Origin of the sequence: Ramlibacter montanisoli, from assembly GCF_013087525.1 — a bacterium.
GTDB lineage: Bacteria > Pseudomonadota > Gammaproteobacteria > Burkholderiales > Burkholderiaceae_C > Ramlibacter > Ramlibacter montanisoli.
Window position 1 is genome coordinate 3778535 of record NZ_JABFCS010000001.1, and the last position, 230686, is coordinate 4009220.

At 68.6% G+C, this 230686-nt stretch carries 168 protein-coding genes and 48 pseudogenes (2 of these 216 cut by a window edge); 122 read left to right on the plus strand and 94 right to left on the minus strand.

The window, feature by feature from the left end:
• From dbpB (HK415_RS18780) to HK415_RS18815, 8 genes and pseudogenes are all read left to right on the plus strand, one after another.
• Positions 1 to 531, plus strand: partial view of a DGQHR domain-containing protein DpdB gene (dbpB, locus tag HK415_RS18780; protein ID WP_309246860.1) — the final stretch only. The gene continues 567 nt to the left of window position 1, outside the view; 531 of the gene's 1098 nt are visible here — the last part of the coding sequence; its start codon lies off the left edge, out of view; its stop codon occupies positions 529 to 531.
• Positions 528 to 1820, plus strand: coding sequence for a tRNA-guanine transglycosylase DpdA (gene dpdA / locus HK415_RS18785; protein WP_171561925.1), 1293 nt, complete (start codon positions 528 to 530; stop codon positions 1818 to 1820). Before dbpB (HK415_RS18780) ends, dpdA begins: the two co-directional genes overlap by 4 nt.
• Positions 1821 to 2888 (plus strand): DGQHR domain-containing protein DpdB, encoded by a 1068-nt coding sequence (gene dbpB / locus HK415_RS18790; protein ID WP_171561927.1) that lies wholly within the window; start codon positions 1821 to 1823, stop codon positions 2886 to 2888.
• Positions 2885 to 3597, plus strand: a pseudogene (gene queC, locus HK415_RS18795) (7-cyano-7-deazaguanine synthase QueC). The gene dbpB (HK415_RS18790) and the pseudogene queC overlap by 4 nt, the downstream one beginning before the upstream one ends.
• Entirely contained in the window at positions 3597 to 4691 is a 1095-nt protein-coding gene (locus tag HK415_RS18800; protein WP_171561929.1) for a 6-pyruvoyl trahydropterin synthase family protein, read from the plus strand. Before queC ends, HK415_RS18800 begins: the two are co-directional and overlap by 1 nt.
• Positions 4692 to 4695: 4 nt before the next feature.
• On the plus strand, positions 4696 to 5325 hold the full coding sequence (queE, locus tag HK415_RS18805) for a 7-carboxy-7-deazaguanine synthase (RefSeq protein WP_171561931.1): 630 nt from the start codon (positions 4696 to 4698) through the stop codon (positions 5323 to 5325).
• Entirely contained in the window at positions 5325 to 5774 is a 450-nt protein-coding gene (locus HK415_RS18810) for a 6-carboxytetrahydropterin synthase (RefSeq protein WP_171561934.1), read from the plus strand. The genes queE and HK415_RS18810 overlap by 1 nt, the downstream gene beginning before the upstream one ends.
• A 211-nt stretch (positions 5775 to 5985) precedes the next feature.
• Positions 5986 to 6198, plus strand: coding sequence for a hypothetical protein (locus HK415_RS18815; RefSeq protein ID WP_171561936.1), 213 nt, complete (start codon positions 5986 to 5988; stop codon positions 6196 to 6198).
• A gap of 60 nt (positions 6199 to 6258) precedes the next feature.
• Here the strand turns inward: HK415_RS18815 and dpdD are convergent, their stop codons facing one another.
• From dpdD to HK415_RS25500, 13 genes and pseudogenes are all read right to left on the minus strand, one after another.
• Positions 6259 to 8520: a protein DpdD gene (gene dpdD, locus HK415_RS18820; protein ID WP_171561939.1), complete on the minus strand. Its 2262-nt coding sequence runs from the start codon at positions 8518 to 8520 to the stop codon at positions 6259 to 6261.
• Entirely contained in the window at positions 8507 to 8863 is a 357-nt protein-coding gene (gene dpdK / locus HK415_RS18825; protein WP_171561941.1) for a phospholipase D-like domain-containing protein DpdK, read from the minus strand. Before dpdK ends, dpdD begins: the two co-directional genes overlap by 14 nt.
• On the minus strand, positions 8854 to 9033 hold the full coding sequence (locus tag HK415_RS18830; RefSeq protein ID WP_171561943.1) for a hypothetical protein: 180 nt from the start codon (positions 9031 to 9033) through the stop codon (positions 8854 to 8856). Before HK415_RS18830 ends, dpdK begins: the two co-directional genes overlap by 10 nt.
• Positions 9030 to 13847: a protein DpdJ gene (gene dpdJ, locus HK415_RS18835; RefSeq protein WP_171561944.1), complete on the minus strand. Its 4818-nt coding sequence runs from the start codon at positions 13845 to 13847 to the stop codon at positions 9030 to 9032. The genes HK415_RS18830 and dpdJ overlap by 4 nt, the downstream gene beginning before the upstream one ends.
• Complete coding sequence (locus tag HK415_RS18840; protein WP_171561946.1) at positions 13844 to 14200, minus strand: hypothetical protein; 357 nt, start codon at positions 14198 to 14200, stop codon at positions 13844 to 13846. The genes dpdJ and HK415_RS18840 overlap by 4 nt, the downstream gene beginning before the upstream one ends.
• 203 nt (positions 14201 to 14403) lie before the next feature.
• Positions 14404 to 14565, minus strand: a complete 162-nt coding sequence (locus HK415_RS18845; RefSeq protein WP_171561948.1) for a hypothetical protein — start codon at positions 14563 to 14565, stop codon at positions 14404 to 14406.
• A complete protein-coding gene (gene dpdH, locus HK415_RS18850; protein WP_309246753.1) occupies positions 14562 to 17102 on the minus strand; it encodes a protein DpdH in 2541 nt (846 codons plus the stop codon). The genes HK415_RS18845 and dpdH overlap by 4 nt, the downstream gene beginning before the upstream one ends.
• A 74-nt stretch (positions 17103 to 17176) precedes the next feature.
• Positions 17177 to 17602: pseudogene (locus HK415_RS27265) on the minus strand (AAA family ATPase); the annotation flags it as partial.
• Positions 17599 to 18507 carry a protein DpdG gene (gene dpdG / locus HK415_RS18860; protein ID WP_171561955.1) on the minus strand — a complete coding sequence of 303 codons (909 nt, stop codon included), beginning with the start codon at positions 18505 to 18507 and terminating at the stop codon, positions 17599 to 17601. The pseudogene HK415_RS27265 and the gene dpdG, both read right to left, overlap by 4 nt.
• The gene (locus tag HK415_RS18865) at positions 18504 to 19922 is read right to left on the minus strand and encodes a helicase-related protein (RefSeq protein WP_171561957.1); all 1419 of its coding nucleotides are present in this window, start codon (positions 19920 to 19922) and stop codon (positions 18504 to 18506) included. The genes dpdG and HK415_RS18865 overlap by 4 nt, the downstream gene beginning before the upstream one ends.
• On the minus strand, positions 19877 to 21061 hold the full coding sequence (locus HK415_RS18870) for a DEAD/DEAH box helicase (RefSeq protein ID WP_171561959.1): 1185 nt from the start codon (positions 21059 to 21061) through the stop codon (positions 19877 to 19879). The genes HK415_RS18865 and HK415_RS18870 overlap by 46 nt, the downstream gene beginning before the upstream one ends.
• Entirely contained in the window at positions 21058 to 23679 is a 2622-nt protein-coding gene (gene dpdE / locus HK415_RS18875) for a protein DpdE (RefSeq protein ID WP_309246861.1), read from the minus strand. Before dpdE ends, HK415_RS18870 begins: the two co-directional genes overlap by 4 nt.
• On the minus strand, positions 23580 to 24329 hold the full coding sequence (locus HK415_RS25500) for a hypothetical protein (RefSeq protein WP_253261950.1): 750 nt from the start codon (positions 24327 to 24329) through the stop codon (positions 23580 to 23582). The genes dpdE and HK415_RS25500 overlap by 100 nt, the downstream gene beginning before the upstream one ends.
• Positions 24330 to 24981: 652 nt before the next feature.
• Here HK415_RS25500 and HK415_RS18880 point away from each other — a divergent pair.
• Both HK415_RS18880 and HK415_RS18885 read left to right on the plus strand, forming a co-directional pair.
• Entirely contained in the window at positions 24982 to 25761 is a 780-nt protein-coding gene (locus tag HK415_RS18880) for an HNH endonuclease (RefSeq protein ID WP_171561968.1), read from the plus strand.
• 564 nt (positions 25762 to 26325) lie between these two features.
• The gene (locus tag HK415_RS18885) at positions 26326 to 27018 is read left to right on the plus strand and encodes a hypothetical protein (RefSeq protein WP_171561971.1); all 693 of its coding nucleotides are present in this window, start codon (positions 26326 to 26328) and stop codon (positions 27016 to 27018) included.
• Between the two features lie 269 nt (positions 27019 to 27287).
• Here the strand turns inward: HK415_RS18885 and gyrB are convergent.
• The 3 genes and pseudogenes from gyrB to dnaA all read right to left on the minus strand — a co-directional run bounded on the left by gyrB (position 27288) and on the right by dnaA (position 32678).
• Positions 27288 to 29830: pseudogene (gene gyrB, locus HK415_RS18890) on the minus strand (DNA topoisomerase (ATP-hydrolyzing) subunit B).
• A gap of 225 nt (positions 29831 to 30055) precedes the next feature.
• The gene (dnaN, locus tag HK415_RS18895; RefSeq protein ID WP_171561973.1) at positions 30056 to 31162 is read right to left on the minus strand and encodes a DNA polymerase III subunit beta; all 1107 of its coding nucleotides are present in this window, start codon (positions 31160 to 31162) and stop codon (positions 30056 to 30058) included.
• Between the two features lie 103 nt (positions 31163 to 31265).
• Complete coding sequence (gene dnaA, locus HK415_RS18900) at positions 31266 to 32678, minus strand: chromosomal replication initiator protein DnaA (protein ID WP_171561974.1); 1413 nt, start codon at positions 32676 to 32678, stop codon at positions 31266 to 31268.
• A 182-nt stretch (positions 32679 to 32860) separates the two neighbouring features.
• Here dnaA and rpmH point away from each other — a divergent pair, with 182 nt between their 5' ends.
• The 8 genes and pseudogenes from rpmH (at position 32861) to HK415_RS18935 (ending at position 38510) form a co-directional block, all read left to right on the plus strand.
• A complete protein-coding gene (gene rpmH, locus HK415_RS18905; RefSeq protein WP_171561975.1) occupies positions 32861 to 32995 on the plus strand; it encodes a 50S ribosomal protein L34 in 135 nt (44 codons plus the stop codon).
• A gap of 39 nt (positions 32996 to 33034) precedes the next feature.
• A pseudogene (locus HK415_RS18910) lies at positions 33035 to 33376 on the plus strand (ribonuclease P protein component); the annotation flags it as partial.
• 112 nt (positions 33377 to 33488) lie between these two features.
• Entirely contained in the window at positions 33489 to 33761 is a 273-nt protein-coding gene (gene yidD, locus HK415_RS18915; RefSeq protein ID WP_171561976.1) for a membrane protein insertion efficiency factor YidD, read from the plus strand.
• Positions 33758 to 35467, plus strand: a complete 1710-nt coding sequence (gene yidC / locus HK415_RS18920; RefSeq protein WP_171561977.1) for a membrane protein insertase YidC — start codon at positions 33758 to 33760, stop codon at positions 35465 to 35467. The genes yidD and yidC overlap by 4 nt, the downstream gene beginning before the upstream one ends.
• Positions 35468 to 35541: 74 nt before the next feature.
• On the plus strand, positions 35542 to 36981 hold the full coding sequence (gene mnmE / locus HK415_RS18925) for a tRNA uridine-5-carboxymethylaminomethyl(34) synthesis GTPase MnmE (RefSeq protein WP_171561978.1): 1440 nt from the start codon (positions 35542 to 35544) through the stop codon (positions 36979 to 36981).
• Between the two features lie 173 nt (positions 36982 to 37154).
• The gene (locus HK415_RS18930) at positions 37155 to 37646 is read left to right on the plus strand and encodes a Crp/Fnr family transcriptional regulator (protein ID WP_171561979.1); all 492 of its coding nucleotides are present in this window, start codon (positions 37155 to 37157) and stop codon (positions 37644 to 37646) included.
• A 112-nt stretch (positions 37647 to 37758) separates the two neighbouring features.
• Positions 37759 to 38046: a hypothetical protein gene (locus HK415_RS25505; protein WP_253261951.1), complete on the plus strand. Its 288-nt coding sequence runs from the start codon at positions 37759 to 37761 to the stop codon at positions 38044 to 38046.
• On the plus strand, positions 37953 to 38510 hold the full coding sequence (locus HK415_RS18935; protein WP_253261952.1) for a hypothetical protein: 558 nt from the start codon (positions 37953 to 37955) through the stop codon (positions 38508 to 38510). Before HK415_RS25505 ends, HK415_RS18935 begins: the two co-directional genes overlap by 94 nt.
• Before the next feature lie 82 nt (positions 38511 to 38592).
• On the opposite strand, the pseudogene HK415_RS18940 reads toward HK415_RS18935, so the two are convergent.
• Both HK415_RS18940 and HK415_RS18945 read right to left on the minus strand, forming a co-directional pair.
• Positions 38593 to 39145, minus strand: a pseudogene (locus tag HK415_RS18940) (adenine phosphoribosyltransferase).
• A 2-nt stretch (positions 39146 to 39147) separates the two neighbouring features.
• A pseudogene (locus HK415_RS18945) lies at positions 39148 to 41131 on the minus strand (monovalent cation:proton antiporter family protein).
• A 47-nt stretch (positions 41132 to 41178) separates the two neighbouring features.
• Here HK415_RS18945 and HK415_RS18950 point away from each other — a divergent pair.
• The 4 genes and pseudogenes from HK415_RS18950 to HK415_RS25515 all read left to right on the plus strand — a co-directional run bounded on the left by HK415_RS18950 (position 41179) and on the right by HK415_RS25515 (position 44185).
• Positions 41179 to 42155 (plus strand): annotated as a pseudogene (locus tag HK415_RS18950) (KpsF/GutQ family sugar-phosphate isomerase).
• Positions 42155 to 42696, plus strand: a pseudogene (locus HK415_RS18955) (KdsC family phosphatase). The pseudogenes HK415_RS18950 and HK415_RS18955 overlap by 1 nt, the downstream one beginning before the upstream one ends.
• Before the next feature lie 91 nt (positions 42697 to 42787).
• Positions 42788 to 43345: pseudogene (lptC, locus tag HK415_RS25510) on the plus strand (LPS export ABC transporter periplasmic protein LptC); the annotation flags it as partial.
• Positions 43346 to 43408: 63 nt separating this feature from the next.
• Complete coding sequence (locus tag HK415_RS25515; RefSeq protein WP_171563554.1) at positions 43409 to 44185, plus strand: SDR family oxidoreductase; 777 nt, start codon at positions 43409 to 43411, stop codon at positions 44183 to 44185.
• A 134-nt stretch (positions 44186 to 44319) separates the two neighbouring features.
• On the opposite strand, the gene rbp (HK415_RS18970) is transcribed toward HK415_RS25515, so the two are convergent.
• From rbp (HK415_RS18970) to HK415_RS18980, 3 genes and pseudogenes are all read right to left on the minus strand, one after another.
• Positions 44320 to 44817, minus strand: a complete 498-nt coding sequence (rbp, locus tag HK415_RS18970; RefSeq protein ID WP_171561980.1) for an RNA-binding regulator — start codon at positions 44815 to 44817, stop codon at positions 44320 to 44322.
• Positions 44818 to 45088: 271 nt separating this feature from the next.
• Positions 45089 to 45502: an RNA-binding regulator gene (gene rbp / locus HK415_RS18975; RefSeq protein ID WP_171561982.1), complete on the minus strand. Its 414-nt coding sequence runs from the start codon at positions 45500 to 45502 to the stop codon at positions 45089 to 45091.
• A gap of 219 nt (positions 45503 to 45721) precedes the next feature.
• Positions 45722 to 46923: pseudogene (locus HK415_RS18980) on the minus strand (ammonium transporter).
• 127 nt (positions 46924 to 47050) lie between these two features.
• On the opposite strand from HK415_RS18980, the gene HK415_RS18985 reads away from it, so the two are divergent.
• From HK415_RS18985 to HK415_RS19015, 7 genes and pseudogenes are all read left to right on the plus strand, one after another.
• On the plus strand, positions 47051 to 47608 hold the full coding sequence (locus HK415_RS18985) for a TMEM165/GDT1 family protein (protein WP_171561984.1): 558 nt from the start codon (positions 47051 to 47053) through the stop codon (positions 47606 to 47608).
• A gap of 118 nt (positions 47609 to 47726) precedes the next feature.
• Positions 47727 to 48914 (plus strand): homoserine O-succinyltransferase MetX, encoded by a 1188-nt coding sequence (gene metX, locus HK415_RS18990; RefSeq protein ID WP_171561987.1) that lies wholly within the window; start codon positions 47727 to 47729, stop codon positions 48912 to 48914.
• Positions 48911 to 49495 (plus strand): methionine biosynthesis protein MetW, encoded by a 585-nt coding sequence (gene metW, locus HK415_RS18995; protein WP_171561989.1) that lies wholly within the window; start codon positions 48911 to 48913, stop codon positions 49493 to 49495. Before metX ends, metW begins: the two co-directional genes overlap by 4 nt.
• Before the next feature lie 95 nt (positions 49496 to 49590).
• Positions 49591 to 50466, plus strand: a complete 876-nt coding sequence (locus tag HK415_RS19000; RefSeq protein WP_309246754.1) for a chromate resistance protein ChrB domain-containing protein — start codon at positions 49591 to 49593, stop codon at positions 50464 to 50466.
• Entirely contained in the window at positions 50463 to 51839 is a 1377-nt protein-coding gene (gene chrA, locus HK415_RS19005; protein WP_171561994.1) for a chromate efflux transporter, read from the plus strand. The genes HK415_RS19000 and chrA overlap by 4 nt, the downstream gene beginning before the upstream one ends.
• Before the next feature lie 44 nt (positions 51840 to 51883).
• On the plus strand, positions 51884 to 52894 hold the full coding sequence (denD, locus tag HK415_RS19010) for a D-erythronate dehydrogenase (RefSeq protein WP_171561996.1): 1011 nt from the start codon (positions 51884 to 51886) through the stop codon (positions 52892 to 52894).
• Between the two features lie 37 nt (positions 52895 to 52931).
• A pseudogene (locus HK415_RS19015) lies at positions 52932 to 53722 on the plus strand (hydroxypyruvate isomerase family protein).
• On the opposite strand, the gene HK415_RS19020 reads toward HK415_RS19015, so the two are convergent.
• A complete protein-coding gene (locus tag HK415_RS19020; RefSeq protein WP_171561997.1) occupies positions 53706 to 54167 on the minus strand; it encodes a DUF421 domain-containing protein in 462 nt (153 codons plus the stop codon). The pseudogene HK415_RS19015 and the gene HK415_RS19020 sit on opposite strands and share 17 nt — an antisense overlap.
• Positions 54168 to 54281: 114 nt before the next feature.
• On the opposite strand from HK415_RS19020, the gene HK415_RS19025 reads away from it, so the two are divergent.
• A complete protein-coding gene (locus HK415_RS19025; protein WP_171561998.1) occupies positions 54282 to 54866 on the plus strand; it encodes an IMPACT family protein in 585 nt (194 codons plus the stop codon).
• A gap of 115 nt (positions 54867 to 54981) precedes the next feature.
• Here the strand turns inward: HK415_RS19025 and HK415_RS19030 are convergent, their stop codons facing one another.
• Complete coding sequence (locus HK415_RS19030; RefSeq protein ID WP_253261953.1) at positions 54982 to 55734, minus strand: DUF72 domain-containing protein; 753 nt, start codon at positions 55732 to 55734, stop codon at positions 54982 to 54984.
• A gap of 69 nt (positions 55735 to 55803) precedes the next feature.
• Here HK415_RS19030 and HK415_RS19035 point away from each other — a divergent pair, with 69 nt between their 5' ends.
• Both HK415_RS19035 and HK415_RS19040 read left to right on the plus strand, forming a co-directional pair.
• The gene (locus tag HK415_RS19035) at positions 55804 to 57276 is read left to right on the plus strand and encodes a M20 family metallopeptidase (protein ID WP_171562000.1); all 1473 of its coding nucleotides are present in this window, start codon (positions 55804 to 55806) and stop codon (positions 57274 to 57276) included.
• Between the two features lie 220 nt (positions 57277 to 57496).
• The gene (locus HK415_RS19040; protein WP_309246862.1) at positions 57497 to 58216 is read left to right on the plus strand and encodes an alpha/beta hydrolase; all 720 of its coding nucleotides are present in this window, start codon (positions 57497 to 57499) and stop codon (positions 58214 to 58216) included.
• On the opposite strand, the pseudogene HK415_RS19045 reads toward HK415_RS19040, so the two are convergent.
• The 3 genes and pseudogenes from HK415_RS19045 to HK415_RS19055 all read right to left on the minus strand — a co-directional run bounded on the left by HK415_RS19045 (position 58188) and on the right by HK415_RS19055 (position 61166).
• A pseudogene (locus HK415_RS19045) lies at positions 58188 to 59356 on the minus strand (MFS transporter). The gene HK415_RS19040 and the pseudogene HK415_RS19045 overlap by 29 nt on opposite strands.
• Positions 59353 to 60069: a 16S rRNA (uracil(1498)-N(3))-methyltransferase gene (locus tag HK415_RS19050; RefSeq protein WP_171562002.1), complete on the minus strand. Its 717-nt coding sequence runs from the start codon at positions 60067 to 60069 to the stop codon at positions 59353 to 59355. Before HK415_RS19050 ends, HK415_RS19045 begins: the two are co-directional and overlap by 4 nt.
• A complete protein-coding gene (locus HK415_RS19055) occupies positions 60069 to 61166 on the minus strand; it encodes an aminoglycoside phosphotransferase family protein (protein ID WP_171562004.1) in 1098 nt (365 codons plus the stop codon). The genes HK415_RS19050 and HK415_RS19055 overlap by 1 nt, the downstream gene beginning before the upstream one ends.
• A gap of 63 nt (positions 61167 to 61229) precedes the next feature.
• On the opposite strand from HK415_RS19055, the gene HK415_RS19060 reads away from it, so the two are divergent.
• The 3 genes from HK415_RS19060 to rsmA all read left to right on the plus strand — a co-directional run bounded on the left by HK415_RS19060 (position 61230) and on the right by rsmA (position 65805).
• Positions 61230 to 63635, plus strand: coding sequence for an LPS-assembly protein LptD (locus HK415_RS19060; protein ID WP_171562006.1), 2406 nt, complete (start codon positions 61230 to 61232; stop codon positions 63633 to 63635).
• 179 nt (positions 63636 to 63814) lie between these two features.
• Positions 63815 to 65029 (plus strand): peptidylprolyl isomerase, encoded by a 1215-nt coding sequence (locus HK415_RS26580; protein WP_309246755.1) that lies wholly within the window; start codon positions 63815 to 63817, stop codon positions 65027 to 65029.
• Positions 65026 to 65805, plus strand: coding sequence for a 16S rRNA (adenine(1518)-N(6)/adenine(1519)-N(6))-dimethyltransferase RsmA (rsmA, locus tag HK415_RS19070; protein ID WP_171562008.1), 780 nt, complete (start codon positions 65026 to 65028; stop codon positions 65803 to 65805). Before HK415_RS26580 ends, rsmA begins: the two co-directional genes overlap by 4 nt.
• Positions 65806 to 66051: 246 nt before the next feature.
• Here rsmA and HK415_RS19075 read toward each other — a convergent pair whose 3' ends face one another.
• The 4 genes and pseudogenes from HK415_RS19075 to HK415_RS26585 all read right to left on the minus strand — a co-directional run bounded on the left by HK415_RS19075 (position 66052) and on the right by HK415_RS26585 (position 69816).
• Positions 66052 to 66480 carry a barstar family protein gene (locus HK415_RS19075; protein WP_171562010.1) on the minus strand — a complete coding sequence of 143 codons (429 nt, stop codon included), beginning with the start codon at positions 66478 to 66480 and terminating at the stop codon, positions 66052 to 66054.
• 49 nt (positions 66481 to 66529) lie between these two features.
• Positions 66530 to 66934, minus strand: coding sequence for a guanyl-specific ribonuclease (locus HK415_RS19080; protein WP_171562012.1), 405 nt, complete (start codon positions 66932 to 66934; stop codon positions 66530 to 66532).
• A 208-nt stretch (positions 66935 to 67142) separates the two neighbouring features.
• Positions 67143 to 69453, minus strand: a pseudogene (locus HK415_RS19085) (NADP-dependent malic enzyme).
• A 147-nt stretch (positions 69454 to 69600) separates the two neighbouring features.
• A complete protein-coding gene (locus tag HK415_RS26585; RefSeq protein WP_171562015.1) occupies positions 69601 to 69816 on the minus strand; it encodes a hypothetical protein in 216 nt (71 codons plus the stop codon).
• On the opposite strand from HK415_RS26585, the pseudogene HK415_RS19095 reads away from it, so the two are divergent.
• The 3 genes and pseudogenes from HK415_RS19095 to HK415_RS19105 all read left to right on the plus strand — a co-directional run.
• Positions 69808 to 73893 (plus strand): annotated as a pseudogene (locus tag HK415_RS19095) (NAD-glutamate dehydrogenase); the annotation flags it as partial. The gene HK415_RS26585 and the pseudogene HK415_RS19095 sit on opposite strands and share 9 nt — an antisense overlap.
• A 58-nt stretch (positions 73894 to 73951) precedes the next feature.
• The gene (locus tag HK415_RS25530; protein ID WP_253261954.1) at positions 73952 to 74524 is read left to right on the plus strand and encodes an NAD-glutamate dehydrogenase domain-containing protein; all 573 of its coding nucleotides are present in this window, start codon (positions 73952 to 73954) and stop codon (positions 74522 to 74524) included.
• Entirely contained in the window at positions 74452 to 75732 is a 1281-nt protein-coding gene (locus tag HK415_RS19105) for a DUF445 domain-containing protein (protein ID WP_171562019.1), read from the plus strand. The genes HK415_RS25530 and HK415_RS19105 overlap by 73 nt, the downstream gene beginning before the upstream one ends.
• A gap of 16 nt (positions 75733 to 75748) precedes the next feature.
• Here the strand turns inward: HK415_RS19105 and HK415_RS19110 are convergent, their stop codons facing one another.
• The 3 genes and pseudogenes from HK415_RS19110 to HK415_RS19120 form a co-directional block, all read right to left on the minus strand.
• Positions 75749 to 77146 (minus strand): aminopeptidase P N-terminal domain-containing protein, encoded by a 1398-nt coding sequence (locus HK415_RS19110; protein ID WP_171562021.1) that lies wholly within the window; start codon positions 77144 to 77146, stop codon positions 75749 to 75751.
• 54 nt (positions 77147 to 77200) lie between these two features.
• Positions 77201 to 77883, minus strand: a pseudogene (murU, locus tag HK415_RS19115) (N-acetylmuramate alpha-1-phosphate uridylyltransferase MurU).
• Positions 77884 to 77897: 14 nt separating this feature from the next.
• Positions 77898 to 78260: an S-adenosylmethionine decarboxylase family protein gene (locus HK415_RS19120; RefSeq protein ID WP_171562023.1), complete on the minus strand. Its 363-nt coding sequence runs from the start codon at positions 78258 to 78260 to the stop codon at positions 77898 to 77900.
• A gap of 118 nt (positions 78261 to 78378) precedes the next feature.
• On the opposite strand from HK415_RS19120, the gene tkt reads away from it, so the two are divergent.
• Entirely contained in the window at positions 78379 to 80391 is a 2013-nt protein-coding gene (tkt, locus tag HK415_RS19125; protein WP_171562025.1) for a transketolase, read from the plus strand.
• A 23-nt stretch (positions 80392 to 80414) separates the two neighbouring features.
• The gene (gene gap / locus HK415_RS19130) at positions 80415 to 81416 is read left to right on the plus strand and encodes a type I glyceraldehyde-3-phosphate dehydrogenase (protein ID WP_171562034.1); all 1002 of its coding nucleotides are present in this window, start codon (positions 80415 to 80417) and stop codon (positions 81414 to 81416) included.
• Between the two features lie 4 nt (positions 81417 to 81420).
• Here the strand turns inward: gap and HK415_RS19135 are convergent, their stop codons facing one another.
• The 8 genes from HK415_RS19135 to HK415_RS19165 all read right to left on the minus strand — a co-directional run bounded on the left by HK415_RS19135 (position 81421) and on the right by HK415_RS19165 (position 87811).
• Positions 81421 to 82167, minus strand: coding sequence for a glycosyltransferase (locus tag HK415_RS19135; protein WP_171562036.1), 747 nt, complete (start codon positions 82165 to 82167; stop codon positions 81421 to 81423).
• Positions 82168 to 82243: 76 nt separating this feature from the next.
• Complete coding sequence (locus HK415_RS19140) at positions 82244 to 82657, minus strand: EF-hand domain-containing protein (RefSeq protein WP_171562038.1); 414 nt, start codon at positions 82655 to 82657, stop codon at positions 82244 to 82246.
• A 134-nt stretch (positions 82658 to 82791) separates the two neighbouring features.
• Entirely contained in the window at positions 82792 to 83346 is a 555-nt protein-coding gene (locus HK415_RS19145) for a GAF domain-containing protein (RefSeq protein ID WP_171562040.1), read from the minus strand.
• A gap of 52 nt (positions 83347 to 83398) precedes the next feature.
• Positions 83399 to 83746, minus strand: coding sequence for a multicopper oxidase domain-containing protein (locus HK415_RS24065; protein ID WP_216369826.1), 348 nt, complete (start codon positions 83744 to 83746; stop codon positions 83399 to 83401).
• Complete coding sequence (locus tag HK415_RS19150) at positions 83716 to 84810, minus strand: multicopper oxidase family protein (protein WP_216369827.1); 1095 nt, start codon at positions 84808 to 84810, stop codon at positions 83716 to 83718. The genes HK415_RS24065 and HK415_RS19150 overlap by 31 nt, the downstream gene beginning before the upstream one ends.
• A gap of 139 nt (positions 84811 to 84949) precedes the next feature.
• Positions 84950 to 85870: a pirin family protein gene (locus tag HK415_RS19155; protein ID WP_171562042.1), complete on the minus strand. Its 921-nt coding sequence runs from the start codon at positions 85868 to 85870 to the stop codon at positions 84950 to 84952.
• A gap of 220 nt (positions 85871 to 86090) precedes the next feature.
• Positions 86091 to 86567, minus strand: coding sequence for an FKBP-type peptidyl-prolyl cis-trans isomerase (locus HK415_RS19160; protein ID WP_171562044.1), 477 nt, complete (start codon positions 86565 to 86567; stop codon positions 86091 to 86093).
• A complete protein-coding gene (locus HK415_RS19165; RefSeq protein WP_309246756.1) occupies positions 86564 to 87811 on the minus strand; it encodes an MFS transporter in 1248 nt (415 codons plus the stop codon). The genes HK415_RS19160 and HK415_RS19165 overlap by 4 nt, the downstream gene beginning before the upstream one ends.
• A 71-nt stretch (positions 87812 to 87882) precedes the next feature.
• Here HK415_RS19165 and HK415_RS19170 point away from each other — a divergent pair, with 71 nt between their 5' ends.
• On the plus strand, positions 87883 to 88635 hold the full coding sequence (locus tag HK415_RS19170; RefSeq protein WP_171556306.1) for a hypothetical protein: 753 nt from the start codon (positions 87883 to 87885) through the stop codon (positions 88633 to 88635).
• Positions 88636 to 88662: 27 nt separating this feature from the next.
• Here HK415_RS19170 and HK415_RS19175 read toward each other — a convergent pair whose 3' ends face one another.
• The 9 genes and pseudogenes from HK415_RS19175 to hydA all read right to left on the minus strand — a co-directional run bounded on the left by HK415_RS19175 (position 88663) and on the right by hydA (position 98306).
• Positions 88663 to 89430 (minus strand): fumarylacetoacetate hydrolase family protein, encoded by a 768-nt coding sequence (locus HK415_RS19175; protein ID WP_171562053.1) that lies wholly within the window; start codon positions 89428 to 89430, stop codon positions 88663 to 88665.
• A 31-nt stretch (positions 89431 to 89461) separates the two neighbouring features.
• Complete coding sequence (locus HK415_RS19180; RefSeq protein ID WP_216369828.1) at positions 89462 to 90454, minus strand: hypothetical protein; 993 nt, start codon at positions 90452 to 90454, stop codon at positions 89462 to 89464.
• 223 nt (positions 90455 to 90677) lie between these two features.
• A complete protein-coding gene (locus HK415_RS19185) occupies positions 90678 to 91655 on the minus strand; it encodes a Bug family tripartite tricarboxylate transporter substrate binding protein (RefSeq protein WP_171562055.1) in 978 nt (325 codons plus the stop codon).
• Positions 91656 to 91688: 33 nt separating this feature from the next.
• The gene (locus HK415_RS19190) at positions 91689 to 93104 is read right to left on the minus strand and encodes an amidase (RefSeq protein ID WP_171562057.1); all 1416 of its coding nucleotides are present in this window, start codon (positions 93102 to 93104) and stop codon (positions 91689 to 91691) included.
• A gap of 4 nt (positions 93105 to 93108) precedes the next feature.
• Positions 93109 to 94401: a TRAP transporter large permease gene (locus HK415_RS19195; RefSeq protein ID WP_171562059.1), complete on the minus strand. Its 1293-nt coding sequence runs from the start codon at positions 94399 to 94401 to the stop codon at positions 93109 to 93111.
• Entirely contained in the window at positions 94398 to 95048 is a 651-nt protein-coding gene (locus tag HK415_RS19200; protein WP_309246757.1) for a TRAP transporter small permease subunit, read from the minus strand. The genes HK415_RS19195 and HK415_RS19200 overlap by 4 nt, the downstream gene beginning before the upstream one ends.
• Positions 95045 to 96097: a TRAP transporter substrate-binding protein gene (locus HK415_RS19205; RefSeq protein WP_216369829.1), complete on the minus strand. Its 1053-nt coding sequence runs from the start codon at positions 96095 to 96097 to the stop codon at positions 95045 to 95047. Before HK415_RS19205 ends, HK415_RS19200 begins: the two co-directional genes overlap by 4 nt.
• 34 nt (positions 96098 to 96131) lie before the next feature.
• Entirely contained in the window at positions 96132 to 96878 is a 747-nt protein-coding gene (locus HK415_RS19210; RefSeq protein ID WP_171562061.1) for an aspartate/glutamate racemase family protein, read from the minus strand.
• Between the two features lie 10 nt (positions 96879 to 96888).
• Positions 96889 to 98306: pseudogene (gene hydA / locus HK415_RS19215) on the minus strand (dihydropyrimidinase).
• Between the two features lie 321 nt (positions 98307 to 98627).
• Here hydA and HK415_RS19220 point away from each other — a divergent pair.
• The 3 genes from HK415_RS19220 to HK415_RS19230 all read left to right on the plus strand — a co-directional run bounded on the left by HK415_RS19220 (position 98628) and on the right by HK415_RS19230 (position 102275).
• Positions 98628 to 99380, plus strand: coding sequence for a maleate cis-trans isomerase family protein (locus HK415_RS19220; protein ID WP_171562063.1), 753 nt, complete (start codon positions 98628 to 98630; stop codon positions 99378 to 99380).
• A 49-nt stretch (positions 99381 to 99429) separates the two neighbouring features.
• Positions 99430 to 100137, plus strand: a complete 708-nt coding sequence (locus HK415_RS19225; protein WP_171563561.1) for a GntR family transcriptional regulator — start codon at positions 99430 to 99432, stop codon at positions 100135 to 100137.
• A gap of 140 nt (positions 100138 to 100277) precedes the next feature.
• Complete coding sequence (locus tag HK415_RS19230; protein WP_171562065.1) at positions 100278 to 102275, plus strand: DUF6600 domain-containing protein; 1998 nt, start codon at positions 100278 to 100280, stop codon at positions 102273 to 102275.
• Between the two features lie 59 nt (positions 102276 to 102334).
• Here the strand turns inward: HK415_RS19230 and fusA are convergent, their stop codons facing one another.
• Positions 102335 to 104404, minus strand: a complete 2070-nt coding sequence (fusA, locus tag HK415_RS19235; RefSeq protein WP_171562067.1) for an elongation factor G — start codon at positions 104402 to 104404, stop codon at positions 102335 to 102337.
• 159 nt (positions 104405 to 104563) lie between these two features.
• Here fusA and HK415_RS19240 point away from each other — a divergent pair, with 159 nt between their 5' ends.
• Entirely contained in the window at positions 104564 to 104770 is a 207-nt protein-coding gene (locus HK415_RS19240; protein ID WP_171562069.1) for a hypothetical protein, read from the plus strand.
• 4 nt (positions 104771 to 104774) lie between these two features.
• Here the strand turns inward: HK415_RS19240 and HK415_RS19245 are convergent, their stop codons facing one another.
• From HK415_RS19245 to HK415_RS19260, 4 genes are read right to left on the minus strand one after another with little or no spacing between them, the layout of a single operon-like run.
• On the minus strand, positions 104775 to 105620 hold the full coding sequence (locus HK415_RS19245) for an EamA family transporter (protein WP_309246759.1): 846 nt from the start codon (positions 105618 to 105620) through the stop codon (positions 104775 to 104777).
• Positions 105611 to 107029, minus strand: a complete 1419-nt coding sequence (gene phnY, locus HK415_RS19250; RefSeq protein ID WP_171563563.1) for a phosphonoacetaldehyde dehydrogenase — start codon at positions 107027 to 107029, stop codon at positions 105611 to 105613. Before phnY ends, HK415_RS19245 begins: the two co-directional genes overlap by 10 nt.
• Before the next feature lie 52 nt (positions 107030 to 107081).
• Positions 107082 to 108296: a phosphonoacetate hydrolase gene (phnA, locus tag HK415_RS19255; protein WP_171562071.1), complete on the minus strand. Its 1215-nt coding sequence runs from the start codon at positions 108294 to 108296 to the stop codon at positions 107082 to 107084.
• 21 nt (positions 108297 to 108317) lie between these two features.
• Complete coding sequence (locus HK415_RS19260; RefSeq protein WP_253261956.1) at positions 108318 to 109007, minus strand: phosphonate utilization associated transcriptional regulator; 690 nt, start codon at positions 109005 to 109007, stop codon at positions 108318 to 108320.
• A gap of 177 nt (positions 109008 to 109184) precedes the next feature.
• Between HK415_RS19260 and HK415_RS19265 the strand changes: the two are divergent.
• From HK415_RS19265 to HK415_RS19305, 10 genes and pseudogenes are all read left to right on the plus strand, one after another.
• Positions 109185 to 110230, plus strand: a pseudogene (locus tag HK415_RS19265) (putative 2-aminoethylphosphonate ABC transporter substrate-binding protein).
• A gap of 19 nt (positions 110231 to 110249) precedes the next feature.
• Positions 110250 to 111300: pseudogene (locus HK415_RS19270) on the plus strand (putative 2-aminoethylphosphonate ABC transporter ATP-binding protein).
• A 6-nt stretch (positions 111301 to 111306) separates the two neighbouring features.
• Positions 111307 to 113048: pseudogene (locus HK415_RS19275) on the plus strand (putative 2-aminoethylphosphonate ABC transporter permease subunit).
• A gap of 10 nt (positions 113049 to 113058) precedes the next feature.
• Complete coding sequence (locus tag HK415_RS19280; RefSeq protein ID WP_171562075.1) at positions 113059 to 114177, plus strand: 2-aminoethylphosphonate--pyruvate transaminase; 1119 nt, start codon at positions 113059 to 113061, stop codon at positions 114175 to 114177.
• Positions 114178 to 114197: 20 nt separating this feature from the next.
• Positions 114198 to 115559 (plus strand): glutamine synthetase family protein, encoded by a 1362-nt coding sequence (locus HK415_RS19285; protein ID WP_171562077.1) that lies wholly within the window; start codon positions 114198 to 114200, stop codon positions 115557 to 115559.
• Positions 115559 to 116059, plus strand: a complete 501-nt coding sequence (locus tag HK415_RS19290; RefSeq protein ID WP_171562079.1) for a GNAT family N-acetyltransferase — start codon at positions 115559 to 115561, stop codon at positions 116057 to 116059. The genes HK415_RS19285 and HK415_RS19290 overlap by 1 nt, the downstream gene beginning before the upstream one ends.
• A complete protein-coding gene (locus tag HK415_RS19295) occupies positions 116056 to 117189 on the plus strand; it encodes an iron-containing alcohol dehydrogenase (protein WP_171562081.1) in 1134 nt (377 codons plus the stop codon). Before HK415_RS19290 ends, HK415_RS19295 begins: the two co-directional genes overlap by 4 nt.
• Before the next feature lie 7 nt (positions 117190 to 117196).
• Positions 117197 to 117826: pseudogene (locus HK415_RS25535) on the plus strand (gamma-glutamyl-gamma-aminobutyrate hydrolase family protein); the annotation flags it as partial.
• Between the two features lie 139 nt (positions 117827 to 117965).
• Positions 117966 to 119341: pseudogene (locus HK415_RS25540) on the plus strand (aldehyde dehydrogenase family protein).
• Positions 119338 to 120003, plus strand: coding sequence for an HAD family hydrolase (locus tag HK415_RS19305; protein WP_171562085.1), 666 nt, complete (start codon positions 119338 to 119340; stop codon positions 120001 to 120003). Before HK415_RS25540 ends, HK415_RS19305 begins: the two are co-directional and overlap by 4 nt.
• 36 nt (positions 120004 to 120039) lie before the next feature.
• On the opposite strand, the gene HK415_RS19310 is transcribed toward HK415_RS19305, so the two are convergent.
• From HK415_RS19310 to HK415_RS19320, 3 genes are all read right to left on the minus strand, one after another.
• Positions 120040 to 121068, minus strand: a complete 1029-nt coding sequence (locus HK415_RS19310) for an AI-2E family transporter (protein WP_171562086.1) — start codon at positions 121066 to 121068, stop codon at positions 120040 to 120042.
• A 201-nt stretch (positions 121069 to 121269) separates the two neighbouring features.
• A complete protein-coding gene (locus HK415_RS19315) occupies positions 121270 to 123534 on the minus strand; it encodes an NACHT domain-containing protein (protein ID WP_171562087.1) in 2265 nt (754 codons plus the stop codon).
• 808 nt (positions 123535 to 124342) lie between these two features.
• Positions 124343 to 124909 carry a YbhB/YbcL family Raf kinase inhibitor-like protein gene (locus tag HK415_RS19320; protein WP_171562090.1) on the minus strand — a complete coding sequence of 189 codons (567 nt, stop codon included), beginning with the start codon at positions 124907 to 124909 and terminating at the stop codon, positions 124343 to 124345.
• A 257-nt stretch (positions 124910 to 125166) separates the two neighbouring features.
• On the opposite strand from HK415_RS19320, the pseudogene HK415_RS19325 reads away from it, so the two are divergent.
• Positions 125167 to 125456, plus strand: a pseudogene (locus tag HK415_RS19325) (DUF3703 domain-containing protein).
• 50 nt (positions 125457 to 125506) lie between these two features.
• Here HK415_RS19325 and HK415_RS19330 read toward each other — a convergent pair.
• Positions 125507 to 128506 (minus strand): annotated as a pseudogene (locus HK415_RS19330) (DNA topoisomerase III).
• A 120-nt stretch (positions 128507 to 128626) separates the two neighbouring features.
• On the opposite strand from HK415_RS19330, the pseudogene HK415_RS19335 reads away from it, so the two are divergent.
• The 4 genes and pseudogenes from HK415_RS19335 (at position 128627) to HK415_RS19350 (ending at position 131268) form a co-directional block, all read left to right on the plus strand.
• Positions 128627 to 129156, plus strand: a pseudogene (locus tag HK415_RS19335) (SET domain-containing protein).
• Between the two features lie 7 nt (positions 129157 to 129163).
• Positions 129164 to 129925 carry a biotin--[acetyl-CoA-carboxylase] ligase gene (locus HK415_RS19340; RefSeq protein WP_171562092.1) on the plus strand — a complete coding sequence of 254 codons (762 nt, stop codon included), beginning with the start codon at positions 129164 to 129166 and terminating at the stop codon, positions 129923 to 129925.
• Between the two features lie 9 nt (positions 129926 to 129934).
• A complete protein-coding gene (locus HK415_RS19345; protein ID WP_171562094.1) occupies positions 129935 to 130591 on the plus strand; it encodes an SPOR domain-containing protein in 657 nt (218 codons plus the stop codon).
• Positions 130592 to 130608: 17 nt separating this feature from the next.
• Complete coding sequence (locus tag HK415_RS19350) at positions 130609 to 131268, plus strand: glutathione S-transferase family protein (protein WP_171562096.1); 660 nt, start codon at positions 130609 to 130611, stop codon at positions 131266 to 131268.
• Positions 131269 to 131313: 45 nt separating this feature from the next.
• On the opposite strand, the gene HK415_RS19355 is transcribed toward HK415_RS19350, so the two are convergent.
• The 4 genes and pseudogenes from HK415_RS19355 to HK415_RS19370 all read right to left on the minus strand — a co-directional run bounded on the left by HK415_RS19355 (position 131314) and on the right by HK415_RS19370 (position 135512).
• The gene (locus tag HK415_RS19355; RefSeq protein ID WP_171562098.1) at positions 131314 to 132630 is read right to left on the minus strand and encodes an ethylbenzene dehydrogenase-related protein; all 1317 of its coding nucleotides are present in this window, start codon (positions 132628 to 132630) and stop codon (positions 131314 to 131316) included.
• A gap of 124 nt (positions 132631 to 132754) precedes the next feature.
• On the minus strand, positions 132755 to 134221 hold the full coding sequence (locus tag HK415_RS19360) for a sensor histidine kinase (protein WP_171562100.1): 1467 nt from the start codon (positions 134219 to 134221) through the stop codon (positions 132755 to 132757).
• A 45-nt stretch (positions 134222 to 134266) separates the two neighbouring features.
• Positions 134267 to 134942: pseudogene (locus HK415_RS19365) on the minus strand (response regulator).
• Positions 134943 to 135032: 90 nt separating this feature from the next.
• Positions 135033 to 135512 (minus strand): MarR family winged helix-turn-helix transcriptional regulator, encoded by a 480-nt coding sequence (locus tag HK415_RS19370; RefSeq protein ID WP_171562103.1) that lies wholly within the window; start codon positions 135510 to 135512, stop codon positions 135033 to 135035.
• 150 nt (positions 135513 to 135662) lie between these two features.
• On the opposite strand from HK415_RS19370, the gene recA reads away from it, so the two are divergent.
• Positions 135663 to 136721, plus strand: a complete 1059-nt coding sequence (recA, locus tag HK415_RS19375; protein WP_171562105.1) for a recombinase RecA — start codon at positions 135663 to 135665, stop codon at positions 136719 to 136721.
• Positions 136722 to 136727: 6 nt separating this feature from the next.
• Positions 136728 to 137186 (plus strand): recombination regulator RecX, encoded by a 459-nt coding sequence (gene recX / locus HK415_RS19380; protein WP_171562107.1) that lies wholly within the window; start codon positions 136728 to 136730, stop codon positions 137184 to 137186.
• Between the two features lie 14 nt (positions 137187 to 137200).
• On the opposite strand, the gene HK415_RS19385 is transcribed toward recX, so the two are convergent.
• Entirely contained in the window at positions 137201 to 138085 is an 885-nt protein-coding gene (locus HK415_RS19385) for a glycosyltransferase family 2 protein (RefSeq protein ID WP_171562109.1), read from the minus strand.
• A gap of 100 nt (positions 138086 to 138185) precedes the next feature.
• Between HK415_RS19385 and HK415_RS19390 the strand changes: the two genes are divergently transcribed.
• From HK415_RS19390 to HK415_RS19415, 6 genes are all read left to right on the plus strand, one after another.
• Positions 138186 to 139550 (plus strand): O-linked N-acetylglucosamine transferase, SPINDLY family protein, encoded by a 1365-nt coding sequence (locus HK415_RS19390; protein WP_171562111.1) that lies wholly within the window; start codon positions 138186 to 138188, stop codon positions 139548 to 139550.
• Positions 139551 to 139555: 5 nt separating this feature from the next.
• Positions 139556 to 140110 (plus strand): O-linked N-acetylglucosamine transferase family protein, encoded by a 555-nt coding sequence (locus HK415_RS19395; protein WP_171562113.1) that lies wholly within the window; start codon positions 139556 to 139558, stop codon positions 140108 to 140110.
• Between the two features lie 7 nt (positions 140111 to 140117).
• Complete coding sequence (locus HK415_RS19400; RefSeq protein ID WP_171562115.1) at positions 140118 to 140411, plus strand: hypothetical protein; 294 nt, start codon at positions 140118 to 140120, stop codon at positions 140409 to 140411.
• 94 nt (positions 140412 to 140505) lie between these two features.
• The gene (locus tag HK415_RS19405; protein ID WP_256373117.1) at positions 140506 to 141336 is read left to right on the plus strand and encodes a tetratricopeptide repeat protein; all 831 of its coding nucleotides are present in this window, start codon (positions 140506 to 140508) and stop codon (positions 141334 to 141336) included.
• A 648-nt stretch (positions 141337 to 141984) separates the two neighbouring features.
• Complete coding sequence (locus HK415_RS19410; protein ID WP_256373118.1) at positions 141985 to 142254, plus strand: glycosyltransferase family 9 protein; 270 nt, start codon at positions 141985 to 141987, stop codon at positions 142252 to 142254.
• Positions 142255 to 142267: 13 nt separating this feature from the next.
• Entirely contained in the window at positions 142268 to 144082 is a 1815-nt protein-coding gene (locus HK415_RS19415) for a tetratricopeptide repeat protein (RefSeq protein ID WP_171562120.1), read from the plus strand.
• Here HK415_RS19415 and argC read toward each other — a convergent pair.
• Positions 144079 to 145003: pseudogene (argC, locus tag HK415_RS19420) on the minus strand (N-acetyl-gamma-glutamyl-phosphate reductase). The gene HK415_RS19415 and the pseudogene argC sit on opposite strands and share 4 nt — an antisense overlap.
• Before the next feature lie 165 nt (positions 145004 to 145168).
• Between argC and sucC the strand changes: the two are divergent.
• The 15 genes and pseudogenes from sucC to HK415_RS19490 all read left to right on the plus strand — a co-directional run bounded on the left by sucC (position 145169) and on the right by HK415_RS19490 (position 162152).
• Positions 145169 to 146332 carry an ADP-forming succinate--CoA ligase subunit beta gene (gene sucC, locus HK415_RS19425; protein ID WP_171562123.1) on the plus strand — a complete coding sequence of 388 codons (1164 nt, stop codon included), beginning with the start codon at positions 145169 to 145171 and terminating at the stop codon, positions 146330 to 146332.
• 13 nt (positions 146333 to 146345) lie between these two features.
• Complete coding sequence (sucD, locus tag HK415_RS19430) at positions 146346 to 147239, plus strand: succinate--CoA ligase subunit alpha (protein ID WP_171562125.1); 894 nt, start codon at positions 146346 to 146348, stop codon at positions 147237 to 147239.
• A gap of 253 nt (positions 147240 to 147492) precedes the next feature.
• On the plus strand, positions 147493 to 150129 hold the full coding sequence (locus tag HK415_RS19435; RefSeq protein ID WP_171562127.1) for a CHASE2 domain-containing serine/threonine-protein kinase: 2637 nt from the start codon (positions 147493 to 147495) through the stop codon (positions 150127 to 150129).
• Positions 150129 to 150308: a hypothetical protein gene (locus tag HK415_RS19440; protein ID WP_171562129.1), complete on the plus strand. Its 180-nt coding sequence runs from the start codon at positions 150129 to 150131 to the stop codon at positions 150306 to 150308. Before HK415_RS19435 ends, HK415_RS19440 begins: the two co-directional genes overlap by 1 nt.
• 10 nt (positions 150309 to 150318) lie before the next feature.
• Entirely contained in the window at positions 150319 to 151104 is a 786-nt protein-coding gene (locus HK415_RS19445) for a Stp1/IreP family PP2C-type Ser/Thr phosphatase (RefSeq protein ID WP_171562131.1), read from the plus strand.
• Positions 151105 to 151152: 48 nt separating this feature from the next.
• Positions 151153 to 151873, plus strand: a pseudogene (locus tag HK415_RS19450) (FHA domain-containing protein).
• 28 nt (positions 151874 to 151901) lie between these two features.
• Positions 151902 to 154151, plus strand: coding sequence for a CHASE2 domain-containing protein (locus tag HK415_RS19455; protein WP_171562133.1), 2250 nt, complete (start codon positions 151902 to 151904; stop codon positions 154149 to 154151).
• 14 nt (positions 154152 to 154165) lie between these two features.
• A pseudogene (locus HK415_RS19460) lies at positions 154166 to 154959 on the plus strand (3',5'-cyclic-nucleotide phosphodiesterase).
• Positions 154956 to 156053 carry a GAF domain-containing protein gene (locus HK415_RS25545; protein ID WP_309246760.1) on the plus strand — a complete coding sequence of 366 codons (1098 nt, stop codon included), beginning with the start codon at positions 154956 to 154958 and terminating at the stop codon, positions 156051 to 156053. Before HK415_RS19460 ends, HK415_RS25545 begins: the two are co-directional and overlap by 4 nt.
• A complete protein-coding gene (locus HK415_RS25550; RefSeq protein ID WP_309246761.1) occupies positions 156002 to 157366 on the plus strand; it encodes a GspE/PulE family protein in 1365 nt (454 codons plus the stop codon). The genes HK415_RS25545 and HK415_RS25550 overlap by 52 nt, the downstream gene beginning before the upstream one ends.
• A gap of 144 nt (positions 157367 to 157510) precedes the next feature.
• Complete coding sequence (locus tag HK415_RS19470; RefSeq protein WP_171562135.1) at positions 157511 to 157990, plus strand: pilin; 480 nt, start codon at positions 157511 to 157513, stop codon at positions 157988 to 157990.
• Between the two features lie 124 nt (positions 157991 to 158114).
• A pseudogene (locus tag HK415_RS19475) lies at positions 158115 to 159160 on the plus strand (glycosyltransferase family 2 protein); the annotation flags it as partial.
• Positions 159161 to 159254: 94 nt separating this feature from the next.
• Positions 159255 to 161228: a hypothetical protein gene (locus HK415_RS19480; RefSeq protein ID WP_171562137.1), complete on the plus strand. Its 1974-nt coding sequence runs from the start codon at positions 159255 to 159257 to the stop codon at positions 161226 to 161228.
• A 28-nt stretch (positions 161229 to 161256) separates the two neighbouring features.
• A complete protein-coding gene (locus HK415_RS19485; protein ID WP_171562139.1) occupies positions 161257 to 161994 on the plus strand; it encodes a glycosyltransferase in 738 nt (245 codons plus the stop codon).
• A complete protein-coding gene (locus HK415_RS19490; protein WP_171562141.1) occupies positions 161952 to 162152 on the plus strand; it encodes a hypothetical protein in 201 nt (66 codons plus the stop codon). The genes HK415_RS19485 and HK415_RS19490 overlap by 43 nt, the downstream gene beginning before the upstream one ends.
• A 15-nt stretch (positions 162153 to 162167) precedes the next feature.
• On the opposite strand, the gene HK415_RS19495 is transcribed toward HK415_RS19490, so the two are convergent.
• Together HK415_RS19495 and HK415_RS19500 are read right to left on the minus strand one after the other, a co-directional pair.
• Positions 162168 to 162869 (minus strand): class I SAM-dependent methyltransferase, encoded by a 702-nt coding sequence (locus tag HK415_RS19495; protein WP_171562143.1) that lies wholly within the window; start codon positions 162867 to 162869, stop codon positions 162168 to 162170.
• Between the two features lie 63 nt (positions 162870 to 162932).
• The gene (locus HK415_RS19500) at positions 162933 to 163895 is read right to left on the minus strand and encodes a glycosyltransferase family 9 protein (RefSeq protein ID WP_171562144.1); all 963 of its coding nucleotides are present in this window, start codon (positions 163893 to 163895) and stop codon (positions 162933 to 162935) included.
• A gap of 57 nt (positions 163896 to 163952) precedes the next feature.
• On the opposite strand from HK415_RS19500, the gene HK415_RS19505 reads away from it, so the two are divergent.
• From HK415_RS19505 to HK415_RS19515, 3 genes are read left to right on the plus strand one after another with little or no spacing between them, the layout of a single operon-like run.
• On the plus strand, positions 163953 to 165176 hold the full coding sequence (locus HK415_RS19505) for a glycosyltransferase (protein WP_171562146.1): 1224 nt from the start codon (positions 163953 to 163955) through the stop codon (positions 165174 to 165176).
• 49 nt (positions 165177 to 165225) lie between these two features.
• Entirely contained in the window at positions 165226 to 166041 is an 816-nt protein-coding gene (locus tag HK415_RS26590; RefSeq protein ID WP_171562148.1) for a pilin glycosylation ligase domain-containing protein, read from the plus strand.
• Positions 165996 to 166820, plus strand: coding sequence for a PglL family O-oligosaccharyltransferase (locus HK415_RS19515; RefSeq protein WP_171562150.1), 825 nt, complete (start codon positions 165996 to 165998; stop codon positions 166818 to 166820). Before HK415_RS26590 ends, HK415_RS19515 begins: the two co-directional genes overlap by 46 nt.
• Here the strand turns inward: HK415_RS19515 and moaC are convergent.
• Positions 166817 to 167305: a cyclic pyranopterin monophosphate synthase MoaC gene (gene moaC / locus HK415_RS19520; RefSeq protein WP_171562152.1), complete on the minus strand. Its 489-nt coding sequence runs from the start codon at positions 167303 to 167305 to the stop codon at positions 166817 to 166819. The two genes, HK415_RS19515 and moaC, sit on opposite strands and share 4 nt — an antisense overlap.
• On the opposite strand from moaC, the gene HK415_RS26595 reads away from it, so the two are divergent.
• From HK415_RS26595 to HK415_RS26610, 4 genes and pseudogenes are all read left to right on the plus strand, one after another.
• Complete coding sequence (locus HK415_RS26595; RefSeq protein ID WP_309246762.1) at positions 167304 to 167810, plus strand: hypothetical protein; 507 nt, start codon at positions 167304 to 167306, stop codon at positions 167808 to 167810. The genes moaC and HK415_RS26595 overlap by 2 nt on opposite strands.
• Positions 167807 to 168097: a hypothetical protein gene (locus HK415_RS26600; protein WP_309246763.1), complete on the plus strand. Its 291-nt coding sequence runs from the start codon at positions 167807 to 167809 to the stop codon at positions 168095 to 168097. Before HK415_RS26595 ends, HK415_RS26600 begins: the two co-directional genes overlap by 4 nt.
• Positions 168094 to 168468, plus strand: coding sequence for a hypothetical protein (locus tag HK415_RS26605; RefSeq protein ID WP_309246764.1), 375 nt, complete (start codon positions 168094 to 168096; stop codon positions 168466 to 168468). The genes HK415_RS26600 and HK415_RS26605 overlap by 4 nt, the downstream gene beginning before the upstream one ends.
• Positions 168390 to 168824: pseudogene (locus tag HK415_RS26610) on the plus strand (M48 family metalloprotease); the annotation flags it as partial. The gene HK415_RS26605 and the pseudogene HK415_RS26610, both read left to right, overlap by 79 nt.
• A 733-nt stretch (positions 168825 to 169557) precedes the next feature.
• Here the strand turns inward: HK415_RS26610 and HK415_RS19535 are convergent.
• Genes HK415_RS19535 through HK415_RS19545 form a run of 3 tightly spaced genes read right to left on the minus strand, consistent with a single transcriptional unit; the run spans position 169558 to position 171069 of the window.
• Complete coding sequence (locus tag HK415_RS19535; protein WP_171562154.1) at positions 169558 to 169914, minus strand: phage holin family protein; 357 nt, start codon at positions 169912 to 169914, stop codon at positions 169558 to 169560.
• 33 nt (positions 169915 to 169947) lie between these two features.
• Complete coding sequence (locus HK415_RS19540; RefSeq protein ID WP_171562156.1) at positions 169948 to 170358, minus strand: hypothetical protein; 411 nt, start codon at positions 170356 to 170358, stop codon at positions 169948 to 169950.
• Between the two features lie 27 nt (positions 170359 to 170385).
• Positions 170386 to 171069: a TerC family protein gene (locus tag HK415_RS19545; protein WP_171562158.1), complete on the minus strand. Its 684-nt coding sequence runs from the start codon at positions 171067 to 171069 to the stop codon at positions 170386 to 170388.
• A 298-nt stretch (positions 171070 to 171367) separates the two neighbouring features.
• Here HK415_RS19545 and HK415_RS19550 point away from each other — a divergent pair.
• Positions 171368 to 171789: pseudogene (locus HK415_RS19550) on the plus strand (DUF3717 domain-containing protein).
• Positions 171789 to 172088, plus strand: a complete 300-nt coding sequence (locus tag HK415_RS19555) for a putative signal transducing protein (protein ID WP_171562160.1) — start codon at positions 171789 to 171791, stop codon at positions 172086 to 172088. Before HK415_RS19550 ends, HK415_RS19555 begins: the two are co-directional and overlap by 1 nt.
• An 80-nt stretch (positions 172089 to 172168) precedes the next feature.
• On the opposite strand, the gene HK415_RS19560 is transcribed toward HK415_RS19555, so the two are convergent.
• Positions 172169 to 172729 carry a YaeQ family protein gene (locus tag HK415_RS19560; RefSeq protein WP_171562162.1) on the minus strand — a complete coding sequence of 187 codons (561 nt, stop codon included), beginning with the start codon at positions 172727 to 172729 and terminating at the stop codon, positions 172169 to 172171.
• Between the two features lie 8 nt (positions 172730 to 172737).
• Positions 172738 to 174117: an adenylosuccinate lyase gene (gene purB / locus HK415_RS19565; protein WP_171562164.1), complete on the minus strand. Its 1380-nt coding sequence runs from the start codon at positions 174115 to 174117 to the stop codon at positions 172738 to 172740.
• A 132-nt stretch (positions 174118 to 174249) separates the two neighbouring features.
• Here purB and HK415_RS19570 point away from each other — a divergent pair, with 132 nt between their 5' ends.
• Complete coding sequence (locus HK415_RS19570) at positions 174250 to 174864, plus strand: glutathione S-transferase N-terminal domain-containing protein (protein WP_171562166.1); 615 nt, start codon at positions 174250 to 174252, stop codon at positions 174862 to 174864.
• Here the strand turns inward: HK415_RS19570 and HK415_RS19575 are convergent.
• From HK415_RS19575 to HK415_RS19615, 9 genes and pseudogenes are all read right to left on the minus strand, one after another.
• Positions 174861 to 175307: a nuclear transport factor 2 family protein gene (locus HK415_RS19575; protein ID WP_171562168.1), complete on the minus strand. Its 447-nt coding sequence runs from the start codon at positions 175305 to 175307 to the stop codon at positions 174861 to 174863. The two genes, HK415_RS19570 and HK415_RS19575, sit on opposite strands and share 4 nt — an antisense overlap.
• Positions 175292 to 176053 (minus strand): SDR family NAD(P)-dependent oxidoreductase, encoded by a 762-nt coding sequence (locus HK415_RS19580; protein ID WP_171562170.1) that lies wholly within the window; start codon positions 176051 to 176053, stop codon positions 175292 to 175294. The genes HK415_RS19575 and HK415_RS19580 overlap by 16 nt, the downstream gene beginning before the upstream one ends.
• A complete protein-coding gene (locus HK415_RS19585) occupies positions 176050 to 176577 on the minus strand; it encodes a DUF3833 domain-containing protein (protein ID WP_171562172.1) in 528 nt (175 codons plus the stop codon). The genes HK415_RS19580 and HK415_RS19585 overlap by 4 nt, the downstream gene beginning before the upstream one ends.
• A gap of 112 nt (positions 176578 to 176689) precedes the next feature.
• Positions 176690 to 177831: pseudogene (locus HK415_RS19590) on the minus strand (MFS transporter); the annotation flags it as partial.
• Positions 177828 to 178337 (minus strand): chalcone isomerase family protein, encoded by a 510-nt coding sequence (locus tag HK415_RS19595; protein WP_309246765.1) that lies wholly within the window; start codon positions 178335 to 178337, stop codon positions 177828 to 177830. The gene HK415_RS19595 and the pseudogene HK415_RS19590, both read right to left, overlap by 4 nt.
• A gap of 8 nt (positions 178338 to 178345) precedes the next feature.
• Positions 178346 to 179562, minus strand: a pseudogene (locus tag HK415_RS19600) (class I SAM-dependent methyltransferase).
• Positions 179563 to 179570: 8 nt separating this feature from the next.
• Complete coding sequence (locus HK415_RS19605) at positions 179571 to 180320, minus strand: DUF1365 domain-containing protein (RefSeq protein WP_171562176.1); 750 nt, start codon at positions 180318 to 180320, stop codon at positions 179571 to 179573.
• Positions 180317 to 181634, minus strand: a pseudogene (locus HK415_RS19610) (NAD(P)/FAD-dependent oxidoreductase). Before HK415_RS19610 ends, HK415_RS19605 begins: the two are co-directional and overlap by 4 nt.
• A 278-nt stretch (positions 181635 to 181912) precedes the next feature.
• A complete protein-coding gene (locus HK415_RS19615; RefSeq protein ID WP_171562178.1) occupies positions 181913 to 182476 on the minus strand; it encodes a glutathione peroxidase in 564 nt (187 codons plus the stop codon).
• A 114-nt stretch (positions 182477 to 182590) separates the two neighbouring features.
• Here HK415_RS19615 and HK415_RS25560 point away from each other — a divergent pair, with 114 nt between their 5' ends.
• The 4 genes and pseudogenes from HK415_RS25560 to rfaE2 all read left to right on the plus strand — a co-directional run bounded on the left by HK415_RS25560 (position 182591) and on the right by rfaE2 (position 184882).
• Positions 182591 to 182782 (plus strand): MerR family transcriptional regulator, encoded by a 192-nt coding sequence (locus HK415_RS25560; protein ID WP_309246766.1) that lies wholly within the window; start codon positions 182591 to 182593, stop codon positions 182780 to 182782.
• Positions 182761 to 183513: a cobalamin B12-binding domain-containing protein gene (locus HK415_RS19620; protein ID WP_253261960.1), complete on the plus strand. Its 753-nt coding sequence runs from the start codon at positions 182761 to 182763 to the stop codon at positions 183511 to 183513. The genes HK415_RS25560 and HK415_RS19620 overlap by 22 nt, the downstream gene beginning before the upstream one ends.
• A gap of 27 nt (positions 183514 to 183540) precedes the next feature.
• Positions 183541 to 184401 carry a ferritin family protein gene (locus HK415_RS19625; RefSeq protein WP_171562179.1) on the plus strand — a complete coding sequence of 287 codons (861 nt, stop codon included), beginning with the start codon at positions 183541 to 183543 and terminating at the stop codon, positions 184399 to 184401.
• Positions 184398 to 184882, plus strand: a pseudogene (rfaE2, locus tag HK415_RS19630) (D-glycero-beta-D-manno-heptose 1-phosphate adenylyltransferase). Before HK415_RS19625 ends, rfaE2 begins: the two are co-directional and overlap by 4 nt.
• On the opposite strand, the gene HK415_RS19635 reads toward rfaE2, so the two are convergent.
• The 6 genes and pseudogenes from HK415_RS19635 to glnE form a co-directional block, all read right to left on the minus strand.
• The gene (locus HK415_RS19635) at positions 184879 to 186324 is read right to left on the minus strand and encodes a sulfatase-like hydrolase/transferase (protein WP_171562183.1); all 1446 of its coding nucleotides are present in this window, start codon (positions 186322 to 186324) and stop codon (positions 184879 to 184881) included. The pseudogene rfaE2 and the gene HK415_RS19635 sit on opposite strands and share 4 nt — an antisense overlap.
• Positions 186325 to 186372: 48 nt before the next feature.
• A pseudogene (locus HK415_RS19640) lies at positions 186373 to 189464 on the minus strand (efflux RND transporter permease subunit).
• Between the two features lie 13 nt (positions 189465 to 189477).
• Positions 189478 to 189825: a permuted SH3 domain-containing protein gene (locus HK415_RS27275; RefSeq protein ID WP_373684621.1), complete on the minus strand. Its 348-nt coding sequence runs from the start codon at positions 189823 to 189825 to the stop codon at positions 189478 to 189480.
• Positions 189780 to 190661 (minus strand): efflux RND transporter periplasmic adaptor subunit, encoded by an 882-nt coding sequence (locus tag HK415_RS19645; protein WP_373684622.1) that lies wholly within the window; start codon positions 190659 to 190661, stop codon positions 189780 to 189782. The genes HK415_RS27275 and HK415_RS19645 overlap by 46 nt, the downstream gene beginning before the upstream one ends.
• 28 nt (positions 190662 to 190689) lie before the next feature.
• Complete coding sequence (locus tag HK415_RS19650; RefSeq protein WP_171562185.1) at positions 190690 to 192102, minus strand: efflux transporter outer membrane subunit; 1413 nt, start codon at positions 192100 to 192102, stop codon at positions 190690 to 190692.
• 139 nt (positions 192103 to 192241) lie between these two features.
• Positions 192242 to 195044: pseudogene (gene glnE, locus HK415_RS19655) on the minus strand (bifunctional [glutamate--ammonia ligase]-adenylyl-L-tyrosine phosphorylase/[glutamate--ammonia-ligase] adenylyltransferase).
• A gap of 155 nt (positions 195045 to 195199) precedes the next feature.
• On the opposite strand from glnE, the gene HK415_RS19660 reads away from it, so the two are divergent.
• The 5 genes and pseudogenes from HK415_RS19660 (at position 195200) to mltA (ending at position 204015) form a co-directional block, all read left to right on the plus strand.
• Complete coding sequence (locus HK415_RS19660; protein ID WP_309246767.1) at positions 195200 to 199207, plus strand: YhdP family protein; 4008 nt, start codon at positions 195200 to 195202, stop codon at positions 199205 to 199207.
• 13 nt (positions 199208 to 199220) lie between these two features.
• A complete protein-coding gene (locus tag HK415_RS19665; RefSeq protein ID WP_171562187.1) occupies positions 199221 to 200030 on the plus strand; it encodes a carbon-nitrogen hydrolase family protein in 810 nt (269 codons plus the stop codon).
• 31 nt (positions 200031 to 200061) lie between these two features.
• Positions 200062 to 202050 (plus strand): annotated as a pseudogene (locus HK415_RS19670) (ATP-binding protein); the annotation flags it as partial.
• Between the two features lie 41 nt (positions 202051 to 202091).
• Positions 202092 to 202682: pseudogene (locus HK415_RS19675) on the plus strand (response regulator transcription factor); the annotation flags it as partial.
• A 133-nt stretch (positions 202683 to 202815) separates the two neighbouring features.
• A complete protein-coding gene (mltA, locus tag HK415_RS19680) occupies positions 202816 to 204015 on the plus strand; it encodes a murein transglycosylase A (RefSeq protein WP_216369833.1) in 1200 nt (399 codons plus the stop codon).
• An 82-nt stretch (positions 204016 to 204097) separates the two neighbouring features.
• On the opposite strand, the pseudogene HK415_RS19685 reads toward mltA, so the two are convergent.
• Positions 204098 to 204573, minus strand: a pseudogene (locus tag HK415_RS19685) (Lrp/AsnC family transcriptional regulator).
• Positions 204574 to 204701: 128 nt separating this feature from the next.
• Between HK415_RS19685 and HK415_RS19690 the strand changes: the two are divergent.
• The 5 genes and pseudogenes from HK415_RS19690 to HK415_RS27470 all read left to right on the plus strand — a co-directional run bounded on the left by HK415_RS19690 (position 204702) and on the right by HK415_RS27470 (position 214146).
• Positions 204702 to 208264: pseudogene (locus HK415_RS19690) on the plus strand (indolepyruvate ferredoxin oxidoreductase family protein).
• Between the two features lie 116 nt (positions 208265 to 208380).
• Positions 208381 to 208713 carry a preprotein translocase subunit YajC gene (yajC, locus tag HK415_RS19695; protein ID WP_171562193.1) on the plus strand — a complete coding sequence of 111 codons (333 nt, stop codon included), beginning with the start codon at positions 208381 to 208383 and terminating at the stop codon, positions 208711 to 208713.
• Between the two features lie 3 nt (positions 208714 to 208716).
• A pseudogene (gene secD, locus HK415_RS19700) lies at positions 208717 to 210596 on the plus strand (protein translocase subunit SecD).
• 43 nt (positions 210597 to 210639) lie between these two features.
• The gene (gene secF / locus HK415_RS19705; protein ID WP_171562195.1) at positions 210640 to 211593 is read left to right on the plus strand and encodes a protein translocase subunit SecF; all 954 of its coding nucleotides are present in this window, start codon (positions 210640 to 210642) and stop codon (positions 211591 to 211593) included.
• A pseudogene (locus HK415_RS27470) lies at positions 211568 to 214146 on the plus strand (DUF1631 family protein). Before secF ends, HK415_RS27470 begins: the two are co-directional and overlap by 26 nt.
• 9 nt (positions 214147 to 214155) lie before the next feature.
• Here the strand turns inward: HK415_RS27470 and HK415_RS19720 are convergent.
• The 3 genes from HK415_RS19720 to HK415_RS26620 form a co-directional block, all read right to left on the minus strand.
• Positions 214156 to 214638, minus strand: coding sequence for a Smg family protein (locus HK415_RS19720; RefSeq protein ID WP_171562199.1), 483 nt, complete (start codon positions 214636 to 214638; stop codon positions 214156 to 214158).
• Between the two features lie 85 nt (positions 214639 to 214723).
• Positions 214724 to 215830 (minus strand): DNA-processing protein DprA, encoded by a 1107-nt coding sequence (gene dprA, locus HK415_RS19725; protein WP_171562207.1) that lies wholly within the window; start codon positions 215828 to 215830, stop codon positions 214724 to 214726.
• Positions 215788 to 216444 carry a hypothetical protein gene (locus HK415_RS26620; RefSeq protein ID WP_309246870.1) on the minus strand — a complete coding sequence of 219 codons (657 nt, stop codon included), beginning with the start codon at positions 216442 to 216444 and terminating at the stop codon, positions 215788 to 215790. The genes dprA and HK415_RS26620 overlap by 43 nt, the downstream gene beginning before the upstream one ends.
• Positions 216445 to 217205: 761 nt before the next feature.
• Here HK415_RS26620 and def point away from each other — a divergent pair.
• From def to HK415_RS19765, 7 genes and pseudogenes are all read left to right on the plus strand, one after another.
• Positions 217206 to 217718: a peptide deformylase gene (gene def, locus HK415_RS19735; protein WP_171562209.1), complete on the plus strand. Its 513-nt coding sequence runs from the start codon at positions 217206 to 217208 to the stop codon at positions 217716 to 217718.
• Between the two features lie 11 nt (positions 217719 to 217729).
• Positions 217730 to 218224, plus strand: coding sequence for a hypothetical protein (locus tag HK415_RS19740; protein ID WP_171562211.1), 495 nt, complete (start codon positions 217730 to 217732; stop codon positions 218222 to 218224).
• Positions 218224 to 219183, plus strand: coding sequence for a methionyl-tRNA formyltransferase (fmt, locus tag HK415_RS19745; RefSeq protein ID WP_171562213.1), 960 nt, complete (start codon positions 218224 to 218226; stop codon positions 219181 to 219183). Before HK415_RS19740 ends, fmt begins: the two co-directional genes overlap by 1 nt.
• Positions 219183 to 219920 carry an AzlC family ABC transporter permease gene (locus tag HK415_RS19750; protein ID WP_171562215.1) on the plus strand — a complete coding sequence of 246 codons (738 nt, stop codon included), beginning with the start codon at positions 219183 to 219185 and terminating at the stop codon, positions 219918 to 219920. The genes fmt and HK415_RS19750 overlap by 1 nt, the downstream gene beginning before the upstream one ends.
• Positions 219917 to 220255 carry an AzlD domain-containing protein gene (locus tag HK415_RS19755; protein ID WP_171562217.1) on the plus strand — a complete coding sequence of 113 codons (339 nt, stop codon included), beginning with the start codon at positions 219917 to 219919 and terminating at the stop codon, positions 220253 to 220255. The genes HK415_RS19750 and HK415_RS19755 overlap by 4 nt, the downstream gene beginning before the upstream one ends.
• Positions 220256 to 220317: 62 nt before the next feature.
• Positions 220318 to 221516: pseudogene (locus HK415_RS19760) on the plus strand (phosphoglycerate kinase).
• A gap of 124 nt (positions 221517 to 221640) precedes the next feature.
• Positions 221641 to 222279: a hypothetical protein gene (locus HK415_RS19765; protein ID WP_171562219.1), complete on the plus strand. Its 639-nt coding sequence runs from the start codon at positions 221641 to 221643 to the stop codon at positions 222277 to 222279.
• Position 222280: 1 nt separating this feature from the next.
• Here the strand turns inward: HK415_RS19765 and HK415_RS19770 are convergent, their stop codons facing one another.
• Positions 222281 to 223318 carry a fatty acid desaturase gene (locus tag HK415_RS19770; protein WP_171562221.1) on the minus strand — a complete coding sequence of 346 codons (1038 nt, stop codon included), beginning with the start codon at positions 223316 to 223318 and terminating at the stop codon, positions 222281 to 222283.
• A 176-nt stretch (positions 223319 to 223494) separates the two neighbouring features.
• Here HK415_RS19770 and pyk point away from each other — a divergent pair.
• From pyk to HK415_RS25970, 5 genes and pseudogenes are all read left to right on the plus strand, one after another.
• A pseudogene (pyk, locus tag HK415_RS19775) lies at positions 223495 to 224929 on the plus strand (pyruvate kinase).
• A gap of 161 nt (positions 224930 to 225090) precedes the next feature.
• Positions 225091 to 226155: a class II fructose-bisphosphate aldolase gene (gene fba, locus HK415_RS19780; protein WP_171562223.1), complete on the plus strand. Its 1065-nt coding sequence runs from the start codon at positions 225091 to 225093 to the stop codon at positions 226153 to 226155.
• A gap of 66 nt (positions 226156 to 226221) precedes the next feature.
• Positions 226222 to 227126, plus strand: a pseudogene (locus HK415_RS19785) (phosphoribosylaminoimidazolesuccinocarboxamide synthase).
• Positions 227127 to 227177: 51 nt separating this feature from the next.
• Positions 227178 to 227519, plus strand: a complete 342-nt coding sequence (locus HK415_RS19790) for a hypothetical protein (RefSeq protein ID WP_171562225.1) — start codon at positions 227178 to 227180, stop codon at positions 227517 to 227519.
• Positions 227477 to 227605, plus strand: a complete 129-nt coding sequence (locus tag HK415_RS25970) for a hypothetical protein (protein WP_256373068.1) — start codon at positions 227477 to 227479, stop codon at positions 227603 to 227605. Before HK415_RS19790 ends, HK415_RS25970 begins: the two co-directional genes overlap by 43 nt.
• A gap of 96 nt (positions 227606 to 227701) precedes the next feature.
• Here the strand turns inward: HK415_RS25970 and trxA are convergent.
• Positions 227702 to 228582, minus strand: a pseudogene (gene trxA, locus HK415_RS19795) (thioredoxin).
• A 57-nt stretch (positions 228583 to 228639) separates the two neighbouring features.
• Between trxA and purE the strand changes: the two are divergent.
• From purE to HK415_RS19810, 3 genes and pseudogenes are all read left to right on the plus strand, one after another.
• Positions 228640 to 229140 carry a 5-(carboxyamino)imidazole ribonucleotide mutase gene (gene purE / locus HK415_RS19800; RefSeq protein ID WP_171562227.1) on the plus strand — a complete coding sequence of 167 codons (501 nt, stop codon included), beginning with the start codon at positions 228640 to 228642 and terminating at the stop codon, positions 229138 to 229140.
• Positions 229137 to 230294: a 5-(carboxyamino)imidazole ribonucleotide synthase gene (locus HK415_RS19805; protein ID WP_171562229.1), complete on the plus strand. Its 1158-nt coding sequence runs from the start codon at positions 229137 to 229139 to the stop codon at positions 230292 to 230294. The genes purE and HK415_RS19805 overlap by 4 nt, the downstream gene beginning before the upstream one ends.
• A 2-nt stretch (positions 230295 to 230296) precedes the next feature.
• Positions 230297 to 230686, plus strand: a pseudogene (locus HK415_RS19810) (L-threonylcarbamoyladenylate synthase); it runs 599 nt beyond the window's last position.

The window sequence follows — 230686 nt, forward strand, 5'->3', positions numbered from 1 at the left end:
TGCGATCAGCTGAATCGCGATCCTGGATCACCCTTCTACCAGCTCATTAAGAGACCGTCGGACGGGTCGGCCGGCAAAGCTGTTGTCACTGACACGGCTGTGGTCACGATGATTCGGAACAGCATCAACAACCCGCTGGGTGCGCTCGCCACATATCGCATCACCAGCAACGGCCGTGACACGGCCGACCTCGAGAGGATGTACAAGCTGCTTGTCAATTTTTGGGCGGCGGTGAAATCGACCTTCCCTGACGCGTGGGGCCTCGACCCACGCCAGAGCCGGTTGATGCACTCCGCCGGCGTCATGGCCATGGGCGTGTTGATGGACCGAATCTACGCGCGCACCTCGCCACACGAAGACATGCGTTCAGTGCAGCGTGAACTGCAGAAGGTGGCGTCGGTCTGTCGTTGGACATCCGGGAGTTGGGACAGCCTTGGCATTGCATGGAACGAAATCGAAAACACAACGCGAGACATTCGTCGCCTCCAAACCGCCTTAGTCCAGGCTTACGTGGGTGGAGGTGAGCGATGAAGTTCCTGTACTCGGACACCCAGGACTACGTTGACCCCCAGTACGACTTCTTGACGGACTCGTCCCCGGCAAATCGGGAGCGGTATTGGCATGACCAGTACGCTCACGAAATCATGGACCAAGCACCGTACGACGGATTGCTCATTTCCATGAGTGCAATTCGCAAAGCAGACGGCGTCGCTGCTTCAAAGGTGAGGTATTCGACAGCGGAAGAGCAGCGACTGCTGCGTGAAGGCGCGCGACGATTTCTGCGCTTTGGCGGACCAAAGTATCGCGATCTGATGCTCATGGGCGATTGCGGAGCATTCGCCTATGTCGAGCACCCCGAACCCGCATACAAACCGGACGACGTGGTGGAGTTCTATTTAGATGCAGAGGTCACCCACGGAGTCTCACCCGATCACATCATCTTCGCCTGCGACGCAGCCAATCCGCCGGTATCGGACGTACCAGAGGACATCCGTCGCCGATACGAGATTACCTTGGAGAATGCTCGCGTATTTCGGAAGCTTGTTCGCAAAGAGGGAGACGACTTCGAACCTATAGGGCCGGTTCAAGGCTGGTCGCCAAAGAGCATGGCGGAAGCCGCTGCGGCCTTGGTGAAGATGGGGTACGACTACCTTGCCATCGGAGGCCTGGTTCCGCTTAAGGTCCCCGCGATCAAGGAGGTTCTGCAGGCGATTCGCGCCAAGGTTGGAATGCGGCCCAAACTGCATCTTCTGGGGTTCGCAAAGGCGGATCACATCGGTGAATTCACTGGGTATGGGATCACCAGCTTCGACTCTACATCTCCTTTGATACGCGCATTCAAGGACAAGGAGTCCAACTATTATCTGGACAACGGCCGAGGCGGGCTCGACTACTACACGGCGATCCGAGTGCCACAGGCCTGGGAAAACGCACGACTAATGCGAGGCGTAAAGCGTGGGCTGTTCGACGCAGAAGATTTGAAGATGCGAGAGGAGCGCACCTTGCGTACGCTGCGAGAGTATGACCAGAAGAAGCGGTCAGCGGAGGAGACTCTGGATGCCGTCATGGACTACTCGCAGTTCCTTGTCCGCGGAGATGGGAGCGGCGCAACTGCACAGGACAAGGCTCTCGCCAGCATGCGAGAGCGCGTTCAGCGCACCCTTGAAGACCGACCGTGGAAGTCCTGCAGTTGTGCGATCTGCCGAACTGCGGGGGTGGAAGTGATCATTTTCAGAGGCAGCAACCGGAACAAGCGGCGCGGCTTTCATAACCTCGGCGTTTACCACCGCCACGTCCAGAAAACGCTGGAGAAAAAATAGATGGCCACCTTTCGATTCCCCGCGTTACGCGCTCAGCAAGCGCCTGAGCACGACGTCTTTGTTTTCGCTGCGGAGCCGAAGCAGGTCCTTCAGTTCGCGCAGATTGAGCGCGTCGGCAGAACGGACGCCGGTGAACTGAAAGGCTTCCAGCGTCATCAGATCTCCTCGCATATTAAAGACATCCGAACCTACATGGCTCGGGAAGACGCACTGCTGCCTAACGCAGTTATCGTTGCGTTTCTTGAGGGAGTGACGATTCACCGGAACAAAGACGGGCGTGTCGATGTTTCGATAGACGCACATAAAGGACCGCCAGGCTTTGTTGTAGATGGTCAGCAGCGGCTTACCGCCTTATCAGGATTAGACAAACCTGGGTTTCAGGTGTTTGTCTCGGCTCTCGTGTGCAAGAACTACGACGAACTGCGCCAGCAGTTCGTTCTGATTAATAGCACCCGGCCTTTGCCGAAGACGTTGATCTACGAACTGCTTCCCACCGTGGAGGGCCTGCCTGAACGCTATACGGCGCGCCGCTTCGCGGCCCGAGTGGTTGAGCGGCTTAACTTCTTCGGCAGTCCGGCACTACGTGGGGAGATTCGTCAGCACACGAACCCAGCGGGAGTTATCAGCGACACGGCGATGCAGAAGTTGGTCATCAATTCCGCGGCCCATGGAGCCGTGCGCGATCTGGTTACTTACGAAGACCGTGAGGATCGTGCCGTGGCGCTGATCGATGAGTACTTCACGGCGGTGGCGCGCGTGTTTGGAGGCGAGTGGACTGGCATGTCTCCGCGTCACTCACGCTTACGACATGGAGCAGGGATTGTGGCGATGGGCTTTGTCATGGACCTGCTCTACGCAAATCAAGGAGCAACCTCGGCTGACGATTTTGCCGCCGGTCTTCAATTGCTGAAGCCCCACACGGCTTGGACGTCCGGCGTATGGAAAACGGCCGACTACAACATTCCCTGGAACGACATCCAGAACACGCCCAATGATATTGATCTCCTCACGCATCACTTAGTGTCCACAACGAAACGGCAACTGCGGAAGCTGCGGAGGGTTGCATAGTGGCCAAGCACACGTCTGCTCTGGTTCTTTTCTCCGGAGGTCAGGATTCGGCGACCTGCCTCGTTTGGGCGCTTCGCCGGTATCAGCGGGTAGAGACCATCGGCTTTGACTACGGTCAGCGCCATGCAGTCGAACTGGCCTGCCGGCAGTCGTTCCTAACTGCGCTGAAATCGAAGTACCCAGAGTCAGCGACTAAGCTGGGTGAGGACCACTTGATCGACCTCACCGTGCTAGGTCAGATAAGCGATACGGCACTGACGCAGCAGAAGGCGATCCATTTCGAGAGAGCTCCGGTCTGCCGAGCACCTTTGTACCCGGCCGCAATCTGCTGTTTCTTACCTTGGCCGCGGCCGTTGCGTACCGACGCGGTCTGAGCGTACTGGTGGGCGGCATGTGCGAAACCGATTACTCCGGATATCCGGACTGCCGCGATGACACCATCAAGGCAATGCAGGTCGCACTGAGCCTCGGACTCGACTCGCGCTTTGTGCTCGAGACGCCGCTGATGTGGATTGACAAGGCGCAGACATGGTCACTCGCGGAGCAACTTGGCGGTAAGGATCTTGTAGATTTGATCCGAACTGAAACTCACACATGCTATCTCGGCAACCGGACGACATTTCACGAATGGGGCTACGGTTGTGGCGAGTGCCCGGCGTGTGATCTGCGACGCAAGGGCTACGAGGAATACGTCCGAGGTCCTAAGTAATGTGCGCCGCACAGCTTTCAGTTGCCACGTCTGGATTCGAGGCCGCCAGGCAGGTGGCGATCCTGCCGGAACGGCACCGCAGCCGTCGACTTCACGGGCACAGCTTCGCCGCCACGGTATTCGCCGAGATGGCAAACGGAGCAGTGAGTTTTCCCGGTGCTGAAGTGGGTACTCTCTCGGAGCGACTCGAGGCGTGCATCGCGCCACTGAATTACGCATTCCTCAACGACCACCTAGAGATGCCCACGGACGAAAACCTGGCCCGGTGGATCTGGCAGCGTCTCGGTGTTCGTGGCATTGCGCGGGTTGCTCTCCAGAGCACGTCCGGCAGTGGCGTGGACCTCGACCGCGGCCGTGCGGCGCACGTGTGGCGGCGGTACCGGTTTCAGGCGGCCCATCGCCTTCCCAACGTTGCGGCAGATCATAAATGTGGGCGGATGCACGGGCACGGATTCGAAGTGGTCATCCACGCCAATCAGGATCTCGGCGCCCGCCACATGAGCATCGACTACGACCACCTCGACGAATTATGGGCGCCGCTGCACTTTGAACTTAACTACCACTCCCTCAATGAAATCGAGGGGCTGCAAAATCCCACCAGCGAGGTGATTGCCGCGTGGATCTGGCGGAAGTTGAAGGTGGGCTTGCCCGAGCTCTCCTGGGTAACCGTGTACGAGACCGCGTCTTGTGGTGCGAACTTCGATGGCCGGGAATACCGGATCTGGAAGGAGTTCAGCTTCGACAGTGCGACCGCGCTGCGGCACGCGCCCCAGGGGAACGCGAGGGGCGGGCTTCATGGTCACACATATCAATTGCGACTGCACATGAAGGCGCCACTTGATGAAGCCATGGGCTGGACGATTGACTTCGGTGACGTCAAGAAGAACTTCGATCCGATCTTTAAGGCGCTAGACCACCAGCCATTAACCGAAATGGACGGCTTGCGCGACGGCGATACCGGCAGTCTCGCAGCGTGGATCTTCGCGCAGGCGCGTCCCAAGATTCCCGAGCTCTCCCGCGTCGATCTGTACGAAACTCCGGGCTGTGGGACTCTACTTGCGGAGAGTCTCGCCGGCCCCTGCATGCCCGTCTGACACTATGTACTCGGTCAAGGAAATCTTCTACACGCTGCAGGGCGAGGGCTTGCGTGCAGGGCGGCCCGCGGTGTTCTGCAGGTTTGCCGGATGCAATCTGTGGACTGGGCGCGAGGAGGACCGGCAACGGGCGATTTGCCAGTTCTGCGACACCGACTTCGTCGGCACAGACGGCAGCGGGGGCGGCAAGTTCCGAACGGCCCTCGAGTTGGCTCGCGCCATAGCCGCCTTCTGGCCAGCCGGAGAGGGCCACCGCTACGTGGTGCTCACTGGCGGCGAGCCACTGCTGCAAGTTGACACGGCACTTGTAAACGCGCTTCACGCTGAAGCTTTCGAAATCGCCGTCGAAACGAATGGAACCTTGCCGGCTCCTGCCGGCATCGATTGGATTTGCGTCAGCCCGAAGGCGGGCGCCGCATGGGTGCAGCGAACCGGAGCAGAGTTGAAGTTGGTGTACCCCCAGCGGGGCCTAATGCCGAACGAGGTCGAGTTAGCAGGATTCGATCACTACTTGTTGCAGCCAATGGATGGACCGGCCGCCGCCGATAACACCCGCCGGGCCATAGAGCACTGTCAGGCGCATCCGGGCTGGCGGCTTTCAGTCCAAACACACAAGATATTGGAGATTCGCTGATGGACGCATCGTCTCCTGTGGTGAGCACGCTTTCCACGGCCCGGGTAGATTCGCGAACAGAGGTTTGCGAACTGTCTCAGCGCTTCTTCTTCGAGGCCGCCCACACGCTGCACCGCTCCATCGAAACCGAAGGAAGTTTGCGTATCCATGGCCATACCTACGAGGCCGAAGTGACGCTGTGCGGCCGACCGGACCCCCAAACGGGCATGCTGATAGATCTGGGCTACCTGCGCTCCGAGATTGCTCGGGTACGGGAGTTGCTGGACCACCGCTTCTTGGACGAGGTGGCCGACTTGGGTCCAGCGACGCTGGAGAATCTGTGCGCCTTCCTTCGCAGACAGTTGCAGGCCAACCTGCCCTTGCTGTGTTCCGTGATGATTGAGCGTCGCGCCAGCGGCGACAAGTGCGTCCTGCGCTGGCCCGTAGCCTCCAACATCTCAATGCAATGACGTCCTCTCTTGCGCTCTCGTCAATCGGCGATGTGCTCGTGGTGGCCGACCAGTTCTTCGGGATTGCCGACATACTGCATCGGCGACTCAATAGCGGCCTGAACGGGGTTGGGCAGATCCAGCCGGCAGCGGACTTGTACGGACTTCTGGTGGAGGAGTACGGGTTGCGGGCACGCGCGCCATTCTGCGCAACGACGCCGCGGCGCATGTCGTGGACAACACTACGATAGAGCAGACCAACTTGGTAAATGTGCTGACTCAGGCGGGCGAGGCAATCGCGCGGGCAGACGAGTTGGCGCAGTTGCGCTGGGTGATTGCCGGCGTGAGCACTTTGTGTGTGGGGATCAGTCCGGGCAAGGGGCGGGTGGTGGATTTTCTAGTGAAGAATATGGCTGCGGACCTGCAGGGTTTCCGCACGGCCTGATTGCTGGCTGAATCGGGCGAGGCCGGCATCGACTAGCAACTACCTGGGCACTGATAATCGTCATGAGGCCTGGGAAGCTCGCTTCGCCATGAACTGAGCGACCGCGTCCACCATACTGCTCGTACCCGCGCCTTGCGCCATCTCCAGTGGTTGGTCGGGCCGGCTTGCAGCCTTGATGCAGTAGTAGGCTGCGTGCTTGCTGGTCTTCCAAGCGAAGACGAAGATCGCAGACCGTTGCACCAAGGCCTTCAGTTGCGGAGTGCAGACGGAGTCCGAATTCAAGCGCACGTCAATGGGCCCGTACGTCGACTGGAGGATTTGCACCGCCCGGCGACCTGCAGCCTCGTCGAGGGTATAGATGCCAATGGTTCCCACCTCTGCACTCTGGCGGCCTGCGGAGGAGCCGGGTGCCGTGACACGCTGCGGAAGAGCCAGGTCGATCCCGGCCTCTTGTGCCAGCATGAGCAGCATCGCAATTTCAAGCTCGCCTATCCTGCTGGCAAATTCCTGACCGGCGACCGTCGTGGCGGTTAGCAGGCGCAGTCGGGCCGCTGGTTCGGGACAGGCCTCCATCGCCAGCACGTCGCAGACGTCCAGCGCCCATCGCATGTGATGTGGGGAGCGCACCTGCTCGAAGACGAGGCCGATGTCCTCAAGGGTTTTTGCATACTCAGGTGCGGTCAGGCCCGCCTGCACCAGATGCTTGAGCACATCACGCACCAGCCTCAAGTCCACATCACTGAACGTGCCTGGCAGCCGCAAGGTCTCCAACAGCGCGGCATACACAGGCTTGCACTGGGGGCGGGGCTCTGCCCTCGCCACAAACACCTCGTGCCAGAGCGGTGCGATGCGACCGAAGACAGCGGGGTACTCCAGGGCCAGTTGCTCCAGAAGGTTGGCTGCTTCGGTGCCGAAGTCTTGCTCGCGCAACAGTTCATCGACCTCAGCCACCCGCGCCCATTCCTTCCAGCGGTCGACATAGGCATCGATGCTCTCGCCGAGGTTAGGATGCCAAGCCATGCGCTGCGCCCAAGTCATCTGGTCGGCAGGGGCGAGTCGGGCGAGTTCCCGAACGCGCGGCCAGGTTTTCGGACAGCGTGCCTCCACATCGGCCTGAACAGGAGGAGGCGCCGCCTCGATGCGCTCCTTGAGCGCCTGAGCCCGCTGCAAGTTCCTGGATTCGTCGACGCACCGGATCAGCGCGCGCAGGACGTCGACGCTGTCCGGCAGCGGCCACAGCAGGTCTGTGGCCCGGTCGAACTGCTCGTGCTCGTAGGCCTGCCAAGCGTCACTGGCAGGGTCCACGGGGGTCTGCAGGTGGGTCACTGCCTGTCGCACTTGCGCCTCCAGCGCACCCCAGGCGCCGCCTGGCAGTTGCTGCAGGAGTAGATTGACGACTTCCGCCTGGGGCGACGGCTGCAGTAGTTCGAAGAGCACGAACGCCTTGAGGACCGCCGGGCGCTGCGACTGCCGACGCGTGCGGAACAGGGGGTAGGCCCGTTCAAGGAGGTTGCCCTTGAACTCCTCCAAGACCCTGTCCAGCGGTGCACCCTGCTCGAACGGGAAGACATCCGCCATGTACAGGCCCTCGAGGACGTCCCCGTAAGTTTCCTGCGGCAGATTTAGCTTGGTTAGGGTGCTCAGCAGGCGATGGCCGGCGATACGGTCCCAGTGCTCGAGTCCTGCAAACAACCGGATTTCGAGGTAGAGGCGGTTTTCCGCGGAGATCCCGAACCGGTCCCTCATTGCGGACAGGGCCAAGTGGGCGGCCCGCTCGTCGCGCGCCAGCAGCGCGCGGTCGAAGTCGGCACGCAGCGCGTCAAAACTCTTTGGAATGCGCGCCACTATGGCGGGCCGCCGCTCCAGTAGGTCGCGGTACATGCGCCACTTGTGCAGCAGACGGCCGTCCTGTTCCGGGCCCTGTGTCCACATGACGAAGTGACGCAACCCGCCGCGCCTGAGCAGGGGCTGTGCATGGCGGTCGGCATCAAACCGGCCGTCCTCGGGCAGGCGGAACCAGGCATAGGTGGGACCGATGAAGGCCTTCAGTTCGGCCTCTAAGGCCCGCAATTGGCACTCGCTGGCCGCGCAGGCATACCAGACGGTGAAGACGTCGCCCTCAAGCCGTACCGGTAGCAGTAGCGGCCTGTCCACCTGACCCTTAGCGTGGTGCCACAGCTCGCCTTGCAGTGCCGCCATGGTGGGAGCCAATTCCTCGGGGCAGTCCTGCGGCAAGAGCCGGAACAAGTTGGGCGGCCTGAAGAAGCCGGCTTGCAGTTCCAGTGCCTGAGTGGCTGCCGCGTCTGTTTCAGGGGTGCTCATACGAATCGAAGTGGGCCCGGGCCTCGCCCACGCTCTCCGGCGCGAAGCTGATGTCAACGGATTCGTCCAGCAGGCGGATGCCGTTGCGGGTGAAGTTCATGGAGCCACTGACCAGGATCTGGTCTGTCAGGATGCCCTTGGTATGAAGGTGGCGATGCACCTTCCACAGGCATTGTCCCGAGACACCGGCGTCGGCCAAGGCCTCTTTGAGGCTGGACTCGAAATACCGGTTGTGGTCGTCGGTCCCAACGTGCAGGTGCAACCGTGCGCCGCGGGTGGCGAGCGAGGCCAGAACCTCCACCAAGTGGATGTCGGTTCTGGGCCATTCCGGGTTCAAGGCCATGAAACCCCTTGGCGGTTGTCCAGGATGGGTATGTTGCTAATCCACGGGGCGACGATGAACACGTGCTCGCTGGGCAGTAGCAACTCCTGGGTGAAAACGAAGGCCAGCGCTTCGTGGACCGCGGACTGCGAGGTGGTGGCGTTCTTGAAGATCTTGCGCACGGGCATCACAGCGTCTCCACCAGTTCCAGCCGCAGCACGATGGATCCGACCGTCCGAGCCACCGACAGCAGGCGCGGGTAGACATTGAGGTATTCCATCTGCACCGGCTGGGTAGTCAGGGCCTGCATCACCTGGGACAGCACCTCCCGATCATGGGGCAGCGCCACGCTGGCGCGGCCGCGTTCCCTCAAGCGTGCGTGGACTTGGCCGAGCCAGTTATCCTCGGCCGCGGGCACGGGTTCGTCCGGCGGAGTCAACCATCGGCTCAACACCAGACGCTCCGTGACTGCCGGCACCAAGTCGTATCGCTGCTGCAGAGGCAGCGCATTGGCACGCAATGCATGGCCGCGGGCCCAGATGACCCCCATGAGCATGCTGAACCGCCAAACCTGCCGCTGCGAAGTCGGCGGCGGTTCCAGCCCCGCACCGGCGAACACCGCGTCGATTCGCTGGTCTTGGCTAAAGATGGCGCAGATCACGCGGGCGTCGACCTCTACCTCCAGCCGCTCCTCCAGTTGCGTCCAGGTCTCCAAGAGTTGCGCAAGGATGCGGTCCAGTCCGTCCGGTGTGCCGGGCCGCAGGACCCTGTTGGCGATCGCCGCCACGTACCCGTGGAAGACGCTGTGCCCAGTCTGGACCAGCTGGAACCGTAGTGCCGCGATTGCCTCCTGCGCCTGCTGCGTGTTCTGGCTGTGACGCACGGCCTGCACCCGTCCCAGGAGATCATGGTCCGGCGTTTCTCCACCGATGCGCCCGATAAAGTTGCGCAATTGCTGGTCGATCACCTCGAACTCCGACATGCCCAAGGCAGCTTCAACCTGCTGGTAGAAGCCGACCGGGTCGGTCGCAAGCGTCTCGATGACCTGTTCGATCAGGCCGTTGCCACCCGGATTGATTTCGGTGATCCAGATGCGATGGCCCGGTTCAATCTCGCCACTCTCATTGGGGCCGGCGTCCACGTCGACCGCCAGGTCGTCGCCGTCCACCTGGGGACAACTGGTCTGGATCGCCTCTACCAACGCGGCCGCCAAGGTGTGCTTCATGACCCGGGTCAGCCAGGCGTCCCATGACGCGTCCACCGGTTCCAACAGGTGCTCGCCGATCGCGCGCAAGCTGGCGATGACATCGGTGCGTGCCAGACCTCTGCGCAGCTTGTCGCGTAGGCGATCGGGATCCTTGGCCTGGCCGTTTGCCCCGCGGCCTTCGTCGTCATCGTCGCCGCCTTCGTCGTCGGATGGTGCCGGGGCCTGGAACAGGGTCTCCAAGATGGGCTCCAGCGCCAAGTTTTGGGGGCTCGCGGCGACCCAGTCAAGGGCGGTGCGCAGGTCGTCGCCGTCCTGGGTGCAACGCTGCATGATGGCCGTGAGGAAGATCTCGGCCATCCAGTGGCGAAGGAAGACGTTTGGCTCCAGAGCCTCGAGGCCTTGGCCGTCTCGCGCCTCGCAGAAATATCGGGCGGTTCGCAAGCCCCTAAGAGTGGGTGCATGGTCGAGGTCTACCGCCAAGTGCGGACTCAACGGCAGGTCCAGTTCGAACCTGAGTGCATCGACGTCAATCTCAAAGCCAACGCCACAGGGCCGCCCGCGGTAAGTGAACCGGAAATCGATGCGCTGGTCGACGGTGGACTCCCCGTGCCCGCCGCGGCCGCAAGAGAGCCCCCAAGCGCAGGCTGGCGATAGACCCCACTGCATAACGTCGCACGCAGGTCGGCGACTGGGCGGCATGGGTATGAGCACGCACCCCGGAAACGAGGGCGGCGATCCCCACCCTACCGTGCGGCGGGGGAAGGGGTGGCCCTCGCGACGGGCAAAAACCTGAGAACTCCACACGAGACGCGCATTAGAAGTCGCCTTCACCAGCGGGAAGTTAGGATTGCCGTCGTCGGGCGTCGGCTGGAGTTTGAGAACGCGCGGACGGAAGGCGGGAAGTTGCTCGACCTGCCGGCCATGCTCGACGTGGAAACCTTGGTGGGGCTCCAGGTCGTACCAATCGCTCACTTCGACATCGAGTGTGGGTTCGAGGTCGCTGTCCTGCACTGCCTGGAGCAACCTGGCCTCATCCACTCCCAACCACAGCGCATGGTCATAGCGCTTGGAGACCTTGCCCGGCGCCATCTCGCCCAAGGCCTGCTGCACTGGCAGGTAGGACTCCCGTTCGGCCTGCGGCCGGTCGATGCGGACCTCGGGAAGGCTCAGGTCGCTGAACAGGGTGCCCGGCACGAATTCGGGCAGGGGATGGTTCGTACGGTAGTCCGTTTGGGGCTGGCCGTTGGCCTCCCAATTGCGTTCGAGGCGCCGTAGCGCGGTGGGCGCGGCCTCCAGCAGCAGCGGGCGAGGATGCTCCCAGAGCAGGGCATCCACGCTCTGTCGCGGGAGGTCCAGAGCGGCCATCAAGTGCTGGGCCAGGCTTTCGGCATCGTCGGGTCGGGTCAGCAAGGAATGGAGAAGCCGCTCCATGCGCTTGCGGCGCACGTGGAAGGCAACGCCGCGACGCGCGGCGTGTACGGCCAAGCCGTCTTGCAAGGAACTGACGATCCTCCAGGCATCGGACTCCAGTTTCCCGAATCGCTCTGGGGTGAGCGGAAAGTCGTTAGTGCGGACCAACCCCATCAACGCCTGTTTCATCGCGGGCGTTAACCGGCGATGCGTCTCCGGCGGTCCGGACAGGTCCTGCCAGACCGAGCCCCTTGGCAGACCAGCCTGCATCTGCACGCCCAGGTAGTCCAGCAAGGCGTAGACCGCCTGCATGCGCTGCACGTAGCGATTACCCATGGGCAGGTCACGCGGGGGCAATTCCGGGTCGAAGAACTGCTCGTAGGCTTGGTAGGCTTGGCGGTCGCGGCCATAGTCGGATAGGACCATGATGGTCCAGGGACGCATGTGACGCGTACGTCCTGCGCGCCCTTTGCGCTGCAGGAACTGCGCCATGTCCCGCGGGGCCTTGTGCTGCAGGACCATCCCCACGGCCTCGTCGTCGTACCCCACCTCGAGTGCGGCAGTAGCGACAACGATCTCGGTGTGGTCCGCGACGCCGGAGTCGTAGGCGGTCGTGCGCCCGACCTGGTGGCGCTTGCGCAGGTCGTGCCCAATCTGCACCGGCAGACGCCAGTCCTGGCCGGCTTCATAGCGGCCGCTGTTGACCAGGTCCGGTTGGCGCAGGTGTGCCAAGCCACCATCTGGATGGCGCCGCGTGGCTTCCCGGCCTTGGGCGGTCCGGCCCTCGGCATCCAGCAGGTCCGCGTACAGGCGGTTCGTGGCGTCCATCTGGTCGGTGAACGCGAAGGCACGCCAACCGGCGAACGGCCGGGAGGCCCGGTCGAACTGGCCACGGGTGTCCAGAAGACGGCTGCCGAGCATCAGCGTCTGAATAGACGTTGACAGCAACGCAGCCTGGGACACCGGATCTCCGCGCAGGGCGACCATGTACTCGGCACCTTCGCTGTCCATGTCATCCGGACTGGGCGTGATCTCGCTCACGGCGGTTTCATTAAGCCCGACGAGCGAAGCGAAGAAGCGCTCTCCTTCAGAGATCGTGGCGGACAGTCCCACGAAACTGGCCCGTCTCCCACTCAGCCGAGACCAGCGCCGCAGTAGGTGGGCCACCTGGGCGCCGTAGGTGCCCGAGTAGACGTGCACCTCGTCGAGCAGAACCAGGGAGGGCGTGCGCTCGGCATCCGGTCCCAGCCCGAACAGGTGGCGCATGTCGGAGTCCGCCATCCGCTGGTTCAGCATCTCGACGGAGGTGAACAGGATGTCGGGTGGCTGCTCCTGCATGGATTGGCGCGTCAGGTGCAGGGTAGTGCGGTCGACTTGGTGGCCGCACTTCACGCAGGTCAGGCGCTGCAGTTTCCCCTCAAGGTCCTGCGGCACCACCCCCATCGAGGAATTGCAGCCCGGTGCTGGGCACTTGAAAAACGGGCAGGCACCTTGGTGGTCGTTCCAGGCGTACTTGATGGAAGCGAGCGTGTTCGGCGTATCGCCGTACAGCACGCCCACGCTGATCGGCCGTCCACCGCGGTTGCCCAGCAGGTCGTCGAATTTGCGCGCTTGGCTGTAGACCTCAGACAACTGATCCTTGAGAAGCTCGTTGCGCGGGTAGATTGCCAGGATCCGCACCCCACCCGAGCGCGGGTGGGTCAGTTTCTGGGCGGCGAGCCAGCTTAGCGCGGGCAGGTAGAAGGCCAGGGTCTTGCCGCTGCCGGTGCCGGCGGACACCAGGGTGGCGCTGACGTACTGCTGGTCCAGGGCCCCGAGGATGCGCGAGGCCGCATCCAGTTGAAAGCGGCTGAGTTGCCATCCGGGACTGGCCTTTCCCAGCCAGTGGCGCACGGCGTGAAGGGTCTCCTCGGACTGCACGCTGGATGCCAGGGACTGCTCTGCGTCCTGTATCCCCAGGTTGCGTTTCGGGTAGCGGCGTGGCCGCCATAGCAGGCGGTAGTCGGCCACCAAGGTCGGGGCGGCGGCCCAGCCGGTCGGCCCTTTGTGGCGGGGCATCAACTGGCGCAATCGGGCGAGCAGGCGCAAGCCTTCCGCCATGCGGGTGCGCCAGCGCTGGGGCGCCTCCAGCCCGCGAGCAGGTACCTCGAAGATCAGTCCAAGCAACTTCAGGCGCTCGAGCAGGTCCTCGGCCGTATGCACGGTGCAATCAGCCCGCCCGCGGACCTCCACGTACTTGTCACCCAGGAAGACGCCGTTGAGAACATCATGGACCTCCTGGTCGCCAAGGGCCGAATCTACCAAGCCCCAGACCAGGACCCGCACCTCGCGCTGCTCCAGCGCGTTCAGGGCCGCTTCCACCAGGGCTAGGTCAGCACTGAGCGTCATCGGACGCAGCTCCTCACGATGTACCTTCCCAACTGGTCATTTTTCGACAGCCACGCCAACACGGTGGGCGTGACTAGGGCAAGGGAGGCCCCGCCTGCGTTGAGGGCGCGGAAGAACTCCTCGACGTCGGTCGGAGCGTCAAACCGCAGCCGACCGGCAATCTCCTTGCAACTGTCGATGGCCTGAGCGAAGGCCTCCGGGTCGCTTGCGGATCTCGGATTTTCCATGCTGGCCAGCCGCGAGGCGGCGCGGTACTGCGCCTCGTAATCGGCTAGTAGTGCGTCATTCTGGGGCAGCGGCGAGGCGGTGGCCCGCAGTTGGTGGGAGGGCGTCAGCTGGCGGAATTCCTCCACCTTGAGCGCCCAGGCGCGCTTGACTTGATCCCACGCGGCGCCGGCAGTCTTCTGCGCCGTCTGCAGCAGTCGGACCCAGAGATCCCCTTCCGTCAGGGACTCGATGTCCGCGCGCTGCTCGAGACGCTGAGCCGCTTCATGCGCAAGTTGCCGCGTATGAGTGAACTGCTCCGGGTAGGACGCCAGCTGTGATAAATCGACATTCAGCCAGTCGGCCCGCTGGCGTGCCGCATTGAGGACGCCCAGTTTTCATTCCATTGCTGCATGCGATGTTCGATGGCCTCGCCGTCCTGGGCGCCCCGACGAGCCGTTTCCAACTGCGCGAGCGTCGACTCCAGGCTGCTGCACAATTCCATCAACTTCATGGCGCTTCTCCCAGGGAACGCAAGTTCTTGATCAACTGGCCCATCTTCTCGGCGACATCCGCGCCGCCCTCGGCACGCAACTGCGCCGTTGCGTTCCTCTGCGTGGCCTTGACCAAAGCGGCGACGCTATTGAGCGCATGGTTTGCCGTACCGAGCAGGACCACGTCCACCTTGGCCCATGTGGTCAACTGCGCCTGTAGAGTGTCGTCAGCGCCCGGCTCGCTGAAGTCACTAAGGGCTCGGAGAAACTCTCTCGCATCGGGCGTTTCCATCCACGCGATTGACCGCTCGATCTCCGCCATGTTGGTGCATTGGCTGGCAAGGACGCCGGCCTTCCGCGCGCTAGAAACCACGGCGTTTAGCGCGGCCGGGACGCCGGCATCAAAGGTGGGCCCTGCCAACTCGAGCACGCCGGGCCTGAGCGACCTGACGGCGTTGCCAAGGCGCGTTACCACCGACTGCAGGCGCGTCGCCGACAACTCGCCGATCGCGGTGCCCAGGGACACGTCGTCGAACCGAAGCTGACCCGTCTCCGCTCCTTCCTCCGTGGCCTTCCATGCCTTCGCTGCCCGCACGCTGTCGATGGCATGCGGCGTTGCCCCGTCGCCCTGGAAGCAACAGACCTTCTCCAAATAGAGCTTGCGCAGCGCCTCGCGCGATTGGATGGCCCTTTCCTGGAGAGCGATGACCTGCCCGACGTGGGGCACTTCGCGTAGCGCTTCGCTCGCCTGCATCGGCACCGCAACAGCGAGCATCTCGGCAAACCGGGGTTTGGCCGGATCCCCGCGCTTCGCCAGACGCAACAGGAGTGCCTGCCGATGCAGGATGCGCCCCAGCACGGCCGCCTCCCGCTCGGCCTTTTGCACGAAGTAGGCACGGGCTTGCTGCTCCAGTTGGTCCAGGAGCGCCTGGGCATAGGCATAGTCGTCCTCGGCAACGGGGTAGTCCCAGTTGCTGCCGTTGACGTCCCACCGGTCCAGTGCAGCCAGCGCGCGCCGAACGGTGGCCGGGATGGGCCGTACTTCAGGCGCTACCACGAACTTGGGAGTGGAGGTCGGGTTGCCAACCTGCGCAAACGGCAGCCAGAAGAACTCCTTCCTGATCTGACCGTAGGCCATACGCAGCGAGTTCCAGTCCATGCGCTGGCCCAGAGCCGTCGCTAGCACGGTGCGAAGCCGGTTGGCCCGGGTCTGCGTCAAAGGGCCGGTCGCCCACGCTTCCAGGTCCTGCTCCATGCCTGAGGTGCCCAGTTGCTGTACTGGCGGCGGTGAGGCAGGCGGGGAATGAGTGCCCCCTGCGGTTGGAGGAGGTGGTGGTGGCAGCGGCGCGGATGCGACGCCGAACGGCCAAGGCAGGCCAAAGGCCTCAAACACGCCCCGTGCCACTGCCGGCGGGTCGCTGAGGTTGCGCGGATCGCCGGCCCAGAAGGCCAGTAATGGCACCAATCGATCGTGGACGCCCGCATCGCGGCCCTGCGAGCGCAACTCCAGATCCGCGTTGGTCTTGAGCGTGGCGGCCTTGAAGTTGGGCGGCGGGAATTGGCCGTTTAGCTGCGCGTCCCGCTTGAGCAACACGTCGCGCAGCACCGCGTTTATGAACTTGCGCGGGTTGAACAGCAATTTCCCGTCGACGGTCATCTCGCGCCGCGCGAGCACACTAACGGCCAGTGGCGACAGGGGAAAAAGAGGATGCCCGCTCTCGGTGCCGAAGGCCTCCAGTTGCTCCTGCTCCTGGTCCTCCAGTTCCAGCCTGAAGGGTCTGACCCAGGCGTTGAGATCCTGTTCCTGGCTGTCCCGGAACTGCTCGCGCAAAGCCTCAACGCCCCACCTCGCCGCGTTGAGGTAGCGGCCGGCCATACGGGTGAGGCGCTGGATTACCTCCTCTTCGGAGGCACCCATGTTCGGGATCACCCATTCGCGCTTGGCCCGTGTCAGGATGGTCTGCCGACTGGGCAGGAAGCCGTCGGTGACGGCGAGCGCGGTGCGCAGCGGCGCTCGTACACGATGGCCCCCGTGGTCGCTCTCGGAGATCATGAGGCTCAGGAGAGTTTCCTGGATGCCTGCGAGCGCCGCGAAATCCTCAATCAGCAGAATCAGTTCCTTCCCGTCCTGCAGGAGGCGGGCGCGGATGTCGTTCACGATCTCCTCGAGCGTGCGCTGGCCCAGTGCCTCCGAGAAGCGGAAGACGCTCCTGAGCGCAGCATCCAGTTCGTCTTGCAGCACCCGTGCCGCCACCGACGCGCCGGCGCCGTCGTTACCCTGCAAATGCTGGATGTAGACTTGGGCCTCGCGGGAGACTGTGGTGACGTCGAAATCCGCGGGCACTGCGAGATCCCCGGGCACGAAGCGCCGCGGATCGCCCGAAGATGATTCGCTGCCTCCATTGAGTGCCTGGCCAACGATCCGCAGCAGCACCGGTTGGAGCCAATGATCGAAGGTCTCCCCTGAAACAGGACAGTCTGTAGTCCGCGCGCATGGAGCGCGCGCTCGCGTAGGGACCGATCGTTGGCGTTGCCGGCCTTCAACTCGGCGATCCACTGTTTCTCACGTGCCTTCAGTTCTATGGTCAGCGCAGTGGCCAGCATTCGGCTGGCAGTCTCGGGGTTGAGCGTGTCAGTGGCCCGCCCAAGTTCTTGGCGCAACCGCCCGAACTCCTTTCCTTCCAAGGGAGCCAGCATGAGCTCGACGACCTGGCGCAGACTGGCTGTCTTGGGCACCAATACGATCACGAGCCGGTCGCGCTGTAGGTGCCGCTGCAGCTGGGCATGGAGCCACCGGATCATGTGGGACTTGCCCACGCCGGAGTCACCGGTGATCGCGACGACAACCGCGCTGCCGTCATCCGCCGGCGCAAGGAAGGCGTCCAACAACTCGCCCTCAGTCCTTGCCTGCTCCGCGCCGGTGCCGACCTCGCGCACCTTCAGCGGCATAGGTTCGTGGACAGCCAGCAGGACGGCATCGTCCGCCGTTTCAGCCTCCGTGCGGATACAGTCATTGATCGCCTTGAGCGATGGCCAGAAGTCGATCAAGTGGTTCATGCCGCGGCCCTCCGGGCGTCCGCGCGACGGATCCAGGTGAATCGCAGGTCGGTGCGAACACCAGCTTGCCCAGTGAACACAACGCCGGAGCGGGTGTCCGCGCGGTTCTCCAGAAAGATCTCCTCGTTGCGCATCAGGTTCAGCAATGCACGCGACAGTGAGGTCGACAGTTGCCCCTCGGCAAGTGACGGCAAGGCTTCCTGCCGCAGGTGGGACTGCACCTCGCGCCGCCAGACACCGCCGTCCAGAACTGGTAGCTTCATCGCAAGCTCATCGATGAAGCTCGCCACGGGCGAGCTCTGCTCCGGTTGGAGGAGGTCTGGCAGCACGTCCCGGATCGCGACCGTCGGATCTACTTCGATCTCCGGCTTGAGAACGGGCCTAAGGAAGCCGAGGAACTGCCCCCAAACCTTTAACCCGGAACGGCGAGTGTTGTTCTGCATGAGTGGCGGCGTTCCGTCCACCAATTGGCTGCGTTCAAGCACTTCCAAGTTTGCATACAGGGGACGGTAGACGTCTTGGGCCAGGACCCACGCAATCGACTTTGTGAAGTCGGCTGCGCGGGAACTCTCGGTGGCCCAAAGGTCCCCATTGTTGTCCGGGTGCAGGGCGCGGGCGCGGGCGGCGGTCCTGACCTGGGCAACGAGGTCGATGTCCTTGTCCAGTCGTTGTTGCGGACGCTGCGCCAGTTCGATGCCTTCGCTGCCCTCGATGAAAAGCCCCAGCTCGATCCAGCGCCCTAGCGTCTGACGAGCCTGCTTGCCGTCCTCATTGGCCACACCCTTAGGGGCAACGGTCTCGACGAGCTCGTCGCGGGCAACCGGTCGCGTGCTACGCGCCAGCGCGTCATACAGAACAACCAGGACATTAGGTAATCCGTCTGAGGCGAGGTTGAGTATGCTCATCTGGAAAGATCGTTCACGACTTCTTCGGCATGGATGTGAGGGGTGGTGTCGATCAAGCGACGGCCTGGATGGACGGGGTGCACCAAGTTGTCGGGGATGACCAGTATCTCTAGGGCGGCACGGGACGTCCACAGAGCATCAGGGATCGGCACAGCCGTTCCAAGTCCCCAGACAGTGAGCCGCACCTCGTTCTCTCCGGTCGCCTGGCCCGTCATGCCGCCAGCGCGGAGGTCCTCGACAAATGGCCAGGTGGCCGGCGGTTGGCCTGATCCCTTCAGTACAGACTCCTCTAGGCCGGCGGCTACTCCTGGCCCCAAGACCAGGGTGTGGGGATGAAGCACGTGGATCAGCACGCGCAGGACCGCATGGCATCGGCCCGCATAGTGCGCATTCGAAGGCACCGAGATAAAGAGCAGGTTGTCGGTGGCCAGCGGCCATCGAGAGGTCCAGGGCTTGTGGCGCTCTCGCAAGCTGAAGTGGTTCAGGCGCGGAACCACGGGCGCGACTGGCCTGCTCTGCCAGCGGGTAGCGCCCCAGTGCGCGGGGCAGCCGCCGCAATACTGCGCCACGGGTGACCAAATGCCGTCGCGCATGATTGAATAGGTCTGCCGGAGGGCTTGGGAGATCTCCATGCGGCCGGTGACCACCGAGAGCAGGGCCCGAAAACCCGCTTGGCCCGCTTCTCGTATCCGTGTGCGGCCTTCGGCCAGCGCTGCGTGGAAGGCCTCTTCTTGGCGGAGGTTGTCCTGCAGCAGTCGTACCGCTGCGAACCGCGCGTCCTCCTCCGAAACTACTTCCTGAGGGCTCTCATCCCCGCGGGCTTTGGTAAGGGCCACCAACTCCAGCATTTCCGCCCGGGCCATCAGGATCAGCGTCTTGATGTTCCATTCGGCACTTGCATCGGAGTTCTGCACCAAGCGAGCGGGCAGGCGTTCAAGGTTGAGCCAGTACACATCAGTTTGATGCGGATCGTGCTGCGCCTGCTGGATCATGAGGCGCCATCGTTCGAAGGCGGTTCTTTCGCGGGCCACCTTGCTGATGGCCATGCGCCGGGCCTGCCCCATGTCCTCGTCTGTGTAGACGAGGATGCTGGCGCTCGCCAAGCCGTCCCGGCCTGAGCGCCCCACCTCTTGGTAGTAGCGGTCCAGCGATTCCGGCAGGGTGGAATGGATGATGGTGCGCACGTCACCCTTGTCGACGCCCAGCCCGAAGGCGGAGGTCGCCACCATTGCGTCGAGTTCGTTTCCCTTCCACTGGTTGAGCAATTTCTCGCGTTCCAGCGCACTCGTCTTTCCAGTGAAGGTGGCCAGTCGGGAATAGCCCGCGTTGCGCAACAGGCCTGCCCAGCGTTCGGCCTCGTCAGGGCGCGTCACATACAGGATGAACGGGCGCGGAGCAAAGCGTACGGTTTCCATGACCTGCTGCTGCCTCGCCGCCTCGGTATCTGCACGAGAAAACGCGTAGCGCGGCTCGGGCCGCAGGTAGACCCCTGCCACCAAATGGACGCGCTGGCCTGCGGAAAAAGGTGTTTGAGTGCGTCGATGGTCGCCGCAGTCAGGGTTGCCGAGGCCAGCACAAGACGCAGAGTCGACCCGGGGGCCAGTCGCTGAAGGCTGCGGATCAATGCCGGCAGCAACTGAAAGGCAGGCCGGAAACCGTTGCCCCAGCCAATCACCAAGTGCGCCTCGTCAACCACCACGTGGGAGACCCGGCCTGCCCGGGCGGCGTCCTCCAGAGGCGCTCGCAGCGTCGAGGTGGCATGCTCGGGCGACAGGAACAGGACTCGCTGCCGGCCATCGCGGATGGCTTGCCACACTTCCCGCCGCTGGTCTTCCTTCAGACCGGCGTGGTAGGCCAGAGGCGGCAGGGAGGCATGCGGGTCGTGGGCCAGCAGAATGGACCGCATACGCTCGGCCTGGTCGATTGCCAGAGCCACGGTCGGAACGATCGCGACGGTGATGCAACCGGGGTCGGCGAGCAGGGGCGGCAGTTGCGCCAGGACGCTCTTGCCGCTGCCTGTAGGCAGGTTGGCGATCAGGATTTCGCCCAATGGCAGTTGGACCAGAGCCCGCACAGCCTCGCGCTGCCCGTGGCCGGTGTAGGTGGGCAGCCCCAGCAACCGCTCGAAGACTGGATCGGCATTGATGCGCGTGTCGCTGCGGGCATGCACCTGGCCGAAGACTTCGTCCAAGAGGTCGGCCTGCGATCCGAGGAATGTCAGTCGCGGCGGTATGGCCCGGATGACGAGCCAGTCGCCGTTGTCCTGGGCCTCGAATCCCTCAGCGCGCCACTGGGTGGCGGTTGGCCAACCTCGGGCAGCAGGCACGCGCATGCGTGTACCTGCTTCCCGCGAGGCCGCATGACCGAGCGATGCCTGCCGCAATAGGGGCATGAGATCCGACATGCAGGTTGCGTCCGGCCCAGCCCGTAGGCGAGTCAGGACTTGGCGGATGCGATCCAAGATTGGGTCCACCGCTTTTCGATCAGGAATCGGGACCGCGGGCCAATCGGCCATAGCCTCGAGCAGACTCGCGAGGTCGAAGTCCTGCGTCATTCAGTTTCGAAGGAATGAGGGGACACGAACACTGCACCTACGACGTCTAGGTGGAACCGGGGGCGTGTGACGGCGATCATCAGGCGCTCGTGTCGATCCAGTTCCGCTATCAGTTCCGCCTCCTCTGCCTGTCGGGCAAAACTGGAAAGGCGTGCGATTCGGTTCTGCAGATAGGCCACCCGCGTCTGCAGTTGCTCGTTGAGCAGGCGCGTGGCCCTCGCAATCTGGTCCTGTACGGTGCCGAGATCGCGAACATGGGCCAGCGCGTCCTCACTAGCCTGCTGGCACACCCGCTCCCAGTCCTGCAGCCACGGCACGTCCTCGCGCGTCGACAATTGTTGCCATCGTCCTGAGTTAAGGTTGAAGTCCTGCCCGGTCTCGGTAAACGCCGGTTTGGGCCGGTAGGCCGTGGTGAGATGGTCGGGCGGTTGCGCTACGGCCCTGCGGTCCACCCCGATCCAGGCGGTGACGAACTGCGGCGCGAAGCACCCATCAACGCGGCGGCGTAGAGCCCGATCGGATGTGATGCCAGCGGCGCCGCGGGTGGGATCTCCCTCTCCGAGGTCGGCCTCCACGAGGAAGTCAAAGCGGAAGAACAGGTCATTGCCGCAAGCGTCGACGGCGCAATAATCTGGCCAGTGCCGCCATACGGCGAAAACTCGCCCGCGATCGTCGGTTTGGCAGAACGAAAGCAGCGCCTCCACCAACGGGTCTCCGAAGCGCAGGGGACGCACGCGTTTGGCTTGACCGTCCTTGGAGAGGGCCGTATTGCGGCGAAGCGAATAGGGGTAGGACAGTAGGTTGCGGGAACTGGCCCCTGGGGCTTCGGTGTCCAGGGTTCCAACAAAGTCCGTCACGAAAACGGACAAAGGGAACAGCGTGGGTGCGGCGCCACCGTTCGAATACCGGGTGCGGAAGACCTCCTCACCCGACGGCAGGGTGCCCTTCCATGGCAGGGTTACCCGCCCGAGCAGCAGCGTCTTCTCGGCCAATTCACGGAAGGCCCTGCCCCAAGGCCCCCAGTCATGATCCACGGCCTCCAATTCCTCGTAGCTGTCGTCGGACTTGGCACCAAGTGAGTCTAGGGTGTCCTGCTGGTCGATGCGGCGTCGCTCTCGAGACATCCGCCCGTCCGGACCCGCCAGCGCGTCCTCGAGTTCGACGAACGCCGTGGTGCCAAGTCCCATCCACTGCTGCGGAAGCGACTGCATGACCTCGTCCACAAGGTACTGCAAGCTGGCGACTGACTGCGCGAACACCTCGAACCCGCGCTCCAGGCAGTCCACCCAAGCCATCTCGTCCGGGTCGTCCGAGCAGACGATGGCTACCGATTCGATAGCGTTGCCGCTGCCGAAGCGGTCGAAGCGGCCCATGCGCTGCTCGACTCGATTGGGGGACGCCGGGAAGTCGAAGTGGATGACGACCTTGCGTCCGCCATGCAGGTTCAGGCCTTCCTCCGCCGTCTGATCGCACACGAGTACGCGGCAGCCTTCGGGTTCGCGCATGAAGCGGCGCCAATCGTCCGACTCCAGCCTGCCGCGATCGGGATCGAGGTCGTCGAACTCGTCTCGGTGGCGCACGCGGTGCCGAACCACTTGGTTCCTCAGGAGAGCCTGAAGGGATTCAAACACCTCGTCCGCGATCTGGGGTCTGTCGCAGAACACGGTCACCTGGACTTGAACTGCCTGCAACTGCGACAGGATCTCGTTGCTCAGGGCCTTGAGTCGCGTTTCCCGCTCTCGCGATTGCTTCGACAGTGCATCGACGCGTGATGCCTGGACCAAGTGCTCCAGCATGGCGCCAGGTTGGGACCGCAAGACCTGCTCGAGCGAGTCCTCTCGGGTTGGCTGGATGGCGTGTTGCAGTACGAACCGATCCAGGGAGTCGTTCACTGCCTCGTTGACCAGCATCAGGCGTAATTCCTCAATGGCCACATGGCGTTGCCTCTGGAGGTCGCAGGCGTACGCGACACGCCGCAACCCTGACCTCTTTGGGGTTGCCCACGGAAAGGACCGGCGGCGGTTCCGCAGAATGCGGCGGTGCAGCTTGTAGGTTTCTGCAATATGCAGTCGCACTGCCTCGAGTGCGTCAACGAATTCCTCGTCGTCCTCCTCGGGCAGTTGCTGGACGATCGGCCTCAGGCGTTCCACCCGGGACTGGAGAAGTGCGTCATCCTTGAAAGCGACCACCAATCGGTCCAGGTCATCTTCCATCACCAGCGCGTTCTCCGGAATTAGGCGCGCGACCAACTCCGCGATGAGTTGGCGGGACTCGATCCGTCGCCTGAACCCATCGAGATCGTCCAGGGGAAATGCCACAGGGTCCAATAAATGAAGCATCTTCAGGAAACCCTGGGTATCCGTGAGGGCCGGGGTGGCGGATAACAGAAGCATGGCGGCCACGGAAGGCGCGTATTGGCTGACTAGGCCGAACAGTGAGACCCCGTTCTCGTCCTTGTCGGTAGACAGGTGGTGGGCCTCATCGATCACAAGCATCCCCGCCTCTGCGATGCTCTTCTTCAGTTCGCGAAGGTCGTCGGAGGCAAGGACGCGCACTGACTCGTCCATCCATGCGTCCAGATTGAACTTCCGAATAAGCTCGGCACGCCACTGGTCCACCAGCGAGGCCGGGGCGACCACCAGCACGCTGGCCGTCCGGGGTTGTCCAAGACGAACTGCCGGATCAGGACGCCAGCCTCAATGGTTTTCCCAAGTCCGACTTCGTCAGCGAGCAGGTACCGCTGGACGGGGTCCTGCAGGACGCGCTTAATGACCTTGTACTGGTAGTCGGTGAGTTGGATGCTGGAGGACAGGAGTGCGCTCATGCCCAAGCTGGCTGCCCGCTGGCGCGTGACCTCCTTCATGAATAGGCTGCGCGCATCCGAAAAACGCGGCGTTTCGGTCACCTGCCGCACCAGGAAACTCACCAGATTGCTGATCGGCCGACGCCAACGGATCTCCAGTTCGGAAGCAGGTACGTTCGCAATCTTCTTGTTGGGAAACTGAACGAGCAGGTTGCTGCCCTCGCCGTCCAGAACCCGGCCGACCTGCCATCTCGAGGTCGCTTCGTCTAGCCTGTAAATCCGGGCCTGTGGAGGTAAATGAACCGATTCAATCTGCGGGAGGGGGATCCGCAGCTGCGTAGGTTCAGCGTCGTACGGGTGGTCAAAGAAGCGGACCACTCCGGTGTCTGCTTCGGTGCTGACGAGTTTGCCGATACCAAAGTGAACCCAAGGTGCCTGGCGGACGCGTACGAACTCGCCGACCATTGTCTGCCCCGCCTTTGCCATTAATACAGCCCCTCTGGCTTGCAGCCTGCCAAGAAGCAGGTTGTCGGGCTATCTTATAGCGGCTCAGGAAAGCTCTTGCTAGGGTGAATGGCAGGTCCAGGCACAGACGCGGGCGTACACACGGCTGAATGTGCTCACTGCTTTGTGGAGTCTAGACGTGGAGGAAGCGCGGCGAATCCCTCGCGGGCCCATGCCCGTCGTAACGATGAACTTCCGTCGTCCAGATCGGCGGTACCTAACGACCTCCGACTATCGGCGGGATGCGATGCGACTCGCCAAGAGCCGCGACTGCGGGCAGAGTGACGGTCTTCGCCTACTTTGGCGCGCACGCCTGGCCCAGAACGCTCGAGTGCGACGACTTCTCCGAGTACGATGCCCTGCTTGCCCAAAGTATTACCCGGGCCCGGGCGCCTGATCCACGCCCGCGAGAGTTGCATGAGCAGTGGATCAATCCTGACCGCGCGCCGGGGTCGTCCGAAAAGCCTATAGGGCCGCTGGGTGCTGACTCTCCATTGGCGGAACGCGTGCTCGTTATCTCGGCAACCAACTGGAGTACTGCAGGCGGAGATAAGATAGCTCGCGGCTGGGTAGGCGCGGCCAACAAGAACAATGCTCGCAAGGAGAACCCAAGATGCTGTGGAAGCCGGCAACGTACGGTGAGCATGCCTTCCTGCGGATGTACACGGTCGTAGCAGAGGACATCGAGGTAGGGCGGCGAGGCGGACTGGATTACCTTGTGTCCGAAGAGCGGTTTAGAGTGTTCACCAAACTCGCCGCAACTCTGGAAGTGTTCTACCGATCCATGCGAGTCGCTAAACAACTCGCCCAGGACGCCCGCCACCTGGAATCTGCAGCACTGGGCAAGCGCTTGAGGTCGGAAGTGGACCTTCCTGCTGAGCTCTGCCAAGACCGGGCTTTCCTTGAGTCGGCTCTACTTGCAGGAAGGATCATTGAAGACGCGAAGGGAATCCCAGTGGGTTTGGCCAACGGGATATATTCCGAGGAAGCGTCCCGCTGCTACATTTGCGCAATTCCGCTGCAGAAACTGCATCCTAATCAACGCGACCACCGTTCGCTCGACCATCTCTGGCCACTGTCACTTGGCGGTGAAAGCGCTGAGGGTAATCTGATGCCAGCGTGCAAAGATTGCAATGAGAAGAAGAGGCACATGGCAACTTGGGCGCTCGCGCCCATTGCAGCGTATCACGTGGCCGACAAGGGAGTGACGTTACCGGAGACTTGGCGTATCCCCTTGGCATGGGCTACGCTGATGAAGGCCGCGATGAACGATGGAAGACTGCGTACCCTGAAGAGCGCCGCAAAAACCGCGCAACCGGTTGCGCCAAACGTGCCTTTAGAGCATCGGCGTGGCTATGTCTTCATGGAGACGATGCAAATGGCGGGCGCATGATGAGTACAGCAAAGCGAGCAAAAATCACCTTCAGCTATCCAGCCCTCCTGCATCGACAGCGTGGGAAGAATTCCAATCCCTTCGTGCTCTTCCATGCGCCGGCGCGCGATGTGCTCAGGTGGGCAGAAGTTGATCGACTTTCAGATACGAACACAACTGGAGCACAACGACCCCTACGTGAATTGAAGGTGCGCAAAGTTGATAGGTTTTTGGGCGCCGATCCGCACAATAGCATTCCAACCTCAGTCATTGTCGCACTCGACGAGGACGCAATAACGTTCCGGGGTAAGGAAGATCCGGAAGGTGGGGGGAGCACGGCAGTCTTACCATCACGGTCAGGCCGACAGCCGCTAAACCGGGTCTAATAATCGATGGTCAGCACCGTGTGTACGGCGTCGAAGAGTTCAACCCTCAGTTGCACATCAACATAGTGGGGATCATAGGGGGGATGATCTGGAGCGCGCGTTTCAGTTCGTCGTCATCAATAACAGTGCCACGAAAGTTCCAAGGGATCATATTCAGGCCCTCAATCTTCATTTCGACAAGGACAAACTCAATGCGCGATTGCTGGAAAGCGCTGGAGTCACTCTCGGTATGAAAGAGGGTAAATACGACGACCTACTTACGGTCAATAGCACTGCGCCGTTTGAGCGTCTCCTTGTTCTTCCAACGAACCCGCACGGAATTGTGCAGACAAGGGCGATAGAGGGTGCTGTGGCCGAAGTACGGGATCGTGGTGCGTTGCTAGGTATAGAGGATCTAGAGCGCGACGTCTTCCTGGCCATCTGGCAGAAGATCAAGGAGGTGTACCCCGCGAAGGTGTGGAGCAAATATCCAGATAGCCGTTTGCTCATGAACGTTTCAATCGTATCCCTCACCGCGTTCATCCTCGAGACAATGGTCGCCAAGCAACGCATGGAGGACGAGCCCGTTGATTACAGCTCCATCGCTGTGCTCGGAAAGGTGGTGGAACGAGTTGTCTCGCGCATTCCATCAGAATTCTGGCAAACAGAGTGGAAGCTAAAGGAGCTTGACACGTCCTCCGGCAGACAAAGCGTGCAAGAAGCCCTGGGGGTAATTGACTCTAATGTGCGCTACGGCCGCCCCTGGTACGAGCGGGTCTCACTCGTCGACCCGGCGGCCGTGGAAGAGAGTGCCCCGGAGGCCAAGCGTTTGCATAGGACTTCAGCAAAGAAATCCGCTGCGAAGAAGGTTGCTGCGGCCAAGAAGATCGTCCGCCGTTCGACGAACTCCTGACCGGTATTCGAACCGATGATTTTTGAACAGCAGATTCGCCCCTCAGTCGACGTTCCGAGAAGCTCGTGATGAACAGGTTCATCCGCCATCCTCGGCCGGAGAAGCGCCGGCCGCAACTGTCCCCGCATCTACTAGGTCGACGGCACGTTGCTTCGCGACAGCTCTACGTCGCCGGGAACCTTGAGGATGATGAGTAGCTCCTAACGGCAGATGCGCAATGAAGAAGGGCGCCTTCGGCGCCCTTCTTCCTGCCCGCGAGAACGAGAAGGTCAGACGTCAATATTCGCCGCTCTCAACGCATTCGACTCAATGAAATCCCTTCGCGGCTCCACCTCATCCCCCATCAGCATCGTGAACACCCGATCCGCCTCGATCGCATCATCGATCTGCACCCTTAGCAGGCGCCGCACCGCGGGATCCATCGTCGTCTCCCACAGCTGCTCGGGATTCATCTCCCCAGCCCCTTGTAGCGCTGGCGGGCCGTGGACCGCTCGGCCTCGGAGATCAGCCACTTCATCGCTTGGCGGAAGTCGTTCACGCGCTCCTCGCGCGCCTTCTCGCCTTCGCCGCGAATCACGCGCGCGCCTTCATTCAGCAGCCCGCGGAAGGTATCCGCCGCCTCGGCCAGCGCCTTGTAGTCGGCGCCATGCACGAAGTCCTGCGTGATCACGCTCGACTTGATGTTCCCGTGATGCCGCCGCGAAATCCGCAGGATCGGCTTGTCGGTGCGCGCATCGAACTCGCCCGCCACTTCCGCCGGCGCGGCATTCGTCAGCCGGTCGATCTCCTGCAGCTTGGCCTGCAGCGCGATCGCGCTCTTCTCGGCGTCGGCCACGGTGTCCAGGTTCAGCTGCACGCCGTCGGCGATGGCGCGCAGGGCCTCGGCGTCCATGAAGCCGGAGAGGCGGTTGATCACGCTTTCGGCCACCTGGTGCTTGCGCGCCAGTTCCGCCAGCGTGTCGCCGTCCAGCACGCGGTTGTCCGGGCCGCCGGTTTCCACCTTGGCGTGGTTCAGGGCGATGCGCAGCAGGAAGATGTCGAGCTCGCTGCCGTCCTTCAGGTACAGCTCCTCCTTGCCCGCCTTCACCTTGTACAGTGGCGGCTGCGCGATGTAGATGTGGCCGCGCTCGACCAGCTCGGGCATCTGTCGGTAGAAGAAGGTGAGCAGCAGCGTGCGGATGTGCGCGCCGTCCACGTCGGCGTCGGTCATGATGATGATGCGGTGGTAGCGCAGCTTGGCGACGTCGAAGTCGTCCACGCCGCTCTTGCCGCTTTCCACCGCCGCCTTGCCGATGCCGGTACCGAGCGCGGTGATCAGCGTGACGATCTCATTGGACGTCAGCAGCTTCTCGTAGCGCGCCTTCTCCACGTTCAGGATCTTGCCGCGCAGCGGCAGGATGGCCTGGAACTTCCGGTCGCGGCCCTGCTTGGCGGAGCCGCCGGCGGAGTCGCCCTCGACGATGTAGATCTCGCACAGCGCCGGGTCCTTCTCCTGGCAGTCCGCCAGCTTGCCCGGCAGCCCCATGCCGTCCAGCACGCCCTTGCGGCGCGTCATCTCGCGCGCCTTGCGCGCTGCTTCGCGGGCGCGCGCGGCCTCAACGATCTTGCCGACGATGATCTTGGCGTCGTTGGGGCGTTCCTGCAGGAAGTCGTTGAGCTTGTTGGCCACCACGTCTTCCACCGGGCCGCGCACTTCGCTGGACACCAGCTTGTCCTTGGTCTGGCTGGAGAACTTGGGCTCGGGCACCTTCACCGACAGCACGCAGGTCAGGCCTTCGCGCATGTCCTCGCCCGAGATCTCCACCTTGGCCTTCTTGGCCAGCTCGTTGTCCTCGATGTACTTGTTGATGACGCGCGTCATCGCCGCGCGCAGGCCCGTCAGGTGGGTGCCGCCGTCGCGCTGCGGGATGTTGTTGGTGAAGCAGAGGACCTGCTCGTTGTAGCCGCTGTTCCACTGCATCGCGACCTCGACGCCGATCATGGTGCCCTGGTCGCTCTTGCTTTCGCCCATGGCCGTGAAGGCGTTGGGGTGGAGCACCTGCTTGCCCTTGTTGACGTATTCGACGAAGCCCTTGACGCCGCCGGCGCCGGCGAAGTCGTCTTCCTTGCCGGTGCGCTCGTCCAGCAGGCGGATGCGCACGCCGTTGTTCAGGAAGGAGAGTTCACGCAGGCGCTTGGCCAGGATCTCGTAGTGGAAATCGTTGTTTTCCTTGAAGATCTCGGTGTCCGGCAGGAAGTGCACTTCGGTGCCGCGCTTGTCGGTGTCGCCCAGGATGCTCATGGGGCGGATCAGCGTCTTCTCGCCGTTGGGGCCGGCTTCCTCATGCACCTCGCCGCTCTTGACCACGAAGCCCTTGCTGAACTCCAGCTCGTGCACCTTGCCTTCGCGCCGCACCACCACGCGCAGCATGGAGGACAGGGCGTTCACGCAGCTCACGCCCACGCCGTGCAGGCCGCCGGAGACCTTGTAGCTGTTCTGGTTGAACTTGCCGCCGGCGTGCAGCTCGGTCAGCGCGATCTCGGTGGCGCTGCGCTTGGGCTCGTGCTTGTCGTCCCACTTGATGCCGGTGGGGATGCCGCGGCCGTTGTCGGTGACCGAGATCGAGTTGTCGGTGTGGATGGTGACGACGATGTCGTCGCAGTGCCCGGCCAGCGCCTCGTCGATGGAGTTGTCGACCACCTCGAACACCAGGTGGTGCAGGCCGGTGCCGTCGGACGTGTCGCCGATGTACATGCCCGGGCGCTTGCGCACCGCCTCCAGGCCTTCCAGGATCTGGATGGAGCTGGCGCCATAGGCATCCCCGCTGGGCACGGGCGCGCCGGTCGCGGTGAACTTCGGGGCTTCGCCATCGGGCTGGGGTGCCGGGGGTGTGATCTTGGGCCATAACCTGCTTTGTGAAACTCTCTAAACACGGAACCCGCCGTCGGCGGCGGGCTCCTGGTCTTCGTAGGCTGGCGGTGAGCTTCGCGAACCCCAGCGCTTTCGCGCATCGCTGGGGTTCCTGCGTCACCCCAGCCTACGAGCGGCGGCGCGCCGCTAGATGCGCATCGGCATCACCACGTACTTGAAGCTCGCGTTCTCCGGGATCGTCAGCAGCGCGGAGCTGTTGGCGTCCGCCAGTTCGATCTTCACCATGTCCTGGTCCATGTTGGCCAGGGCGTCGATCAGGTAGGTGACGTTGAAGCCGATCTCGATGGCGTCGCCGCCGTAGTCGATGTCGAGTTCGTCCACGGCCTCTTCCTGCTCGGCGTTGTTGCTCGCCACGCGCAGCGTGCCGGGCTCCAGGTTCAGGCGCACGCCCTTGAACTTCTCGCTGGTCAGGATGGCGGTGCGCTGCAGGCTGGCCAGCAGCGGCGCGCGGCCCAGGGTCACCGAGTTCTTGTGGTTCTTGGGGATGACGCGGTTGTAGTCGGGGAACTTGCCCTCGACCAGCTTGGTCACGAACTCCATGCCGCCGAAGGCGAACTTGGCCTGGTTGTTGGCGAACTGCATCTCGATCGCGCCTTCGGCGTCGGACAGCAGGCGCTGCAGCTCCAGCACCGTCTTGCGCGGCAGGATCACTTCCTGGCGCGGCACTTCGACGTCGAGCATCGCGCTGGCGAAGGCCAGGCGGTGGCCGTCGGTGGCCACCAGCGACAGCTGCTTGCCCTCGGCCACGAACAGGATGCCATTGAGGTAGTAGCGGATGTCGTGCACCGCCATCGCGAAGGAGACCTGGTTCAGCAGGTCCTTGAGCGCTTTCTGCGGCACGTTGAACTTGGGGCCGAAGCTGGGGGCTTCCTGCACCAGCGGGAAGTCCTCGGCCGGCAGCGTCTGCAGCGTGAAGCGCGACTTGCCGCCCTTCATGATCAGCTTGTTCTGGCTGGACTCCAGGCTCACCGTCTGGTCGCCCGGCATGGTGCGCAGGATGTCGATCAGCTTGCGCGCGCCCACCGTGGTGGTGAAGTTGCCGGTGTCGCCGTCCATGTCGGCCGTGGTGCGGATCTGGATTTCCAGGTCGCTGGTGGTGAACTGCACGTTGTTGCCGGTCTTGCGCACCAGCACATTCGCCAGGATCGGCAACGTATGACGCTTCTCCACGATGCCTGCCACCGACTGCAGGACCGAAAGCAGTTTTTCTTGCGTTGCCTTCAGGACAATCATGTCTTCCTCTTTGTGATTTCCGGTTCGTTATGAGCGGTTGCGCCCCACCCGCCATTTTCGCTTATTTCACAAGCACTTACCCCGTGTAGACGGGGCGGGTCCCTCAACCCTTCAGCGTCTGTTCCAGCACGTGCAGCTGCTGGTTCAACTCCGTCAGCTGCTGCCTCTCGGCGCCGATCTTTCGGACCGCGTGCAGCACCGTGGTGTGGTCGCGGCCGCCGAACAGCTCGCCGATCTCGGGCAGGCTTTTCTGGGTCAGTTCCTTGGCCAGGTACATGGCGATCTGGCGCGGGCGGGCGATCGAGGCCGGGCGCTTCTTGCTGTACATGTCGGCGACCTTGATCTTGTAGTAGTCGGCCACCGTCTTCTGGATGTTCTCCACCGAGATCTGCCGGTTCTGGATCGACAGCAGGTCGCGCAGGGCCTCCCGGGCCAGCTGGATGGAGATTTCCTTCTGGTTGAAGCGGGAGTACGCCAGGATCTTGCGCAGCGCCCCTTCCAGCTCGCGCACGTTGGAGCGCACGTTCTTGGCCACGAAGAAGGCCACTTCCTCGGGCATCTCGGTGCCTTCGGCCCGCGCCTTGTTGATCAGGATGGCGACCCGCATCTCCAGCTCGGGCGGCTCGATGGCCACGGTCAGGCCGGAATCGAAGCGCGAAACCAGGCGTTCGTGGATGTCCGCCAGGCCCTTCGGATAGGTGTCCGAGGTCATCACGATGTGGCTCTTCTTGGCCAGCAGGGCCTCGAAGGCATTGAAGAATTCCTCCTGGGTGCGGTCCTTGTTCGCGAAGAACTGCACGTCATCTATCAACAGGAGGTCCAGGGAATGATATTTGTCCTTGAATTCGTCAAAAGTCTTGCGTTGGTAGGCCTTGACGACATCGCTGACGAACTGTTCCGCATGGATGTAAAGCACCTTGGAATGGGGCTTGTCGGCCAGCAGCCGGTTGCCCACGGCGTGCACCAGGTGGGTCTTGCCCAGTCCCACGCCGCCGTAGATGAACAGCGGGTTGTAGAGCTGGCCGGGCGTCCCGGCCACGTGCATGGCGGCCGCGCGGGCCATGCGGTTGGCCGTTCCCTCGACCAAAGTGTCGAAGGTCAGGGCCGTGTTCAGGCGGGTCTTGAAGCCGCCGGCGGCCGCTTCTTCCTGGATCTCGACCGGCTCGGCGGTCGGAGCATTGGCCGCCATCGAGGGCGCCGGATAGGTCTTGACGCTGTTTTCCCGGGGAGTGATCGCTAACTCAAGCTGGACCGGCTGGCCGTACAGCTTTTCCAGCACCGCGGAGATGCGGCCGGCGTACTGGGCCCGCACCCAGTCGAGCTTGAAGCGGTTCGCCACGAACAGCGTGACGCGTGAAAGGTCTTCGGAGACCTGGGCCAGCAGGGGCTTGATCCAGGTGTTGAACTGCTGCTCCGGCAGGTCCTGGGCCAGCTGGTCCACGCAAGCCTGCCACAGGCTGTCGCCCGCTTCCAGGCTCGGTGCGGCCGCCAGCCTCCCATGGTTCCCCTCGCTCATGTGCCCCGTCGCTCCTGTGGATTAGTTTTGTCGCGCGAAACGGCGCATTCTAGGTGCTAAACACCTTATCCACACAAGCGGCCGAGCCGGGCAGCATGGTTATCGCACTGTCCCTTGACAAGCCCCGTGATTGCCGGGGCCCGCCTTTTTGGGGATAATGCCGGGTTTTCCCGAGAAGCAACATGAAACGCACCTACCAACCCTCCAAAGTGCGCCGCGCGCGTACCCACGGCTTCCTGGTCCGCATGAAGACCCGTGGCGGCCGTGCCGTGATCAACGCCCGCCGCGCCAAGGGCCGCAAGCGCCTCGGCGTCTAAGCGCGCGTTGACGCAAGCGCCACCTCGCGCCTGCCGACCGTGCAGCGGCTGAAGAACCGGGCACAGTACGAGGCAGCGATGGCAGGCGGCACTGTCTCCCGGACGCCGCATTTCGTGCTGCATCGCGCAGCCCTGGATGCGACTTCCAAACCCGCAGGGCCTGGGTCCGATGGACCGCAGGCCCTGTTTGCTGTCCAGGATGAACCGTGGATGGGGGCGGTGGTGCCCAAGCGCTGGGCGAAACGGGCGGTCACCCGCAACGGGATCAAGCGCCAGATCTACAACGTGAGCGCCTCCTTCGAGTCGCGCCTGCCGGCGGCCGCCCACGTGGTGCGGCTGCGGATGGACTTCGCGCGCGCCCAGTTCACCAGCGCCTGGTCCGAGACGCTGAAGGCCAGCGTGCGCGGCGAGCTGCTGCAGCTGTTCGAGAAGGCTTGCCTCGTCGTCCCCGCTGGCCCGTCATCCCCGCGCAGGCGGGGACCCAAGGCGTCCAATGATCCGCGCCCTGCTCGTCGGCCTGATCAAGGGCTACCGCCTGTTCCTGTCCCCCTGGCTGGGATCCTCCTGCCGCTTCACGCCCACCTGTTCCGCCTACGGCCTGCAAGCCCTGGAACGGCACGGCGCGGCGGCCGGCGCCTATCTCGCGGCCGTACGTATTGCCCGCTGCCATCCCTGGTGCGATGGCGGCCATGATCCGGTGCCCGACACCCCGCCCCGCCTGTTCACGCGCCGGGGCGTGCTCCAACAACAGAAGAAACTTCCATGACCGACATCCGCCGCACCATCCTCTGGGTGATCTTCGGCTTTTCACTGGTGATGCTGTGGGACCAATGGCAGGTCTACAACGGCAGGCAGGCGACCTTCTTCCCCTCCGGCAAGCCGGCGGCCACCGCCGTCGCGCCGGGCACCCCGGCCAGCGCCCCGGTGGGCGTGCCGGGCGCGGCCAGCGTGCCGACCACCAGCACCATCGCCGCGGCCACCCCGCCCGGCGGCGCGCCGGCGGCCACGCCCGGCACGCAGGCGATCGCGCGGGAACGCACCACCGTCAGCACCGACGTGCTGCGCGTGACCTTCGACAGCGAAGGCGCGTCCATCGTGCACACCGAGTTCCCCAAGCTGGCCGGCGAGAAGCCGGGCGTGCCCTACGTGCTGCTGGACCTGAGTGCCAACCGCGTGTACGTCGCGCAGTCGGGCCTGATCGGCGGCGACTTCCCCACCCACAAGACGCCGATGGCGGCGGTGCCCGGCGAGCGCACGCTCAAGGACGGCGCCAACGAGCTGTCCGTGCGCTTCGAGTCCGCGGTGCAGGGCGGCGTGAAGCTGGTGAAGACCTACACCTTCCGGCGCGGCGCCTACGACGTGGCCGTGAAGCACGAGGTGGTGAACGCCGGCGGCGCGCCGGTGTCGCCGCAGCTTTACCTGCAGCTGGTGCGCGACGGCAACCCGCTGCCGGGCGAGTCCTCCTTCTATTCCACCTTCACCGGTCCCGCGGTCTTCACCACCGAGCAGAAGTTCCAGAAGGTCGAATTCAGCGACATCGAAAAGAACAAGGCCACCTTCGAGAAGGCCTCCAGCAGTGGCTACGTGGCGATGGTGCAGCACTACTTCGCCAGCGCCTGGCTGCTGGCCGACGGCGTCAAGCGCGAGCTGTTCATGCGCAAGGTGGACAACAACCTGTACGCCGCCGGCCTGATCACGGGGCTGCCGGCGATCCCGCCCGGCATGTCGCAGACGGTGGAGTCGCGCTTCTTCGCCGGCCCGCAGGAAGAAAAGACGCTGGAGCAGATCTACCCGGGCCTGGACCTGGTGAAGGACTACGGCTGGCTCACCATCCTGGCCAAGCCGCTGTACTGGCTGCTGGACAAGCTGCACGGCTTCATCGGCAACTGGGGCTGGTCGATCATGGCGCTGGTGCTGATCATCAAGATCGCCTTCTACTGGCTGCAGGCCAAGGGCTACGAGAGCATGGCCAAGATGAAGGCCATCAACCCCAAGGTGATGCAGCTGCGCGAGCGCTTCAAGGACAACCCGCAGCAGATGCAGCAGGAGATGATGCGCATCTACCGCGAGGAGAAGGTCAACCCGCTGGGCGGCTGCCTGCCGATCCTGGTGCAGATCCCGGTGTTCATCGCGCTGTACTGGGTGCTGCTGTCCTCGGTGGAGATGCGCAACGCGCCCTGGATCGGCTGGATCCGCGACCTGTCCACGCCCGACCCCTACTTCATCCTGCCGGTGGTGATGACGCTGACCACGATGCTGCAGACGGCGCTGAACCCGGTGCCGCCGGACCCGATGCAGGCCAAGATGATGTGGTTCATGCCGCTGATCTTCTCGGTGATGTTCTTCTTCTTCCCGGCCGGCCTGGTGCTGTACTGGATCACGAACAACATCCTGTCGATCGCGCAGCAATGGCTGATCAACGTGCGCATGGGCGTGCCGCCGGAGTTCAACCTGCCGAAGTTCAAGACCTGAACGCGCGGGTGTGAGGGCAAAGGGCCGCTCGCGCGGCCCTTTTTCGTTGGCAGCCACCCCCGGCACAATCCCCCATGCTCGCCCGCCTCGACCAGCCCATCGCCGCCATCGCCACCGCCCCCGGGCGCGGCGCGGTGGGGATCGTGCGCGTGTCGGCGAAGGACGCGCGTGCCCTCATCGCCGCGGTCTGCGGCCGCGAATTGAAGCCGCGCGAAGCCACCTACCTGCCCTTCCGCGCGGCCGACGGCAGCGCGATCGACCAGGGCCTGGCGATCCACTTCCCGGCGCCGCATTCCTACACCGGCGAGGACGTGCTGGAACTGCAGGCGCACGGCGGCCCGGTCGTGCTGCAGCTTCTGCTGGCGCGCTGCCTCGAGGCCGGCGCGTCCATCCACCTGCGCGTCGCCGAGCCCGGCGAGTTCACGCAGCGCGCCTTCCTCAATGGCAAGCTCGACCTCGCGCAGGCCGAGGCGATCGCCGACCTGATCGACGCCAGCACCGAGGCGGCGGCGCGCAGCGCCACCCGCTCGCTGGCCGGCGAGTTCTCGCGCGAGATCCACGCGCTGCGCGACGCGCTGATCCACCTGCGCATGCTGGTGGAGGCGACGCTGGACTTCCCCGAGGAAGAAATCGACTTCCTGCAGAAGGCGGACGCGCAGGGCCAGCTGGATCGCCTGCAGCAGAACCTCGCGCGCGTGATGCAGCGCGCGCACCAGGGCGCGCTGCTGCGCGAAGGCCTGCACGTGGTGATCGCGGGCCAGCCCAACGCGGGCAAGAGTTCGCTGCTCAATGCACTGGCCGGCGCCGAACTCGCCATCGTCACGCCGATCGCCGGCACCACGCGCGACATCGTGCGCCAGACCATCCAGATCGAAGGCGTGCCGCTGCACGTGGTGGACACCGCGGGCCTGCGCGAAGGCGCGGAGGAAGTGGAGCAGATCGGCATCGAGCGCGCTTGGGGGCAGATCGAAAAGGCGGACGCGGTGCTGTTCCTGCACGACCTGACGCGCTCGGATGCAGCGGAGTACCGCGCGGCCGATGCAGCGATCGCGGCACGCTTGCCGCAGGACGTGCCGGTGGTGGATGTTTGGAACAAGGCGGATGCAGTGGATGCCGGGGTTCGCGCTGCTCACCGCCAGCCTACGAACGGCGACGCGACGCCTGTAGGCTGGGGTGACGCCAGGAACCCCAGCGCTGCGCGCAGCGCCCTCACCCTCTCCGCCAAGACCGGCGCCGGCCTCGAAGCCCTGCGCCGCACGCTCCTCGACATCGCCGGCTGGCAGGCTGCGCCCGAAGGGGTGTTCATCGCCCGCGAGCGCCACCTGCAGGCGCTCAAGCGCGTCGACGCGCACCTGATGGAAGCGGCTGCGCTGCTCGTTCGCCAGGCGCAGGCACTCGACCTGCTCGCCGAGGAATTGCGACTGGCGCAGAACGGCCTGTCGGAAATCACCGGCGAGTTCAGCGCCGACGACCTGCTCGGCGTGATCTTCAGCCGCTTCTGCATCGGAAAATAGGACGCGGCTGCGGCGTCGAGGAAGTCACGACCCGCGCCGTTCGGCCGCAGCATCGCGCCGCCCGTCCGTGCCGGGGAAGAAACGCGCGTAACACGCAAGGAGCCCTTCGTATCTCGTGTAATCGAACGCTAGATCGCTTGTAAAGACGGTGGGGCGGCACGTACTGTTGAGCCATGAACGCCCCGCTGCCCACCCCGCTCCACTTCGACGTGCAAGGCTTGGTCCATGCCGTCGCCCACAACCAGTCGCTGGACGCGTTCCACCCCAACCTCACGACCAAGCAGTGGGAATTGTTCGGCACCTACCTGCAGCCCTTCGCGGTGCGGCAGGGCCAGGTGGTGATCGAGCAGAACGCGAGCGATCGCACCGTTTACTTCGTGGAGAGCGGCACGCTCACCGTGCACTACGAGGACGACAAGAAGCGGCTGCGCCTGGCGTCGGTGGACTCGGGCTCGGCGGTGGGCGAAGGGGCCTTCTTCACGCGCCTGCCGCGCAATGCCACCGTGCAGGCCGCGAGCGCGTGCAAGCTGTGGTCGCTCAGCCCGATCCGCTTCACCGAGCTCACCAACCGGCAGCCGGCGCTGGCGGTCGAGGTGGCGATGGCGCTGGGCTCGCTGGTCTCGCGCCGCCTAGGCAATCGTCCTAAGCGCGTTGCGGTCACCTGATACGCGCCGAGCCGCTCGTCACGCGCCTCGTGACGCCTGTCCGTCGGCAAGGGGGCTTACAGCGTGGTAACAAATGCGGTCCACACTGGCAGGACCGAAGTGAAAGAACACCATGTCCCTGCTTAGCTGGTTCTCCTCCAAGAAGAGCGGCGACGCGCCGTTGAGCGCGCTGCCCAGCTCCGGCATGTCGCGCATGGAGTCCACCAAGCCGCACCACCAGGCCAGGCACGGCCTGGGCGGCAACGCGCAGCCGGGCAACCGCAAGCAGGAACGCATGGAGCGGCGCGAGCTGCTCTACGCGCGGTGGTGCGCGAGGCGATGGTGCGCGCCGGCGTGCTGTCCTCCAGCTACAAGTTCAAGGTGCTGTCGCTCGACCCGCGCGGCGGCCAGTTCATGGTGATGGTGGACCTGGCGCAGGGCGCCGCCAGCGACACCACGCGCCTGGCCGAGATCGAGGCGATGGTCGCGCAGTCGGCCAAGGCCCGCTACGACATCGTGGTGAGCGCCGTGTACTGGCGCGCCAACGAACACGTCGCGATCGGCGACCCCACGCACTTCAGCTCGCAGAAGCCGCTGATCTCGCAGCCGGCGCCGCTGCTGCCCGAACACATCTCGCGCCCGGCGGAACTGCGCGAGGCACCGCCGCTGCCGGGCCGCCGGTTCGAGCCGCTGCAGGACGACGAAGTGGCGGCCTTCCGCAAGGCACTCGACGCCGGCGTGCGCGGCGAACAGGCGCTCGCGTCGGCCAACCACGGCAAGGCGGCGCAGAGCTACACGCTGCTGACCGGCTTCGAGGACACCGAGATGATGGCGGAGGGGGAAGAGGGGCAGTTGAGCAAGACGCAGTACGGGGCCTTGCGTTGAACGCTGGGGTTCCTTCGTCACCCCAGCCTACGAGCGAGCAGGCCCCGTAGCCTGGTGGTGAGGCGCAGCCGAACCCCAGCGGCTAGTGCCCCTCGAAATGCACGAAGGTGAACACCTCCAGCCCACCTTCCCGCAACTTCACCGCCCCCGAGCTCCGGCAGGTCGACGATCGCGCAGCCCTCGATCACCTTCGCCCCCAGCTTCTCCAGCAGCTTCTTGCCCGCCATCATGGTCCCGCCGGTGGCGATCAGGTCGTCGACCAGCAGCACGCGCTGGCCCGGCTTCACGGCGTCGGTGTGCAGTTCCACCGTCGCACTGCCGTACTCCAGCTCGTAGGTTTCCTCCACGGTGGTGAAGGGCAGCTTGCCCTTCTTGCGGATCGGCACGAAGCCCACGCCCAGCTCGTAGGCCACCACGGCACCGAGGATGAAGCCGCGCGCGTCCAGCCCCGCCACCACGTCGGGCCGGCGGTCCATGTAGCGGTGCACGAAGGCGTCGATCAGCACGCGGAAGGTCTTGGGGTCCTGCAGCAGAGGGGTGATGTCGCGGAACTGCACGCCCGGCGCCGGCCAGTCGGGCACGGTGCGGATGTGGCGTTTCAGGTAGTCGCTGACGTCCAGCGCGTCGTCTTGCATGTTCATCCTTTGAGCAGGATCTCTTCGGCATTGGCCAGGGTCTCGGGCCGGCCCAGGAGTACCAGGGTGTCGCCGTCCTCCAGCGCGGGATCGGTCGCGGGGTCGATGGTGCGGCCGTTGCTGCGACGCAGGCTGACCACGCGCACGCCCTGCAGCCCCAGGCGCAGCTGGCTGAGCACGCGGCCCAGGGCGCTCGCGCCCAGCGGCAGCGTGACCGTGGCCAGGCGCTCCTGGTCCAGGTCCAGGCCGCTCGGGTCGTCGGCGCCGTGGAAGTAGCCGCGCAGCATCTTGTAGCGCGCCTCGCGCTGCTCCTGCACGATGCGGATCACGCGCCGCATGGGCACGCCCACCAGCGCCAGCGCGTGGCCGGCCAGCATCAGCGAGCCTTCCAGCGTTTCGGGCACGACTTCGGTGGCGCCGGCGTCGCGCAGCTTGTCCAGGTCCAGGTCGTCCTGCGTGCGCACGATCACGGGCACGGCGGGGAGTGCGCGCGGGCGGTGGCCAGCACCTTCACCGCGCCCGGCACGTCCAGGTAGGTGATGACCACCGCGCTGGCGCGGCCCAGGCCGGCGGCCACCAGCGCCTGCAGCCGCGAGGCGTCGCCGAACACCACCGAGTCGCCCGCCGCGGCGGCCTGGCGCACGCGGTCCGGGTCGAGGTCGAGCGCGATGTACTGGATGGACTCCTGCTCCAGCATGCGCGCCAGGTTCTGGCCGCAGCGGCCGTAGCCGCAGATGATCACGTGCTTGCTGGTGTTGATGGACTTGCGCGCGATGTTGGTCATCTGCAGCGACTGCACCATCCACTCGCTGGCCACCAGCTTCATCACGATGCGGTTGCTCCACTGGATGATGAAGGGCGTGGCCAGCATGGAGATCACCATGCTGGCGAGGATCGCGTTGAGCAGCAGCGAGGGCACCAGCTGGTGCTCGCGCGCCAGCGACAGCAGCACGAAGCCGAACTCGCCGGCCTGCGCCAGGTACAGGCCGGTGCGCAGCGCCACGCCCATGGTGGCGCCGTACAGCTTGGCCAGCACCGTCACCAGCAGCAGCTTGAACAGCACCGGCAGGGTCACCAGCACCAGCACCAGCCCCCAGTGCTCCAAGATCGGCCGCCAGTCCAGCATCATTCCGACGGTGATGAAGAACAGGCCCAGCAGCACGTCGTGGAAAGGCCGGATGTCCGCCTCCACCTGGTGCTTGTATTCGGTCTCGGAGATCAGGATGCCGGCGATGAAGGCGCCCAGCGCCAGCGACAGGCCGGCCAGCTCGGTCAGCCAGGCCAGGCCCAGCGTCACCAGCAGCAGGTTCAGCACGAACAGCTCGTCGCTCTTGCGGCGCGCCACCAGGGTCAGCCACCAGCGCATCAGGCGCTGGCCGCCGGCCAGCAGCAGCACGATCAGGCCGGCGGCCTTCACGGCGGCGAGGCCGAGTTCGCGCAGCAGCACCTCCGGCGGGCTGCCCAGCGCGGGGATCATCACCAGCAGCGGCACCACGGCCAGGTCCTGGAACAGCAGCACGCCCATCACCCGCTTGCCATGCTCGCTCTCCAGCTCCAGCCGGTCCGACATCAGCTTGACCACGATGGCGGTGGAGCTCATGGCCAGCGCGCCCGACAGCGCCAGCCCGGTCTGCCAGCTCATGGGCCAGACCTGCGGCAGCAGCCAGGACAGCGCCAGCGAGCCCATGGTCGCCGGCACGATGGTGAACATCACCTGCGACATGCCCAGACCGAACACGTGGCCGCGCATGGCGCGCAGCTTGGACAGGTTGAACTCCAGGCCGATCACGAACATCAGGAACACCACGCCGAACTCGGCCAGGTGGCGCACCGTGTCCGAGTCCTCCGCCATGCCCAGCGCATTGGGGCCGATCACCACGCCCACCGCCAGGTACCCCAGCATGGGGGCAGCTTCAGGAAGCGGCACGCGACCACTCCCAGCACGGCGGCCAGGAGGTAGAGAACGGTCAGCGCCAGCGAGGTCATCCCCGATGCTATCGTCACCGAAACTGACGCCCCGATAAAATCCCGAAATGAGCTTCGACCGTACGCGCGCCCTGCGCCTGGCCCAGGAAACCTTCGACATCGAGGCCGCGGCGGTGCAGGGGCTCAAGGCGCGCACCGGCGCCGCCTTCGCCGAGGCCGTGGCGGCCATGCTGGACCTGCGCGGCCGGGTGGTCGTGATGGGCATGGGCAAGAGCGGCCACGTGGGCCGCAAGATCGCCGCCACCCTCGCCTCCACCGGCACGCCCGCCCTGTTCGTGCACCCGGCCGAGGCCAGCCACGGCGACCTGGGCATGATCAAGTCCGTGGACCTCGTGCTGGCCATCTCCAACGGCGGCGAAAGCGACGAGATCACCGTGATCCTGCCGGTCCTCAAACGCCTGGGCGTGCCCATGGTCGCCATGACCGGCAACCTCGATTCCACCCTGGGCCGCCATGCCGACATCGTGCTGGACAGCGGCGTGGAGAAGGAAGCCTGCCCGCTGAACCTGGCGCCCACCGCCAGCACGACGGCGCAGCTCGCGCTGGGCGACGCGCTGGCCGTGGCGCTGCTCGATGCGCGCGGCTTCAAGTCCGAGGACTTCGCCCGCTCGCACCCCGGCGGCGCGCTGGGGCGCAAGCTGCTGACGCACCTGAGCGACGTGATGCGCAAGGGCGACGCGGTGCCGAAGGTCGGTCCCGACACCCTGTTCGCCGACCTGATGCGCGAGATGAGCGCCAAGGGCCTGGGCGCCTCCGCGGTGGTGGACGCTGGCGGCGGCGTGCTGGGCATCTTCACCGACGGCGACCTGCGCCGGCTGATCGAAAGGGCGTGGACCTGCGGTCCATGCGCGCGCGCGAGGTCATGCACCCCGGCCCGCGCACCATCCGCGACGACGCGCTGGCCGCCGAGGCCGCGCAGCTGATGGAGCAGTACCGCATCACCAGCGTCCTGGTGGTCGACACCGAGGGCAAGCTGGTGGGCGCCGTCAACAGCAACGACCTGATGCGCGCGAAGGTCATCTGATGAACCCCGCACTGAGCTTCCCTCCCGAGCTGCTGCTCGCGGCGCAGGGCATCCGCGTCGCCTTCTTCGACGTCGACGGCGTGATGACCGACGGCGGCGTGCTGTTCTCCGACGAGGGCGAGACGCTCAAGCGCTTCCACATCCTGGACGGCCTGGGCCTGAAGCTGCTGCAGCGCGGCGGCATCACGCCGGTGGTGATCACCGGGCGCGACTCAAGCCGCTGCGCAAGCGCCTGGATGCGCTGGGCCTCACGCACGTGCACTACGGCACCGAGGACAAGCGGCCGGCCGCGGAGAAGACGCTGGCGGCGCTCGGCTTCGACTGGTCGCAGGCCGCGGCCATGGGCGACGACTGGCCCGACCTGCCGGTGCTGCGCCGGGTCGCCTTCGCCGCCGCGCCACCGCACGCGCACATCGAGGTGCGCGCCTGCGCCCGCTACGTCACGCAGGCGGCCGCCGGCCAGGGCGCGGCGCGCGAGTTCTGCGACTTCCTGCTGGTCGCTTCCGGGCAGTACGCGAAGCTGCTGGAGGCGTACCAGTGAGCGCCGCACGGCCGCCCGAAGGCGCTCAGCCCCCTCCGCTTGCGGAGGGGAGGAGCAGCCCGCGCAGCGGGCAATCCTGGGGAGGTTTGCCTTGACCGCAGCGCGCGGCTTCGGCCGTGCCTGGGACCGGATCAGCATCTACCTGCCCATCATCCTGATGGGGCTGCTGGCGCTGGGCACCTACTGGCTGGCGCGCAACACGCCGGGGCTGGCGCAGACCTTCGGCGTGCGGCCGCCGGTCCACGAGCCGGACTACTTCCTGCGCGGCTTCTCGGTGAAGTCCTTCGATCCCACGGGCCGCCTGAAGAACGAGATCCACGGCACCGAGGCGCGCCACTACCCCGACACCGACACCATGGAGATCGACCAGCCGCGCATCCGCTCCTACGACGAGAAGGGCGCGCTCACCATCGCGACGGCCAGGCGCGCCATCAGCAATGCCGACGCCTCGCAGGTGCAGCTGATCGGCGACGCGGTGGTCACGCGCGAGGCGCCCAAGGTCAACGGCGTCGCACCGCCGCGGCTGGAGATCCGCGGCGAGTTCCTGCATGCCTTCATGGACCAGGAGCGGGTGAAGTCGGACAAGCCGGTGGTCCTCAAGCGCGGCGACGACGTGTTCCACGCGGACAGCATGGAGTACGACAACCTCGAGCGCGTGCTGAGCTGCGCGGGCGCGTGCAGGGCGTGCTGCAACCGCGCGTGCGCTGAACACATGGCACCGCTGGCCTTCATCACCGGCGCATCGAGCGGCATCGGCCAGGCGCTGGCCGCGCGCTACGCGCAGGCCGGCTGGCGGCTCGCGCTGGTGGCGCGCCGCACCGGCGAGATCCAGCAATGGGCGCGGGCGCAGGGCCTGGCCGAAGACCGCTGGCGCGTGTACGGCGCCGACGTGTCGCAGGTCGAGAGCATCGTCGCCGCAGCCCAGGCCTGCATCGCGCAGCAGGGACTGCCCGAGGTGGTGATCGCCAATGCCGGCATCAGCATCGGCATGGACACGGAGATCCGCGCGGACCTCGAAGTCATGGCGCGCACCTTCGCCACCAACAACATCGGCCTGGCCGCGACCTTCCATCCCTTCATCGCCCCCATGCGCGCGCGCGGCGGCGGCGCGCTGGTGGGCATCGCCAGCGTCGCCGGCATCCGCGGCCTGCCCGGGCACGGCGCCTACTGTTCCAGCAAGGCGGCGGTGATCAGCTACTGCGAGACGCTGCGCGGCGAGCTGCGCACCAGCGGCGTGAAGGTGGTGACCATCGTCCCGGGCTACGTGGACACGCCGCTGACCCGCCAGAACCGCTACGGCATGCCCTTCCTGATGAAGGCGGAGGATTTCGCCGATGCGGCCTTCCGCGCGATCGGTGCCGGGCGCAGCTACCGGGTGATCCCGTGGCAGATGGGCGTGGTGGCGAAGCTGCTGCGGCTGCTGCCGGATGCGGTGTTCGACCGGGCGCTGGCGGGGCGGCCGCGCAAGCACCGGCAGGGCGAGGGTTAGCTGGGGTTCGCTGCGCTCACCACCAGCCTACCGACTGTCATGGCGGATTCGACCGTCTTCGTAGGCTGGCGGTGAGCGCAGCGAACCCCAGCAAAAAGGCTCCCGAAGGAGCCTTTGTTCACGGGCGCGAACGCTCAGTAGTTCCCACCACCGCCGCCGCCATACCCGCCGCCACCGCCGCCGGAGCGGCCGCCGCCCCGGGGGCCTGCGCCGTACGGGCTGCGGAAGCCGCCGTCCTGGCCGCCACCACCGCCGCCGCTGCGGCCACCACCACCGCCGCCGCCGTAGCCGCCGCCACCGCCGCCTTCACGACGGCCACCGCCGCCGCCACCGCCATAGCCGCCGCCACCACCGCCGCCGAAGCCGCCGGTGCGCGGACGGTTTTCCATCGGCCGGGCCTCGTTGACGACCACGCTGCGGCCGCCCATGGACTGGCCGTTCATGCCGCTGATGGCTGCCTGCGCTTCGGCGTCACTGCCCATTTCGACGAAACCGAAGCCCTTGGACCGGCCGGTCTCGCGTTCCATCATCACCTTGGCGCTCGTGACCTGCCCGAACTGGCCGAAAGCCTCCTCGAGATCGCTGTCGCGCACTTGGTAGGGCAGATTGCCTACGTACAGTTTGTTGCCCATCTACAGGGACTCCTGACAAGAACAAATGAAATACGGAGAGATGGAGTCCCAGAAACGCATTCAACGAAAGCGACGCGAAAGGCACCCGTTCACCCGCAACCTGCGTGTCGGGACTGACCACGCAAAGTCATTATGGAGCAGATCATTCCCGGGGTGGCAAGGGGTCCGCACCCCATGGAAAGTGAAAAAGTGAACGTCGGCGCGGCTTTGCGGACGCCATGCAAAAAGGGCCCGTAGGCCCTTTGGAGTAGTCCGCGCGAGGCGAAGCTGCTTAGTAACGGTCGCGGCCACCGCCGCCGCCGCCGTAGCCGCCACCACCACCGCCGCCTTCGCGACGGCCGCCGCCGAAGCCGCCACCACCGCCGCCGCCGCCGAAGCCGCGGCCACCACCGCCGCCGCCGCCACCAAAGCCGCCGCCGCCGCCACCGGAACGGGGCTCCATCGGACGGGCTTCATTGACCACCAGGGCACGGCCGCCGTGCTGCTGGCCGTTCATGCCGGCGATCGCGGCTTGCGCTTCGGCCGGGCTGCCCATTTCGACGAAACCGAAGCCCTTGGAGCGGCCGGTGTCGCGCTCCATCATGACCTTGGCGGAGGTGACAGTGCCGAACTGGCTGAAGGCCTGTTCCATGTCGCTGTCGCGGAAAGAGTAGGGAAGGTTCCCCACGTAGAGTTTGTTGCCCATTGAATGGACTCCTGGAAAAAAGCGCTAAACAAAGCGATGGAGTCCGCAAGACGCAATCAAAAACCGCGAGACCGACTAAACACCGCAAACCTGCGGCTCCTCATGGAACCACGGGACGCATTATGCGCGCGGTTTGGATTCGTGGCGCATCCGGGTGTCCCCCAAGGGCCACGGCCGCGCCAGATGGTGGCTCGGCGCCACACATCCGGCGCACATCGGCTACCAGTTGGGTTCCCGTTCCGGGGTCGAGCCGATCCGGTGGATGGCCAGGTCGGCCCCCTCGAATTCCTGTTCGGCCGACAGCCGCAGGCCCATCACCACCCGCAGCAGCCCGTAGACGGCGAAGCCCGCCACCAGTGCCCAGGCCACGCCGATCAGGCTGCCGATCAACTGCGCGCCCAGGCTCACTCCGCCCAGCCCGCCGAAGGTCTTGCTGCCGAAGATGCCGGCGGCGATGCCGCCCCACAGGCCGCACAGGCCGTGCAGCGGCCACACGCCCAGCACGTCGTCGATCTTCCAGCGGTTCTGGGTGAGCGTGAACATGATGACGAAGATGGCGCCGGCGCCGCCGCCCACGGCCAGCGCGCCCAGCGGGTGCATCAGGTCGCTGCCGGCGCACACGGCCACCAGCCCGGCCAGCGGCCCGTTGTGCACGAAGCCGGGGTCGTTCCGCCCGAGGAGCGTCGCGGCCAGCGTTCCGCCCACCATGGCCAGCAGCGAGTTGACCGCCACCAGGCCGGACACCTTGTCGATGGTCTGGGCGCTCATCACGTTGAAGCCGAACCAGCCGACGGTGAGCACCCACGCACCCAGCGCGAGGAAGGGGATGTTGGACGGCGGGTGGGCCGAGATCGCCCCGTCCTTGCGGTAGCGGTTGCTGCGCGCGCCCAGCAGCAGGACGGCCGGCAGCGCCAGCCAGCCGCCGACCGCGTGCACGACGATGGAGCCGGCGAAGTCATGGAACTCCTCGCCGGTCAGCCCCTTGATCCAGGCCTGGACGCCGAAGCGCTGGTTCCAGGCGATGCCCTCGAACAGCGGATAGACCAGGCCGACGATGACGGCCGTCGCCACCAGTTGCGGGCCGAAGCGCGCGCGTTCGGCGATGCCGCCCGAAATGATGGCCGGAATGGCCGCGGCGAAGGTGAGGAGGAAGAAGAACTTCACCAGCTCGTAGCCGTTGCGGGTCACCGCTGGTCGGCGCTGACCAGGAAGCCGGTGCCGTAGGCCACGGCGAAGCCGACCAGGAAGTAGGCGACCGTGGAGACGGCGAAGTCCACCATGATCTTGACCAGCGCATTGACCTGGTTCTTCTTGCGCACGGTACCGAGCTCCAGGAAGGCGAAACCGGCGTGCATCGCCAGGACCATGATGGCGCCCAGCAGGATGAACAGGACGTCCGAGCCCTGTTTTAGTGCTTCCATTGCTACCCCTTGGGATGAAATGCGTTGTTGTGGTGCGTTCCGGCCGCTTTCACGGCCTTCGCACCAAGATCAAGCAAAAAGTGCGCCGTCAGGGTGCGTCAGGGGCGACGTCTACAATCGCGCCCCCTTGGAAGCCTTTCTCGTCTCCACCGGCCTCGTCGCGCTCGCCGAAATGGGCGACAAGACGCAGCTCCTCTCCCTGGTCCTCGCCGCCCGCTTCCGCAAGCCCTGGCCGATCGCCTGGGGCATCCTGGTCGCGACCCTGTTCAACCATGCGCTGGCCGGCGCGCTCGGCAGCTGGGTGACCACCGCGCTCGGCCCGGACGTGCTGCGCTGGGTGCTGGGCGCGTCCTTCATCGCCATGGCGATCTGGATGCTCATCCCCGACAAGCTCGACGAAGGCGACGGCGACGCCGCGCCGCGGGCCGGCGTGTTCATCACCACGCTGGTCGCCTTCTTCCTGGCGGAGATGGGCGACAAGACCCAGGTCGCCACCGTGATGCTGGCCGCGCAGTTCAACGCCTGGGCCGCGGTGGTGGCCGGCACCACGCTCGGGATGATGCTCGCCAACGTGCCGGTGGTCTGGTTCGGCGACCGGATCACGCGCAAGGTGCCGATCCGGGCGGTGCACGTGGTGGGGGCGCTGATCTTCCTGGTGTTGGGGCTGGTCGCGATCCTCGCGTGACGGCGCTTGGCTATACTTGCCGCCAGCGCCGATTTGCCTTCGCTTGCGGGCGCTCAATAAATGCCGCTAAAGACCGAGCCGACCCGGCCCGCTCCAGCGGTGCCGGGTTTTTCGCTTCATGACGACGTCCTTCATCGCCACGCCCCGTTCGATGCAGTTCGATGCGCCGCTTGCGCTGCAAAGCGGCGCCTCCATCCGCGGCTATTCGCTGGCCTACGAGACCTACGGCACGCTCAACGCCGACCGCAGCAACGCGGTGCTGATCTGCCATGCGCTGAACGCCTCGCACCACGTCGCCGGCGTGTACCCGGGCCAGGAGAAATCCGAGGGCTGGTGGGACACCATGATCGGTCCCGGCAAGCCGGTGGACACCGACCGCTTCTTCGTCATCGGCGTCAACAACCTCGGCTCCTGCTTCGGCTCCACCGGCCCGATGCACGAGAACCCCGACACCGGCCGCGTCTACGGCGCCGACTTCCCGGTGGTGACGGTGGAGGACTGGGTGGACGCGCAGGCGCGCCTGCTCGACGGCCTGGGCATCGCGCAGCTGGCGGCCGTCATGGGCGGCAGCCTGGGCGGCATGCAGGCGCTGTCGTGGACCTTGCAGTACCCGCAGCGCGTGCGGCACGCGGTGGTGGTGGCCAGCGCGCCCAACCTGAACGCCGAGAACATCGCCTTCAACGAAGTGGCGCGGCGCGCGATCGTCACCGACCCCGACTTCCACGGCGGCCATTTCTACCAGCACGGCGTGGTGCCCAAGCGCGGGCTGCGCATCGCCCGCATGATCGGCCACATCACGTACCTCTCCGACGACGTGATGAACGAGAAGTTCGGGCGGCAGCTGCGCAATGGCCTGGACCTGCAGTACACCACGCAGGACATCGAGTTCCAGATCGAGAGCTACCTGCGCTACCAGGGCGACAAGTTCAGCGAGTACTTCGACGCCAACACCTACCTGCTGATCACCCGCGCGCTCGACTACTTCGATCCCGCGCGCCGGCACAACGGCAACCTGGCCAAGGCGCTGGCGGTGGCCACGGCGAAGTTCCTGCTGGTGAGCTTCAGCACCGACTGGCGCTTCTCGCCGGCGCGCAGCCGCGAGATCGTCAAGGCGCTGCTGGACAACCGGCGCGACGTCAGCTACGCCGAGATCGACGCGCCGCACGGCCACGACGCCTTCCTGCTGGAGGATCCGCGCTACATGGCGGTCGTGCGTTCCTACTTCGACCGCATCGCCGCCGAGAGCGTCGCCGCCGTGCCGGTGCGCGAGACCGTGCGCGAACTGACCGCGGGAGCCGTGCTGTGACCGATCGCGCCACCATGAAGAGCATTGCGCGGCTGGTGCCGCAGGGCGCGCGGGTGCTGGACCTCGGCTGCGGCGACGGCGCGCTGCTGGACCTGCTGCAGCGCGAGCGCGGCTGCAGCGGCTACGGCATCGAGCTGGCCGACGAGAACGTACTGGCCTGCGTCAAGCGCGGGGTCAACGTGATCCAGCTGAACCTGGACCAGGGCCTGACCATCTTCGACGATGACAGCTTCGACGTGGTGCTGCAGATCGACACGCTGCAGCACCTGCGCAATGCCGAAGTGATGCTGCGCGAGACGGCGCGCGTGGGCAAGCTGGGCATCGTCGCCTTCCCCAACTTCGCGCACTGGCCCAACCGGCTGTCGATCGCGCGCGGCCGCATGCCGGTGACCAAGCGCCTGCCCTACCAGTGGTACGACACGCCCAACATTCGCGTCGGCACCTTCAAGGACTTCGAGGTGCTGGCCACCAAGAACAACCTGGCGATCCTGGATGCCTTCGGCCTGCAGGACGGGGAGGAGCGGCGCGTGCTGCCCAATCTCACCGCCGGCACCGCGGTCTTCAAGTTCCAGCGCGGATAGGTTAGGATTTGCCGCATCGGGATCGACAGCCTCCCGGTCCATCTGGATAGACGGTGTCCCGTCCAAGCGCTGGCAACTCTGTCATGGAGACGACCGTGGACACCGCCCTGCCTTCCCTTTCTCCTTCCGATTTCCGCACCCTCATCGGCCGCGCCGACGCGCCGCTGCTGCTCGACGTGCGCCGCCGCGAGAAGTTCGCCGCCAGCGATCGCCTGCTGCCCGGCGCGCTGTACTGCGCGCCCGAGGAGGTCGCGGACTTCGCGCGCAGCGAAGCGCCCCGCGACGCGATCGTCTATTGCGCCTACGGCCACCACCTCAGCCAGGACGCCGTGCGCACGCTGCGCGCGGCCGGCTGGGACGCGCGCTTCCTCGAAGGCGGCATCGCCGGCGGCGAGGACGGTGTCGACCGGCTGCAGGACATCGCCCGCTGGCGCGAGGTCGCGTTGCCCACCCTCCGCAAGCGGCCCGACTTCGGCGTGACCGGCGAGCGGCCCTCGCGCTGGATCACGCGCGCGCGGCCCAAGATCGACCGCATCGCCTGCCCCTGGCTGATCCGCCGCTTCATCGACCCGCGGGCGCAGTTCTTCTACGTGCCGGAGGCGGAAGTGTTCGCGCAGGCGCGCCGGCTCGAGGCCGTGCCCTACGACCTGCCGGACGCACCCATCACCCACGTGTGGGAGCGCTGCAGCTTCGATGCCCTGCTGGAAGCCTTCGATCTGCGCGAGCCCGCGCTGGACACGCTGGCCACCATCGTGCGCGGCGCCGACACCTCGCGGCTGAACCTGGCGCCGCAAAGCGCGGGGCTGCTGGCGCTGTCGCTCGGCCTGTCGCGCCTGCACGCCGACGACCACGCGATGCTGCAGCAGGCGCTGCCGCTGTACGACGCCTTGCATGCGTGGTGCCGCGACGCGCAGGGCGACACCCACAGCTGGCGGGCGCACGATGCGGCCGCGGCCCAGGCGGTGGCATGAGCGTGGTGCCCGCGCAGGTCGAGGCCGTGGCGCCGCCGCAGGGCGTGTCCTTCGGCGAGGCGCTGAAGTTCTGGCTGAAGCTGGGCTTCATCAGCTTCGGCGGGCCGGCCGGGCAGATCGCGATCATGCACAGGGAGCTGGTGGAGCAGAAGCGCTGGATCTCGGAGCGCCGCTTCCTGCACGCGCTGAACTACTGCATGGTTCTGCCCGGGCCCGAGGCGCAGCAGCTGGCCACCTACATCGGCTGGCTGATGCACCGCACCTGGGGCGGCATCGCCGCCGGCGCGCTGTTCGTGCTGCCTTCGCTGGCGATCCTGATCGCCCTGAGCTGGGTCTACCTCGCCTTCGGCAACGTGGAGTGGGTGGCGGGCCTGTTCTATGGCATCAAGCCGGCCGTGGCGGCGATCGTGCTGCACGCGGTCTGGCGCATCGGCAGCCGCACGCTGCGCCATCCGGCCAAGGTGCCGCTGCTCTGGCTGATCGCCATCGCCAGCTTCGTGGCGATCGCGATCCTGAAGATTCCCTTCCCCTGGGTCGTGGCAGCGGCGGCACTGGCCGGCGTGATCGGCGGGCGCTACGTCCCCGAACAGTTCGCCGTCGGCGGCGGCCACGGCGCGGCCGGCAAGTCCTATGGCGCCGCGCTGCTGGACGACCACACGCCGACACCCGCGCACGCGCAGTTCCGCCAGTCGCGGCTGGCGATGGTGGTGGCGGTGGGCGCCCTGCTGTGGCTGGCGCCCATGGCGCTGCTGGTGGCCGCGCAGGGCTGGGACGGCACGCTGGCGCAGATGGGGTGGTTCTTCACCAAGGCGGCGCTGCTCACCTTCGGCGGCGCCTATGCCGTGCTGCCCTACGTGTACCAGGGTGCGGTGGAGAACCACCAGTGGCTCACCGGCGCGCAGATGATCGACGGGCTGGCGCTGGGCGAGACCACGCCCGGCCCGCTGATCATGGTGGTGGCCTTCGTCGGCTTCGTCGGCGGCTGGGCACGCCAGGTGCTGGGGCCCGACGCGCTGTTCCTCGGCGGCGCGCTGGCCGCGACGGTGGTGACCTGGTTCACCTTCCTGCCCTCCTTCCTGTTCATCCTGGCCGGCGGGCCGCTGGTGGAATCCACCCACGGCAAGCTGGGCTTCACCGCTCCGCTGACCGCCATCACGGCCGCCGTGGTCGGCGTGATCGCCAGCCTGGCGCTGTTCTTCCTGGCGCACATCGCGCGCGACCGTCCCACGCTCGGCCTGCCCTTCGATGCGGTGGCGCTGCTGATCGCGGCAGCGGCCGCGGTGGCGCTGTTCCGCTTCAAGGCCGGCGTGATCCCGGTGATCGCCGGCTGCGCGCTGGCAGGCATGGTGCTGCGGCTGGCGGGCGTGGCCTGAAACGCGGAAAGCGCGATACTCCGGGCGACCTGTAGGACCTTGCCATGAACATCCTGATCACCGGCGGCGCCGGATTCCTCGGTGCCCGCCTTGCCCGTGCCTTGCTGAAGGCCGGCTCGTTTCCCCTGCGCGGCGCGCCCGCGCGCCCCATCCGCCAGATCGTGCTGGCCGACCGCGGCGCCCCGCCGCCGGACCTGCTGGCCGACGCCCGCGTGCGCTCGGTGCAGGGCGACCTGCTGGAGCTGCTGCAGCGGCGCGAGCTTCCGGCCACCGGCACCGACGCCGTGTTCCACCTGGCCGCCGCCGTCAGCGCGGAATGCGAGGCCGACTTCGACCTGGGCATGCGCAGCAACCTGGACACCACGCGGGCGCTGCTCGATGGCTGCCGGGCGCTGGGCACCTGCCCGGTGTTCGTGTTCGCCAGTTCGCTGGCCGTGTTCGGCCAGCAGCCCGGCCAGCCGCCGCTGGGCCTGATGCAGGACGACACGCTGCCCACGCCGCAGGGCAGCTACGGCATCCAGAAGTACATCGGCGAGCAGCTGGTGGCCGACTACACCCGCAAGGGCTTCATCGCCGGGCGCAGCGTGCGGCCGGTGACGGTGAGCGTGCGGCCCGGCCGCCCGAACGGCGCGGCCTCCGGATTCCTCAGCGGCATGATCCGCGAGCCGCTGGCCGGCGTGCGCGCGCAAGTGCCGGTGGGCCCGGACGTGCCGGTGGCGCTGGCCTCGCCCACCCGCACCATCGAAGGCATCGTCCGCGCCGCCGAGGTGAGCGACGCGCAATGGGGCCAGCGCACCGCGATCAACCTGCCTTCGCTGCGCACCACGGTCGGCGAGATGGCGGCGGCCCTGGAGAAGGTGGCCGGCCGGGAGGCCAGCGCGCTGCTGGTCTGGCAGCCGGATCCCGCCATCGAGAAGCTGGTGCGCAGCTGGCCGGGCGAGGTCGGCTGGGAGCGCGCGCGCGGCCTGGGACTGCGCAACGACGAGGGCTTCGAGGCGATCGTGCGCGAGTACATCGCCGAGAACGCGCAGGCCGTGCACGTCGCCGTGCGCTGAGGAGGAAGGGATGCCGCGCTTTGCCGCCAACCTGTCGATGCTCTATCCGGAGCACGCCTTCCTGGACCGCTTCGCCGCCGCCGCGCGCGACGGCTTCCAGGGCGTCGAATACCTGTTCCCCTACGAGCACGAGGCCAGGGAACTGGCCGCGCGCCTGCGCGAGCACGGCCTGCAGCAGGTGCTGTTCAACGCGCCGCCCGGCAACTGGGACGCGGGCGAGCGGGGCACGGCCTGCCTGCCCGGGCGCGAGCAGGAGTTCCGCGAGGGCATCCAGCGCGCGCTGCAGTACGCCGAGGTGCTGGCCTGCCCGCGCATCCACGTCATGGCGGGCCTGGTGCCCAGGAGCAGGAGCGCGAGGCGCTGCGTCCCACCTACGTCAACAACCTGCGCTGGGCGGCCCGCGAAGCCGCGAAGCAGGGCGTCGAGCTGCTGCTGGAGCCGATCAACACGCGCGACATCCCCAGCTTCTTCCTGAACCGGCAGGACGACGCGCACGCACTGGTGGGCGAGATCGGCGGCGTCAACGTCAAGGTGCAGATGGACCTGTACCACTGCCAGGTGGTGGAGGGCGACGTGGCCATGAAGATCCGCCAGTACCTGCCCACCGGCCGCGTCGGCCATTTCCAGATCGCGGGCGTGCCGCAGCGGCACGAGCCCGATGTCGGCGAGCTGAACTACCCCTACCTGTTCTCGGTGATCGACGAGGTCTCGGCCGCTTGCGGCTGGACCGGCTGGGTCGGCTGCGAGTACCGGCCGGCGCGCGGCGCGCAGGCGGGCGGCACCTCGCAGGGCCTGGGCTGGCTGCGGGCGCTCAGCCCTTCTTCATGACGTTGATGTTGCCGTCGGCCTCGAGGATGGCCATGCGCATGTCCTCGAGCGCGCAGTCGGCGCCGCGCAGCGCCTTCTCGACGTCGGAGCGCGGCACCCGCTGGCGCTTGAGCACGTCGTCGTAGATCACGCCGTCGCGCCCGATCAGCACCGGGTTGCCCTGCAGCACCGCGTCCATCTTCTTGCTGCGCGAAGTGAGCAGCGCGATCACCACGTCGAGCACGACCAGCGTGGCGGCGACGATCAGGCCCCCTTGCAGCGATTCGTCCTGGCCGCTGAGCGAGCCGCTGACCGCCTCGGACAGCAGCATGACCACGATCAGGTCGAAGGGCGTGAACTGTCCCACCGTGCGCTTGCCCGACAGCCGCACCATGCCGAGCAGCACCAGGTAGACCACGGTGGCGCGGACCACGAACTCCCACCACGGGGCCTGCAGGTCGAACATGTCGTTCTCCGGTCGTTGTGGGCGCAGTGGAGCGCAGCCGCTGCCTCAGCCGTGTCGGACGCAGGCGGAAACGCATGTCGGTGGGCCTGCGGGGCGGTGCGCTAGGCTCCTGCCATGGCGTTGACCCTGGCCCGACCCGTCCACAGCGAACTGCTGATCAAGAAGAGCCGCTTCCTCGGCTGCGTGCAGCCGGTGGCCGGGCGCGCGGAAGCGCTGGCGGTGGTCGATGGCCTGCGGGCCGAACACCCGGGCGCCGCGCACGTCTGCTGGGCCCTGCTGGCCGGCGGCCAGTCGGCGGCCAACGACGACGGCGAACCCGGTGGCACCGCCGGCCGGCCGATGCTGGAAGTGCTGCGCCACCAGCAGCTCGAAGGCGTGCTGGCGACGGTCGTGCGCTATTTCGGCGGCGTGAAGCTGGGGGCCGGCGGCCTGGTGCGCGCGTACACCGACGCCGTGGCGCAGGCGCTGCTGCAGGCGCAGAAGCTGCCGCTGCAGCGCACCCTGCAGTTCGCCTGCCGCGTGCCGTATGCGCTGGAGGGCATGGTGCGGCGGGAGTTGCAGGAAGCCGGCGCGGTCCTGGGCGAGGTGACGCACGGCGAGGCGGTGGAGATCGCGTTCGGGGTGGGGGAGGATGTCGCGCCGGCCTTGCGGGCGCGCTTGAACGAGGCGGGGCAGGGTCAGCTGCACTGGATTTCGTAGGCTGGTGGTGAGCGCAGCGAACCCCAGCGCTGGGGTGCCGCTCCGCTCGCACCGCCAGCCTACGAAGACCGCAGCCCGTAGGTCGTGGTGAGCCCGCAGGCGAACCGCGACACCCTCAAGCCCGCAGCTGCTTCAGATACTCCATCGCCGCCGCCGGCGCCCGCTCCTTCGCCCCATTGATGAAGAACACGAAGGCCTCCCTGCCTTCGCCCATGCCCACCCATTCCTTCGCCCCCTGCACCCACGGCGCCAGCGCCTGCGGCCGGTACCCCGTCGGCACCTCCGCCTCGCTGCGCATCAGCCGCAGGTACGCGAGCTCGCTGCGCGCATGCGGGATCGAGGGAAACTTCTCCGAGTCCGTGTACACCGTGGTGCAGCCGTGGCGCGCCAGCAGTTCCAGGTATGCCTCGGTGGCGAAGCTCGGATGCCGCACGTCCAGCACGTGCCGCAGCGGCCGGCCCTGCACCTCGCGCGGCAGCAGGCGCAGGAAGGCGTCCAGGTCTTCGGCGTGGAAGGCCGTGGTCGGCATCAGCTGCCACAGCAGCGGCCCGAGCTTGTCGCCCAGTTCGGCGAGGCCGCTGCCGACGAAGCGTTGCACGCCTTCCGCCGCGCTTGCCAGCACGCGCCGGTGCGTGGTGAAGCGGTGCGCCTTGAGCGAGAACACGAAGCCCTCGGGCGTCTCGTCGCGCCACCTGGCGAAGGTGGCCGGCTTGAAGGTGCTGTAGAAGGTGCCGTTGACCTCGATGGCGGTGAGCTGCCGGCTCGCGTACTGCAGCTCCTTCGCGTGCGCCAGGCCCTGGGGATAGAAGTTGTCGCGCCAGGGCTCGAAGGTCCAGCCACCGACGCCCACATGGATGCGCGGGGTCATGCGGCGCATCCTAGCCCAGCGTCGCGGCTGCTTGTACAGTGGCGGGAACAGCCATTTCCCCAAGCCGCCATGAACGCACCCCTGCACCGCGAACTGCCCGCCACCCTGCTCGACAGCGCCCGCGCGCTCGACCAGGTCACGCGCCAGTGGGACGGCGACATCGTCCGCCAGCTCACCGACTACATCGCCATTCCCGCCAAGTCGCCGGGCTTCGATCCGCAGTGGCAGCAGCACGGCCACATCGAGACCGTGCTGCGCAACGCCGCGCAATGGGTCGAGGCGCAGAAGGTCCCGGGCCTCAAGCTCGAGATCGTGCGCCTGGAAGGCCGCACGCCCGTGCTGTTCTTCGAGGTGGACTCCACCAAGGCCGGAAGCACGCAGACCATCCTGATGTACGGCCACCTGGACAAGCAGCCGGAATTCACCGGCTGGCGCAGCGACCTGGGGCCCTGGACGCCCAAGTACGAGGACGGCAAGCTCTATGGCCGCGGCGGCGCCGACGACGGCTACGCGGTGTACGCCAGCATCGCGGCCCTGCAGGCGCTCAAGGCGCAGGGCAAGCCGCATCCGCGCATCGTCGGCCTGATCGAGACCTGCGAGGAGTCGGGCTCCTACGACCTGCTGCCCTACGTCGATGCCCTGCGCACCCGCCTGGGCGACGTCGGCCTGGTGATCTGCCTGGACTCCGGCGCCGGCAACTACGACCAGCTGTGGCTCACCACCTCGCTGCGCGGGCTGGCGGGCGGCACGCTCAAGGTGCAGGTGCTGACCGAGGGCATCCACTCCGGCGATGCTTCCGGCCTGGTGCCTTCGAGCTTCCGCATCATGCGGCAGGTGCTGGACCGGCTGGAAGACAGCAGGAGCGGCCGCCTGCTGCCGCAAAGCTTCCACTGCGAGATCCCGGCGGACCGCGTCGAGCAGGTCAAGGCCACCGCCGCCATCCTGGGCGAGGAGGTCTACAAGCGCTTCCCCTGGGCGCACGCCGATTGCGGCGGCTCCACGTCATTCGCGCTGCCCACCACCACCGACCCGGTGCAGGCGCTGATCAACCGCACCTGGCTGCCGACGCTGTCGGTGACCGGTGCCGAAGGCTTCCCGGCGCTGCAGGACGCCGGCAACGTGCTGCGGCCCTACACCGCGTTCAAGCTCTCGCTGCGCCTGCCGCCGCTGGTGGATGCCGGCCAGGCGGTGCAGGAGCTCAAGACGCTGCTGGAGGACAACGCGCCCTACCAGGCGGTGGTGACCTTCGAGTCCAGCGGCGCCGCCTCCGGCTGGAACGCGCCGCCCACCACGCCCTGGTTCGAGCGGGCCCTCGATGCCGCCTCGCTGGCGCACTTCGGCGCGCCGGTCGGCTACATCGGCCAGGGCGGCACCATCCCGCTGATGAACATGCTGAGTGAGGGCTTCCCCCGCGCGCAGATGATGGTCTGCGGGGTGCTCGGGCCGCGCAGCAACGCGCACGGGCCGAACGAATTCCTGCACGTGCCCTACGCCAAAAGATTGACTGCCGCCGTGGCGGAAGTCATGGCGCAGATGCCTTGACGCCCGACGGCGTCGCATAAACGTCGCCAGCGGGCATTTTCCCCCGCTTGGGGCATTGACACCGGCGCCCGCTGGTCGATCATTGCTCACCGATGAGCCATGCCGGCACCGAGTCCACGCTTTCCACCTTTACTGCCAGCGATGGTGAAAACCTCGCGGTGCAGGACTGGTATTTCCCGAGGGCCTCAGCCCGCGCGGCACGGTCCTGATCGTCCACGGCCTGGGCGAGCACGCCGGCCGCTACGACGCGCTGGCGCGGGTGCTCAATGGCTGGGGCTTCGGCGTGCGCAGCTACGACCAGTACGGCCACGGCGAATCCGACGGCCAGCGCGGCGCCCTGCCGCATCCCAACCGCCTGCTCGACGACCTGGCCGACCTGGTGGAAAGCGCGCGCGTGCGCAACCCCGGCCTGCCGCTGGTGCTGCTCGGGCACAGCCTGGGCGGCCTGGTGGCCGCCAGCTTCGTCGCCCGCACGATGATGGCCGTCGATGCCCTGGTGCTGTCCTCGCCCGCCCTGGCCACGCGCCTGTCGCCGCTGCAGAAGGCGATGATGGCGGTGGTGCCGCGGATCGCGCCCAACCTCACCGTGGGCAACGGCCTGGATCCGCAGTACCTCTCGCACGACCCGCGGGTCGTGCAGGCCTACATGAACGACCCACGCGTGCACGACCGCATCTCCGGCCGGCTGGCACGCTTCATCGCCGAGGAAGGCGAACTGGTGCGCTCGCGCGCCCGGTCCTGGCGGGTGCCGACGCTGCTGATGTACGCGGGGGACGACCGGCTGGTCGATCCCGTGGGCAGCCAGCTGTTCGCGGCGGCGGCGCCGCGGCAGCACGTCAGCACGCGCTGCTTCGACGGCCTGTACCACGAGATCTTCAACGAGCGCGAGTCGCAGCCCGTCTACGACTGCCTCAGGCAGTGGCTGGACGCGCGCTTGTGAGCGCCAGCCACAGCAGGCCCCCGCGACCAGCGCCACCGGCAGCAGCGAACCGAGGTTCAGCCAGGTCCAGCCCTGCGTGGTCACCAGCACGCCGGAGGCGAACGAGGTGATAGCCAGCGTGAAGAAGATGAAGAAGTTCAGCGCCGCCTGCGCGCGGTCCTTCTCCTCGGGCGCATAGGTGGTGAGCGACAGCGTGGTGGCGCCGGTGAACAGGAAGTTCCAGCCCCACCCCAGCAGGAACAGCGCGATCCCGAACTGGTGCAGCGCCACGCCCGACAGCGCCACCGCGATGCACGCCAGGTTCAGCGCGACTCCCACGCCCATCACCGGCAGCGCGCCGAAGCGCTTGATCAGGTGGCCGGTGAAGAAGCCGGGCGCGAACATGCCGATCACGTGCCACTGCAGCACGAAGGCGGCGTCCGCGAAAGGCAGGCCGCACTGCTGCATCGCCAGCGGCGTGGCCGCCATCAGCAGGTTCATCACGCCGTAGCCCAGCGCCCCCGCCATGGCGGCCACCAGGAAGGCGGGTTGCCGCAGCAGCTGCGCGACCGAGCGGCCGCTGCGGTGCTTGGGCGGCGGCGGCGCGACGGGAAACCGCATGAAGGCCAGCAGCAGCATCGCGAGCAGCGCCACGCCCGCCAGCGCCACGTAGGCGCCGGCGAAGGGAGCAGCCATCCAGTTGCGCGTGCCGGCCGCGAGATTGGGGCCGACCACGGCGCCGATCAGGCCGCCGGCCATCACCAGCGACACCGCCTTCTCGCGCATCGCCGGCTGCGCCAGTTCGGCGGAGGCGAAGCGGTAGAGCGCGCCGTTGGCGCTGTAGTAGCCGGCCAGCACCGTGCCCGCGCACAGCAGCCAGAACTGGCGGGTGCTGGCCGCGTAGGCGCACAGCAGCGCGGAACCGAGCGCCACGGCCAGCCCGAGCTGGAAGGCGCGCTGGCGCCCGAAGCGTGCCTGCGAGCGGGCGACCACCCCGGTGAACAGCGCGCTGCCCACCACGTAGCCCATGACGGGCAGGGTGGCCATCCAGCCGTAGGGCGCGAGCGCCAGGCCCACCAGGCCGTTGATGGCGATGAAGGTGACGTTGTTGGTGAGGAACAGGCCTTGCAGGGCCGCCAGCAGCCAGAGGTTGCGGTTCAAGCCATGGCTCCGGCGAGGGTGAGGATGGCCAGTGCCGCCAGCGGCGCGGTCTCGGCGCGCAGCACGCGCGGGCCGAGGTTCACCGGCTGCCAGCCGCGCGCGAAGGCGGCGTCTTCCTCCGCCGGGGAGAGCCCGCCTTCGGGGCCGCTGAGCAAGGTCACTTCGGCCGTGCGCGGCACGGCCGCGAGCGCGCGACTGCCTTCGCGCAGCGACAGCACCAGCCCGGCCTGCTGCTGCGAAGCGAGCCAGCCCGCGAGCGGCTGCACCGCATGCACCACCGGCACGCGGTTGCGGCCGCACTGCTCGCAGGCGGCGATGGCCACCGCCTGCCAGTGCGCCTGCTTCTTCTGGGCGCGCTCGCCGGCCAGGCGCAGCACGCTGCGCTCGGCCACCAGCGGCTGGATGGAGGCGGCGCCGAGCTCGGTGGCCTTCTCCACCAGCCAGTCCATGCGTTCGTTGGCGGGCATGGCCAGCGCGAGGTGCACCGCCACCGGAGCCTCGCATTCGACGGCGTGGTGCGCGCCGACCGCCACCCGCACCTCGCTGCGGCCCATGTGCTCGATCACCGCGTCGTACGCGCCGCCGCGGCCGTCGAACAGGGTGAGCGCCTCGCCCGGCTGCATGCGCAGCACCTGCACGTGGCGCGCCGTGCCGGCCGGCAGCGCGAGGCGCGCGCCGCTCGCGAGGGGCTCCGCGCAGTGCAGGCGGGGCACTAGAGGCGCCCGAAGGCGAAGCCGCTGACCGCGTCGCTGCCCTCGACCTCGTCCACCAGGCGCGCCAGCGGCGCCAGTTCGCGGTAGCGGCCGGCGGTGGCGCGGATGTAGCCGATGAAGCGGGGCGCGTCGGCCAGGTACTTGGGCTTGCCGTCGCGCAGCGTGAGGCGCGCGAAGATGCCGGCCACCTTCAGGTGCCGCTGCAATCCCATCCACTCGACGCCGCGGTAGAACTCGCCGAAGTCCGCGTCCACGGGCAGGCCGGCCTTGCGCGCCTTTTCCCAGTAGCGCACGGTGATGTCGATGACGAAATCCTCGTCCCAGCTGAGGAAGGCGTCGCGCATCAGGCAGGCGATGTCGTAGGTGGTGGGGCCGTACACAGCGTCCTGGAAATCGAGCACGCCCAGGCGTGCTTCGGCCGGGTCGCGCGGCATCATCAGGTTGCGCGGCATGAAGTCGCGGTGCACGTACACGCTGGCGGCCGCCAGGTTGCGCTGCATGATCAGGCGGAACTGGCTGTCCAGCGTCTCGCGCATTTTGGGCGCGATCTCCAGGCCGCGGTGCTTGTGCAGGTACCAGTCGGGAAACAGCGCCAGCTCGCGCGCCAGCAGCGCCTCGTCGTAGGGCGGCAGCACGCCGGGCCGCGAAGCCAGCTGCCAGGCGATCAAGGCGTCGACCGCGCGCAGGTAAAGCTGCTGGGTCGCGCGCATCTGTTGCGCGTCGACCACTTCGATCATGGTCTGCGTCCCCAGGTCGTCCAGCAGCATGAAGCCCTGCGGCTGGTCCCAGGCCAGCACGCGCGGCACCAGCAGGCCGGCGTCGGCCATCAGGCCCGCGACCTTCACGAAGGGGGCGCAGTCCTCCTTCTCGGGCGGCGCGTCCATGACGATGAAGCTGCCCTGGCCGCCATCGACCCGCAGGTAGCGGCGGAAGCTCGCGTCGGCCGATGCCGGCCGCACCGTTTCCGGGCGCAGCTCATGCGCGGGAGAGACCTGGCCCAGCCAGTCGTGGAAGGCGGCTTCGCGCCGCGGGTCGCTCCAGGCGACCCCCGGGTGCGCAGGGGCCGTGGGATTCAGGGGTTGCGGGGAATCGCTCATGGATAATCGATTCTACAAATCCAACGTGGCGCGCCCGCCGGCGGCCCGGGTTCCCCAACCCCGATGCATCACCCAAGAAACAAGGCGTCCATCGCCCGCTTTGCCCTGAGTCCGGTGGCGATGGTCGCGGCGGCCCTGCTGCAGCCCCTGGCCGCGCAGGGCCAGGACGCCGCCGAACCCTCGCCCCGCCTGCGGGGCAGCCCGGTGCTGCGGGAGGACGTCGCGCCCGACGCGCGCTCGCAGCTGCCCACCTTCGTGGAGGGCGACCGCATCCAGGGCCGCACCGACATCGAGACCTCGATCGAGGGCAACGCGATGCTGCGCCGGGGCGACACCGTGATCCGCGCGCGCCGGCTGGAATACAACCAGCCCAAGGACCTGGCGCGCGCGATCGGCGACGTGCGCATCAACAAGGCCGGCAACGTGTTCGAGGGGCCGCTGCTGGAACTGGAAGTCGATGCCTTCCAGGGCTTCTTCAACGAGCCGCGCTACCGCTTCCTGCGCAACGACGCCTACGGCCAGGCCGACCGCATCGACTTCATCGACGACCAGCGCGCGGTCATCCGCAACGCGACCTACACCACCTGCCAGCGGCGGCCTGGCCCCAGCTGGATGCCGGACTGGATCCTGCGCGCCGCCTCGATCTCGCTCGACCAGGAAGAGGAAACGGGCAGCGCCGAGGGCGCCGTCCTCAGCTTCATGGGCGTGCCCATCCTGCCGGTGCCGGCCCTGAGCTTCCCGCTGGGGGACAAGCGCAAGTCGGGCCTGCTGCCGCCCACCATCGGCCTGGACAGCAAGAGCGGGCTGGAACTGACGCTGCCCTATTACTGGAACATCGCGCCCAACCGGGACGCGACCCTCTATCCCACGCTGATGACGCGCCGCGGCGTCGACCTGGGTGCGGAGTTCCGCTACCTGGAGCGCAACTACGACGGCGTGCTGCGCGGCAACTACCTGCCGGGCGACCGGCTGCGCAACGGCCAGGACCGCTGGGGCTTCTCCGCCAACCATGCGCAGCCGCTGCTGCAGCTGCCGGCATTCGGGGCCTCCAGCCTGTTCCTGAACCTGAACCGCGTCAGCGACGACAACTACTGGCGCGACTTCTCGCGCAGCTCCAGCTCGCTCACCCAGCGCCTGCTGGCGAACGACGCTTCGCTGAACTGGAGCTGGTTCGGCGTCAGCCTGTCCGGCCGCATCCAGCGCTGGCAGACGCTGCAGGACGTGGACAGCCCGATCGTGCCGCCCTACGACCGGGCCCCGCAGCTGACCGCCCGCCACGCGCGCAACAACCTCTGGCGCGGCTTCGACACCCTGGTGGAGGCCGACTACACGCACTTCACGCACTCGGTGCCCCAGGTGGCCGCCGACCGCTTCCCGACCGCGCCCGAGGTCACGCAGCCCAACGCCCATCGCACCTACACGCTGGCGCAGGTGAGCCGGCCCTTCCAGTCCCCCGGCTGGTTCGTGGTGCCCAAGGCGCAGCTGCACACGCGCCACTACGAGTTCGAGTCGGCGCTGGCCACCGGCGAGAAGACCGCCGACGTGACGGTGCCCACCTTCAGCCTGGACAGCGGGCTGGTGTTCGAGCGCCCGGCCCGCTTCTTCGGCCGTGCCTTCCAGCAGACGCTGGAGCCGCGCGCCTTCTACGTGTACACGCCGTTCCGCGACCAGAACCGCCTGCCCAACTACGACTCGGGCCTGAACGACTTCAACTTCGCGACCATCTACACCGAGAACGCCTACGGCGGCCACGACCGCATCGCCGACAACAACCTGCTGACGCTGGGCGCCACCTCGCGCCTGCTCGATCCCGACACCGGCGCCGAGGCGGCCAAGATCGCGATCGCCCAGCGCGTGCGCTTCAAGGACCAGCGCGTGACGCTGCCCGGCCAGGAGACGGTGAGCGAGCGCCTGTCGGACCTGCTGTTCGGCGCCTCGGTGAGCTTCTTCCCGCAATGGAGCGCCGAGGGCACGGTGCAGTACAACCCGAAGACGCAGCAGTCGATCCGCTCGACCGTCGGCGTGCGCTACAACCCGGGCAACTACCGCGTGATCTCGGCGGCCTACCGGCGCCAGCAGGGCTTCAGCGAGCAGCTGGACATCGGCTGGCAGTGGCCGCTCAACGACCTGTGGGGCGACAAGGGGCAGGACCTCGGCCCCGGCATGGGCGAGGGCGAAGGCCGCTGGTACAGCGTGGGCCGACTGAACTACAGCCTGCGCGACCGCCAGCTGGTCGACGGCATCCTCGGCCTGGAATACGACGCCGGCTGCTGGCTCGGCCGCATCGTGGTCGAACGGCTGCAGGCGGGCACCAACACTTCCAACAAGCGGATATTGTTCCAGCTCGAGTTCGTCGGCTTCAGCCGGCTGGGGTCCGGCGCTTTACAGACGCTCAAGCAGAATATCCCCCGCTACCAGTACCTGCGCGAGCGCACCACCACGCCCAGCCGGTTCAGCAATTACGACTAGAGTGCAGACACGATGAATCCTCGTTCCCTGGCCATGCGGCTGTCCCTGGCCGGCCTGCTCGCCGCCTCCGTGCTTCCGGCGGCGGGGCAAGGCCTGCGCGTGGCGCCCCAGCTCGGCGTGCGGCCTGCCGCGCCCGCGGCCCCGGCGGCGGCCCGCGCGCGGCCGACTTCATCGTCGCGGTGGTCAACTCCGAGCCGATCACCAATACCGAGGTGCGCGCGCGCATGCTGCGCTTCGAACAGCAGCTGGTGCAGCAGGGCGCGGCCCTGCCGCCGCGCCAGCAGCTGGCGCGCGAGGTGGTGGAGCGGCTGATCACCGAGAAGGCGCAGCTGCAGCTGGCGCGCGACAGCGGCATCCGCGTGGACGACGCGGTGGTGGACCAGGCCGAGCGCGGCATCGCCCGCCAGAACGGCGTGGAGATCGCCGAGCTGCGCCGGCGCATGACGGCCGACGGCATCAACGTCACCCAGTTCCGCGAGGACCTGCGCAACCAGATCCTGCTGCAGCGCCTGCGCGACCGCGAGCTCGAATCGCGCGTGCGCGTGAGCGAGCTGGACATCGACCAGTACCTGCGCGAACAGCAGCAGGGCGGCGGCGACCCGGCGCTCACCGAACTCAACCTCGCCCACATCCTGGTGGCGGTTCCCGAAACCGCCACCGAGGCGCAGCTGGCGCAGGCGCGGGCGAAGGCCGAACAGCTGGTGCGCCGCATCCGCGCCGGCGAGGACTTCGGCAAGCTGGCGCGCGAGAACTCCGACGCCACCGGTGCCGCGCAGAACAGCGGCGCGGTGGGCGTGCGCACGGCCGACCGACTGCCGCCGCTGTTCCTGGAGGCGATCCGCGAGGTGAAGGACGGCGGCGTGTCGGAGCCGGTGCGCTCCGAGGCGGGCTTCCACATCGTCAAGGTGATCGAGAAGCGGCAGGTGGGCGCCGCCGGCATGGCGGTCACGCAAAGCCATGCCCGCCACATCCTGCTGCGCCCCGCCGGCAACCTCACCGAGGCCCAGGCACGCCAGCGCCTGGCCGACATGAAGCGCCGCGTGCAGGCCGGGCAGGCCGACTTCGCGCAGCTCGCGCGCGAGAACTCGCAGGATGCCAGCGCCCGCAACGGCGGCGACCTGGGCTGGGCCAGCCCGGGCATGTTCGTGCCCGAGTTCGAGGAAGTGCTGGCCAGCCTGCAGCCCGGCCAGATCGCCGACCCGCTGGTCAGCCGCTTCGGCGTGCACCTGATCCAGCTGCTGGAGCGCCGCCAGGCCACCATGAGCGACCGCGAGCAGCGCGAGGTGGTGCGCAACCTGGTGCGCGAGAAGAAGCTGGACGAGGCCTACGTGCAGTGGTCGCGCGAAGTCCGCGGCCGCGCCTACGTGGAACTGCGCGAACCGCCGCAGTTGTGAAGCATGTCGCGCGCAAGCGCTTCGGCCAGCACTTCCTGGCCGACGTGGCCATCATCGATGCGATCGTGCGCGAGATCGCGCCCCGGCCCGGCCAGGCCATGGTGGAGATCGGCCCCGGCCTGGCGGCCCTGACGCAGCCCCTGGTGGAGCGGGTCGGCCAGCTCACGGTGGTGGAACTCGATCGCGACCTCGCCGTGCGCCTGCGCCAGCACGCGCAGCTGAAGGTGGTCGAGTCCGACGTGCTCAAGGTGGACTTTGCCGCGCTGGCCGACGAACTCGGTGCCCCGAAGCTGCGCGTGGTGGGCAACCTGCCCTACAACATCTCCAGCCCCATCCTGTTCCACCTGCTGCAGTACGTGCACCGGGTGGAGGACCAGCACTTCATGCTGCAGAAGGAAGTGGTGGACCGGATGGTGGCCTCGCCCTCGACCGCCGACTACGGGCGCCTGTCGGTGATGCTGCAGTGGCGCTATGCGATGGAAAGCGTGCTGTTCGTGCCGCCGGAGTCCTTCGACCCGCCGCCCCGGGTGGACAGCGCCGTGGTGCGCATGGTGCCGCTGGCGCAGCACGCCGCGGTGGACGAGGGGCTGCTGTCGGAGATGGTGCAGGTGGCTTTCTCGCAGCGGCGCAAGCTGCTGCGCCACAGCCTGGGCCGGTGGCTGGAGCAGAAAGGCTTCGGCGGCACCTTCGACCTGCAGCGCCGGGCCGAGGAGGTGCCGGTGGCGGAGTACCTGTGGCTGTGCGAGGCGCTGACGCAGGACACCGCCGGCTATTGAAGAAGCGAAGAAGCCGCCATGAAAAAAGCCGGGCAGTGCCCGGCTTTCTTGTCCTTCAGGACGGGTCTCAGGCTGCTGCCAGCCAGTAACCCGCGTTGAAGGGGCTGCTCATGCGCAGCGCGAGAGGGGAAACGTCCAGGATCTTGTCCGTGGGCATCTTCTCTCCGTCCGTGGCGACCGGCTGTTGCACGGTTTCGCCCTGGGCCTCGTTCGCCCGTTCCGCTTGGCCTTGTTGCGCGGAACGGGCTACCGAAAAGAATAGAAACAGCGGAATGGTACTTTCCGGTCTGCCCAGTAGTCCGCCGTGTCGCGGAAGATGTCCAGCAGCTGCTCGCGCGCTTCCTTGTCGAACTTGCCGTTGGCCGGGATGTGCTCCAGCACCACGATGAAGCCCGGCTGCGGGCCCGACTTGTGCAGCGGGTCGGTCATGCAGTCGTACAGCGCGTCGAAGTTCTTGCCGAAGTGCTGCGGGAAGGTGAACTGCTGGGCGATCATGTCCAGCACGTCCTGCTTGCTCTGGGCCGTGGCCAGGTTGGCGTACAGGAAATGCTGGCCCATCGCGGTGGCAGTCTCCTGCAGGTCCTGCACGCGGTAGGCGCGGATGGACTGCACGATGTTGCTGCGCACCCCTTTCAAGGGCGTCTCGGAAATATCAGGACGAAGTGGCTTGTCCATCTCCGTTGCTTTCTCGTTGGTCAAAAACAGGTCCCGCTTCATTTCGGGGTCACTCCACAATCTTGAGGAAACTGGCGTAGTGGTCAGCGGTGTAATAACAGGCATGCGGTGTCTTCTGCGGTCCCCCGCATACGATGCGCCGGGCTCCCCGGTCGCGTGATCCTGGCGTCTTCACGGTGTACTCGCGGTAGTAGCCGCGCGTCTTGATCGGGAGCAAGCGTTCCCGGTTGCCAAACACCGCTCCGTCCTTTTCATACGGGAAAGGTCCGCCCCGGCGGATCAGTTCGTAGGTCTCCTGGCCCTGGCGGGGCAGCTGGGTGACGAGCACCGTGGCCGCTCCGCCCACAGCGGGTCCGTCCTGGAAGCCCCGTGCCTGGGCAAGGGGAACACCGGCAACTGCGACGGCAAGGAGGGCGCTGGTGAGCGCTGACTTGATTGCCGCGAACCGGGCCATGAACGGACCTTCTAGGGAGATCTTCAAGGGACGCCTGCCGGCACCTGCCGGCATTTCTTTACCCGGGTAAACCCGGAAAACTCAAGCGCGGTAGTGTGACGCATGTCTTCCCGAAAGGCAAGCCGATGCCCAAAATTTGGGCACGGGGCAAGGCCTTTCGGGACCCGGACCGCTGTCGCTAAGTTAGCGCCAGCTGTCGAGAAGGGGCTTATCGAGCCGCGTTGGCGTCGGCCACGGTCAGCGCGGCCATGTTGACGATGCGGCGCACCGTGGTGCTCGCCGTCAGGATGTGCACCGGCTTGGCCGCCCCCAGCAGGACCGGGCCGATGGCGATGTTGCCGCCCGCCGCCGTCTTGAGCAGGTTGTAAGAAATATTGGCTGCATCGATGTTCGGCAGCACCAGCAGGTTGGCGTCGCCGGCCAGGGTGCTGTGCGGCATCAGCTGCAGCCGCGCCGGCGCGTCGAGCGCGATGTCGCCGTGCATCTCGCCATCGACTTCCAGCCAGGGCGCCTGTTCGTGCAGCATTTCCAGGGTCTGGCGCATCTTCAGCGCGCTCGGGTGGTTGCTGCTGCCGAAGTTGGAGTGGCTCAGCAGGGCGACCTTGGGCTTGAGGCCGAAGCGCAGCATTTCCTCCGCCGCCAGCAGCGTGATCTCGGTGAGCTGCTCCGCGCTCGGGTCGTAGTTGACGTGCGTGTCCACCAGGAACAGCTGGCGGCCCGGAAGCATCAGCCCGTTCATGCAGGCATAGGTGTTGACGCCGGCGCGCTTGCCGATCACCTGGTCCAGGTAGCGCAGGTGGATGTCGGTGGTGCCCCAGGTGCCGCAGATCATGCCGTCCACCTGGTCCTTGTGCAGCAGCATGGCGCCGATCAGCGTCAGGCGGCGGCGCATCTCGATCTTGGCCATCTGCACCGTCACGCCCTTGCGGTCGGTCATGCGGTGGTAGGTCTGCCAGAAGTCGCGGTAGCGGTCGTCCTGTTCGACGTTGACGACGTCGTAGTCGCGGCCTTCCTGCAGGCGCAGGCCGAACTTCTCGACGCGCTCGGCGATGATCTTCGGCCGGCCGATCAGCGTCGGGCGGGCCACCGATTCGTCGGCCACGATCTGGGCGGCGCGCAGCACGCGCTCTTCCTCGCCCTCGCAGAAGGCCACCCTCTTCTTGGCCGCGTTCCTGGCCATGGTGAAGATCGGCTTCATGGTCGTGCCGGAGGCGTAGACGAAGCTTTGCAGCTGCTCGCGGTAGGCGTCCATGTCCTTGACCGGGCGCGCCGCCACGCCGCTGTCGGCCGCCGCCTTGGCGACCGCGGGCGCGATCTTGATCATCAGGCGCGGGTCGAAGGGCTTCGGGATCAGGTACTCGGGGCCGAAGGACAGCTTCTCGCCGGCGTAGGCCGCGGCCACCACCTCGCTCTGCTCCGCCTGCGCCAGTTCGGCCAGCGCGTAGACCGCGGCGATCTCCATTTCCACCGTGATGGTGGTGGCGCCGGAGTCCAGCGCGCCGCGGAAGATGTAGGGGAACACCAGGACGTTGTTGACCTGGTTCGGGTAGTCGGTGCGGCCGGTGGCGATGATGCAGTCGGGACGCGCCGCCTTGGCGTCTTCCGGCGAGATCTCCGGGTTGGGGTTGGCCAGCGCCAGGATCAGCGGGTGGGCCGCCATCTTCTTGACCATGTCCGCCTTGAGCACGCCGCCGGCGGACAGGCCGAGGAACACGTCGGCATCGGCGATGACCTCGGTCAGCGTGCGCGCGGAGGTCTCCTGCGCGAACTGCACCTTGTCCTCGTCCATCAGTTCCTTGCGGGCCCGTGTAGACCACGCCGGCCAGGTCGGTCACGAAGATGTTCTTCTTCGGCACGCCCAGCTTCACCAGCAGGCCCAGGCAGGCCAGCGCCGCGGCGCCGGCGCCGGAGGTCACCAGCTTGACGTTCTTGATGTCCTTGCCCACGACCTTCAGGCCGTTGAGGATGGCCGCAGCGACGGTGATGGCCGTGCCGTGCTGGTCATCGTGGAAGACCGGGATCTTCATGCGCTCGCGCAGCTTGCGCTCCACGTAGAAGCAGTCCGGCGCCTTGATGTCCTCGAGGTTGATGCCGCCGAAGGTGGGTTCCAGCGCGGCGATGATGTCGACCAGCTTGTCCAGGTCGTTCTTCTCGGCCACTTCGATGTCGAACACATCGATGCCGGCGAACTTCTTGAACAGGACGCCCTTGCCCTCCATCACCGGCTTGGCCGCCAGCGGGCCGATGTCGCCCAGGCCCAGCACTGCCGTGCCGTTGGTGATGACCGCCACCAGGTTGCCGCGCGCCGTGTAGCGGAATGCGTTGGCCGGGTCCTTGACGATCTCCTCGCAGGGCGAGGCCACGCCGGGCGAATACGCGAGCGACAGGTCGTGCTGGTTGACCAGCTGCTTGGTCGGCGCGATGGCGATCTTGCCGGGCGTCGGGTGCTCGTGGTACTCGAGGGCAGCCAGGCGCAGCTCGGCGCGCTTGTCGGACTTCGCCGGAGGGACGGTGGACATGGAATGCAGTCTCCTGGGCGCCTTGGAAGGCTGGCGCCGGCTTGTTCTGGAAGGGCTTGCGATTGTAGACGGGCGCGCCGGGAAAACCCTAGTATGGGTTTATGCGTATCCGGCATGTGCCCGGCGAGCCTGCCGCAGCGATGCTGCCTACAGTGCGGACACAGGAGAACACAACATGGCCGCCGTGACCGAGAACCAGCGCGAGGAGCGCATCGCCGCGGTGCTGGCGCGGGCCGACGCCCGCCAGCCGCGCGCCGACGGGGTGCCGCTGGACACCTTCTCGCGCGAATACTTCGCCCAGGTGGACGTCGAGGACCTCGACGAACGCACCCCGAGGACCTGCTGGGCGCGCTGCTGTCGCACTGGCAGTTCGCGTCCCAGCGTCAGCCGGGCGCCCCCAAGGTGCGCGTCTTCAGCCCCTCGCCCGGCGCCGACGGCTGGGGTTCGCGCCACACCATCGTGCAGGTCGTCAACGACGACATGCCCTTCCTGGTGGACTCGGTCTCGCTGGAGATCATGCGGCAGGGGCTGGCCCTGCACCTGATCGTGCACCCCATCTTCGCCGTCAAGCGCGACGCGCAGGGCGTGCTGCAGTCGGTGGCGCCGCGCCATGCCGCGCCGGAGCTGCCGCGCGAATCGTGGATGTACATCGAGGTGGACCGGGTGGTGGACGTCGCGCAGCGCGCCGCGCTGGCCAGCGGCATCGAGCGCGTGCTGGCCGACGTGAGGGCGGCGGTGGCCGACTGGAAACCCATGCTGGCGCGCCTGAACGAGGTGCGCGAGGAGCTGGCCTCGCCGCCGGCGGCGGTGTCGCCCGAGGAAGCGCAGGAGACGCGCGCCTTCCTGGACTGGCTGGCCGACGACCACTTCACGCTGCTGGGGTACCGGCAGCACGCGCTGGTGGAGGCGGCGGGCGAGCTGGCGCTGAAACTGGTGGAAGGCAGCGGCCTGGGCCTGTTGCGCGAAGGCCATGGCGAGCAGTCGGCCAGCTTCGCCGCGCTGCCGCCGGCGGCGCGCGCCCTGGCGCGCACGCCCTCGCCCATGCTGGTGGTCACCAAGGCCAACACGCGCTCCACCGTGCACCGCGACGGCTACACCGACTACATCGGCGTCAAGCGCTTCGATGCGAACGGCAAGGTGGTGGGCGAGCACCGCTTCATCGGCCTGTTCACGTCCAGTGCCTATTCGGAACGCGCGAGCGACACGCCGCTGCTGCGCCGCAAGGTGGCGGCCGTGGGCCAGCGCGCCGGCTTCTCGCCCAACGGCCACCTGTCCAAGGCGCTGCAGCACACGCTGGAAACCTTCCCGCGCGACGACCTGTTCCAGGTGCCCGACGAGGAGCTGTACGACATCGCGATGGGCATCCTGGCGCTGGGCGAGCGCCACCGCCTGCGCCTGTTCCTGTGGCAGGACCCGTTCGACCGCTTCGTGTCCTGCCTGGTGTTCGTGCCGCGCGAGAGCTTCTCCACCCAGCTGCGGCTGAAGTTCCAGAAGATCCTGCTGCAGGCCTTCAACGGCACCCACATCGACTTCGACGTGCTGCTGTCCGGCACGCAGCTGGCGCGCATCCACTTCAACGTGCGGGTCGCGCCCCACCCGATGCCGGCGGTGGACCGCAAGGGGCTGGAGCGCAAGCTGGCCGCCGTGGCGCGCCGCTGGGAGGACGAGCTGCGCGACGCGCTGGTGGAGACCGAGGGCGAGGCCGGCGGGCTGGCGCTCGACCGCCGCTGGGGCACCGCATTCCCGGTCGCCTACCGCGAGCGCGTGCCGGCGCGTGCGGCGGTGCACGACATCCGCAAGCTGCAGGCGCTCACGCCGGAGGCGCCGCTGGGCCTGGCGCTGTACTGGCCGCTCGGTGCGCCGGACGGCCGGCTCGGGTTGAAGGTGTACCGAGTCGGCGCGCCGGTGGTGCTGTCGGACAGCCTGCCGATGCTGGAACACATGGGCGTGCGCGTGCTGGCCGAGGACAACCACCGCATCGACGAGGGCAGCGGCGCCTCCATCTACCTGCACGACTTCGCGCTGGAGGCGCGGCCGAACGCGGAGATCGACCAGCAGGCGCTGGCGCGCCTGTTCGAGGACGCGTTCGCGCGCGTGTTCCGCGGCGAGGTGGAGAACGACGACTTCAACCGGCTGGTGCTGCTGGCCGCGCTGTCGGCCGAGGAAGTGGTGGTGCTGCGCGCCTACGCCAAGTACCTCAAGCAGATCGGCTTCGCGCAGTCGCAGGCCACCATCGCGGCGACGCTGGCCAACCATCCGCGCATCGCGCGCATGCTGGTGTCGCTGTTCCGCCTGCGCTTCGACCCCGCCGCCAACGACGCGCAGGGCGCGGCCTCGCAGGTCAATGCGCTGGAGCAGGCGCTGGAAAAGGTGAGCAACCTGTCGGAAGACCGCGTGCTGCGCCAGCTGCTGGCGCTGCTGCAGGCGACGCTGCGCACCAACTACTGGCGCACCGGTGTCGGCGCGAGCGGCGCGGCCGGCCCGCGCCGGCCCTTCCTGAGCTTCAAGCTCGATTCGCACAAGGTGCCCGGGCTGCCCGAGCCGCGCCCGCTGTACGAGATCTGGGTCTATTCGCCGCGCTTCGAGGGCATCCACCTGCGCGGCGGCAAGGTCGCGCGCGGCGGCCTGCGCTGGTCGGACCGGCCGGACGACTTCCGCACCGAGGTGCTGGGGCTGGTGAAGGCGCAGATGGTGAAGAACACCGTGATCGTGCCGGTGGGCTCCAAGGGCGGTTTCGTGCTGAAGAAGGCGCCGCCGGCCAGCGAGCGCGATGCCTTCCTGAAGGAAGGCATCGCCTGCTACCAGGACTACCTGCGCGGCCTGCTGGACCTGACGGACAACCTGGTGGGCGGCAAGACGGTGCCGCCGCCGCAGGTGCTGCGCATCGACGGCGACGACCCCTACCTGGTGGTGGCCGCCGACAAGGGCACGGCCAGCTTCTCCGACCACGCCAACGCCATCAGCGCCGAATACGGGCACTGGCTGGGCGACGCCTTCGCATCCGGTGGCAGCCGGGGCTACGACCACAAGGCCATGGGCATCACCGCCCGCGGCGCCTGGGAAAGCGTCATGCGCCACTTCCGCGGCCTGGGGCTGGACACGCAGACGACCGACTTCACGGTCGCCGGCGTCGGCGACATGTCGGGCGACGTGTTCGGCAACGGCATGCTGCTGTCGCGGCACATCCGGCTGGTGGCGGCCTTCGACCATCGCCACGTCTTCATCGACCCGGACCCGCAGGCCGAAGCCTCGTTCGCCGAGCGCGAACGCCTGTTCAAGCTGCCGCGCTCCTCCTGGGCCGACTACGACACCAAGCTGATCTCCGAAGGTGGCGGGGTCTGGGCGCGCTCGGAAAAATCGGTGCCGCTGTCGCCGCAGGCACGCGCCGCGCTCGGCATCGAGGCCGAGACGCTGACGCCTGCGGAGCTGGTCAACGCCATCCTGAAAGCGCCCGTCGATCTTCTCTACAACGGCGGCATCGGCACCTACGTGAAGTCCTCGGCCGAGACGCATGCCGACGTGGGCGACCGCGCCAACGACGCGGTGCGCATCGACGGCCGCGAGCTGCGCTGCAAGGTGGTCGCCGAGGGCGGCAACCTGGGCTTCACCCAGCGCGGGCGGATCGAGGCGGCGCTGGCGGGCGTGAAACTGAACACCGACGCGATCGACAACTCCGCCGGCGTCGACACCTCCGACCACGAGGTGAACATCAAGATCCTGCTGGGCATCGCACAGGGCGACGGCGAGCTGACGGAAAAGCAGCGCAACACCCTGCTGCCGCAGATGACCGACCAGGTGGCGGCGCTGGTGCTGCGCGACAACTACTTCCAGACGCAGGCGCTCTCGGTCGGCCAGCGGCTGGCGGCCCGCCAGCTGGAGGAGCAGGCGCGCTTCATCCGCTTCCTGGAGAAGAAGGGCGAACTCAATCGCAGCATCGAGTTCCTGCCTTCCGACGAGGCGATCGCCGAACGCCGGGCCAAGGGCCTGGGCCTCACCAACCCCGAGCAGGCGGTGCTGCTGGCGTACAGCAAGATGTGGCTGAACGACGAGCTGATCGCCTCCGACCTGCCGGAAGATCCCTGGATCGCGACCGCGCTGGAGCGCTACTTCCCCACCCAGCTGAAGGAAAAGTTCGCCGCCTACATCCCGCGCCATCCACTCAAGCGCGAGATCATCGCCACCCACGTGTTGAACAGCATGGTCAACCGCGTCGGGCCGACCTCCGTCCACCGCCTGGGCGAGATCACCGGTGCGACACCGCCGCAGGTGGTGCGCGCCTACCTCGCCAGCCGCGAGGTGTTCGGGCTGGTGCCGCTGTGGCAGCAGATCGAGTCGCTCGACAGCCTGGTGCCCGACGAGGTGCAGGCCGACATGGTGGTCACGCTGCGCGCGCTGGTCACGCGCGCCACCACCTGGTTCCTGCGCTCGCGCCGATTGTTCGAGCCCACGCAGCAGCAGGTGGCGCGCTTCGCGCCCGCGGTGCAGGCGCTGCACGCACATGGCGGCGGGAGCGAGCGGATCGCCGCGCGCGCTGCGCTGGACCCAGGCCGGCGTGCCGCAACCGCTGGCGGTGCAGGTGGACGGCGCCGAGACCCTGTTCAGCGCGCTGGACATCGCCGACATCGCCGAAGCGAGCAAGCGGCCGCTGGCGCAGACCGCGCAGGTGCACGCCGGCGTCGGCCAGCGGCTCGGGCTGGAGCGCATGCGCCAGCAGATCGAGCTGCTGCCGGCCGACAGCTACTGGCACAGCCTGGCCAAGCTCGCGCTGAGTGACGACCTGAACGACCTGCAGCGCTCGATCGCGCTGGAGGCGCTGGGCCACGGCGACGGCAATGCCGGCGAGGTGCTGGATCGCTGGGAGCACGGCAACCGGCAGGCGCTGGACCGCGCTCAGCGGCTGCTGGTGGAACTGCAGGAGACACCGGGCAGCGACCTGGCGATGCTGTCCGTCGCGCTGCGGAGCTGCGCAACCTGGTCTGAGGCGGCGCAACGGCACCGATGCAGTCCCCCACCGAGCAGCGCACCCAGCTGGCCCGCGCCAAGCGGCGGGCGCTGCTGCTGCTGGTGCTGATGGCCGCCACCCTGGTCGTGAGCTTCTGGCTGCCGCCGGGCCTGTTCGCCAGCGGCTTGCGCATGACCTGCGAGGCCGCCATCGTCGGCGGCCTGGCCGACTGGTTCGCGGTGGAGGCGCTGTTCCGGCCGCTGCCGGTGCCGCTGATCGGCCGCGACACCGACGTGATCGCGCGCCGCAAGGACGAGATCGGCGAGAACCTCGCGCGCTTCGTGCAGGACAAGTTCCTCGATGCCGACTCGCTGGCGGCGCTGATCCGCCGGCAGGACCTCGCGGCCGACCTCGGCACCTGGCTCACGCAGGAAGAGAACACGCGCCGCCTGGGCGGCTTCCTGGTCAAGTGCATGGCCGGCTCGCTGCAGCTGGTGGAGGCCGACCGGGTGCAGCACCTGCTGAAACAGGCGACGCGGGCGGTGATGGCCGACGTGGATCTCTCGCGTTCCGCCGGCGAGGTGCTGGACACGCTGACGGCGGGCGGCCGGCACCAGGAACTGCTGGACCAGGTGATCGCGAAGATGCTGCACCTCCTGGACAAGCAGGGCACGCGCGAGGCGATCGCCGAGAAGATCGTGCTGTGGCTCAAGACCGAGCACTACCGCAAGCAGCTGGTGCTGCCCACCGAGTGGCTGGGCGACAAGGGCAGCCAGCTGATCGCCGAGCAGCTCGGGCGCTTCCTCGACGAAGTGCGCGACGACCCGTCGCATGGCCTGCGCACCGCCTTCGACGCGCAGGCCGCGGACCTGATCGCGCGGCTGAAGGGCGACCCGGTGATGCAGCAGAAGGCGGAGCAGATCAAGCGCTACCTGCTCAACGACGAGGACCTCGGGCGCTATGCCTCGGAGCTGTGGCGCACCGTGTCCGAGTGGCTGCACAAGGACCTGGAGGACAGCGACTCGCAGATCCACCGCAACCTGATGGCGGCGGCCCTGTGGCTCGGGCGCGAGATCTCGGGTGACGCGGAACTGCGCCGCACGCTCAACGCGCAGCTGGAGGCGGCCGCCCGCAGCGCCGCGCCGGAGTTCTCGGCCTACCTCACCACCCACATCCGCGACACCGTGAAGAACTGGGACGCGCGCGAGATGTCGGAACAGGTCGAGCTGAGCATAGGCACGCAGCTGCAGAAGATCCGCATCAACGGCACGCTGGTGGGCGGCGTGATCGGCCTGCTGCTGTTCGCCGGCGGGGAGGCCCTGCGCCGGCTGCCCTGAAGCGCAAGGCTTGCGGTCAGCCGCGCATCAAGGCCTCGATCTCGTCGGCCTTCACCGGCACGCCGCGCGTGATCAGGTCGCAGCCCTGCGGCGTGACGATGGCGTCGTCCTCGATGCGGATGCCGATGTGGTGGAACTGCTCCGGCACGCCTTCGCCCGGGCGCACGTAGATCCCGGGCTCGATGGTCAGGACCATGCCGGGCCGCAGCACGCGGCTCGGGCGGTTCTTGATGATCTCGCCGGACAGCGGGTCCTTGCGCTCGCTCACCTGCCCCACTTCGCCGGGTTCGACGTAGCTGCCGCAGTCATGCACGTCCATGCCCAGCCAGTGGCCGGTGCGGTGCATGTAGAAGGGAAAGTAGGCGCGCTTCTCGATCACGTCGTCCAGCGTTCCCACCTTGGACTTGTCGAGGAGGCCGACGTCGAGCATGCCCTGCGCCAGCACCTTTACCGCCGCCTCGTGCGGGTCGGTGAAGCGCGCGCCGGGCTTGGTGACGGCGACCGCCGCGTCCTGCGAGGCCAGCACGATGTCGTAGAGCGCGCGCTGCGGGCCGCTGAACCTGCCGTCGGCCGGGAAGGTGCGCGTGATGTCGCTGGCATAGCCGTCGAGTTCGCAGCCGGCGTCGATCAGCACCAGCTCGCCGGCACGCACCGGCGCGACGTCGGCACGGTAGTGCAGCACGCAGGCATTGGCGCCGGCGGCGACGATGGAGCTGTAGGCGGGGTACTGCGAGCCGGCCAGGCGGAACTCGTGCATCAGCTCGGCGTCCAGGTGGAACTCGCGCACGTCCCTGCCCTCGCGCAGCATGCGCGCGCAGGCCTGCATGGTCCGGACGTGGGCACGCGCGCTGATCGCGGCGGCGCGGCGCATGGTGTCCTGCTCGTGCGCGTCCTTGAACAGGCGCATCTCGTCCAGCACCGCGCACAGGTCGCGCTGCTGCTCGGGGCACAGCGCGCCGTAGCGCACGCGCGCGCGCACCTGGTTGAGCCAGCCAGCCACGCGCTGCTCCAGCCCCTGGTGGATGGCGAAGGGGAACCAGACCGTGTCGCGGTTCTCCAGCAGCTTGGGCATCTGCGCATCCAGCTCGCCGATCGGGAAGGCGGCGTTCACCGCCAGCGCGCCGACCGCCGCCTCCGGGCCCAGCCGGTAGCCGTCCCAGATCTCGCGTTCCAGGTCCTTGGGCTGGCAGAACAGCGTGCTGCTGCCGTCGCCGGTCACCACCAGCCAGGCGTTCGGCTCGGTGAAGCCGGTCAGGTAGTAGAAGTAGCTGTCGTGGCGGTACAGGAAGTCGGAATCGCGGTTGCGCGGGCGCTCCGGCGCGGTGGGGATCAGGGCGATGCCGTTGGTGCCGAGCTGCGCGGCCATGCGGGCGCGGCGCTGGGCGTAGACCGAGGTGGGCACGGTGGTGTTCATGCCCCCATTCTGTCGTCATTCCCGCGCAGGCGGGAATCCGAGGCTTTCGGGCTTTTATCCGGCGTTCAAGGCCGCCAGGCGCTCCGGCGTGCCCACGTCGGTCCAGGGTCCGTGGTACAGCTCGCGCTCACTTCGCCCCGGTCCATGGCCGCCCGCAGCAGCGGCGCCAGCTTGGCGATGTCGCCCTGGGGATTGCCCGCCGGCAGGCCGGCGAAGAAGTCCTTGCGGAACAGGGCCACCGTGGAATAGGTGTGGCGCTCGGCCGCCTGGTTGAGCGCATGGCCGTCCGGCGCCAGGCCGAAGTCGCCCCTGGCGTTGTGCTCGGGGTTGGGCACCAGGATCAGGTGCGCCAGCTTGCCGCTGGCCGCGAACTTGTCGTAGGCCGCGCGGGTGAACAGGAAGTGCGGCATGTAGACGTCGCCGGCCACGACCCAGAACACGTCGGCCAGCAGCGGCAGGGCGCGGGCGATGCCGCCGGCCGTTTCCAGCGCGCCGCCGAAGTCCTTGCCCTCGTGCGAATACTTGATGCGGCAGCCGCTGGTGCTTTCGTGGCCGAAATGGTCCTCCAGCTGCTCGCCGAGCCAGGCCGTGTTGATGACGACGTCGCGAAAGCCGCCGTGCGCCAGCGCGTCGAGGTGGTATTCGACCAGGGGCTTGCCCTTGACCTTCAGCAAAGGCTTCGGGCAAGTGTCGGTGAGAGGCCGCATGCGTTCGCCGCGGCCGGCGGCCAGGATCATGGCCTGCGCGATGCTCATTCTTCTTCTCCCCGGTCCAGCGAGCGCTGCTCGGTCCACTCCGGCTGGAAGCGGTTGACCAGCGCGAACATCAGGCCGCGCGCCTTGGCCGACTGGTCGGTCGCCGCGTCGCCGACGTACACATCGACGGCCACCGCCTTCTCGCCTGGCCAGGTGTGCAGGCAGACGTGCGCGCCGGGCATCAGCACCGCACCGGTGATGCCGCCGCCGTCCACCGGGTGGAAGGCGTGCTCCAGCGGCTCCAGGCCGACGGCCTGCGCCGCCGACGCGCACCAGGCCGCCAGCTGCTGCGCGTCCGCGAGCCAGGCCGGCTCGCAACGGCAGCGGTACAGGTCGGCGGTGAGGTGGAGGCCCTTCATGCCCCGAATGTATGCCAGGGACGCTTGGGTCCGGGGTCGGCGGGGAGCCCGGGCTGCGTCCCTTAAAATGCCGGGTTTCCCCTGATCCTCCCTTTCCCCCTCCCCGGAGCTGCCCCTGATGGCCAACGATTCCCTGATGGCGAACGCGATCCGCGCGCTCGCCATGGACGCCGTGCAACAAGCGAACTCGGGCCACCCGGGCGCGCCCATGGGCATGGCGGACATTGCCGTGGCCCTCTGGCACCGTCACCTGCGTCACAACCCGAAGAACCCGCACTGGGCCGACCGCGACCGCTTCGTGCTGTCCAACGGCCATGCCTCCATGCTGGTCTACGCGCTGCTGCACCTGACCGGCTACGCGCTGCCGGCCGGCGAGCTCAAGGGCTTCCGCCAGCTGCACAGCAAGACCCCCGGCCATCCTGAAGTCGACGTCACCCCGGGCATCGAGACGACCACCGGCCCGCTGGGCCAGGGCATCACCAATGCGGTGGGCATGGCGCTGGCGGAAAAGCTGCTGGCCGCCGAATTCAACCGCGGCAGCCACGCGATCGTCGACCACCACACCTACGTCTTCCTGGGCGACGGCTGCCTGATGGAAGGCATCAGCCACGAAGCGTGCGCGCTCGCCGGCGCCTGGAAGCTGAACAAGCTGGTGGCGGTGTACGACGACAACGGCATCTCGATCGACGGCCAGGTCACGCCCTGGTTCATCGACGACACGCCGGCGCGCTTCCGCGCCTATGGCTGGAACGTGATCGGCCCGGTGGACGGCCACGACATCGAAGCGGTGGACCGCGCGATCGCCGACGCCCGCCGCAGCGCCGAGAAGCCGACGCTGATCGTGGCCAAGACCCACATCGGCAAGGGCTCGCCCAACCGCGCCAACACCGCCAAGGCGCACGGCGAGCCGCTGGGTGCCGACGAGATCGCGCTCACCCGCACCGCGCTGGGCTGGCCGCACCAGCCCTTCGAGCTGCCCAAGGGCGTGTACGAGGAGTGGGACGCGCGCGCCAAGGGCGACGCGCTGGAATCCGACTGGGACCGGCGCTTCGCCGCCTACCGCGCCGAGCACCCGGAACTGGCCGCCGAATTCACCCGCCGCATGAAGGGCGAGCTGCCGGCGAACTTCGCCGAGATGGCGGCCGACGCCATCGCCGCCACCCATGGCAAGGCCGAGACGGTCGCTTCGCGCAAGGCCTCGCAGCTGGCGCTGGAGACGCTGACGGCGGCCCTGCCGGAACTGCTGGGCGGCTCGGCCGACCTGACCGGCTCCAACCTGACCAACACCAAGAGCACCCCGCCGCTGCGCTTCGACCAGTCGGGCGACGTGGTGCGCAACGAAGGCAGGATCGGCCGCCACGTCAACTACGGCGTGCGCGAGTTCGGCATGGCGGCGGTCATGAACGGCGTCGCGCTGCACGGCGGCTTCATCCCCTACGGCGGCACCTTCCTCACCTTCAGCGACTACAGCCGCAACGCCATCCGCATGGCCGCGCTGATGAAGCGCCGCGTGATCCACGTGTTCACGCACGACTCCATCGGCCTCGGTGAAGACGGTCCGACGCACCAGTCGGTCGAGCACGCGGCCAGCCTGCGCCTGATCCCCAACCTGGACGTCTGGCGTCCCGCCGACACCGCCGAGACCGCGGTGGCCTGGACGGTGGCGCTGCAGAACGCGAATCGCCCGACGGCGCTGCTGCTGTCGCGGCAGAACCTGGCCTACGCGCCCAAGACCGGCCTGGACAACATCGAACGCGGCGCCTACGTGCTGGCCGACGACAGGCAGCCCGATGCGGTGCTGATCGCCACCGGCTCCGAAGTGCAGCTGGTGCTGAAGGCGCGCGAGCAGCTCGCCGCCGAAGGCGTGAAGGTGCGCGTGGTGTCCATGCCCAGCACGACGGCCTTCGACCGGCAGGACCGCGGCTACAAGGAAAGCGTGCTGCCCGCGGGCATCCCGCGCATCGCGGTCGAGGCGGGCGTGACGGATTTCTGGTGGAAGTACGGCTGCGCTGCCGTCGTGGGTATCGACAGCTTCGGCGAGTCGGCGCCTGCTAATGTCTTGTTCAAGCACTTCGGCTTCACGCCGGAGAACGTGGCCGACACCGTGCGCGCGGTGCTGCAGCGGGCCTAAGGGTTTTTATCCAGGAGAATCGAATGGCTATCAAGGTTGGCATCAATGGCTTCGGCCGCATCGGCCGCAACGTGCTGCGCTCCGCGGTGCAGAACTTCCCCGACATCGAGATCGTGGGCATCAACGACCTGCTGGAGCCGGACTACCTGGCCTACATGCTGCAGTACGACTCGGTGCACGGCCGCTTCAAGGGCGACGTGAAGGTCGACGGCAACACGCTGATCGTCAACGGCAAGAAGATCCGCCTGACCCAGGAGAAGGATCCCGCCAACCTGAAGTGGGGCGAGGTCGGCGCCGACGTGGTGATCGAGTCCACCGGCATCTTCCTGAGCAAGGACGGCGCGCACAAGCACCTGCAGGCCGGCGCGAAGAAGGTGATCCTGTCCGCCCCGTCCAAGGACGACACGCCGATGTTCGTGTTCGGCGTGAACCACCAGAAGTACAAGGGCGAGGACATCATCTCCAACGCCTCCTGCACCACCAACTGCCTGGCGCCCATCGCCAAGGTGATGAACGACAAGTGGGGCATCAAGCGCGGCCTGATGACCACCGTGCACGCCGCCACCGCCACGCAGAAGACCGTGGACGGCCCGTCCAACAAGGACTGGCGCGGCGGCCGCGGCATCCTGGAAAACATCATCCCCTCCTCCACCGGCGCGGCCAAGGCGGTGGGCGTGGTGATCCCCGAGCTGAACAAGAAGCTCACCGGCATGTCCTTCCGCGTGCCGACCTCCGACGTGTCGGTGGTCGACCTGACGGTGGAACTGGAAAAGCCGGCCACCTACGCCGAGATCTGCGCGGAGATGAAGGCGCAGAGCGAAGGAGCGCTCAAGGGCATCCTGGGCTACACCGAAGACAAGGTGGTGGCGACCGACTTCGTGGGCGACGCGCGCACCTCGATCTTCGACGCCGACGCCGGCATCGCGCTGGACTCCACCTTCGTCAAGCTGGTGAGCTGGTACGACAACGAATGGGGCTACTCGAACAAGTGCCTGGAGATGGTCCGCGTCGTGGCGGGCAAGTGACGAACTAGTCCTTCCAGTGGCCGATGGCGATGCTGCGTATCGCCTCGAAATAGCGCCGGGTTTCCTCGTTGTACGGCGGAACCAGGTGCCAACCGAGATGATCCGCCTCGAACTGCGGCTGCACCGTACGCAGTGACAGGCAACGCCCTGCCCACTGGTTGGAATCCGTTCCCCAGACGGAATAGTCGTGATAGCCGGCGCGATACAGTGCCAGCGTTGTGTCCACGCCGCATTCCTGGAATTCGGCGTCGAGCACCTTGCGGTAGAGGTTCGTCCGTTCGTGTGCGATCACCTCGGCTCTCTTGGGGTAAGCCGGGGGTATGCGGCTCACGTTCAGTTCGAGCCCCGCCTTGTTCGCATGCGGATGCTCGCGCAGTCCCTTCTCCAGCAGCGCGAGCCAGTCGACCTCGGGGTTCGGGATGACATCGCAATCCGTCACGAGGTAGGGCTCGTCCCTGGCATATTTGGCGCTCAAGCCCTGAGCCCACACCACCGTATGGCCGTGGTTCCTGTCCATCGGCAGGAACTTGGCCCCGAACCGATCCGCGAGCGCCTCGGCACCGGCCCGGCATTCGGCCCGGGAACAATTGTCGATCACGTAGACGTCCAGCCGCGGATGCGCGGACAGCACCTCGAGCAATCGGAGAAGGAAGGTCGGCCGGTTGAAGTGGATGATGAAGCACTTGACCCGATGGCCGAAGAGCTTCCTGCGCAGCGACTGGAATAGGGATGGTGTCCCCTGCTTGTCCATGACCGTCCCTTGTGACCTGCGTCGTTACAGCGTTGTCCGATTCTAGGACCTCGGGGATCCGCCTAACAGGCTCTTGCTACTTCTTCGCCAGCAGCTTCGCGTGCCCCGCGCTGTATTCCCCGCGCGTGAGCCTGCCGTCCTTGTTGCGGTCCATCATCTCGAACATCACTTCCGAGCCGGCCTGGTGTTCCTCGGCCGACAGCACGCCGTCGTGGTTGCTGTCGATCACGCGGATCTTCTCCGCCGAGCTCATGCCGGAGCGCTTGCCGCTGCCCACCTTGCCCTGCGCCGCGGTCATCTCGCGGCTGGTCACGCGGCCGTCCTTGTCCGCATCCATCGCACGGAACATGGCGCGCGCGCCCTCGGCGTGTTCGGCCGCGCTGATGCGGCCGTTGCGGTCGGCGTCCATCTTCGCGAACAGGTCGGCGGCGGCGAAGGCGGGCAGGCCCGCCAGGCAGCCGAGCAGCAGCAGTTTCCTCGCTTGTCTCATCGGACTCTCCATGGGTACGGGGAAACGATGGCGCAGCCGCGTGGTCGCGGGAAAGCCGCGGCGCAGGGACTTCGTGTAGGAATCGTCGGGCCCGGGACGTGACCTGCTCGACCGGGCAACGGCCCGGGGCTGTCTCAGCCGACGGCGCCGAGCGCGATGGCCTCGGCGGCGACCGCCGCCAGCGCCGCCACCGACTGCTTTTCCATGTCCGTGGGCGAGCGGTGCTCGCGGAAATAGGTGCCGAAGGTGCCGAGCACGTGGCCGGTGTCGGACTTGATCGGTAAGCTCCAGGCGCCCAGGAAGCCCAGGGCCAGCGGCAGGTGGCGCAACTCGGCCCAGCGCCGGTCGTCGTAGAAACTGGGCGTCTCCACCACCTCGCCGGTGGCCGCGGCCGCGGCGCAGGTTCCCACGTTGGCGTTCGGCTTCAGGCGGTCGATGGCGTCCAGGTAGTCCGCGGGCAGGTTGGGCGAGGCGCCGTTGCGCAACAGCCCGTCGCGATCGAGGATGAGGATGGAGGCCACGGTGCTGCCGCGCGCGAGGGTTTCGACCGCGCTCGTGAGCTGCGCGAGCACATCGCGCAGAGGTGCGCCGTCCTGGGCCATGCGCCGCGCCCGCTGCGCGGCGGCCAGCAGGAACTTGCGTTGTTCTTCACTCAGGCCGGACAAGGCCGGCACGGACTCCAATGCCATCCGCCCAGTATAGGCAGCGGGGCACGGCCGAGCTACCCGGGATCACCCAGGGCTATTCGACGATGATGGTGCCCATCATCCCGCCGGCGGCATGGTCGAGGATGTGGCAGTGGAACATCCACTCGCCGACGTTGTCGGCGACGAAGGCGATGTCCATTTCCTGGCGCGGGGCCATCATGACCGTGTCGCGCCACACGCGCTGCCGCACCGCCTTGCCGTCGAGGGCGACCACCTGGAAGAAGTGGCCGTGCAGGTGCATGGGGTGTTCGAACTCCGTGCGGTTGAGCATCTTGAGGACCACGTGCTCGCCGCGCCGCAGGTGGAACAGCGGCTCGTGCATCATCGCGTGCTCGTGCTGCGCGGTGTAGTTCATGGTCCAGGACAGGCCGTGGCGCTCCATGATGCTCTTGACGTCCTGCGGCCGGCCATCGACCTGGCCGATCGCCGGCAGGCCCAGCACTCCGCCTTCGAAGGCGATGAAGTGGCGCGTGGCACGCGACAGGTTGGGCTGGGCGATGCGGTTCGGCGCGATCGCCGGCGGCGCGCCGAGCACCTTGGTGCGCACCGGCGTGCCGCCGTAGGCGATGGTGGCGATGCGGGTGCCCTGGTCCCGCCGGTCCCAGACGGCGAACTCGCCCTTGCCGGCGCTGCCGTCGAGGACCAGGTCGGTGCGCTGGCCGCCCCCGAGCAGCAGGGGGGCGCGCGCAGCGGCTGCGGCCGGACGCCCTGGCCGTCGAGCGACACCACCCAGGGCGTGTGGCCGGTGAAGTCCAGCGACAGGATGCGGGCCGAGGCCGCGTTGATCAGGCGCAGGCGCACGCGCTCGCCGGGCCGCAGCTGCAGGCGCTGCTGGGCGCCGGCGGCCTTGCCGTTGATGGCGATGGTGTTGCCCAGGCGGCCGCCGCTGCCGAAGTCCACCACCTTGCCGAAGTCCTCCACCTGCTGGTTGTCGCTTCCCAGCTTCAGGTCGCTCAGCACCCAGATCACCTCGCGGTCCACCGGCAGCGGCCTGTCCTCGTCGACGATCAGCGCGCCGTACAGGCCGCGCGGGACCTGCTCGAAACTGGACTGGTGCGGGTGGTACCAGTAGGTGCCGGCATCGGGCGTGCGGAAGCGGTAGGTGAAGTCGGCGTTGGGCGCGATCGCTTCCTGCGTGACGTTCGGCACGCCGTCCATCTCGTTGGGGACGCGCACGCCATGCCAGTGCACGGTGCTGGCCTGCGGCAGCCGGTTCTTCAGCTGCACGATCGCTTCCTCGCCGCGCTTGAAGCGCAGCACCGGCCCCGGCACCGACTGGTTGTAGCCCCAGACGCCGGTTTCCGGGCCGTTCTCGCGCACCCGGTGGCGGAACACGCCGGCCACCAGCTCGGAGGGGATGGGGGCGGCGAAGGACGTGGACGGCAGCAGCGCCGCGCCGGCAGCGGCGCCGGCGGTCTGCAGGAAGCGGCGGCGGGGGATGCTCACGGGGATGTCTCCTTGCGGGCGGGCGCAATGGCCCATCTTCGTGAGTCCAGTCTACGCAGGCTGGCTGGCGGCGATTTGCGCCAGCTCAAGGGGCCCTGCTTTCGCCCGGCCTGTCGGCGCATGCCGCGCCGCGCCGCCCTCACCCGCCCGCGGCCGCCGGCCGGTCCTCGCGCCCGTCCGGGTAGCGCGCGAAGCGCGCGGGCTCGCCGCCGTGCACCGGCGCGGTGTCGGCGAAGCGCCAGCCACCGAACTGCGTGCGCCGGTAGTCCTGCATGGCCTGTGCGATCTCCTGCTGCGTGTTCATCACGAAGGGGCCGTACTGCGCCACCGGCTCGCCGATCGGCCGGCCCTGCAGCAGCAGGAATTCGCACACCGTGTCGCCGGCGGCGATGGCCACCTCCACGCCGGCGTCGAGCGTGATCGCCACCGGTCCTTCGACCGTGCGGCCGCCCACCATCGCGCTGGCGCCCTTGAAGAAGTAGAGCGTGCGCTGCGTCCCCGCCAGCACCGCCGGCGGCGGCTGGAAGCCGGCGCCGGGTTCCATGCGCAGCGTCCAGATCGCGACGTCCGCCTCGTCCTGCGCGGCCCACGAGTCCGGCGGCGGGGCCAGCGGCGCGACGTCGCCGAAACGCCCGGCGATCACGGCCACTTCGGTGCTGCGGCCCTGCGCGTCCTGCAGCACGCGCCGGGGCACCTGCTCGTTCCACAGCATGGTGAAGTGGGGCTCGGCCATCTTGTTGCGCTTGGGCAGGTTCAGCCAGATCTGGAACAGCTCCAGCGGGTTGGCCTCGTCGGTCTTGAGCAGCGGGAACATCTCCGAGTGCACGATGCCGCGGCCGGCGGTCACCCACTGCACGTCGCCGCCGCCGAAGCGCGCGATGGCGCCGAGCGAGTCGCTGTGGTCGATCAGGCCCTTGCGCACGATGGTCACGGTCTCGAAGCCGCGGTGCGGGTGCGCGGGAAAGCCCGGCACGCTGTCGCCGTGGTACATGCTCCAGCCGTCCTTGCGGCTGAAGTCCTGGCCGATGTCGCGCCCCGCCAGCGGCACGGCCGGCCCCATCCTGCCGTTGCCGCGCGGATAGGCGTCGTCGTGGTAGGCGCAGAACAGGAAGGGGTCGGCGGTTTCCCAGGGAAGCCCAGCGGCTTGACCGCGAGGACGGCGGAGGAGGACATGGCAGGCCTTTCAAAGATCGCAGGTGCGGGCGGGTGCCCACAGTTTCAACCTTCCCACCATGTCAGGCCTGGCCTCCCGGGCTTGCCCCGGGGTCCCTGGGGGCATTTCAGTGGTGGTGCCCGTGCTCGCCGTGCACGTGCCGGTGGGCGATCTCCTCGCCGCTGGCCATGCGCACGCCGGTCACCTTCAGGTGGAACTTCAGGGCCTTGCCGGCCAGCGGGTGGTTGCCGTCGAGGTGCACCTCGGGGCCCTTGATCTTCATGACGTGGAACACGTGCGGCGTGCCGTCGTCGGTGCGGCCCTCGAGCTGGCCGCCGACCTTCACGCCCGGCGGGAATTCGCTCTTCGGGATCACCCGCACCAGCGACTCGTCACGCTGGCCGAAGGCGTCTTCCGGCTGCAGGTTCAGCGTGCATTCGAAGCCGGCTTCCTGGCCGTCCAGCGCCTGCTCGATCTTGGGCAGCGTGTTCTCGTAGCCCCCGTGCAGGTAGACCATGGGCTCCTTGCTTTCCTCGATCAGTTTGCCGCTGGCTTCGGAGACCTTGTACTTGAGGGTGACGACGGTGTCTTTGGCGATTTTCATGGTGCAGATTGTGACGGCTCGCCCCGGGCGGCGGCGCGCGCGCCCGGCTGCGGCAGGAAGCGGAACAGGGCGATGCCCAGGGCCAGGAAGCCGGCGATCGCGCCGAACACGGCCGTGTAGGTCTCGACGCCCAGCACGGTCGCCACCGAGGCGGCCACGCCCGTGAGCCACTGCATGAGCGCGACGCCGAGGAACATGGCCATGGTGAACACCGCCATGGCACGGCCTGTCATGTGCGCCGGATAGGCCGCGCGCACGTCGGCGTACTGCATCACCATGTAGCCCGAGACCAGGCCGATCGCCAGCGACAGCACGACCTCGGCGGCGGCCGGGATCGGTGCCGCCATCAGCGCGAAGATCACGGCGCAAGCGATGGTGTAGCCGGTGATCCAGCGGCGCCGCTTCGCATCGCCCGGATCGAGCCGCCCGAACAGCGGCGGGCCGACCATGCCGAGCACCGACACGGCCAGAAGCACGTTGCCGGTCTGCACCAGCGTGTAGCCGTAGCGGTCGATCAGCAGCGGCCCGAGCCACAGGCCGCGCAGCGACAGGAAGGATGCATAGGTGAAGAGCGCGAGGCCGATGATGCCCAGCGTCTGCGGCAGCCGGAACAGCTCGCCGTAGCCGCGCAGCGCCGCCAGCACGCCGGGGCGCTGCGCAGCCGGTGCCGGCGCTTCCTCGCGCACCAGCAGCAGGATCGCCAGCCAGGCCAGCGCCGCGCACACCGCAAGGCAGACGAAGCCGGCGCGCCAGCCCCAGGACGTGATCACCCAGGCCAGGGGCGTGCCGGTGAGCAGCAGACCGACCGAACCGATGCCCAGTGCCGCGCCGTTGACCGATGCGTACTGCCCGGCCGGGAAGCGGCGCGCGATGAAGACGGTGCACGCGAGGAAGGCCGGCGCGCAGCCGATGCCGGTAAGCACCTGGCCCGCGATCAGGCCAGCGTAGCTGGTGGCGCTGGCGGTGACGAGGCCGCCGACGATGGTCAGCGGGAACACGGCGAGCACGGTGCGCCGCGGCCCGTACACGTCGATGCCCATGCCCATGAACAGTTGCAGCGCGCCGAAGGCGAAGTGGAAGGCGCCCGCGAACAGGCCCAGCTGCTGCGGCGTCAGCCCGAAGGCCTGCTGCAGCGGCGGCGCCATCACGCCGGCGGCGGTGCGGAAGGCCTGGCTCAGGGCGAAGCCCGAGATCAGCACCAGCAGCATGATCCAGGCGGCGCGGAGGGAGGAAGCGGATGTCACGCGCGCACTGTAGCGGGATCGCGCGGCGCCGGCCGACAGGACGCCGCGGCGCCAGCGGCGATGATGGGTGCATGCATGTCCGCGCCACCATCGCCATCGCCGCCGCACTGCTGGCCGCCGGCTGCTCGCGCACGGAGGCTCCGGCACCGCAGCCGCCCGTCGCAGCCGCACCTGCTCCCGCAGCCGCAGCCGCACCCGCTCCCGCTCCCGCTCCCCAGCGGCCGGCGCTCTCGCTCGACGCGCTCAGCGCGCAAGCCTGGCGCGTGACGGAGTCCAAGGCCGTGGCGGCAGGATCGCTCTATGTGTTCCTGCCCGGGGGCACGCTGCTCGTCGCCACGCCGGGCAGCACCATCGCCCGGGGCCGCTGGCGCGCCGAAGGCGCCGGGATCGTGATGGAGGAAGACTCGCTGTCGTATCGCGTCGACCTGCTGGAACTGCATGAACGCCGGCTCCGGCTGCGCAGCCACAACCCGGGCGCGCCGGTCGACATGACGCTGGAGGCGATCGAGGCGGCGGCGCAGCCCGTGCCGGCCACTTTCCAGGGCGCGTGGGGGGCCGACCGCAAGGCGTGCGGGCAGCCGGGCGCGGAATCACGCCTCGTGCTGGACGCAGGCAGCGTCCGCTTGCATGAGAGCAGCGGCAAGGTGCTCGCGGCGGTGGCGGACCCGCGCAATGCGCGCCAGCTCGACCTCGTCCTGCGCCTGCGCGGCGAAGGCGGCACGCGGCTGGCCTGGCGGCGCCTGCGGCTGGCGCAGGAAGGCGCCACGCTCACCGACCTCACGGACAATGCGCAGGGCGGGCTGGCGCGGGTGCGCTGCCCCTGACGCGCCGGCGCCAGCGCTCGCCGCCAGCTACAACTGCACTTCGGCCTGGCCGATGCCCTCGAACACCGCCCGCACGCGATCGCCCTTACGCGCTTCCAGCAGGCCGCACCAGGTGCCGGTGGTCACGACGGTGCCGCGCGGCACGGTCTCGCCCTTGCGCGTCACGTGGCGCAGCCACAGGGGCAGCAGCCAGGCGGGGTCGGCCAGCGAGTGCGTGCCCTGGAAGGACTGGGCCGGCTGGCCGCCGATGGTCACGCTGCAGGTCTGCTTCGCCCAGTCGCGCGCCACGAAGGGCTTCCACTCACCCAGCGACAGCGCTCCGTGCGACTGCAGGTCGGCGAGCTTGAGCAGTGCGCCGGCCGAGCGCGCCTGCTTCCAGCGCGAATCCACCACCTCGATCGACACCGTCATGGCATCGACCACGCTGCTCGCCGCCTCGTGCGACAGCGCCTGTGCGTCGGCCGGCGTCACGTCGCGCGCCAGCCGCAAGGCGACTTCCGCCTCGATCAGGCGCAGGTTGAAGTGTTCGTTGTGCTCGTCGGCGGGGCTGGCCCACACGCGCTCGGGCGGCAGCGGCGCGTGCGTCAGCACGGCGCTGCGCGAAGGCCCGCCCGACTTCCAGTGCCGCGGCACCGGATCGCCGAACCAGCCCAGCGCATGCGCCACCCGGTCCTGCACCGCGTAGGCCTGGTCGGCCTCCGTCAGCAGGCTTTCGAGCGGCGCCGCGTCCACGGGACGCTGTTCGCGCCAGGCGGAGATCAGGGCATCGGCAACGGTCTGGACCGGATCGGGCATCGCGCGGGTTCCTGGTGGCAAAGCCGCGATGCTACTTGGTCGCGGCCTTCTCGCGGTTGGCGTGCAGGCGCGTGTCCACCAGGTCGACGATGCGGTCGATCACCGGATGGCGCAGGCCCAGCTGGCGCGCGACCAGCTGCACCAGCTTGTCGGCGCGCTCGATGTACTGGGCGCCGTTCTGCAGCGCGCGGGCCGCGGAGGCGGGACGCGACAGGCTCTGCGCGGCGGCCGCGTACTTCTCGAAGGGCACCAGGTCCTCGTCGCGCGCGCCCAGGCGCAGGCAGACGTCATAGACGAAGTTGTAGACCGAGCGCGATTCCTCGATGTCGGTGTGCACGGCTTCCTGCGCGGTGCGCATGCCGTCGGCCGTGATGCAGCGGTAGTTGCCGGCCAGCAGCATGGACCACTTGGCCAGCGGCACGAAGATGGAGTCCGACACGCGCAGCTTCACCGGCAGCTCGATGGCACCTTCGGGCGCCTGGAAGCGCACGGCGTCGACGTCGCGCTCCAGCTCGCGCAGCATCTCGTTGTACTTGGGCGCATCGAAGCGCGCGACCTTGAAGTTGGTCGGCAGCGTGACCTGCAGCACGTTGACCTTCTCGTCCGGCGGACGGATCGCCTGCGGGTCGGGGCTGCACAGGGTCAGCAGGCCGGGGTCGAACTCGTCCCACACGCTGGCGTCGGTGTAGGCGGCCTTGAGCGCGCTGGCGTCCAGGCCGGGGATGCGCTTCAGGTAAGGCAGCGGCGGCATGTTCATGATGGACATGCAGGGCACGCGCGAACGCGCGACGGCCGACAGCAGCTCGCGCACGCCGGGCGAGCGGTACTGCGGCTCCTGCATGGCCAAGCCGATCAGGTCGTAGTCGGCGGGGTTCACGTCGCCGGTGCCGCCGGCGGACACCTTGCCGGGCAGCTTGCGCGAATCGATCTCCACCGGCTGCGCGCGGCCGCGCACGGGCATGCGCACGCGGAAGCCTTCGCTGTTGATCAGGTCGGCTTCGGCGGGCAGGCACACCAGCTTCACCTCGTGGCCTGCGAACAGCAGCTTGAAGCCAGCAGCGATCCATAGGACGCGCCCAGGATCAGGATCTTGCGTTGTGTGCTCATGCGGGTGTCTCCACTTTGTTCGGTTGGTACGGCGCGGGCCGGCACTGCCAGCCCGGCCGCGAGATTACGCCGAGGTTATGGTTATGCAAAGGTGAAATGCTTGTGACCGAAAGCGATGGACTCGCTGCGGCGCAGCAACCTCAGCCGTCGACGCGGACGTTGGCCTCCTTGGCCACCTTCGCCCACTTCACGATCTCGGAGCGCACCAGTTCCGCGAAGCGCTCGGGCGAGCCGCCGCCGTCCTCGACCCCGAAAGCATCGAATTTTTCACGCACCTCGGCCAGCGCCAGCACCGCCTGCAGGTCCTTGTTCATCTTCTGCGCGATCGGCGCCGGCAGCTTGCCGGGGCCCGAGATGCCGTACCAGTTGAAGGTCTCGAAGCCGGCGAAGCCCTGCTCCTGCATGGTCGGCACGTCGGGATAGGCCTTCACGCGCTTGGCGCGCGTCTGCGCGATGGCGATCGCGCGGCCCGACTTCACGTGCGGCGTCGCGGCCGCCATGGTCTCGAAGCTGTACTGGATCTGGCCGCCGATCAGGTCGGTGAGCAGCGGGCCGCTGCCCTTGTACGGCACGTGCAGCGCATCGACCTTGGCGCGCAGCTTGAACAGCTCCAGCGCGAAGTGCTGCGCGGTGCCGGGACCGGCCGAGCCGAAGGTCACCTTGCCGGGCTGCGCCTTGCACAGGGCGACGATGTCCTTCACCGTCTTCGCCGGCTGCTGCGCGCCGGCGATCAGCAGGTTGGGCGTGAGCCCCAGCAGCGCCACCGGCACGAAGTCGCGCTCCGGGTGGTAGCGCAGCTTGGGCAGCACGGCGGGCGCCAGCGCATGGCTGTTGATGGTGGTGAGCAGCAGCGTGCTGCCGTCGCTGGCCTGCTGGGCCACGTATTCTGCGGCCAGCGTGCCGGAGGCGCCCGGTTTGTTGTCGATCACGACCGGCTGCTTCCACAGTCCCTGCAGCTTCTCGCCGACCACTCGGGCCAGCGCGTCGGCACCGCCGCCGGGCGGGAAGCCCACGACGATGCGGATGGGGCCGTTCGGCCAGGACTGGGCGCGCACGGCGGGGAGCGCGGCGAAGGCGGCGGCAGCCGTCCCCGCCTGCAGCAGGAGGCGTCTTTGCATGGGGATCTCCTTGGAGGTAAGTGTCGGTGTTCTTCAGGGGGCGGGCCAGCGGTCCGCCCAGGGATGCGCCGCTTCGTAGGCGGCGCCGAGGTCCAGCAGCATGTCGTCGCTGCCGTAGCGGCCCACCAGCTGCATGCCGATGGGCAGCCCTTCGCGCGAGGGCGCGCAAGGCAGGGCGAGGCCGGGCAGGCCGGCGGCGTTGACCCAGCCGGTGTAGATGGCGTGGCCGCGCGGGCCGACCTCCTGGCCGTCGATGTGCGTGGGAAAGGCGTCTTCCGCCTTCCACGGCAGCGCCGCGGCCGAGGGCAGCACGATCACGTCGATGTCCTGGAACAGGGCGACGCTGCCACGCCGCAGCTGCCTGACCTGCTCGAGGATGCGCCACAGGCGGGCCGCCGGGATGCTGCGGCCCTTCTCGGCCATGTCGCGGTATTTCGCCGAGGCTTGCGCGGCCCACTCGGGATGCGCGTTGAACAGCTGTGCCAGCCCGGCCTGGCCGATCTGCGGCCAGGCGTCGGCGTAGAAGTCCAGGTCGAGCGGCAGCGCGCCCGTGCGCACGTGGTGGCCGAGCGCTTCGAGCTGGCCGACGGATTGCGAAACGCTGGCGGCGATCTGCGGATCGAGCGGCGCGCTGCCGAAGCGTTCGACGTAGAGGATGCGCAAGCCTTTGGGTGGTGTCGCGGGACGCGCCTGCTGCGATGCATAGGCAGCGGCGAGCGAGGAGCGATCGACCAGCGCCGGCCCGCGCATCACCTTGAACAGCATGCGCGCATCCGCCACCGTGCGCGCCAGCGGCCCGATCACCTCGAAGTCCAGCAGCAGGCTGGGCAGCACGTGCTCGCGCGGCACCGCCGACAGGCTGGGCTTCAATCCGACCAGCCCGGTGTGCGATGCGGGCCGGCGGATCGAGCCGCCGCCGTCCTGGCCGATCGCCAGCGGCGTGATGCCGGCAGCGACCGAGGCCACCGCGCCGCCGCTGGAGCCGCCAGGCGTGAGCGCAAGGTTCCAGGGATTGCGCGTGACGCCGAAGATCGGGTTGCCGGTGTAGCCCTCCAGCGCGAACTCCGGCACATTGGTCTTGCCGATGATGAGCGCACCGGCGGCCCGCGCACGCGCCACCGCGAACTCGTCCTGCCCGGTGGCGTGCTCGCGCAGCGCCGGGCAGCCCCAGGTGGTCGGCAGGTCCGCGGTGTACAGGCTGTCCTTCACCGACAGCGGGATGCCGTCGAGGGGCGACAGCGGCTGGCCGCGCACGTGGCGCTCGGTCGCGGCCTCCGCCTCCTCCATGAACGCCGGGTCGCGCCGCGCCACCACCGCGTTGATGCGCGGGTTCACCTGCTCCAGCCGCGCCAGGCAGGCCCGCGCCACTTCCAGCGGCGTCAGGCTGCCTTCGCGGTAGCGGCGCTGCAACTCGGAGGCGGACAGGCGCCAGGAATCGCGTGCGTCCATGTCCCTACATCCGCGAGGGCAGGAAGGTCACCAGCTGCGGCACGGCCATCAGCAGCAGCGTGAAGGCGATCATGATCACGGCATAGGGCAGCGCGCCCCAGATCGCATCCTCGATGCCGCCCTTGTCCGGCCGGATGCCGTGCACCACGAACAGGTTCATGCCCACCGGCGGCGTGATCAGCCCCAGCTCGCACATCAGCACGATGAAGATGCCGAACCAGATCGGGTCCACGCCCACCGCCACGGCGATCGGGTAGGTGATGGGAATGGTCGCGACCTGCATCGAAAGCACGTCCATGAACATGCCCAGGATCAGGTAGAACACGATCAGCACCAGGATCAGTCCGGTGGCCGACAGGCCCAGGCTGGTCACCCACTTCGTCATCTGCTCGGCGACGCCGGTCAGGCTGATCGCGAGGTTCAGCACGAAGGCGGCCGTCATGATCAGCAGGATCATCCCGCTCACGCGCGCGGTGGAGATGAAGCAGTTGCGCAGCAGCTCGCGGCTCATCTTGCCGGAGTGCCACACGAAGGCCAGCGCCGCCATCACGCCGAGCGCCGCGCTCTCCGTGGTGGTCGCGATGCCGAAGTACAGGCTGCCCATGACGATGCCGAACACCACCACCGGCGGCACCAGGTGCACCAGGCTGCGGAACTTGTCGGCCCAGGGCACCACCGCCTCGCGCATGACGTGGCCGCTGGCCACGCTGGAAATCGCGATGTACAGCATGAAGCAGGCGGTCAGCAGCAGGCCGGGGATGATGCCGGCGATGAACAGCTGGCCGATCGAGTTGTTGGTGAGCGACCCGTACACGATCATGTTGACGCTGGGCGGGATCAGGATGCCGAGCGTGCCGCCCGCGGCCAGCGAGCCGAGCGAGCCGCGCATCGAGTAGCCGCGCCGCTGCAGCGAAGGCAGCGCCACCGTGCCGACCGTGGCCGCCGTCGCCACCGAGGAGCCGGAGGTGGCGGCGAACAGCGCGCAGCTGCCGATGTTGGTGTGCAGCAGGCCGCCGGGCAGGCGCCCCAGCCAGGCCGACAGCGCGATGTACATGCGGTCGGCGATGCCCGACCGCAGCAGCAGCTCGCCCAGCAGCACGAACAGCGGGATGCAGGTGAGCAGGTTCTCGTTGTGCACGCCCCAGACCACCGGCGCGATCGAATCCATGAAGGGCACGCCGTAGGCGGCAATGCCGCCGATGATGCCGACCAGCGCCATGGACACGGCGATGGGCATGCCCACCAGCATCATGCCGAGCATCGCGGCGAACGCGAGGCCGAAGAAAGGCAGGGTCATGGCTTCGCTCCTTCGGCCGCCTGGCGGTTGGCCAGGTCGTCCAGTTCTTCCTTCAGTTCTTCCTTCGCGCTCTTGGGATGGAAGTCGTGGTTCAGCGTGTCTATGCGGCGGGTGGCCAGCAGGCCGGTGGCGCGCAGCGCGTAGCCGGTGGCCACCAGCGCGAAGATCACGAGGCCCGCGTACCAGACCGACTGCGGCCAGATCAGCGGCGTCGCCCAGGGCGTCTGCGCCGTGCTGCCGTAGGCCATGGTGTCGGCGATCACCTTGGTGGCGACCCAGGCCACGAAGATGCCGAAGGCGGCCAGGCTGACGATGGAGAACCAGTTCAGGAAGGCCTGCAGGCCTTTCGGCAGCATCTCGTGGAACACGTCGACGCGGATGTGGTTGCGTCCCATCAGCGCCAGGCTGAAGGCGATGGTGGAGCCCACGGCCAGCGAGTAGCCCCCGAGTTCGTCGGCGCCCTGCAGCGAGATGTTGAAGAGCTTGCGCGACAGCGTTTCCACCGTCACGACCGCCGCCAGCGCGATGAAGGTGGTGCCGAAGATCCAGGCCAGGACGTTCTCGATGTGTTCCTTCACGCTGGTCTCCGGTGCGGAGGCGGCCGCGGGCGCGCCCTCCTCCTTGAGAATGGACGCGCCGGTGTTCACTTCAGCCCCAGCACGGGTGCGACCGTGGCGTTCCACTTCTTCGAGCAGTCCGCGTTGGACTTGTCGCAGACTTCGGCCCAGACCGGCAGCGACACCTTGGTGACCGCGCCGCGCACCAGCTCGAGGTCGGCGGGCGAGACGGCGACGTTGGTCAGCTTGAACTTCTTGCCGGTGGTGCACGGGTCCTTGCCCTGGTTGCAGTTCAGCGCGTCCTGGAACAGTTCCTCGGAATAGGTCCAGATCTCGCTGGTCAGGCCGTCGAAGGCGGTCTTCAGCTTGGCCTGCTGGTCCGGCTTGAGCTGGTTCCAGGCCTTCAGCGAGATCGCGTAGCCGTTGAGCGCCATCTGGAAGCCCAGGGGCAGCTGGTGCGTCGTCACTTCCGGCCAGCCGGCGGAGTTGGCGGAGCTGGGGCCGGTGATGGCGCAATCGACCACGCCGAGCGACAGCGACTGGTGCGTGTCGGCGAAGGACACCGGCACCGGCGTGCCGCCCACCATCTCGATGAACTTGGCCAGGTTCTGGTCGTACACGCGGACTTTCATGCCCTTGACATCGGCCAGCTTGGCGATCGGCTTCTTGCAGAACAGCACCTGCGGGCCGAAGGGCCACACGCCCAGCAGCTTGACGTTGAACTGCTTCTGCAGGCGCTCGTCGATGGTGCTGAAGTAGGCGTTGGCGACCTTGCGGCCGGTGGCGTAGTCGGGCGAGGCGCCGACGAGGTCCAGTCCGAGCAGCGTCGGCTCGTCGCGCGAGTTCTGCGACACGCGCAGCGACACGATGTCGAACAGGCCGGCCTTCATGACGCGCAGCTGCTCGGTGTCCTTCACGCCCAGCGTGTCGATCGGCTTGTAGTCGACGTCGATCGGCAGCCCGGTGCGCTGCGCGAAGTTCTCGAAGAAGGGCTGTTCCTTGTTCTTCTGGATCAGGCCGGTGGCCAGCGGCTGGCCGATGGCCTTGAACTTGATGCGGTCCTGCGCGGCGGCGGGTAGCACCAGCGCCGCGGCGAGGGCCGCGACGGCAAGCATTTTCGAAGGGAGGCGTAAGGTCATGGGAGCTCCTGGTGGACGAAGGACGGAAGAAAGTTCAGCGGGGGTGATCGAGCAGGCGCGCGATGGCGGGATGCAGGCCGCGGTGCGGCTTGGCGGGCGGCGGCGCGAAGCTGCCGCTGCGCGCGCGGCCGGGCTTCAGCGCGGCGAGGGTTTCGGCGTGGCGCACGGCGCTGGAGACGCCGTCGACCACCGGCACCGGCAGCTGCCCGTGCAGCGAGCGCGCCAGTCCGGCCAGCGGCGCACCGGCGAGGACGATCACTTCGGCGCCGTCCTCGACGACGGCGCGTTCGGCCAGCGCCTTCAGCGCCTGCGCATGTTCTTGCTGCACGCCGCCGATCGCGCTGATCGGGCGGTCGAGGGCGCGGATGCTGGCCAGGCGGGAGCCGAAGCCGTAGCTCTCGACGACCTCGCGGTACCAGGCCTGGATGCGCTGCGAGATCGCGATGATGGAGATGCGGTGTCCCAGCAGGTGCGCGCTGGCCAGTGCGGCTTCTGTCATGCCGGTCACCGGCACCGGCAGCACTTCGCGCAGGCCGGCCAGGCCCGGGTCGCCGAAGGCGGCGACCACCACCGCGTCGAAGCGCGCGTGGTGTTCGGCGGCCACCTGCGCGGCGGCATGGGCGCCCAGCAGGGCCTCGAAGCGCGTCTCGATGTAGGCGACGCCGAAGGGCGCCGTCAGCACCTCGATCTCGGTCCCGGGCGAGGCGCTGCGCTGCGCTTCGGCGCGGATCAGGTCCGACACGCTGTCGGAGATGTTGGGGTTGACCAGCAGCACGCGCATCGCCTGCTCCCTATTTGCGCTTGGGCAGCAGGGAGGGCGTGCCGCAGGGCAGGAACCGGCCGCGTCCCGCCTGGCCGGTGAAGCCCTTGCCGTCCCACACCACCTCGCCGCGCGAGAGCGTGAGGCCGGGCCAGGCCTTCAGCGGCATGCCCTCGTAGGGCGTGTAGTCCACCGCGTGGTGCAGCGCACGGTTGTCGATGGTCACGTCACGCTCGTCCCACACCACCAGGTCGGCGTCGCTGCCGACGGCGATGGTGCCCTTGCGCGGGTGCATGCCGTAGGCCTTGGCCGGGTTGGTGGCGGTGAGCTCGACGAACTTCTGCAGCGTGATGCGGCCGGCCAGCACGCCTTCCGAATAGAGCAGCGGCAGCCGCGTCTCCAGCCCGGGGATGCCGTTGGGGATGTGGCGGAACGCCACTTCCTCGCCGCCGATCTTCTTGCCCTGCGGGTCCTCGTAGCGGAAGGGCGCGTGGTCGGAGGAGAACACGGTGAACAGGCCGTCGCCCAGGCCGTCCCAGATGACCTGCTGGTTGGCCTTGTCGCGCGGCGGCGGGCTGCAGATGCACTGGCGCCGTGGTAGCTGTCGTCGATGCCGAGGTCCTCGGCGGTGAGGAACAGGTACTGCGGGCAGGTCTCGGCGAACACCGACAGGCCGTGGCTGCGCGCCCAGCGGATCTGCTCGATCGCCTCGCGGCCGGAGACGTGCACGATCAGGATCGGCACGTCCACCAGTTCGGACAGGGCGATCGCGCGGTGCGTGGCTTCGCGCTCCACCAGCATCGGCCGCGCGTGGGCATGCCAGCGCGGGGCGGTGCGGCCGGCGGCCTCCAGCCGTTTCGTCAGCCACTCGATGCAGTCGGCGTTCTCCGCATGCACCATGGCCAGCGCGCCGTGCGTGCGGGCGATGTCCAGCACGTCGAGGATCTGGGCGTCGTCCAGCTTCAGGTCGTCGTAGGTCATGTAGACCTTGAACGAGGTGTAGCCCTGGGCGATCAGCGCCGGCAGTTCCTTTTCCAGCACCGTCGGCGTGGGGTCGCTCACGATCAGGTGGAAGGCGTAGTCGATGCAGGCCTTGCCTTCAGCGCGGCCGTGGTAGTCCACCACGGCGGCTTCCAGCGACTGGCCCTTCATCTGCGCGGCGAAGGGAATGATGGTGGTGGTGCCGCCGCAGGCAGCCGAGCGCGTGCCGGTCAGGAAGTCGTCGGCCATCTTCGCCGGGCCTTCCATCGGCTGGTCCAGGTGGCAGTGCGCGTCGACGCCGCCGGGCGTGACAGTGCGGCCGGCCGCGTCGATCTCGCGCCGTCCGGCGGGCAGTCCCTCGCCCAGCAGCGCGATCCGGCCGGCGCGGATGCCGATGTCGCAGTCGAAGGTGTCGCTGGCGGTCGCCACGCGGGCGTTGCGAATGACGAGGTCGAGCGTGTCAGCCATGGCTGCGGACCTCCTGCACCAGCGGGGTGCGGCCAGCACCCCAGGAAAGTGCAGACAGGATTGTCGACAACCTGTTTGGGGCGCGTTCGGCGGCGGACATCGGATTCATCATGGCTTCGGTCGGGGAGAGTGCAACTTCCGGGCCACCAGCGACAGGCCGTCGAGGGGCTTCCGGTTCGAGCGAATGATGGACGAGGCGTTTGGTATTCGCGGTCGGTGTTTACACCAATGTCGACAATTGCGACCAAAATGCGTGGAATCACCATCCGCCCATCGCCCATACTGGAGCCAGGGCGAACCGCCTTCCCGGAGACCTGCCACGTGACACTACCCTTGCGCCTGGGGGTGCTGACCCCCTCTTCCAATACCGCGCTGGAGCCGCTGACCAGCGCGCTGGCCGCGGCCCTGCCCGGCGCCAGCGCGCACTTCGCGCGCTTCAAGGTGACCGAGATCGCGCTCGATGCCGCGGCGCTCGGCCAGTTCGACGACAGCAAGATCCTGGCGGCCGCCGAACTGCTGGCCGACGCCAAGGTGGACGTCATCGGCTGGAGCGGCACTTCCTCGGGCTGGCTCGGCTTCGACCGCGACCGGCAACTGGTGGAGCGCATCCGCGAACGCACCGGCATCCCGGCGACCACCGCGGTGCTGGCGCTCAACGAGCTGCTGGCGATCCGCAAGGTACGGCGCCTCGCCTTCGTCACGCCCTACACGCAGGACGTGCAGGAGCGCATCGTCGCCAACTACCGCGCCCTGGGCATCGAGGTGGTGGCGGAGCGCCACCTGGGCATCCGCGTCAACCACGACTTCGCCGGCGTCGCGCCGCAGGTGCTGCGCGGGCTGATGGACGAAGTGGCGCGCGAGCGGCCGCAGGCCATCACCACCTTCTGCACCAACCTGCGCGCGGCGCCGCTGGCCGCGGAGATCGAGCGCGCGCACGGCATCCCGCTGCTGGACACCGTGAGCACCACGGTCTGGGGCATGGTGCGCGCCGCGGGCGCCTCGCCGGCGGCGATCACCGGCTGGGGGAGCTGTTCCAATGGACCTGAAGCCCTCCCGCGGCACGCCCGCCGATAGAATCGCCCGCCATCCCGGCCCTTCCCACGCCGCCAACAGCAAGCCCTCCATGCCCGCCACCGCGCGCAAGACACAGCCGGTTCGCGCCGAACGCGAGAAGACCGTGGACGAGATCTACGAGCGCATCTACGCCGCGATCCTCGAGCACCGCCTGCACCCCGGCACCAAGCTGGGCGAGGAGAAGATGGCCGACATCTTCGGCGTCAGCCGCGCCCGCATCCGCGAGGTGCTGGCGCGCCTGGCGCACGAGCAGATCGTGGAGCTGTTCCCGCAGCGCGGCGCCTACGTCGCCAAGCCCACGACCGAGCAGGCGCGCGACGTGTTCGAGGCGCGCCGGCTGATCGAGCCGGCGGTGCTGCGCCGGCTGGTGGACACCCTGACGACCGAGAAGATCCAGCGGCTGCGCCAGCACATCGAGCTGGAGGCCGACGCGCGCCGCCGCGGCGACAAGCGCGCGGTGATCCGCCTGTCCGGCGAATTCCACACGCTGCTGGCGGAACTGGCCGGCAACTCGGCGCTCGCCCGCAGCATGCGCGAGCTGTGCATGCTGACCTGCCTGACGATCTTCCTGTACGACGCGCCGACGGCGCAGAGCTGCCGCGACGACGAGCACCAGATGATCATCGACGCGGTGGCGAAGAAGGACCGGGGCCGCGCCGAGAAGATCATGCTGGAACACCTCGACCACATCGAGGGCAGCCTGCAGCTGGACGAGAGCAACGGCGAGGCGGACCTGGAAGCGATCTTCCGGGGTTGACGGCCCGGCGACGGACGGCGCGGCGGTCCGTGAACAAATCACGTGTGGAGCGCCTGCCGTCGTGCAGGGTTGCCGAATTTACGATGGGTTTACGGCATGGGTTCACGCTCGCGCGTTGAGGGATCATGGAGTCCCGACACATGAGCGCCATGCACATCGTCACCCACCGCCGCTTCTCGCGCGCCCTGCCCTGGCTGGGTGCGCTCCTGATGTTCTGTGCGGCTTCGGCCGCCTTCGCGCAGGACGACACCGATCCGCCCGGCCGGGTCGCGCACCTCACGCATCGCCAGGGCAGCGTCGTGTTCGCGCCCGAGGGCGACAAGGAATGGGTGGAGCTGCCCGCCAACCGCCCGCTGACCGGCGGCGACCGGGTGTGGAGCGACCGCGGCTCGCGCGCCGAACTGCAGCTCGGGGCCGCCACGCTGCACCTGGACGGCGAAAGCCACCTGGGCGTCAACCAGCTCGACGACCGCGCCGCGCAGTTCATCCTGCAGCAAGGCAGCGTGAACGCCCGCGTGCGCGAGATCGCGCCGGGCGAGAACTTCGAGATCGGCACGCCCAACCTCGCCTTCCGCGCCCTGCAGCCGGGCGACTACCGCATCGACGTGGATCCGCAGACGCAGCTGACGCACGTCACCGTGCAAAGCGGCCTGGCGGCGATCTTCGGCGAGACCGGCCAGTCGATCCAGCTGGGTGCCGGCCAGGTGGCGACCTTCGCCGGCCGCTCGCTGGCGCCGGTGCAGGGCCCCAGCTACCGCCAGGACGACTTCGCCCGCTGGGTGGCCGAGCGCCACGAGCTCGAGGAGCAGTCGGTGACCGCGCGCTACGTGCCGCGCGGCGTGGTCGGCTATGCGCAGCTGGACCAGCACGGCAGCTGGAACCAGGACCCGACGCACGGCGCGGTCTGGTATCCGCGCGTGGTGGTGCAGGACTGGGCGCCCTACCGCTATGGCCACTGGGAGTGGATCGGCCCCTGGGGCTGGACCTGGATCGACGACGCGCCCTGGGGCTTCGCGCCCTTCCACTACGGCCGCTGGACGATGATCGGCACGCGCTGGGCCTGGGTGCCCGGCCGCCTGCACGCGCGGCCGGTGTACTCGCCCGCGCTGGTGGTGTTCCTCGGTGGCGGCGGCGCGCAGTTCACCGTCGGCTCCGGCCCCGCGGTCGGCTGGTATCCGCTGGCGCCCGGCGAGGCGTGGTGGCCGGTGTACCGCACGAGCCCGCGCTACGTGAACTACGCCAACGTCAACATCAACCTGGGCGCCTATCCGCGCCACTACAGCAACCACCTCTGGCGCACCCGGCCGATCGCCATCACCGCCGTGCGCGACGACGACTTCCGCCGCGGCCGCCCTGTGCACCGCCACTGGCGTCCGCTGGACGCGGGCGTGATCACACACGCGCAGGTCGGCGTGGTGCCGGTGCGGCCGGAAGGCCGCCACTGGCGCCGCGACCACCAGGACGCGCCGCGCCTGCACAGCGCGCCGCCCGCCACGGTGCAGCCGGCCGTTCCGCAGCAGCGCTTCTACGGCCGCCAGCTGCCGCCGGCCGTGCGCGAGCAGTTCGGCGCCCAGCGCGAGCAGGAACGGCTGCAGCGCGATGCCGAGCGCACGGCCCGCGAACAGATGCGCCAGCAGGAGCAGCTGCGCCGGGGGCAGGACGCCGGCTGGCAGCGCGAACAGGTGTACCGCCAGCAGCAGGAAGCGCGCATCCAGCACGAACGGGCGCAGCAGGAGCGCGCCCACCAGGAACGCGCGCAGCGCGAAGTGGTGCAGCAGCGGCAACTGCAGGAGCATTCGCAGCGGCAGCAGCGCGAAGCGCAACGCCAGCAGTACGAGGCGCAACGCCAGCAGTACGAAGTCCAGCGCCAGCAGCTCGAGGCGCAGCGCCACCAGCAGGAGCGCGCGCAGCGCGAGCGCTGGGCCGAACGCGCGCGCCAGCCGCAGGCCGTGCAGCCGGTGCTGCAGCAGCCGCAGTTCCAGCACCAGCCGCAGCCGCGCCCGCAGCAGCAGGCGCCGCTGGTCCGGGACGGCCAGCGGGACCGCGGCCAGGAAGGCCGGGGCGGCAGTGGCGGCCGCTGGCAGCGCGATGGCGACGACGGCCGTGGGCGGGGCCAGGGTCGCGGCCCGCGCGACTGAGCGAAGCAGCAAGGAGAAAAGCGGCCCGCGGGCCGCTTTTCCTTTGGGCGCGACGAACGCTAGCCTTCGTCCTTCAGCTTGTACTGCGAGGCCAGTTGCGCCTGCACGGCCGGCGGCACCTGCTCGTAGTGGCTGAAGGCGATCGCGTAGCGGCCCTGCCCGCCGGTCAGCGAGTTCAGCCGCGATTGGTAGCTGGACAGCTCCGACAGCGGCGCCTGCGCCAGCACCGTCAGCGCCCCGGGCGAATCCGACCGGGTGCCGCTCACGTGCCCCCGCCGCGATGCCAGGTCGCCGGTGATGTCGCCCATGTTGTGCTCGGGCGCTGCGATCTCCACATTGACGATCGGCTCCAGCACGCAGGGCCGCGCCGCCTGCACCGCGGCGATCAAGGCCTTCTTGCCTGCCTGGATGAAGGCGATTTCCTTGCTGTCCACCGCGTGGTGCTTGCCGTCGTAGACGATGCACTTGAGGTCCACCACCGGGTAGCCCGCGAGCACGCCTTCCTCCATGGCCTGGCGCACGCCCTTTTCCACCGCCGGCATGAAGTTGTGCGGGATCGCCCCGCCCTTGACCTCGTCGGCGAACTGGAAGCCGCTGCCGCGCGGCAAGGGCTCGATGCGCAGGAACACCTCGCCGAACTGGCCGGCACCGCCGGTCTGCTTCTTGTGGCGATGGTGGCCTTCGGCCGGCGCAGTGACCGTCTCGCGGTAGGCGATGCGCGGCGGCCGCGTGTCCACCTGGCAGTTGTGCACCTCGGTCAGGCGCTCCAGCAGCGTGCGCAGGTGCAGCTCGCCCAGGCCGTAGACCACCGTCTCGTTGGTGGTCGCGACGTGCTCGACGCGAAGGCAGGGATCCTCGCTCACCAGCTTCTGCAGGATGTCGTGCAGGCGCTGCTCGTCACCGCGCCGCTTCGGCGCGATCGCCAGGCCATGCACGGCCACCGGGAACTCCAGCGGCTTGAGGTGGATGCGCGCGTCCTCGGCCGCGTCGTGCAGCACCGCGTCGAAGTGCAGTTCCTCCACCTTGGCGATCGCGCACAGGTCGCCCGGCACCGCCTTCTCCACCTCCTTGAGCTCCTTGCCCTGCAGCATGAAGAGGTGGCCCACCTTGAAAGGGCGGCGGCCGTCGCCCACGTACAGCTGGCTGTCGCGCGTGATCGTGCCCTGGTGCACCCGGAACACCCCCATCTTGCCGACATAGGGGTCCTGCGTGACCTTGAACACGTGCGCCAGCACGTGCTTGTCCGGGTCCACCACCGCCTGCACCGGCGTGGCCGCGTCGCCCTCGCCTTCCAGGAAGGCGGGCGGGTTGCTCTCGGTCGGGTCGGGCAGCAGCCGCTCGATCACGTCCAGCAGCTCGGGAACGCCGGCGCCGGTGCGCGCGGACACGAAGCAGATCGGCACCAGGTGGCCCTCGCGCAGCGCCTGTTCCAGCGGCGCATGCAGCTCCGCCGGATCGACGTCGCCGTCATTGAGGTAGCGCTCGACGAAGGCGGCGTCGACCTCGACCACCTGCTCCACCAGCGCGCGGTGCGCCTGCTCCACCGAGGAGAAGTCCGGCGGAGGCCCTTCGTCCTTCATCTTCCAGAAGCAGTCGAGCACGCGCTCGCCTTTCTGCGAGGGCAGGTTGAGCGGCAGGCACTCGCGGCCGAAGGCGGCCTGGATGTCGGCCACCAGCGCCTGCAGGTTCACGCCCTGCGCATCGATCTTGTTGACGATGATGATGCGGTCGCGTTCGCGCTGCTTCGCCCACTCCATCATGCGGCGCGCCATCGGCTCGATGCCGGCGGCCGCGTTGATGACCACCGCTGCCGTCTCCACCGCCTCCAGCGCGGGCAGCGACTGCCCCAGGAAGTCCGGCGCTCCGGGCGTGTCGATCAGGTGGGTGGTGATGCCGCGGTGCTCGAAGTGCAGCAGCGTCGTGTTGAGCGAACGCAGCGCCCGTTTCTCCAGCGGATCGTGGTCCGAAACGGTGCTGCCCTTTTCTACGCTGCCGGGTGCGCCCACCGCCCCGGCCTTCCACAGCAAGGCTTCGGCCAGGCTGGTCTTGCCCGCGGCACTCGGGCCCACGAGGGCCAGAGTGCGGCGCGAGGCGATGTCGCGATGTGTACCCACGAACGGACCCTCCATGAACGCAACAGGGGAAGGCCATCCTACGCAGCTCCCATCGCTGCCGCAACGCGGGCAGCACGACAGTGAACGACCCTTGCGCCACGTCAGGCTCGTCCGACGCCGCACGCGGTCTCCTCCTACAGAATGTGAGCACCTGCTTGCTATCCTCCGCGGGTTATGCCCGACAGGAAGATCAAGCCCAGCGGCGCGCCGCAAGAGTTCGAAGTCGCTTACTACACGAAGGAACTCGGCAAGACGCTGCAACGCCAGATGCTGGAACAGCAGCTGGCCCGCTTCAGCGAGAACGGCAATGCCGCCAGCCGCCATGGTGAGGACGCCGCCCCGGTGGACGACGTGACGCCCCAGGAAGACCGCGCCGGCTGACCGCTCACCCGAGGCGCAGAGCCATGACCCCGGCCACGATCGCGGCCGTGCCGACGGCACGGCGGAGCGTGAAGGTTTCCTTCAGCAGCCAGGTGCCGATCAGCGCCGCGAACAGCACCGAGGTCTCGCGCAGCGCCGCGACCGTGGCCACCGGCGCCCGCGTCATCGCCCACAGCGCGATGCCATAGGAGCCGAGCGAAGCGGAGGCGCCCACCAGCGCCAGCGGCGCGCGCGCCCGCGCGTAGGGCCAGGCGCGCGCGAAGCCGCGCCGGTGCAGTACCAGCAGCGCGAAGGGCCAGCCATCCAGCACGAACAGCGCCACCACGTACTGCAGCGCGTTGCCCGAGGCGCGCGCGCCCAGCGCGTCGACCACGGTGTACACGGCGATCACCACCGCATTGGTCAGCGCGAAGCCCACCGCGCGCGGCGAGTCCATCGCGTGCCGCGACAGGCCCAGCGCCAGCACGCCGCAGCTGACGCCCAGCACGCCGGCCCAGGACAACGGCGACAGGGTCTCGCCGACGGTGAGCGATGCCGACAGCGCCACCAGCAGCGGCGCCGTGCCGCGCATCAGCGGATAGGTGAGGCCCAGGTCGCCGTGCTTGTACGCGCCGGTGAGCGCGATGTAGTAGCCGATGTGGATGACGACCGAGGACAGGATGAAGGGCCAGGACTCGCGGTTGGGCAGGCCGACCACGAACAGCATCGGCAGGGCGACCACCGAGCCGGTCAGGTGGATCACCGCCGTGTCCAGCGCCTTGTCGCTGCTGGACTTCACCATGGCATTCCAGCTCGCGTGCAGCAGCGCGCCGAACAGCACCGCCGCGACGACGGGCCAGGTCAGGCCCACGGCAGCGAGTACGTCTTCAGGTTGGTGAAGCTCTTCATCGCCTCCTGCACGCCTTCCTTGTAGCCCAGGCCGGAGTCCTTGATGCCGCCGAAGGGCGTGAGCTCGAGCCGGTAGCCGGGCACCTCCCGCACGTTGACCGTGCCGACCTGCAGTTCGTCGATGAAGCGGGTGATGTAGTCGAGCCGGTTGGTGCACACGGCGCTGGACAGGCCGTAGGCGGTGCCGTTGGAGATGCGGATCGCCTCCTCGATGCTGGCGAAGCGGATGATGGGCGAGACCGGGCCGAAGGTTTCCTCGCGCACCACCGTCATCTCGGGGCGCACGTTGTCGATCACCGTGGGTGCGTAGCGGGCGCCCTGGCGCTGGTTGCCCACCAGCAGGCGCGCACCTTGCGACACCGCCTCGTTCACGCGCGACTCGAACAGCGTCGCAGCCGCCGCGTCGATCACCGTGCCCATGTCGGATGCTGGATCCATCGGGTCGCCGTGCTTCCAGGCGCGGGTCTTTTCCACCACCAGCTCGGTGAAGCGGCCAGCCACCTGCTCGTGCACCAGCAGGCGCTTGACCGCCGTGCAGCGCTGGCCGGAGTTCTTGTAGGAGCCCTGCACCGCCAGCGTGGACGCTTCGTCCAGGTCCGCGTCCTCCATCACGATGAGAGGGTCGTTGCCCCCGAGTTCCAGCACGATGCGCCGGTAGCCCGCCCTGGCCGCGATGGACTTGCCGATGGCCACGCCGCCGGTGAAGGTGACCAGGTCCACCCGCTCGTTGGTGACCAGTTCGTCGGCGATCTCGCGCGGATCGCCCGTCACCACCGACAGCATCTCCGGCGGCAGGCCCGCCTGGTACAGCAGGTCGGCGAAGAAGATCGCGGAGAAGGGCACCTTCTCGGAGGGCTTGAGCACCATCCGGTTGTTGGTCGCGACGCTGGGCACCACCTTGTGCGCCACCTGGTTCATCGGGTGGTTGAAGGGCGTGATGGCGCTGATCACGCCCAGCAGCGGCGAGCGCTGCGTGTACACGCGCCGCTGCTTGCCGTGCGGCGTGAGGTCGCAGCTGAAGATCTGGCCGTCGTCCTTCAGCACCTCGGTCGCGCCGAACTGCAGCACGTCGCTCACGCGGCCCGCCTCGTACAGCGCGTCCTTCAGGCACAGGCCCGACTCCGCCGTGATCAGGTGGGCGATGTCATGCAGGTGCTCGCGCACCAGGGCCGCGGTCTTCTGCAGGATGCCGGCGCGTTCGGCCCGCGTGAGCCGGGGCCGGATGGCATGCGCCAGCTCGAAGGCTTCGCGCACCTCGTCCAGGGTGGCCTTGGGGACGCTGCCGATGCGTTCTTCCGTATAGGGATTGAATACCGGGATCATGCGCTCGCCGTCCCGCCCGTGGCCCGCCTTGCGCCCGGCGATGCGCATGCGGTCCAGGCCCTGCTCGCGGATGAAGGAGGCGATGTGGCTCATGGCGTCCTCACTGCGCGTGGTTCAGCGCCAGGTCGAAGGCGTCGAAGTTGCGCCAGCGCCGCTGCGGGTCCAGCCCCGGAATCCTGCGGTTGACGATCAGCGGCACCTTCTGCTCGCTGATGCCGCCGTGCGAACGCAGCGGCGCGTCCAGCCCGGAGAGGTCGTGCCGCTCGCGCGAGGTGCCGATCACGGTGAAGCGTTCGGACACGCAGACCAGGTCGCCGATGCGGTCCGGCGGCAGTTCGAAGCGGCGCGCGGCGGCTTCGCGGTCCAGCACCACTTCCATGCCGCGCAGATGCTGCAGCTGGGACACGAACTGCGCCGTGGGCGTGCCGGCCGGCAGGTACACGGTGGCATAGGAGCCGAGCGCGCCGTGGTGCACCACGTAGGGATCGGTGATCGGCAGGATCACGCGCGCCTTGCCCGGCCCGATGGCGCGGTCGAACCAGTCCTGCAGGTAGATCACGTCCGGCTGGCCGTCCATGCCGACTTTCGCGTTCATGCCGTGGTCGGCGGTGACGGCGATGACGCAGCCCAGCGCATCGAGCTGGCCCAGGTAGCGGTCCATCATCGCGTAGAAGGCGTTCGCGCCCTCGGTGCCCGGCGCGTGCTTGTGCTGCACGTAGTCGGTGGTGGACAGGTACATGACGTCGGGCCGGTGCTTCTTCATCAGCTGCACGCCGGCGGCGAACACGAATTCGGAGAGTGCGGCGCTGTATACGTCGGGTACCGGCATGCCGACCAGTTCCGGCACGCCGGTGATGCCGTGCTCCTGCTGCGTCGCCTGGTCCGCCTTCTCCGAGGAAAAGCAGGTGCCCTGCATGCCGTGCCCGAGCAGGCGGCGCAGCTTGTCCTTGGCGGTGACGACCGCCACCTGGTGCCCGCCGTCCGCCAGCGCCGCCAGCAGCGAAGGCGCGCGCAGCCACTTCGGGTCGTTCATCATCACTTCGGTGCCGCTGGCCGTGTCGTACAGGTAGTTGCCGCAGATGCCGTGCACGCTGGGCGGCGCGCCGGTGACGATGGACAGGTTGTTCGGGTTGGTGAAGGTGGGGACCACGCAGTCGGCGACGATGCCGGTGCCTTCGGCCAGCGTGCGCTTGAGCCACGGCATGTGGCCGGTGGCGACGGCCTGCGCCAGGTAGTCCGGCTCGCAGCCGTCCACGCAGACGACCACGGTCGGCTGCTTGGGCGCGCGGTAGCTGCGCTGGTTGACGGTGAGCATGGCGCCTCCTCTTCTCCTGCTTCAGTCCCGCGCGCGGCGGCGCAGGTCGTTGGCGATCGTGCGTTGCTTGCTGTCCATCACGTGCTGGAACATCGCGTGGCCGGCGGCGTCCGCGTCGCCCGAGGCGATGGCCTTGACGATGGCGCGGTGCTCGCCCGCCGAGACCGGCAGCAGCCAGTTGTCCGCCAGGTTCAGCCGGCGGAACAGCGACAGCTCTTTGATCAGCTTGCGGTAGATCGCGGTGAGCTTGCGGTTGCCGGCCATTTCCACCAGCCGGTCGTGGAAGCGCAGGTTCAGCAGGTGGTACGCGTGGCTGTCCTGCGCCTTGACCGCCTTCTCCATCGCGTCGACCAGGCCCTTGACTTCCTTGAGCTGCGCCGGCGTGATGTGCACCGCCAGCTGCCGGCCCACGAGTTCGTCCATCGCGGCACGCAGGTCGAAGATCTCCACCGCCTCGTCGATCGGGATGTCGCGCACGAACACGCCGCGGTTCTTTTCGGTGCGCACCAGGCCGGCTTCCTCCAGCACGCGGAAGGCCTCGCGCACCGGGCCGCGCGACACGCCCATGCGGGTGGCCAGCGTCGCTTCGATCAGCTTGCTGCCCGGCGCGTACTCGCCGGCCAGGATGGCGCGTTCCACTTCCTGCTGCACCACATTGGCGAGCGAACTGCTCTGGAGCAGTGCGATCGTCGGGTGCGGGACGGCCGTCATGGCGCGCATCAGACCACCCGCCTTTTGGATTGTCAACAATCTGCAAAAAACAATTGACAAGCTACGGGGCTCGTTCTCCAATGCCCCGGAGCAAAACGCGGCGATGCCAGGGGAGACGCACGTCCATCGCGCGGTCCGGATCCGTCAGCTACGACTTTTCATCCAGAGGAGTTCTTCATGCCCGCATCCCGCCGTTCCGCCGTGCGGATCGCCCTCGCGCTCGCGGCCTCCACCCTGTTCGCCGGCGCCGCCTTCGCGCAGAAGACGCAGCTGCTGGTGTACACCGCGCTGGAGACCGACCAGCTCAAGGCCTACCAGGAAGGCTTCAACAAGGTCCACCCCGACATCGACCTGAAGTGGGTGCGCGATTCCACCGGCGTGATCACGGCCAAGCTGCTCGCCGAGAAGGCGAACCCGCAGGCGGACGTGGTGATGGGCGTCGCGGCATCGAGCCTCGCTCTGCTGGACAGGCAGGGCATGCTGGAGCCCTATGCGCCGCTGAACCTCGACGCGATCATGAGCCAGTACCGCGACAAGAAGAAGGTGCCGGCCTGGTTCGGGATGGACGTGTGGGGCGCCACCGTCTGCTTCAACACCGTGGAAGCGCAGAAGAAAGGCATCCCGAAGCCGGAGACCTGGCGCGACCTCACCAAGCCGGTCTACAAGGGGCAGGTCGTGATGCCCAACCCGGCGTCCTCGGGCACCGGCTTCTTCGACGTCACCGCCTGGCTGTCGCTCTGGGGGACGACGCCGGCAAGGGCAACGGCTGGAAGTACATGGACGCGCTGCACGAGAACATCGCGCAGTACACGCACTCCGGCTCCAAGCCCTGCAACATGGCGGCCGCCGGCGAGTACGTGGTGGGCATCTCCTTCGAGTACCGCGGCAACACCAACAAGGCCAAGGGCGCGCCGATCGACCTGGTGTTCCCCAAGGAAGGCCTGGGCTGGGACCTGGAAGCCTTCGCCATCATGAAGGGAACCAGGAAGCTGGACGCGGCGAAGAAGCTGGCCGACTGGGCTTCCAGCAAGGACGCGATGCTGCTGTACGGCAAGAACTTCGCCATCACCGCGCAGCCGGGCGTGGCCGCGCCGCTGGCCAACGTGCCCAGGGACTACGAGGCGCGGCTGGTGAAGATGGATTTCGGCTGGGCCGCGGAGAACCGCGAGCGCATCCTCACCGAGTGGAAGAAGCGCTACGACGGCAAGACCGAGAAACGCTGAAGCCCGCAAGGACGCGCCGGTGGCCCAGGAACCGTTCCTCGAACTGCGCCACATCCGCAAGGACTTCGGCGCCTTCAGCGCGCTGGCCGACATCAGCCTGGGCATCGCGCGCGGCGAGTTCGTCTGCTTCCTCGGCCCCTCCGGCTGCGGCAAGACGACCTTGCTGCGCATCGTCGCCGGCCTGGAGGTGCAGTCGGCCGGCGAGGTCTGGCAGGCCGGGCGCGACATCTCGCGCCTGCCGCCGGCGCAGCGTGACTACGGCATCGTCTTCCAGAGCTACGCGCTGTTCCCCAACCTCTCGGTCGCCGACAACGTCGCCTACGGGCTGGTGAACCGCAAGGCGGCCCGCGCACAGCTGACGCAGCGGGTCACCGAACTGCTCAAGCTGGTGGGCCTGCCGGGGACGGAACGCAAGTTCCCGGCCCAGCTCTCCGGCGGGCAGCAGCAGCGCATCGCGCTGGCGCGGGCGCTCGCCACCTCGCCCGGACTGCTGCTGCTCGACGAGCCGCTGTCGGCGCTCGACGCGCTGGAGCGGGTGCGCCTGCGGCAGGAGATCCGCGCGCTGCAGCAGAAGCTGGGCGTGACCACCATCATGGTCACGCACGACCAGGAGGAAGCGCTGTCCGTGGCCGACCGCATCGTGGTGATGAACCAGGGCGCGATCGAGCAGGTCGGCACGCCGATCGACATCTACCGCGAGCCGGCCGCCCTTCGTGGCGGACTTCGTCGGCAAGGCCAACGTGCTGCCCGGCAAGGTGCGCGGCGGCCAGCTCGAATTCGGTACGCTGCGCGTGCCCTACCACGGGCAGGACCGCGATGCGCGCATCTACCTGCGGCCGGAGGACGTGCTGGCGCGGCCGATCGCGCCGGGCGACCCGCACGTGTTCGACGCCAGCATCGAGAAGATCGAATTCCTCGGTTCCTACTGCCACGTGCACGTCGCGGCACCGGCGCTGCAGCCGAACAAGCTGACCGTGTACCTCTCGCTCAACTACCTGTCGGAAGCCTCGCTCGCGGTCGGCTCGCCGCTGCGGTTGAAGCTGCTGCCGGAACGCCTGAAGGTCTTCTAGCCTTCCATGGCCGCGGTCCTGCCCGTCCCCGAAGCCGCGCCGGTGCGCCAGTCCGCGCACTGGAGCGACCGGCTCGCGCACCTGGCGCTGCTGCTGGTGGCGCTGGTGCTGCTGGCCTTCCTGGCCGTGCCGCTGGCGACCATCCTGGTGGAGGCCGTGCAGGGCAGCGACGGCCGCTTCGTCGGCCTGGCCAACTTCGTCGCCTACGCCCAGTCGCCCGCGCTGCTGCAAAGCCTGTGGAACAGCGTCTGGGTGTCGTTCGCGGTCACGGTGGTCACGCTGCCGCTGGCCTTCGGCTTCGCCTACGCGCTCACGCGTTCCTGCATGCCGCTGAAACCGCTGTTCCGCGGCATCACGCTGATCCCGCTGCTGGCGCCCTCGCTGCTGTCGGCGATCTCCTGATCTACTGGTTCGGCAACCAGGGCGTGCTCAAGTCCTGGCTGCAGCACCTGGGCATCGCCGAGATCTACGGCGCGCCCGGCATCGTCATCGGCGAATGCTTCGCCGTGTTCCCGCACGCGCTGATGATCCTGGTCACCGCGCTGTCGCTGGCCGACGCACGACTGTACGAGGCGGCCGATGCGATGGGCACCACGCGCGCCCGCAAGTTCTTCACCATCACGCTGCCGGGCGCGAAGTACGGCCTGATCTCGGCGGCGCTGGTGACCTTCACGCTGGTGATCACCGACTTCGGCATCCCCAAGGTGATCGGCGGCAACTTCAACGTGCTGGCCACCGATGTCTTCAAGCTGGTGATCGGGCAGCAGGACTTCGCCAAGGGGGCGGTGGTCGCGATCGTGCTGCTCGCGCCGGCGGTGTTCACCTTCGGCGTGGACCATTACGTCAGCCGCAAGCAGACGGCGATGCTCACGGCGCGTGCGGTGCCGTATGCGCCCAAGCGCGCGCCGGTATTCGACGCCGCCATGACGCTCTATTGCGTGCTGATCGCCTTCCTGGTGCTCGCGATGCTGGGCATGGCGGTGTTCGCCTCCTTCGCCACCCTGTGGCCCTACAACCTGGCGCCCAGCCTCAAGCACTACACGCTGGGCCTGGTGGACGCGGAAGTCGGCGTCGCCTTCGTCAACAGCCTGAAGATGGCCGCGGGCACCGCGCTGTTCGGCACGCTGCTGGTGTTCTGCGGCGCCTACCTGCTGGAGAAGACGCCGGGCGGCCAGGCCGTGGAGCGCGGCCCGGTGGCCTGGGCGCGCACGCTGGTGCGGGCGCTGGCCATGCTGCCCATGGCGGTGCCCGGGCTGGTGCTCGGCCTGGGCTACATCTTCTTCTTCAACGCGCCCGCCAACCCGCTGGGCGCGCTGTACCACACGGTCACGCTGCTGACGCTTTGCACCATCGTGCACTTCTACACCACCGGCCACCTGACGGCGGTGACGGCGCTGAAGGCGCTGGACGACGAGTTCGAGGCGGTGAGCGCATCGCTCAAGGTGCCCTTCTTCAAGACCTTCTGGCGGGTCACGGTGCCGATCTGCACGCCGGCGCTGGTGGACATCGCCCGCTACTTCTTCGTCAACGCCATGACCACGATCTCGGCGGTGGTCTTCCTGTACTCGCCGGAAAGCAAGGTGGCCTCCATCGCCATCCTGAACCTCGACGAGGCGGGCGAGATGGGCGCCGCGGCGGCCATGGCGGTGATGATCGCCGCCGCCTCGGCGCTGGCCACGCTGGCCTTCATGGGCCTGGCGTGGTGGATCCACCGCCGCACACAGGCGTGGCGAACGCTGTCAAGATAGGAGACGACCCATGGACCGAGAACGCATCCTCCTCACCCCCGGCCCGCTCACCACCACGCTGCGGACCAAGCTCGCCATGCTGCGCGACTGGGGCTCGTGGGATGGCGATTTCAATGTGGTCACGGCCCGCGTACGGAAGAGCTTGCTCAAGGTCATCCACGGCGAGGATTCGCACGTGGTCGTGCCCCTGCAGGGCAGCGGCACCTTCAGCGTGGAGGCGGCCGTGGCCACCCTCGTGCCGCGCGACGGCCACGTGCTGGTGCTCGACAACGGCGCCTACTGCAAGCGTGCCGCCAAGCTCACCGGCCTGATGGGGCGCGAATGCACCGTGCTGGCCTTCGACGAGTCGCAGCCGGTGGACGCCAAGGCCCTGGACGCGCAGCTGGCCGCCGACGCCGGCATCACCCACGTCGTGCTGGTGCACTGCGAGACCGGCGCCGGCGTGCTGAACCCGCTGCAGGAAGTGGCGCAGGTCTGCGAGCGCCGCGGCAAGGGCCTGATCGTCGACGCCATGAGTTCCTTCGGCGCACTGCCGATCGACGCGCGCGAGGTCCGCTTCGACGCGCTGGTGGCCGCCAGCGGCAAGTGCCTGGAAGGCGTGCCCGGCATGGGCTTCGTGTTCCTGCGCAAGGCCATCGTGGAAGGCTGCGCCGGCAACAGCCAGTCGCTGGCCATGGACCTGCACGACCAGCACGTGTACATGGAAAGGACCGGCCAGTGGCGCTTCACGCCGCCCACCCACGTGGTGGTGGCGCTGGCCGAGGCGATCGCGCAGTTCGAGGAGGAGGGCGGCCAGCCGGCCCGGCTGGCGCGCTACACCGGCAACTACCGCACGCTGATCGACGGCATGTCGCGGCTGGGCTTCATGCCCTTCCTCGACCCGCGGGTGCAGGCGCCGATCATCGTGACCTTCCACGCGCCCGGCGATGCGCGCTACGACTTCAAGACCTTCTACGGCTTCGCGCGCGAGCACGGCTTCATCCTCTACCCCGGCAAGCTCACGCAGGTCGAGACCTTCCGGGTCGGCTGCATAGGCGCGATCGGCCGCCACGAGATCGAGCAGGCCGTGCACGCGGTGGAACTCGCATTGCAGGACATGGGCATCGCCTCGGGAGAGCCCGCGATCTAGACACCAGGGAGAACGACGACGTGGCCAGCCAGAACAACCATCCCGCCCTCGACAAGCTGCGCAAGACCAATGCCACCAAGGTGAAGGTGGCGGTGAGCGACATCGACGGCATCCTGCGGGGCAAGTACCTCCACATCGACAAGTTCCTGGGCGCCGCGGACAGCGGCTTCGGCTTCTGCGACGTGGTGCTGGGCTGGGACGCGCACGACGTCACCTACGACAACACCACGGTCACCGGCTGGCAGCACGGCTTCCCCGACGCGCTGGCGCAGCTGGACCTGGGCACCGCGCGCAACGTGCCCTGGGACGGCAACGTGCCCTTCTTCCTGGGCGAGTTCGTCAACCCGGACCGCACGCCGCACCCGCTGTGCCCGCGACAGACGCTCAAGCGCGTGCTGGCGCGCGCGGAGAAGCTCGGCTTCCAGGTGATGACCGGCATGGAGTTCGAGTGGTTCAACTTCCGCGAGACCACGCACACCTGGGCCGCCAAGAACGGCCAGCCGCCGGAACCGATCACGCCCGGCATGTTCGGCTACTCGCTGCTGCGCATGGCCGACAACCCCGGCTTCTTCAACGCGCTGATGGACGAGATGCTCGCCTTCAACGTGCCGATCGAGGGACTGCACACGGAGACGGGCCCGGGCGTGTACGAAGCGGCGATCGGTTTCTCCACCGCGCTGGAGCAGGCCGACCGCGCCATCCTGTTCAAGACCGGCGCGCGCGAGATCGGCAAGCGCTTCGGCATCATGCCGACCTTCATGGCCAAGTGGAGCCAGAAGTACCCCGGCTGCAGCGGCCACATCCACCAGAGCCTGTCGGACGGCAAGACCAACCTGTTCTACGACGAGAAGGCGCCGCGCAGGATGTCGGGCCTGTTCGAGAGCTACCTCGCCGGGCAGGTCGCCTGCATGATGGAATTCGGGCCCATGATCTGGCCGACCATCAACAGCTACAAGCGCCTGGTCGACGGTTTCTGGGCGCCGGTGAAGCCGACCTGGGGCATGGACAACCGGACGGCCAGCTTCCGCGTGCTGGCCGGCTCGCCCAAGGCGACGCGGCTGGAGACGCGCTGCCCGGGCTCCGACGTGAACCCCTACCTGGCGATGGCGGCGGTGATCGCCGCCGGCATGCACGGCGTGGAGAAGGGCCTGAAGCTCACCACGCCGCCCATCACCGGCACCAACCAGGGCGGCGAGAACGTGCCGCGCGCACCGCGCACGCTGATCGAGACCACGCGCATCTTCAAGGAGTCGCAGATCGCGCGTGACTGGCTGGGCGACACCTTCGTCGAGCACTACTCCGCCACCCGCGACTGGGAGTGGCGGCAGTGGCAGGACGGCGTGACCGACTGGGAATTGAAACGCTACTTCGAGATCATCTGATGATCGTGCGCATGCTGGGCCCCGCCGACGCCACGCTGTACCGCAGCCTGCGGCTGCGGGCGCTGCGCGAGCACCCGGACGCCTTCACCTCCAGCTACGCGGAAGACCGCGAGCAGCCGGTGGAGGCGGCGGCGCAGCGCCTGGCCGCGCACCCCTTCTGGGGCGCCTACCGCCACGCGGAGCTGTACGGCTTCGTCGGGCTGGAGCGCGAGCTGCGCGCCAAGAACCGCCACAAGGCGACCGTCATGGGCATGTACGTCGCGCCGGAAGCCGCGGGGCAGGGCGTCGCCCGTGCGCTGCTCGCCGCGCTGGTCGCGCACGCCCGCGCCAACGGCGTCGAATCGCTGCTGCTGACCGTCACCGAAGGCAACGACCGCGCGCGCCGGCTGTACGAGGCGGCGGGCTTCCGCAGCTTCGGCGTCGAGCCCGACGCCATCCGCGTGGCCGGCCAGCGCTACGCCAAGAACCACATGCACCTGGATTTGAGCCGAGCACCATGAGCCTCTCCAACTTTTCCTTCCCGACCGCCATCCAGTTCGGCCCGGGCGCCCGCAAGGAGGTGCAGCAGCACCTGCAGGAGCAGGGCCTGAAGCGCCCGCTGATCGTCACCGACAAGGCGCTTGCCGCGCTGCCGGTGCTGGCCGAGTTCCAGTCGCACCTGCTCGAACTCGACGTCGCGGTGTTCGGCGGCGTGTTCGGCAACCCGACGGCCAGCCAGGTGATGGCCGGTGCGCAGGCCTACCGGCAGTACCGCGCCGACTGCGTCATCGGCTTCGGCGGCGGCGCCGCGCTCGACGTCGCCAAGGTGGTCGGCATCGCGGCCACGCACGAAGGCGACATCATCGAGTACGCGTGGGACCACCCGCAGGTGCGTGCCATAGCCCGCGAATTGCCCTACTTCGTCGCCCTGCCCACGACGGCGGGCACCGGTTCGGAGGTGGGCCGCTCCTCGGTGATCAGCGAGGACGACACGCACCTCAAGCGCGTGGTCTTCAGCCCCAAGATCCTGGCCCGCAAGGTGTTCGCCGACCCGGAGCTGACGCTGGCGCTGCCGCCGCACGTGACCGCCGCCACCGGCATGGACGCGCTCACGCACAACGTGGAGAGCTACCTCTCGCCCGCCTACCACCCGCTGTGCGACGGCATCGCGCTGGAGGGCGCGCGCATCGCCGCCCGCTCGCTGGTGCGCGCGGTGAAGGTGCCGGGCGACATCGCGGCCCGCAGCGACATGATGATGAGTTCCATGATGGGCGCGATCGCCTTCCAGAAGGACCTGGGCGCGGTGCACTCCTGCGCCCATGCGCTTGGTGCGGTGTGCGACCTGCACCACGGGTTGGCCAATGCGCTGATGATCGAGCCGGTGCTGGCCTGGAACATCGAGGCCGCGCCCGACAAGTTCGAGGAGCTGGCGCACGCCTGCCGCACGGGCGGCGGCGGGCCCGGCTTCGTGCGCTGGCTGGGCCACCTGAAGCAGCAGATCGGCATCACCGGCACGCTGTCCGCCCACGGGGTGAAGAAGGAGCACATCCCCAGGCTGGTGGACATCGCGGTGAAGGACATCTGCCACCAGACCAACCCGCGGCCGGTGACGGCGCAGGATTTCGAGCGGCTGTTCGCCGCCGCGTTGTGAGGCCGCCATGGACCGCCTGAAGATCGGCATCAGCGCCTGCTTCTTCCACCCGGACGGGGAACGCAAGGCCGCGCCTTCCAAGACCCTGCTGTGGATCGAGCAGTCCACCGCGCACTGGGTGATGTCCGAGGGGGCGCTGCCGGTGATGATTCCCTCGCTCAACGGCAAGACCTTCCGCGGCGAGGTGAGCGCCGCCGACTACGCGCAGGCGCTCGACGGCCTGGTGATGCACGGCGGCGCCGACGTCTGGCCCGGCACCTATGGCGAAAAGCCTTTGCGTCCGGAATGGCACGGCGACCGCGTGCGCGACGAGTACGAGGTCGCGCTGGTGAAGGCCTTCTCCGCCGCCGGCAAGCCGGTGTTCGGCATCTGCCGCGGCCTGCAGCTGATCAACGTGGCCTACGGCGGCACCCTCTACCAGGACATCACGACGCAGAAGCCAGGCGCGCTGGTGCACCGCGACGCCGCGATGTACGACCTGAACTTCCACGACGTGGACATCCTCGCGGACAGCCGCCTGGCGCAGCTGCTGCCGCGTGGCCGCCACAAGATCAACAGCGTGCACCACCAGGGCATCAAGGACGTGGCGCCCGGCTTCGTGGTGGAGGCGCTGTCGCCCGAAGACGGCGTGGTCGAAGCCATCCGCCACACGGGCGGCCCCTGGATCGCCGCCGTCCAGTGGCATCCCGAATTCCACCGGCCCGAACTGGGCGTGATCGACGATACGCCGCTGCTGCGCGCGACTTCCTGCAGGCCGCGCGCGAAGCCCGCAAGCCATGAGCACACTCCCCATCCACGACCCGGCGACGGGCGAACTGATCACCACCCTGCCCGCCGACGACGCGGCTTCGGTCGCGCGCAAGGCGCAGGCCGCGCGCGCGGCGCAGCCCTCCTGGGCCGCTCGCCCGCCGGCGGAACGCAGGCGCTGCATCGAGGGCTTCCGCGCCGGGGTCGTGCGCGACCTGGAGCAGCTCGCGCGCGTGATGACGCGCGAGACCGGCAAGCCGATCAAGATGTCGCGCAACGAGCTCAATGGCCTGCTGCCGCGCATCGACTTCTTCCTGGCCGAAGCGGAGAAGGCGACCGCCGCCGAAACCCTGTTCGACGAAGGCGGCATGCGCGAGCAGATCGGGCACGAGCCGCTCGGCGTGGTGGCCAACATCTCGGCCTGGAACTACCCCTGGTTCGTCGGCTGCAACGTGATCCTGCCGGCGCTGCTCACCGGCAACGCCGTCCTCTACAAGCCTCCGAATACGCGGCGATGACCGGGCTGGAGATCACGCGCCTGCTGCACGAAGCGGGCGTGCCGCGCGAGGTGATGGCCTGCCTGGTGGGCGCCGGCGAGGTGGGCACGGCGCTGCTCGCGCAAGCGGTGGACGGCGTCTTCTTCACCGGCTCGCACGCCACCGGCCAGCGCATCGCCGAGGCGGTCGGCAAGCGCTTCGTCAAGCTGCAGCTGGAGCTCGGTGGCAAGGACCCGACCTACGTGTGCGAGGACGCGGACCCCAAGGCCGCCGCCGAGTCGCTGGCCGACGGCGCCATGTACAACACCGGGCAGAGCTGCTGCTCGGTGGAGCGCATCTACGTGCACGAGAAGATCCACGATGCCTTCGTCGCCCACTTCGTGCAGACCGTGCGCGGCTACAAGATGGGCGACCCGATGAGCGAGGACACCTACATCGGCGCGATCACGCGCGCGCCGCAGCTCGAGGTGCTGGACCGGCAGGTGGCCGACGCGCAGCGCAAGGGCGCCGCCGACCTGCTGCTGGGCGGCCGCAAGGGCCAGGGGCCCGGCAACTGGTACGAGCCCACGGTGCTGGTGAACGTGAACCACGAGATGGAGGTCATGCGCGAGGAGAGCTTCGGCCCGGTGGTCGGCATCCAGAAGGTGCGCGACGACCACGAGGCGCTGGAGCTGATGAACGACACGCGCTACGGCCTGACGGCGGGGGTCTTCACGCCCGACGAGGAACGCGCGCGCAGCATCCTGGCCCACGTGCGCGCGGGCACCGTGTACTGGAACTGCTGCGACCGGGTCAGCCCGCGCCTGCCCTGGAGCGGCGTGGGCGACTCCGGCGTGGGCCTCACGCTGTCCACCTACGGCATCCAGACCTTCACCCGGCCCAAGGCCTGGCACCTGCGCAAGGCGTGAAACCGCGCCTGGCCCTGTTCGACCTGGACCACACGCTGCTGCACGGCGACAGCGACGGGCTCTGGTGCGGCTTCCTGATGGACGAGGGCGTGCTGGAGCGGGCCGCCTTCGCCGCGCGCAACGCGGACATGGAAGCGCAGTACCAGGCCGGCACGGTCGATGCAGTGGCCTTCGCCAATTTCTACGTGAGCACCCTGGCGGGGCGCACGCCCGCGCAATGGGAGCCGCTGCGCCGGCGCTTCCTGCACGAAGTGGTGGCGCCGCGCATCCCGCGCGATGCGCTGGCGCTGGTGCGCGGGCACCTGGAGGCGCAGGACCTGGTGGTGCTGACCACGGCGACCAACCGCTTCATCACCGAACTGACGGCGGCGCACTTCGGCATCCCGCACCTGCTGGCGACCGAGCCGGAACTGCAGGACGGCGTCTTCACAGGGCGCGCCACGGGAACGCTCAACATGCGCGAAGGCAAGGTGGCGCGCCTGCACGCCTTCCTGGCGCAGCGCGGGCTGCAGCTGGCCGGCCTGCACAGCACCGCCTACAGCGATTCGCGCAACGACCTGCCGCTGCTGCAGGCAGTGGATGTCGCCGTGGCCGTGCATCCCGATGCGACGCTGGCCGCCATCGCCGCCGAGCGCGGCTGGAAAGTCCTGCACCTGGCGTAGGCTGGCGGTGAGCGCCAGCGAACCCCAGCGCCCCCTTCACACCCAGCTGCCTTCCCGCAACTCCCGCGTCAGCCACGCCGCATAGATCGGCGCCGCCACCAGTCCCGCCACCCCGAACGCCGCCTCCAGCACCAGCATGGCCGCCAGCATCCCGTAGGTCGGCACGTTGGTCCGCCCGCCGACGATGCGGGCGTTGAGGAAGTACTCCAGCTTGTGGATCACGACCAGGAAGCCGAGCGAGGCGATGCCCAGCCACACCGACACCGTCAGCGCCGCGATCGTGATCGCCGCGTTCGACAGCAGGTTGCCGATGATGGGCACCAGGCTGGCGAAGAAGGTGAAGCCCACCAGCGTGGGCGCCAGCGGCACGCGGTAGCCCAGCGCGGGCAGAACCACCAGCAGGTAGATGCCGGTGAGGATCGCGTTGATCAGAGAGATGCGCAGCTGCGCCGAGAACACGTCGCCGAAGGCATTGGCCAGCTGCAGCATGCGCGCCTGCGCCAGCAGGATCAGCGGCCGGCGCGGCGGTGCCTGTTCGTCCGGGCGCGACGCGGCGGCCATCAGCCCGATCGCCAGGCCGATGATGATGTGCACCAGGACCTTCAGCGCCTCGGCACCCCAGCGCTGCATCTCGCCCGCGTGCTCGCGCAGCCAGCGGCTCACGCCGTGCTGCACGGCGTCGGCCGATTCGGGCAGGCGCGAGACGACCCAGGCCGGCGCGGTCGCGCGCAGCTGGTCGAGCGTGTCCGCCACCAGCTGCATCAGTCGCCCGAGCCCGCCGGACTTGAACAGCAGCTCGAAGGCGGCGAGCAAGGCGAGCAGCAGGACCACGACGGCGCCGAACACGATCAGCCAGCGCACGGCGCGGATGCGCCAGGAGCCGTGCTCCGGGCCGGTGAAGGTGCGCACGCGGCGGTACAGCACGTAGCCCGTGAGCCCGGCGAACAGCGCCGACAGCAGGTGCAGCCACAGCAGCGCGAGCAGCACGCCCGCGGCCACCAGAACGCTGCGCAGCCGCAGCACTTCGACCGTGAGCAGGAGGTCTTGTTCGGGGCTGGAGCGCATGCGACCTATTGTGCCTGCGCAGATAGTTCACGCCGAAGCCTCTGACGGCGCGGACACGTGGAGGGCCGCTGCGATCTCAGCTGCGCATACTTCGTTCTTGGCTACAACCCCACGGCACTCCGGGGGCCTCATTTCTGAGGTGCGCACGCAGATGGCAACGAAACGACCGCCGCACCAACCTCCGTATCCGCACACCGGACGTTACTGTGCGAGGCGCGTTCTCAGTTGCATTAGGAAGGTGTCGTAGTCCCCATTGGATTGCTGGAGCGCTTCCTGCAGTTGAAACAAGGGAACGTTCAGCTTGAAGCGTCGCTGGATACCGCCTCCCTTCCAAGGCACCTCTTGCAGCAGCCCGAGATCTATAAGATCAGGCAAGATCTGGTTGAAAAATTCCGGATTCTTCGCGCGTCCTAAGCGGAGGCGAATTACTTCCTCGTCAACATGCGTGGACCGTAAGAAAACCCTCAAAAAGCGTTCTAGCTGCCACACACGATCATCGAGTTCAGCTGGCGCTTCTGGTGCCCCCATGGAGCCGTCGGACACTAGCGCTCCCGCCGCCTTCAAGGCGGATTTAATTTGCGTCGGCTCGAAGAGTTGCGCATCACCTTGAATGAGCGAGTCTACGAGGCAGTCGTGGAAGGTCAAACCTTCTAAGCTGCCTTCAATGTCTATTCGTTCAAAGTGGCATGACTCGAATCGGACATCAACCGCGGCGAGAGTGCCTAGTGCGGTGGGCTGCATGGTGCAGCTGCTCAACAAGACAGAGTGAAGCTTCTTTCCCGCTAAGCTGTTGACCGGAAGGGTTGCTCCGCGGATTTCCAACCGTGTTCGTTCGATGCTCGCGCGATCCATTAGCCAAGCGAGGAGGGCGCCGCAGTTTTCCTTCGCGTATGTGTACCCAGTTTCTGCGTCACTGATCTTCTGGAGGAGGAGCGCAGCCTCCCCAACGGTTCCGCCAAATCGCCGATGCGCTCGGACGGCCTGCTCGGCAGTAGGGGTCGGCAAGATATTCACTCCAAGCAGGCTGCGGAGCTCCGACGACTGACCCCGCGTAAGAGCAGCCCCCAGACCTTCGCCGAGGAAGAAGCTCTGAAAGTCCTCATGGTCGAAAGCGACAGCTTGCCCTTTAGTGTTTTCGACGATGAGAAGCGAGTGCTGCTTGATACGCTCTTTGATCTGCCTAGTGATCAGCGAATTTTTCCCCGACGCCTCGCAAAACAGATCTACCAAGAGGTCGACGATATCGAAGCGAAGCGTCCGAGAACTGGTTTGCCACATCTCTAGCGCAAGCATCCTGAGCAGCTGATGGTGCTCCTCCACAGAGATCAGCGACTCGCCGACGTCGCTGGCTCTATTCAGCCATTTCTCGTTTGCCTCACGCGTGATGATGACGTTGACGAAGGTGTAGAAGAAGTCCTCTGGCGACTCGGCGAGTTGAGCCAGCAGCTGCTCGCGACTGTCAGTCCGAATCGAGATATCGAAAAGCCTGCGAACAAGCACAGCCCGCGTTAGCAGCGGATGATTCTCCGTGACCCGCGCGGCTACGAGGCCATAGATCTCCTCAGGGTCCGTTACGCCTCGCTGCCGTCCGTATTCACAGAACTTGGACATGTCCCAGCGATCGATCTTCAGGCGTGCAAATGATACTGAATGGTCGCCTAGGGCATCCAGCAGTCGCGCTTGTGTGCGGAAGCTCTGATATTCAAAGAACGCTTTGCGTGCGGCGACGACGATGGCGCCGCGAGAGTCCAGGGAGCGAACTAGATCGCCCAAGGCGGACACAGCCTCGTCCCTGTTGCTCTCTACCAGCATTTCTTCGTAACCGTCGAACGCAGGGACAACGGCGCCCAATTTAACGAGTTCGAGGAAAGCGCCGTAATATAGGTATGGGAATCGAAGTTTGTTGACCAGAGCGGCAACAACGGCATCATCGAACGTGAGAAACGCGCGTCCTCCGAGAGGTATGGGGACCAGCAGTCGGAGCACCCTTTGTTCTTTCAGCAGCTTGGCCTGCGCGCGCGCGACAAGAGATATCAAGGTCGTCTTTCCCTCGCCCGCATCAGAGGTGAGATACAGAACAGAAGTAGCGCCTGGTATGTTCGCATTCGTGCGCGTTTGAAGAGTGGCGAACACATCCGTCACCTCTTGCTCGGCATCAAGTTGACTTGACGCGAGGTCGTCCATCAAGCGTCCCGCCGGCCTGACGAAAGGCATCACGTCTGGAATGCTGGCTAGGATGCGATCAGCCAGTTGCGGAAGCTTGGCTACTCGGGTAAGTAGCCAGGTCCGAGCGTGCATGGCCTGCCCGTTTTCTTCTACTAACAGGGCATGGTCGTCCCCGTAACGCAGATTTGCATCGACGATGTCATCCCGAATTGACGCTACGACCTTGCCTTGTCGAACGTCTACGTCATCCTGTTCGTCCGCGAATGCGCGCAGGATTCTCTTGAAATCGCCAATGTCCACGGGCCTCTCCTAGCAAGATAGTTCTATATACGCAGGTCTCAAAGCGCCCGGTATGGAGCTATGAAGGTGCCGCTGGGGCTGTGCATTCGCTTTTGGATGAATGCGCACGACCTTTCGACCCGCAGTTAGCGCGAGAAGGATGCCAGGCCAGATGTCCGCGTCTGAAGAAAAAACGACTACCTCCTTGACGCTCGGTTGCCCGCATAAATACGCGATATCCGCGACCATGCATGTATCGACCATCTTCTGCTCATTGCGAACGAGGATGTTTCCAGGAACGGCACCGCAGCCTGGGGTAGCACATTGTGTATCGTGCCTCATTCCCGCGAGCTGCGCGAACCCACAGTTATTCGGAGCCGCGCACTCAGCCCACGGGGAGAACTTGGACGTGAAGCGACGCAAGTTCCGCTCTCTCACAAACGTGCCCTCAAGCATAGTTGTTGGCGTACAAAGCGGCGCGAACACTAGGTATGCGTGAACCTGAATGGCGGTGGTAGCGCCGGTCGGCGTGAAAGCCATGGGGAAGCCAGCCTGAATCTGCGGCGCCAGATTTTGTGCCTGGACCGTTAGTCGCCTTCCCTCGCGCCACCCGCCATAAAGAGCGAATTCCACGTCTGTATACGCCGAGAGCGTTGCTTTTGGGATCGCCTGTATTAGTTGGACGATTAACGGCTGAAGAGGTCCCCGAGCGACGGGTAAGCTAATGTTGTCAAAGTCGACTAAGACGCAAAGCTTCGCCAAGTAGCCTCCAATCGCGCACTGGATACGATGGTGGGTATTGTCTATGCGGCAGAGGCCAAAGGCCTGATTACTTCGCCTTCGGCCTGCCGTACTTCGCCGTGAAGCTTGCCTTGCCGATGCTGTTGGCGTTGATCATGAAGCCGGCCAGGGCCGCGGTCGCGTCCGGCGGGATGTCGAGCTTGTCGGTCTTCAGCGCATGCACGGTGAACACGTAGCGGTGCGGCTTGTCGCCCTGCGGCGGGCAGGTGCCGCCCCAGGCCGCCACGCCGTAGTCGATGCGCACCTGGCGCGCGCCCTGCGGCAGGTTGGCGTTGCTCGCGTTGCCGGCATCGGGCTTGAGCTCGGTGACGTTCGCGGGGATGTTGATGACCGACCAGTGCCACCAGCCGGAGCCGGTCGGCGCGTCGGGGTCGTACACCGTGACCGCGTAGCTCTTGGTGTCCTTGGGCGCGCCGCTCCACTGGAGCGCGGGCGACTTGTTCTCGCCGCCGCAGCCGAACACGTTGGCCTCGAACTTCTTGGGGATGTTGCTGTTCGCCTTGATGTCCGGGCTTTCCAGCTTGAAGCCGGCGGCATGCGCGCCGGTGGCTGCGGCCAGTGCGATGGCGGCCGCGGCGACCAGGGTTCGGGTCATGGGGATCCTCCTGTCGGTGGGGGTCGGGAGGCGATGATGCTACGCAGCCTTGTCGCGTGGCGCGGCGCCGACATTCGGCTCACCCGTTCGGGGGATGCAGCGCCTTTGCTTGACAGTCAGCGTAGCGCACTGTTACAAATTGTGCTATGGATTCGCTCGCCGCGGCCGAACGGCCCCTCGTGTACGAGCGCCTGGTGCGCGGCAGTGCCGCCACCGGGCGCGCCCCTCCCTCCGTCGAGGAGCGCTGGAGCTGGCTGATGGCCGCCCACGTGGTCGGCCAGCACCAGGTGTCGCTGCACTTCGACAGCCATCGCCGCATGCTGGGGCTGGCGCGGGAGACGCGCGACTGGGGCGAGGTCGCGGGGCGCTGCTGCGCATGGCGCTGCTGCCGCTCGGCCACCTGCTCGGTCGCATTCCGCTGGGCAACATCGGCCGTTCGACCGTGCCGGTCACCGCGCGCATGGAGCCGCCGGAGGCGGTGCAGCGGCTGATCGACTGGGCGGTGCTGGCGGTGCGGATCCCGGCGCTGAGCAAGCCGCCGGTCTAGGGCGAGCGCCCCCACCCCAGCCCTCCCCGGAGGGGAGGGGGCCATGCAGGTCATTCCACCGCCGTCAGGTGCTTGCCGACGATGCCGGCCAGCTCGAACATCGTGACCTGCGCCTTGCCGAACACCGGCCGCAGCTTGTCGTCTGCGTTGATGGAACGCTTGTCCTTCTTGTCCTGCAGGCCCTGGGCCTTGATGTAGTCCCAGATCTTCTTGATGACCTCGGTGCGTGCCACCGGCTCGCTGCCGATCACCGCCGCGAGCTCCGGGCTGGGCCGCAGGCCCGCGCCCGTCTTGCGCGGCGCCTTGTCCGCGGCCTTCTTCGCCGGCGCCTTCCTTGCCGCGGGTGCCGCCTTCTTCGCTGCGGCTTTCGCCGCCTTCGCGGTCGCCTTCACCGGCGTCGGCGGTGATTTCGCCGCGGCACGTCCCGCGGCCGTCGTCTTGCTCGCCGCACCCGCCGTCTTGCGCGGCGGGAACTTGGAAGCGCGTGGCTCGAACTCGAAGTTCACCTTGCCCGCTTCCGCGTCCCAGGCCAGGAAGGCCTTGAACGGACGGCGCGTGCGCATGGAGACGAACTTGTCCAGCAGGTCGGTCTTGCCGGTGGCCAGCAGCTTGGCCATCTGCTCGCGCTCCACCGGCTGCTGCAGGATGATCTTGCCGCTGCGGAAGTCGCAGGTGGGGGCAGGGTGCTTCTCGGTGGGCACCGCGCGCTCGCACACGTAGTTGCTGCCCCATTCGAAGACCTGGTGGCCGCACTTGGGGCACGGCCCCAGCGGCTCCTGCGCCGAGAGATCGACGATCTCGCCGGTCTCCGCCGGGTTGTCTTCCTTGCCGAAGTCGAACTCCAGCTTCCAGTTCTTCTCTTCCTCGTCGAAGTTCAGCGCCAGTTCGGCGGTGAAGGGCCAGCCGGCCTTGGAGCGGAAGCCCTGCAGCGGGCCGATCCGCTTGTTCTGCAGGAACTGCTCCACCTCCGCCAGCTCGAAGGCGCGGCCCGCCGGGATCTTGGTGAAGGAGAAGCCGCAGGGGTCCTTGCCATTGCCGCCGACGCAGTTGTAGCGGCGGTAGCTCTCCTGCACCACGCCGCCGCAGTTGGGGCAGGGCGTCTTCAGGGTCGCGTAATCGCCGGGCACCGTGTCGCGGTCGTACTCCTTGGCCTTCATGACGATGCGTTTCGTCATGTCGGCGATCTCGCGCATGAACTGGTCGCGCGAGAGCTTGCCGTGCTCCATCTGCGCCAGCTTGTATTCCCACTCGCCGGTCAGTTCCGGCTTGCTCAGTTCCTCCACGCCCAGGCCGCGCAGCAGCGTCATCAGCTGGAAGGCCTTGGCCGTCGGGATCAGCTCGCGGCCTTCGCGCAGCATGTACTTCTCGTTGATCAGGCCTTCGATGATGGCGGCGCGCGTGGCCGGCGTGCCCAGGCCCTTCTCCTGCATGGCCTCGCGCAGCTCGTCGTCCTCCACGAACTTGCCGGCGCCTTCCATGGCGCCCAGCAGCGTCGCTTCGCTGTAGCGCGCCGGCGGCCGGGTCTTCAGGCCCCTGGCCTCGACGCTCTCCGTGCGCACCATCTCGCCGGGCTTCACCGGCACCAGGTTCTGGCCCTTGTCGCCGGCCTGCGCGTCTTCCACTTCGGCGGCGGCTTCCTTGCCGTAGATCGCCAGCCAGCCCGGCTTCACCAGCACCTTGCCCTCGGTCTTGAAGTGGTGGCCCACCGCCTGGCTGATGCGGGTGGTCACCAGGTATTCGGCGCTCGGGAAGAACACCGCCAGGAAGCGGCGCACCACCAGGTCATAGAGCTTCTGCTCCGCGTCGGACAGGCCGCTGGGCGCCTGCAGCGTGGGGATGATGGCGAAGTGGTCCGACACCTTGCTGTCGTCGAACACGCGCTTGATCGGCTTGACGTAGCCCTCGTCCACCGCCTGCTTCGCGAACGGCGCCAGGTGCGGCATGCCGCTGTCCGCCAGCATGCCCATGGTGTCGTGCACCACCTTCACGTAGTCCTGCGGCAGGTGGCGCGAATCGGTACGCGGATAGGTCAGTGCCTTGTGCCGTTCGTACAGCGACTGCGCCAGCGACAGCGTGGTCTTGGCCGAATAGCCGAAGCGGCCGTTGGCCTCGCGCTGCAGCGAAGTGAGGTCGAACAGGCCGGGCGCCGCCTGCGTGGTGGGCTTGGACTCCTCGGTGACCGTGGCCGCCTTGCCGCGCACGGCATCGGCGATCGCCTGCGCTTCCTTCTGGCTCCAGACGCGGTCGGCGCGCTTTTCCGGGTCCTCGGGGTCCTTCTTCCACTTGGGGTCGAACCACTTGCCCGGGTACTCGCCGGCGTCGGCCAGGAAGCTGCCGTGGATTTCCCAGTAGTCGCGGCTGACGAACTTGCGGATCTGCTCCTCGCGCTCCACCACGATGGCCAGCGTGGGCGTCTGCACGCGCCCCACCGTGGTCAGGAAGAAGCCGCCGTCGCGCGAGTTGAAGGCCGTCATGGCCCGCGTGCCGTTGATGCCCACCAGCCAGTCGGCCTCGGAGCGCGAGCGCGCCGCATGCGCCAGGCCCTGCATCTGCTTGTCGGTGCGCAGCTTGTCGAAGCCGTCGCGGATGGCCTGGGGCGTCATCGACTGCAGCCAGAGGCGCCGCACCGGCTTGGCCGCGGTCGCCTTCTTGCCGGCGCCCTGGCCGTCGGTACCGAAGGCGTACTGCTCGATCAGGCGGAAGATCAGCTCACCCTCGCGGCCCGCGTCGCAGGCGTTCACCAGGTCGGTGACGTCCTTGCGCTTGGCCAGCTTGACCACCGCGTTCAGGCGCGACTTGGTCTTGTCCACCGGCTTCAGGTCGAAATAGGGGGATCACCGGCAGGTGGGCGAAGCTCCACTTGCCGCGCTTGACGTCGAACTCCTCGGGAGCGTGGATCTCCACCAGGTGGCCCACGGCGCTGGTGACGATGTACGTCTCGTTCTCGAAGTGCTCGTCGTGCTTGTCGAACTTGCCGGCAACGGGGTCAGGGCCCGGACGATGTCCTGGGCCACGGACGGTTTTTCGGCAATGACCAGTGTTTTGCTCACGAATCAGCGGGGGCCCTGCGGCCCCCTCCTTGGGTGTTCTTACAATCGCGCTTTTCCTCGCGCGTACGCGCACGCGCCTGCGCGCACGTGTACGAGTTCAAATTAACACGAAATTTTTCCATGCCCGCCAAGCCCGCCGCGAAGCCCCAGCCCGCGACCCCCAGGAAACCCGCTGCCCGGAAGCCGGCCGCCCCCAGGACGAACCGCCGCATCCAGGTGCGCAAGTCGGGGTGCACGGCAAGGGCGTCTTCGCGCTGCAGGACATCCCCGAGGGTGAGACGCTCATCGAATACGTGGGCGAGATCATCACCTGGAAGGAAGCCCAGCGCCGCCATCCCTGGAACCCGGAGGACCCGAACCATACCTTCTATTTCCACGTCGACGACGGCCGGGTCATCGATGCGGCGGTCGGCGGCAATGCCGCCCGCTGGATCAACCACTCCTGCAACCCCAACTGCGAGGCCGACGAGGAAGAGGGCCGCGTGTTCATCAAGAGCCTGCGCACCATCAAGGCCGGCGAAGAGCTGAACTACGACTACGGCCTGATCATCGACGAACGCTACACCAAGGCGCTGAAGGCGGAGTATCCGTGCTGGTGCGGCAGCAAGAACTGCCGGGGCACGCTGCTGGCGCCCAAGCGCCGCCGCTGAGCCTGGGATGAACTGGCCGGCCGAAGCGATCCGGGAGGCGGTGGCGCCGGCGCTGCCCGGCTTCACGGTGGAGATCCTGCCCGAGGTCGACTCCAGCAACAGCGAGCTGATGCGGCGCGCGCGCGCCGGCCGCACCGAGCCGGTGCTGCTGGTGGCCGAGCGGCAGGTGGCCGGCCGCGGCCGGCTCGGGCGTGGCTGGCACAGCGCGCCCGGGGATTCGCTGACCTTCTCGCTTGGGCTGCCGCTGGCGCCGGCCGACTGGTCGGGCCTGTCGCTGGCCGTGGGCGTGAGCGTGGCCGAGAGCCTGCATCCGGCCGTGCGCCTGAAGTGGCCCAACGACCTGTGGGTGGCCGACCGCAAGCTCGGGGGCATCCTGATCGAGACGGCGAGCTTCGGCGACGCGTCCGGCGCGCGCCAGGCCGTGATCGGCATCGGCATCAACATCGCGGCGCCGGCCGCCGACGGGCTGTCCACGCCGCCGGCCGCGGTGCGCGAATTGATCCGCGGCATCGATGCGCCGCAGGTGCTGGAGCGCATCGCCCCTGCCCTGGTGCGCGACGTGCTCGGCTTCGCGCAGGCGGGTTTCGCCGCCTTCCACGCCCGCTTCGACGCCCGCGACGCCTTGCGCGACCGGGCCGTGACGCTCAGCGACGGCACCGCCGGCACCGCCCACGGGGTCGGCGTGGACGGCGCCCTGCTGGTGCATACTGCGGCCGGCCTGCGGGCCGTGGGCAGCGCCGAGGTGAGCGTGCGCCCCGCCGCGCCCTGACCTTCCACCATGCTGCGCCTGTTCGTCCTCGTCCTGCTGCTGGCCAATGCCGGCTTCTATGCCTGGTCGCAAGGCCTGCTGCTGGCGTGGGGACTGGGCCCCTCGCAGCAGTCGGAACCGCAAAGGCTGCAGCAGCAGGTGCGGCCCGAGGCGGTGCAGTTGATCCCCAGCGACGAACTGCGGCGCGTGGAACAGGTGGCGGCGCAGGCGCCGCGCCCGCCGGAATGCCTGCAGACCCTGGCGCTCGACGACGCGCAGGTCGGTCCCCTGCGCAGCGCGCTGGAAGCCTGGCCGGCCGGATCGTGGACCATGGACGCGGTGACCGAGCCCGCGCGCTGGATCGTGTACATGGGCAAGTACGCCGGCGTCGAACAGGTCGCGCGCAAGCGCGCCGAGCTGCGGCAGCTGGGGATCTCCTTCGAGGCCCTGTCCAATCCGGAGCTGGAACCCGGCCTGTCGCTGGGCAGCTACGCGAACGAGGCGGCTGCCGCCTCGCAACTGGCCTCGCTGGCCGAACGCGGCGTGCGCACGGCGCGCGTTCTGCAGGAGCGGCCCGAGCAGCGCGGCCAGCGCCTGCTGCTGCCGGCGGTGGACGACAACCTGCGCCCGCGCCTGCAGGAGCTGCAGCCGCTGCTGGCGGGCAAGACCCTGCGGCCCTGCCGCTGACCCCAAGGAGACGCGCGATGACCATGAAGCTCTATTTCGCCCCCGGCGCCTGTTCCTTCGTGCCCCACGCCCTGCTGGAGACCGCGGGTGCCGCCTACGAGCCGGTGCTGGTGAAGCTGCACAAGGGCGAGCAGAACGAGCCCGCCTACCGCGCCATCAACCCGCGCGGCCAGGTGCCGGTGCTGGTGGACGGCGGCGAGACCATCACGCAGATCGTCGCGATCGTCACGTACCTCGATGCGAAGTTCCCCGAGCAGCAGTTCCTGCCGAAGGACCCGCTGGCGCGCACCCGCGTGCTGGAGACGCTGGCCTGGATGAACAACACGGTGCACCCGACCTTCACGCACGTGTTCATGCCCTTCAAGTTCGCCGGCACGCCGGAGACGCAGGCGGAACTGAAGGCCTTCAACGCCAAGGTTTACGCGGGGCTGCTGGGCGAGCTCGAGGCCATGGCGCAGAAGGCCGCGGGCCAGGGACAGGCCTTCCTCGGCGGCGAGCGCTTCGGCCCGCTGGATGCCTATGCGCTCACGCTGCTGCGCTGGGGCGGCTTCGCGCAGATCGATCCGGCCGGCTTTCCCGCGCTGTGGGCGCACGTGCAGAAGGTCGCGCAGCTGCCCGGCGTGGCCAAGGCCATCGAGCGCGAGCGGCTGCAGCTGAACCTGTACAAGGCCGCGTGACGGTCATCCCCGCGCAGGCGGGGACCCAAGAGGCGTCCGGCCTTCCTACCTGAGCGTCGTGGCGCGCACATCCGCGTCCACGCCGATGCCCAGCGACAGCGGGAAGGACACGTGGTGGAAACGGGTGGTGACGTTGTCGTCATGCACCGCGATGCCGACCGTGTAGCGGCCGCCGACCTTCATCTGCTTGTCGTCCGGGTTGCCGGTGGCCAGCTTGCGGCGCCACACCACGGTGTACGTGCCGTCCTTCCAGCTGCCGAAGACCGCGTCGTTGTCGGCGGCGGAGCCCTTCGCGTCGACGCGGCTCAGGAGCCGTCCGGGCAGGATGTCGCCTTCCTTCCAGCCCGCGTTCGGGTCGTAGGGCACGGCGTTGGCCTCGCGCACCAGCGCGGCGGGCTTGCTGGCGTCGCCGATGTCGCGGGCCTGCAAGGCCCGGGCGCCGACCTTGGCGGGGTCGAACATGAACTTCGGGGTCATCGTCTTGGCGTCGATGTTCCCGGAGAAGGGGTTCTTGCCGGCGTCGAAGTTGCGGTACTCCAGCACGTAGCCGTCGTCGGCCATGCCCACCGGCGCCGAGCGGGCGGCGCGCCACTGCATCAGGTCGAGGAAGCCGCCTTCGGCCTTGAGCTTCGCGATGTCCTCGGCGGAGCGGGTCTGGTCCCAGCCCGGGCCGTGCCGCGTGGAGGGCAGGTACTTGCGCACCTCGTCCGTCTTCATCCCCGCCTCGCCCAGCAGCGGATTGCGCTTGATGGCCTCGGCCGTGGCCTGCCCCGGCGCGTCGCGCATGCCGTTGTGGCAGGTGACGAAGCAGCCGTGCTCGGCGAAGCGGGCCACCTTGCCGTCGTCCAGCATGATGGAGAAGCGGTCCTCGTACAGCGGCGGCTCGGCCCCCGCCCGCACGTTCTTGTTGTTGCGGTCGTGGCCGTACCACTGCCACTTCTGCCCGTCGAAGCGCACGTAGTCGTGCATGCGGCCCTCGCGGTTCATCTGCGTCTTCCACTGCGCGCGCAGGTACAGGTATTCGGCGTCGTGGGCGGCCTGCACCTGCAGGTCTATCGTTCCCTTCTTGCCGGCGATCGGGCTGGGCTCCAGCGGGCCCGCCTTCACCAGCTTGTCACCGAGTTCCTTGGTGTCTTCCTCGTCGTGGCAGCTGGTGCAGGCGCGTCCCTGCTGCACGCGGACGTTCGCCTTTTCGTGGGCGGGGCTGAGCAGCCATTCGTAGGTGGACTCTCCGGGATAGAACAGCGTCACCTTCTTCACCGGGATGGTGTTCCAGGGAAGGGACTGCGGGTCGGCGGCGGCCGCCGGCATGGCGGCGGAGACGAACAATGCGGCGCAAGCGGCCGCGACGGTGGGGCGCATGGGAACCTCCCTGTTGCTGTGTGACTTCCTTCACACTAGGCGCACCACGCCCACCTGCATTGATGGCGGTCAAGCTTGCTGTCGACCGCGCACGGCCGGCCAGCAGCAGCTCTTACCACCCGCCTCAGAGCGCCTGCGCGGCCTCCGCGGCGTCGGCCTGCCTGGCCGCGGCCTCGAAGCGCACCGTCACCCGCGTGCCGGGCGGGACCTGGCCCGGGCGGGCGTCCTCCACCTCCACCACCGCGCCGTGCTGGCGCGCGATCTCCAGCACGATCGGCAGTCCGAGGCCGGAGCCGTCGACGTTGGTGCCGAGCGCCCGGTAGAAGGGCTGGAACACCAGCTCGCGCTCGGCCTCCGGGATGCCGGGGCCGGTGTCCTCCACCTGCAGCACCTGCGCGCCGCTGAAGGGCTCGGTGAGCACCCGGGCCGTGACCACGCCGGGCTGCTGCTCGGTGGACGGGGTGTAGTTCACCGCGTTGTCCAGCAGGTTGCGGATCATCTCCTTGAGCAGGGTCGGGTTGCCCTGCAGGATGGTCCCGGGCGCGCCGGCCTCCGCGCCGTCGTAGCCCAGGTCGATGTGCTTGTCCATCGCGCGCGGCACCGTGTCCTGCACCGCCTCGATCGCCAGTTCCGCCAGGTCGCAGGGCTGGCGCACCAGCGCCTTGCCGCTGCTTTCCGCGCGCGCCAGCGACAGCAGCTGGTTGACCGTGTGCGTGGCGCGCACGCTGGAGCGGCCGATCTGCGCCAGCGACTGCTTCAGCTGCTCGGTGTTGAACTGCTCGCGCTGCGCGAGGTCGGCCTGCATGCGCAGTCCCGCCAGCGGCGTCTTCAGCTGGTGGGCCGCGTCCGCGAGGAAGCGCTTCTGGGTGGCGATCGAGTTCTTCAGGCGCGTGAGCAGGTCGTTCACCGAGGACACCAGCGGCGCCACCTCCAGCGGCACCACCCGCTCGTCGAGCGGGCTCAGGTCGTCGGGCTTGCGGGCACGGATGCGCTCCTCCAGTTCCGACAAGGGCTTGATGCCGCGCACCAGCGCCATCCACACCAGCAGCACGGCCACCGGCAGGATCGCCAGCTGGGGCAGCATCACGCCCTTGATGATCTCGGTGGCCAGCACGGAGCGCTTCTCGCGCGTCTCGGCCACCTGCACCAGGGCCGGCGGCGCGCCGGGCACCGGCACCCAGGTGTAGGCCACGCGCACGTCCAGCCCGCGCATCTCGTCGTCGCGCAGGTGGGTCTCGCCGGGGAAGGGCCTCTCGTCTTCCGGGGGCAGCGGGAAGTCGCGCTCGCCGGACAGCAGGTCGCCGCCCGGGCCGAGCACCTGGTAGTAGACCTGGTCGGAGTCGTCGGCGCGCAGGATCTCGCGCGCCGGCTGCGGCAGGTTGAAGCTGACCCGCGGGGTGGTGACGTTCACCAGCTGCGCCAGCGCCTGCACGTTGTATTCGAGCGCGCGGTCGAAGGGCTTGCCGGCGATGCTCTGCGCCACCAGCCAGGTCAGCGCCAGGCTCACCGGCCACAGCAGCAGCAGCGGCGTGAGCATCCAGTCCAGGATCTCGCCGAACAGCGAGCGCTGCTCGCGCTGGAAAATCTTCATGTGCGTCGTTGGGGTCCCGGGCGAGGTCCGGGCTGACGCACGGCGTCAGCCCTGGATCTTCTCCAGACAGTAGCCGAGGCCGCGCACCGTGGCAATGCGGATCGGGCCCTTCTCGATCTTCTTGCGCAGGCGATGGATGTAGACCTCGATGGCATTGTTGCTCACTTCCTCGCCCCACTCGCACAGGCGCTCGACGAGCTGGTCCTTGCTCACCAGGCGGCCCGGCCCGCTGCAGCAGCACCTCCAGCAGCCCCAGTTCGCGGGCGGAGAGTTCGACCATCTTGCCGTCGATGGTGGCCACGCGCCCGGCCTGGTCGTACACCAGCGGGCCGTGCTTGATGGTGCTGCTGGTGGCGCCCATGCCGCGGCGGGTGAGGGCGCGCACCCGCGCCTCCAGCTCGGACAGCGCGAAGGGCTTGGCCATGTAGTCGTCGGCGCCCAGGTCCAGGCCCTTCACGCGCTCCTCGATCGCGTCGGCGGCGGTGAGGATCAGGACCGGCATGGTGGTGCCGCGGGCGCGCAGCTTGCGCAGCACTTCCAGGCCATGCATGCGGGGCAGGCCCAGGTCCAGGATCAGGAGGTCGAACTCGTTGTTCGTCATCAGCGCGGCATCGGCTTCGGTGCCGCTGGCCACGTGGTCCACGGCGGCGCCGGCGGCGCGCAGGCTGCGCAGCAGGCCGTCGGCCAGCACCTGGTCGTCTTCGGCGATGAGAATCCGCATGCTTGTCTCCTGGTAGGGACGCCTTCTCTCGTTCCGGGCGCTTTGGAGCGAAATTCTAGGCGCGCCCCGCGCGCCGCCAACTGACGCAGATCAGTTGGCCCCGCCGGCGTAGGCCTCCAGGCCGATCGCCACCACTGTCGCGACGTCGGCGCCGACCTCCTGCCGGAACTCCTTCTCCGCCTGGGCCACGGCATCGCGGAAGGCCTGCAGCCACAGCAGCCCGGTGGGCGTGAACTGGACCAGGCGGGCGCGCGCGTCGCGCGCGTCCGGCTCGCGGGTGACCAGGCCCCAGGCCTCGCACTGGTCGACCAGGTCGCCCATGGCCTGCTTGCTCATCCCGGCCTTCTGCGCCAGGTCGGTGAGGCGGGTGCCGGCCAGCTCCAGGTGGCGGGTGATGTGGATGTGGGCGGCGCTGATCTGCGCGCGCGCCGCCAGGTTGGACAGCGCCAGCGGCACGTCGATGTTGTGCGCCATCAGGTGCAGCACGCGCTCGTCGAAGCGGCGCATGGCGTGCCCGAGCAGGCGCCCGAGGTGGGTCAGGCGCCAGCGGTCCTCGGTCGGGGAGCTCATGCGCCAATCGTAAGGCAAACTGACCAAAAAACCTGTTGTCCGCGCGGCACCTCGCTCGTTACATTACTGGCCATGCATCCAGCCTGTACTTAATTCCACTGGATGGCCGCTCAACCCAACCCACGGAACCGAATGCGCAAGGAGAAACTGATGGACGCTCAAGTCAAGGGAACCAAGATCGCTGGCGCCGACACCGAGAAGGCCAAGGCGCTGCAGGCCGCGCTGGCCCAGATCGAGAAGCAGTTCGGCAAGGGCACGATCATGCGCCTGGCCGAAGGCGAGAAGATCGAGGACATCGAGGTCGTGTCCACCGGCTCGCTCGGGCTGGACATCGCCCTGGGCGTCGGCGGCCTGCCGCGCGGCCGGGTGATCGAGATCTACGGCCCGGAATCCTCGGGCAAGACCACGCTCACGCTGCAGGTCATCGCCGAGATGCAGCGCCAGGCCGGCCAGTGTGCCTTCGTCGACGCCGAGCACGCGCTCGACGTGCAGTACGCGCAGAAGCTGGGCGTGAAGGTCTCCGACCTGCTGATCTCCCAGCCCGACACCGGCGAGCAGGCGCTCGAGATCGTCGACAGCCTGGTGCGCTCCGGCGCGGTCGACCTGATCGTGGTCGACTCGGTGGCGGCGCTCACGCCCAAGGCCGAGATCGAAGGCGAGATGGGCGACTCGCTGCCCGGCCTGCAGGCCCGCCTGATGAGCCAGGCGCTGCGCAAGCTGACCGCAACCATCAAGAAGACCAACTGCATGGTCATCTTCATCAACCAGATCCGCATGAAGATCGGCGTGATGTTCGGCAGCCCCGAGACCACCACCGGCGGCAACGCGCTGAAGTTCTACGCCTCGGTGCGCCTGGACATCCGCCGCACCGGCACGATCAAGAAGGGCGAAGAGGCGATCGGCAACGAGACCAAGGTCAAGGTCGTGAAGAACAAGGTGGCGCCCCCGTTCAAGACGGCGGAGTTCGACATCCTGTTCGGCGAGGGCATCAGCCGCGAGGGCGAGATCATCGACATGGGCGTCACCGCCCAGGTGCTGGAGAAGTCGGGCGCCTGGTACGCCTACAACGGCGAGAAGATCGGCCAGGGCCGCGACAACGCGCGCGAGTTCCTGCGCGAGAACCCCGAGCTGGCGCGCGAGATCGAGAACAAGGTGCGCGAGCACCTGGAAATCCCGCTGCTGCCCGCGGACGTCGCCGAAGCGGAGTAATTCCCGATGGCCTTCGGCCAGATCTCGCTCAAGGGCCGCGCGCTGAGGCTGCTCGCGGCCCGCGAGCACTCCCGCCGCGAACTGGAACGCAAGCTGGCCCCGCACGAGGCCGAGCCCGGCCAGCTGAAGACGGCGCTGGACGAACTGCAGGCGCGCGGCTTCATCGACGAACAGCGGGTCGTCGACTCGCTGGTGCACCGGCGCGCCGGCCGCCTGGGCGCCGGGCGCATCCGGCAGGAACTGCAGGCCAAGGGGCTGGATGCCGAGCGCGTCGCGCTGGCCGTGGCCAGCCTGCAGGCCAGTGAAGTGGAGCGCGCGCGCGAGGTCTGGCGCAAGAAGTTCGGCGTGCTCCCGGGCGACGCCGCGCAGCGCGCGAAGCAGGCGCGCTTCCTGCTGGCGCGCGGCTTCGGCGGCGAGGTGGTGCGGCGCGTGCTGGGCGGGGCGGGGGACGAAGAGGACGGCTGAAGCGCGGCGGCGCGCTAGGAAAAGCTGCCGGGGCGGCGCGCTTGCGGTGGCATGCTGGTTTCCACCATCCATGAAGGCAGGCGCGGGTCGCGCTGCGCCTCCCCGGCAGCCGGGACGCCCAGCTTGCGTTCGAGCAGGCCGATGTGCTGCCGGTAGGTGCGCAGCAGGCTGCGTACGCTGATCGGCCCCAGGCTGGCGCCTTCGTGGGCCATGCGCCGGTAGAGGCCGCCGCTGAGCCATTTCTCGCCGAAGTACACGACATCGCGTGCCTTCACCAGCTGCAGTTCCTCGCCGCCGGCCTTGCCGGAGCCGCCGAGCGCATGGTGCACGAGGGCCTGCGGCACGGCGAACACCTTCCAGCCGCGCGCCCGCGCGGTGAACGAGAAATCCGAATCGGAGCAGATGAAGCGCATGTTGCGGTCGAACTGGCCGCACTCGCGCACCACCTGCGAGCGGATCATCATGGCGGCCCCGTTGGCCCAGAAGGTCTCGAAGGGCTCGCGGTCGGTGGCGAGGTCGCTCTTGCGATGGACGCCCCCGGGGAAGGCGGCCAGCGAGCCGCCCCAGGTCACCTTGCGCCCAGTGGTGGTCTCCGCATACTGGAACGGGCAGGCGATGCCGCATTCCGGATGGGAGTCCATGAAGGCGACGAGCTTCTGCACGCAGTCCGGATCCATGTAGGCATCCTGGTTCAGGACGATCACATACTGCACGTCGGGGCGGTAGCAGTACTTGGCGAGCCCCTCGTTGACGGCGGCGGTGAACAGGATGTTGTCGTCGCTGTTGTCCCGCACGAAGGTTTCGCACTCGCCATGGCTCTGGGCGGCGATGGCGGCAAGGCACTTCTCCAGCTTCTCGTGTTCCTTGAAGAACGGAATGATGATCGGCACCAGGGCCATGGCTCCCCTCCACTTGTGGCGAATCGTACACGGCGTGGTGCAGCCGCCGGGGAACGCGCGGCGAGTTCCCCATAATGGCGCGAGCCATGCAGCCGCACCGATGTTCAAGAACCTGCTGAAGCCTTTCCAGAGGGCGGAGGGAGAGCCGCAGCCGGTCGCGCCGCGGACCGCGGAGGCCGAGGCGCTGGTCAAGGCCGGCAACGCCGCGGAGGACGCGGGCCGGCTGGAGGAAGCGCATCGCATGTACCGGCAGGCCGTGGCGCTGGCGCCGCAGCTGCCCTCGGCGCACCTGAACCTGGGCATCGCGCAGGAAGCGCTGGGCGACGCGGAGGCGGCGCGCGCCAGCTACCAGAAGGTGCTGGCGCTGGAGCCGGGCCATGCCTTCGGCGCCTACAACCTGGGCAAGCTCGAATACGTCGGCGGCCGGCTGCGCGGCGCCGAGGCGCTGCTGCGGCAGTCGCTCGCCGCCAAGGCCGACTTCCACGACGCGTGGGTTTTGCTGTCGAACGTGCTCGATGCCCTGGGCGACCTGCCGGGCGCCGCGCAGGCGATCGAGCAGGCCCTGCGGCTGAAACCCGACTACGCCGGCGCGCTGTTCAACCATGCCGGCATCCTGCGGCGGCTGGAGCGCATCGACGATGCGGAGCCTTCGGCGGCGCGCGCTGCCGCCCTGGAGCCGGACAATGCGGAGTACCTCGCATCGCACAGCACCATCCTGGCCATGCAGGGCCTGTGCGCGGAAGCGCTGGTGCCGCTGCGGCGCGCCATGGTGCTGGCGCCGCAACGCTTCGACCTGCGCGCCAAGGAGCTGTTCCTGCTCAATCACGTCGAGGGCATTTCCGCGCAGGAGATCTTCCGGCGGCACGTGGAACTGGGCAGGCAGCTCGAACAGGTGGTGACGGAGCGCAAGCATGCGCGTCCCGACGCCGGCAAAGCGCGCCTGCGCATCGGCTTCGTGTCGGGCGAGCTGCGGTCGCACCCGGTGGCGCTGTTCCTCCTGCCCGTCCTGGAGAACCTGGACCGGCGCCGCTTCGAGGTCGCGTGCTACGACGGCGGTACGCGCAGCGACCACGTCACCGAGCGGCTGCGCGCGCTGAGCGACCGCTGGGTGGACGCGCGCGGCTGGAAGGACAACCAGCTGGACGAGGCGATCGCGGCCGATGCGGTGGACGTGCTCGTGGACCTGGACGGCTATACCAGCCAGGTGCGGGTGGCGATGTTCGCCGCCAGGCCGGCGCCGGTGCAAATCACCTGGGTCGGCTACCTGAACACGACCGGGCTCACGCGCATGGACTACCGGCTGACGGACGCGCGCTGCGATCCGCCGGCGGTGGCGCAGCCGCTGCATACGGAAAGCTCCTGCTGCTGCCGCAGAGCCAGTGGTGCTACCGGCCGTTCATCGAAGTGGCGCCCGAGCCCGCCGCGCCGTGCGAGCGCAAGGGATACGTCACCTTCGGTTCGCTGAACAACGTGTCCAAGCTGACCGAGGCCATGGCCCGGCGCTGGGGCCGCATCCTGCTGGCGCTGCCCAGCGCGCGGCTGCTGGTGGTCGGCGTCGGTTCGGAAAGGAAGCGGCAGTCGCTGCTGGCCGCGCTGGGCGAGAGCGCAGGCGTGCTGGACCGGGTGCGTTTCGCACCGCGCACCGACCTGGAGGGCTACTACCGCCTGATGGGCGAGATCGACATCGCGCTGGACACCTTTCCCTACGGTGGCGGCACGACCACCTTCGACGCGCTCTGGATGGGCGTGCCGGTGCTCACTGCCAGCGGCGAAACCTCCAGCTCACGCAGCGCCGCCAGCCTGCTCGTGGCGCTCGGCATGGAGGAATGGATCGCCGCCCAGGCCGATGGCGTCGTGCCCCTCGCCATCGAACGCGCCGCCGACACGGCGACCATCGCACGACTGCGCCGCACGCTGCGTGAGCGGCTGCGGCGCTCCCCGCTGATGGACGAGCCCGGCTTCGCGGCGGCCTTCGCGGCGGCGCTCGAACAGGCTTGGCGCGAGCGCGCGGCTCCTCCACAATAGGATCCCTATGTTCAGCTGGTTTTCCACTTCAGAATCGGTGCGCTTCGGCCAGGAGCTTGCCACCTTCGTGCTCTCGGAGCTTTCCTCCTCCACCGGCAAGGCGGACGCCAAGTTCACCGCCAAGGCCGAAAAGGCGCTGATCCGCGCGGACCAGCGGGTGCAGGACTTCAAGGCGCGCGAACGCATGAACGTCTACAAGAAAGCGAAGCTGGCCAACGCCTTCCTCTGGACACTGAAGGACAAGGGCTGCACCGAGCAATACGCCAACCAGCTCACCGACTGGCTGAGCGTGCGGCTGTAGCCGTGGGCTGGCTGCGCGAGACCTTCGGCCGCCTGGGGTCGACGACCGCCGCTGCGCCGCAGGCGCCCCCGGCCGCCACGCCCCCTGGCGCACACTGGGCAACGAGGCGCTGGCATCCGGCAACCTTTCCGAAGCGGCGCGCTGCTATGAACAGGGCGTCGCCGCCCACCCGGACGATGCGGCCTTGCGCCTGAATCTCGGTTATGCGCTGCTGGAACTGGGGCAGTTCCCGGCTGCGGCGCAACGGCTGGAACAGGCCCTGGCGCTGCGTCGCCCCGGCGATGGCTGCGCGCCGCACGAGGCGCACTACCTGCTGGGGCGTGCGCGGGTCGGCATGGGCAGGCTCGAACATGCCTTTGCCAGCTTCGACGCCGCCACGCGTGCGCAGCCGGAGTTCACCGAGGCGCTCGAAGAGGGTGCGCGCCTGTTGCACCAGCTCAAGCGCCATGAGGACGCCGTGGAGTGGGCCAGGAGGCTCGTGCGCCTGCAGCCGAACGCCTTCCACCGCATCCTGCTGGCCACCGAGCTGTCGCAGTGCGCGCGCCACGAGGAGGCGCTGGAAGTGATCGGGCAGGTCTGCGCCGAGGAGCCGGCCAACGTGGAGGCAGCTTCGCTGCGCTTCGGCGAGCTCATGAAGCTGCAGCGGCTTGCCGATGCATTGCAGGAGATGGACCGCGTGCTGGCGCTGACGGGACCGACCGCGGACCTGCTGGTGAACCGCTCGCTGCCACTGGAGCGCCTGGGCCGCCACGACGAGGCGCTGGACGCGACCGCACAGGCGCTGGCCTTGCAGCCGAACCGCCGCGATGCGCTGGTCAACCGCACCACCATCCTCCTGGCCCAGGGCGCGCGTCGGAGGCCAGGGCCGCGGCGGAGGAAGGGCTGGCCGCCTATCCCGAGGACGCCGACCTGCACTGGTCCCTGAGCATGGCCTTGCTGCTGCTGGGTGACCTGCAGCGGGGCTGGGCGGAAAGCGAATGGCGCTCGCGCAGCGTCGCCTTCACCGGCAAGCTGCTCGAGCTGGACCGCCCGCGCTGGCAGGGCGAGAGCCTGGAGGGATGCACGATCTTCCTGCACGCGGAGCAGGGCTTCGGCGACAACATCCAGTTCGTGCGCTTCGTGCCGCAGGTGGCGAAGCTGGCGCAAAGCGTGCTGCTGCTGGTGTCGGAAGCACTGGAGCCCCTGGTGGCCGGCAGCCTGCCCGCCAATTGCCGGCTGCTGCCGCAGCATTCGCTGCTGCCGCCCATAGACTTCCATTGCCCGCTCATGAGCGTGCCCGCGGTCCTGGGGACCACGGTCGACACGATCCCGGCCGACGTGCCTTACCTCCATGCCGACGCCAGCGCGGTGCATGCATGGCGGCAACGGCTCGGGCCGGGCGGCCCGAAGGTCGGCGTCGCCTGGTCCGGCAATCCGCGGCACATGAACGATCAGAACCGGTCCATGAGCCTGGCGACCTTCCGCACCGGCGCCGCCGACGGATGCCGCTACTTCACCGTGCAGCCGGAAACGCGCGACACCGATCGCGCAGCCCCTCGCGAGCTGGACGCAGGCGTGCGACATCGGCGCGGAACTGCGGGACTTCGCCGACACCGCCGCCCTGATGGAGGCCCTCGACCTGGTGATCACCGTGGACACCGGCGTCGCCCACCTGGCGGGCGCGCTGGGACGGCCGGTGTGGATCCTGCTGCCCCACGCGCCGGACTGGCGCTGGATGCTGGATCGCAGCGACACGCCCTGGTATCCGACGGCGCGCCTGTACCGGCAACCGGTGCGCGGAGACTGGGCGTCCGTGCTGGCGCGGGTGAAGTCCGACCTGGCCGCGCTCGCCGCGGCTGGCTGAGGCGCGCACGCGCATGTTCGGTTTTCGCCGCAAGGCAGCCACCGCAGCGGCTCCCGGCGCCGCCGAATGGCGCGCGCGCGGGAACGCCGCACTCGGGCAAGGCCAGCTGGTGGAGGCGGCGGACTGTTACCGGCAGGCCGCGGCGTGCGACCCGGCCGATGCGGAAGCGCGCGTGAACCTCGGCTACGTGCTGCTCGAGCAAGGCGCTGCGGTAGAGGCCGCCGGGACCCTGTCGCAGGCCGTGGCGCTTGCCGGCGAGCGCACCGAGCTGCTGGCGGACGCCCAGTTCCTGCTCGGGCGGGCGCATCGGTTGCAGGGACAGGACCGGCGTGCGGCCGCCAGCTACCGCGCGGCACTCGCGGCGCGGCCCGGATTCGCGGAGTCGCTTCAGGAACTGGTTCCGCTCTTGCTCGATGCCGGCCAGGCGGGGGAAGCCGTGGCTTTCGCGCAGCGCGCGGCGCAGGCCGCACCGCGGCCGCAGGTCCTGATGCTGCTCGCGCAGGCGCTGCACGCGGCGGGGCGGGCCGCCGAAGCACTGGTACCGCTGGATGCGGTGCTCGCCTCGGACCCGGGCGACGCTGCTGCCCTCGCATGCCGCGGCAACGTGCTCCTGGAGCTCGGACGCTGCGAAGAGGCGCTCGCCAGCTCCGAACAGGTGCTGGGCGTCCATGGCCGCCAAGCCGACGCCCTCGCGAATGCCAGCGCCGCGCTGCTGCGGCTGGAACGCAACGAGGCAGCGCTCGCGCTCGCCGAGGAGGCCCTGCGTCTGCAGCCCGCGCACCGCGTTTCCCTCCACAACCGAAGTTGCGCACTGACGAACCTGTTGCGGATGGACGAGGCCTTGCTGCGCGCCCGGGAGGCGACGCTGCTCCACCCCGATGACGCCGACCTGCAGTGGAGCCTGGGCGTGGCGCACCTGCTGCGCGGCGACCTCGCGCCGGGGTGGAAGGCGCACGAGGCCCGCTGGCACGCGAAAGATTTTCCCGGCGCGCTCTCGCGCGCGTTCACGGCGGCACCGCAATGGACCGGCGCACAAGCTCTCGAGGGCCGTTGCATCCTGCTGCATGCGGAACAGGGACTGGGCGATTCCATCCATTTCGTGCGCTACCTGCCGCAGGTCGCGGCCCGTGCGCGCGAAGTGCTGGTGCACGTGCAGCAGTCGCTCGTTCCCTTGCTGGCGCAGCTGCCGGCGAATTGCCGACTGCTGCAGCCCGGCGAACCGATCCCGCCGCACGAGCTGCAATGTCCGCTCCTGAGCCTGCCGCATGCGTTCGGAACCACGCTGGCGACGATCCCGGCCGATGTGCCCTACCTGCAGGCCGACCCAGAGCGGCTGCCGCCATGGCAGCAGCGGCTGGCCGGCCGCGCGCGTCCCCAGGTCGGCATCGTCTGGTCGGGCAACCCGCAGCATGGCAACGACCGCAACCGTTCGATCCCGCTGCATTCCTTCGTCGCGATCGCACAGGAGGGCGTGGGTTTCGTCAGCCTGCAGGTCCAGGTGCGCGAAAGCGACCGCGCGGCGATGGCGCACTGGCCGGGACTGTTCGATGCAGGTCCCCTGCTGCACGACTTCGGCGACACCGCGGCCCTGGCGAGTGCCCTGGACCTCGTGGTGACGGTGGACACGAGCGTCGCCCACCTCGCGGGCGCCCTTGGAAAACCGGTGTGGGTCCTGCTGCCCTACGTGCCGGACTGGCGCTGGATGCTCGGGAGGGAGGATTCACCGTGGTACCCGGGCATGCGGCTGTTCCGCCAGCCCGCGCGCGGCGACTGGGATTCGGTGCTGCAAAGGGTGCGCAGCGAACTGCGCGCCCTCGCGTCCTCCTAGACCCCCAGCATCAGCTTCAGGTTCTGCACCGCGGCGCCGCTGGCACCCTTGCCCAGGTTGTCGAGACGTGCGACCAGCACGGCATGCGCGTGGTCCATGTTGCTGTAGACGCGCAGCTCCATCTTGTTGGTGTCGTTCAGCGCGGTCGGCTCCAGCTTGCCGTCGTCGGTGGCCGGTTCCACCGTCACCCACTCGCTGCCCTGGTAGTGGCGCTTGAGCGCGTTCTCCAGGTCGCCCGGCGTCGGCTTGCCGGGCAGCGTGTTCAGGTGCAGCGGCAGCTGCACCAGCATGCCCTGGCGGAAGTTGCCCACAGAGGGAACGAAGATCGGCCGGCGGACCATGCCGGTGTACTTCATGATCTCCGGCAGGTGCTTGTGCTTCAGCCCCAGCGCATAGAGTTCGTAGGGCGGCGCGCTGCCGGCCTCGTAGGCCTCGATCATGGTGCGGCCGCCACCCGAATAGCCGCTCACCGAAGGCAGCACCACGGGGTAGTCGGTGGGCAGCACGCCGGCATCCACCAGCGGGCGCAGCAGCGCGATCGCGCCGGTGGCATAGCAGCCCGGGTTGCTCACGCGCTCCGCCTTGGCCACCGCTTCGCGCTGCCCCGCGCACAGCTCGGGGAAGCCGAACACCCAGCCTTCGGCCGTGCGGTGCGCCGTGGACGCGTCGATGATGCGCGGCTTCTTCCCGCCGGCCTTGCCGATCGCGTCGATCATGGCCGCCGACTCGCGCGCGGCGTCGTCGTGCAGGCAGAAGATCACCAGGTCCACGCCGGCCATCAGCTCGCGCTTGGCCGCGGGGTCCTTGCGCTTGTCGGGCGCGATGCTCACCAGCTCGATGGCGGGCATCGCCTGGAGCCGCTCGCTCGCGAATGAGGAGTCCGGTGGTTCCGGCCTCGCCGTCGATGAAGACCTTGGGCATCTCTTTTCCTATAGCAACTGCTTATCGTTACTGTAAGGCCCGCGTGGGTTTTGGTGCAGTGCACCATGATACAGTCAGTGGCTGCTTCCCCCAGCTGCCCCGCCGGTCGCCCGACCTAGCCAAGTCCTGCCGGCACAGATTCCTTTTCCCCGAGAGACAAACCTCATGAAGATTCACGAGTACCAAGGCAAGGAGATCTTGCGCAACTTCGGCGTGCCCGTGCCGCGTGGCATTCCGGCATTCACGGTCCAGGAAGCCGTCGAAGCGGCGCAGAAACTGGGCGGCCCCGTGTGGGTCGTGAAGGCGCAGATCCACGCCGGCGGCCGTGGCAAGGGCGGCGGCGTGAAGGTGGCGAAGTCGGTCGACGACGTGAAGAAGCTCGCCGGCCAGATCCTGGGCATGCAGCTCAAGACGCACCAGACCGGTCCCGAGGGCCAGAAGGTCCGCCGCCTGTACATCGAGGACGGCGCGGACATCCAGAAGGAGTACTACCTCTCCGTCGTGACCGACCGCGGCACGCAGAAGGTGGCCTTCATCGCCTCCAGCGAAGGCGGCATGGACATCGAGGAAGTGGCCCATTCCACCCCTGAGAAGATCGTGAAGGTCTTCATCGACCCGCTGGTCGGCCTCACCGACGCGCAGGCGCAGGAGCTGGCCAAGGGCGTGGGCATGCCGGCCGACTCGCAGGCGCAGTTCGCCGACGTGTGCCGCAAGCTCTACAAGTGCTACATGGAGACCGACGCGTCGCTGGTCGAGATCAACCCGCTGAACCGCGACAGCAAGGGCAACATCATCGCCCTGGACGCCAAGTTCAACTTCGACAGCAACGCGCTGTTCCGCCATCCCGAGATCGTCGCGCTGCGCGACCTCGACGAAGAGGACCCGGCCGAAGTCGAGGCCTCCAAGTTCGACCTCGCCTACATCTCGCTGGACGGCAACATCGGCTGCCTCGTGAACGGCGCCGGCCTGGCCATGGCGACCATGGACACCATCAAGCTGTTCGGCGCCGAGCCGGCCAACTTCCTCGACGTGGGCGGCGGCGCCACCCCCGAGAAGGTGACCGAGGCCTTCAAGATCATGCTGAAGAACAAGAAGGTCAAGGCCATCCTGGTCAACATCTTCGGCGGCATCATGAAGTGCGACACCATCGCCACCGGCGTGATCACCGCCTGCAAGGCGGTGAACCTGCAGGTCCCGCTGGTCGTGCGCATGAAGGGCACCAACGAGGAACTGGGCAAGAAGATGCTGGCCGAGAGCGGCCTCCCGATCATCAGCGCGGACACCATGGCCGAAGCGGCCCAGAAGGTCGTCGCCGCCGTCAGCAAGTAAGGAACAAAGAGCCATGTCGATCTACATCAACAAGGACACCAAGGTCATCACCCAGGGCATCACGGGCAAGACCGGCCAGTTCCACACCGAGAAGTGCCAGGAGTACGCGAACGGCAAGAACTGCTTCGTGGCCGGCGTGAACCCCAAGAAGGCGGGCGAGAAGATCTTCGACATCCCGATCTTCGCCTCGGTGAAGGACGCCAAGGACAAGACCGGCGCCACCGTCTCCGTGATCTACGTGCCGCCGGCGGGTGCCGCGGCCGCCATCTGGGAAGCCGTGGAAGCCGACCTGGACCTGGCGATCTGCATCACCGAAGGCATCCCGGTGCGCGACATGCTGGAAGTGCGCAACAAGATGAAGCAGAAGGAAGCCAAGGGCGGCAAGAAGACGCTGCTGCTGGGCCCCAACTGCCCCGGCCTGATCACGCCCGACGAGATCAAGATCGGCATCATGCCCGGCCACATCCACCGCAAGGGCCGCATCGGCGTGGTCTCGCGCTCCGGCACGCTGACGTATGAAGCCGTGGCGCAGCTCACCGAGATCGGCCTGGGCCAGTCCAGCGCCGTCGGCATCGGCGGCGACCCGATCAACGGGCTGAAGCACATCGACGTGATGAAGGCCTTCAACGACGATCCGGACACCGACGCCGTGATCATGATCGGCGAGATCGGCGGCCCCGACGAAGCCGAAGCCGCGCGCTGGTGCAAGGCCAACATGAAGAAGCCGATCGTGGGCTTCATCGCCGGCGTCACCGCGCCTCCCGGCAAGCGCATGGGCCACGCCGGCGCGCTGATCTCCGGCGGCGCCGACACCGCCGACGCCAAGCTCGCGATCATGGAAGAGTGCGGCTTCAAGGTCACGCGCAACCCGTCCGAGATGGCCAAGCTGCTCAAGGCGCTGCTCTAAGCCGCTGCGCCCGCTGCACCGAAAAGCCGGCCGCCGCAAGGTGGGCCGGCTTTCTTTTTTCGCGCCCACCCCTTGACGGCGCGCCGCGCTTTTGCAACAAAACGTTCTAGCTGCGTGAGAAAGTGGCTTGTGGCTCCCAGGGGCGTCTGCTACCGTCGCCGCAGGAGTCCGGCCCCTCTCGCGGCGGTTGGGAAGGCATCGCTGTGGATTTGCACAGCTTCGGTCGGCGGGCACGCCGAACAAGGGGCGGGAAGTGAGCTCATCGTCATCCGCGAGGCGCGGAAAGTTCTGGCGCAGCGACTGGTTCGTGGGCGTGCTGGTCGTGCTGGCCGTGGTCGTCCTGTACCAGTCCACCGACTTCATCGGCACGCTGGAGCGCCGCTTCTACGACTACGCCAGCACCGCCACCGCGCGCAAGCCCTCCGACCGCATCGCGATCATCGCCATCGACGACCAGAGCATCGCCAACATCGGCCGCTGGCCCTGGCCGCGCGACGTGCACGCCGAACTGATCGACAAGCTGGGCGCGGCCAAGGCCAAGACGATCGTCCACACCGCCTTCTTCTTCGAACCGCAGACCGACCGCGGGCTCACGCACATCCGCAAGATCAAGGAAGCGCTCGGCGACCCCGCGGGCAACCCCGCGGTGGAGAACGCCAGCAGGCTGATCGCCGAGGCGGAGCAGGCACTGGACACCGACGGCAAGCTCGCCGCCAGCATGGCCAAGGCCGGCAACGTGCTCACGCCCAGCGTGTTCGGCCTGGGCGAGCCCCTGGGCAAGCCGGACAAGCCGCTCACCGCCGCGGCCCTGAAAAGCGCGCTGGACGACGGCAATGCCTTCTCGCTGGCCAGCGTGACGGCGCAGCAGCCGATCGACACCATCGGCAATGCCGCGGCCGGCATCGGCCACCTGAACCAGCTGGTGGACGTCGACGGCGCGGTGCGCTACGAGCCCATGCTGGTGAACTACTACGGCAAGGCGATGCCCTCGCTGGCGCTGCTGGCGGCGGCCAAGAGCCTGAACCTGAGTCCCGCCGACATCAAGCTCAATGTCGGCGAGTCGGTGCAGCTGGGCAAGCTCAAGGTCCGCACCGACGACGTCGCGCGCATGCTGCCGCAGTTCTACCCGCCGCGCGAAGGCAAGCCCGCCTTCCCGGTCGACTCCTTCTACGACGTGCTCACGGGCAAGATCCCGGCGAGCAAGTACGCCGACAAGATCGTGCTGGTGGGCGCCACCGCCGCCGGCGTCGGCACGCCCTTCCCCGCGCCGGGCGGACAGAACCTGGCGCCGGTGGAACTGATCGCGCACATCACCTCCAGCATCCTGGGCGAGCACTTCGTGGTGCAGCCCACCTGGGCGCTGCTCGCCTCGCTGGGCGCCTTCCTGCTGGTGGCCGGCTACCTGATCGCGCTGCTGCCGCGCCTGTCGGCCGGCATGGGCGGCGCGCTCACCGCCATCCTGTTCGTCACCCTGCTCGGCACCGAGTTCGGCCTGCTGTCCGGCGGGTCCGTGTGGGTGCAGCTGGTGTACCCCGCGACCCTGCTGCTGATCGGGCACATCGCGCTGACCACCAAGCGCTTCCTGGTGACCGAGGCGGGCAAGGTGAAGGCCGACGAGGAGTCCGCCGAGACCAACCGCATGATGGGCCTGGCGCTGCAGGGCCAGGGCCAGCTGGACATGGCCTTCGACCGCTTCCAGCGCGTGCCCATGGGCGACGAGCTGATGGCCAACCTGTACAACCTGGCGCTGGACTTCGAGCGCAAGCGCCAGTTCAACAAGGCCGAGGCGGTGTACGAGCACATGGCCCGCTACAACCGCAAGTACAAGGACCTGGAAGCCAAGCTGAATCGCGCCAAGAACCTGTCGGAAACCGTGATCCTCGGGGGCGGCGGGACCCACCCGGGCGGCACCATGCTGCTCGATGGCGGCGCCGTGGAAAAGCCGATGCTGGGCCGCTACCAGGTGGAAAAGGAACTGGGCAAGGGCGCCATGGGCGTGGTCTACCTGGGCAAGGACCCGAAGATCGGCCGCGTGGTGGCGATCAAGACGATGGCGCTGTCGCAGGAGTTCGAGGGCGACGAGCTGAACGACGCCCGCGAGCGCTTCTTCCGGGAAGCGGAGACGGCGGGTCGCCTGCAGCACCAGAACATCGTCACCATCTTCGACGCCGGCGAGGAGCACGACCTGGCCTACATCGCCATGGAGTTCCTCAAGGGCCGCGACCTGGCGGACTACTGCAAGGACGGCAACCTGCTGCCGGTGCCCAGGGTGCTGTCGATCGTGGCGCGCGTGGCGGAGGCGCTGGCCTATGCGCACCGCCAGAACGTGGTGCACCGCGACATCAAGCCGGCCAACATCATGTACGAGCTGGACTCGGACACCGTGAAGGTCACCGACTTCGGCATCGCCCGCATCACCGATTCCAGCAAGACCAAGACCGGCCTGGTGCTGGGCACCCCCAGCTTCATGTCGCCCGAGCAGATCGCCGGCCGCAAGATCGACGGCCGCTCCGACCTGTATTCGCTGGGCGTCATGCTGTACCAGATGCTCACCGGCGTGCTGCCCTTCCGCGGCGAGTCGATGGCGGAGCTGATGTACAAGATCGCCAACGAGGACGCGCCCGACCCGCGCGTCGCCCGCCGCGACCTGCCCGAGCGGCTGGCGCAGGTGGTGGCCCGCTCGCTGGCCAAGAAGCCCGACCTGCGCTATGCCGACGGCGACGAGTTCGCCCGCGACCTGCGCGCGGTCGCCGCCGCCCTGAGCGGCGAGCCCGCCACGGTGCCGGTTGCCGCCAGTCGCGGACCGGCGGCAGGCGCTGGCGCGGACGACGACCGCACCGTCGCCTTCCGCGCCGGCGAGCCCCGGCGGACGCCGGCAAGACCACAGTGATGGCGGCAGGCAACGCTTTCTCATCAACAATGCCGCCGGAAGCCGTGCCCGGCTATGATCCGGTCCAGAACGACGGGCTGGCGCCGGGGGCGCAGTTCGAGAAAACCACCGTGATGAACAAGTCCGGGGCACCGGAGAGGCCCCAGGCCGGCGGCGGGAAGACCGGCCAGGAGCCCTGACCCGCGAACTATGAACTACGAGTTTTGCATCCGCACGGACCCCGGTCTTGCGCGCGAAAACAACGAGGATTCCGTCACTGTCGATGAACCGACCCGCCTCGGCATCCTGGCGGACGGAATGGGAGGCTACAACGCCGGCGAAGTCGCCAGCGGCATGGCCACGACCTTCATCAAGTCGGAACTGGGACGCTGGCTCGCGCAGGCGGGCCGGCATGCCAACGCGCGCGAGGTGCGCCGGGCGATGGAGATCTGCGTCGACAACGCGAACCGCTCGATCTTCAACGCCGCCAATTCCAACCCGCAGTACAGCGGCATGGGCACCACGCTGGTGGTGGGCGTGTTCCAGGACGGCCGCCTCATGCTGGGGCACATCGGCGACTCGCGCTGTTATCGCCTGCGCAACAACCAGCTCGAACAGATCACGAAAGACCACTCCCTGTTGCAGGAGCAGATGGATGCCGGCCTGATCACCCCGGAGCAGGCGGCCACTTCCACCAACAAGAACCTGGTGACGCGTGCCCTGGGCGTCGAGGACGCCGTGCTGCTGGAAGTCAACGAACACAAGGTCGATCCCGGCGACCTCTATCTGATGTGCTCCGATGGGCTCTCGGATATGCTGGACGACGAAGCCATCGCGCAGATCCTCGCGGGCGATGCGTCGCTGGAACAGAAATCGGTGCAACTGGTCGACGCGGCCAACGCGAACGGCGGGCGCGACAACATTTCGGTGCTGCTGGCACAGGCCAACAGCGGCTCCAAGAAACGCGGATTGATCTCGCGCTGGCTGGGGCAATGACCCGGACGGTTTTGGCGGTAAAGAGAATTGATTGATTAGGAGTCGACCATGCCGAAAATGATCGTTTCGATCGACGGTGTCGTCATCAAGGAAGTGCAGTTGACGAAGGACCGGACGACGCTGGGGCGCCGTCCGTACAACGACATCGTCATCGACAACCTCGCGGTCTCGGGCGAGCACGCCGTGCTGCTGCTTGACCGGCAACGAGGTCTTCCTGGAAGACCTGAACTCCACCAACGGCACCTACGTCAACGGCAAGGCCGTGAAGAAGCAGTTGTTGCAGAACAACGACACGGTGGAAATCGGCAAGTACAAGATCAAGTTCATCAACGAGGCGCCGGGCGCGACCTTCGAGAAGACCATGATCATCAAGCCGGGCATGGTTCCGCCCATGCCCAAGCCGGCCGCTCCCGTCGGCAACGCGCCCGCTGGCGCTTCCGCCACCGCCACGGCCGCCCGCCCCGCCACCACCCCGGCGACCGGCACCGCCACGGCGGACGCGCACGCGAGCGCCAGCATCAAGGTCCTGTCCGGCGCCGCCGCCGGCCGCGAGGTGCCCCTGGTCAAGGTGGTCACCACCATCGGCAAGCCCGGCGTGGCCGTGGCCGCGATCACCAAGCGTTCGCAGGGCTTCGTGGTCGCCCATGTCGAAGGCTCGAACAAGCCCACCCTCAACGGCGCCGCCATCGGCTCCGAGCCGGTGGCGCTGAAGAACGGCGACATGCTGGAACTCGCGGGCACGCAGATGCAGTTCCTGATGGCCGGCTGAACGCCCGTCGCCGCGCATCCTCCTGCCCATGGGGTTGCTCGCCCGGCACTGGTCCCGCATCGCGATCACGCTGGTTCCTCTGGTGTTCGCGCTGCTGCACGCCATGGGCGTGCTGCCGATCGGCGTCCTGCAGCGCCTCGACGCCATCATCTACGACGCGCGCCTGCGCGCGACCATGCCCAAGACGATCGACCCCAAGGTCGTGATCGTCGACATCGACGAGAAGAGCCTGGCCGAGGTCGGCCGCTGGCCCTGGGGGCGCAACCGGCTGGCCGGCATGGTGGACGAACTGTTCGACCGGCAGAAGGTCGCCATCGTCGGCTTCGACGTGGTGTTCGCCGAGCCCGATGACAGCTCGGGCCTCAAGCGCCTGCGCGAGATGGCGCAGTCCGAACTGAAGGACGCCGCCGGTTTCCAGGAGCGCCTCACGCAGCTGCAGTCCAGCCTGGACTACGACGCGGCGTTCGCCCGCTCGCTGGAAGGGCGCCCGGTGGTCCTGGGCTACTACCTCACCTCCGACCGCGACGGCCGCAAGAGCGGCGCGCTGCCGGCGCCGGTGATGACGCGCGAGGCGCTGCAGGGACGGCCGATCGCCTTCACCAGCTGGGACGGCTACGGCGCCAACCTGCCGCAGCTGGCCAAGGCGGCGCCGGCCGGCGGCTACTTCAACTCGATCACCGACGGCGACGGCGTGGTGCGCTCGATCCCGCTGGTGGCCGAACACGCGGGCGCCTACTACGAGTCGCTGGCGCTGGCCATGTTCCGCATGCTGATCGGCCAGCCGACGGTGGAGCCCGGCTTCCCGCGCGACCGCTTCGTGGGCCGCAGCTACATGGGGCTGGAAAGCATCGTCCTGAAGCAGGGGACCCGCCGGCTCGCGATCCCGGTCGATGCGCGGGTGGCGACGCTGGTTCCGTTCCGCGGTCCGGGCGGCGCCACCGGCGGCTCCTTCCAGTACGTGTCCGCCTCCGACCTGACCGGCAAGCGGCTGCCGGAGGGGTCGCTGAAGGACAAGATCGTGCTGGTGGGCACCACCGCGCCCGGCCTGCTGGACCTGCGCGTCACGCCGGTGGGCGAGACCTATCCCGGCGTGGAGACCCATGCCAACGTGATCTCCGGCCTGATGGACGGCAGGATGTTCGTCAAGCCGGACTACGCCGTCGGCTACGAAGTGGTGATCCTGCTGGTCTCCGGGCTGGCGCTCGCCTTCCTGCTGCCGCTGCTGTCGGCGACGGTGGCAGTGCTGGTGAGCGTCGGCGTCGTCGCGCTGCTGTTCGCGCTGAACTACTGGCTGTTCATGGCGCACGGCCTGGTGATGCCGCTGGCGTCGGCGCTCGTGATGGCGGGCACCGCCTTCGCCCTGAACATGAGCTACGGCTACTTCGTCGAGAGCCGCAGCAAGCGCGAACTCGCCAACCTGTTCGGCACCTACGTGCCGCCGGAGCTGGTCGACGAGATGGTGAAGGACCCGGACAGCTACAGCATGAAGGCCGCCAGCAAGGAGCTGACGGTGATGTTCTGCGACATGCGCGGCTTCACCAACCTGTCGGAGAAGATGGAGCCGACGCAGCTGCAGGAACTGCTCAACGCGGTGTTCAGCCGGCTCACCGGCATCATCCGCGCCAACCGCGGCACCATCGACAAGTACATGGGCGACTGCGTCATGGCCTTCTGGGGCGCGCCGGTGGAGATGGCCGACCATGCACCGTTGGCGGTGAAGACCGCGCGCGAGATGTCGCAGGCGGTGCACGAGATCAACCGGGAGCACCAGGCCAAGGGCATCCCGCCCATCGGCGTGGGCATCGGCCTGAACACCGGCACCATGTGCGTGGGCGACATGGGCTCCGACATCCGCCGCAGCTACACCGTGATCGGCGACGCGGTGAACCTCGGTTCGCGCCTGGAGGGCCTGTCCAAGGTCTACGGGGTGGACATCGTGGTGAGCGAGACGGCCCGCAAGCAGGCACCCGACTTCGCCTGGCAGGAACTGGACCGGGTGCGGGTCAAGGGCAAGGAGCAGGCGGTCGGCATCTTCCATCCCGTCGCCCCGGCCCAGGGGCTGGACAAGCAGGCGGCGGAGGAGCTTCGCACCTGGGCCGCCTTCCTCAAGTCCTACCGTGCCCAGGACTGGGACCAATGCGACCTGCAGCTGCTGAATCTGCAGCGTCTGGGCGCCAAAAAATACCTTTACGAGCTGTACTCCGAACGTGTAGCCTCGATGAGGTTGCTGCCTTTCGACCCGGGCTGGGACGGCGCGACCAATTTCGAGACGAAATAAAGGGGCGCTGCCAAATGAGGGTGCGGGTGCTGGGCTGTTCCGGCGCGATCGCGAAGGACTGCCGGACCACGTCCTTCCTGATCGACGGCGACGTGCTGGTGGATGCCGGCACCGGCGTCGGCGACCTCTCCCTCGACGAGATGGGCGGTATCCGCCACGTGCTGCTCACGCACTCCCACCTGGACCACGTCGCGGCACTGCCGCTGATGGTCGACTCCATCGCCTCGCAGCTGAACGAACCGATCCACGTCCACGCGCTGCCGGGAACGCTGGCCGCCCTCAAGACGCACATCTCTTCAACAACGTGATCTGGCCGGACTTCAGCCGGATCCCCTCGCCGCAATCGCCCTTCGTCGCCTTCCACGAAGTGCAGGTGGGCCAGGTGCTGCAACTGGCCGGCAAGACCATCGAGGTGCTGCCCGCGGTGCACACGGTGCCGGCCTGCGGCTACGCGGTGTCGGCGGGCAAGGGCTGCTGGGTCTTCACCGGCGACACCGAACGCAACCCCGCCTTCTGGCGGCGCATCAACCAGCTCGAGGTCGCGGCGCTGGTGATCGAGACGGCCTTCAGCAACCGCGAGAAGGACCTCGCCCGGCGCAGCCTGCACCTGTCGCCGCAGGCGCTGGCCGAGGAGCTCGATTGCATCGACAAGAGCAGGCACTTCCCGATCTACATCACGCACACCAAGCCGGCGGAGACCGAATTGATCATGACGGAGATCCAGCGCTTCGACCAGACGCAGCCCTTCGGACCCGACGTGAGCCATGACATCCGCTGGCTGCGCGCCGGCCAGGAATTCAGATTGTGAGCGCGGTGATGAAGCAGCGGGACAGCGAGCAGGAGTTCCTCAGTTCGCAGCAGTTGCCGCCGGACAAGCGCGGCATCTCCTTCGAGGCGCTGTTCTTCCGCCAGCTGCAGGCGGTGAGCACGCGCATCCACGCCACCGAGAACATCGACGAGATCATGCTCGAGGCGTCGCAGGACATCTGCAAGCTGTTCAACGCCGACCGGCTGACGCTGTACGCGGTGAGCCAGGACCGCACGGCCATCGTCTCCAAGGTCAAGACCGGCCTGAACACCAGCCGCGACCTCAAGCTTCCGATCAGCACGCAGTCCATCGCCGGCTACGTCGCGCATTCGAAGGAGCTGGTGAACATCCCCGACGTCTACGACGACGAGGCGCTCAAGCGGATCCACCCGAGCCTCACCTTCCTCAAGGAGGTGGACAAGCGTTCGGGCTACCGCACCAAGCAGATGCTGGTGGTGCCCATCCTGGACGGCCAGGTGCTGCACGGCGTGCTGCAGGTCATCAACAACAAGAGCGACATGCCCTTCGGCGACCTCGAGGTCGAGGGCGCCACGCAGTTGTGCAAGACGCTGGCCACCGCCATCCACCAGCGCGTGCAGAAGGAGCAGGAAGGCGCGCGCCGCAAGGCCACCAAGTACGACGGCCTGATCGCCGACGGCGTGCTCACCCAGGAGGAACTGCAGCGCGCGGTGCGCAAGGCGCGCGAGGACGCCGTCCCGGTGGAGCAGGTGCTGGTGGACGAGTTCTCGATCCGCCCGGCGCAGATCGGCCCCTCGCTGGCGAAGTTCTTCGGCGTGCCCTACGAGGCGTCCAACCCCGGCCGCATCCGCGTGGATGCGCTGCAGGGCGCGCTCAAGCCCGAGTTCGTGATGGAGCAGGGCTGGATCCCGCTGGAGGAAGGCCCGGAAGGCCTGGTGGTGGTGTGCCTGGACCCCGAGGCCGTGCGCAACTCGCGCATCGTGCCGCAGGTGTTCCCGCGCATCTCGAAGTTCGCCTGGCGGGTCACGACGCAGACCGATTTCAACCAGACGCTCAACCAGCTGTGGGGGCGCAGGACAGCGGCCAGTCGGTCGAGGAACTGCTGGCCGACCTGAGCTCGCCGCTGGACGACGAAGGCGGCGAGGAGGGCGGCTCGCTGGAATCGGCCGCCGCCGACAACGAGCTGGTGAAGTTCGTCAACAAGGTCATCATCGACGCCCACCACCAGCGGGCCTCGGACATCCACATCGAGCCGCTGCCCGGCAAGCTCAAGACCGGGATCCGCTTCCGCATCGACGGCAGCCTGGTGCCCTACGTGGAGGTGCCCGCGCACTTCCGCCAGGCGATGGTCACGCGCCTGAAGATCATGTGCGACCTCGACATCTCCGAGAAGCGCAAGCCGCAGGACGGCAAGATCAAGTTCAAGAAGTTCGGGCCGCTGGACATCGAGCTGCGCGTGGCCACGATCCCGTCCGCCGGCGCGGTGGAGGACGTCGTGATGCGGATCCTGGCCGCCGGCGAGCCGATCCCGCTGGAGAAGCTGGGCCTGACCGACCACAACCGCGCCGCGCTGGAGAAGACGGTCACCAAGCCCTACGGCCTGTTCTACGTGTGCGGCCCCACCGGCTCTGGCAAGACGACCACCCTGCACTCGATCCTGAAGTTCCTGAACAACTCGGAAACCAAGATCTGGACCGCCGAGGATCCGGTCGAGATCACCCAGCGCGGCCTGCGCCAGGTGCAGGTGAACAAGAAGGCCGGCATCGACTTCGCGATGGTGATGCGCGCCTTCCTGCGGGCCGACCCGGACATCATCATGGTGGGCGAGTCGCGCGACAAGGAGACGGTCAGCATGGGCATCGAGGCCTCGCTCACCGGCCACCTGGTGTTCTCCACGCTGCACACGAACTCCGCCCCCGAGTCGATCACGCGCCTGCTGGACATGGGCATGGACCCGTTCAACTTCGCCGACGCGCTGCTGGGCATCCTGGCGCAGCGCCTGGCCAAGCGGCTGTGCGACTGCAAGCAGCACTACACGCCCTCGCACGAGGAACTGCGCAGCTTCATCACCGAGTACGCGCTGGACCTGAAGAACACCGAAGCCTGGAAGCAGGACCCGGGCGGCGAGGCGCAGAAGCTGTTCGAGACCTGGAGCGAGCGCTACGGCCACGACGGGCAGATCCGCTTCTACCGCGCCGCCGGCTGCGACAAGTGCAACAAGACCGGCTACAAGGGCCGGGTCGGCCTGCACGAGCTGCTGGTGGCCGACGACGAGATCAAGCGCCTGGTGCAGGAGCGCGCGCGCGTCAACGACGTCTTCGTGGCGGCCGTCGCCGGCGGCATGCGCACGCTGAAGATGGACGGCATGGAGAAGGTCATGATGGGCCTGACCGACCTGAAGCAGGTTCGGTCGGTTTGCATCCGCTGACTTGACGTATTTGTCACCCCGGCCGACAAGGCTTGTCGGCGAACGGTCCTGAACCGGGCTGGAAGCGCCAAAACACCGGAAACCGGGGTGGCACGGCGCTTGCACTACCTCCTCGCTTCTTCATTAACAAACCTGGAGGTATTCATGAAGCGTCAACTTCAACAGGGCTTCACCCTGATTGAACTGATGATCGTGGTGGCGATCATCGGTATCCTGGCCGCCGTGGCCCTGCCCGCGTATCAGGACTACACGAAGCGCGCCAAGATGTCCGAGGTGATCCTCGCGGCGTCCGCCTGCCGCACGACCGTCACCGAGGTGTACCAGTCCGGTACGTCCACCACGATGACCGCCAACTCGTGGGGCTGCGAAGCGACGACCACGCAACCGTCGAAGTACGTCCGTTTCATTCTGACGAACGCCAACGGCGCGATCACCGTGATCCCGACTGCCATTGCCCAGGACGTGGATGGCACGACCGTGACGCTGGTTCCGACCTCCTCTGGCGGCACCAACGCGATGACCTACACGAACCAGGCCCAGACCATTTTCCAGTGGGTTTGCGGCAACACCACGCTGGGCACCACGACGCCCTCGAAGTTCCTGCCCGGCTCCTGCCGCGGCTGATCCACCATGTGGATGGAAAAAGGGGCCGCGAGGCCCCCTTTTTTTCGCAGGTTCGGCGCAGGTCGCCATGCAGGAGGAGCCGGGCTCGTCCCGTACACTTCCCGGCGTGGAGTTGACGATCCTGATGCCCTGCCTGAACGAGGCGAAGACGGTGGGACAGTGCGTGCGCGCCGCCGTCGATTACCTGCAGCGTTCCGGAACCAGCGGTGAGGTGGTCGTCGCCGACAACGGCTCCACCGACGGATCCCGGGAGATCGCCGAGGCGGCGGGGGCGCGCGTCGTCGCGGTTCCGCAGCGTGGCTACGGCGCGGCGCTCCTCGGCGGCATCGCCGCCGCGCAGGGCCGGTACGTGATCATGGGCGACGCCGACTGCAGCTACGACTTCACCAGCCTCGACGGCTTCGTCGAGCGCCTGCGCTCCGGCGCGCCACTCGTGATGGGCAACCGCTTCCGCGGCGGCATCGAGGACGGCGCCATGCCGTTCCTGCACCGCTACCTGGGCAATCCCGTCCTCAGTTTCATCGGCCGCCTGTTCTTCCGCACCGACATCGGCGACTTCCATTGCGGCATCCGTGGCTTCCACCGCGACTCCGTGGCGGCCCTGGGCCTGGTGAGCACCGGAATGGAGTTCGCCAGCGAGATGGTGGCCAAGGCGGCCCTCGCCGGCTTCCCGATCGCGGAGGTCCCGACCCGGCTGCGTCCCGACGGGCGCGATCGCCCGCCGCACCTCCGCACCTGGCGCGACGGCTGGCGCCATCTGAAATTCCTGCTGCTGTTCTGCCCGCGCTGGCTGTTTCTCTATCCCGGCGGGCTGCTGTTGCTCGGCGGTCTGCTCGGCCTGGGGGCACTGCAGCAGCCCTGGGCGCCCGAAGGCGGGCACGAGCTGCGGATCCATTCCATGCTGTACATGGCCGGCGCCATGGTCCTGGGGGTGCAGTTGCTGCAACTCGCCGTGCTGACGAAGTGGGTGGGCGTGCTCTCGGGCATCGTGCCCCCGCCTGCGTGGTTGCGGCGGGCGGAGCGCTTCCTGAGCATCGAAGTCGGGCTCGTCGCGGGCATCGGCCTGGTCCTGGCGGGGCTGGTCTGGTCCGTCGGCCTCGTGCAGCGCTGGGGGGCGCGGGCTTCGGACCCCTGCCTCCGACCGAGGGCATGCGGGCTGCCATTCCCGCCATCACCCTGATGATCGTGGGCATGCAGGCAGTCGCCGGGACGCTGTTCGCCGGCGCCATCGAACTGGCCTGGCGCACGGCGCGGCAGAAGCGCGATGCGTGAGGCTGGCGGGCACCCGGCAGCGGCATGGCTGCTGCAGCGCGAGGCCTGGGTGGTATGCCTGGCGGGCGCAGCGATCTTCGCGGCCATTCCGCTCTGGCTGGGGTACATGGGCATCAGCTGGGACGCACTGAACCACCACATCTACCTCGGGTGGACGGCAGAACAACCGCGCTTCGACCGGGACTTCGTCGCTGCCGCCTACCAGTCGTACCAGTTCCCGTACCTGTACTGGCCGTTCTACAAGCTCGCCATGGCGGGCGTGAGCGGGGCCACTGCCGGAGCCGTGCTCGCTCTGCTGCACGCCACCGCGATCCCCGCGGTGTGGATGATCGCCCGCAGCTGCATCCCGGGCGAGGACCTGTTCGCCGCCGGCATGCGCTTGCTCGCGGTCCTGCTTGCATTTCTCACGGGCGCGGTGCTTTCGCTGTTCGACGCCACTTCGAACGACCTCATGGCGGCGATCCCGCTGCTCTGGGCATATGCGTTCGCGCTGCGGCCGCTCGCCGTGGCGGATGCGTCTGCCCTGCGCTGCGCACTGGTCTCGGGGGCCTTCGCCGGCATGGCAGTCGCCTTCAAGCTCAGCAATGGCTTTCTCGTCGTGGTGCTGCCGCTCCTCTGGACTTGGCCGGCAGGCACCGTGTCGGCCCGGCTGGTCCGCTGCGTTGCCGCGGGGCTGCCTGCTGGCGGCCCTGGTGCTGTGCTATGGCTACTGGGGCTGGCAACTCTGGTCCCACTTCGGCAACCCGATCTATCCCATGTACGACGAGGCGTTCGGGCCCGTGCGCGAGCTGCTGGAGTGGCGGCCATGACGCGCTTCCAGCCGGACACCCTGCTCCAGGCGCTGCTGCGCTTCTTCGACATGGTCGCGCCGGACGCCAACATTTACCTTGAGATCCCGGCCCCGGACCTGCGATTCGCGGCGATCGCGGTGCTGGCCTTGGTGGCGGCGCTGCTGTGGCGCAAGCTCCCGCCGCAGCGCAACGCGGTCTTCGCGCTGCTCGCGACGCTGCTGCTGTCGACGGCGCTGTGGCTCGCGACCACGGGCAACGGCCGCTACTTCATGGCCATGCTGGTGTGCGCGGGTCCGCTGGCGATCGCGCTGATCTGCCTGCTGCCCGTCACGCGCGGGTTCAAGGCGCTGCTGGCGCTGCTGCTGGTGGCGGGTCAACTGTTCGTCGTGGCGCAGCAGCCCCCGTGGGGCAGCTGGTCGATGCTGCAGTGGAGAACCGGCCCCTACTTCGCCGTGGATCTCGGGCCCGAGCAGGTCCGCGCGCCGGCGACGACGTATGCGAGCCTCTCCCTGCTCACGTACTCCCTGATCGCGCCGCAGTTCCCGCCGGAGTCCCGCTGGATCAATCTCTACACCAGCGGGGAGGACCAGCGCACCGACGCCTTCCTGCGCCGGGCGGTGATGCAGGGCCCGGTCCGGCTGCTCGCGCCTTCGATGGCGTGGGCCAGCGAGAAGGATGGGCGTCCGACGCCCGAGATGGTCAAGGCGCTGGACAAGCTGGCCGCGCGGCGCAACCTGCGCATAGCCGGCAGCTGCGATTTCATCAACTCCCCGGGTCTCGTGCAGATGGCGGAAAGCCTCGGCAAGGACGAGGCGACGCGTCTCGGGTTCTGGACCTGCCCGGTCGCCTACCAGGCCGGACTGGCGCAGGAAGTGCAGCCGGCCGCTGCACCCAGGGAGGTGCTGCAGGTATTCGCCAAGCTCGGCGAGCTGTGCCCGCGCTTCTTCCCGCCCGGTGAGACGAGCCTGCGCCGCCTGCATGACGGCTGGTTCCGCGCTTATCCCCACTCCCAGACCAAGTTGTACGTCCTGGACAACGGAGAGGTCTGGTACCACTTCTGGCGTGCCCTCAACCCGGTGATGGTGGGCAAGGCGGCGGACCTGGTTGCGGGCGAGGTGCAGATCGACTGCCTCGGTGTTCGCAACGATGGAGCCTGGCGCACGGGGGCGAAGTGAGCGCCCCGGGGATCGGTGCACCCCCGCCGTGAGCGCGGTGGTCGTCAACTGGAACGGCTGGCGGGACACCGCGTTGTGCCTCACGAGCCTGCTCGCGCAGGAGGACGCCGACCTGCGCATCGTGGTCTGCGACAACGCTTCGGGTGACGATTCGGTGGTGCAACTGCGCACATGGATCGCGGACCGGCCGGGCGCGGAGCAGGAGCGACTTCACCTGTTGCCGCTCGAGCGCAATCGAGGCTACGCCGGCGGGCTGAACGCCGGCATCCGCTGGGCGCAGGCGCATTGGCCCGCCGCGCTCTTCTGGCTCCTGAACAACGACCTGCACGCGGAACCGGCCGCCCTGCGCGAACTGGTCGCCGCGCGCGCACGCGTGCCCTCGGCGGGACTTTGCGGCTCGGTGCTGCTGGAATGGAACGAGCCCTCCCGGGTGCAGGCGGTCGGCGGCCGCTACCGCAAGTGGCTGGGGGTGGGGTGGCACGAGAAGACGCCGGTCGAGGCACCGGACGACGTTTGCCTGACGATGGACTATCCCGTGGGCGCCTCGCTGCTGGTCGGGAGAGACTATCTCGAACGCGTCGGGCCGATGGAGGAAAGCTACTTCCTCTACGGCGAGGAAGTGGATTGGGTCGAACGTGGCCGGCGCCTGGGATACGTCCCGGTGGTGGCCCTGCGCAGCCGGCTGCGCCACAAGGAAGGTGCCAGCCCGGCTCCATGGGAGGCGTGCGCCGCAAGTCCCTGCTGTCGGAGCGCTATGGCGTGGTGAACCGGCTGCGGGTCACGCGCAAGTTCTGGCCCTGGCTGCTGCCGGTGGTGTGGTCCAGCCTGCTGCTGGTGGCGCTCGATCGCATGGTGCACGGCGAGTGGGCCCGCGCGCTGCTGGTGTTGCGCCTGATGTTCTCGCCGCGCCAATGGAGCGCATGATCGCGGCGGCGCGGGTCAGGCCGACGCCTGGGGCTCCCGGCGGGCCCAGATGATCGACTCGAAACCGTAGAGCGCCCAGGTGGCGCTGCCGGGCACGTTGCGCGAAGCCAGGCGTCCCAGGGGCTCGAACAGCAGGCCGATCGCGAACAGCAGCCCGGGGCGGTAGCGCTGGCAGGTCAGATCCGTGGCGAGGCCGCATTCGCCCAGCTTCCCCAGCACGGAGGACCAGGATGGCACCTCCCGATGCGTCGGGTCGTCGAAGAAGTTCAAGGTGCCCCGGCGGCTCGGAAACTTCACGCTTGCCTCGCAGGGAAAGGCAAGGTAAAGGCGTCCGCCTGGCCGCAGTGCCCGCGCCATCGCCTGCAGCACCGCCTGCGGATCGAGGCAATGTTCCAGGTTGTGGGACGACACCACCGCGTCCATCTGCCCCTCGTAGCGATCGAGCGCGCCCGCGAACTGATCGGGAGGAACGACGACGTACGAATCCGCGTAGTCGATCGACGCGCCCTGCTGGTTGTAGTCGCCGACGTCGAGCCCGTGGTAGACCAGGTCGGGCCGCAGGATCTTCGCGTCGCGCGGCGAGTTGTTGCCGCAGCCCACGTCCAGCACCCGCGCTCCTTGCGGCAGGGACTGCAGGAAGGCCAGCTTGCCGCGTGCCCGCAGTCGCGTGACGAGCGCATGACGCAGGCGGGTGGCGAGAGGACGGGGCAGGCTCATTCGCCGATTATGCTTGGCCAGTCCGCGGCTTCGCATGTCGTTCGGGCCGGTGCGAGAGGTATGTCACACCGTGCTGTGCCGCAGGATGTCCTCCAGCGTCATCCGTTCGAAGAACTCCCCCTTGGGCACGCGCCCGAAGCGCTCGTAATCGGGATCGTGCATGGGCTCCGCCTTCCACACCCACCGCGCACCCGGCGGGCACTTGCGCAGCGGGTGGGTGGGACCGAAGATGCCCAGCACGTTGGCGTTGACGGCGGCCGCCATGTGCATCAGACCCGTGTCCGTGGTGTACACCGCCTCCGCCTGGGCCAGCACGCCCCAGGACTGCGGCAGGCTGGTCGTGCCGCACAGGTTGATCGCGCCGTAGGCGGCGAAGGGCTCGTAGTAGGCGCGCTCCGAGCGCGAGCCGAGGAAGACCACCTGCCGCCGGCTCGCGAGATGTGCCACCAGCCCCTCGAACAGCGGTCGCGGCAACTGGCGCACGTCGGAGGTCTCGCCCGGGTTGTTGCCGCCCGCGTTGATCGCCACCACGTAGGGGCCAGGCACCGCGTAGGGCACGGCAGGCGGCAGCTCCAGGCGGCGGTCCGCGCGGTCCACCGGCAGGCCGGCGGCCTCCAGCAGGTCCAGGTAGTAGTCGACGTCGGTGCGCAGCGCGCCGAAGGGGACGCTCGCGGTGTTCGGCCAGCCTTCGATCGCGCGCCGGCGGTAGCCGATGCGGCGCGGCGCGCCCGCCAGCCAGGCCAGCCAGGTGAAGATCCAGTGCTTGTCCAGCACGTAGATCACGTCGTAGCCGCGCAGCTTGGCGCGGATGTCGCGCAGCCGCGCCGCGTGTGCGCCGAACAGGATGCCGTCGTCGAAGTCGATGACGCGATCCAGGTGCGGATTGCCTTCGAGCACCGCGCGGAAGGAGCGGCCCACGAGGTAGTCGATCTGCGCTCCGGGCAGCTGGCGGCGCAGCTGCCGCACCAGCGGCGTGGTCATCACCACGTCCCCCAGCGCGCCTATCTTCCACAGCAGCACCTTCATCCGCGCCCCTTCCTCGTCGCGGGACTATAACCAAGCGCTGGGTTAGCATCTCGCCCGATGCCCGCACCGCCCGACTCCCTGCAAGCCGCCCGCGTGCACTTCGTGCACGAATGGCTCACCGACTGGGGCGGCTCCGAGGACGTCACGCGCGCCATGCTGCGCGCGGTGCCGGGGCAGGCGCTGCACGCCACCATCGACTTCCTCAGCCCGCAGAATCGCGCGAAGTTCGGCGAAGTCCCGGTGCGCACCACCTTCCTGCAGAAGGCCCCCGGCATCCGCAAGCACTTCTCCCACTACCTGCCGCTGACGCCGCTGGCGGTCGAGACCCACGACCTGCGCGACGCGCAGGTAATCGTCTCCAGCTCGCACGCGGTGGCCAAGGGCGTGCTCACCAGCGCCGAACAGCTGCACGTGAGCTACGTGCATTCGCCCATGCGCTACGCCTGGGACTTGCACCACGAGTACCTGGACGACTACGGACTGTCGCGGGGCGTGAAGGGGCTGCTGGCGCGCTACCTGTTCCACCGCCTGCGCAACTGGGACCGGCAGACCGCGAACAACGTCGACCTGTTCCTGGCCAACTCGCGGCACGTGCAGCGGCGCATCTGGCGCACCTACCGGCGCCTCGCGCGCGTGCTCTACCCGCCGGTGCAGGTGGGCCGCTTCCGCTTCGAGCCGCGCAAGGGCGACCACTACGTGACGGTCTCGCGCCTGGTCTCCTACAAGCGCATCGACCTGCTGCTGGAAGCCTTCCGCGCCATGCCGCAGCGCAAGCTGGTGGTGATCGGCGACGGCCCCGAGGCGCCGCGGCTGCGGGCGATGTGCCCGCCCAACGTGGAGATGCTGGGGTTCCAGTCCGACGAGGCGGTGCAGCAGCACCTGGGCGGCGCGCGCGCCTTCCTGTTTGCCGCGCACGAGGACTTCGGCATCTCGCCGGTGGAGGCGCAGGCCTGCGGCACGCCGGTGATCGCCTACGGCGTCGGCGGCTCGCGCGAGACGGTGCGCGATCTGCGCAGCGAAGCCCGCCCCACCGGCCTGCTGTTCGACGCGCAGACACCGGCCAGCCTGCAGGCCGCGGTGGAAGCCTTCGACGCGGCGAACATCGATCCGCACGATTGCCGCCGCTGGGCCGAAGGCTTCGACGAACCGGTGTTCCAGGCCAGCTTCCGCGCCATCCTGGAGCAGGCCTGGGCGGCCTGGTGCCGCGATCCCTGCTCGGTCGAGGCCGGCGCCGGCGTGCCGGCCGGCCTCGAAGCCCCTCCCCGCCCCCTGCAAGCCTGAAGCGCGTGAAGCTCCCCGTCGTCCCCCCGCGCGCGGCGCGCTCGCCTTCGTGCTCGCCGCCATCCCCTGGCTCAATCCCTTGTCCACCGGGCCTTCGCCCGCGGTCACGCCCTGGCTGGCCGCCGCGGCCTGCGCCCTGCTGCTGTGGCTGCTCGCACTCGCCGGTCCCCGGCCGCCGCGCCTGCCGCGCGCGCTGCTCTGGAGCTGCGTGGCCCTGGTCGCCTGGGCCGTCGTCTCGCAACTCACGCTGCGGCCGGAAACGGTGATGCTCGCCGCCGGCCTCGCGCTGATCGTCCTGGCGGCCGGCTTCGCGCAGGACGAGGGCCTGGCGCAGGCGCTGCAGGCGGGCGTGCTCGCCGCGGCGGCGGTGAGCGCCCTCATCGGCCTGTGCCAGTACTTCGGCATCGCCGCCTGGTTCAGCCCGTGGATGAACGCGGCCGAAGCGGGCGAGGCGTACGCGAACCTGCGGCAGCCGAACCAGTACGCCAGCCTGTGCTGGATCGGCGGCGCGATCCTGCTGTTCGGGACGGTGCGCGTGCCGCGCCGGGCCTCTTTCGCGCTGGTGGTGCTGCTCGCCGCCGGCAGCGCGGCCTCGGTGTCGCGCACGGGCATGCTGCAGGGGCTGGTGCTCACCGTGCTGTCCGCCTGGTGGGCCGGGCCGCAGCGGCGCCAGCGGCTGGTGCTGTGCGCGGTGGCGGCCCTCGCCTACTTCGCGGCCACCGTGCTGCTGCCGATCCTGCTGGAAGCCCTGAACGGGCGATGCCCGCGCGCACGCTCTGGGGCCGCCTGGGTGGCGGCCAGCCTTGCAGCAGCCGGATCGTGCTCTGGTCCAACGTGCTGCAGCTGGTCGCGCTGCATCCGCTGACCGGCTGGGGCTGGGGCGAACTCGATTACGCGCACTTCGACACCCTGTACGCCGGCGGCACCGGTGCCCGCTTCTGCGACATCCTGGACAACGCGCACAACCTGCCGCTGCACCTGGCCGTTGAACTCGGCCTGCCGGCCGCCCTGCTCGTTTGCGGCGCGAGCGCGTTGTGGGCCTGGCGGCAGCAGCCCTGGCGCGAGTCCGATTCCCTGCGCCAGCTGGCCTGGGCGGTGCTGGCGCTGGTGCTGCTGCACAGCCTGCTCGAATACCCGCTCTGGTACGCCCCCTTCCAGATCGTGTCCGGCGCCGCGCTGGGCTGGTTGCTGCGGCCGGAGGCCGGGGAGGACACGGCGCCCGCCGCGCGCGTGCCGGGTGCGATCGCCGCCGTGCTGCTGCTCGGGGCCACCGGCTACGCCGCCTGGGACTACACGCGCGTGAGCCAGATCTACCTGCCGCCGGAGCAGCGGCGCGCCCGCTGGAGCGAGGACACGCTGGACCACGTGCGCCGCTCCTGGCTGTTCGCCGGCCAGGCGCGTTTCGCCGACCTCACGCTGGTGAATCCGCAGCGCGACAACGCGCAGTGGATGCACGAGCTGTCGCGCCGGGTGCTGCACTATTCGCCGGAGCCGCGCGTGATCGAACGCGCGATCGAGAGCGCCACCTACCTCGGGCAAGTCGACGAAGCGGTGCTGATGCTGGCGCGCTACCGCGCGGCCTTTCCGCGCGAATACGAAGCGTGGCGGCAGGCGCAGCGCATGCCGCTGCAGTTCGGCCGCTAGGGGGCGACGTAGCTGCCCGACTTGCCGCCGTGCTTTTCCAGCAGCCGCACTTCGGTGATGGTCATGCCGCGATCCACGGCCTTGCACATGTCATAAACGGTGAGCAGTGCAACGTTGACCGCGGTGAGCGCCTCCATCTCCACGCCCGTGGGGCCGACGGTTTCGACGGTGGCCGTGCAGACCACCGCCGCCGGTCCCGCGCCCTGGGCCTCCTCGAGCTCGAAATCGAGCGCCACGCGGGTCAGCGCCAGCGGATGGCACAGGGGAATCAGGTCGCTGGTCTTCTTGGCCGCCTGGATGCCGGCGATCCGGGCGATCCCGAGCACATCGCCCTTCTTTACGTTGCCGTCACGAATGATGGCGAAGGTAGCCGCTAGCATTTCGATGCGGCCGCGGGCCACGGCGACGCGGTGCGTTGCCGCCTTGGCGGCAACGTCTACCATGTGCGCCTGACCTTGCTTGTCGAAATGGGTAAGACCGCTCATGCAACAACCCTCTGTTTCCCTTGACCATCATACGGCCAGCTTCGACTGGCGCGCCCGGGCGCGCGCGGCGGGCATCCACCTGGCCCTGAGCGCCGTGGTGGCGGTGCTGGCCGGCCTGCTGGTGTTCGCGCTCTGGTATCCCTATCCCTACCGCGAGATCTCGGGCGGCCGCGAGCTGTTCCTGCTGGTGGTGGCGGTGGACGTGGTGCTGGGGCCGCTGCTGACCTTCGCGGTCTTCAACCGGGCCAAGCCCGAACTGCGGCGGGACCTGGCCGTGATCGTGGCGCTGCAGCTCGCGGGCCTGGCCTACGGGCTGTGGACGGTGCAGCTGGCCCGGCCGGTGCACATGGTGTTCGAGTACGACCGCTTCCGCGTGGTGCACCGGGTCGACATCCCCGCCGAGCTGGAGCCCCTGGCGCCGGCCGGGCTCGAAGTCGCGCCCTGGGGGCGCCGACGCTGCTCGCGCTGCGCCCCTTCCGCAGCCCGCAGGAAGACACGGAGATGACCCTGGCCGCGCTGCAGGGGCTGCACCTGTCGGCGCGGCCTGAGCTGTGGCAGTCCTACGCCACCGGTCGCGAGGCCATCCTGCGCGCGGCCAAGCCGGTCACGGAGCTGAAGAGCCGCTTCCCGCAACGCGCCGCCGAGATCGACGCGGCCCTGCGCAACACGGGACGCGACGCCACGCAAGTCGCATACTTGCCCCTGATCGCGCGCAAAGCGGAGGCCTGGACGGTCCTGCTGGACGCGAAGACCGCCGAAGTCCTCGGCTACCTCCCGGTGGATTCGTTTTGAAGCTTCCTTCCTTCCCGCGCGGCCGGCTGCTGGCGGCCGCACTCGCATGCAGCATCGCGCTGGGCACGCCCGCGCGCGCGCAGTTGCCGGCGATGGGCGAAGGCGGGGAGATGAACGTGGCCGCGGAGCGCAAGCTGGGCGAGCGCATCGCGCGCGAGCTGTACCGCGATCCCGACTACATCGACGACCCGGTGCTGGTGGAATACATCCAGGGCATCTGGCAGCCGCTGCTGGCCGGGGGCGCGCGCGCGGCGAGCTCACCGGCGACATCGACCAGCGTTTCGCCTGGCAGGTGCTGCTTGGCAAGGACCGCAGCATCAATGCCTTCGCGCTGCCCGGAGGCTGGCTGGGCCTGCACCTGGGGCTGGTGAGCGTGACGGCCAACCGCGACGAGCTGGCCTCGGTGCTGGCGCACGAACTGAGCCACGTGACGCAGCGCCACATCTCGCGCCTGGTCACCGCGCAGAGCCAGCAGACGCCGTGGATGATGGCGGCGATCCTGCTGGGCGCGCTGGCGGTCAGCCGCAACCCGCAGGCCGGTGGCGCGATCATCAGCGGCACCTCCGCGCTGGCCGCGCAGCAGCAGCTGAATTTCTCGCGCGACATGGAGCGCGAGGCCGACCGCATCGGCCTGGGCGTGATGGAGGCCGCGGGCTTCGAGCCGCAGGGCTTCGTCACCATGTTCGAGAAGCTGCAGCAGGCGCACCGCCTGAACGACACCGGGGCCTTCCCCTACCTGCGCACGCACCCGATGAACACCGAACGCGCGGCCGACATCCAGTCGCGCCAGCAGCTCTCGGGACGCGGTCCGGCGCAGGCCACGATCGAACACTCGCTCGCATCGGGCCGCGCGAGGGTGTTCGCCAACCCCGGGGTGGACACGCTGCGCGGCATGCTCACCGAGGTCGACAGCAGCAGCTTCGCGGCGCAGCCGAAGGCGCGCCAGGCGGGGGCGCTCTATGCCGCCGCCTTCGCCGCCGCGCGCCTGCGCGAGCCGGCCAACGTGACGCGCATGCTCGCGCGCCTGGACACCGCGGTCGCCGGCGACGCCACCGGCCAGCGGCTCGCGCGCCTGCTCGCCGCCGAGATCGCGCTCGGCCAGGGCGACGCGGCCCGCGCGCTGAAACTGGTGGACATGGAAAGCCGGCGCCGCCCCGACGTGCTGATCGGATCGCAGGCGCAGATCCGCCTCGGCCAAGCGGGCGAGGTTGCCCAGCGCCTGCAGACCTGGGTGGCGAGCCAGCCGCGCGACGCGGCGGCCTGGCAGCTGCTCGCGGCCGCCTACACGGCGCAAGGCCAGGGCGTGCGCGCCGTGCGCGCGGAAGCGGTCGTCGCGGGTGGCGCAGCTCGATTACACGGCGGCGCTCGATCGCTTCAAGGCGGCGCAGGACATGGTGCGCCGGGGCGCGGGCGACCACATCGAGGCGTCGATCATCGACACCCGTGCGCGCCAGGTGGAATCACTTCTTCGCGAACAGGCGCTCGAGCGCTGACTCGATCACCACGCTCAGCGCGGTGTAAATCAGGGAGCCGACCAGGGCGGCGAGGAAGTTGCGCACCGCGAAGCCATCCAGCAGCGCGGCGGCCGCCCAGAACATCACGGCGTTGATCACGAACAGGAACAGGCCGAGGGTGAGCACGGTCACCGGCAGCGTCAACACCACGAGCACCGGCCGCACGATCGTGTTGAGCAATCCCAGCACCAGCGCGGCGAGCATCGCGGCCCCGAAGGAGGGCACCTGCACGCCGCTGTACACATAGGCCACGAACAGCAGCGCGGACGCACTGAGCAGCCACTTCGCGATGAGCTTCAGCATGGGCGCGGAGCATAGCACCGCGCCGGCAGGCTCCTAGTCGCAGGCGAGCAGCAGGGCGGCGCTCATTCCGAGCAGCGAACCGGGCTTGAAGCGGCGCTCGTCGGGTGCGCCGTCGTCGCTGCGGGGGCGACGCGCATCGAGCACGCGCACCGTGCCGTGTTCCGCCATGAGGGCGCGCGTGAGTTCCGGCAGCGGGCCTCGGGCCAGCACCGGGGTGACCGCGTCACCCCGCGCGCGCAGCGGCGGCACCATCTGGTCGAACACCTTGTCGGCCCACTTGGCCCGCCAGTTCTCGCGCGCCGAGTGGCTCACCCACTTGCTGATGCGGTGCGTCATGCGCGGCGCGCAGGCCACCAGCACCCAGTGCGTGGGCTCCCCGTCCACGCCCGGCATGCGCTGCCGGGCGTAGGCCGGGTCGTCCAGGTACACGATCACCTTGTTCATGCGGCCTCCTGCGGTGCCGCCCGGGGATCAGGCGGCGTCGGACTGGCGCGGCCCGCGGGTGGCGAGCCAGCCCGCCCCGAGCACGCCGGCGACGCACACAGCATACAAACTCCAGCGCGCGATTGCACTCGGGTCGAACACGCCGCGCAGCAGGGGTTCGCTGACGATCATCTTGGCGGCGGTGAAGGCCAGGACGGCGGCACCGAGCTGGATGATGATGGGGAAGCGCTCCACCAGCTTCAGCACCAGCTTGCTGCCGAACACCACGATCGGGATGCTGACCAGCAGGCCGATGACCACCAGGTCGAAGGAGCCGTGGGCCGCGCCGGCCACGCCCAGCACGTTGTCGATGCCCATGAGCGCGTCGGCGATCACGATGGTCTTCATGGCGCCCCAGAAGGTGGTGGCCATCGGGCCGTGTTCGTCGTTGCCACCGTCGTCCGCGACCAGGCGGTAGGCGATCCACAGGAGGGCCGCGCCGCCGATGCCCATGAGGCCCGGGATCTTCAGCAGCCACACCACGCCGACCGTCATGGCGGAACGCACCACGATGGCCCCGCCGGTGCCCCAGATGATCGCCTTGTTCTTCAGGTGCGGCGGCAGGTTGCGGGCGGCCAGGGCGATCACGATGGCGTTGTCGCCGGCGAGCACCAGGTCGATGAGGATGATGGCCAGCAATGCGGACCACCAGGCGGCAGACATGAATTCCATGCGAATAGCTCCGAAACAAGACACATTCTGCCCGCAGCGGGGTGGGATCGGAGTGCGCGGAAGGGGCGCGGAATGCTTCGATCCGGACCCGCCGGGGCCCGATCGAAGGTCTTGCTCGGCCGCACCGCTGTACAGTGGGCCCGGCGCGCCGGAAGCCTTGTGCTCCGTATTGACGACGCGCCGACATGGGAGCTACTCCCCTTCGCTGCTGAAATTAGACCACAGGGGGCCGATTCACGCAGCAGTACTAACGCGTATCATGCCTCTCCGCTGTCCTACGCCGCAGTACCCACCCGCCATGGCTGGCATCCACATCACAGACATCGAAGCCGCCATCAACTTCTGGCGCGGCCGCAAGCCGTCCCCGGACGGCGTGACGCTCGCGCCCGAGCTGAAGGCGCTGGCCGAGGTGTACGCGCTGATGGTGTTCCATCGCGAGGACGAGGCGGACGAGTCCGGCTTCCCGCCCGCCGCCTACGCCGCCTGGAAGGCCTGGTACGACACCCAGCCCGACACCCCTGCATCGCGATCTGCTCGACCAGCCAGGGCGATGCGGAGTGCAAGGGCTGCGGCCGCAGCTTCGACGAGGTGCAGCACTGGCCCGAGCTGAGCCCGGCGCAGAAACGCCAGGTGTGGCGGCGCATCACGCTGCTGGGCGACGCCTGGCGCTTCAACCGCTATGCGGAACGCGCGGCCGGCGCCTCGGCCGAGCCCCGCTGATGCGGCGGCTGGTGCAGGCGCCCAATCTCGCGATCGGCTCGCTCTGGGTCGACATGCTGTGCCAGGCCGGGATCGCGGCCAGCCTGCAGCGCCAGTTCCTCTCCAGCGCCGCCGGCGAACTGCCGCCCGACCAGTGCCTGCCGGAGGTCTGGATCAGCGACGACGGGCAGCTGGAGCAAGCGCGGCGGCTGCTCGACCAGCTGCTCAGCGTGCCGCAGCGACGGTGGAACTGCATTTGCGGGGAACTGGTCGAGGGTGGCTTCGAGTCGTGCTGGAGCTGCGGCAGGCCAATGCCCTAGCTGGGGTTCGCTTCGCTCACCACCAGCCTGCGAGAAGCCGCCGGGTAGGCTGGCGGTGAGCGCCAGCGAACCCCAGCTGGCTATTTCCAGCGCAGCGGCTCCACGTCCACGTGCCGCACCTGGTCGCCGAGCATCAGCGCCCCCTCCTGCACCGTCGCCTGCAGCTGCATGGAACGCTGCGCCAGCGCCGCCAGCTGCTGCGAGGCTTCCGCCGGCACGCGCCAGACCTGCAGGTTGGACAGGCGCGTGAGCTTGGTCTCCACGCCGCGCCACCAGACCTCGGCCGCATGGTGGAAGCAGTACACCGCCACCTGGTCGGCCTGCCGGCAGGCCTTGGCCATGGCCACTTCGTCGGGCTGGCCCACCTCGATCCAGCGGCGGGTGAGGCCGGTGAAGTCGCGCAGCCAGACGTCCGGCTCGTCCGGGTCGCTCAGGCCCTTGCCGAAGGCCAGGGTGCCGTCGCCGCCGCAGACGGTCTGCAGTTCGTGCGCGTGGAAGGCCAGCGCCGCCAGCCGCACCATCATGCGTTCGTCGGTCTCGCTGGGATGGCGCGCCAGGGTGAGCGCGTGGTCGGCGTAGTAGGCGTGGTCGATGTCGGCCACGGCGAGCTGCGCCTTGAAGACGGTGGATTTGAGGGCCAAGGGGAGACCTAGACGCGGCGCGCGAGTTCGGCCGCCTTGCCGACGTAGGAGGCGGGGGTCATCGCGAGCAGCCGGTCCTTCTCGGACTGCGGGATTTCCAGCGAGCGCACCAGCGCGTGCAGGTCCTCCGGGCGCACCTGCTTGCCGCGCGTGACTTCCTTGAGCTTCTCGTAGGCGCCCTGCACGCCGTAGCGGCGCATCACGGTCTGGATCGGCTCGGCGAGGACTTCCCAGGAAGCATCCAGGTCCGCCTGCAGCGCCTCCTCGTTCAGCTCCAGCTTGCCCAGGCCGATGCCCAGCGAGTGGTAGGCCAGCGCCGCGTAACCGAGCGCCACGCCCATGTTGCGCAGCACCGTGGAGTCGGTCAGGTCGCGCTGCCAGCGCGACACCGGCAGCTTCTCCGACAGGTGGCGCAGCAGCGCGTTGGCCAGGCCCAGGTTGCCTTCGGCGTTCTCGAAGTCGATCGGGTTGACCTTGTGCGGCATGGTGGACGAACCGATCTCGCCCTCGCGCAGCCGCTGCTTGAAGTAGCCCAGGCTGATGTAGCCCCAGGCGTCGCGGCACCAGTCCACCAGGATGGTGTTGGCGCGGGCGACGGCGTCGAACAGCTCCGCCATGTAGTCGTGCGGCTCGATCTGGATGCTGTAGGGCTGGAAGGTCAGGCCCAGGCCCAGGGGCTCGGGCGACTCCACCACCTTGCGGCTGAAGGCTTCCCAGTCGAACTCGGGCCAGGCCGCCAGGTGGGCGTTGTAGTTGCCGACGGCGCCGTTCATCTTGGCCATCAGCTTCACGCCGGCGATGCGCTCGCGCGCGGCGGCCAGGCGCACCACCACGTTGGCGATCTCCTTGCCCACGGTCGTGGGGCTGGCGGTCTGGCCGTGCGTGCGGCTGAGCATGGGCACCGCCGCATGCGCGTGCGCCATCTCGCGCAGGCGTGCAATCAGCGCGTCCAGCGCCGGCAGGATCACCTGGTCACGCCCTCCCTTGAGCTGCAGCGCGTGGCTGGTGTTGTTGATGTCCTCGCTGGTGCAGGCGAAGTGCACGAACTCGCTGGCGGCGCGCAGTTCGGGCCGCGCCTCGAACTTGGACTTGATCCAGTACTCGACCGCCTTCACGTCGTGGTTGGTGGTCTTCTCGATCTCCTTGATGGCCACGCCATCGGCCTCCGAGAAATTCTTGACCAGCCCGAGGAGGTAAGTGCGCGCTCCCGGCGAAAGCGGCTTGAATTCGCCGAAGCCGGCGTCGGACAGGGCGATGAACCAGCAGACTTCCACCTGCACGCGCTTGTGCATGTAGCCCTGTTCGCTCATCAGCGGGCGCAGCGGCGCCAGGCGCGCGGCATAGCGGCCGTCCAGCGGGGACAGCGCGGAAATCGTGGAGACGGCCATGCCCGAATTGTAGGCGCCGCCCCACCGGGGCTTTCCCCGCCGCGCATGTCGCGGGTGAACGACAGCCGACAAAATCTCTTCCCATAGAATGAATCCGTCCCTCCCCCTCCAAGAACTCGAACAGCATCGACCATGAAGTTGATCGGATCCACCACCAGTCCCTACGTGCGCAAGGTACGCGTCGTGATGGCCGAGAAGAAGCTGGACTACCAGTTCGTCGAGGAGGACGTGTGGTCGGCGGATACCACCATCATGCAGTCCAACCCGCTGGGCAAGGTGCCCTGCCTGGTGATGGAAGGCGGCGAGGCGCTGTTCGATTCGCGCGTGATCGTCGAATACCTCGACACGCTGTCGCCCGTCGGCAAGCTGATTCCCGCCGTGGGCCGGGAGCGCGCCGAGGTGAAGACCTGGGAGGCGCTTGCCGACGGCGTGCTGGACGCCCTGGTGCTCGCGCGGCTGGAATCCCACTGGGCCGGGCGCAAGAAGGAACAGCGTTCGCAGGCCTGGATCGACCGGCAGATCGACAAGGCCCAGGCCAGCCTGAAGGCGATGAGCCAGGGCCTGGGCGACAAGCCCTTCTGCGCCGGCATCTACCTGAGCCTCGCGGACCTGGCAGTGGGCTGCGCCCTCGGCTACCTGGACTTCCGCTTCGCCGAGATCGACTGGCGCAGCGCCTACCCAAACCTCGCCAAGCTGCAGGACAAGCTGATGCAGCGTCCCAGCTTCGTCGACAGCCTGCCGGCCTAGGAAGCGGCCCGGCGCTTGAGCCAGCGCATCAGGTTGCCGAGCACCGGCAGCTTCTCGTACACCTCCTCCGCCGCGTCCCAGTAGTCGCGGTGCGATGCGATGCGGCCGTCCGGCGCCAGCGTCAGGTGCGAGCCACCGCGCACCAGCTGCTCTTGCCCGCGCCGGAAGTTGCGGAAGCCGAAGCGGAAATCCCAGGCCAGGAAGACCTCGCTGCCCTGCTGGATGCGCGCGGTCACGGTGAAGCGCGGGGCGTCGAGGGCCTCGAACATGTGCGCGTAGATGCGTTGCACCGCCGGCAGGCCGCGCACTTCGTTGAAGGGGTCCTTGAACCAGGCATCGATGGTGTAGTACGCATCGAGCGCGCGCACGTGTTCGGGGGTCATGCCCTCGAACAGGGCGACGATGCGGTCCACCGCCGCGCCGGGGTTCACAGGCCGGTCCATCGCAACACCAGTTTCTCGTAGGTGCCGAAAGGCAGCAGGCGCAGCAGCTTCAGCCAGAGCGTGAAGCGCCGCGGGAAGTGGATCTCGAAGCGGCCGCGCTCCCAGCCGCGCAGGATGGCCTCGGCCGCCTGCTGCGGCGTCAGCAGGGCGGGCATCCGGAAGCGGTTCTGCGCGGTCAGCGGTGTCTCCACGAAGCCGGGATTGATCACGCTCACGCCGATGCCCATGGTGTGCAGGTCCAGGTGCAGCGTCTGCGCCAGCTGGATCAGGGCTGCCTTGGTGGGGCCGTAGGCCAGGCTGTTGGGCAGGCCGCGGTAGCCGGCCACGCTGGCCACCAGGCTGACGTGGCCGCCGCGCGCGAGCAGCGAGGGCAGCACCGCGTCCAGCACGTGCAGCGCGCCGACGTAGTTGACCTCCTGGTGGCGCAGCGCCTGCGCCAGGTCGAACGAGGTCGCGCGCATGGGCCGGTAATGGCCGGCGCAGTACATCACCAGGTCGAGCGGCCCGCCGCGCAGGACCTGCCGTGCCGCATCGGGCACCTGCAGGCGCTCGGTGGCGTCCAGCGGCACCACCAACGCGCCCGGGTGCCGGTCGGCGAAATCGCGCAGCGCCTGCGCGTCGCGCGCGCTCACGTGCACGATGGCGCCGCGTGCGTGCAGCGCCGAGGCGGTCGCGCGGCCGATGCCGCTGGAGGCGCCGACGATCCACACGCGCTTGCCCTGCCAGTCCACGATGCGCGGGTTCATGGTCGCCGCCGGAAAGAAAGCGTCACGTCGCCCAGGTGCACGCCGAACTTGGACATGGCGGTGCGATTGAGCAGCACCTCGCTGTCCACCGGGTGCATCCAGTCGTCCATCTGCACGTGCCAGGTGCGGCCCTGCACCGGCAGGGCAAGCGTGTAGTTCCAGCGCAGCGTGTTGCCGCTGGCCTGGCCGCTCGCCTCGCCGACCACGTCGTCGGCCCGCCCCACGTAGCGGCCGTCGGCCAGCTTGCGCACGCGCCAGATGCGTCGCTGCTTCGTGCCGTCGGAATAGGTGAAGTCCTCGTCCAGCACGCCCTCGTCGCCGTTCCAGCGGCAGTCCAACGCCACCGTGAAGCGCTTGACGACCTTGCCGCTGCGATCGGTGAACAGGCCCCAGCCGTCGACGCGGCCGTTGAAATAGGCGCGCATGTCCAGCACCGGCTGCTCGCGCGCGTACTCGCTCACTTCCGGTGCCGCGCATCCGGCCAGCAGCGCGGCGGCGGCGAGCATCGCCGTCCTTCGTTTCATCGTGTTCCTCCATTGCGGATGAGGGTGCGCCACAGCAGGCCGGCGGCGGCCACAGCAGGCAGGGCAGCAGGCAGTAGGCGGCCACCAGCGCCTGCAGCGCCTGCGGGTCGCGGCTGCCCGGCACGTAGCCGGCCAGTCCCAGCAGCGGCAAGGCCAGGCCCGCGGCCAGCGCCAGGTTGAATTTCGCGGCGAAGTTCCACCAGCCGAAGTACGCGCCTTCGGCCCGCCCGCGGTGGCCCGCCGTCCCGATCTGCCCCGCGAGCAGCGCGCCCGGCAGCGCCAGGTCGGTGCCGAGCGCCGCGCCGGACAGGAGGCAGACCAGCAGGAAGGCATTCGCATCGCCCGGTCCCAGCAGCGCGGCGCCCGCGAAGGCGGCGACGGCCACCAGCATGCCGGCCAGCCAGGTGCGCGCGAGTCCCAGCCGCGGCACCAGCGCCAGCCAGGCCGGAATGGCGAGCGCGGCGCTGAGGAAGTAGCTCGCCAGGAAGGCGGGCTCGAGCGCGGCCGGCGCCTGCAGGCGGTCCTGCACGAAGAACAGCACCAGCGTGGCGGGCACGGCGCTGGCGATGCCATTGAGCATGAACACGGCGAGCAGCCGGCGGAAGGCCGCGCCGCGCAGCGGCAGGCGCCAGTCGGATGCGCCCTGGCCGCTGCGCGCCTGCGGGTGCGGCGCGCGGGCCCAGGCCAGGCAGCCGAGCACCAGCGCCAGCGCCAGTGCTGCGGCGGTCGCGCCCAGCCCCGCGACCAGGGGCAGCACGGATGCCAGCAGCACGCCCGCCAGGCCCCAGGCTTCGCGCCAGGCCACGACGCGGCTGCGCTGCGCCTCGTCCCCTCCCAACATGGCCCCCAGGACTGGTGCGCGATGCTCAGCGCGCTGAAGGCCAGCGAGGTGATCGCCAGCGCCGCGGCCGCCCACGCGAGCAGCGCGAAGGTGCCGCGCAAGGGCGGATGGAACAGCAGCACGAAACCGGCGGCCAGCAGCGCCGCGGCCACGGCGCCGAAGCGCAGCACCGCGCGCGGCGAGCGTGCGAACAGGCGGTCGGACAGGCGCCCGATCCAGGGATCGAGCACGGCGTCGAGCAGGCGCGCCGCCAGCAGCACCGTGCCCAGTGCGGCCAGCGGCACGCCGAAGGCGCGTGCATAGTGGTTCGGCAGCAGCACGTACAGCGGCAGCGCCACGAAGGCGAGCGGCAGGCCCAGCAGGCCGTAGCGCCAGCCCTCCGCGGCGCCGAAACGCAAGGTGACGGCGTTCATGGCGGCGTGTCGGCCAGCAACGCCTCGCGCAGGGCCGGGGCCGAAGTCGCCGGGTCCAGCCAGATGCCGAAGAAGCGCGCGGAAAAGCCAGGTTCGGCGATCTCGCCGGCCGGCCTGCCGTTGACCAGGAACAGCGCGCCGCGCCCCGGCCGGTGCAGCCCGAGGATGCGGTCGCCGGCCTGCACGTCCGGCAGCAGGCGGCGCAGTTCGTCCTGCCAGCGCGCGGCGTCGCCCGGCGCGAGCGGCCCGGCGCGCCGCATCTCCTCGATCGAACGCTCGGCGATCTGGCGGGCCGAGAAGGCCCGCGCATAGGTGAGTTCCAGCGCCAGCACGTGCTGCGCGAAGCGGCCATGGCGGAACCCGGGCTCCACCCACAGGCGCGCGTCGTAGGCGCTGAAGCCGAACCACGTGAGCCGCCCCGAGCCTGCCGGCTGCAGCGCCGGCGCCCACTCGCGCAGCTGCGGCGACCCGGCCGCGGGCGGCGCGGCCAGCGAGAGCGCGAGCACGGCGGCGCTCAGGCGCGCTGCAGCGTGTACTGCACCACGTCGGTGTTGCGTTCGCCGAAGGCCGCCTCGCAGTAAGCCAGGTAGAACTCCCATGTGGCATGAACCTCTCGTCGAAGCCGAGCGCCAGCACCTCGCTGCGCCGGGCCAGGAAGCGCTCGCGCCAGCGGCGCAGCGTCTCCGCGTAGTCGCGCCCGAAGGCGAAGGCGTCCACCACCTGCAGGCCCGCCGCGTTCGCCGCCCGCTCGAATTCGCGCGGGCAGGGCAGGCAGCCGCCGGGAAAGACGTACTGCTGGATGAAATCGGTGGAGCGCACGTAGCGCTCCCACAGGCCGTCGGCGATCACGATGCTCTGGATGCAGGCGCGGCCGCCGGGCTTGAGCAGGCGCCGCACCGTCGCGAAGTACTGCGGCCAGTATTCGCGGCCGACCGCCTCGACCATCTCGATGGAGCAGATCGCATCGAAGGGCGCGTCGGCGACGTCGCGATAGTCCTGCAGCCGCAGGTCGCCGCGCGCCGCCAGCCCGGCGGCCTCCAGGCGCTGGCGCGCGAAGGCCAGCTGTTCGCTCGACAGGGTCACGCCCGTCACCTGGGCGCCGAATTCACCGGCGCCCATTTCGGCGAGCGCGCCCCAGCCGCAGCCGATCTCCAGCACGCGCGAGCCCGGCGCGACGCCGGCCATGCGCAGCGCGCGCCGAACCTTGGCGTCCTGCGCCTGCTCCATGGCTTGCCCGGGCGCTCCGTCGAACAGCGCCGACGAATAGTTCATCGTGCGATCCAGCCAGAGTGCGTAGAACGCGTTGCCCAGGTCGTAGTGGGCGTGGATGTTGCGGCGGCTGCCGGCGCGCGTGTTCCGGTTCAACAGGTGCTGCAGCCGGTGCGCGAGCCGGCCCCACCAGCTGCCGTACACCGCGTCCTGCAGTTCCTCGCGGTTGCGCAGCAGCAGCACCAGCAGCGCGGCGAGGTCGGGTGAATGCCACTCGCCGGCGATGTAGCCCTCGGCGAAGCCGACGTCGCCGCTGCGCAGCGCCCGCGTGAAGGGCCGCCAGCTGCTGAAGTGGATGGCCGCGTGCGGCTCGCCCTGGCCGCAGCGCTGCACCGCGCCATCGGGCAGGTGGACGTTGAGGCTGCCGTGGCGCAAGCGCGCCAGCAGGCGCAGCGCGGCGCGCGCCGCTGCGGGTGCGTCCTGGTTCCACGGAAGGCCAGCGGCCGTGGTCGTCGTGTTCATGCGGGGATTCAGCGGGTGAGGAAAGCGGAGGGAGCGGCCGGCTTGTGGAACAGCCGCAGGCGCGCGGCCCACAGCCGCAAGGCCTGCCAGTGGATGCGCGCGATGACGCCGAAGGTGAGCAGGGGATGGCGGCGCAGCGCAGCGCGCAGTGCGGGTGCGGTGGCCGGCTGCAGCCGGCCGCTGACGCTGGTCTGCAGCACCGGGCCCTGCGCGTCGCAGTAGTCGATGCGCGCCACCGTGCGATGGCGCTCGCGGCACAGCAGGAAGCGGAAGCGGTATTCGCCGGCCACCGGGCAGAAGGGCGACACGTGGAACACCTTGCGCGCCACCTGTTCGACGCCCCAGGCCGGCGCGTCGAGCAGGTAGCAATGGCGCTCGCCGAAGGTGTTGTTCACTTCGACCAGCACCGCGCGCAGCGTGCCGTCGGCGCGATGGCAGTACCAGAAGCTCACCGGCTTGAAGGCGTAGCCCAGCACGCGCGGATAGCAATGCAGCCAGGTTTCGCCGGTGGCGTCGGTGATGCCTTCGCGCTGCAGTGTCTCGTCGAGCCATGCCAGCGCGTCGTCGCGTCCGTCGCCATGGTCCCGGTCCCGGAAGCTGACCGCCGCGCGCCGGTTGCGCGCCAGTGCGCCGCTGCCTTCGCTGCGCATCGCGCGCATCGGCAGCAGCAGGAAGAAGGTGGGATAGGCGAAGGCGCGCGGCGCCGGCCGCAACCGGGCGTGGCGCACCTGGCCGATGCCCAGCTGCGGGCCTTTCACGCGGCCACCCCGATCGTCTCGCGGTGGTGGTCCATCCCGGCCTGCAGCAGCAGGCCGGCAGCCGCGGCCAGGCCCGACTTCAGGCCGTCCTCGTGGAAGCCATAGCCGGTCCAGGCGCCGGCGAACCAGGTGCGCCGGCGCCCCTGGACCGTCCCCAGCTGCGCCTGCGCCTCCACGGCGGCGTCGTCGAAGACCGGATGCGCGTAGCTGTATTCACCCATCACGCGGGTACGGGCGATGGGCCGCGCCGGATTCAGCGAGACGATCACCGGCTGCGTCCAGGGCAGGGGCTGCAGCCGGTTCAACAGGTAGTGCAGGCAGACCTGCGCGCCCTCGCCGCTGCCGGCGGCACGCTCGTAGTTCCAGGCGGCCCAGGCGCGCGGATGCGCGGGCAGCACGGAGCGGTCGGTGTGCAGCACCGCCACGTTGGGCTGGTAGCGGATCGCGCCGAGCAGCCGGCGTTCCTCCTCGCTGGGGTCCGCGAGCATGCCCAGCGCCTGGTCCGAATGGGCCGCGATCACCACGTGGTCGAAGCGCTCCCAGCCGGCCGGCGAGTGCACGTGCACGCAGTCGGCCTCGCGCCGCACCGACAGCACCGGCGCGTGGAGCCGCGCGTCGGGCAGCGTGGCGACGATCTTCTCCACGTAGTGGCGGGCGCCGCCGTTCACCGTGTGCCACTGCGGCCGGCCGGTCACCTGCAGCAGCCCGTGGTTGTGGCAGAAGCGGATCAGCGTGCCGACCGGGAAGCGCAGCATCTGTTCCGTCGGGCAGCTCAGATGCAGCCGATCATCGGCAGCAGGTACCAGTCGCGGAATTCGGGGAGAACCCGTGGATGCGCAGGAAACGCGCCAGCGGCTGCCCGAGCTCGCCATCCGCGTCGGCTTCGGCGATGCGGGTGGCCAGGCGGTTGAACCGCAGCAGTTCGGCGAGCATGCGCCAGAAGCGCGGCCGCAGCAGGTTGCCGCGCTGGCAGAACACGCTGGACAGGTTGCTGCCGCTCCACTCCAGCGGCTGCGTGCCGAAGGCGCCCGGAACCTGCACCGAGAACGACATGTCCGAGGGCGAGGTCCGCACCTGCAGCTGGCCGAACAGTTCGATCAGCGCCGGATAAGTGCGCTCGTTGAAGACGAGGAAGCCGGTGTCGACGCCGTGCGTGACCATGCGGCCGTCCGCCGTGGGCAGCGTGAGGTCGACGGTATGGGTGTGGCCGCCGAAATAGTCACCCGCTTCGAACAGGGTGACGTCGGCGCTGGGGCGCAGGCGGTGCGCGGCGGCCAGGCCGGAGATGCCCGAGCCGATGACGGCGACCTTCATGGCCGCCGTCCCCGGAAATAAAAATGCTGCGAAGCGCCCCGAAACGAAGGAGGGAGGGAGGGAGGAGGAGAAGAGTCGCTTCGGGATTGCGTCCCGGGCCCGTGGGCCCGGACGGCTTCGCAGCAGCAAAATCTGTGGGGGTCGCTCCTCCAGCCTGTCGAGAAGATGGACTCCTCCCGCGAGCGCGTGGTTCCCGCCCCCGTGCGGCAGAGGCGGTAAATTTTTGTGAACACCTTCCCGCAGCGCCCGCGGCGCCGTTCGACTGGATGCATGGGACCTCAGCGCAGCGCGAGCTGCCGTTCCAGCGCCTTCACGAGGTCCGGGTCATCCGGCTTCGTGAGGCTGCTGTAGTGCGCCACGACCTTGCCGTCGCGGCCGACCAGGTACTTGTGGAAGTTCCACAGGGGCTGGCGGCCCGTCTGCCGCGCCAGCTCCCGGAACAGCGGATTGGCGTCGGAACCGCGCACCGCGCTCTTGCCGAACATCGGAAACTTCACGCCGAAGGTGTTCTCGCAGAAGTCGGCGATCTCCTTGTTGCTCCCCTTTTCCTGCGCGAAATCGTTCGACGGGAAGCCCAGCACCACCAGGCCGCGCTCGCGGTACCGGGAGTGCAGCTTCTCCAGGCCTTCGTACTGGGGCGTGAAGCCGCAGTAGCTGGCGGTGTTGACCACCAGCAGCACCTGCCCGCTGTACTGGCACAGAGACTGCGGCTTTTCGTCCTGCAGGCGCGGGAACGTATGCTGCAGCAGCGCCGGGCAGGCGGCCGCGGACGGTGCCGTCACCTGGGCGGATGCTGGCAGGCCGAAGGCGGCGACCAGGACAAAAACTGTCAGGTTCTTCATTTGAGGCCTCATAATGGCTGGGAGCAGATGATTTGTCTAGGACAAAAAGAATGACCCTGTGTTTCGGTAGGAGTCCAGGAAAGGCGACCCGGCGGTCCGCGCATGGGGGCGCCAGTGAGCGACGCCCGGGAGGCAGCCCCCGCTGCGGCCATTGCCGCCGTGGAACGGGACACCGGTTTGTCCAAGGACACCTTGCGGATCTGGGAGCGCCGCTACGGCTTTCCCCAGCCGCTGCGCGACGCGCTGGGCGAGCGCACCTATCCCGCGGAACAGGTGGAGAAAGCTTGCGCCTGCTCAAGCGGCTGATGGACAGCGGCCACCGGCCCGGCAAGCTGGTCGGCCTGGAACTGGCGGCACTGCAGGCGCTGGGCCAGGGCCTGGCGCAGGCTGCCGCGCCCCGGCCGGGCGTGGCCGCGCAGTACTGGAAGCTGCTGGAGGCCCACGACGTCGGCGGCGTGCGGCGCCAGCTCAACCAGGCGCTGGTGGCCCTGGGACTGGAGCGATTCGTGATCGAACACGTGGCCCCGATGAACGAGGCGGTCGGCGAAGGCTGGCTGCGCGGCGAGCTGACCGTGGCGCAGGAGCACGTCTACACCGAGGCGCTGCAGGTCGTCCTGCGCCAGGCCATCGCCAGCCTGCCGGGCGGCGAGTCGCCGCGCGTGCTGCTGGCCACCCTGCCGCAGGAAGGCCACGGGCTGGGCCTGCTGATGGCGGAGGCGCTGCTGAGCCTGCATGGCTGCCATTGCATCTCCCTGGGCGTCAAGGTGCCGCTGCAGGACCTGGCCACGGCGGCAATGCTGACCGAGGCGGACATTGTGGCCCTGAGCTTCAGCGCCGTCTTCCCGACCACGCAGGCCGCGGCCGCCTTGCACGAACTGCGCGGCCTGCTGCCGGAAGGCGCCGCAATCTGGGCCGGCGGCAGCAACACCGCCCTGCAAAGGCGCATGCTCCCTGGCGTGGAGTCCGTGCGCGACATCGCCCTGGTCGGCCCACTGGTGCAGCGCTGGCGGCAAGCAACGATCGGCTCCCCGCCTTAAAATGGCCGGTTACACGAAAGACGCGTCATGTTGTATCCGGAACTGTTCAAGCAACTCGAGTCGGTCCGTTGGGACATGGACAAGGACATCCCCTGGGACAAGTTCGACCCGTCCCTGCTCACCGAGGAGCAGGCGCAGACGATCAAGATGAACGCCATCACGGAGTGGTCGGCGCTGCCCGCGACGGAAATGTTCCTGCGCGACAACCGCGACGACAGCGACTTCTCCGCCTTCATGTCGATCTGGTTCTTCGAGGAGCAGAAGCACTCGCTGGTGCTGATCGAATACCTCAAGCGCTTCCGTCCCGACCTGGTGCCCACCGAGCAGGAACTGCACGACGTGCGCTTCGAATTCGAGCCGGCCCCGCCGCTGGAAACCCTGATGCTGCACTTCTGCGGCGAGATCCGCCTGAACCACTGGTACCGGCGCGCCTCCGAGTGGCACACCGAGCCGGTGATCAAGCACATCTACCAGACCTTGAGCCAGGACGAGGCGCGCCACGGCGGCGCCTACCTGCGCTACATGAAGCGCGCGATCAACAACTTCGGCAACGAAGCCAAGGCGGCCTTCGCCAAGGTGGGCGTGCTGATGGCCAGCGCGCGCCGCACCGCGCAGGCTCTCCACCCGACCAACCTGCACGTGAACAAGGCCCTGTTCCCGCGCGACACCATCCAGTCCCGCCTGCCCAACCCGGAGTGGCTGGAGCACTGGCTGGACACGCAGATCAAGTTCGACGCGGTGTGGGAGACCAAGGTGGTGGAGCGCATCCTGCACAACCTGAGCCTGCTGATGGACCGCAGCTTCAAGAGCGTGCAGGAGCTCAATCGCTACCGCAAGGAACTGCAGGCCAGCCTGGCCAGCGCGGTCCCGACGCCCAAGCCGGCGTGAGCGAGCCGGCCTTCCTGTCCAAGATCGTCGCGGTCCGGAAGCGGCGGCGCGCATGGGATCCCTGCCGGGCCCGGTCGTCTTCACCAACGGCGTCTTCGACGTGCTGCACCGCGGCCACGTCACCTACCTCGCGCAGGCGCGCGCGCTGGGCGGCAGCCTGGTGGTGGCGCTCAACACCGATGACTCCGCGCGCCGCCTGGGCAAGGGTCCGGACCGTCCCCTGAACAACGAGGCCGACCGCGCGATCGTGATGGCGGCGCTGGAATCCGTGAGCCTGGTCACCTGGTTCTCGGAGGACACGCCGGTGCAGCTGCTGTCGGAACTGAAGCCGCAGGTGTACGTGAAGGGCGGCGACTATGACATGCGCAAGCTGGCCGAGACCGCGCTGGTGGAAGGCTACGGCGGCCGCGCGCTGGCCATCCCCTTCGTCGATGGCTACTCGACCTCGCGCCTGGTCGAGCGCATCCGCGCCGAGTCCTAGTCGACGCGCGCCGGTTCGGCGCTGGCGCTCCACAGCCGGTCGTAGCGCGCCGAGCCGCGCACCGTGTCGAGCGACCATTCCTGCGCGCGCTTCGCGGCGCGCGGCGCTTCCACCTCGCCCACCATCGAATAGCCCAGGCCGAGCCGGTCGCCGGGCACGTGCAGGCCGGCCAGCTCCACCAGCGTGGGGAACAGGTCGAAGGGCAGCAGCTCGTCGCCGTTGGCCGGCGGCAGCCGGTCGCCGACGAACAGGTTGAACATGCCGCGGCGCGGCGCCTGCACCAGGCGCTCGTACACCGGGTTGGGCATGGCCAGGTGGTCGCCGATCACGACGACCGTCGTGTTGCGCAGGTAGCCCTTGTCGCGCGCGAATTCGATGAACTCGGTGATCTGTTCCGCCGAGCAGCGCACGATGCCGTCGAAGGTCCCCGCGCCCCGCTTCCTGCATTCGGGCGAGAGGAAGCCGAAGGGGTTGTGCGTGTCCAGCGTGAGCAGCGTGAGGTTGAAAGGTTGGCCCGACTCATGCAGCTGCGCGAGCCGGATGCGGGCTTGTTCGAACAGCGCGCTGTCGAAGGTGCCCCAGGCGTTGAAGGCGGCCTTGGGCAGGCGCGCGCGCTCCCATTCCTCGCGGCCCCAGGTCTCGGCATAGCCGTGGTCCGCCAGGAAGCGGCCCTTGCCGGAGAAGGACAGCGGCGCGCCGCCCAGGAACACGTTGCGGTAGCCATGCGCGGCCAGGATGTCGCCCAGGCAGGTCGCGCCGGGCAGGAAGGTCTTGCCCTCGCCGCGCGGGCGCAGGTCGCGCTGGCCGTACACGCGCAGCGGCACGCCGCATTGCGTGGCCACCATGCCCGCGATCGTCCAGGTGGCGCCTGCGGCGGGCCGGTACCAGCCGTAGCTGCGCCCGCCCAGCCGGTCGGTGGCGGCGAGCAGGTCGCTGCCGAACTGCGCAGGATCGCGGTAGCCGGTCTCCAGGCTCTCGGCGTAGATCAGAACCAGGTTGCGGCGCTCCTGCTGCACCAGCCGCACATCGCGCGGCTCGACGAAGCGCTCGGCGAAACGGTCCGGCTCCAGGTAGGCGGCGGCATAGGAGAAGGCGGAGAACTGCAGGGCGAGCACCGTGACCGCGCCGATGGCGGCCATGGCCGGTGCCGCGCGCAGGAAGCGCCGGCCGGTGCCCGCCAGCCGCTGCGCGAGTTGCCCGTGCACGAAGGCCGCGAACAGCGCGGCCGCCAGCGGCAGCAGCAGCACCTGCACCGCGAACTCCACGTAGAAGATCTCGCTCAGCTCGATGGCCGCGCCCTCGGCGTAGCCCAGGTGCCAGATGGCCTGCTCGATCGTCACGTCGCCGAAGGTCGCGGGGATCCACAGCACCAGCCCGATGATCGAGAAGGCGAGCTGGTAGGCGGCCCAGCGCAGGACGGAGCGGCGGTGCAGGCGTGGCATGGAACCCGCAGGTATAGCCGCTGGACGGGCGGCGTCCAGCGGCAGGCGTCAGACGGCGCGCGGCCGGGCGCGGCCGGTCTTGCGCAGGCGTCCGACCTGCCGGCGCACCCACTGCTCCATGTCGTCCACGTACTCGAACACCACCGGCACCACCAGCAGGCTCAACACCGTGGACGTGAACAGGCCGCCGATCACCGCGATCGCCATCGGCGAGCGGAAGCTCGGGTCCGCCGCCCCCAGGCCGATGGCGATCGGCAGCATGCCGGCGCCCATGGCGATGGTGGTCATGATGATCGGGCGCGCGCGCTTGTGGCAGGCATCCAGCAGCGCGTCGAAGCGGCTGAGGCCATGGTCGCGGCGGGCGACGATGGCGTACTCCACCAGCAGGATCGAGTTCTTGGTCGCGATCCCCATCAGCATGATCAGGCCGATCAGCGAGGGCATGGAGAAGCTTTTCTGCGCCAGCAGCAGGCCGACGAAGGCGCCGCCCAGCGACAGCGGCAGGGCGCTGAGGATGGTGACCGGGTGCAGGAAGTCCTTGAACAGCAGCACCAGCACGATGTAGATGCACAGCACGCCGGTCAGCATCGCCAGGCCGAAGCTCGCGAACAGCTCGCCCATCACCTCGGCGTCGCCCACCTCCACCACCTTCACGCCCGGCGGCAGGTTGCGCACCGCGGGCAGTTGCTGCACGGCCGCGGCGACGTCGCCCAGCGGCTGGCCCGAGAGCTCGATCTCGAAGTTGATGTTGCGCGAGCGGTCGTAGCGGTCGATGACCGCGGGCCCGCCGGTGAGTTCCAGCGTCGCCACCTGCCCCAGCATCACGGTGCGGCCGTTGCTCGCCGGCACGGCCAGGCGCTCCAGCGTGCCCAGGTCCCGCCGCGCGTCCTCGCGCAGCTTCACCACGATCGGGATCTGCCGCTGCGACAGGTTCAGCTTGGGCAGCGCCACGTCGTAGTCGCCGGCAGTGGCGATGCGCAGGGTCTCGCCGATCGCGGCGCTGGTCACGCCCAGGTCGGCCGCCTTGGCGAAGTCGGGACGCACGGCAATCTCCGGCCGGATCAGCGAGGCGGTCGATGCGATCTGCCCCAGGCCCGGGATGGTCCGCAGGTCCTTGTCCACGGCCAACGACGCCGTCTGCAGCGCCTGCGGGTCCTCGCCGGTCAGCACCAGGATGTACTTCTCGCCCGAGCCGCCCAGGCCGACCTTGGTGCGCACGCCGGGCAATGGTTCCAGCGCCTTGCGGATGTCGTTCTCGATCGGCTGCTTGCGCGGCCGCTCCTCGCGGTCGGCCAGCAGAACCGTGAGCGTCGCCTTGCGCGCCTCGGCCGCGCCGCTGTTGGCGAACGGGTCGCCGCCGGCCGTGCCGCCGCCGATGGTGGTGTACACGCTCTTGACGTGCTGCACCTTCATCACCGCGACGCGCGCCTGCTCGGCGATGCTCTTGGTCTGCTGCAGCGTGGAACCGGGCGGCAGCTCCAGGTAGATCTGGGTCTGCGAGTTGTCGTCGGGCGGGATGAAGCCGGTGGGCAGCAGCGGGATCAGCAGCACCGAGCCGATGAAGAACAGCGTGGCCAGGCCCATGGTCTTCACCCGGTGCCGCATGCTCCAGTTCACCCACTTCAGGTAGATCCTCATCCACTTCGGGTCGGCCTCCTGCGTGACGATGGGCTTGAGCAGGTAGGCGGCCATCATGGGCGTGAGCACGCGCGCGACCACCAGCGAAGCGAACACCGCCAGCGAGGCCGTCCAGCCGAACTGCTTGAAGAACTTGCCGGCGATGCCGCTCATGAAGGCGGTGGGCAGGAACACCGCGATCAGCGTGAAGGTGGTGGCGATCACCGCCAGCCCGATCTCGTCGGCCGCCTCCATCGCCGCCTCGTAGGGCGTCTTGCCCATGCGCAGGTGGCGCACGATGTTCTCCACCTCCACGATCGCGTCGTCCACCAGGATGCCGATCACCAGCGAGAGCGCCAGCAGCGTCACCACGTTGATCGAGAACCCCAGCAGGTACATGCCGATGAAGGCGGGGATCACCGACATGGGCAGCGCCACTGCCGACACGAAGGTGGCGCGCCAGTCGCGCAGGAACAGCCAGACCACGATCACCGCCAGGATGGCGCCTTCCCACAGCAGCTTCAGCGAGCCCTCGTACTCCTCCTGCACGGGCGTGACGAAGTCGAAGGCCTGGGTGAGCTCGATGTCGGGGTGCTGCGCCTTCAGTTCGGCCAGCGCCTTGTGCACCGCCGCCCCGACGGCGACCTCGCTCTCGCCGCGGCTGCGCGCCACCTCGAAGCCCACCACCGGCCTGCCATCCAGCAAGGCCGCCGCGCGCGGCTCGGCGATGGTGTCCGTGACCTCGGCCACGTCCGCCAGGCGGATGGTGCGGCCGCCCGCCAGCGCGATCTGCAGCTCGCCGATCTCGCGCGCGCTCTGCACGGTGGCCAGCGTGCGCACCGGCTGCTCGCCGCCGCCCACGTCGGCCCGCCCGCCGGCGGTTTCCACCTGCACCTGCCGCACCTGGCGCGAGAGGTCGGCCGCGGTCACGCCCAGCGCCTGCATGCGCACCGGGTCCACCGCCACGCGGATCTCCCGGCTGACGCCGCCCACGCGCGGTTGACCGCGCCGACGCCGCGCACGGCCAGCAGCTTGCGCGAGACCTCGTTGTCCACGAACCAGGACAGGGCCTCGTCGTCCATGCGGCGCGAGGCGATCGCGAAGGCGAGCACCGGCTGGCCGGCCAGCTCCAGCTTGTTGATGATGGGATCGCGCAGGTCCGAAGGCAGGTCCGAGCGCACCTTGGCCACCGCGGAGCGCACGTCGTCCACCGCTTCCTGCACCGGCTTCTCGAGGCGGAATTCGGCGGTGAGGGTCACCACGCCGTCCTGCACCTTGGTGTAGACGTGCTTGAGGCCCTGCACGGTGGCGATGGAGTTCTCCATCTTGCGCGCCACGTCGGTCTCCAGCTGCGCCGGCGCGGCACCCGGCAGGGCGGCGGTGACGATCACCGTCGGCAGGTCGATGTCCGGGAAGTTCTGCACCTTCATCGCCTTGAAGGACAGGATGCCGCCGAAGGTGAGCAGCACGAACAGCATCACCGCGGGGATGGGGTTGCGGATCGACCAGGAGGAGACGTTCATCATGGCCGTGTCCTCAACGGGCGGCCGATGCGGCGGATGCCGGCGGCGATGCCGATGCGGCCGCGCCGGCGCCGGCGGCTGCCGCGGGGCTGGCGCTGGCGGGAGCGTCCGCCACCCGCACCAGGTCGCCGTCGTTCAGGAAGCCGCCGCCACTGGCCACCACGCGCATGTCCGCGGTCACGCCGGACAGCACCTGCAGCCGGTCCTCGGCGATCCGGCCGATCTGCACCTTGACCTGGTTCACGCGGTTGTCGGGATTGACACGGAACACGTAGCTGAAGCCCTCGCGCACCACCACCGCCTGCTGCGGCAGCGTCAGCGCGGGCTGCGCGCCCAGGTCGAACTCGCCGCGCGCGTACATGCCGCGCGCGCGCTGCCGGACAAGGGTCCCGGCAGGGGGTTCACGTCGACATAGACCAGGGCCACGCGGCTTTGCGGGTCCACCGTGGGCGCGATGGTGCGCACGCGCCCTTCCAGCCGCGCGCCGCTGGGGGCGGTGATGATCGCGCGGGTGCCGGGCGTGACGCGCCCCAGTTCGGCGGAGGTGACTTCGGCCCGCCACTCCAGCCGGCCCTTGCGGATCAGGCGGAACAGCTCGGTGCCGGGCGCCACCACCGCGCCGACGGTGGCGGCGCGCGCCGAGATGATGCCGTCGTCCGGCGCATGCACCGCCGTCTGGCCGACCCGGGCCTGCTGCGCCTGCAACTGGGCCCGTGCGGCGGCGACGCGCGCCCGGGCGGTCGCCTCGGCGGTGATGTACTGGTTGATCTGCGATGCGCTCATCGCGCCGGTCTGCTGCAGGGTGCGCGCACGGGCCGCGTTGTTGGCCGCTTCGGCCGCGGCCGCCTCCGCTTCCGCGAGGCCTGCCGTCGCCTGAGCGGCGTCGGCCCGCACGGTCTCGGCGGCGAAGCGCGCCAGCACCTGGCCGCGGCGCACGCGGTCGCCCACGTTCACCAGCACCTCGGACACGCGCAGGCCCTGCGTTTCGGTGCCGACGCTGGCTTCCTGCCAGGCGGCCAGGTTGCCGTTGGCGGCCAGCGTCACCGGCAGCATGGTCTGGGTGGGCGTCGTCGTGGTCACGGTCAGCGCCGGCTTGGGCGAGGCCTTCTTCGCCTCCTCCGCCTTGTCGCCGCACGCGGCCAGCGCCATCAGGAAGGCCAGGGCGGCCGCCGTGCGGATCATGGAATGGGTCGTCACGCTTGTTGTTCCTTGTTCTTCGTGGTTCTCATTCGCTGCGGGCCACCGGCATGTCCGGTCGCTGCCAGCCGCCGCCGAGCGCGCGGTACAGCGCGATCCAGGCCGCCAGGCGCTCGCGCTGCAGGCTGACCAGCGCGGTCTGCGCGGCCAGCAGCACGCGGCGCTGGTCTTCCAGTTCGATCAGGCTGCCCAGGCCGCTGCGGTAGCGCGCCTCGGTGGCGGCGAAGGACGCCTGGTAGCCCTCGACGGCGACGCGCGCGTCTTCGCTGCGTTCGCGCGCGCTTTCGAGGTTGACCAGCGCTTCCTCCACTTCGCGCACCGCCTGCCGCACGCGCGCCGCGTAGAGCGCGGCCGCTTCCCCGTAGCGCGCCGTGGCGGCGTCCTCGGCGGCGGCGAGGCGCCCGCCATCGAACACCGGCAGCGACACCGCCAGCGGGCCGATCGACCAGGTCTGCACGTCGCTGGTCTGGCCGCCCGCATGCAGGAAGCCGCCGGCGATCTGGCCGTTGAGCGACAGGCGCGGGAAGCGATCGGCGCGCGCCGCGCCGACATCCGCGCTGGCCGCCTCCACCGCCCGCTCCGCCTGGAACACATCGGGCCGCTGCGCGAGCAGCGCGGCGGGCACCGAGGGCATCGCCAGCACGGCGAAACTGGCCGGCTCGCTCCAGCGCCCGGCCAGCCGCTCGCGCAGCGTGGGTTCGCGCATCGCCGTGAGCGCCACCAGCGCTTTCACCAGCAGGTCGCACTGGGCCTGCTGCTGCGTCGCCCGCGCCGCACCTTCGGCGGCACTCGCGCGCGCCTGCGCCGCGACGGCCGGGGCGGTGAAGCCGGCCTCGGCGCTCAGCCCGGTCAGGCGCGCGGTCTCGGCGCGCGAGCGCGCGTCGTTGCGCACCACCGCCAGCTGGCGCTCGCAGGTGCGCAGGTCGACATAGGTCGTGGCCGTTTCCGCCGCCACCGCCACGCGTGCATCGTGCCAGCCGGCCTCCGCGCCTGCCAGCCGCGCGCTGGCGGCGTCGCTGCGTGCGGACAGGCGGCCGAACAGATCCGCTTCCCAGGCGAGCTGCGCGCCGGACTGGACTATGGTTGCCAGGCCCACGCCCGCCTGCGCATTGCCGCGCACCAGCGAGGCGTTGGCGTCCACCGCAGGCAGCGTCGCAGCCCGCGCGGCCACCCGCGTTGCGCGGGCCTCCGCGATCCGCGTCCCAGCGATGGCGATGTCGGGGTTGGCGACCTGCGCCGCCTCCACCAGGTCCACCAGCAAGGGATCGTTGAACTGCTGCCACCACTGCCTGAGGTCGGCCAGCCGGCCGCCATGCGGCAGCGACGCGTACCAGCGCGGCGGCGCATCGCCGGCAACGGAAGCAGGGGGTCGGGGAACGGCGCAGCCAGCCAACAACAACAGCAAGCCGGCCGCCGCCGCGAGGGGGCGCAAGAGCTTCATGTGTCCTTCCCGGATCGGGCGTGTCATCCGCCGGCGTCGGGCCCCGTCGTGCGAAGCCGCGGCAGCGAAACCGGCAAGGCTAGCACCAGAAGGCGCGCCTTGTCAGGGGAAGGTCTCTACCTGTGAGCTAGCTGCCAGCTCAGCCGAAGACGTGCTGCCACAGCGCCAGGATGGCGTCGCGCTCGCGCACCAACTGGTCCTGCGGCACCTGGGTCGGTTCCTCGTTCAGCCGTGCGTGGTGCTGCACGCGCCGCAGCTCGCGGTAGGCACTCGCGGCGGCCTCGCCGACGCCGGCGGGCAGCAGGCCGGCCGCCTCCGCGCGATGCAGCAAGGCGATGTTGCCGACGTTGGGGATCAGTTCGCGATGCTGCGCCGACTGCGACAGCACCAGGAACTGGACCGTGAACTCCGCGTCCACCATGCCGCCCGGGCTGTGCTTGATGTCGAAGCGGCCGTCCTTCACCGGGTGCGCGTGGCGCACCTTGTCGCGCATGGCGACGATCTCGCGCCGCAGCGCATCGACGTCGCGCGGCGCCGTGATCACCGCTTCGCGCACCGCATCGAAGCGCGGGCGCAGCGACTCCAGTCCCACCACGAAGCGGGCCCGCGTCATGGCCTGGTGCTCCCAGGTCCACGCGGTGTTGCTGCCGCGGCGCTGCTGGTAGTCGTCGTAGGCCTGGAAGGTGGTGATCAGCAGGCCGGAACTGCCGTTGGGGCGCAGCGCGGTGTCGATCTCGAACAGGTCGCCTTCGGCCGTCTTGACCGAGAGCCAGTTGATGATCTTGCGCACGAAGGCCGCATAGGCGTCGGGCGCGCGCTCGTCGTCGTCCTCGTAGACGAACACGATGTCCAGGTCGCTGCCGTATCCGAGCTCCTTGCCCCCAGCTTGCCGTAGCCGAGGATGGCGAAGCGGGGCGTCTCGCGGTGCTTCTGCTTCAGGCGGTCCCAGCACCAGCGGGACGTGACCCGCAGCGTGGCGTCGGCCAGCGCGCTCAGTTCGTCGGCCACCTGTTCGACCGTCAGCGCGCCTTCGACGTCGCGCGCCAGGGTGCGGAACAGCTCCGCGTGGTGGGCGCGCCGCAGCAGGTTCAGCAGGGTCTCGTCGTCGTCCTCGCCGGTGATGCGCAGCGAACGCAGCCGGTGTTCCAGCTCGCGCTCGAAGTCCTCGGGCACGAAGCGGTCCTTCAGCAGGCCGTCGCTGGCCAGTTCGTCGATCACGCCGGGATGCTGGATCAGGTAGCGCGCGGGCCAGCGGGCGGCGCCCAGCACGCGCAGCAGCCTTTCGTGCACCGCGGGCCGCTCCCACAGCAGGGCCAGGTAGCTCTCGCGCCGCGCACAAGCGGCTCGATCCAGTCCACCATGCGCAGCGCGGCTTCCTCGCCCACGCGGCCTTCCTGCAGCCACACGCCGGTGCGCGCGATCAGGCGGGACAGGCGGTGGCGCGCGTCGTCGCGCAGCGCCATCACGCGCGGATGCTTGCACCAGACCTGGATGCGCTGCTGCAGCTGCGCCGGCAGCTGTTCCAGGATGGTCTCGAGTTCCGGCGGCGCCCGGTTGCCCTTGGGCCCGGCGCAGGTCTTGCACTCGGTGGCGCCGCCACCGAGCAGCCTGTCGAATTCCTCGGCCACGAACTCGCGGTGGCCATCGAGCTCGTGCAGGAAGGGGCAGGAGTCCGCATAGCCCAGGGTCCGGGCGATCCAGGCCAGGTCGGAGCCGTCGTCGTCGTCGCGGCAGCCCATGGGCAGCACGTGCGTCTGCTGGTCGTCCAGGTACTGGATGCGGTGTTCCACCTGGCGCAGGAAGGTATAGGCGGCGGCGAGCGATCGCGCGGTCTGTTCCGACATCAGGCCGGCGGCGGCCAGCCGTTCCAGCGCCTGCAGCGTCGGCCGCGTGCGCAGCTCGGGGAACTGGCCGCCGCGCACCACCTGCAGCAGCTGCACGATGAACTCGATCTCGCGGATGCCCCCGCGCGAGAGCTTGACGTCGTTCGCCCGCTCCGGCCGGCCCGCCGCGCGCCGCGCCGCATGCTCGCGGATCTGCCGGTGCAGGGTGCGCAGCGCGTCGAACACCGCGTAATCGAGGTAGCGGCGGAACACGAAGGGCAGGATCACGGCGCGCAGCGTCTGCGCCGAGCCGTCGTCCAGGCAGGCTTGCGGCGCCACCACCCGGCTCTTCATCCAGGCGAAGCGTTCCCACTCGCGGCCCTGCAGCAGCAGGTAGTCCTCCAGCGCGCCGAGCGACACCGCCGGCGGCCCGGAATTGCCGTTGGGGCGCAGGGCCAGGTCCACCCGGAACACGAAGCCGTGCTCGGTGACGTCGCCGATCAGCCCGAAGATGGTCTTGACGGCCTTGCCGAAGTATTCGTGGTTGGTGATGCGGCCCCGGCCGCCCTCGGCGCCCGCCGTCTCGCCGTCTTCGTCGTACACGTAGACCAGGTCGACGTCGCTCGACACGTTGAGTTCGCGCGCCCCCAGCTTGCCCATGCCCACCACCCAGAGCCGGGCGCGCTGGCCTTCGGCGGTGCGGGGTGCGCCGTGCATGGCGTCGAGGTCCTCGAAGGCCTGCCGGCAGGCGACGTCCAGCGCGAATTCGGCCAGGCAGGTGACGGCGGTCGTGATCGTGGCCAGCGGCGCGCGGGCGTCGCAATCGAGCGTGGCCAGCCGCTCCAGCACCAGCTGGCGCAGGATGCGCAGCGCGGACGCGACATCGTGGCCGCGCGAACGCAACGCTTCGTAAGTGGCGGCCATGGCGCCGGAGGTGGGCGCGCCGGCCGGCAGCAGCGCGAGTTCGTCCGCATAGCGGCGGCGCAGGCGCTGCACGAAACGCGAATGCCCCGAGAGGGGAATTTGCCCGCCCGGCGTGTCCTCCGCGGCTGCCGCGGCGCCGTTGACGGAAGCGGCGGTGCCGCTGTTGCCAGAACCCAGCGCAGCGCCGAGGGTCATAATTCCCGCCTGTCCCATGTTTTCATGAATGCCACGCCGCCGAATCCCTCACGCTCGCTGAGGTTGCTTGCAGCTGCGGTCAAGTGGTCGCTCTGGCTGCTGCTGGCCGCGTCTTTGCTGCTCGCACTGGCGTGGGGGCGCTCCATTCATTCATTGTGCCGCGAATCGGCGACCTTCGCCCCGCACTGGAAATACGGGCCGGCCGCATCCTCGGCGTGCCGGTGCGCATCGGCGCCATCACCGCGCGCAGCGAGGGCCTGATCCCCTCCTTCACCCTGCACGACGTGGTGCTGCTCGACCCGCAGGGCCGCCAGGCGCTGCAGTTGCGCACGGTGGTCGGGGCGCTGTCGCCGCGCTCGCTGTGGAACCTGGGCTTCGAGCAGCTTTACATCGACCAGCCGCGGCTGGACATCCGCCGCGCCGCCGACGGCCGCATCTTCGTGGCCGGCCTGGACTTCTCGCGCAGCAGCGACAACGAGGGCCGGGCGGCCGACTGGTTCTTCAGCCAGACCGAATTCATCATCCAGGGCGGCTGGATCCAGTGGACCGACGAGCTTCGCGGCGCGCCGCCGCTGGCCCTGGGCCAGGTCGATTTCGTCTCCCGCAACCAGGGGCGGCGGCACCTGCTGCGCCTGGACGCGACGCCGCCGCGCGAATGGGGCGAGCGCTTCACGCTGGCCGGCGTGTTCCGCCAGCCGCTGCTGGCCGGGGGCGCCGGCCGCTGGCAGCAGTGGAGCGGCGAGCTGCACGGCGACTTCCGCTCGGTGGACCTGTCGCAGCTGCGGCGCCACGCCAGCCTCGGCTTCGAGATCGCCCAGGGCCGGGGCCGCGTGCGCGCCTGGGCCGACGTCGAAAAGGGCCAGGTGGTCGGCGGCACGGCGGACGTCGTGCTGGCCGACGTCACGGCCACGCTGGGACCCAAGCTGGAGCCGCTGGCGCTGCAGTCCATGTCCGGCCGCCTGGGCGGCAAGCGCATCGCCGGCGGCTTCCAGTTCGAAACGCAGAACCTGCAGTTCCTCACGCAGGACGGCCAGCGCTGGCCGGGCGGCAACGTCTTCGTGGCCTGGACGGCGGCCGAAGGCCAGGCTGCGGCGCAGGGGGAACTGCGCGCCGACCGGCTCGACCTCGGCGCCCTGAGCCAGATCGCCACCCGGCTGCCTCTCGGCGCGGCCACGCACGCGGCGCTGCAGGCCTATGCGCCGCGCGGGCTGGTCGATCGCGTGCAGGCGCGCTGGCAGGGCCCGCTGGACGCCCTGCAGAAGTACGAGGCGCGCGGGCGCGCCAGCGCGGTCGAAGTGGCGTCGCGGCCCCACGCCGAGGGCAAGGCGGGCACCCCGGGCGTGCGCGGCGCGACCGTCGATTTCGACTTGACCCAGGCCGGCGGCAAGGCACGCCTGGGCATCGCGCAGGGCGCGCTGGACTTCCCCGGCGTGTTCGAGCAGCCGCTGCTGCCGCTGGACTCGCTGGCCGCCGACCTGCAATGGCAGGTGAACGGCGAACAGATCGCGCTCACGCTGAACAGCCTGCGCTTCAGCAACGCCGACGCGCAGGGCGAGGCGCAAGGCAGCTGGCGCACGGGCGATCCCCGGGCGGCGGGCGGCGCGCGCTTTCCGGGCACGCTGGACCTGCAGGGCAGCCTCAGCCGCGCGGACGGCGCGCGCGTGTGGCGCTACCTGCCGCAGGGGGTGCCCAAGGGCGCGCGCGACTACGTGCGCGACTCGGTGCTGACCGGCGTGGCCACCGGCACGCGCTTCAAGGTCAAGGGCGACCTGCGGCAGTTCCCCTTCCCCGAGAACAAGGGCGGCGAGTTCCAGGTCACGACGCAGGTGCGCGACGTCACCTTCGCGTACGTGCCGCGCGGCGTGCAGGCGGCAGGGCAGCAGCCCTGGCCGGCGCTGGCGCAGGTGGCCGCGGAACTGGTGTTCGAGGGCGAGGGCATGCGCATCAAGGACTTCACCGGCACGGTGCAGGGCCTCCCGCGGCTGCAGCTGCAGGCGGAAGCGCAGATCCCGCAGTTCGCCAAGGCGCAGGTGCAGGTCAAGGGCCGGATCAAGGGGCCGGTGGCCGACTCGCTGGTGGTGGTCAACACCTCGCCGGTGGCCGCGATGACGGGCAATGCGCTGGCCCGCGCCACGGCGGGCGGCAACGCCGACGTGGACCTGCGGCTGGCGCTGCCGGTGCACGAGCTCGCGCGTTCGCAGGTGCAGGGCACGGTCACGCTGGCCGGCAACGACGTGCAGATCTCGCCCGACAGCCCGGCGCTGTCGCGCGCCCGCGGCGTCGTGCAGTTCTCGGAGAAGGGCTTCCAGCTTTCGGGCGTGCAGGCGCGCGCCCTGGGCGGCGACGTGCGGCTGGAAGGCGGCACGCGCCCCGGCGGCCCGGGCGAGCCGGCGACCATCGTGCAGCTGCGCGGCCAGGGCACGGTGACCGCGGACGGCCTGCGGCAGGCGCACGAACTCGGGTTCGTCTCGCGCCTGGCGCGCGACTTCAGCGGCAGCGCCGGCTACAACCTGGCGCTCGCCTTCCGCCGCGGCGCGCCCGAAGTGCAGGTCACCAGCAACCTGCAGGGGATGGCCGTGAACCTGCCGGCGCCCCTGAACAAGGCGGCCGAAAGCGTGCTGCCGCTGCGCTACGAGACGGCGCTCACGCGCGAGTCCCTGGTGCCCGGCGCGCGCGCGCAGGAAGTGCTGGCGGTGGACCTGGGGCGCATCGCCAGCGTGCAGTACCTGCGCGACCTGTCTGGCGCGGAGCCGCAGGTGGTGCGCGGCACGGTGGCGGTGGGGCTGGCGCCAGGCGAAGGCGTCACGCTGCCGGACGCCGGCGTCATGGCCAACGTGCAGCTGGGCACCTTCAATGTGGATGCCTGGGAGGACGCGCTCACGCGCGTGTCGGGCACCGAGACCGCTGCCGCCGGCGCGGTGCCGACACCGCGCGCGGAAGGCGCCCCGCCGGCGGGCAGCGGCTACCTGCCCACGCTGCTGGCGGTGCGGGCCAAGGAGCTGAGCGTGGAGGGCCGCACGCTGCACAACGTGGTGATCGGCGGCTCGCGCGACGGGCGCGTGTGGCGCGCCAACGTGGACGCCAATGAACTCAATGGCTACCTGGAATACCGGCAGCCGCAAAGCACCGGCGCCGGCCGGGTGTACGCGCGGCTGGCGCGCCTGAACATCGCGGCCTCGGCGGCGAGCGAGGTCGAAAGCTTCCTGGAGCAGCAGCCCGGGAGCATCCCGGCGCTGGACATCGTGGTGGACGATTTCGAGCTGAAGGGCCGCTCGCTCGGGCGGCTGGAGATCGACGCGGTCAACCGCGGCCCGGGCACGGTCGCGCGCGAAGGTGGCATCCGCGAGTGGCGCCTGAACAAGCTGACGCTGGGCATGCCGGAGGCCACCTTCACCGCATCGGGCAACTGGGCGGCGCTGGGCGCGCAGGCTGTGGCACCGGGCGGGCCGCGTCCCGTGGTGGGGACGAACGAGCGCCGCCGCACCTCCATGAAGTTCCGCCTGGACATCAACGACGCCGGCCAGCTGCTCACCCGGCTGGGGATGAAGGACATCGTGCGGCGCGGGCGCGGCCCGATGGAAGGCACCGTGTCCTGGGTCGGCTCGCCGCTGGCCTTCGACTATCCGACCATGACCGGCAGCTTCAACGTCAACGTGGAGTCCGGCCAGTTCCTCAAGGCCGATCCCGGGCTGGCCAAGCTGCTGGGCGTGCTGAGCCTGCAGTCGCTGCCGCGGCGGCTGACGCTGGATTTCCGCGACGTGTTCAGCGACGGGTTCGCCTTCGACTTCCTGCGCGGCGACGTCGCCATCGAGCAGGGCATGGCGTCCACCAACAACCTGCAGATGAAGGGCGTGAACGCCGCCGTGCTGATGGAAGGCAAGGCGGACCTCGCGCGCGAGACGCAGGACCTCAAGGTGGTGGTGGTGCCCGAGATCAACGCCGGCACCGCCTCGCTGGTGGCCACCGTGATCAACCCGGCGATCGGCCTGGGCACCTTCCTGGCGCAGATGTTCCTGCGCCAGCCGCTGATGCGCGCGGCCACCCAGGAATTCCACGTGGACGGGACCTGGACCGATCCGCGCATCACCCGCGTGGCCCGCACGCCCGCGCCGGAAACCACGGGCGCGTCGGACGCGGTGCCCGCCGAAGCCACCACGCGCTGAGCACGGAGTCGCCATGAAGATCGCCGCCCTGCAGACCGTCTCCGGCGCGAACGTCGACGCCAACCTGGAAAGCGCGCGCGCCCTGCTGGAACGTGCCTCGCAGCTGGGGGCCGAGCTTGCCGTGCTGCCCGAGTACTTCTGCCTCATGGGACAGCGTGACAGCGACAAGCTGGCCGTTCGCGAGACCTTCGGCAATGGCCCGGTGCAGGCCTTCCTGGCGCAGCAGGCGCGCGACCTGCGCATGTGGATCGTGGGCGGCACGCTGCCGCTGGTGGCCGAGAGCGACGCGCACGTGCGCAACAGCAGCCTGGCGTATTCGCCCGAAGGCAGGTGCGTGGCGCGCTACGACAAGATCCACCTGTTCCGCTTCGACAACGGCCGCGAGCAGTACGACGAGTCGCGCGTGATCGAGCGCGGCAGCCTGCCGCAGTCCTTCACCCTGCCCTCGCGCGACGGCCATGCCTGGCGCGTGGGGCTGTCGGTCTGCTACGACCTGCGCTTCCCCGAGCTCTATCGCACCCTGGGCGCCGAGCTGCTGCTGGTGCCGAGCGCCTTCACCTACACGACGGGCCAGGCGCACTGGGAACTGCTGCTGCGCGCCCGCGCGGTGGAGAACCTGGCCTACGTGTGCGCGCCGGCGCAGGGCGGCCGCCACGACAACGGCCGCACCACCTGGGGCCACTCCATGGTGGTGGATCCCTGGGGCCAGGTGCTGGCCGCGCGCGAGGAGACGGGCGCCGGCGTCGTGCTGGCCGACCTCGACGCGGCGCGGCTCGCGCAGGTGCGCGCGCAGTTGCCGGCACTGGAGCATCGCGTGCTGTGAGCAGCATCGCGCTCCCGGTTCCCCTGGCGTGCGCCGGCTGTCCAACTGGCGCCGCTGGTCGCTGTGGATGCTGCTCGGCGTGCTGGTCGTCGCGCTGCTGGTCACGCTGATCTACCTGGCGGCGCGCTACGAGGCGAGCGTCGCGCAGGCCAACGTGGAGCGCGACGTCGCCGACGCGCTGAGCGACATGCGCTCGGCCCTCACCCGCAACGTGCAGGAACTGCAGGCGCTGCAATCCGGGCATCCCACGCGCGATGCGTGGCGCGCACAGGCCGACACGCTGCTGCGCCAGCACCGCGAATGGGTGCGCATCGAATGGCGCGGCCCCACGCTGGAGCTGCTGTCGGAGGCGGACTCGCCCTTCCGCAACCCCGTGTTCGCCCGCCTGGGCCGCACCAATTCGCTGCCCGAGAGATCCAGCAGGCCTGCGCCACGGCGCGCCGCCTGAGCAGCCATGCCTATGCGCGCAGCCATTTCGTGCCGCAGGCCGACGGCCTCGGGCTGGAACTGATGGAGCTGTGCCTGCCGCAGGTGGAAGCCGGGCGGCTCACCGGCTACGTGATCGCCACCTACTCGCTGACCGACCTGCTGGCCACGCAGATCGGCCCGCAGATGGGACGCAGCCAGGAGATCTCCTTCACCGAAGCCGACGGCACCCGCCTGGCCATGCACGGCCTGGCGCGCCGCGGCATCCGCGTGTTCTCGGCGCAGCAGCTGCTGGACCTGCCGGGCAACACCATGGTGCTGCGCATGGACAGCTGGCGGCGTTCGGAGCCGGACCTGTTCCCCAACGTGCTGACGGCGCTGGTCACGGTGATGTCCATCGCCCTGGTCACCGTGCTGTTCATGCTGGGTCACGACACGCGCCGGCGGCTGCGCGTGGAGCAGGACTTGGCCGACGCGCTGGCCTTCCGCAAGGCGATGGAGGACTCGCTGGTGACCGGCCTGCGCGCGCGCGACCTGCAGGGGCGCACCACCTACGTCAATCCCGCCTTCTGCCAGATGGTGGGCTTCAGCGCGGAGGAGCTCCTGGGGCAGGGCAACCCGCCGCCCTACTGGCCGCCCGAGCGCGCCGAGGAATACGGCAAGCGCCAGGAGGTCCGCCTGACCGGGGGCAACCGGCCGCCGCGCGAAGGCTTCGAGTCGGTCTTCATGCGCAAGGACGGCACGCGCTTCCCGGTGCTGATCATCGAGGCTCCGCTGATCAACGCGCAGGGCCTGCAGACCGGCTGGATGAGCGCGGTGCTGGACATCAGCGAGCAGCGCCGCGTGGAGGAGCTCTCGCGCGCCAGCCAGGAGCGGCTGCAGGCCACCGCCCGCCTCGCCACCGTGGGCGAGATGGCCTCGCTCCTCAGCCACGAACTGAACCAGCCGCTGGCGGCGATCGCCAGCTACGCCAACGGCTCGATCAACCTGCTGCAGCACGCGCCGGCCCCGGCGCCGGACCTGCAGGTCGCCATGCGGCGCATCGCGGAACAGGCCGACCGCGCCGGGCGCGTCATCAAGAGCGTGCACGACTTCGTGCGCCGGCGCGACCAGGCGCGCGAAGCCGTGAGTGCGCAGGCGCTGCTGGACGCGATCCAGCCGCTGGTGAACCTGCAGGCGCGCAAGCTCGGGGTGCGCGTGGACAGCCGCATCCCCGAGGGCCTGCCGCGCGTGCTGTGCGACCGCACGATGGTGGAGCAGGTGCTGCTCAACCTGGCGCGCAACGCGATGCAGGCCATGGACGAAGCGCACGTCGCGCACCCCGCGCTGGTGATCCAGGTGCGTGCCACCACGGCGACCGAGGCCGGCAAGCGCTGGCTGGAATTCTCGGTGGCCGACTGCGGCCCGGGCATCGCCGAGGAGGTGAAGCAGCAGCTGTTCACGCCCTTCTTCACCACCAAGGCGGAAGGCATGGGCCTGGGCCTGAAGCCTGTGCCGCACCGTGGTGGAGCAGCACGGCGGCCAGCTGGTCTTCGAACCCAACCAGCCGCGCGGTACGATCTTCCGATTCACCCTGCCTGCGCAATTCGCCTGACCATGCAACCTGCCGCCGCCGACGCCACCGTCTTCATCGTGGACGACGATGCCGGCGTGCGTGACGCGCTGGCCTGGCTGCTGCGCTCGCGCCGCCTCTTGTCCTCCACCTTCGCCAGCGGCGAGGAGTTCGACGCGATGCTGCAGGGCGGCTTCCGCCCGAACAGCCCGAGCTGCCTGCTGCTGGACGTGCGCATGCCCGGCATGAGCGGGCTGGCGCTGTTCGAGCAGATCACGGAACGTGGCCTGGCCGAGGCGCTGCCCGTGATCTTCCTGACCGGCCATGCCGACGTGCCCACCGCAGTGGACATGGTCAAGCGCGGGGCCTTCGACTTCTGCGAGAAGCCCTTCTCGGACAACGCCCTGGTGGACCGCATCGAGGACGCCTTGCGCCGCTCGGCCGAGGTGCTGGCCGCCCAGCGCAAGAAGGGCGCGCTGCACAACCGGCTGGCCGAGCTGACCGAGCGCGAGCGCGACGTGATGGGCCTGGTGGCCAAGGGCCTGCCCAACAAGCTGATCGCCGACCAGCTCGCGATCAGCGTGCGGACGGTGGAGGTGCACCGCGCGCGCGTGTTCGACAAGATGGAAGTGAAGTCGGCGGTGGAGTTGGCGAACCTGCTGCGCGACCTGTAGGCTGGGGTGACGCAGGAACCCCAGCGATGCTCAACAGCGCTGGGGTTCGGCTTCGCGCTCACCGCCAGCCTACTTGTCTTCCTCCCGCGGCGGCTCCCCGCCCTTGCGCCCCGAAAACATCGTCCACCAGACGATGAGGCCCAGCAGCACCAACGCGCCCAGCGCTTCCAGCAGAATCAGCAGCATGTCTTTCCGGGTCCTGTCCTTCGCCGCGATTGTAGGAATGCTCGCGGCCTGCGCCTCCGTGCCGCTGCCGCCGCAGGCGCCCGCGCGCCCGCCGACGCCTGCCTCCGCGCCTGCTGGCGTGCAACCCGCGCCCGTGGACGGCCTGCCGCCGGGCGTGATCACCCGCGGCCGCAGCCGCTGGGTGCCGGTGGCCTGGAGCGAGCTGCCGGGCTTCGCCGGCGATGCCCTGCACGAGGCGTGGAATGCCTGGGTGCGCAGCTGCGAGCGGCCGCAGCCGCCGCACGCGGCGCTGTGCCCCGAGGTGCGGCGCCTGTCGATCGCCAGCGCCGACGAGCAGCGCGCCTGGATGACGCAGCGGCTGCAGCCTTATCGCGTCGAGCCGCTGCAGCCGGGCGCCGAGTCTCTGCTCACGGGCTACTACGAGCCGATGCTCGATGCCAGCCGCGTGCCCAGCGCGGCGCAGCAGGTGCCGCTCTACCGGCTGCCCGCGGACAGCGCGACGCGCAGGCCCTGGTACACGCGGCAGGAAATCGACACCCTGCCACAGGCACGCGCGGCGTTGCGCGGCCGCGAGATCGCCTACGTCGCGGATCCGCTCGATGCGCTGTCCCTGCAGATCCAGGGCTCGGGCCGCGTGCGGGTCACCGAGCCGGACGGCCGCGTGAGCACGATGCGCCTGGCCTTCGCCGGCAGCAACGAGCAGCCTTACCGCAGCGTGGGCAGCTGGCTGCTGCAGCAGGGCGCGCTGCGCGATGCATCGTGGCCGGGCATCAAGGCCTGGGCGCGCGCCAACCCGCAGCGCGTGCAGGAGATGCTGTGGAGCAACCCGCGGGTGGTGTTCTTCCGCGAGGAGCCGCTGACCGAGCTGGACGCCGCCTTCGGGCCGCGCGGCGCGCAGGGCGTGCCGCTCACGCCGGGCCGCTCGATCGCCGTGGACAAGGACAGCATCCCCTATGGGACGCCGGTGTGGCTGGCCTCGCCCGGGCCGCTCCTGAACCTCAACCGCCTGGTGATCGCGCAGGACACCGGCAGTGCGATCGTGGGGGCGGTGCGGGCGGATTACTTCGTGGGGTGGGGGCCCGAGGCGGGGGATGTGGCCGGGAGGTTGAAGCAGCCGCTGGCGATGTGGGTGCTCTGGCCGCGTTGAACGCTGGGGTTCGGCTGCGCCTCACCGCCAGCCTACCGGAGGCAGTTTCGTAGGCTGGTGGTGAGCGAAGCGAACCCCAGCATCAAGCCTTCAGGTGCGACAGCGGCCAGCTCGAACTCGCCTTCACCTCCCCAGTGAAAAACTGGTGTGGAGGTCCTTCACGTTCGGCAGGTTGATCAGCACCTTGCGCGCGAACTGCGAGAAGGTGTCCAGGTCGCGCGACACCACCTGCAGCTCGAAGGTTCCGGCGCCGCTGATGTAGTGGCAGGACACGATCTCCGGGATCTTCCGGATCGCGTCCTCCATTTCGCGCGTGCGCTCGCCGGTGTTGCGGTCGGCATCCAGCCGCACGAAAGCCAGCACGCCCAGCCCGATCCGGTGGCGGTCGATTTCCGCGTGGTAGCCCTTGATGTAGCCGGCCTCCTCCAGCGCCCGCACGCGCCGCCAGCAGGGCGCGGCGGACAGGCCGACGCGCTGCGCAAGCTCCGCGTTGGTCAGGCGCCCGTCGGCCTGCAGCTCGGTAAGGATTTGGACGTCATATCTGTCGAGTGTTTCCATAAAGTGGCTTTTGGCGAAAGAATCTTCCCCATCCTACCGGTCCCAAGGCACAGAAAGCAAAAACCTATCGGCTAGCCACGCATACACTGGACGGCCACGACAGGCGCGTCAATGGAGACAAGACAACGATGAACGCACCGCTGCCCGAACACATTCGCAAGGCGCTCGAGACCGTCACGCTGGACGACAAGTACTCGCTCGATTACGGGCGCGCCTTCATGAGCGGCGTGCAGGCGCTGGTCAAGCTGCCGATGCTCCAGCGTCAACGCGACGCGCTGGCCGGCAGGAACACCGCCGGCTTCATCAGCGGCTACCGCGGCTCCCCCTGGGCGGCTACGACCAGGCGCTGTGGAAGGCCCGCAAGTACCTGAGGCGCAGAACATCGTGTTCCAGCCGGGGGTGAACGAGGAACTCGCGGCCACGGCCTTGTGGGGCACCCAGCAGCTCGGGTTCGCGCCTCCCGGCAGCAACAAGTTCGACGGCGTGTTCGGCATCTGGTACGGCAAGGGCCCCGGCGTCGACCGCTGCTCCGACGTCTTCAAGCACGCCAACATGGCCGGCACCACGCCCTGGGGCGGCGTGATCGCGGTGGCCGGCGACGACCACGTGGCCAAGAGTTCCACCGCCGCCCACCAGAGCGACCACATCTTCAAGGCCTGCGGCCTGCCGGTGTTCTTCCCGGCCACGGTGCAGGAGATCCTGGACCTCGGCCTGCACGCCTTCGCCATGAGCCGCTATGCCGGCGTCTGGTCCGGCATGAAGACGATCCAGGAGATCGTCGAGTCCAGCGCCACGGCGATGATCGATCCCGAGCGCGTGCAGATCCACATTCCCACCGATTTCCAGATGCCCCCCGGCGGCGTGCACATCCGCTGGCCCGACGTGGCGCTGGACCAGGAAGCGCGCCTGTTCGACTACAAGTGGTACGCCGCGCTGGCGTACATCCGCGCCAACCGCCTGAACTACAACGTCATCGCGACGCCGAACGACCGCTTCGGCATCATCGCCAGCGGCAAGGCCTGGAACGACACCCGCCAGGCCCTCCTGGACCTGGGCCTGGACGACGACACCTGCCGCCGCCTGGGCATCCGCCTGCACAAGGTGGCGGTGGTCTGGCCGCTGGAAGCGCAGATCACGCGCGAATTCGCACAGGGCCTGCGCGAGATTCTGGTGGTGGAGGAAAAGCGCCAGGTCATCGAATACCAGCTGAAGGAAGAGCTCTACAACTGGCGGCCCGACGTGCGTCCCAACGTGGTGGGCAAGTTCGAGGAAGCCGACGGCGACTACTCGGGCGGCGAATGGTCGATGCCCAACCCGACGGCCAACACCCTGCTGCGCGCCAACGCGGACCTGTCGCCGGCGCTGATCGCGCGCGATCGCCCGCCGCCTGAAGAAGATGGGGCTGGATGCCGACGTGCAGGGCCGCATCGACGCGCAGCTGGCGATCCTGGAAGCCAAGGAACGCGCGATGCAGGTGGTGGAGGTCAAGGGCGACCGCATGCCCTGGTTCTGTTCCGGCTGCCCGCACAACACCTCCACCGTGGTGCCGGAAGGCTCGCGCGCCATGGCCGGCATCGGCTGCCACTTCATGGCGACCTGGATGGACCGCGCCACCATCGGCTTCACGCAGATGGGCGGCGAAGGCGTGCCCTGGGTCGGGCAGCAGCCCTTCACGACCGACAAGCACATGTTCGCCAACCTGGGCGACGGCACCTACTTCCACAGCGGCTCGCTGGCCATCCGCCAGGCCATCGCCGCCGGCGTGAACATCACCTACAAGGTCCTCTACAACGACGCGGTCGCGATGACCGGCGGCCAGCCGGTGGGCGAGCGTCCCGAGGGCCACACCCCGCTGCAGATCGCGCACAGCCTGGTGGCCGAAGGCGTGGTGAAGCTGGTGGTGGTGACCGACGAGCCGGAGAAGTACGAGGGCGCCAGGCTGCCTGCCGGCGTGACCGTGCACCACCGCGACGAGCTCGATCGCATCCAGCGCGAGCTGCGCGAGATCCAGGGCGTCACGGCCATGATCTACGACCAGACCTGTGCCACCGAGAAGCGCCGCCGCCGCAAGCGCGGGGCCATGGTGGACCCGGCGCTGCGCGTGATGATCAACGACCTGGTCTGCGAAGGTTGCGGCGACTGCAGCGTCAAGTCCAACTGCCTGTCGGTGGAGCCGCTGGAGACCGAGTTCGGCCGCAAGCGCACCATCAACCAGAGCACCTGCAACAAGGACACCAGCTGCCTCAAGGGCTTCTGCCCGAGCTTCGTCACGGTCGAGGGCGGCCGGCTGAAAGGCAAGGCGAAGAAGGAAGCGGGTCCCTCGCCCTTCGAAGGCCCGGAGATCCCGGAGCCGATGCTGCCCGCCACCGCCGAGGCCTACGGCATCGTGGTCGCCGGCGTCGGCGGCACCGGCGTCATCACCATCGGCCAGCTGCTCGGCATGGCCGCGCACATGGAAGGCAAGGGCATCGTCACCCAGGACTCCGCGGGGCTGGCGCAAAAGGGCGGCGCCACCTGGAGCCACGTGCTGATCGCCGACGACCAGGACGCGATCCGCACCACCCGCGTCAGCATGGCCGCGGCCGACCTGATCATCGGCTGCGATCCCATCGTCACCGGCGGCAAGGAAACCGTGCTGCGCATGCGCCCGGGCCGCACCCGCGTGGCGCTGAACGCGCACAGCACGCCGACCGCGGCCTTCGTGAAGAACGCTGCCTGGGAGAACCCCTCGGACGCCTGCGCCGTCGAGATCGGCAAGGCCGTGGGCCTCGAGAACATGGGCTCCTTCAATGCCGAGGGGCTGGCCGCCCGCGTCATGGGCGACAGCATCTACACCAACCCGCTGATGCTGGGCTACGCCTGGCAGAAGGGCTGGATCCCGCTGGCGCGCGAGTCGCTGCTGCGCGCCATCGAGCTCAACGCCGTGGCGGTGGACAACAACAAGGCCGCCTTCCAGTGGGGTCGCCGGGCCGCGCACGATCCGGCGTCGGTGGCCGGCCTGATGGCGCCGTCGGCCCAGGTGATCGAGTTCAAGAAGCGCGAAACGGTGGAAAGCATCGTCAAGCGCCGTGTCGCCTTCCTCACGGACTACCAGGATGCCGGCTATGCCGAGCGCTACCGGGACCTGGTGGAGCGGGTGCGGGTCGCCGAGCTGCCGCTGGGCAAGTCGCTGCTGACCGAAACGGTCGCCAAGGGCCTGTTCAAGCTGATGGCCTACAAGGACGAATACGAGGTCGCCCGCCTGCACGCCGACACCGGCTTCCGCGAGAAGATCGCCGCCCAGTTCGAGGGCGACTTCAAGGTCCACTACCACCTGGCGCCGCCGCTGCTGGCCAGGCACGACGACAAGGGCGAGCTGGTCAAGCGGAAGTTCGGCCCCTGGACCTTCCACCTGTTCAAGCTGCTGGCCCGCCTCAAGGGCCTGCGCGGCACGCCGCTGGACATCTTCGGCCGCACCGAGGAGCGCCGCACGGAACGCGCGCTGGTCGAGGAATACCGGCAGACCGTGCTGGAACTCGTCGCCGGCCTGCAGCCCGGCAACCATGCCCTGGCCGTGGAAATTGCCGGCCTGCCGGACAAGATCCGCGGCTACGGCCATGTCAAGGCGCGCAACCTGGCGGCGGTCCGGCCGGAATGGCAGCGCCTGATGGAACAGTGGCGCGGCCAGGCCACGGAGCGCCAGGCCGCCTGAAGGCCCCCGGCGCTTCCCCCTACAATCGTCCTTCCTTTCCGCGGCAGGCGGGCAGCTTCGTGCTGGCCGCCCCGCGGGCATCCCTTTCCCTTGACGGTTTTCGACCTGGAGTCACCGTGTTGATCTCTTCCGCCTTCGCCCAAACGGCGCCGGCCGCCGCTGCCGGCGGCGACATGCAGTCTTCCTTCATGAGCCTGCTGCCGCTGGTGCTGATGTTCGTGGTCCTGTACTTCGTGATGATCCGCCCGCAGATGAAGCGGCAGAAGGAGCATCGCGCCATGGTGGAGGCCCTCGCCAAGGGCGACGAGGTGGCCACCGCCGGCGGCCTGCTGGGCCGCGTCACCAAGCTGGGCGACACCTACCTGGGCGTGGAAGTCGCGCCCGGCGTGGAAGTGCAGGTCCAGCGCACGGCCGTCGTGCAGGTCCTGCCCAAGGGTTCCATCAAGTAAGCCGTGAACCGCTATCCGCTCTGGAAGTACGCGATCCTGGTGGTCGCGTTCCTCATCGGGGTGCTCTACACCCTGCCCAATTTCTTCGGCGAGGACCCCGCGGTCCAGGTGTCGGCGGCGCGCAGCAGCGTGCGCGTGGACGCCACGACCCAGGCGCGCATCCAGCAGGCGCTGGCGCAGGCGGGCATCAAGCCGCTGTCGCTGGCCCAGGAGGGTGCGTCGATCAAGTGCGCCTGGAAAGCACCGACGCGCAGCTGAAGGCCAAGGACGCCATCCAGCGCGCGCTGTCGCCGGACCCCAACGACGCCGGCTACGTGGTGGCGCTGAACCTGCTGTCCAAGACGCCGGGGTGGATGGAGGCCGTGAACGCGCGCCCCATGTACCTGGGCCTGGACCTGCGCGGCGGCGTGCACTTCATGCTGCAGGTGGACATGCAGGCGGCGCTGACCAAGAAGGTGGAATCCTTCGCGGGCGACCTGCGCAGCGTGCTGCGCGAGAAGAACGTGCGCCACGCCGGCATCGAACGCAGCGGCAACGAGCTCGTGGTCAATTTCCGCGACCCCGCGGCCCTGCAGGCTGCGCGCACCGTGATCACCGACCAGTTCGCGGACCTGCAGGTCACCGAGTCCGTGCAGGGCGACACCACGCGGCTGGTGGCGACCATCAAGCCGGAGGCCGCGCGCCGCCTGCAGGACCAGGCGCTCAAGCAGAACATCGTCACGCTGCACAACCGGATCAACGAGCTGGGCGTGGCCGAGCCGGTGATCCAGCAGCAGGGCACCGACCGCATCGTGGTGCAGCTGCCGGGCGTGCAGGACACGGCGCGCGCCAAGGACATCCTGGGCCGCACCGCGACCCTGGAATTCCGCCTGGTGGACGAGAGCACCGAGGGCCGTGCCGCCGAACTCGGCACCGGCCCGGTGCCCTTCGGTTCCGAGCGCTTCATGGAGCGCAACGGCCGGCCGGTGATCGTGAAGAAGCAGGTCGTGCTGACCGGCGACAGCCTGACCGACGCCCAGACCGGCTTCGACCAGCAGTCGCAGGCGCCCAAGGTGGACCTGACCGTGGACGCCAAGGGCGGCCGCATCATGCGCGACGTCAGCCGCGAGAACCTCAAGAAGCGGATGGCGATCATCCTGTTCGAGAAGGGCAAGGGCGAGGCGCTGACCGCGCCCGTGATCCAGGGCGAGCTGGGCAACCGCTTCCAGATCTCCGGCTCGATGAACGTCAACGAGGCGAACGACCTGGCGCTGCTGCTGCGCGCCGGCTCGCTGGCCGCGCCGATGGAGATCATCGAGGAGATGACGATCGGCCCCAGCCTGGGCGCCGAGAACATCGCGAAGGGCTTCAACAGCGTGGCCTGGGGCTTCGCCGCGATCTGCGCCTTCATGATCGTGTACTACATGCTGTTCGGCGTGTTCTCCAGCCTGGCGCTGGGCGTCAACCTGCTGCTGCTGGTGGCGATCCTGTCCATGCTGCAGGCCACCCTGACCCTGCCGGGCATGGCGGCCATGGCGCTGGCGCTGGGCATGGCCATCGATTCGAACGTTTTGATCAACGAACGGGTGCGCGAGGAGCTGCGCAGCGGCGCTTCGCCGCAGGCCGCGATCACCGCCGGCTACGACCGGGCCTGGGCCACCATCCTGGACTCGAACGTGACCACCCTGATTGCCGGCGTGGCGCTGCTGGCCTTCGGCTCGGGGCCGGTGCGCGGCTTCGCGGTGGTCCACTGCATCGGCATCCTGACCTCGATGTTCTCGGCGGTGTTCTTCTCCCGCGGCCTGGTGAACCTCTGGTACGGCCGCCAGAAGAAGCTCAAGTCGGTTTCCATCGGCACGGTCTGGCGGCCGGACGCCGATGGCGCTATAACCAAGGCAGAGTAAGAGATTGCTTCAGGGGCGCGTGCGCCCCCAAAAGGACAAGGTAGTGGAGTTTTTCAAGATCCGGCGGGACATCCCGTTCATGAAGAACGCGCTCGTGTTCAACGTGATTTCCCTGGTCACGTTCCTCGCGGCGGTGTTCTTCCTCTTCAGCCGGGGGCTGCACCTCTCGGTCGAATTCACCGGCGGCACGGTGATGGAGGTGAGCTACTCGCAGCCCGCCGACATCGAAAGCGTGCGCCGGGCGGTGGCCGGCCTGGGCTATGCCGACGTGCAGGTCCAGAACTTCGGGACCGCCCGCGACGTCCTGATCCGGCTGCCGGCGCAGAAAGGCGTCAGTTCCGCGCAACAGAGCGACCGCACGATCGCCGCCCTGAAGGCGACCGATCCGGCGGTCACCCTGCGCCGGGTGGAATTCGTCGGCCCGCAGGTCGGCGAGGAGCTCGTCTCCAACGGCCTGAAGGCGCTGGCGATGGTGGTCGCCGGCATCATGGTCTACCTGGCGCTGCGCTTCGAGTGGAAGTTCGCGGTGGCGGCGATCATCGCCAACCTGCACGACGTGATCATCATCCTGGGCTTCTTCGCCTACTTCCAGTGGGAGTTCTCGCTGGCGGTGCTGGCGGCGGTGCTCGCGGTGCTGGGCTACTCGGTGAACGAATCGGTGGTGATCTTCGACCGGATCCGCGAGACCTTCCGGCGCCAGCGCAGGATGAACACCACCGAGGTGATCGACCATGCGATCACCTCCACCATCAGCCGCACGATCATCACGCACGGGTCCACCCAGATCATGGTGCTGTCGATGCTGCTGTTCGGCGGCGCCACGCTGCACTACTTCGCGATGGCCCTGACCATCGGCATCCTGTTCGGCATCTACTCCTCGGTGTTCGTCGCCGCGGCCATCGCCATGTGGCTGGGCATCAAGCGCGAGGACCTGGTCAAGGGCGGCGTGAAGAAGGATGGCGACCCCGCCGATCCGAACGCCGGCGCCACCGTCTGAGGCAGCGAAGGCATGTCGTCCACGCTCACTCCCCGCCGCCGCGCCGCTCGCGCGCCAGGCGCGCGAGCGTTTCGTGGCGCACATGCAGGGGGTGTTGCCGGAGCTGGCGGAAGCGCTGCGCAACCGGCTGACCGAGCAGATGGGCGCGGCCAAGAGCGGCCGCGACATGCAGCAGCGGCGCGATGCGCTGGTGGAGTTCGAGCAGGCTGCGGCCAAGTGGGTCGACGCCGTGGCGCGCGCCTGGCGCCGCGCCGTGGTCCCGCCCACGGCGACCGGGCGGGTGCGCGTGGAGCTCGCCACGCTCGAACTGATCGGCGATGACGTCGTCGAGAACAAGATCCTCTCCTCGCGCCTGGCGATGGCGGTGCAGGAGAAGGCGGTGTGGGACCTCAACGACCTGAAGCTGCGCATCACGCACCTGGAAGGCGGCGAGGAACTGGCCACCGAGGACGTGCTGCGCCCGGAAGCGCTGGCGCAGGTGCTGGTGGAGCAGTGGTCGGCCGTGAAGCTGCCGCGCGAGAGCTGGGTCGCGTCCAAGGACGTGATCCAGGAGTTCATCGTCCCGCGGGCGATGGAGGGCTACCAGCAGGCCAACGAATTCCTGGTCGACAGCGGCGTGCTGCCGCACATCGACCTGCGCGCGCGCGTCAAGCGCCCGCCGCAGCAACCGCAGCAGCCGGCGCCTGAAACAGGTGTCGCGCGCAGTGGCGGTGGCGGTGGCGGTGGCGGCCCCGGTGGCGCGGGCGGCGGCGGTGGAGGTTCGGGCGCCGGCACCGGAGGTGGTGGCGGCGGTGGCGGTGGAGCCGGAAACGGCGGCGGTGGCGGTGGAGCCGGAAACGGCGGCCGCGGCGCGGGCGGGTCCGGCGCTGCCGGCTCCGGCGGTGGCGGAGGTGGCGGAGGTGGCGGTGGATCCGCTGGTGGTGGCGCGGCCGGCACGGCCGCCGGCAACATGGCCGATTCCTTCTTCTCGTCCGCCGAAGTCATGAACGGCCAGGGCGGCGGTGGCGACCCGACGGCGGGCACGCCGCTCGGCAAGGCCAAGGCGCGCGCGAGCGGCGTGCTCGGCCAGCTCAAGCGCCTGCTGCGCGACAAGGTCGGCGCCGGCGCCGACGGCCAGGAAGGCGGCACGCGCACGCCGCCTTCGCCCTCGCTGGTGGCCGCGGTCACGCACCACGCCACGCAGGTCCAGACGCAGGTGCAGACCCGCGTGAACGACGCCATGACCGTCGGCGACATCGTCATCTTCGACGACGACGCCGTGGAGCAGGTGGCGATCGACCTGCGCCAGCGCTCGCAGGAACTCAAGCAGCGCGCGTCCACGAGCAGCGAAAAGGCCACGATCGAGATCGTGGCGCTGATGTTCCAGAGCATCCTGGCCGAAGAGCGCATCCCGCCCGCGGTGCGGGTGTGGTTCGCGCGCCTGCAGATGCCGGTGCTGCGCGTGGCGCTGCAGGAGCCCGAGTTCTTCGGCTCGCTGGAGCACCCGGCGCGCCAGCTGATCGACCGCATGGGATCGTGCGTGCTCGGCTTCGACGCCACCGCCATCGGCGGCAGCGCGCTGGAGACCGAGATCCGGCGCGTGGTGCAGGTGATCGAGCAGTACCCCGAGACCGGCCGGCGCGTGTTCCAGCTGGTCTACGACGAGTTCCAGCGCTTCCTCTCGCGCTTCCTCACCGAGAAGGGCCCGACGCAGAAAAGCTGGTGAGCGTCGCCCAGCAGGTGGAGCAGAAGGAGACGATGGCGATCCAGTACACCATCGAGCTGCGCAAGATGCTCAGCGACGTGCCGGTGCGCGAGGAGATCCGCGAGTTCCTGTTCAAGGTCTGGGCCGAGGTGCTGGCCGTGGCCGCGGTGAAGAACGGGCCGCAGCACACAGAGACGCTGGCGCTGAAGAAGTCCGCCAGCGACCTGGTCTGGGCCGCCAGCGCCAAGCCGAACCGGCACGACCGCGCCAAGGTGATCCAGGACCTGCCGGACCTGCTGGCCCGCCTGCGCCGCGGCATGTCGCTGCTCGGCCTGAACTCCGCGGACCAGGAGAACCACATCAAGGTGATCGGCGACACGCTCGCGGACGCCTTCCTGTCCAAGACCGAGGCGATCCCGCACGCGCGCATCGAGGAGATGACGCGCCGGCTGGCGAACCTGGAGGACTTCGTGTCCGACGACGACGCCGGCGAGCTGCCGCTGGACCAGGAAAGCATCGAGATGATGCTGGGCATCGACGCGTCGATGATCGAGGTGATCAGCACCGGCGGCTCGCAGCCGAGCGCGGCGATGATGGGGTGGGCCAACGAGCTGCAGCCAGGCACCTGGTTCACCATGGACCACAACGGCCGCATCGCGCAGGCACAGTACGCCTGGTGCAGCGACCGGCGCCAGCTGCACCTGTTCGCCGCCAACGACGGCTACTGCTACCTGATGCCGCTGCGCCGCCTGGCCTCGTACCTGCAGGCCGGGCTGCTCACGCCGACCGAAGAGGAAGCGCTGACGGTGCGCGCCACGCGGGATGCGCTGGCCAAGCTGGATGCGAATCCGGAGCGGCTGCTGCAGTAAACCCGCAGCTCAGTGCGCGACGCGATCCTCGGAGTCGTCGCACAACTCGTCGAGCACCAGCGCATCCGGCTCGATGCTGAAGCGCCAGTAGACCATCAGCACGATGATCTTCAGCGCGTCCAGCGGCACCGGGTCGCCCGGGGCGGCCATCGCGCGGTCGACGACGATCTCGCGCAGGGCCGCGGGCAGCACGCCGGCGCTTTCGAGGAAGCTGAGGAAGCCGAGGCAGTCGGCGCCGAGGTGGTCCTGTTCCGCGATCGAGAAGACCCGCATGCTGGTCTCGCTCGGCTCCGGCGCCCATTCCAGCTGGGACTCCTCCGGCACGCAGATGTTCTGCGCGGCGACGTTGAGGCCGTCCAGCCAGACCAGGGCCTGGTGGATCTCCTCGGGTTCGAAGCCATGGGCGCTGAGCTTGCGTTCGAGCTGGTGGGGCTCGGGGCAGGCATCGCCGCGCCAGTAGTTTTCGTAAACGAACACCAGCACTTCAAACATGAACCTCAATATAGCCCCAGCGCGCGCGGCCGGGCCACGCGTTTCGCGCGCGCTGTTGCGGCAGCGCGTCGCTTTACACGCCGCTTTACGCGCTCGCGAGACGCTGGAACAGGCCGCCGGGCAAGCGCGCCACCTGGCCCGCGAGTTCGAGCTCCAGCAGCTGCGCCTGCAGTAGCGGCGCGGGGATGCCGGTGCGCGCGATCAGCGCATCCAGCCCCATCGGGTCGTAGCCCATGGCATCGAGCAGCGCGCTCTCGCCTTCCGGCTCTTCGCCCGCCGCCGGCGCGGGCGCGGCGGGCAGCACGAAGCGCAGGTCCTCCAGCACGTCCTGCGCGCTTTCGACCAGCTTGGCGCCCTGGCGCAGCAGCGCATGGCAGCCGCGGGCATGGGGTGAGTGGATCGAGCCGGGGATGGCGAACACTTCCTTGCCCTGCTCGCTGGCCAGGCGCGCGGTGATCAGCGAGCCGGACTGCAGCGCCGCCTCCACCACCAGCGTGCCCTGGCCGAGCGCGGCGATCAGCCGGTTGCGGCGCGGGAAGTTCTCCGGCAGCGGCGGCGTGCCCAGCGGATATTCGCTGACGATCATCCCGCGTTCGGCGATGCGGTGCGCGAGTTCCAGGTGCCGCTTGGGATAGACGCGGTCCAGGCCGGTGCCCACCACGGCGATCGTGGCTACCGCACCGGCGGCCGAGCCTTCCAGCGCGCCGTCGTGGGCGGCGCCGTCGATGCCCAGTGCCAGGCCCGAGACCACGGTCACGCCGGCCTCGGCAAAGGCCCGGGAGAAGCGGCGCGCGTTCTGCAGTCCCTGTGGGGTGGGATTGCGGCTGCCGACGACGGCCAGCGCGCGCTGCGGCGTTTCCGCCAGCAGGCCCATGCGATAGAGCATCAGCGGCGGATCCTCGATCGCCAGCAGCGCCTGCGGATAGCCCGCATCGCCCAGCGTCAGCACCTCGCGCCGGTCGGGGTCCTTGGCCAGCCAGGCCAGGGTGGTGTCCAGCAGTTCATCGAAGCCGGCGGGGTCCTTGCGCAGGGCGCCGGCGCGGGCGCCCACCACCTGCGCGAGCGTGGCCTCGTCCTGGGCAAAGATGGAAGGGGGCAGGCCGAAGGCCGCGAGCAGCTTGCGTGCCGCCTGCGGGCCGAGCCCGGGATTCAGCGCGAGGCGCAGCCAGCCAGCCAGCTCGTCGCGCTGCATGGGCGCGCGCTCAGCGGGGGTTGGTCACCCGGTCGCCGATGGAGACGGTGTCGGTGATCTCCAGCACCAGCGCATAGGACAGCCGGTCGAAGGTGCGGAACACCATCAGCAGGCCGCTGCGCTCGTCGGGCAAGCTTCACCAGGGCGCGCTCACCCGCTTCGGTGCGGTCGTCGACGCGGCGGCCGCTGCGCAGGATCTGCAGCACGTTGCCCGGCTCCAGGCCGTCCACCATGCCCAGGCTCAGGGCCACCACCTGGCTCTGACCCACCAGCGTCACGGCATCGCCGTAGACGGAGACGATGGCACCGTCCACCGGCAGGCGCGGGGCGCGCGGCACGTAGCTGCCGAAGCCGCGCACCGGCTCGGGCATCAGGCGGTCGCCGACGCGGATTTCTTCCTTGGCGCGGGTGATGTCCACGGTGGCCGGCACGATGGTCGGGCGGGTGCCGCCACCGGCCATCAGCACCGGCTGCACGCTTTCGCTGCGCACCAGTTCGGCGCTGCCCAGGTACTTGGCTTCGTAGCCGAGGACGGCGCCGGTGATCGGGTGCTTCAGCGGCACGGCGTTGCGGTAGATGCGGAAGGCCTCGACCACGCGCGGGTCGGTTTCCACCCAGCGGCATCCCGTTGCGGCCGCGGGCATAGGCGCGGTCGCCGCTGGTGATCAGGACGCGGTCTTCCGGCAGGCCGACGATGCGCGGCGTCATGTCGAGGTCGCCCTCGTTGACGATGATCGCCTCGTTCAGGAAGGGCTCGATGATGTGCGGCGGCAGCGTCGGGATCGACATGTCCACCAGTCCCGCCATGCGGGTGCGCGGCGAGACGCGCACGGTCTGCGTGTCGGCGCCGGCGGGCGGTTGGCCGAAGCGCAGGCGCGCCAGGCCGCCGATCTTTTCCAGGTAGAGCGTCTGTCCGGGGTAGATGCGGTGCGGGTTGCGCACGTCTTCCATGTTCATGCCCCAGAGCTCGGGCCAGCGCCACGGGCTCTTGAGGAACTTGCCGGAGATGGCCCAGAGCGTGTCGCCGGACTTGACCGTATAGGTGTCTGGCGCGTCAGGTGCGAGCTCGGAGAGCGGCACGCCCGCGGACGCGACCTGCTCCGCGGTCGAACGCTGTGCCGGCGTGATGGGGAAGTTCTGCGCACTGGCCGTGCCTGCCAACCCCCTCCCACGATCAGCGCGGCGCAAGCTGCGATCGTGCGGGTTGCCAGGCCAAAAGCTGCCTTGGTTGGAGCCATCTGGTTTTCGTCCGCTCTTGACAAGTTGCTGCCGATTCTGGCTTCAAGTCCTTGATCGGGCAATGTTTATTGCCTATGTGGGCTGATCGCAACGGCAAAAGTGGCGAAAATAGCGACAAGAGCTCCACCTGTCGCCCATGGCACTCCTTCCAATCCTTACGTACCCCGATCCGCGCCTGCATACGGTGGCAAAACCGGTGCAGGCAGTGGACGCGCGCATCCGCGCGCTGATCACCGACATGCTCGAAACCATGTACGACGCCGACGGCATCGGGCTGGCCGCGACGCAGGTCAACGTGCACGAGCGGCTGGTCGTGATCGACACCTCGCAGGAGCGCAACCAGCCCCTGGTCCTGATCAATCCCGAGATCACCTGGGCCAGCGAGGAAAAGCAGGTCGGCGACGAAGGCTGCCTGTCGGTGCCCGGCATCTACGACGGCGTGGAGCGTTCCACCTCGATCAAGGTGCGCGCGCTCGACGGCGACGGCCAGTCGCGTGAACTCGCCGCCGAAGGCATGCTGGCGGTGTGCATCCAGCACGAGATGGACCACCTGATGGGCAAGGTGTTCGTGGAATACCTCTCGCCCCTGAAGCGCAACCGGATCAAGACCAAGATGCTCAAGGCCCGCCGCGACACCGAGCGGGTGTGAAGGAGACCGCCATGCGCACCCTGCTCGCCCTGCTCGCACCGGCCTTGCTGCTGGCAGCCTGCGCACATCCCTGGAACACCGCGAACATCGCGCCAGGCAGCACCCGCGAGCAGGTGCTCGCCAGCGCCGGCCAGCCGTTCGCCGTGCTGCCGCTGCCGAACGGCGGCCAGCGCATGCAGTACACGCTGCAGCCGATGGGGCAGCAGGCCTTCATGGTGGACCTCGATGCCAGCGGCCGCGTGGTGCGCAGCCGGCAGGTGCTGACCGAAACGGAATTCGCCCGCATCGAACCGGGCCGCTGGACCGTCGCCGACGTGCAGCGCGAGTTCGGCCCGCCGGCGCGCGTGGACGGCGTCTCCAGCTTCCGCGGCTCGATCCTGACCTACCGCTGGCGCGACCTGGGCAACGCCGACATGTTCTATTGGGTCTACGTCGATCCGCAGGGCGTGGTGCAGCGGGCCCATCCGGGCATGGAATTCCGCAACGACCGGGACGCCCGCGAGTAATGCGGGTCGTTTTCGCGGGCACGCCCGAATTCGCGCGGGCGGCGCTGGAGCGGCTGGCCGCCGCCGGCTTCACCCTTCCCCTGGTGCTCACGCAGCCGGATCGCCCGGCCGGTCGCGGCATGAAGCTGCAGCCGTCGCCGGTCAAGCAGTTCGCGCTGGAGCACGGCATCGCGGTGGCGCAGCCGCGCAGCCTGCGCCTCGACGGCAAGTATCCCGACGACGCAGCGGCGGCACGCGCCGCGCTGGTCGCGGCGAAGGCCGACGTGATGGTGGTCGCCGCCTACGGCCTGATCCTGCCGCAATGGGTGCTGGACCTGCCGCGCCTGGGCTGCCTGAACATCCATGCCTCGCTGCTGCCTCGCTGGCGCGGCGCCGCGCCGATCCACCGCGCGATCGAAGCGGGGGACCGCGAGACCGGCGTGACCATCATGCAGATGGATGCCGGCCTCGACACCGGCGACATGCTGCTGATGGAACGCGTGGCGATCGCGCCGGACGACACCACCGCGACGCTGCACGACAAGCTGGCCGCACTGGGCGGCCGCATGGTCGTGGAGGCGCTGGAGCTGGCCGCCTGCGGCGGGCTGCGTCCGCAGCGGCAGCCGGCAGAAGGCGTGACCTACGCGCACAAGATCGAGAAGGTGGAAGCGGCGATCGACTGGTCGCAGCCCGGCGAGGTCCTCGCACGTCGCATCCGCGCCTTCGATCCCTTCCCCGGTGCCTCGGCCCAGGTGAACGGCGAGACGGTGAAGCTCTGGCGGGCGCAGGCCGTTCCGGGCCGCGGCACGGCGGCGGCCGGCACCATCGTCGCGATCGACGACCACGGCGTGGGCGTGGCCTGCGGCGACGGCAGCCGGCTGGAGATCACCGAGCTGCAGCGTGCCGGCGGCAAGCGCCTGCCGGCCGCCGACTTCCTGCGCGGCTTCCCGCTGGCCGCGGGCATGCGCTTCGAGGCCTGATGTTCTTCCTGCGCGCCATCCACCGCCATCCCGAGTTCCGGGAAGGCATGAAGGCCACGGCTTCGGTCGCGCCCGGCATCGCCGCCTGGGGGCTGATGACGGGCGTGGCGATGGTGAAGTCCGGCATGAGCGTGATCGAGGCGGTGGCCATGACGCTGCTGGTATATGCCGGCAGCTCGCAACTGGCCGCGATTCCGCTGATCGTGGCCGGCGCGCCGGCCTGGGTGATCTGGGCCACCGGCTTCTGCGTGAACCTGCGCTTCGTGGTCTTCAGCCTGCACCTGCGCACCTACCTCATGCACCTGCCGCGGTGGCGGCGGCTGGTCAACGGCTTCCTCACCGCGGACCTGAGCTACGCCGTCTTCACCGCGCGCTTTCCGCAACCGGGCGCCGACGCGCCCGCGCGCCTCGCGCAGGAGTCCTTCCTGGCCGGCAACTACTTCGTGACCTGGGTGGCGTGGACCGGCGCCAGCCTGGCCGGCGTGGCGCTGGGCAACGCGATCCCGAGCGCCTGGGGCCTGGGCTTCGCGGGCGTGCTGTGCCTGGTGGGCGTGCTGTGCTCGCTGGCCAACACGCGGCTGCGCGTGCTGGCCGCGCTGGTCGCGGGCGCGGCGGCCGTCGCCGCCTACAGCCTGCCCTTCAAGCTGAACATCGTGGCGGCCATCGCGGTCGCCGTGCTCGCCTGCTTCTGGCTGGAAGGGCGCACGCGGCCCGCGCCGCGGGGGCGCACCGCATGAGGGGCGCGACCGATTTCTGGACGCTGTTCGTGATCGCCGGCCTGGCCGGCATCACGGTGCTCACGCGCTGCTTCTTCTTCATCCTCGACCGGCCGTGGACGCTGCCCGCGTGGGCGCACCGCGCGCTGCAGTACGCGCCGGTGGCCGCGCTCGCGGGGGTGGTCGTGCCCGAGGTCGTGATGAGCAACGGCCAGCTGGTCGCCACCTGGCAGGATGCGCGCCTGTTCGCCGCGCTGGCCGGCGCCGCGGTGTACTTCTGGCGGCGCAGCGTGCTGCTGACGCTGCTGCTGGGCATGGCCGTCTATCTGCCGCTGCACCTCGCCCTGGGCTGGTAAGCCGCGCGTAGCAGGGGCTTCCTAGAATGGGAGGTTTTCCCCTCCCACGAACAGAAGCTGTCATGAACGTCCTGCGCTTTTCCGATCTGTGCGACCAGGGCCGCGCCCGCGGCCGCCGCGTCTTCATCCGGGCCGACCTGAACGTGCCGCAGGACGAGGCCGGCAACATCACCGAGGACACGCGCATCCGCGCTTCCGTGCCCTGCATCCAGATGGCGCTGGCCGGCGGCGCGGCCGTCATGGTGACCTCGCACCTGGGGCGTCCCACCGAAGGCGAGCTCAAGCCCGAGGACTCGCTGGCACCGGTGGCCAGGCGCCTGTCGGAGCTGATCGGCCGTCCGGTCACGCTCAAGCAGGACTGGCTCGGTGGCGTGGACGTGCAGCAGGGCGAGGTCGTGCTGCTGGAGAACTGCCGCGTGAACAAGGGCGAGAAGAAGAACAACCCCGAGCTCGCGCAGAAGATGGCCGCCCTGTGCGACATCTACGTGAACGACGCCTTCGGCACCGCCCACCGCGCCGAGGCCACCACCTACGGCATCGCGCAGTACGCCAAGGTGGCTTGCGCCGGCCCGCTGCTGGCCGCCGAGATCGACGCCATCACCAAGGCGCTGGCCAACCCGAAGCGGCCCTTGGTGGCCATCGTCGCCGGCTCCAAGGTGTCGACCAAGCTGACCATCCTGCAGTCGCTGGCGAAGAACGTGGACCAGCTGATCGTGGGCGGCGGCATCGCCAACACCTTCCTGCTGGCCGCCGGCCTGCCGATCGGCAAGTCGCTGGCCGAGGCCGACCTGGTGCACGAAGCGCAGGCGGTGATCAAGGCCATGAAGGCGCGCGGCGCCGAAGTGCCTATCCCCACCGACGTGGTGGTGGCCAAGGCCTTCGCGGCCGATGCGCCCGCGACGGTCAAGGCCGCCAAGGACGTCGCCGCCGACGACCTGATCCTGGACATCGGCCCCCAGACCGCCCAGAAGCTCGCGCAGCAGCTTTCAAGTCGGCCGGCACCATCGTCTGGAACGGGCCGGTGGGCGTGTTCGAGTTCGACGCCTTCGCCAAGGGCACCGAGGTGATCGCCCGCGCGATCGCCGACTCGCCCGCCTTCAGCATCGCCGGCGGCGGCGACACGCTGGCGGCGATCGCCAAGTACGGCATCGAGCAGGACGTGGGTTACATCTCCACCGGCGGCGGCGCCTTCCTGGAAGTGCTGGAAGGCAAGACGCTGCCGGCGCTGGAGATCCTGGAGAAGCGCGCCGCGGGCGCCTGAGCGGAAACCCTGTAAGCGCTTGCGGTTAGGCCAATGCCCTCAGCCGCTTACATATGTTTACGACTTGTGCCCGACGGTCGCGGCCGGGACACTGCCCTCACAACAACGACGTCGTGAGGAGTCCATGCAGTCCAACGAGAACGCGTCCCTGGTGCTCGACGCGCTGTCCACGCGCGTGCTGCGCACCCTGTCGCCGGGTGCCTGGCGCAAGCTGTTCCTGCGGCCGCACCAGGAGGTGATGCAGTTCGCGCCCGCGCGCGGCACCTTCCTGTGCGCCGCGGCGCAGGTGCCGTCCTGGGGCGCCGGCGGCGACCTGCAGTCCGAGCTGTCCTTCCTGGCCGCCACCCACGGCGGCGAGCTCGACCCGTGCCCGCAGTCCACCGCGCTGGTGCGTTTCGACGACCCGCAGGCGGCGCTGGACATGGCCCGCGAGATGCAGAACATGATCTGCGACCTGCGCTTCCAGGTGGGGCTGGTGTCGGGCGACTGCACGCTGGCCTGCCTGCAGCTGGAAGGCCGCGTGCTGCGCGTGCTGGTCGGCGAGGCCGTGGACCGCGCCGAGGCGGTCACGGCCATGGCCTCGCCCGGCACCATCCGCATCGCGCCGGAAACCTTCGCGCTGCTGCAGGAGGACATCGTCGGCATGTCGCACTGGATGGTGACCACCGAGTACGAGGGCGACTGCATGACGGCGGCGTCGCTGACGCTGCCGCCGCGGGGGAACGCGCAGCTCAGTACCTTCGCGGGGCTGGGGCTGACCTGAGCTAGGAGGCGGACGGGCTGGTCGCGTTCCCCGCGTAGTCCGTCCAGCAGCGCCGATCGAAGTCATACAGCTTGCAGCGGCGCGCGGTGTCGAAGTACCAGCGCCAGGAGAAGGGCTGCACCACGATCCGCCCGGGCAGCATGTGTTCCAGCTTGCCCTGCGCATCCTTCAGCCGGTACAGGGGGATGGTCATGTCCACGTGGTGCGCCGTGTGCTCCATGATGTGGTGCATGGCGCCGCCGATGCCGAAGGGGAAGGTCAGGTGCACCGTGGTGGAGACGAAGGGCTGCGAGCGCGACCACTCGCCGCGCTCGTCGTGCCAGTGCACCGCCGTGTGCGTGTGGTGCACGTACACCACGAAGCCGATCATGGCGCACCAGAACAGGAAGGGCACGACGAAGCCGGTGAGCAGCACGGGCAGTAGCTCGCGCCCGGTGAAGTGCGCGACGAGCGCCAGCGCCGCGACCCACAGGAGCGCGAAGCCCGACACCAGCAGGTTGTCCCACAGGAACACCGGCCGGCGCGTCGGCATCTGCTTGCGCGTGGGGAAGAACATGCGCTTCCACCAGATCTCCACCATGTAGTACAGGCCCGGGCCCCAGCCGCTGCGGTAGATGCGGTCGAGGCGCTGGCCGGCCGGCGTGAGCGCGGCGTACTCCTGCGGGGTGCACGGCGCCCACACGAAGTCGAAGCCCTTCAAGTTGGTGTAGCCGTGGTGCACCACGTTATGCCCCACTTCCCACAGGCTGTAGGGCGTGAGCGAGGGCAGGAAGGCGATGCGGCCCAGCCAGTGGTTCAGGCGCCGGTTGGGCGTGAGGCTCTGGTGGCAGGCATCGTGGCCGATGATGAACAGGCGGCCGATCACGAAACCGGCCGCCAGGCCGCACAGCAGGTTGGCCCACCAGGCCTGAAGCAGCACGGCGCCCGCCAGCGCCGCCAGCAGCAGCGCGTAGTCGAACGCCAGCAGGGCGATCGGATAGACCGTGGCGCGGGCCGACAGCGGCAGCAGCCACTGGCGGATCTCCTTGCGGTGCGGCATGGCCGCGGACGGGGGATGGGAGCGGAGGTGATCGACATGAACCGGCCATGCTAGGTCCCGCGAGCACCAGCCCGGCTGATCTTCATCAACTGGACCGGCCCGGCCCGTGTTGGTAACCCGCCCGTAACCGCTTCCGTGTGAGAATCCGAAACTAAATTACACGGAGAAGTCCCTTCATGGCCCGTCGCGCCACCAAGATCGTCGTCACCCTGGGCCCCGCTTCCAGCGAACCCGCCGTCCTGGAGCGGATGATCCGCGCCGGCGTCAACGTGGTGCGCCTGAACTTCAGCCACGGCACCGCGCAGGACCACATCGCGCGGGCCGAACTGGTGCGCAAGGCCAGCCAGGCCGCTGGCCGCGAGGTGGCCATCATGGCCGACCTGCAGGGTCCCAAGATCCGCGTGGGCAAGTTCGCCGAAGGCAAGGTGATGCTGGAGGCGGGCGCGAAGTTCGTGCTGGACGCGGGCCGCACGGAGCCGGGCGACATCCACGCCGTGGGCCTGGACTACAAGCGAGCTGCCGCGCGACGTGAAGCCGGGCGACTCGCTGCTGCTGAACGACGGACTGATCGTGCTGGTGGTGGACTCGGTCAAGGGCGACCAGATCCGCACGACCGTGAAGCTTGGGGGCGCGCTGTCCAACAACAAGGGCATCAACAAGCACGGCGGCGGCCTGACCGCGCCGGCGCTGACCGCCAAGGACATGGAGGACATCCGCACGGCGATGGCCTTCCAGGCCGACTACGTGGCGGTGAGCTTCCCCAAGAACGCCACCGACATGGAGATGGCGCGCCAGCTGTGCAACGTGGCGGCCGCGGAATTCCGCCACAAGCCGGCGCTGATCGCCAAGATCGAGCGCGCCGAGGCGATCCCCAACCTGGAGGCGATCCTCAAGGCCAGCGACGCCATCATGGTGGCGCGCGGCGACCTCGCGGTGGAAGTCGGCAACGCCGCCGTCCCCGCCCTGCAGAAACGCATGATCCGGCTGGCGCGCGAGCACGACAAGGTGGTGATCACCGCCACCCAGATGATGGAGTCGATGATCTCCGCGCCGGTGCCCACCCGCGCCGAAGTGAGCGACGTGGCCAACGCGGTGCTCGATGGCACCGACGCCGTGATGACCAGCGCCGAGACGGCGACCGGCAAGTACCCGGTGGAAGTGGTGCAGCAGATGGCCAACATCTGCGCCGAGGCCGAGATGGCCGAGGACGTGCGGCTGGATGCCGACTTCACCGGCATGGCCTTCTCGCGCATCGACCAGTCGATCGCGATGGGCGCGCTGTTCACCGCCTACCACCTGGGCTGCAAGGCGATCGTCGCGCTGACCGACTCGGGCTCCACCGCGCTGTGGATGAGCCGGCACCGCATCCACATCCCCATCTATGCGCTCACGCCCAAGCAGGCGACGCAGCGCCGCATGGCGCTGTACCGCAACGTCACGCCGCTGCTGATGGACCAGAGCGCCGAGCGCGACACCGCGCTGGCGGAAGCCGAGGCGCACCTGAAGAAGCGCGGCATCGTCGCCTCCGGCGACATCTACGCGATCACCTGCGGCGAGCCCATGGGCGCGCCCGGCGGCACCAACATGCTGAAGATCGTGCGGGCGGCGTAAGGATCCGTCATCCCCCGCGCAGGCGGGGACCCAAGGCGCCCTCTCCGGTGCCCTGGATTCCCGCCTCCGCGGGAATGACGAGGAGGCTAGAATTCGGCGCAGTTACCGCGCGGTTACGTCGACCGTGCCGCCCCCTCCGTCGTACCTCCCCAGGAACTGCCATGCCCATCGTCTCCATGCGCGAACTGCTGGACCACGCCGCCGCGAACGGCTACGGGATTCCCGCCTTCAACGTCAACAACCTCGAACAGGTGCAGGCCGTCATGGAGGCGGCCAAGGAGACGGGCGCGCCCGTCATCCTGCAAGCCAGCGCCGGCGCCCGCAAGTACGCGGGCGAGTCCTTCATCAAGCACCTGATCCAGGCGGCCGTCGAGGCCTACCCGAAGATCCCGCTGGTGATGCACCAGGACCACGGCCAGAACCCGGACGTGTGCAAGGGCGCCATGGACCTGGGCTTCTCCTCGGTCATGATGGACGGCTCGCTGGAAGGCGACGGCAAGACCATCGCCAGCTACGACTACAACGTGGACGTCACCCGCAAGGTGGTGGACATGGCGCACAAGCTGGGCGTGACGGTGGAGGGCGAGCTCGGTTGCCTGGGCTCGCTGGAGACCATGCGCGGCGACAAGGAAGACGGCCACGGCACCGATTCCACGATGACGCGCGAGCAGCTGCTGACCGACCCGGAGCAGGCCGCCGACTTCGTGAAGAAGACGCAGCTGGATGCACTGGCCATCGCCATCGGCACCAGCCACGGCGCCTACAAGTTCACCCGCAAGCCCACCGGCGACATCCTGGCGATCGACCGCATCAAGGAGATCCACCGGCGCATCCCCAACACGCACCTGGTGATGCACGGCTCGTCCTCCGTGCCGCAGGACCTGCTGGCGATCATCCGCCAGTACGGCGGCAACATGAAGGAAACCTACGGCGTGCCGGTGGAGGAGATCCAGGAAGCGATCAAGCACGGCGTGCGCAAGATCAACATCGACACCGACATCCGCCTGGCGATGACGGGCGCGGTGCGCAAGTTCCTGGCGGAGAACCCGGACAAGTTCGACATGCGCGAGTGGATGAAGCCGGCGCGCGAAGCGGCGAAACAGATCTGCAAGCAGCGCTACATCGAGTTCGGCTGCGAAGGCCAGGCCGGCAAGATCAAGGGCGAATCGCTGCAGGTGGTGGCCACCAGGTACGCCAAGGGCGAGCTGGCCCAGACGGTGAACTGACCGTCAGGCGCGCTTGCGATAATGCACGGCCCGCGCATCGCGGGCCGTCGTCTTTCGAGCCCCTGCATGACCGCCGCCCTCCACACCTCCAACATCACCTCGCTGCCGCTGCTTGCCCGCGGCAAGGTGCGCGACAACTACGCGGTCGGCCAGGACCGCATCCTCATGGTGGCGAGCGACCGGCTGTCGGCCTTCGACGTGATCATGGGCGAGCCCATCCCGGGCAAGGGCGAGATCCTCACCAAGATGGCGCTGTTCTGGTTCGCGAAGCTGGGACACGTCTGCCCAACCACCTGACCGGCGAAGCGCCCGAATCGGTGGTGACGCGCGCTGAGGTGCCGCAGGTCCAGGGCCGCGCCATGCTGGTCAGGCGCCTGCAGCCGATCATGGTGGAAGCGGTGGTGCGCGGCTACCTGGCCGGCAGCGGCTGGAAGGAGTACCAGGAGACGCAATCGGTGTGCGGCGTGCCGCTGCCGGCGGGCCTGAAGAACGCTTCGAAGCTGCCCGAGCCGATCTTCACGCCGGCGGCCAAGGCCACCTCCGGCCACGACGAAAACGTGAGCTACGAACGCGTCGTGCAGATGATCGGCGCCGCCCACGCGGCGAAGATCCGCGACCTGAGCATCCGCCTCTACAAGGAAGCGGCCGACTTCGCGCTGACCAAGGGCCTGATCATCGCGGACACCAAGTTCGAGTTCGGCCTGGACGACCAGGGCCAGGTGGTGCTGATGGACGAGGTGCTGACGCCGGATTCCTCGCGCTACTGGCCGGTGGAAGGCTACCAGGCCGCGTTCGCCAGGGGCGAGAACCCGCCGAGCTACGACAAGCAGTTCGTGCGCGACTGGCTGGAGGGCGTCAAGGTCGACGGCCATCCCTGGGACAAGACGCCGCCCGCGCCGCGCCTGCCCAAGGACGTGATCGAAAAGACCGCCGCCAAGTACCGCGAAGCGCTCGACCGCCTGGTGTCGTAGCCGCGTGTAAAGGGCCGGCCGCGCGCCTGCGCCGCGCGCTATGCTGGCCCGATGAATGCCAAGCACCTCCTCCTCGTCGCCGCCGCGGCCCTGGCTGCGCCGGCGTTCGCCCAATCCGACGCGCAGTGCATCCTGGCCGGCCGCCTGAACGACCAGGGCCAGTGGGCGCCGCGCTTTGCCGGCGTCCAGCTGCTGGGCGCCCACGGGCAAGCCGTGAACGGCGCCAGCAAGCAGCTGGTGTCGGCGGTGAGCCAGGCGCGCCTGGCGCGCCCCGCGCTGCTGTCGCGCTGCAACGGAGACCAGCCGCTGGCCAGCGCGCCGACGGCGAGCCGCGCGGCCAGAAGACCCAGGTGCCGGCGCTCGCCCGCGGCGTGGTGGACGTGGAAGGCGTGAGCTACCCGAAACTGCGCACCGGCGGCGAACTGGTCGAGCTGCGCGTGCGCGTTCCGGCGCAACGCGTGGTGATGATCAGCCGGTAGTCTGCTGGCGTCGCGGTTCGGGCTGCGCCGCTCACCACGACCTACGAAGCCAGCCTGTAGGTCGTGGTGAGCCCGCAGGCCAACCGCGACATCCCCTCAGGAAAGCACCACCGACGACAAGCGCCGGCGGTAGGTCGCCACCGTCGGATCGTCCGGCGGGATCTGCCCTTCGGCCACCTTCACCTTCGGCGGCTCGATGATCTCCAGGATCGCGATGTAGGTCTTGCGGGCGAGGTCCTCGCTCCAGGCCTTGTCGCGCATCAGGATCTCCAGCAGTTCGTCCATCGCCGCCGTCCAGCGCTGCTGCGCGATCAGGAGGCGCGCCCGGTCGAACCGGGCCTGGAAGTCGCGCCGGTTGGCGGCGATCTTCGCGTCCTCGTCGGCCGGGTTCGGGTGCGATTTCGCGAAGGCGATCGCGTCCAGCCAGCGCGCCAGCGCATCGAGCCTGCGCGAGGTCCCCGCCTTGCTGGCCACCGGCTCGAAGGCGCGGCGGGCCTCCGGCTCGCGGCCCGCGGCCAGCAGGGCCTTCACGTAGTCGAAGCGCGCGTCGTCGTTGGCCGGGTCGGTGGCCACCGCATGCTGCAGGCGCTCGAGCTGGACTGCGGGATCCAGGGCTTCCGGCTCTTCCGCCTGCGGCTCTTCCTCGCCGGCCAGCGCCTGCACGTGCTTGTCCAGGAATTCGCGCACCTTGCCTTCCGGCACCGCGCCCATGAAGCCGTCCACCGGCTGGCCGTTCTTCATCAGCACCACCGTGGGGATGCTCTTGATGCCGAAGGCGCCGGCCGCTGCTGCTCCTCGTCCGAGTTGATCTTGGCCAGCTTGAAGGCGCCGCCGTACTCGGTTTCCAGCTTTTCCAGGATCGGGCCGATCGCCTTGCAGGGCCCGCACCAGGGCGCCCAGAAATCGACCAGGACCGGCTGGCTCAGGGAGGCGGTGACCACCTCCTGTTCGAAGTTTTCGATGGTGATGTCGATCATTCCGGCTCCCTCTGCTCGGCAAAGTAAAATTTGGTGCTTCTTATCAATTCTATGAACATGAGCGCCGTGTCCGTCGGGGTCGTGATGGGGTCCAGCAGCGACTGGGACACCCTGCAGCACGCGGTGCAGATTCTCCAGGAATTCGGCATTGCCCATGAAGCCAGGGTCGTCTCGGCGCACCGCATGCCGGACGACATGTTCGCCTATGCCGAGGCCGCCGCCGGGCGCGGCCTGCAAGCCATCATCGCCGGCGCGGGCGGGGCGGCCCACCTGCCGGGCATGCTGGCCGCCAAGACCACGGTGCCGGTGCTGGGCGTGCCGGTCGCCAGCCGCCACCTGCAGGGCGTGGATTCCCTGCACAGCATCGTGCAGATGCCCAAGGGCATTCCGGTGGCCACCTTCGCCATCGGCGCTGCGGGGGCCGCCAACGCGGCGCTGTTCGCCGTCGCCATGCTGGCGGTGAACGATCCGGCCCTGCGCGCGAAGCTGGACGTCTTCCGCACCCGCCAGACCGAGGCGGCGCGCGCCATGACGCTGCCGCCGCAGGCCCCGGCATGAAGTCCCTGCTGCCGGGCGCCACGCTGGGCGTGATGGGCGGCGGCCAGCTCGGGCGCATGTTCGTTCATGCCGCGCAGCGCATGGGCTACTTCACCGCCGTGCTCGACCCGGACGAGAACAGCCCCGCCGGCCGCGTGAGCCACCACCACGTGCGCGCGGACTACCTCGACGAGCTCGGCCTGGCCCAGCTCTCGGGCCACGCCGAGGCGATCACCACCGAGTTCGAGAACGTGCCCGCCGGCGCGATGGCGCGGCTGGCCGAACACCGGCCGGTGGCGCCGGGCGCGAAGGCCGTGGCCATCGCGCAGGACCGCACCGAGGAGAAGGCGCACTTCACGCGCTGCGGCGTGCGTTGCGCGCCCTATGCGGCCATCACCAGCGAGGAAGACATCGCGCGTGCCGGCGACGATCTGCTGCCCGGCATCCTGAAGACCTCGCGCCTGGGCTACGACGGCAAGGGCCAGGCCCGCGTCGCCACGCGCGCGGAACTGCGCGCCGCCTGGCAGAACCTCGGCCGCACCGACTGCGTGCTGGAAAAGATGCTGCCGCTGGCCTTCGAATGCTCGGTGGTGGTCGCGCGCGGCCGCGACGGCGCCATGGTGCACCTGCCGGTGCAGCGCAACCTGCACCGCAACGGCATCCTGGCGGTGACCGAGGTGCACGAACAATGCATCGCCCCCGCGCAGGCGCAGCAGGCGGTCGCCGCCACCCGTGCCATCGCGCAGGGCCTGGATTACGTCGGCGTGCTGTGCGTCGAGTTCTTCGGCCTGGAGGACGGCTCGCTGGTCGTCAACGAGATGGCGCCGCGGCCGCACAACAGCGGCCACTGGAGCATCGAGGGTGCCGACGTCTCGCAGTTCGAGCTGCAGGTGCGCACGCTGGCCGGCCTGCCGCTGGTGCAGCCGCGCCAGCACAGCCCCGCGATCATGCTGAACCTGCTGGGCGACCTGTGGTTCCGCGAAGCGGGCCGGGAGCTCACGCCCGACTGGGCCGGCGTGCTGGCGCTGCCGGGCACCCACTTGCACCTGTACGGCAAGCTCAGCGCGCGCCCGGGCCGCAAGATGGGCCACCTGACCGTCACCGGTCCGAGCCTGGAAGCGGTGCGCGCGACGGCGCTGCAGGCCGCGCAGTGCCTGGGCATAGACCCCTTCTAGCCATGATCCTCGACGGCCGACAGGACAGCTGCGTGGCGCAGGCGGCGCAGGTGCTCGCCGCCGGCGGCCTGGTCGCCTTCCCCACCGAAACCGTCTACGGCCTGGGCGCCGACGCCGGCAACGAACAGGCCGTGGCCGGCATCTTCGTGGCCAAGGGACGCCCGAGCGACCATCCGCTGATCGTGCACGTGGCCGATGCGGCAGCGGCGCAGCGCTTCGCCGCTTCCGTGCCGCCGGTGGCCCAGCGCCTGATGCAGGCCTTCTGGCCCGGCCCGCTCACGCTGATCCTGCCGCGCCGTGCCGACATGGCGCGTGCCGCTGCCGGTGGCCAGGACTCGATCGGCCTGCGCTGCCCCGCGCACCCGGTGGCGCACGCGCTGCTGCTGGCGTGC

Bases quoted from the DNA above. Each gene is read 5' to 3' on its own strand.
- dpdA (WP_171561925.1), top strand. From the start codon at position 528: ATGAAGTTCCTGTACTCGGACACCCAGGACTACGTTGACCCCCAGTAC.
- dbpB (WP_171561927.1), top strand. From the start codon at position 1,821: ATGGCCACCTTTCGATTCCCCGCGTTACGCGCTCAGCAAGCGCCTGAG.
- HK415_RS18800 (WP_171561929.1), top strand. From the start codon at position 3,597: ATGTGCGCCGCACAGCTTTCAGTTGCCACGTCTGGATTCGAGGCCGCC.
- queE (WP_171561931.1), top strand. From the start codon at position 4,696: ATGTACTCGGTCAAGGAAATCTTCTACACGCTGCAGGGCGAGGGCTTG.
- HK415_RS18810 (WP_171561934.1), top strand. From the start codon at position 5,325: ATGGACGCATCGTCTCCTGTGGTGAGCACGCTTTCCACGGCCCGGGTA.
- dpdD (WP_171561939.1), bottom strand. From the start codon at position 8,520: ATGAGCACCCCTGAAACAGACGCGGCAGCCACTCAGGCACTGGAACTG.
- dpdK (WP_171561941.1), bottom strand. From the start codon at position 8,863: ATGGCCTTGAACCCGGAATGGCCCAGAACCGACATCCACTTGGTGGAG.
- dpdJ (WP_171561944.1), bottom strand. From the start codon at position 13,847: ATGACGCTCAGTGCTGACCTAGCCCTGGTGGAAGCGGCCCTGAACGCG.
- HK415_RS18845 (WP_171561948.1), bottom strand. From the start codon at position 14,565: ATGAAGTTGATGGAATTGTGCAGCAGCCTGGAGTCGACGCTCGCGCAG.
- dpdG (WP_171561955.1), bottom strand. From the start codon at position 18,507: ATGAGCATACTCAACCTCGCCTCAGACGGATTACCTAATGTCCTGGTT.
- HK415_RS18865 (WP_171561957.1), bottom strand. From the start codon at position 19,922: ATGGAAACCGTACGCTTTGCTCCGCGCCCGTTCATCCTGTATGTGACG.
- HK415_RS18870 (WP_171561959.1), bottom strand. From the start codon at position 21,061: ATGACGCAGGACTTCGACCTCGCGAGTCTGCTCGAGGCTATGGCCGAT.
- HK415_RS25500 (WP_253261950.1), bottom strand. From the start codon at position 24,329: ATGGTCGGCGAGTTCGTACGCGTCCGCCAGGCACCTTGGGTTCACTTT.
- HK415_RS18880 (WP_171561968.1), top strand. From the start codon at position 24,982: ATGCTGTGGAAGCCGGCAACGTACGGTGAGCATGCCTTCCTGCGGATG.
- dnaN (WP_171561973.1), bottom strand. From the start codon at position 31,162: ATGATTGTCCTGAAGGCAACGCAAGAAAAACTGCTTTCGGTCCTGCAG.
- dnaA (WP_171561974.1), bottom strand. From the start codon at position 32,678: ATGAGCGAGGGGAACCATGGGAGGCTGGCGGCCGCACCGAGCCTGGAA.
- rpmH (WP_171561975.1), top strand. From the start codon at position 32,861: ATGAAACGCACCTACCAACCCTCCAAAGTGCGCCGCGCGCGTACCCAC.
- yidD (WP_171561976.1), top strand. From the start codon at position 33,489: ATGATCCGCGCCCTGCTCGTCGGCCTGATCAAGGGCTACCGCCTGTTC.
- yidC (WP_171561977.1), top strand. From the start codon at position 33,758: ATGACCGACATCCGCCGCACCATCCTCTGGGTGATCTTCGGCTTTTCA.
- mnmE (WP_171561978.1), top strand. From the start codon at position 35,542: ATGCTCGCCCGCCTCGACCAGCCCATCGCCGCCATCGCCACCGCCCCC.
- HK415_RS18930 (WP_171561979.1), top strand. From the start codon at position 37,155: ATGAACGCCCCGCTGCCCACCCCGCTCCACTTCGACGTGCAAGGCTTG.
- HK415_RS25505 (WP_253261951.1), top strand. From the start codon at position 37,759: ATGTCCCTGCTTAGCTGGTTCTCCTCCAAGAAGAGCGGCGACGCGCCG.
- HK415_RS25515 (WP_171563554.1), top strand. From the start codon at position 43,409: ATGGCACCGCTGGCCTTCATCACCGGCGCATCGAGCGGCATCGGCCAG.
- rbp (WP_171561980.1), bottom strand. From the start codon at position 44,817: ATGGGCAACAAACTGTACGTAGGCAATCTGCCCTACCAAGTGCGCGAC.
- rbp (WP_171561982.1), bottom strand. From the start codon at position 45,502: ATGGGCAACAAACTCTACGTGGGGAACCTTCCCTACTCTTTCCGCGAC.
- metX (WP_171561987.1), top strand. From the start codon at position 47,727: ATGACGACGTCCTTCATCGCCACGCCCCGTTCGATGCAGTTCGATGCG.
- chrA (WP_171561994.1), top strand. From the start codon at position 50,463: ATGAGCGTGGTGCCCGCGCAGGTCGAGGCCGTGGCGCCGCCGCAGGGC.
- denD (WP_171561996.1), top strand. From the start codon at position 51,884: ATGAACATCCTGATCACCGGCGGCGCCGGATTCCTCGGTGCCCGCCTT.
- HK415_RS19020 (WP_171561997.1), bottom strand. From the start codon at position 54,167: ATGTTCGACCTGCAGGCCCCGTGGTGGGAGTTCGTGGTCCGCGCCACC.
- HK415_RS19025 (WP_171561998.1), top strand. From the start codon at position 54,282: ATGGCGTTGACCCTGGCCCGACCCGTCCACAGCGAACTGCTGATCAAG.
- HK415_RS19030 (WP_253261953.1), bottom strand. From the start codon at position 55,734: ATGACCCCGCGCATCCATGTGGGCGTCGGTGGCTGGACCTTCGAGCCC.
- HK415_RS19035 (WP_171562000.1), top strand. From the start codon at position 55,804: ATGAACGCACCCCTGCACCGCGAACTGCCCGCCACCCTGCTCGACAGC.
- HK415_RS19055 (WP_171562004.1), bottom strand. From the start codon at position 61,166: ATGAGCGATTCCCCGCAACCCCTGAATCCCACGGCCCCTGCGCACCCG.
- HK415_RS19060 (WP_171562006.1), top strand. From the start codon at position 61,230: ATGCATCACCCAAGAAACAAGGCGTCCATCGCCCGCTTTGCCCTGAGT.
- HK415_RS19075 (WP_171562010.1), bottom strand. From the start codon at position 66,480: ATGGACAAGCCACTTCGTCCTGATATTTCCGAGACGCCCTTGAAAGGG.
- HK415_RS19080 (WP_171562012.1), bottom strand. From the start codon at position 66,934: ATGGCCCGGTTCGCGGCAATCAAGTCAGCGCTCACCAGCGCCCTCCTT.
- HK415_RS25530 (WP_253261954.1), top strand. From the start codon at position 73,952: ATGGCGGCGGGAGCGAGCGGATCGCCGCGCGCGCTGCGCTGGACCCAG.
- HK415_RS19105 (WP_171562019.1), top strand. From the start codon at position 74,452: ATGCAGTCCCCCACCGAGCAGCGCACCCAGCTGGCCCGCGCCAAGCGG.
- HK415_RS19110 (WP_171562021.1), bottom strand. From the start codon at position 77,146: ATGAACACCACCGTGCCCACCTCGGTCTACGCCCAGCGCCGCGCCCGC.
- HK415_RS19120 (WP_171562023.1), bottom strand. From the start codon at position 78,260: ATGAAGGGCCTCCACCTCACCGCCGACCTGTACCGCTGCCGTTGCGAG.
- tkt (WP_171562025.1), top strand. From the start codon at position 78,379: ATGGCCAACGATTCCCTGATGGCGAACGCGATCCGCGCGCTCGCCATG.
- gap (WP_171562034.1), top strand. From the start codon at position 80,415: ATGGCTATCAAGGTTGGCATCAATGGCTTCGGCCGCATCGGCCGCAAC.
- HK415_RS19135 (WP_171562036.1), bottom strand. From the start codon at position 82,167: ATGGACAAGCAGGGGACACCATCCCTATTCCAGTCGCTGCGCAGGAAG.
- HK415_RS19140 (WP_171562038.1), bottom strand. From the start codon at position 82,657: ATGAGACAAGCGAGGAAACTGCTGCTGCTCGGCTGCCTGGCGGGCCTG.
- HK415_RS19145 (WP_171562040.1), bottom strand. From the start codon at position 83,346: ATGGCATTGGAGTCCGTGCCGGCCTTGTCCGGCCTGAGTGAAGAACAA.
- HK415_RS24065 (WP_216369826.1), bottom strand. From the start codon at position 83,746: ATGGAGCGCCACGGCCTGTCCTGGACCATGAACTACACCGCGCAGCAC.
- HK415_RS19155 (WP_171562042.1), bottom strand. From the start codon at position 85,870: ATGGGGCCGGCCGTGCCGCTGGCGGGGCGCGACATCGGCCAGGACTTC.
- HK415_RS19160 (WP_171562044.1), bottom strand. From the start codon at position 86,567: ATGAAAATCGCCAAAGACACCGTCGTCACCCTCAAGTACAAGGTCTCC.
- HK415_RS19170 (WP_171556306.1), top strand. From the start codon at position 87,883: ATGCATGTCCGCGCCACCATCGCCATCGCCGCCGCACTGCTGGCCGCC.
- HK415_RS19175 (WP_171562053.1), bottom strand. From the start codon at position 89,430: ATGCCCGATCCGGTCCAGACCGTTGCCGATGCCCTGATCTCCGCCTGG.
- HK415_RS19185 (WP_171562055.1), bottom strand. From the start codon at position 91,655: ATGCAAAGACGCCTCCTGCTGCAGGCGGGGACGGCTGCCGCCGCCTTC.
- HK415_RS19190 (WP_171562057.1), bottom strand. From the start codon at position 93,104: ATGGACGCACGCGATTCCTGGCGCCTGTCCGCCTCCGAGTTGCAGCGC.
- HK415_RS19195 (WP_171562059.1), bottom strand. From the start codon at position 94,401: ATGACCCTGCCTTTCTTCGGCCTCGCGTTCGCCGCGATGCTCGGCATG.
- HK415_RS19205 (WP_216369829.1), bottom strand. From the start codon at position 96,097: ATGACCTTACGCCTCCCTTCGAAAATGCTTGCCGTCGCGGCCCTCGCC.
- HK415_RS19210 (WP_171562061.1), bottom strand. From the start codon at position 96,878: ATGCGCGTGCTGCTGGTCAACCCCAACATCTCCGACAGCGTGTCGGAC.
- HK415_RS19225 (WP_171563561.1), top strand. From the start codon at position 99,430: ATGCCCGCCACCGCGCGCAAGACACAGCCGGTTCGCGCCGAACGCGAG.
- HK415_RS19230 (WP_171562065.1), top strand. From the start codon at position 100,278: ATGAGCGCCATGCACATCGTCACCCACCGCCGCTTCTCGCGCGCCCTG.
- fusA (WP_171562067.1), bottom strand. From the start codon at position 104,404: ATGGAGGGTCCGTTCGTGGGTACACATCGCGACATCGCCTCGCGCCGC.
- HK415_RS19240 (WP_171562069.1), top strand. From the start codon at position 104,564: ATGCCCGACAGGAAGATCAAGCCCAGCGGCGCGCCGCAAGAGTTCGAA.
- phnY (WP_171563563.1), bottom strand. From the start codon at position 107,029: ATGCGCATCGCCGGGCGCAAGGCGGGCCACGGGCGGGACGGCGAGCGC.
- phnA (WP_171562071.1), bottom strand. From the start codon at position 108,296: ATGCTCACCGTCAACCAGCGCAGCTACCGCGCGCCCAAGCAGCCGACC.
- HK415_RS19260 (WP_253261956.1), bottom strand. From the start codon at position 109,007: ATGACGGCCGTCCCGCACCCGACGATCGCACTGCTCCAGAGCAGTTCG.
- HK415_RS19280 (WP_171562075.1), top strand. From the start codon at position 113,059: ATGGACCGAGAACGCATCCTCCTCACCCCCGGCCCGCTCACCACCACG.
- HK415_RS19290 (WP_171562079.1), top strand. From the start codon at position 115,559: ATGATCGTGCGCATGCTGGGCCCCGCCGACGCCACGCTGTACCGCAGC.
- HK415_RS19295 (WP_171562081.1), top strand. From the start codon at position 116,056: ATGAGCCTCTCCAACTTTTCCTTCCCGACCGCCATCCAGTTCGGCCCG.
- HK415_RS19310 (WP_171562086.1), bottom strand. From the start codon at position 121,068: ATGCGCTCCAGCCCCGAACAAGACCTCCTGCTCACGGTCGAAGTGCTG.
- HK415_RS19320 (WP_171562090.1), bottom strand. From the start codon at position 124,909: ATGACCCGAACCCTGGTCGCCGCGGCCGCCATCGCACTGGCCGCAGCC.
- HK415_RS19340 (WP_171562092.1), top strand. From the start codon at position 129,164: ATGAACTGGCCGGCCGAAGCGATCCGGGAGGCGGTGGCGCCGGCGCTG.
- HK415_RS19345 (WP_171562094.1), top strand. From the start codon at position 129,935: ATGCTGCGCCTGTTCGTCCTCGTCCTGCTGCTGGCCAATGCCGGCTTC.
- HK415_RS19350 (WP_171562096.1), top strand. From the start codon at position 130,609: ATGACCATGAAGCTCTATTTCGCCCCCGGCGCCTGTTCCTTCGTGCCC.
- HK415_RS19355 (WP_171562098.1), bottom strand. From the start codon at position 132,630: ATGCGCCCCACCGTCGCGGCCGCTTGCGCCGCATTGTTCGTCTCCGCC.
- HK415_RS19360 (WP_171562100.1), bottom strand. From the start codon at position 134,221: ATGAAGATTTTCCAGCGCGAGCAGCGCTCGCTGTTCGGCGAGATCCTG.
- HK415_RS19370 (WP_171562103.1), bottom strand. From the start codon at position 135,512: ATGAGCTCCCCGACCGAGGACCGCTGGCGCCTGACCCACCTCGGGCGC.
- recA (WP_171562105.1), top strand. From the start codon at position 135,663: ATGGACGCTCAAGTCAAGGGAACCAAGATCGCTGGCGCCGACACCGAG.
- recX (WP_171562107.1), top strand. From the start codon at position 136,728: ATGGCCTTCGGCCAGATCTCGCTCAAGGGCCGCGCGCTGAGGCTGCTC.
- HK415_RS19385 (WP_171562109.1), bottom strand. From the start codon at position 138,085: ATGGCCCTGGTGCCGATCATCATTCCGTTCTTCAAGGAACACGAGAAG.
- HK415_RS19390 (WP_171562111.1), top strand. From the start codon at position 138,186: ATGTTCAAGAACCTGCTGAAGCCTTTCCAGAGGGCGGAGGGAGAGCCG.
- HK415_RS19400 (WP_171562115.1), top strand. From the start codon at position 140,118: ATGTTCAGCTGGTTTTCCACTTCAGAATCGGTGCGCTTCGGCCAGGAG.
- HK415_RS19415 (WP_171562120.1), top strand. From the start codon at position 142,268: ATGTTCGGTTTTCGCCGCAAGGCAGCCACCGCAGCGGCTCCCGGCGCC.
- sucC (WP_171562123.1), top strand. From the start codon at position 145,169: ATGAAGATTCACGAGTACCAAGGCAAGGAGATCTTGCGCAACTTCGGC.
- sucD (WP_171562125.1), top strand. From the start codon at position 146,346: ATGTCGATCTACATCAACAAGGACACCAAGGTCATCACCCAGGGCATC.
- HK415_RS19440 (WP_171562129.1), top strand. From the start codon at position 150,129: ATGGCGGCAGGCAACGCTTTCTCATCAACAATGCCGCCGGAAGCCGTG.
- HK415_RS19445 (WP_171562131.1), top strand. From the start codon at position 150,319: ATGAACTACGAGTTTTGCATCCGCACGGACCCCGGTCTTGCGCGCGAA.
- HK415_RS19455 (WP_171562133.1), top strand. From the start codon at position 151,902: ATGGGGTTGCTCGCCCGGCACTGGTCCCGCATCGCGATCACGCTGGTT.
- HK415_RS19470 (WP_171562135.1), top strand. From the start codon at position 157,511: ATGAAGCGTCAACTTCAACAGGGCTTCACCCTGATTGAACTGATGATC.
- HK415_RS19480 (WP_171562137.1), top strand. From the start codon at position 159,255: ATGCGTGAGGCTGGCGGGCACCCGGCAGCGGCATGGCTGCTGCAGCGC.
- HK415_RS19495 (WP_171562143.1), bottom strand. From the start codon at position 162,869: ATGAGCCTGCCCCGTCCTCTCGCCACCCGCCTGCGTCATGCGCTCGTC.
- HK415_RS19500 (WP_171562144.1), bottom strand. From the start codon at position 163,895: ATGAAGGTGCTGCTGTGGAAGATAGGCGCGCTGGGGGACGTGGTGATG.
- HK415_RS19505 (WP_171562146.1), top strand. From the start codon at position 163,953: ATGCCCGCACCGCCCGACTCCCTGCAAGCCGCCCGCGTGCACTTCGTG.
- HK415_RS26595 (WP_309246762.1), top strand. From the start codon at position 167,304: ATGCAACAACCCTCTGTTTCCCTTGACCATCATACGGCCAGCTTCGAC.
- moaC (WP_171562152.1), bottom strand. From the start codon at position 167,305: ATGAGCGGTCTTACCCATTTCGACAAGCAAGGTCAGGCGCACATGGTA.
- HK415_RS26600 (WP_309246763.1), top strand. From the start codon at position 167,807: ATGACCCTGGCCGCGCTGCAGGGGCTGCACCTGTCGGCGCGGCCTGAG.
- HK415_RS19535 (WP_171562154.1), bottom strand. From the start codon at position 169,914: ATGCTGAAGCTCATCGCGAAGTGGCTGCTCAGTGCGTCCGCGCTGCTG.
- HK415_RS19540 (WP_171562156.1), bottom strand. From the start codon at position 170,358: ATGAACAAGGTGATCGTGTACCTGGACGACCCGGCCTACGCCCGGCAG.
- HK415_RS19545 (WP_171562158.1), bottom strand. From the start codon at position 171,069: ATGGAATTCATGTCTGCCGCCTGGTGGTCCGCATTGCTGGCCATCATC.
- HK415_RS19555 (WP_171562160.1), top strand. From the start codon at position 171,789: ATGCGGCGGCTGGTGCAGGCGCCCAATCTCGCGATCGGCTCGCTCTGG.
- purB (WP_171562164.1), bottom strand. From the start codon at position 174,117: ATGGCCGTCTCCACGATTTCCGCGCTGTCCCCGCTGGACGGCCGCTAT.
- HK415_RS19570 (WP_171562166.1), top strand. From the start codon at position 174,250: ATGAAGTTGATCGGATCCACCACCAGTCCCTACGTGCGCAAGGTACGC.
- HK415_RS19575 (WP_171562168.1), bottom strand. From the start codon at position 175,307: ATGGACCGGCCTGTGAACCCCGGCGCGGCGGTGGACCGCATCGTCGCC.
- HK415_RS19580 (WP_171562170.1), bottom strand. From the start codon at position 176,053: ATGAACCCGCGCATCGTGGACTGGCAGGGCAAGCGCGTGTGGATCGTC.
- HK415_RS19585 (WP_171562172.1), bottom strand. From the start codon at position 176,577: ATGAAACGAAGGACGGCGATGCTCGCCGCCGCCGCGCTGCTGGCCGGA.
- HK415_RS19615 (WP_171562178.1), bottom strand. From the start codon at position 182,476: ATGAAGAACCTGACAGTTTTTGTCCTGGTCGCCGCCTTCGGCCTGCCA.
- HK415_RS19625 (WP_171562179.1), top strand. From the start codon at position 183,541: ATGTTGTATCCGGAACTGTTCAAGCAACTCGAGTCGGTCCGTTGGGAC.
- HK415_RS19635 (WP_171562183.1), bottom strand. From the start codon at position 186,324: ATGCCACGCCTGCACCGCCGCTCCGTCCTGCGCTGGGCCGCCTACCAG.
- HK415_RS27275 (WP_373684621.1), bottom strand. From the start codon at position 189,825: ATGTACGCGCGCGGCGAGTTCGACCTGGGCGCGCAGCCCGCGCTGACG.
- HK415_RS19650 (WP_171562185.1), bottom strand. From the start codon at position 192,102: ATGAAGCTCTTGCGCCCCCTCGCGGCGGCGGCCGGCTTGCTGTTGTTG.
- HK415_RS19665 (WP_171562187.1), top strand. From the start codon at position 199,221: ATGAAGATCGCCGCCCTGCAGACCGTCTCCGGCGCGAACGTCGACGCC.
- mltA (WP_216369833.1), top strand. From the start codon at position 202,816: ATGAGGCCCAGCAGCACCAACGCGCCCAGCGCTTCCAGCAGAATCAGC.
- HK415_RS19720 (WP_171562199.1), bottom strand. From the start codon at position 214,638: ATGTTTGAAGTGCTGGTGTTCGTTTACGAAAACTACTGGCGCGGCGAT.
- dprA (WP_171562207.1), bottom strand. From the start codon at position 215,830: ATGCAGCGCGACGAGCTGGCTGGCTGGCTGCGCCTCGCGCTGAATCCC.
- def (WP_171562209.1), top strand. From the start codon at position 217,206: ATGGCACTCCTTCCAATCCTTACGTACCCCGATCCGCGCCTGCATACG.
- HK415_RS19740 (WP_171562211.1), top strand. From the start codon at position 217,730: ATGCGCACCCTGCTCGCCCTGCTCGCACCGGCCTTGCTGCTGGCAGCC.
- fmt (WP_171562213.1), top strand. From the start codon at position 218,224: ATGCGGGTCGTTTTCGCGGGCACGCCCGAATTCGCGCGGGCGGCGCTG.
- HK415_RS19750 (WP_171562215.1), top strand. From the start codon at position 219,183: ATGTTCTTCCTGCGCGCCATCCACCGCCATCCCGAGTTCCGGGAAGGC.
- HK415_RS19755 (WP_171562217.1), top strand. From the start codon at position 219,917: ATGAGGGGCGCGACCGATTTCTGGACGCTGTTCGTGATCGCCGGCCTG.
- HK415_RS19765 (WP_171562219.1), top strand. From the start codon at position 221,641: ATGCAGTCCAACGAGAACGCGTCCCTGGTGCTCGACGCGCTGTCCACG.
- HK415_RS19770 (WP_171562221.1), bottom strand. From the start codon at position 223,318: ATGCCGCACCGCAAGGAGATCCGCCAGTGGCTGCTGCCGCTGTCGGCC.
- fba (WP_171562223.1), top strand. From the start codon at position 225,091: ATGCCCATCGTCTCCATGCGCGAACTGCTGGACCACGCCGCCGCGAAC.
- HK415_RS19790 (WP_171562225.1), top strand. From the start codon at position 227,178: ATGAATGCCAAGCACCTCCTCCTCGTCGCCGCCGCGGCCCTGGCTGCG.
- purE (WP_171562227.1), top strand. From the start codon at position 228,640: ATGAGCGCCGTGTCCGTCGGGGTCGTGATGGGGTCCAGCAGCGACTGG.
- HK415_RS19805 (WP_171562229.1), top strand. From the start codon at position 229,137: ATGAAGTCCCTGCTGCCGGGCGCCACGCTGGGCGTGATGGGCGGCGGC.